This is a genomic window from Agrobacterium sp. H141, assembly GCF_057158725.1.
This window is the reverse complement of sequence record NZ_CM169893.1, coordinates 518,187-727,500: the sequence shown is the minus strand read 5'-3', so window position 1 is coordinate 727,500 and position 209,314 is coordinate 518,187. Positions and strand designations below refer to the sequence as shown.

199 protein-coding genes, 2 tRNA genes and 2 pseudogenes (1 of these 203 running past the window's edge) are annotated in these 209,314 nt (G+C 56.0%); 87 read left to right on the top strand and 116 right to left on the bottom strand.

The window, feature by feature from the left end:
• Positions 1–497: 497 nt before the first annotated feature.
• Positions 498–2,429: a M23 family metallopeptidase gene (locus tag ACWPM9_RS03230; protein ID WP_428188330.1), complete on the top strand. Its 1,932-nt coding sequence runs from the start codon at positions 498–500 to the stop codon at positions 2,427–2,429.
• A gap of 98 nt (positions 2,430–2,527) precedes the next feature.
• Here the strand turns inward: ACWPM9_RS03230 and clpB are convergent, their stop codons facing one another.
• The 7 genes from clpB to ACWPM9_RS03195 all read right to left on the bottom strand — a co-directional run bounded on the left by clpB (position 2,528) and on the right by ACWPM9_RS03195 (position 12,871).
• Positions 2,528–5,155 (bottom strand): ATP-dependent chaperone ClpB, encoded by a 2,628-nt coding sequence (gene clpB / locus ACWPM9_RS03225; RefSeq protein WP_484756729.1) that lies wholly within the window; start codon positions 5,153–5,155, stop codon positions 2,528–2,530.
• 320 nt (positions 5,156–5,475) lie between these two features.
• Positions 5,476–6,114, bottom strand: coding sequence for a DUF4167 domain-containing protein (locus ACWPM9_RS03220; RefSeq protein ID WP_484756728.1), 639 nt, complete (start codon positions 6,112–6,114; stop codon positions 5,476–5,478).
• A gap of 331 nt (positions 6,115–6,445) precedes the next feature.
• Positions 6,446–7,324, bottom strand: coding sequence for a peptide chain release factor N(5)-glutamine methyltransferase (gene prmC / locus ACWPM9_RS03215; protein ID WP_484756727.1), 879 nt, complete (start codon positions 7,322–7,324; stop codon positions 6,446–6,448).
• Entirely contained in the window at positions 7,321–8,400 is a 1,080-nt protein-coding gene (gene prfA, locus ACWPM9_RS03210) for a peptide chain release factor 1 (RefSeq protein WP_484756726.1), read from the bottom strand. Before prfA ends, prmC begins: the two co-directional genes overlap by 4 nt.
• Positions 8,401–8,425: 25 nt before the next feature.
• Complete coding sequence (gene ptsP / locus ACWPM9_RS03205) at positions 8,426–10,693, bottom strand: phosphoenolpyruvate--protein phosphotransferase (RefSeq protein ID WP_484756725.1); 2,268 nt, start codon at positions 10,691–10,693, stop codon at positions 8,426–8,428.
• Positions 10,694–10,779: 86 nt separating this feature from the next.
• Positions 10,780–12,054: an aspartate kinase gene (locus tag ACWPM9_RS03200; protein WP_428188295.1), complete on the bottom strand. Its 1,275-nt coding sequence runs from the start codon at positions 12,052–12,054 to the stop codon at positions 10,780–10,782.
• 208 nt (positions 12,055–12,262) lie between these two features.
• The gene (locus ACWPM9_RS03195) at positions 12,263–12,871 is read right to left on the bottom strand and encodes an SH3 domain-containing protein (protein WP_484756724.1); all 609 of its coding nucleotides are present in this window, start codon (positions 12,869–12,871) and stop codon (positions 12,263–12,265) included.
• A gap of 268 nt (positions 12,872–13,139) precedes the next feature.
• On the opposite strand from ACWPM9_RS03195, the gene ubiG reads away from it, so the two are divergent.
• A complete protein-coding gene (ubiG, locus tag ACWPM9_RS03190; protein WP_428188293.1) occupies positions 13,140–13,886 on the top strand; it encodes a bifunctional 2-polyprenyl-6-hydroxyphenol methylase/3-demethylubiquinol 3-O-methyltransferase UbiG in 747 nt (248 codons plus the stop codon).
• A gap of 30 nt (positions 13,887–13,916) precedes the next feature.
• Positions 13,917–14,468 (top strand): DUF924 family protein, encoded by a 552-nt coding sequence (locus ACWPM9_RS03185; protein ID WP_484756723.1) that lies wholly within the window; start codon positions 13,917–13,919, stop codon positions 14,466–14,468.
• Between the two features lie 7 nt (positions 14,469–14,475).
• Here ACWPM9_RS03185 and ACWPM9_RS03180 read toward each other — a convergent pair whose 3' ends face one another.
• From ACWPM9_RS03180 to ACWPM9_RS03160, 5 genes are read right to left on the bottom strand one after another with little or no spacing between them, the layout of a single operon-like run.
• Complete coding sequence (locus tag ACWPM9_RS03180; RefSeq protein ID WP_484756722.1) at positions 14,476–15,057, bottom strand: DUF3291 domain-containing protein; 582 nt, start codon at positions 15,055–15,057, stop codon at positions 14,476–14,478.
• Positions 15,057–15,485 (bottom strand): DUF1178 family protein, encoded by a 429-nt coding sequence (locus tag ACWPM9_RS03175; protein WP_484756721.1) that lies wholly within the window; start codon positions 15,483–15,485, stop codon positions 15,057–15,059. Before ACWPM9_RS03175 ends, ACWPM9_RS03180 begins: the two co-directional genes overlap by 1 nt.
• The gene (locus tag ACWPM9_RS03170) at positions 15,482–16,339 is read right to left on the bottom strand and encodes a carbon-nitrogen hydrolase family protein (protein ID WP_484756720.1); all 858 of its coding nucleotides are present in this window, start codon (positions 16,337–16,339) and stop codon (positions 15,482–15,484) included. Before ACWPM9_RS03170 ends, ACWPM9_RS03175 begins: the two co-directional genes overlap by 4 nt.
• 9 nt (positions 16,340–16,348) lie before the next feature.
• Positions 16,349–16,606, bottom strand: a complete 258-nt coding sequence (gene grxC / locus ACWPM9_RS03165; protein ID WP_428188288.1) for a glutaredoxin 3 — start codon at positions 16,604–16,606, stop codon at positions 16,349–16,351.
• Positions 16,607–16,655: 49 nt separating this feature from the next.
• Positions 16,656–17,408: a ComF family protein gene (locus ACWPM9_RS03160; protein WP_484757581.1), complete on the bottom strand. Its 753-nt coding sequence runs from the start codon at positions 17,406–17,408 to the stop codon at positions 16,656–16,658.
• Positions 17,409–17,491: 83 nt separating this feature from the next.
• Here ACWPM9_RS03160 and ACWPM9_RS03155 point away from each other — a divergent pair, with 83 nt between their 5' ends.
• Positions 17,492–18,373, top strand: a complete 882-nt coding sequence (locus tag ACWPM9_RS03155) for a methyltransferase domain-containing protein (protein ID WP_484756719.1) — start codon at positions 17,492–17,494, stop codon at positions 18,371–18,373.
• Positions 18,374–18,400: 27 nt separating this feature from the next.
• On the opposite strand, the gene ACWPM9_RS03150 is transcribed toward ACWPM9_RS03155, so the two are convergent.
• From ACWPM9_RS03150 to ACWPM9_RS03125, 6 genes are all read right to left on the bottom strand, one after another.
• On the bottom strand, positions 18,401–18,577 hold the full coding sequence (locus ACWPM9_RS03150) for a Flp family type IVb pilin (RefSeq protein WP_484756718.1): 177 nt from the start codon (positions 18,575–18,577) through the stop codon (positions 18,401–18,403).
• A gap of 46 nt (positions 18,578–18,623) precedes the next feature.
• A complete protein-coding gene (locus tag ACWPM9_RS03145) occupies positions 18,624–18,944 on the bottom strand; it encodes a hypothetical protein (RefSeq protein ID WP_428188285.1) in 321 nt (106 codons plus the stop codon).
• A 94-nt stretch (positions 18,945–19,038) separates the two neighbouring features.
• Positions 19,039–19,452, bottom strand: a complete 414-nt coding sequence (gene mutT / locus ACWPM9_RS03140; RefSeq protein ID WP_428188284.1) for an 8-oxo-dGTP diphosphatase MutT — start codon at positions 19,450–19,452, stop codon at positions 19,039–19,041.
• A complete protein-coding gene (locus tag ACWPM9_RS03135) occupies positions 19,449–20,231 on the bottom strand; it encodes a GNAT family N-acetyltransferase (RefSeq protein WP_484757580.1) in 783 nt (260 codons plus the stop codon). The genes mutT and ACWPM9_RS03135 overlap by 4 nt, the downstream gene beginning before the upstream one ends.
• A 5-nt stretch (positions 20,232–20,236) precedes the next feature.
• The gene (gene argJ, locus ACWPM9_RS03130; protein ID WP_484756717.1) at positions 20,237–21,478 is read right to left on the bottom strand and encodes a bifunctional glutamate N-acetyltransferase/amino-acid acetyltransferase ArgJ; all 1,242 of its coding nucleotides are present in this window, start codon (positions 21,476–21,478) and stop codon (positions 20,237–20,239) included.
• Positions 21,479–21,535: 57 nt separating this feature from the next.
• Positions 21,536–22,378 carry a peptidylprolyl isomerase gene (locus ACWPM9_RS03125; RefSeq protein ID WP_484756716.1) on the bottom strand — a complete coding sequence of 281 codons (843 nt, stop codon included), beginning with the start codon at positions 22,376–22,378 and terminating at the stop codon, positions 21,536–21,538.
• A gap of 243 nt (positions 22,379–22,621) precedes the next feature.
• On the opposite strand from ACWPM9_RS03125, the gene secA reads away from it, so the two are divergent.
• The 4 genes from secA to ACWPM9_RS03105 all read left to right on the top strand — a co-directional run bounded on the left by secA (position 22,622) and on the right by ACWPM9_RS03105 (position 28,996).
• A complete protein-coding gene (gene secA / locus ACWPM9_RS03120) occupies positions 22,622–25,333 on the top strand; it encodes a preprotein translocase subunit SecA (RefSeq protein WP_428188280.1) in 2,712 nt (903 codons plus the stop codon).
• A 96-nt stretch (positions 25,334–25,429) separates the two neighbouring features.
• A complete protein-coding gene (locus tag ACWPM9_RS03115; RefSeq protein ID WP_484756715.1) occupies positions 25,430–26,200 on the top strand; it encodes an NAD(P)-binding domain-containing protein in 771 nt (256 codons plus the stop codon).
• Between the two features lie 94 nt (positions 26,201–26,294).
• The gene (locus tag ACWPM9_RS03110; protein ID WP_484756714.1) at positions 26,295–27,713 is read left to right on the top strand and encodes a lipopolysaccharide biosynthesis protein; all 1,419 of its coding nucleotides are present in this window, start codon (positions 26,295–26,297) and stop codon (positions 27,711–27,713) included.
• Between the two features lie 2 nt (positions 27,714–27,715).
• Complete coding sequence (locus tag ACWPM9_RS03105; protein WP_484756713.1) at positions 27,716–28,996, top strand: GNAT family N-acetyltransferase; 1,281 nt, start codon at positions 27,716–27,718, stop codon at positions 28,994–28,996.
• A gap of 12 nt (positions 28,997–29,008) precedes the next feature.
• On the opposite strand, the gene ACWPM9_RS03100 is transcribed toward ACWPM9_RS03105, so the two are convergent.
• Entirely contained in the window at positions 29,009–30,649 is a 1,641-nt protein-coding gene (locus tag ACWPM9_RS03100; RefSeq protein WP_484756712.1) for an AMP-binding protein, read from the bottom strand.
• Positions 30,650–30,873: 224 nt separating this feature from the next.
• On the opposite strand from ACWPM9_RS03100, the gene ACWPM9_RS03095 reads away from it, so the two are divergent.
• Positions 30,874–31,332: a hypothetical protein gene (locus ACWPM9_RS03095; RefSeq protein WP_484756711.1), complete on the top strand. Its 459-nt coding sequence runs from the start codon at positions 30,874–30,876 to the stop codon at positions 31,330–31,332.
• A gap of 227 nt (positions 31,333–31,559) precedes the next feature.
• On the opposite strand, the gene ACWPM9_RS03090 is transcribed toward ACWPM9_RS03095, so the two are convergent.
• The 5 genes from ACWPM9_RS03090 to ACWPM9_RS03070 form a co-directional block, all read right to left on the bottom strand.
• A complete protein-coding gene (locus ACWPM9_RS03090) occupies positions 31,560–33,371 on the bottom strand; it encodes a TniQ family protein (protein WP_484756710.1) in 1,812 nt (603 codons plus the stop codon).
• A gap of 19 nt (positions 33,372–33,390) precedes the next feature.
• Positions 33,391–34,344, bottom strand: a complete 954-nt coding sequence (locus tag ACWPM9_RS03085) for an ATP-binding protein (protein ID WP_484756709.1) — start codon at positions 34,342–34,344, stop codon at positions 33,391–33,393.
• The gene (locus ACWPM9_RS03080; protein ID WP_484756708.1) at positions 34,344–36,656 is read right to left on the bottom strand and encodes a Mu transposase C-terminal domain-containing protein; all 2,313 of its coding nucleotides are present in this window, start codon (positions 36,654–36,656) and stop codon (positions 34,344–34,346) included. The genes ACWPM9_RS03085 and ACWPM9_RS03080 overlap by 1 nt, the downstream gene beginning before the upstream one ends.
• 85 nt (positions 36,657–36,741) lie before the next feature.
• On the bottom strand, positions 36,742–37,425 hold the full coding sequence (locus ACWPM9_RS03075) for a PDDEXK family nuclease (protein ID WP_484756707.1): 684 nt from the start codon (positions 37,423–37,425) through the stop codon (positions 36,742–36,744).
• Positions 37,419–37,589, bottom strand: coding sequence for a hypothetical protein (locus ACWPM9_RS03070; RefSeq protein ID WP_484756706.1), 171 nt, complete (start codon positions 37,587–37,589; stop codon positions 37,419–37,421). The genes ACWPM9_RS03075 and ACWPM9_RS03070 overlap by 7 nt, the downstream gene beginning before the upstream one ends.
• 377 nt (positions 37,590–37,966) lie before the next feature.
• On the opposite strand from ACWPM9_RS03070, the gene ACWPM9_RS03065 reads away from it, so the two are divergent.
• Positions 37,967–38,308 carry a hypothetical protein gene (locus ACWPM9_RS03065; protein WP_484756705.1) on the top strand — a complete coding sequence of 114 codons (342 nt, stop codon included), beginning with the start codon at positions 37,967–37,969 and terminating at the stop codon, positions 38,306–38,308.
• An 18-nt stretch (positions 38,309–38,326) separates the two neighbouring features.
• Entirely contained in the window at positions 38,327–38,818 is a 492-nt protein-coding gene (locus ACWPM9_RS03060; protein WP_484756704.1) for a hypothetical protein, read from the top strand.
• Positions 38,819–39,150: 332 nt separating this feature from the next.
• Here the strand turns inward: ACWPM9_RS03060 and ACWPM9_RS03055 are convergent.
• Together ACWPM9_RS03055 and ACWPM9_RS03050 are read right to left on the bottom strand one after the other, a co-directional pair.
• Positions 39,151–40,128 (bottom strand): annotated as a pseudogene (locus ACWPM9_RS03055) (IS1595 family transposase); the annotation flags it as partial.
• A 272-nt stretch (positions 40,129–40,400) separates the two neighbouring features.
• Positions 40,401–40,793, bottom strand: coding sequence for a hypothetical protein (locus ACWPM9_RS03050; RefSeq protein WP_484756703.1), 393 nt, complete (start codon positions 40,791–40,793; stop codon positions 40,401–40,403).
• Between the two features lie 143 nt (positions 40,794–40,936).
• Between ACWPM9_RS03050 and ACWPM9_RS03045 the strand changes: the two genes are divergently transcribed.
• Together ACWPM9_RS03045 and ACWPM9_RS03040 are read left to right on the top strand one after the other, a co-directional pair.
• Positions 40,937–42,175: a DUF4297 family anti-phage-associated protein gene (locus ACWPM9_RS03045; protein WP_484756702.1), complete on the top strand. Its 1,239-nt coding sequence runs from the start codon at positions 40,937–40,939 to the stop codon at positions 42,173–42,175.
• A gap of 9 nt (positions 42,176–42,184) precedes the next feature.
• Positions 42,185–43,924: an ATP-binding protein gene (locus ACWPM9_RS03040; RefSeq protein WP_484756701.1), complete on the top strand. Its 1,740-nt coding sequence runs from the start codon at positions 42,185–42,187 to the stop codon at positions 43,922–43,924.
• A 10-nt stretch (positions 43,925–43,934) separates the two neighbouring features.
• On the opposite strand, the gene ACWPM9_RS03035 is transcribed toward ACWPM9_RS03040, so the two are convergent.
• The 3 genes from ACWPM9_RS03035 to ACWPM9_RS03025 are packed head-to-tail and all read right to left on the bottom strand — an operon-like array spanning position 43,935 to position 46,231.
• Entirely contained in the window at positions 43,935–45,041 is a 1,107-nt protein-coding gene (locus ACWPM9_RS03035) for a hypothetical protein (protein WP_484756700.1), read from the bottom strand.
• 51 nt (positions 45,042–45,092) lie between these two features.
• Positions 45,093–45,755 (bottom strand): hypothetical protein, encoded by a 663-nt coding sequence (locus ACWPM9_RS03030; RefSeq protein ID WP_484756699.1) that lies wholly within the window; start codon positions 45,753–45,755, stop codon positions 45,093–45,095.
• Positions 45,756–45,772: 17 nt separating this feature from the next.
• Entirely contained in the window at positions 45,773–46,231 is a 459-nt protein-coding gene (locus tag ACWPM9_RS03025) for a hypothetical protein (protein WP_484756698.1), read from the bottom strand.
• 384 nt (positions 46,232–46,615) lie between these two features.
• Here ACWPM9_RS03025 and ACWPM9_RS03020 point away from each other — a divergent pair, with 384 nt between their 5' ends.
• From ACWPM9_RS03020 to ACWPM9_RS03010, 3 genes are read left to right on the top strand one after another with little or no spacing between them, the layout of a single operon-like run.
• Positions 46,616–47,293 carry a vWA domain-containing protein gene (locus tag ACWPM9_RS03020; RefSeq protein WP_484756697.1) on the top strand — a complete coding sequence of 226 codons (678 nt, stop codon included), beginning with the start codon at positions 46,616–46,618 and terminating at the stop codon, positions 47,291–47,293.
• A complete protein-coding gene (locus tag ACWPM9_RS03015) occupies positions 47,275–48,060 on the top strand; it encodes a PP2C family serine/threonine-protein phosphatase (RefSeq protein ID WP_484756696.1) in 786 nt (261 codons plus the stop codon). The genes ACWPM9_RS03020 and ACWPM9_RS03015 overlap by 19 nt, the downstream gene beginning before the upstream one ends.
• Positions 48,057–50,279: a protein kinase domain-containing protein gene (locus ACWPM9_RS03010; protein ID WP_484756695.1), complete on the top strand. Its 2,223-nt coding sequence runs from the start codon at positions 48,057–48,059 to the stop codon at positions 50,277–50,279. Before ACWPM9_RS03015 ends, ACWPM9_RS03010 begins: the two co-directional genes overlap by 4 nt.
• A gap of 36 nt (positions 50,280–50,315) precedes the next feature.
• Here ACWPM9_RS03010 and ACWPM9_RS03005 read toward each other — a convergent pair whose 3' ends face one another.
• From ACWPM9_RS03005 to ACWPM9_RS02990, 4 genes are all read right to left on the bottom strand, one after another.
• On the bottom strand, positions 50,316–50,978 hold the full coding sequence (locus ACWPM9_RS03005) for a hypothetical protein (protein WP_484756694.1): 663 nt from the start codon (positions 50,976–50,978) through the stop codon (positions 50,316–50,318).
• On the bottom strand, positions 50,975–51,817 hold the full coding sequence (locus ACWPM9_RS03000; protein WP_484756693.1) for an MvdC/MvdD family ATP grasp protein: 843 nt from the start codon (positions 51,815–51,817) through the stop codon (positions 50,975–50,977). The genes ACWPM9_RS03005 and ACWPM9_RS03000 overlap by 4 nt, the downstream gene beginning before the upstream one ends.
• Positions 51,818–51,943: 126 nt before the next feature.
• The gene (locus tag ACWPM9_RS02995) at positions 51,944–52,312 is read right to left on the bottom strand and encodes a hypothetical protein (protein WP_484756692.1); all 369 of its coding nucleotides are present in this window, start codon (positions 52,310–52,312) and stop codon (positions 51,944–51,946) included.
• 352 nt (positions 52,313–52,664) lie between these two features.
• On the bottom strand, positions 52,665–52,898 hold the full coding sequence (locus ACWPM9_RS02990) for a DUF3892 domain-containing protein (RefSeq protein WP_105374333.1): 234 nt from the start codon (positions 52,896–52,898) through the stop codon (positions 52,665–52,667).
• Positions 52,899–53,163: 265 nt separating this feature from the next.
• On the opposite strand from ACWPM9_RS02990, the gene ACWPM9_RS02985 reads away from it, so the two are divergent.
• A complete protein-coding gene (locus ACWPM9_RS02985; protein WP_484756691.1) occupies positions 53,164–53,763 on the top strand; it encodes an SH3 domain-containing protein in 600 nt (199 codons plus the stop codon).
• A gap of 90 nt (positions 53,764–53,853) precedes the next feature.
• On the opposite strand, the gene ACWPM9_RS02980 is transcribed toward ACWPM9_RS02985, so the two are convergent.
• From ACWPM9_RS02980 to ACWPM9_RS02960, 5 genes are all read right to left on the bottom strand, one after another.
• Complete coding sequence (locus tag ACWPM9_RS02980; RefSeq protein ID WP_484756690.1) at positions 53,854–54,486, bottom strand: hypothetical protein; 633 nt, start codon at positions 54,484–54,486, stop codon at positions 53,854–53,856.
• A gap of 12 nt (positions 54,487–54,498) precedes the next feature.
• Positions 54,499–54,720 carry a hypothetical protein gene (locus ACWPM9_RS02975; RefSeq protein ID WP_484756689.1) on the bottom strand — a complete coding sequence of 74 codons (222 nt, stop codon included), beginning with the start codon at positions 54,718–54,720 and terminating at the stop codon, positions 54,499–54,501.
• A gap of 399 nt (positions 54,721–55,119) precedes the next feature.
• Entirely contained in the window at positions 55,120–55,854 is a 735-nt protein-coding gene (locus tag ACWPM9_RS02970) for a hypothetical protein (protein WP_484756688.1), read from the bottom strand.
• Between the two features lie 105 nt (positions 55,855–55,959).
• A complete protein-coding gene (locus ACWPM9_RS02965; RefSeq protein WP_484757579.1) occupies positions 55,960–56,883 on the bottom strand; it encodes a competence protein CoiA in 924 nt (307 codons plus the stop codon).
• A 126-nt stretch (positions 56,884–57,009) separates the two neighbouring features.
• Positions 57,010–57,837: a hypothetical protein gene (locus ACWPM9_RS02960; protein WP_484756687.1), complete on the bottom strand. Its 828-nt coding sequence runs from the start codon at positions 57,835–57,837 to the stop codon at positions 57,010–57,012.
• 91 nt (positions 57,838–57,928) lie between these two features.
• On the opposite strand from ACWPM9_RS02960, the gene ACWPM9_RS02955 reads away from it, so the two are divergent.
• Together ACWPM9_RS02955 and ACWPM9_RS02950 are read left to right on the top strand one after the other, a co-directional pair.
• The gene (locus ACWPM9_RS02955) at positions 57,929–58,990 is read left to right on the top strand and encodes an endonuclease/exonuclease/phosphatase family protein (protein ID WP_484756686.1); all 1,062 of its coding nucleotides are present in this window, start codon (positions 57,929–57,931) and stop codon (positions 58,988–58,990) included.
• 136 nt (positions 58,991–59,126) lie between these two features.
• On the top strand, positions 59,127–59,549 hold the full coding sequence (locus ACWPM9_RS02950; RefSeq protein ID WP_484756685.1) for a hypothetical protein: 423 nt from the start codon (positions 59,127–59,129) through the stop codon (positions 59,547–59,549).
• 61 nt (positions 59,550–59,610) lie between these two features.
• Here ACWPM9_RS02950 and ACWPM9_RS02945 read toward each other — a convergent pair.
• Positions 59,611–59,754: pseudogene (locus tag ACWPM9_RS02945) on the bottom strand (transposase domain-containing protein); the annotation flags it as partial.
• Positions 59,755–59,947: 193 nt separating this feature from the next.
• On the opposite strand from ACWPM9_RS02945, the gene ACWPM9_RS02940 reads away from it, so the two are divergent.
• The 3 genes from ACWPM9_RS02940 to ACWPM9_RS02930 all read left to right on the top strand — a co-directional run bounded on the left by ACWPM9_RS02940 (position 59,948) and on the right by ACWPM9_RS02930 (position 64,177).
• Positions 59,948–60,817, top strand: a complete 870-nt coding sequence (locus tag ACWPM9_RS02940; protein ID WP_484756684.1) for a hypothetical protein — start codon at positions 59,948–59,950, stop codon at positions 60,815–60,817.
• Between the two features lie 13 nt (positions 60,818–60,830).
• Positions 60,831–62,660, top strand: a complete 1,830-nt coding sequence (locus ACWPM9_RS02935; RefSeq protein WP_484756683.1) for a hypothetical protein — start codon at positions 60,831–60,833, stop codon at positions 62,658–62,660.
• A 626-nt stretch (positions 62,661–63,286) separates the two neighbouring features.
• Positions 63,287–64,177: a hypothetical protein gene (locus ACWPM9_RS02930; RefSeq protein ID WP_484756682.1), complete on the top strand. Its 891-nt coding sequence runs from the start codon at positions 63,287–63,289 to the stop codon at positions 64,175–64,177.
• Between the two features lie 1,130 nt (positions 64,178–65,307).
• Here ACWPM9_RS02930 and tnpC read toward each other — a convergent pair.
• The 3 genes from tnpC to tnpA all read right to left on the bottom strand — a co-directional run bounded on the left by tnpC (position 65,308) and on the right by tnpA (position 67,693).
• A complete protein-coding gene (gene tnpC, locus ACWPM9_RS02925; protein ID WP_484756681.1) occupies positions 65,308–66,885 on the bottom strand; it encodes an IS66 family transposase in 1,578 nt (525 codons plus the stop codon).
• Between the two features lie 68 nt (positions 66,886–66,953).
• Entirely contained in the window at positions 66,954–67,307 is a 354-nt protein-coding gene (gene tnpB / locus ACWPM9_RS02920) for an IS66 family insertion sequence element accessory protein TnpB (protein WP_484756680.1), read from the bottom strand.
• Entirely contained in the window at positions 67,304–67,693 is a 390-nt protein-coding gene (gene tnpA, locus ACWPM9_RS02915) for an IS66-like element accessory protein TnpA (protein WP_484756679.1), read from the bottom strand. Before tnpA ends, tnpB begins: the two co-directional genes overlap by 4 nt.
• A gap of 23 nt (positions 67,694–67,716) precedes the next feature.
• Between tnpA and ACWPM9_RS02910 the strand changes: the two genes are divergently transcribed.
• The 5 genes from ACWPM9_RS02910 (at position 67,717) to ACWPM9_RS02890 (ending at position 72,594) form a co-directional block, all read left to right on the top strand.
• Positions 67,717–68,010: a hypothetical protein gene (locus tag ACWPM9_RS02910; protein ID WP_484756678.1), complete on the top strand. Its 294-nt coding sequence runs from the start codon at positions 67,717–67,719 to the stop codon at positions 68,008–68,010.
• A gap of 309 nt (positions 68,011–68,319) precedes the next feature.
• Entirely contained in the window at positions 68,320–68,916 is a 597-nt protein-coding gene (locus tag ACWPM9_RS02905; protein ID WP_484756677.1) for a hypothetical protein, read from the top strand.
• A gap of 20 nt (positions 68,917–68,936) precedes the next feature.
• Positions 68,937–70,880 (top strand): AAA family ATPase, encoded by a 1,944-nt coding sequence (locus tag ACWPM9_RS02900; RefSeq protein ID WP_484756676.1) that lies wholly within the window; start codon positions 68,937–68,939, stop codon positions 70,878–70,880.
• Positions 70,881–70,955: 75 nt separating this feature from the next.
• A complete protein-coding gene (locus tag ACWPM9_RS02895; RefSeq protein ID WP_484756675.1) occupies positions 70,956–71,762 on the top strand; it encodes a metallophosphoesterase in 807 nt (268 codons plus the stop codon).
• A 40-nt stretch (positions 71,763–71,802) separates the two neighbouring features.
• Positions 71,803–72,594 (top strand): hypothetical protein, encoded by a 792-nt coding sequence (locus ACWPM9_RS02890; protein WP_484756674.1) that lies wholly within the window; start codon positions 71,803–71,805, stop codon positions 72,592–72,594.
• Positions 72,595–72,674: 80 nt separating this feature from the next.
• On the opposite strand, the gene ACWPM9_RS02885 is transcribed toward ACWPM9_RS02890, so the two are convergent.
• Positions 72,675–73,166: a PIN domain-containing protein gene (locus tag ACWPM9_RS02885; RefSeq protein ID WP_484756673.1), complete on the bottom strand. Its 492-nt coding sequence runs from the start codon at positions 73,164–73,166 to the stop codon at positions 72,675–72,677.
• 145 nt (positions 73,167–73,311) lie between these two features.
• On the opposite strand from ACWPM9_RS02885, the gene ACWPM9_RS02880 reads away from it, so the two are divergent.
• Entirely contained in the window at positions 73,312–73,536 is a 225-nt protein-coding gene (locus ACWPM9_RS02880; protein WP_484756672.1) for a hypothetical protein, read from the top strand.
• Positions 73,537–73,756: 220 nt separating this feature from the next.
• On the opposite strand, the gene ACWPM9_RS02875 is transcribed toward ACWPM9_RS02880, so the two are convergent.
• Entirely contained in the window at positions 73,757–74,821 is a 1,065-nt protein-coding gene (locus ACWPM9_RS02875; RefSeq protein WP_484756671.1) for a DUF4238 domain-containing protein, read from the bottom strand.
• Between ACWPM9_RS02875 and ACWPM9_RS02870 the strand changes: the two genes are divergently transcribed.
• The 4 genes from ACWPM9_RS02870 (at position 74,820) to ACWPM9_RS02855 (ending at position 79,866) form a co-directional block, all read left to right on the top strand.
• The gene (locus tag ACWPM9_RS02870; protein WP_484756670.1) at positions 74,820–76,565 is read left to right on the top strand and encodes an ATP-dependent nuclease; all 1,746 of its coding nucleotides are present in this window, start codon (positions 74,820–74,822) and stop codon (positions 76,563–76,565) included. The two genes, ACWPM9_RS02875 and ACWPM9_RS02870, sit on opposite strands and share 2 nt — an antisense overlap.
• A gap of 197 nt (positions 76,566–76,762) precedes the next feature.
• Complete coding sequence (locus tag ACWPM9_RS02865; RefSeq protein ID WP_484756669.1) at positions 76,763–77,611, top strand: hypothetical protein; 849 nt, start codon at positions 76,763–76,765, stop codon at positions 77,609–77,611.
• A 320-nt stretch (positions 77,612–77,931) separates the two neighbouring features.
• The gene (locus ACWPM9_RS02860) at positions 77,932–78,429 is read left to right on the top strand and encodes a hypothetical protein (RefSeq protein WP_484756668.1); all 498 of its coding nucleotides are present in this window, start codon (positions 77,932–77,934) and stop codon (positions 78,427–78,429) included.
• A 507-nt stretch (positions 78,430–78,936) separates the two neighbouring features.
• A complete protein-coding gene (locus ACWPM9_RS02855; RefSeq protein WP_484756667.1) occupies positions 78,937–79,866 on the top strand; it encodes a hypothetical protein in 930 nt (309 codons plus the stop codon).
• 138 nt (positions 79,867–80,004) lie between these two features.
• Here ACWPM9_RS02855 and ACWPM9_RS02850 read toward each other — a convergent pair.
• A tRNA-Leu gene (locus tag ACWPM9_RS02850) sits at positions 80,005–80,089 on the bottom strand.
• Positions 80,090–80,282: 193 nt separating this feature from the next.
• Between ACWPM9_RS02850 and ACWPM9_RS02845 the strand changes: the two genes are divergently transcribed.
• The gene (locus ACWPM9_RS02845; protein ID WP_428188275.1) at positions 80,283–80,864 is read left to right on the top strand and encodes a YqaA family protein; all 582 of its coding nucleotides are present in this window, start codon (positions 80,283–80,285) and stop codon (positions 80,862–80,864) included.
• An 8-nt stretch (positions 80,865–80,872) separates the two neighbouring features.
• On the top strand, positions 80,873–81,388 hold the full coding sequence (locus ACWPM9_RS02840) for a disulfide bond formation protein B (RefSeq protein ID WP_484756666.1): 516 nt from the start codon (positions 80,873–80,875) through the stop codon (positions 81,386–81,388).
• A 30-nt stretch (positions 81,389–81,418) separates the two neighbouring features.
• On the opposite strand, the gene ACWPM9_RS02835 is transcribed toward ACWPM9_RS02840, so the two are convergent.
• Together ACWPM9_RS02835 and ACWPM9_RS02830 are read right to left on the bottom strand one after the other, a co-directional pair.
• Entirely contained in the window at positions 81,419–81,976 is a 558-nt protein-coding gene (locus tag ACWPM9_RS02835; protein WP_428188273.1) for an HNH endonuclease, read from the bottom strand.
• Positions 81,977–82,080: 104 nt separating this feature from the next.
• Positions 82,081–82,737, bottom strand: a complete 657-nt coding sequence (locus tag ACWPM9_RS02830; RefSeq protein ID WP_484756665.1) for a DNA-3-methyladenine glycosylase family protein — start codon at positions 82,735–82,737, stop codon at positions 82,081–82,083.
• Between the two features lie 47 nt (positions 82,738–82,784).
• On the opposite strand from ACWPM9_RS02830, the gene gluQRS reads away from it, so the two are divergent.
• Positions 82,785–83,666, top strand: coding sequence for a tRNA glutamyl-Q(34) synthetase GluQRS (gene gluQRS, locus ACWPM9_RS02825; RefSeq protein WP_484756664.1), 882 nt, complete (start codon positions 82,785–82,787; stop codon positions 83,664–83,666).
• On the opposite strand, the gene ACWPM9_RS02820 is transcribed toward gluQRS, so the two are convergent.
• Positions 83,631–84,533, bottom strand: a complete 903-nt coding sequence (locus ACWPM9_RS02820) for a YihY/virulence factor BrkB family protein (RefSeq protein WP_428188270.1) — start codon at positions 84,531–84,533, stop codon at positions 83,631–83,633. The genes gluQRS and ACWPM9_RS02820 overlap by 36 nt on opposite strands.
• An 85-nt stretch (positions 84,534–84,618) precedes the next feature.
• Between ACWPM9_RS02820 and ACWPM9_RS02815 the strand changes: the two genes are divergently transcribed.
• The 7 genes from ACWPM9_RS02815 (at position 84,619) to ACWPM9_RS02785 (ending at position 89,959) form a co-directional block, all read left to right on the top strand.
• Positions 84,619–85,452 (top strand): SDR family oxidoreductase, encoded by an 834-nt coding sequence (locus tag ACWPM9_RS02815; protein WP_484756663.1) that lies wholly within the window; start codon positions 84,619–84,621, stop codon positions 85,450–85,452.
• Positions 85,453–85,478: 26 nt separating this feature from the next.
• Positions 85,479–85,676 (top strand): twin transmembrane helix small protein, encoded by a 198-nt coding sequence (locus ACWPM9_RS02810; RefSeq protein WP_484756662.1) that lies wholly within the window; start codon positions 85,479–85,481, stop codon positions 85,674–85,676.
• A 9-nt stretch (positions 85,677–85,685) separates the two neighbouring features.
• On the top strand, positions 85,686–86,264 hold the full coding sequence (locus ACWPM9_RS02805) for a cob(I)yrinic acid a,c-diamide adenosyltransferase (RefSeq protein ID WP_484756661.1): 579 nt from the start codon (positions 85,686–85,688) through the stop codon (positions 86,262–86,264).
• Positions 86,265–86,285: 21 nt separating this feature from the next.
• Entirely contained in the window at positions 86,286–87,068 is a 783-nt protein-coding gene (locus tag ACWPM9_RS02800) for a rhomboid family intramembrane serine protease (protein WP_484756660.1), read from the top strand.
• Between the two features lie 174 nt (positions 87,069–87,242).
• Positions 87,243–87,992, top strand: a complete 750-nt coding sequence (locus ACWPM9_RS02795) for an electron transfer flavoprotein subunit beta/FixA family protein (RefSeq protein ID WP_428188265.1) — start codon at positions 87,243–87,245, stop codon at positions 87,990–87,992.
• 27 nt (positions 87,993–88,019) lie between these two features.
• Positions 88,020–88,949 carry an electron transfer flavoprotein subunit alpha/FixB family protein gene (locus ACWPM9_RS02790; RefSeq protein ID WP_484756659.1) on the top strand — a complete coding sequence of 310 codons (930 nt, stop codon included), beginning with the start codon at positions 88,020–88,022 and terminating at the stop codon, positions 88,947–88,949.
• A 128-nt stretch (positions 88,950–89,077) separates the two neighbouring features.
• Positions 89,078–89,959: a 3-hydroxybutyryl-CoA dehydrogenase gene (locus ACWPM9_RS02785; RefSeq protein ID WP_428188263.1), complete on the top strand. Its 882-nt coding sequence runs from the start codon at positions 89,078–89,080 to the stop codon at positions 89,957–89,959.
• Positions 89,960–90,264: 305 nt separating this feature from the next.
• Here the strand turns inward: ACWPM9_RS02785 and tlpA are convergent, their stop codons facing one another.
• Positions 90,265–90,936, bottom strand: coding sequence for a thiol:disulfide interchange protein TlpA (tlpA, locus tag ACWPM9_RS02780; protein WP_428188262.1), 672 nt, complete (start codon positions 90,934–90,936; stop codon positions 90,265–90,267).
• Positions 90,937–90,960: 24 nt separating this feature from the next.
• On the opposite strand from tlpA, the gene argH reads away from it, so the two are divergent.
• The 4 genes from argH (at position 90,961) to ACWPM9_RS02760 (ending at position 96,666) form a co-directional block, all read left to right on the top strand.
• Positions 90,961–92,364: an argininosuccinate lyase gene (gene argH, locus ACWPM9_RS02775; RefSeq protein ID WP_428188261.1), complete on the top strand. Its 1,404-nt coding sequence runs from the start codon at positions 90,961–90,963 to the stop codon at positions 92,362–92,364.
• 101 nt (positions 92,365–92,465) lie between these two features.
• Positions 92,466–92,678 (top strand): LPS translocon maturation chaperone LptM, encoded by a 213-nt coding sequence (gene lptM / locus ACWPM9_RS02770; protein ID WP_484756658.1) that lies wholly within the window; start codon positions 92,466–92,468, stop codon positions 92,676–92,678.
• Between the two features lie 12 nt (positions 92,679–92,690).
• Positions 92,691–93,959: a diaminopimelate decarboxylase gene (gene lysA, locus ACWPM9_RS02765; RefSeq protein WP_484756657.1), complete on the top strand. Its 1,269-nt coding sequence runs from the start codon at positions 92,691–92,693 to the stop codon at positions 93,957–93,959.
• Between the two features lie 130 nt (positions 93,960–94,089).
• On the top strand, positions 94,090–96,666 hold the full coding sequence (locus ACWPM9_RS02760; RefSeq protein ID WP_484756656.1) for a TIGR02302 family protein: 2,577 nt from the start codon (positions 94,090–94,092) through the stop codon (positions 96,664–96,666).
• A 13-nt stretch (positions 96,667–96,679) separates the two neighbouring features.
• On the opposite strand, the gene ACWPM9_RS02755 is transcribed toward ACWPM9_RS02760, so the two are convergent.
• From ACWPM9_RS02755 to ACWPM9_RS02745, 3 genes are all read right to left on the bottom strand, one after another.
• Positions 96,680–97,039, bottom strand: coding sequence for a response regulator (locus ACWPM9_RS02755; RefSeq protein ID WP_428188257.1), 360 nt, complete (start codon positions 97,037–97,039; stop codon positions 96,680–96,682).
• Positions 97,040–97,186: 147 nt separating this feature from the next.
• The gene (gene hpt / locus ACWPM9_RS02750; RefSeq protein WP_428188256.1) at positions 97,187–97,738 is read right to left on the bottom strand and encodes a hypoxanthine phosphoribosyltransferase; all 552 of its coding nucleotides are present in this window, start codon (positions 97,736–97,738) and stop codon (positions 97,187–97,189) included.
• A gap of 63 nt (positions 97,739–97,801) precedes the next feature.
• Complete coding sequence (locus ACWPM9_RS02745; protein WP_484756655.1) at positions 97,802–98,485, bottom strand: hypothetical protein; 684 nt, start codon at positions 98,483–98,485, stop codon at positions 97,802–97,804.
• Between the two features lie 198 nt (positions 98,486–98,683).
• On the opposite strand from ACWPM9_RS02745, the gene ftsE reads away from it, so the two are divergent.
• The 4 genes from ftsE to ACWPM9_RS02725 all read left to right on the top strand — a co-directional run bounded on the left by ftsE (position 98,684) and on the right by ACWPM9_RS02725 (position 102,013).
• The gene (gene ftsE, locus ACWPM9_RS02740; RefSeq protein WP_428188254.1) at positions 98,684–99,343 is read left to right on the top strand and encodes a cell division ATP-binding protein FtsE; all 660 of its coding nucleotides are present in this window, start codon (positions 98,684–98,686) and stop codon (positions 99,341–99,343) included.
• Complete coding sequence (locus tag ACWPM9_RS02735) at positions 99,336–100,349, top strand: cell division protein FtsX (RefSeq protein WP_428188253.1); 1,014 nt, start codon at positions 99,336–99,338, stop codon at positions 100,347–100,349. The genes ftsE and ACWPM9_RS02735 overlap by 8 nt, the downstream gene beginning before the upstream one ends.
• Positions 100,350–100,416: 67 nt before the next feature.
• On the top strand, positions 100,417–101,145 hold the full coding sequence (locus ACWPM9_RS02730; RefSeq protein WP_484756654.1) for a YdcF family protein: 729 nt from the start codon (positions 100,417–100,419) through the stop codon (positions 101,143–101,145).
• A gap of 67 nt (positions 101,146–101,212) precedes the next feature.
• A complete protein-coding gene (locus tag ACWPM9_RS02725; protein ID WP_484756653.1) occupies positions 101,213–102,013 on the top strand; it encodes a lysophospholipid acyltransferase family protein in 801 nt (266 codons plus the stop codon).
• Here ACWPM9_RS02725 and ACWPM9_RS02720 read toward each other — a convergent pair.
• A complete protein-coding gene (locus ACWPM9_RS02720; protein WP_428188250.1) occupies positions 102,004–102,549 on the bottom strand; it encodes a gamma-glutamylcyclotransferase in 546 nt (181 codons plus the stop codon). The genes ACWPM9_RS02725 and ACWPM9_RS02720 overlap by 10 nt on opposite strands.
• Before the next feature lie 37 nt (positions 102,550–102,586).
• On the opposite strand from ACWPM9_RS02720, the gene ACWPM9_RS02715 reads away from it, so the two are divergent.
• Positions 102,587–103,597: a DUF2125 domain-containing protein gene (locus ACWPM9_RS02715; protein WP_484756652.1), complete on the top strand. Its 1,011-nt coding sequence runs from the start codon at positions 102,587–102,589 to the stop codon at positions 103,595–103,597.
• A gap of 59 nt (positions 103,598–103,656) precedes the next feature.
• Here the strand turns inward: ACWPM9_RS02715 and ACWPM9_RS02710 are convergent, their stop codons facing one another.
• From ACWPM9_RS02710 to ACWPM9_RS02700, 3 genes are all read right to left on the bottom strand, one after another.
• The gene (locus tag ACWPM9_RS02710; protein WP_484756651.1) at positions 103,657–104,583 is read right to left on the bottom strand and encodes a prephenate/arogenate dehydrogenase family protein; all 927 of its coding nucleotides are present in this window, start codon (positions 104,581–104,583) and stop codon (positions 103,657–103,659) included.
• Positions 104,583–105,689 (bottom strand): pyridoxal phosphate-dependent aminotransferase, encoded by a 1,107-nt coding sequence (locus ACWPM9_RS02705; RefSeq protein ID WP_484756650.1) that lies wholly within the window; start codon positions 105,687–105,689, stop codon positions 104,583–104,585. The genes ACWPM9_RS02710 and ACWPM9_RS02705 overlap by 1 nt, the downstream gene beginning before the upstream one ends.
• A gap of 100 nt (positions 105,690–105,789) precedes the next feature.
• Complete coding sequence (locus ACWPM9_RS02700; protein WP_484757578.1) at positions 105,790–106,545, bottom strand: class I SAM-dependent methyltransferase; 756 nt, start codon at positions 106,543–106,545, stop codon at positions 105,790–105,792.
• Positions 106,546–106,629: 84 nt separating this feature from the next.
• Here ACWPM9_RS02700 and gloB point away from each other — a divergent pair, with 84 nt between their 5' ends.
• Together gloB and ACWPM9_RS02690 are read left to right on the top strand one after the other, a co-directional pair.
• Positions 106,630–107,400 carry a hydroxyacylglutathione hydrolase gene (gene gloB / locus ACWPM9_RS02695; RefSeq protein ID WP_484756649.1) on the top strand — a complete coding sequence of 257 codons (771 nt, stop codon included), beginning with the start codon at positions 106,630–106,632 and terminating at the stop codon, positions 107,398–107,400.
• Between the two features lie 5 nt (positions 107,401–107,405).
• Entirely contained in the window at positions 107,406–107,837 is a 432-nt protein-coding gene (locus tag ACWPM9_RS02690; RefSeq protein ID WP_428188325.1) for a cupin domain-containing protein, read from the top strand.
• A gap of 7 nt (positions 107,838–107,844) precedes the next feature.
• Here ACWPM9_RS02690 and yddG read toward each other — a convergent pair whose 3' ends face one another.
• Both yddG and ACWPM9_RS02680 read right to left on the bottom strand, forming a co-directional pair.
• Positions 107,845–108,732, bottom strand: coding sequence for an aromatic amino acid exporter YddG (gene yddG / locus ACWPM9_RS02685; RefSeq protein ID WP_484756648.1), 888 nt, complete (start codon positions 108,730–108,732; stop codon positions 107,845–107,847).
• A 35-nt stretch (positions 108,733–108,767) separates the two neighbouring features.
• Complete coding sequence (locus tag ACWPM9_RS02680) at positions 108,768–109,541, bottom strand: DUF3108 domain-containing protein (protein WP_484756647.1); 774 nt, start codon at positions 109,539–109,541, stop codon at positions 108,768–108,770.
• Between the two features lie 246 nt (positions 109,542–109,787).
• Between ACWPM9_RS02680 and rpmB the strand changes: the two genes are divergently transcribed.
• A complete protein-coding gene (rpmB, locus tag ACWPM9_RS02675; RefSeq protein ID WP_428188243.1) occupies positions 109,788–110,078 on the top strand; it encodes a 50S ribosomal protein L28 in 291 nt (96 codons plus the stop codon).
• 113 nt (positions 110,079–110,191) lie between these two features.
• Positions 110,192–110,830 (top strand): VUT family protein, encoded by a 639-nt coding sequence (locus ACWPM9_RS02670; RefSeq protein ID WP_428188242.1) that lies wholly within the window; start codon positions 110,192–110,194, stop codon positions 110,828–110,830.
• Positions 110,831–110,871: 41 nt separating this feature from the next.
• Here ACWPM9_RS02670 and ACWPM9_RS02665 read toward each other — a convergent pair whose 3' ends face one another.
• A complete protein-coding gene (locus ACWPM9_RS02665) occupies positions 110,872–111,864 on the bottom strand; it encodes an esterase-like activity of phytase family protein (protein WP_428188324.1) in 993 nt (330 codons plus the stop codon).
• 165 nt (positions 111,865–112,029) lie between these two features.
• Between ACWPM9_RS02665 and ACWPM9_RS02660 the strand changes: the two genes are divergently transcribed.
• On the top strand, positions 112,030–112,485 hold the full coding sequence (locus ACWPM9_RS02660) for a hypothetical protein (RefSeq protein ID WP_484756646.1): 456 nt from the start codon (positions 112,030–112,032) through the stop codon (positions 112,483–112,485).
• 53 nt (positions 112,486–112,538) lie between these two features.
• Here ACWPM9_RS02660 and cobT read toward each other — a convergent pair whose 3' ends face one another.
• The 3 genes from cobT to ACWPM9_RS02645 form a co-directional block, all read right to left on the bottom strand.
• On the bottom strand, positions 112,539–114,437 hold the full coding sequence (cobT, locus tag ACWPM9_RS02655; protein ID WP_428188240.1) for a cobaltochelatase subunit CobT: 1,899 nt from the start codon (positions 114,435–114,437) through the stop codon (positions 112,539–112,541).
• A 10-nt stretch (positions 114,438–114,447) separates the two neighbouring features.
• The gene (cobS, locus tag ACWPM9_RS02650) at positions 114,448–115,440 is read right to left on the bottom strand and encodes a cobaltochelatase subunit CobS (protein ID WP_484756645.1); all 993 of its coding nucleotides are present in this window, start codon (positions 115,438–115,440) and stop codon (positions 114,448–114,450) included.
• A 66-nt stretch (positions 115,441–115,506) separates the two neighbouring features.
• Positions 115,507–116,136 carry a J domain-containing protein gene (locus ACWPM9_RS02645; protein ID WP_428188238.1) on the bottom strand — a complete coding sequence of 210 codons (630 nt, stop codon included), beginning with the start codon at positions 116,134–116,136 and terminating at the stop codon, positions 115,507–115,509.
• Positions 116,137–116,229: 93 nt separating this feature from the next.
• Here ACWPM9_RS02645 and ACWPM9_RS02640 point away from each other — a divergent pair, with 93 nt between their 5' ends.
• Positions 116,230–116,511, top strand: coding sequence for a BolA family protein (locus tag ACWPM9_RS02640; RefSeq protein ID WP_484756644.1), 282 nt, complete (start codon positions 116,230–116,232; stop codon positions 116,509–116,511).
• Positions 116,512–116,534: 23 nt separating this feature from the next.
• Here the strand turns inward: ACWPM9_RS02640 and ACWPM9_RS02635 are convergent, their stop codons facing one another.
• Genes ACWPM9_RS02635 through ACWPM9_RS02625 form a run of 3 tightly spaced genes read right to left on the bottom strand, consistent with a single transcriptional unit; the run spans position 116,535 to position 119,567 of the window.
• The gene (locus ACWPM9_RS02635; RefSeq protein WP_428188323.1) at positions 116,535–117,827 is read right to left on the bottom strand and encodes an HlyC/CorC family transporter; all 1,293 of its coding nucleotides are present in this window, start codon (positions 117,825–117,827) and stop codon (positions 116,535–116,537) included.
• Positions 117,828–117,838: 11 nt separating this feature from the next.
• Complete coding sequence (gene aroB / locus ACWPM9_RS02630; RefSeq protein ID WP_428188322.1) at positions 117,839–118,966, bottom strand: 3-dehydroquinate synthase; 1,128 nt, start codon at positions 118,964–118,966, stop codon at positions 117,839–117,841.
• Entirely contained in the window at positions 118,959–119,567 is a 609-nt protein-coding gene (locus tag ACWPM9_RS02625; RefSeq protein WP_428188236.1) for a shikimate kinase, read from the bottom strand. Before ACWPM9_RS02625 ends, aroB begins: the two co-directional genes overlap by 8 nt.
• A 153-nt stretch (positions 119,568–119,720) precedes the next feature.
• Between ACWPM9_RS02625 and ACWPM9_RS02620 the strand changes: the two genes are divergently transcribed.
• From ACWPM9_RS02620 to ACWPM9_RS02600, 5 genes are all read left to right on the top strand, one after another.
• Positions 119,721–119,873 (top strand): hypothetical protein, encoded by a 153-nt coding sequence (locus ACWPM9_RS02620; protein ID WP_428188235.1) that lies wholly within the window; start codon positions 119,721–119,723, stop codon positions 119,871–119,873.
• A gap of 9 nt (positions 119,874–119,882) precedes the next feature.
• Complete coding sequence (gene xerD / locus ACWPM9_RS02615) at positions 119,883–120,830, top strand: site-specific tyrosine recombinase XerD (RefSeq protein WP_484756643.1); 948 nt, start codon at positions 119,883–119,885, stop codon at positions 120,828–120,830.
• Between the two features lie 62 nt (positions 120,831–120,892).
• Positions 120,893–121,846 carry an acetyl-CoA carboxylase carboxyltransferase subunit alpha gene (locus ACWPM9_RS02610; protein ID WP_428188233.1) on the top strand — a complete coding sequence of 318 codons (954 nt, stop codon included), beginning with the start codon at positions 120,893–120,895 and terminating at the stop codon, positions 121,844–121,846.
• Positions 121,847–122,017: 171 nt separating this feature from the next.
• Positions 122,018–123,220, top strand: a complete 1,203-nt coding sequence (locus ACWPM9_RS02605; protein WP_484756642.1) for a L,D-transpeptidase family protein — start codon at positions 122,018–122,020, stop codon at positions 123,218–123,220.
• Positions 123,221–123,276: 56 nt separating this feature from the next.
• Positions 123,277–123,450, top strand: coding sequence for a sulfurtransferase TusA family protein (locus ACWPM9_RS02600; protein ID WP_484756641.1), 174 nt, complete (start codon positions 123,277–123,279; stop codon positions 123,448–123,450).
• A 20-nt stretch (positions 123,451–123,470) separates the two neighbouring features.
• Here the strand turns inward: ACWPM9_RS02600 and ACWPM9_RS02595 are convergent, their stop codons facing one another.
• Entirely contained in the window at positions 123,471–124,604 is a 1,134-nt protein-coding gene (locus ACWPM9_RS02595; RefSeq protein ID WP_484756640.1) for a CobW family GTP-binding protein, read from the bottom strand.
• A 34-nt stretch (positions 124,605–124,638) separates the two neighbouring features.
• On the bottom strand, positions 124,639–125,727 hold the full coding sequence (locus ACWPM9_RS02590; protein ID WP_428188230.1) for a D-alanyl-D-alanine carboxypeptidase family protein: 1,089 nt from the start codon (positions 125,725–125,727) through the stop codon (positions 124,639–124,641).
• 176 nt (positions 125,728–125,903) lie between these two features.
• Here ACWPM9_RS02590 and ACWPM9_RS02585 point away from each other — a divergent pair, with 176 nt between their 5' ends.
• Positions 125,904–127,067 (top strand): M20 aminoacylase family protein, encoded by a 1,164-nt coding sequence (locus ACWPM9_RS02585; RefSeq protein WP_484756639.1) that lies wholly within the window; start codon positions 125,904–125,906, stop codon positions 127,065–127,067.
• A gap of 85 nt (positions 127,068–127,152) precedes the next feature.
• Positions 127,153–127,229 (top strand) — tRNA-Arg (locus ACWPM9_RS02580).
• 32 nt (positions 127,230–127,261) lie between these two features.
• Here ACWPM9_RS02580 and ACWPM9_RS02575 read toward each other — a convergent pair.
• Positions 127,262–129,112 carry a heavy metal translocating P-type ATPase gene (locus ACWPM9_RS02575; protein ID WP_484756638.1) on the bottom strand — a complete coding sequence of 617 codons (1,851 nt, stop codon included), beginning with the start codon at positions 129,110–129,112 and terminating at the stop codon, positions 127,262–127,264.
• A 184-nt stretch (positions 129,113–129,296) separates the two neighbouring features.
• On the opposite strand from ACWPM9_RS02575, the gene dxr reads away from it, so the two are divergent.
• Positions 129,297–130,481, top strand: a complete 1,185-nt coding sequence (dxr, locus tag ACWPM9_RS02570) for a 1-deoxy-D-xylulose-5-phosphate reductoisomerase (protein WP_484756637.1) — start codon at positions 129,297–129,299, stop codon at positions 130,479–130,481.
• A 54-nt stretch (positions 130,482–130,535) separates the two neighbouring features.
• On the opposite strand, the gene hemA is transcribed toward dxr, so the two are convergent.
• The 4 genes from hemA to ACWPM9_RS02550 all read right to left on the bottom strand — a co-directional run bounded on the left by hemA (position 130,536) and on the right by ACWPM9_RS02550 (position 135,728).
• A complete protein-coding gene (gene hemA, locus ACWPM9_RS02565; protein WP_428188226.1) occupies positions 130,536–131,750 on the bottom strand; it encodes a 5-aminolevulinate synthase in 1,215 nt (404 codons plus the stop codon).
• A 222-nt stretch (positions 131,751–131,972) separates the two neighbouring features.
• Complete coding sequence (locus ACWPM9_RS02560) at positions 131,973–132,767, bottom strand: FAD binding domain-containing protein (protein ID WP_484756636.1); 795 nt, start codon at positions 132,765–132,767, stop codon at positions 131,973–131,975.
• A gap of 15 nt (positions 132,768–132,782) precedes the next feature.
• Positions 132,783–135,131 (bottom strand): xanthine dehydrogenase family protein molybdopterin-binding subunit, encoded by a 2,349-nt coding sequence (locus ACWPM9_RS02555; RefSeq protein ID WP_484756635.1) that lies wholly within the window; start codon positions 135,129–135,131, stop codon positions 132,783–132,785.
• Positions 135,132–135,239: 108 nt separating this feature from the next.
• Complete coding sequence (locus ACWPM9_RS02550) at positions 135,240–135,728, bottom strand: (2Fe-2S)-binding protein (protein ID WP_428188223.1); 489 nt, start codon at positions 135,726–135,728, stop codon at positions 135,240–135,242.
• Positions 135,729–136,025: 297 nt separating this feature from the next.
• On the opposite strand from ACWPM9_RS02550, the gene ACWPM9_RS02545 reads away from it, so the two are divergent.
• From ACWPM9_RS02545 to ACWPM9_RS02535, 3 genes are all read left to right on the top strand, one after another.
• Positions 136,026–136,289 carry a YMGG-like glycine zipper-containing protein gene (locus tag ACWPM9_RS02545; RefSeq protein ID WP_428188222.1) on the top strand — a complete coding sequence of 88 codons (264 nt, stop codon included), beginning with the start codon at positions 136,026–136,028 and terminating at the stop codon, positions 136,287–136,289.
• Positions 136,290–136,454: 165 nt separating this feature from the next.
• Positions 136,455–138,380, top strand: coding sequence for an autotransporter assembly complex protein TamA (locus ACWPM9_RS02540; RefSeq protein WP_484756634.1), 1,926 nt, complete (start codon positions 136,455–136,457; stop codon positions 138,378–138,380).
• A gap of 38 nt (positions 138,381–138,418) precedes the next feature.
• Positions 138,419–142,582: a translocation/assembly module TamB domain-containing protein gene (locus ACWPM9_RS02535; RefSeq protein ID WP_484756633.1), complete on the top strand. Its 4,164-nt coding sequence runs from the start codon at positions 138,419–138,421 to the stop codon at positions 142,580–142,582.
• Positions 142,583–142,607: 25 nt separating this feature from the next.
• On the opposite strand, the gene ACWPM9_RS02530 is transcribed toward ACWPM9_RS02535, so the two are convergent.
• Positions 142,608–143,045 (bottom strand): Lrp/AsnC family transcriptional regulator, encoded by a 438-nt coding sequence (locus ACWPM9_RS02530; RefSeq protein WP_428188219.1) that lies wholly within the window; start codon positions 143,043–143,045, stop codon positions 142,608–142,610.
• Positions 143,046–143,156: 111 nt separating this feature from the next.
• On the opposite strand from ACWPM9_RS02530, the gene rocF reads away from it, so the two are divergent.
• From rocF to ACWPM9_RS02510, 4 genes are all read left to right on the top strand, one after another.
• Entirely contained in the window at positions 143,157–144,092 is a 936-nt protein-coding gene (gene rocF / locus ACWPM9_RS02525; RefSeq protein ID WP_484756632.1) for an arginase, read from the top strand.
• 17 nt (positions 144,093–144,109) lie between these two features.
• Positions 144,110–145,321 carry an ornithine--oxo-acid transaminase gene (gene rocD / locus ACWPM9_RS02520; protein ID WP_484756631.1) on the top strand — a complete coding sequence of 404 codons (1,212 nt, stop codon included), beginning with the start codon at positions 144,110–144,112 and terminating at the stop codon, positions 145,319–145,321.
• Positions 145,322–145,574: 253 nt separating this feature from the next.
• Entirely contained in the window at positions 145,575–146,054 is a 480-nt protein-coding gene (locus tag ACWPM9_RS02515; protein WP_428188216.1) for a chemotaxis protein CheW, read from the top strand.
• Between the two features lie 168 nt (positions 146,055–146,222).
• Positions 146,223–147,992, top strand: a complete 1,770-nt coding sequence (locus ACWPM9_RS02510; protein WP_484756630.1) for a methyl-accepting chemotaxis protein — start codon at positions 146,223–146,225, stop codon at positions 147,990–147,992.
• A 69-nt stretch (positions 147,993–148,061) separates the two neighbouring features.
• On the opposite strand, the gene ACWPM9_RS02505 is transcribed toward ACWPM9_RS02510, so the two are convergent.
• The 7 genes from ACWPM9_RS02505 to ACWPM9_RS02475 form a co-directional block, all read right to left on the bottom strand.
• Positions 148,062–149,813, bottom strand: coding sequence for an OFA family MFS transporter (locus ACWPM9_RS02505; RefSeq protein WP_428188214.1), 1,752 nt, complete (start codon positions 149,811–149,813; stop codon positions 148,062–148,064).
• Positions 149,814–149,956: 143 nt separating this feature from the next.
• Entirely contained in the window at positions 149,957–150,286 is a 330-nt protein-coding gene (locus tag ACWPM9_RS02500; RefSeq protein ID WP_484756629.1) for a formate dehydrogenase subunit delta, read from the bottom strand.
• Positions 150,276–151,046: a formate dehydrogenase accessory sulfurtransferase FdhD gene (gene fdhD / locus ACWPM9_RS02495; protein WP_484757577.1), complete on the bottom strand. Its 771-nt coding sequence runs from the start codon at positions 151,044–151,046 to the stop codon at positions 150,276–150,278. Before fdhD ends, ACWPM9_RS02500 begins: the two co-directional genes overlap by 11 nt.
• A gap of 56 nt (positions 151,047–151,102) precedes the next feature.
• Positions 151,103–153,982 (bottom strand): formate dehydrogenase subunit alpha, encoded by a 2,880-nt coding sequence (fdhF, locus tag ACWPM9_RS02490; RefSeq protein WP_428188212.1) that lies wholly within the window; start codon positions 153,980–153,982, stop codon positions 151,103–151,105.
• A gap of 4 nt (positions 153,983–153,986) precedes the next feature.
• Positions 153,987–155,543 (bottom strand): formate dehydrogenase beta subunit, encoded by a 1,557-nt coding sequence (locus ACWPM9_RS02485; RefSeq protein WP_484756628.1) that lies wholly within the window; start codon positions 155,541–155,543, stop codon positions 153,987–153,989.
• Positions 155,540–156,019, bottom strand: coding sequence for a formate dehydrogenase subunit gamma (locus tag ACWPM9_RS02480; RefSeq protein ID WP_428188210.1), 480 nt, complete (start codon positions 156,017–156,019; stop codon positions 155,540–155,542). Before ACWPM9_RS02480 ends, ACWPM9_RS02485 begins: the two co-directional genes overlap by 4 nt.
• Before the next feature lie 173 nt (positions 156,020–156,192).
• Positions 156,193–157,086, bottom strand: coding sequence for a LysR family transcriptional regulator (locus ACWPM9_RS02475; protein WP_428188209.1), 894 nt, complete (start codon positions 157,084–157,086; stop codon positions 156,193–156,195).
• A gap of 170 nt (positions 157,087–157,256) precedes the next feature.
• On the opposite strand from ACWPM9_RS02475, the gene ACWPM9_RS02470 reads away from it, so the two are divergent.
• A complete protein-coding gene (locus ACWPM9_RS02470) occupies positions 157,257–158,258 on the top strand; it encodes an MDR family oxidoreductase (RefSeq protein WP_484757576.1) in 1,002 nt (333 codons plus the stop codon).
• Between the two features lie 19 nt (positions 158,259–158,277).
• Here ACWPM9_RS02470 and ACWPM9_RS02465 read toward each other — a convergent pair whose 3' ends face one another.
• Together ACWPM9_RS02465 and ACWPM9_RS02460 are read right to left on the bottom strand one after the other, a co-directional pair.
• Positions 158,278–158,604, bottom strand: coding sequence for an ArsR/SmtB family transcription factor (locus ACWPM9_RS02465; RefSeq protein ID WP_428188318.1), 327 nt, complete (start codon positions 158,602–158,604; stop codon positions 158,278–158,280).
• A gap of 170 nt (positions 158,605–158,774) precedes the next feature.
• Positions 158,775–159,707, bottom strand: coding sequence for an L-lactate dehydrogenase (locus tag ACWPM9_RS02460; protein ID WP_484756627.1), 933 nt, complete (start codon positions 159,705–159,707; stop codon positions 158,775–158,777).
• Positions 159,708–159,862: 155 nt separating this feature from the next.
• Between ACWPM9_RS02460 and ACWPM9_RS02455 the strand changes: the two genes are divergently transcribed.
• From ACWPM9_RS02455 to ACWPM9_RS02445, 3 genes are all read left to right on the top strand, one after another.
• Entirely contained in the window at positions 159,863–160,765 is a 903-nt protein-coding gene (locus ACWPM9_RS02455) for a LysR substrate-binding domain-containing protein (RefSeq protein ID WP_484756626.1), read from the top strand.
• A gap of 179 nt (positions 160,766–160,944) precedes the next feature.
• Positions 160,945–162,162, top strand: a complete 1,218-nt coding sequence (locus ACWPM9_RS02450; protein ID WP_484756625.1) for a mandelate racemase/muconate lactonizing enzyme family protein — start codon at positions 160,945–160,947, stop codon at positions 162,160–162,162.
• Between the two features lie 6 nt (positions 162,163–162,168).
• A complete protein-coding gene (locus tag ACWPM9_RS02445; RefSeq protein ID WP_484756624.1) occupies positions 162,169–163,785 on the top strand; it encodes a GMC family oxidoreductase in 1,617 nt (538 codons plus the stop codon).
• An 88-nt stretch (positions 163,786–163,873) separates the two neighbouring features.
• On the opposite strand, the gene ACWPM9_RS02440 is transcribed toward ACWPM9_RS02445, so the two are convergent.
• From ACWPM9_RS02440 to ACWPM9_RS02405, 8 genes are all read right to left on the bottom strand, one after another.
• On the bottom strand, positions 163,874–164,281 hold the full coding sequence (locus ACWPM9_RS02440) for a F0F1 ATP synthase subunit epsilon (protein ID WP_428188204.1): 408 nt from the start codon (positions 164,279–164,281) through the stop codon (positions 163,874–163,876).
• Between the two features lie 62 nt (positions 164,282–164,343).
• Complete coding sequence (gene atpD, locus ACWPM9_RS02435; RefSeq protein WP_428188203.1) at positions 164,344–165,822, bottom strand: F0F1 ATP synthase subunit beta; 1,479 nt, start codon at positions 165,820–165,822, stop codon at positions 164,344–164,346.
• 24 nt (positions 165,823–165,846) lie between these two features.
• Positions 165,847–166,725, bottom strand: coding sequence for a F0F1 ATP synthase subunit gamma (locus ACWPM9_RS02430; RefSeq protein WP_428188202.1), 879 nt, complete (start codon positions 166,723–166,725; stop codon positions 165,847–165,849).
• 30 nt (positions 166,726–166,755) lie between these two features.
• A complete protein-coding gene (atpA, locus tag ACWPM9_RS02425) occupies positions 166,756–168,285 on the bottom strand; it encodes a F0F1 ATP synthase subunit alpha (RefSeq protein WP_428188201.1) in 1,530 nt (509 codons plus the stop codon).
• Positions 168,285–168,845 carry a F0F1 ATP synthase subunit delta gene (locus ACWPM9_RS02420; protein ID WP_484756623.1) on the bottom strand — a complete coding sequence of 187 codons (561 nt, stop codon included), beginning with the start codon at positions 168,843–168,845 and terminating at the stop codon, positions 168,285–168,287. Before ACWPM9_RS02420 ends, atpA begins: the two co-directional genes overlap by 1 nt.
• Positions 168,846–169,104: 259 nt before the next feature.
• A complete protein-coding gene (locus ACWPM9_RS02415) occupies positions 169,105–169,488 on the bottom strand; it encodes an AGROH133_08824 family phage infection protein (protein ID WP_428188199.1) in 384 nt (127 codons plus the stop codon).
• An 83-nt stretch (positions 169,489–169,571) separates the two neighbouring features.
• The gene (locus tag ACWPM9_RS02410) at positions 169,572–171,779 is read right to left on the bottom strand and encodes a primosomal protein N' (protein WP_484756622.1); all 2,208 of its coding nucleotides are present in this window, start codon (positions 171,777–171,779) and stop codon (positions 169,572–169,574) included.
• A gap of 89 nt (positions 171,780–171,868) precedes the next feature.
• Positions 171,869–172,807: a GNAT family N-acetyltransferase gene (locus tag ACWPM9_RS02405; RefSeq protein WP_484756621.1), complete on the bottom strand. Its 939-nt coding sequence runs from the start codon at positions 172,805–172,807 to the stop codon at positions 171,869–171,871.
• A 142-nt stretch (positions 172,808–172,949) separates the two neighbouring features.
• Between ACWPM9_RS02405 and ACWPM9_RS02400 the strand changes: the two genes are divergently transcribed.
• Both ACWPM9_RS02400 and ACWPM9_RS02395 read left to right on the top strand, forming a co-directional pair.
• A complete protein-coding gene (locus ACWPM9_RS02400; protein WP_484756620.1) occupies positions 172,950–173,885 on the top strand; it encodes a tyrosine recombinase XerC in 936 nt (311 codons plus the stop codon).
• A gap of 92 nt (positions 173,886–173,977) precedes the next feature.
• Positions 173,978–175,060, top strand: coding sequence for a TraB/GumN family protein (locus tag ACWPM9_RS02395; protein ID WP_484757575.1), 1,083 nt, complete (start codon positions 173,978–173,980; stop codon positions 175,058–175,060).
• 21 nt (positions 175,061–175,081) lie between these two features.
• On the opposite strand, the gene ACWPM9_RS02390 is transcribed toward ACWPM9_RS02395, so the two are convergent.
• The 16 genes from ACWPM9_RS02390 to sdhC form a co-directional block, all read right to left on the bottom strand.
• Positions 175,082–175,576 carry a cytochrome b gene (locus ACWPM9_RS02390; protein ID WP_428188195.1) on the bottom strand — a complete coding sequence of 165 codons (495 nt, stop codon included), beginning with the start codon at positions 175,574–175,576 and terminating at the stop codon, positions 175,082–175,084.
• 116 nt (positions 175,577–175,692) lie between these two features.
• Complete coding sequence (gene lpdA / locus ACWPM9_RS02385; RefSeq protein ID WP_484756619.1) at positions 175,693–177,099, bottom strand: dihydrolipoyl dehydrogenase; 1,407 nt, start codon at positions 177,097–177,099, stop codon at positions 175,693–175,695.
• Between the two features lie 24 nt (positions 177,100–177,123).
• Complete coding sequence (locus tag ACWPM9_RS02380) at positions 177,124–177,876, bottom strand: SDR family oxidoreductase (protein ID WP_428188193.1); 753 nt, start codon at positions 177,874–177,876, stop codon at positions 177,124–177,126.
• Between the two features lie 14 nt (positions 177,877–177,890).
• Complete coding sequence (locus ACWPM9_RS02375; RefSeq protein WP_428188192.1) at positions 177,891–178,535, bottom strand: LysE family transporter; 645 nt, start codon at positions 178,533–178,535, stop codon at positions 177,891–177,893.
• Entirely contained in the window at positions 178,532–178,945 is a 414-nt protein-coding gene (locus ACWPM9_RS02370; protein ID WP_484756618.1) for an MAPEG family protein, read from the bottom strand. Before ACWPM9_RS02370 ends, ACWPM9_RS02375 begins: the two co-directional genes overlap by 4 nt.
• Before the next feature lie 11 nt (positions 178,946–178,956).
• Entirely contained in the window at positions 178,957–180,186 is a 1,230-nt protein-coding gene (odhB, locus tag ACWPM9_RS02365) for a 2-oxoglutarate dehydrogenase complex dihydrolipoyllysine-residue succinyltransferase (protein ID WP_428188190.1), read from the bottom strand.
• A gap of 58 nt (positions 180,187–180,244) precedes the next feature.
• A complete protein-coding gene (locus ACWPM9_RS02360; protein WP_484756617.1) occupies positions 180,245–183,229 on the bottom strand; it encodes a 2-oxoglutarate dehydrogenase E1 component in 2,985 nt (994 codons plus the stop codon).
• 168 nt (positions 183,230–183,397) lie between these two features.
• Complete coding sequence (gene sucD / locus ACWPM9_RS02355) at positions 183,398–184,300, bottom strand: succinate--CoA ligase subunit alpha (RefSeq protein ID WP_484756616.1); 903 nt, start codon at positions 184,298–184,300, stop codon at positions 183,398–183,400.
• Positions 184,301–184,318: 18 nt separating this feature from the next.
• The gene (sucC, locus tag ACWPM9_RS02350) at positions 184,319–185,512 is read right to left on the bottom strand and encodes an ADP-forming succinate--CoA ligase subunit beta (protein ID WP_484756615.1); all 1,194 of its coding nucleotides are present in this window, start codon (positions 185,510–185,512) and stop codon (positions 184,319–184,321) included.
• A gap of 31 nt (positions 185,513–185,543) precedes the next feature.
• Positions 185,544–186,506: a malate dehydrogenase gene (mdh, locus tag ACWPM9_RS02345; RefSeq protein WP_428188186.1), complete on the bottom strand. Its 963-nt coding sequence runs from the start codon at positions 186,504–186,506 to the stop codon at positions 185,544–185,546.
• A gap of 181 nt (positions 186,507–186,687) precedes the next feature.
• Entirely contained in the window at positions 186,688–187,851 is a 1,164-nt protein-coding gene (gene zapE / locus ACWPM9_RS02340; protein WP_484756614.1) for a cell division protein ZapE, read from the bottom strand.
• 44 nt (positions 187,852–187,895) lie between these two features.
• Complete coding sequence (locus ACWPM9_RS02335) at positions 187,896–188,405, bottom strand: protease inhibitor Inh/omp19 family protein (RefSeq protein WP_428188184.1); 510 nt, start codon at positions 188,403–188,405, stop codon at positions 187,896–187,898.
• Positions 188,406–188,610: 205 nt separating this feature from the next.
• Entirely contained in the window at positions 188,611–189,390 is a 780-nt protein-coding gene (locus ACWPM9_RS02330; RefSeq protein ID WP_428188183.1) for a succinate dehydrogenase iron-sulfur subunit, read from the bottom strand.
• A gap of 18 nt (positions 189,391–189,408) precedes the next feature.
• On the bottom strand, positions 189,409–191,250 hold the full coding sequence (gene sdhA, locus ACWPM9_RS02325) for a succinate dehydrogenase flavoprotein subunit (protein ID WP_428188182.1): 1,842 nt from the start codon (positions 191,248–191,250) through the stop codon (positions 189,409–189,411).
• A 6-nt stretch (positions 191,251–191,256) separates the two neighbouring features.
• Complete coding sequence (gene sdhD / locus ACWPM9_RS02320) at positions 191,257–191,637, bottom strand: succinate dehydrogenase, hydrophobic membrane anchor protein (RefSeq protein ID WP_428188181.1); 381 nt, start codon at positions 191,635–191,637, stop codon at positions 191,257–191,259.
• 13 nt (positions 191,638–191,650) lie between these two features.
• Positions 191,651–192,046, bottom strand: a complete 396-nt coding sequence (gene sdhC, locus ACWPM9_RS02315) for a succinate dehydrogenase, cytochrome b556 subunit (RefSeq protein WP_428188180.1) — start codon at positions 192,044–192,046, stop codon at positions 191,651–191,653.
• A gap of 305 nt (positions 192,047–192,351) precedes the next feature.
• Between sdhC and ACWPM9_RS02310 the strand changes: the two genes are divergently transcribed.
• Positions 192,352–192,771 (top strand): hypothetical protein, encoded by a 420-nt coding sequence (locus ACWPM9_RS02310; RefSeq protein ID WP_484756613.1) that lies wholly within the window; start codon positions 192,352–192,354, stop codon positions 192,769–192,771.
• 14 nt (positions 192,772–192,785) lie between these two features.
• Here ACWPM9_RS02310 and ACWPM9_RS02305 read toward each other — a convergent pair whose 3' ends face one another.
• From ACWPM9_RS02305 to tsaD, 5 genes are read right to left on the bottom strand one after another with little or no spacing between them, the layout of a single operon-like run.
• Complete coding sequence (locus tag ACWPM9_RS02305; RefSeq protein ID WP_484756612.1) at positions 192,786–193,430, bottom strand: class I SAM-dependent methyltransferase; 645 nt, start codon at positions 193,428–193,430, stop codon at positions 192,786–192,788.
• A gap of 7 nt (positions 193,431–193,437) precedes the next feature.
• Entirely contained in the window at positions 193,438–193,866 is a 429-nt protein-coding gene (locus ACWPM9_RS02300) for an EVE domain-containing protein (protein ID WP_428188177.1), read from the bottom strand.
• 6 nt (positions 193,867–193,872) lie between these two features.
• Positions 193,873–194,166: a YciI-like protein gene (locus ACWPM9_RS02295; protein ID WP_484756611.1), complete on the bottom strand. Its 294-nt coding sequence runs from the start codon at positions 194,164–194,166 to the stop codon at positions 193,873–193,875.
• A 27-nt stretch (positions 194,167–194,193) separates the two neighbouring features.
• A complete protein-coding gene (locus ACWPM9_RS02290) occupies positions 194,194–195,183 on the bottom strand; it encodes an NAD(P)H-dependent glycerol-3-phosphate dehydrogenase (RefSeq protein ID WP_428188175.1) in 990 nt (329 codons plus the stop codon).
• Positions 195,180–196,277, bottom strand: a complete 1,098-nt coding sequence (tsaD, locus tag ACWPM9_RS02285; RefSeq protein ID WP_484756610.1) for a tRNA (adenosine(37)-N6)-threonylcarbamoyltransferase complex transferase subunit TsaD — start codon at positions 196,275–196,277, stop codon at positions 195,180–195,182. Before tsaD ends, ACWPM9_RS02290 begins: the two co-directional genes overlap by 4 nt.
• Before the next feature lie 73 nt (positions 196,278–196,350).
• Here tsaD and hemC point away from each other — a divergent pair, with 73 nt between their 5' ends.
• From hemC to ACWPM9_RS02260, 5 genes are all read left to right on the top strand, one after another.
• Complete coding sequence (gene hemC, locus ACWPM9_RS02280) at positions 196,351–197,280, top strand: hydroxymethylbilane synthase (RefSeq protein WP_484756609.1); 930 nt, start codon at positions 196,351–196,353, stop codon at positions 197,278–197,280.
• A gap of 5 nt (positions 197,281–197,285) precedes the next feature.
• Positions 197,286–198,002 (top strand): uroporphyrinogen-III synthase, encoded by a 717-nt coding sequence (locus tag ACWPM9_RS02275; protein WP_484756608.1) that lies wholly within the window; start codon positions 197,286–197,288, stop codon positions 198,000–198,002.
• A gap of 135 nt (positions 198,003–198,137) precedes the next feature.
• The gene (locus ACWPM9_RS02270) at positions 198,138–199,343 is read left to right on the top strand and encodes a COG4223 family protein (protein ID WP_484756607.1); all 1,206 of its coding nucleotides are present in this window, start codon (positions 198,138–198,140) and stop codon (positions 199,341–199,343) included.
• Positions 199,344–199,353: 10 nt separating this feature from the next.
• Positions 199,354–200,988, top strand: coding sequence for a heme biosynthesis HemY N-terminal domain-containing protein (locus ACWPM9_RS02265; RefSeq protein WP_484757574.1), 1,635 nt, complete (start codon positions 199,354–199,356; stop codon positions 200,986–200,988).
• Positions 200,989–201,006: 18 nt separating this feature from the next.
• A complete protein-coding gene (locus tag ACWPM9_RS02260; RefSeq protein WP_484756606.1) occupies positions 201,007–201,480 on the top strand; it encodes a tellurite resistance TerB family protein in 474 nt (157 codons plus the stop codon).
• A gap of 16 nt (positions 201,481–201,496) precedes the next feature.
• On the opposite strand, the gene ACWPM9_RS02255 is transcribed toward ACWPM9_RS02260, so the two are convergent.
• Positions 201,497–202,744 carry an MFS transporter gene (locus ACWPM9_RS02255; protein ID WP_484756605.1) on the bottom strand — a complete coding sequence of 416 codons (1,248 nt, stop codon included), beginning with the start codon at positions 202,742–202,744 and terminating at the stop codon, positions 201,497–201,499.
• Positions 202,745–202,885: 141 nt separating this feature from the next.
• Between ACWPM9_RS02255 and ACWPM9_RS02250 the strand changes: the two genes are divergently transcribed.
• On the top strand, positions 202,886–203,176 hold the full coding sequence (locus ACWPM9_RS02250) for a YggT family protein (RefSeq protein ID WP_428188168.1): 291 nt from the start codon (positions 202,886–202,888) through the stop codon (positions 203,174–203,176).
• Positions 203,173–203,487: a DUF167 domain-containing protein gene (locus tag ACWPM9_RS02245; protein WP_484756604.1), complete on the top strand. Its 315-nt coding sequence runs from the start codon at positions 203,173–203,175 to the stop codon at positions 203,485–203,487. The genes ACWPM9_RS02250 and ACWPM9_RS02245 overlap by 4 nt, the downstream gene beginning before the upstream one ends.
• Here ACWPM9_RS02245 and ppa read toward each other — a convergent pair.
• The 4 genes from ppa to ACWPM9_RS02225 form a co-directional block, all read right to left on the bottom strand.
• Entirely contained in the window at positions 203,484–204,017 is a 534-nt protein-coding gene (gene ppa / locus ACWPM9_RS02240; RefSeq protein WP_484756603.1) for an inorganic diphosphatase, read from the bottom strand. The two genes, ACWPM9_RS02245 and ppa, sit on opposite strands and share 4 nt — an antisense overlap.
• Positions 204,018–204,236: 219 nt before the next feature.
• Positions 204,237–204,743, bottom strand: a complete 507-nt coding sequence (locus ACWPM9_RS02235) for a GNAT family N-acetyltransferase (protein WP_428188165.1) — start codon at positions 204,741–204,743, stop codon at positions 204,237–204,239.
• A 179-nt stretch (positions 204,744–204,922) separates the two neighbouring features.
• Positions 204,923–206,758 carry a translational GTPase TypA gene (gene typA / locus ACWPM9_RS02230; RefSeq protein WP_428188164.1) on the bottom strand — a complete coding sequence of 612 codons (1,836 nt, stop codon included), beginning with the start codon at positions 206,756–206,758 and terminating at the stop codon, positions 204,923–204,925.
• A gap of 265 nt (positions 206,759–207,023) precedes the next feature.
• Positions 207,024–209,087: a M3 family metallopeptidase gene (locus ACWPM9_RS02225; RefSeq protein ID WP_484756602.1), complete on the bottom strand. Its 2,064-nt coding sequence runs from the start codon at positions 209,085–209,087 to the stop codon at positions 207,024–207,026.
• Positions 209,088–209,288: 201 nt separating this feature from the next.
• Between ACWPM9_RS02225 and ACWPM9_RS02220 the strand changes: the two genes are divergently transcribed.
• A protein-coding gene (locus ACWPM9_RS02220) for a hypothetical protein (RefSeq protein ID WP_428188162.1) crosses the window boundary here: on the top strand, positions 209,289–209,314 show its 5' end (the start). Its footprint extends 397 nt past the window's final position; 26 of the gene's 423 nt are visible here — the first part of the coding sequence; the start codon lies at positions 209,289–209,291; the stop codon falls past the right edge of the window.

Sequence of the window (209,314 nt, the reverse complement as noted above, 5' to 3'; positions counted from 1 at the left end):
GCATCGCAGCCAATCTCGAATGAAGTTAACCGAAACAAAGCAGTCCGTCGCCAGAAGCGCCGCCCCCTCTCGTTCGGTGAGGCGGGTTCTAGTCCCACTCTAAACTCAAGTCAACACTGCTTTGGGAAAAACGGCAAAGAAACTTCTAAGTCCATGAATAATATCCTATATTGCGCCCTCTGCGATTCGGCTGGAAACCATCGATCCCCCGTCGCGGGAACAGCTGTGAAGATGTCGTTAACGCCGGGGCATCTGCCCTCAGAAATTCACATTGTTCTGACCATAAGCGGACGTGGGTATAGGTAGCCGAGCAGTCAAATTGACTCTCTTGCCTTGCTCATGCAGTAAGACAGGGGCGCGCGCGGGCAAAGCGATATGCAGTCGAATGCAATGCCAGCCATTATACAGGCGCGCAAATGGCTTCGATTATGCCGAAGCGATTTGCGCATAGCGATCCCCGGCTGGAACCGGTTTACGAGGCGGAGTCTAAAGAACAGGTGACAACAGACCGCACGATATTGGGGACACTCGGCAATGATATGCCGATCCTGGCGGATGGCCACCGCGCGCCGGACCGCCGGGAAATTTCCCTTCGTTGGCTGTCGGGCACGTTTCTCACCGGTATAACCTCCTGCGTCTTGATGGGCGTGGCTTTGTTTGCCGCTCTTGATGGGCGCCAGCAACTGGCCATCCCAGCGGAAGCCTTTGCCATAACCCGCGATGACACGGCCACGGAAGCGGACGTGACGCGCGGAGCACGCTTGCTTTCTCCTGCAATTGCGGCACGCCCGACCGACAAAGCCATCCTGGAAGTGCCAACCATCATTAAGGATGGCGAGCGCGAAGTGGTGCGCCGCCAGCCATTTTCCCATGTGACTATGGCCCTGGCTGCGGCATATAATGCGCCCGAAGATTATCCGCCCTTCGATCCGCTGTCGATTTTTGCCGCCAATGAAAGCAGTGCCGTGGCCTCCCGCACGGGCACTCTTTATGACTCCGATGTGGAGTCAGAAGTTGCTCTAAAGACAATCCCCTTCCCCGTTCGAGACAATAAATTCCCCTTTGCCGGCAGCATGAGCCTTGATGAAGTCGAGGAGAACGTGCGCTCCAACGGCTCGGTTCTCACCGATGGAAACACCCAGGTTGCAGCACTCTATTATATAGACCCGCGCCGTTTTGACGGCAGCGACAACGCGCTGGATATCTCGGTCGGTCCCAGTGCCCGCATCGTCGAAGAAAATCTGACAGTCTCCATGCCGGAGGCAGAGGATGCCAGTAAACCGGAATATGCTGACGACCTGATACCGATCCGCCGCCCTCAGACGATCTCGGCGGCGCTAAAGAATGCGGGCTATCCCGATACGCAGGCTCAAGAGGCGGAAAAGCTGCTGTCAGAGCAGCTTGCCTCTGCCGATCTCGAGGAGGGCGACCTTCTGCGGATGGGACTGATGCAGACGAAGGATATGGCGCGCATCGTCCGCATGAGCATTTATCGTGGTGGCAAGCATATTTTGACCATGGCAACGAATGATCGTGGCCGCATGGTGCAAGGTGAGGAGCCCCAGCGCATAGATGCGGTCGACAGCGCCTTCGACGATACGAAGGCGCCAATAGTATCCAATCGCGAGCTTCCGCGCATCTATGACGGCATCTACCGTGCGGCGCTCTCTTATGGTATGACAACGGATATGACGGCGCTTGTTATCAAGCTGCTCGCAGCCAATGTCGATTTTCAGGCGCAGCTCAAGCCGACAGATTCGCTGGAAGCCTTCTTCTCGGTCGCCGACGAGAGTGGCAAGGCGACTGAGAACTCAGAATTGCTTTATGTTCGCGCCCGCTTCGGCGATACGATCACCACATTCTATCGCTTCCAGAATCCGGACGATGGCAGCGTTGATTACTATGACGAGAACGGCAAAAGCATCCGCCAGTTTCTGCTGCGCAATCCGGTTCCGAACGGTCGCCTGAGCTCCGGCTTTGGCATGCGCCGCCATCCGATCCTGGGATATTCGCGCATGCATAGCGGCACCGATTGGGCAGCCCCAGTCGGCACGCCGATCATCGCCACCGGTAACGGCGTTGTCGAGAAAGCAGGATGGTCATCCGGCTATGGAAACCAGACCATCATTCGTCACGCCAACGGATATGAAACCTCCTATAACCATCAGAGCGGTCGCGCCAAAGGCATTGTTCCCGGCGCGAAGATCACTCAGGGTCAGGTCATCGGCTATGTGGGGTCGACGGGTTCATCTACCGGTGCACATCTGCATTACGAACTCATCGTCAACGGCACCAAGGTGAATGCGATGAAGGTGCGACTGCCCGGCGGAAAATCACTGAATGGTGACGCGTTGGCACAGTTCGAAATCGAGCGCAGCCGCATCGACACCCTGCTTGGGAAGTCGACAGACGTTGCAAGCGCCAAATAGCTGGCTTCTCCGCCGGACGCGGTTGCAGCAATGTACATCTGTCATACAAAAAACGGCGGCCCTGGAGCCGCCGTTTTGTTGATCAGTTGGAACATGCCTCAAGCGGCCTTGTCTTCGCTCGGCTCCGCTGCATTTTCGACATTCCGTTTGACTGAGAATAGCAAACGGTCCGAGCCGGCCGTGACGGTCACTGTCGAACCGTCGGCAATCGTTCCGCCAAGAATTTGCTCAGCCAAAGGATCCTGCAGGTATTTCTGGATCACCCGCTTCAGCGGGCGCGCTCCGTAGACAGGATCATATCCCTTGTCGCCAAGCCATTCCCGGGCATCGTCGCCCAGCGCAATGACGATCTTGCGCTCAGCCAGCAGAGAAAGCAGCCGCTTCATCTGGATATCGACAATCGCACCCATTTCCGTCCGTTGCAGACGATGGAACAGAATGATCTCGTCCACGCGGTTGAGGAACTCGGGACGGAACGAGGCTTTCACCACATCCATCACCTGTTCTCGCACGTTGTCGGTATCCTGACCCTCAGGCAGATTGGTCAGATATTCTGCCCCAAGATTGGAGGTCATGATGATCATCGTATTCTTGAAATCCACGGTGCGCCCCTGACCATCGGTCAGATGCCCGTCATCAAGAACCTGAAGCAAAACGTTGAACACATCCGGATGTGCCTTTTCGATCTCATCGAACAGGATCACCTGGTAGGGTTTACGCCGCACAGCTTCTGTCAGCGCCCCGCCTTCCTCATATCCGACATAGCCGGGAGGTGCGCCGATCAGCCGGGCAACGGAGTGTTTTTCCATATATTCCGACATATCGATGCGAACCATGGCCGTATCGTCATCGAACAGGAAACGCGCCAAGGACTTGGTGAGCTCGGTTTTACCGACACCGGTTGGGCCGAGGAAGATGAACGAGCCGATTGGCCTGTTGGGATCTTGCAGGCCAGCACGCGAACGACGGACCGCACGCGAAACGGCCTGGACCGCATCGCCTTGCCCAACAACGGATTTTGCCAATTCGTCTTCCATCCGCAAAAGCTTGTCGCGCTCGCCTTCCAGCATCTTGTCGACAGGTATGCCCGTCCAGCGTGACACGATATGTGCAATGCCATCGGGCGTAACGACTTCCTGGACCATATTGTCATCGGCCGAACTATCGTTTGCTTCCGCGGCAGCCAGTTCCTTTTCAAGATCCGGGATCACGCCATAGGTAAGCTCACCCGCCCTCTGGAAAAGACCATGACGCTGGGCTGTCGCCAACTCGTTGCGAGCCTCGTCCAGCTTCTTCTTGAGGTCGGCCGCCAGACCGAGTTTCTGCTTTTCGGCCTGCCAGCGCGCAGTCAGAGCATCGGCTTCCTCTTCAAGCGAGGTCAATTCGGTTTCCAGCTTCAACAGCCGGTCTGCCGATGCGGCATCCGTTTCTTTCTTCAGCGCCTCGCGCTCGATTTTAAGCTGGATGATGCGTCGATCCAGTTCGTCCAGCTCTTCAGGCTTGGAATCGACCTGCATGCGCAAGCGAGATGCCGCCTCGTCCATGAGGTCGATAGCCTTGTCCGGCAAAAATCGGTCCGTGATATAGCGGTTGGAAAGCGTCGCAGCCGCAACAAGCGCACTATCGGAAATCCGTACCTTGTGGTGCTGCTCGTATTTTTCCTTCAAGCCGCGCAGGATAGAGATCGTATCTTCAACCGTCGGCTCATTGACCATCACGGGCTGGAAACGACGCGCCAAAGCCGGATCTTTCTCGACATGCTTGCGGTATTCGTCAAGCGTGGTTGCACCAACGCAATGCAATTCGCCGCGCGCCAAAGCAGGCTTCAACAGGTTGGACGCATCCATGGCACCGTCTGCCTTGCCCGCGCCGACAAGCGTATGCATCTCGTCGATAAACAGGATGACATTACCATTTTCGGACTGAATTTCGTTCAGCACTGCCTTCAGACGCTCTTCGAATTCGCCGCGATATTTGGCGCCGGCAATCAGCGAGCCCATATCGAGCGCCATAAGCTGCTTGTCTTTCAGACTTTCCGGCACATCGCCATCGACAATCCGAAGCGCAAGACCTTCCGCAATCGCGGTTTTGCCGACGCCTGGCTCTCCAATCAGGACCGGATTGTTCTTCGTGCGACGTGACAGAACCTGGATCGTGCGGCGGATTTCATCATCGCGACCAATCACAGGGTCGAGCCTTCCGTCGCGGGCTTCTTCCGTCAAATCACGCGCATATTTCTTCAGAGCGTCAAAACCCTCTTCGGCACTTGCGGAATCGGCAGTGCGCCCCTTGCGAACATCATTGATGACCTGGTTCAGAGCCTGCGCTGTGACGCCTGCCTTTTTCAAAGAAGCGGACGTCGATGCCGAGGTTTCGATCGCCAGCGCAACAAGCAAACGCTCGACAGTCACGAAGCTGTCGCCGGCCTTCTTGGCAGACTCTTCAGCGGTCGAAAAAACCTTGGCGAGAGGCTGTGCCAGATACACCTGTCCATTGCCGCCGGATACCTTCGGCAGTTTGGCGAGCGCGGCGTCATTGGCGATACGCGCTTCCTTTGCATCACCGCCGGCCCGCGCGATCAGCGAGGCAGCCATGCCCTGTTCGTCGTCAAGCAAGACCTTCAGCACATGTTCGGGCGTGAACTGCTGGTGCCCTTCGGAAAGGGCATTCGTCTGGGCCGACTGCAGAAAGCCACGAACCCGTTCGGAATATTTTTCGATATTCATATTCATGTCTCCAATATCCGCACTGCCCGTATCGGCACAGAACGGAAGTTAAGGATTGGCCCCCTTTGCTAGGCAGGCCCTTGGTCGGAAGCGTCGATTTCTGAGAACGGCACCCCGCCTTGTGACCAGGATATGGGGTGTGATTTTTGTCCTTTAAAGAGCAAATCAGCCGAAAAACGACAATCGTATCGCTTCGTCTGAGCCCCCCAATATGCCGCACTCCAAACTTGGCAAAGGCCAATGCTCTAACCGCCGATCCAAACGCAAAAAGGCTCCTGCGAAACCGCAGAAGCCCTTTATCGTCGACCTGTTTGAATAGGCTATTCCGAATCCGCGAGAACGGGTTGCTCAGAGCCACCTTCCGATTTCGCACCGGTCTCATCGGCTGCGCCACTGGTGCGGCGCGGCTGACGACGAGGTCGCGATGCACTGCGACGACGCGGCTTTTCTGGAACGTCTGCACCATCAGCCTGCGCTGGTTGCTGCTCTTCAGCAGGTTGCTCCGAACGTTTGGGCTCGATAACCGGCTGCGGACCGCTGCCAGCGATCTCGGGTTGCGGTGCTGCACGGACCGGCGTTGGCTGATCGTCTGAACTATCGTTATCGTCGCTATCGGACATGTCGCGTTCAGAGTTATCGTTGCGATCATCGCGCTGGGCACGTTCCTGCAACTGCGCCTGCGCGGCCGCAATGATGCGATTGTAATGCTCCGCATGCTGAAGGTAATTTTCAGCAATCACGCGGTCACCCGAACTCTGAGCATCGCGCGCCAGGTTCGAGTATTTTTCGGCGATATGCTGAGCGGTACCGCGAATTTTAACGTCAGGACCCGAGCTGTCATAGGTCCGTGTCAACGGGTTGGCGCCCTTGCGGTTGAAGTTACCACCGCCGCCACCGCCGCCGCCGTTATTGTTGCTACCACGTCCCCGACCACGCTTGTTTTGCTGTCCTGGCCTCATCGAATGCTCACCTGAATTCTCTTGATTGATGATATAAGGGCTACGCTTTTGGACCGGCCATACCGGACCAAGTTTTTCGCGTGCCACGGGCAAAGTGCGCCACTGCTTCATTCTGCCGCTGGTAAAAGCCGAATTAACTGATCACGCAACAGGAGCTGTTCGCTTCACAGTCGCTTCATTAATGAAGACCAAGATAGAAGCCGAGCCAGACCCGAACGAATCTATTGTTCATCCCCGCTGCCCGATGCGTGCCCGCAAGCTATTACGCTTCTACCTGAAATCCAAGCCTTTTCTTCAAATTCGGCTACATTCTTGTGCAAGCGCAGCAATTTTATACCGCAGCATCGCGTGCAAAGACAAGCACGCGATCATTCCCACCATAGTCTCGCGCAGCTTCGTGCAGCACATACCCGCAAGACGTAAAGATGAGACAAACACTCTCCCTTTGGTCGTAACCGATCTCAACAGCCACCATACCGCCTTCCAGCAAATACGACGCAGCGCCAGCCGCGATTGTCCTGTAGGCATCAAGACCGTCCACCCCACCATCCAATGCCAAAATAGGATCAAAACCAATAACTTCCGGGGCAAGGGAGCTGATAACATTGCGGACTATATAAGGCGGGTTTGACACTATGATGTCGAATTGCCCAGAGACCTGCTGATACCAGTCACTCTTGACAGTGTGAACACGTGCGGCCACCTCGTTGCGCTCCGCATTGCGTTGCGCAACGATCAACGCGTCCGAGGAAATATCGCACAACACAGCTTCCGCTTGAGGGCATTCATGCAGCAGCGACAGACCAATGGCGCCGGTGCCTGTTCCCAGATCCAGAATTCTTGCTGAACCCTTTTTCGCGACAATCTGACGCAGGTGAGGCAATACGCGGTCGACCAAGATCTCCGTATCGGGACGGGGTTCAAGCGTCGCTGGCGATAGCTCAAGGTCTATCCCGAAGAATTCGCGGCGACCAAGGATGCGATGGACAGGCTCACGTTGCAGGCGGCGTTGAATGGCTGCCTCGACAAGCATTATTTCACCGTCTTCCAACACCCTGTCAGACCGGGTCAGGAGTTCAGTCGTTGACAGGTTCAGCAAGCCGCCAATCAGTATTCGCGCATCTGCCGCCGCATCAGCAATATCGCCCTGCTCGAAAGCCAGACGCGCTATAGCCATCATCTGCGAAACGGAAACAGTGCCGCTGGTCAATATTGTTCGCCTAGTTGAGCCAACTGGCCCGCCTGATAGTCCGAGATCAGAGCATCGACCAATTCGTCGATTTCCCCTTCCATGACTTTATCCAGCTTGTATAGCGTGAGATTGATCCGGTGATCGGTCACGCGTCCCTGCGGAAAATTATAGGTGCGGATACGCTCGGAACGGTCGCCGGAACCAACTTGGCTTTTACGATCTGCAGACCTCTCACTATCCGCCTTCTGACGCTGGATATCCAGTAGTCGCGAGCGCAGCACCTGCATCGCCTTTGCGCGGTTTTGGTGCTGTGACTTTTCCGAGCTTGTTACGATGAGGCCTGTCGGTAGATGGGTAATACGCACCGCAGAGTCCGTCGTATTGACGTGCTGCCCGCCCGCGCCTGATGCACGCATCGTATCAATGCGAATATCATCGGGCTTGATTTCAATGTCGATATCCTCGGCTTCAGGCAGCACGGCCACTGTCGCAGCGGATGTGTGGATACGCCCACTCGCCTCGGTTTCCGGAACCCGTTGCACCCGGTGAACCCCGGACTCGAATTTCATCTTCGAAAAAACGCCTCGGCCTGAAACCGTGGCGATGATTTCCTTGAAGCCACCTGCCTCGCCTTCGCTCGCCGAAAGCGTTTCAACCTTCCAGCCATGCGTAGACGCAAAGCGCTCGTACATTCTATAGAGATCGCCAGCAAAAAGGGCTGCCTCCGAGCCGCCGGTACCAGCACGAATTTCCAGGATTGCGCTCTTTTCATCGGCGGCATCCTTCGGCAGCAGCAAGATCTGCAGCTCGTGCTCCAGCGCCTCTATGCGCGCCTCCACTTCAGGCAGCTCGAGTTCTGCCAGATCCCGCATCTCGCGGTCCGTCGCCTTGTCGGCCATCAACGCCTCGAGATCGGCAAGTTCCGCAGTGGCCTTTTCAAACTCGCGAATGGATTTCACCACCGGCTGCAGCTCGGAATATTCAGATGCCAGCTTCACATAGACATCAGCCGCAGGACCGGCAGACATGCGCGCTTCTATCTCTGCGAAACGGCGCTCAAGTTCGCGCATTTTTTCAACGGGAAGCGTTGCCAAGCTCGATCTCCGGATAAGTCTGCGATCAGACGGAAATATTATGTGTTGCAGCGAAATTCTTCAGCGTTTCGCGCATCGACGTCGGTGCTTTCGGATCGTCCAGCGTTGCATCCATCAGCGCTCGTAATTTACCAGCGTCAAGACCGAGAAGCATGGCCTTGATCGGCCCGATAGCCGTCGGTGACATGGAGACAGAGCGGTAGCCGAGACCGATCAATGCCATGGCACCGAGTGGCTTGCCCGCCATCTCCCCGCACAGGGTGACTGGCGTATTGTTCCGCTGTCCTGCCCTCGCAATATCACGCAGTATTTTCAGAAAGGGTCGACTCAAGACATCGAACCGGTCGGCAACGCGTGCATTTCCACGATCAACCGCCATGGTGAACTGGAACAGATCATTCGATCCCACCGACACAAAATCCACTTCCTGCATCAACTCGTCGAGTTGCCACAGCAAGGCCGGCACTTCGAGCATGGCACCAAACTGCAATTTCTTCGGCAGTTGGTGACCAAATTTGGAGATGTGCTGCACTTCTTTTTGCATGAGTTCCCGAGCAGCCCGGATCTCGTCAACCTGCGTCACCATGGGCAGCATCATCCGAAGCTCACCACCTGAAGCAGCCTTCAGCAACGCTCTCAACTGGATGCGCAAAAGGCCGGGACGATCGAGCGACAGGCGGATAGCCCGCCAGCCAAGAGCCGGGTTTTCCTCATCGTGCCCACGGAAATAGGAAAGAACCTTGTCCCCACCAATATCAAGTGTGCGGAACGTAACGGGGCGCCCACCCGACTGCCTGAGAACATTGCGATAAAACGCCTCTTGCTCCTCCCCCTTCGGCATAGTCGAGGCAATCATGAACTGCAACTCGGTACGGAAAAGCCCAATGCCTTCAGCGCCGGATTCCTCTAGCTGAGGAAGATCGACCATCAGGCCGGCGTTCATGTGCAGATGGATCGCCTCGCCATCCAGCGTTACAGGCTCGACATCGCGCAATGCGCGGAACTGTTCCTGCCGCCGGGCACGCAATTTGACCTTTTCTTCATAGGCTTTCTGAAGATCCGGCACCGGACGGATATGCACCGCGGCATCGTCACCATCGATGATGACGGCATCGCCATTCTCAGCGAGCGCAACCGCACCCGTTGCTTGGCCGACGACAGCGATACCCATGGCCCGGGCGACAATCACGACATGGCTGGTAACGGCTCCGTCTTCCAGCACAAGGCCGCGAATATTCTCGCGCGGATAATCCAGCAACTCTGCCGCACCCATGGCCCGCGCAAAAATAATCGCATCCGTTGGAAAGCCGTGCTCTGCGCTATGCGGCGAAAATCCGGTCAACTGGCGCAGAAGTCGGTTTGCCAGATCGTCAAAATCATGCATGCGCTCGCGCAGATAAGGGTCCGTCAGCCGGATCATCCGCGCCTTGGTGTCGCTCTGAACCTTTTCAACCGCGGCTTCCGCAGTCAGACCGTTGCGGATAGCCTCTTCCATGCGCCGCACCCAGCCCTGATCATGGGCAAACATACGGTAGGTTTCGAGAACTTCACGATGCTCGCCCTCCATCGACACCTCTCGCCTCGAGAGCATGTCGTCGATGGACAAGCGCAGGGAGCCGATCGCTTCAGCGAGGCGCCGAAGTTCGGTGTCGGTATCTTCGTTGAGAAGATTGGTCACCACGATCCGCGGCTCGTGGAGAACCACATATCCAAGACCGATCCCTTCAGAATAGCTGTCGCCTTCGATCGTGACGGGGCGCGTCAGATCGAGCTCCAGGCCCGGTCGGGTGATCTTCTTCAGTTCGCCCGTCGCGATCATCTCGGCCATGACCATGGCTGTCGTTTCCAGAGCTTCAAGCTCGTCTTCCCGGTAATTGCGCTGCGCTTTGTTCTGGACGACGAGAACGCCCAAACTGCGACCTGCGCGCAAAATAGGAACGCCGAGGAAGGAATGGTAGATCTCTTCACCCGTCTCCGGCAGATAGCGGAAAGCAGGATGGGCCTGAGCATCGGAAAGGCTTAAAGGCTGCGCGGAGGCGGCAATCGTACCAACAAGCCCCTGCCCCATTTTCAGTTGGGCAAGGTGGACCGAGTCCTTGTTGAGACCTTCTGTCGCATAAAGCTCGAGAACACCGTCGGACCGCAATACGTAAACGGAACACACTTCCGCCACCATATTGCTCGCGATCTGGCTCACAATGCGGTCCAACCGCTCCTGAGGCTCCAGCGGCTCCGCCATAAGTTCGCGCAGCCGCTTGAGCAGTACGCGTGGACCCGCAGACAGGTCTCTCATCTCGCCCGCTCCCCGAATATCAGAAGCGGGGCGGTTGGGATGGCCACCCCGGCTTCAATCAGTTGGGTGAATAGTCACCCCTCGCCTCAACTCTTATCGAGACCGTAGCAGGAATGCAAAGTCCGGACAGCTAGTTCTGCGTATGGACCGTCGATGAGAATGGAAATCTTGATTTCCGACGTTGTAATCGCCTTGATGTTGATCGCCTTTTCGGCAAGCGCCTTGAAGGCCGAGGCCGCAACGCCGGCATGACTGCGCATGCCGATGCCGATGACCGACACTTTGGCAAGGCCCGATTCGGTCTGAGCGACATCGTAACCGATCGTATCCTTGTTCTCACCGAGAACCTGCATCGCCTTGTCGACATCGCCCGAAGGCACGGTAAAGGTCATATCGGTCTTGGAACCGTCTTCGGAGATGTTCTGGACAATCATATCCACATTGATATGCGCTTCTGCCAATGGTCCGAAGATCGCAGCAGAGACGCCGGGACGGTCGGAAAGACGACGTAGCGAGATCTGCGCTTCATCCTTGGCATAGGCGATACCGGTAACTACTTCCTGTTCCACGATTTCTTCCTCATCGCAAATCAATGTTCCGGGCGGGTTTACAAGGTCTCCCATGCCCGGCGCATCGGGATCTTCAAAACTGGAGCGCACAAAGGTGCGAACTTTGTGGACCATGGCAAGCTCGACCGAGCGCACCTGCAGCACCTTGGCGCCGAGCGATGCCATTTCCAGCATCTCCTCAAAGGCAACCTTCTTCAGGCGCCGCGCCTTTGGCACAATACGCGGGTCGGTGGTGTAGACACCATCCACGTCGGTATAGATGTCGCAGCGGTCAGCCTTGACGGCAGCAGCAATTGCCACGGCAGAAGTATCCGATCCGCCGCGACCGAGTGTCGCGATCCGGTTGTCAGGTCCGATGCCCTGGAACCCTGCGACGACAGCCACCTGTCCCTCACCCATCCGGCGAATGATATCCGCACCATCGATTTCTTGAATACGCGCAGCGCCGTGGGCGTTGTCGGTCTTCACCGCGATCTGCCAGCCCTGCCACGACCGCGCATTCACGCCCATGGACTGAAGCGCGATGGATAGAAGACCGGCAGTCACCTGTTCACCAGAAGCAACAACGGCATCATATTCGCGCGCATCGTAAAAGGGTGACGCTGCACCTGCCACCTTTGGCATGGTCTGCACCCACTCCACGAGCTCATTCGTCTTGCCAGACATGGCGGACACGACAACAGCGACCTCGTGGCCGGCGTCAACTTCGCGCTTAACGTGGCGCGCGACATTGTGGATGCGTTCAAGAGTGGCGACGGAAGTTCCGCCGAATTTCATGACGATGCGAGCCATGGGCCTTACCGATACAGATATTCGGCGCCGAATGGCGCCGCAAGACAACAATCATCCGGCAGGACCGGACCAAGAGGTTGCGGTCTCATAGCCAAATACCGGCACAAGTTCAATGGCCGCGTGATTGCCTGTGCAGAGTTCCTTGATCTGCAACTCGCCGACTGTCTCGAATAAAAAAGGGGACGCCCAAAAAGCGTCCCCCGAAGCATTACCGCTGAGGCGGTGTGCAGTCGTCCATACCCGGAGGGCATATAAAGCGCTCACCCCTTCTCTCACCATCTCTCTTCCAGTTTCTGTGATCATCGCGCCGCACTTCTTTGCGGTCGTCACGTGACGGCTCTCTGCGAACGTCGCGCGGATCGGGGCGCGCATCATCGCGACGTTCCGGACGGGCGTCTCGGCGGTGATGGCGATTGCCGTTATTATCCCAGTCATTGCGTTCGCGATAAAAGTCGCGACCACGATAGTTTCGATCCCAGTAAGAGCCCACCGAGAAGGTCACATTGGGGATACCGAGCGGCGAATAATATTGGGGACCGACATGAACACGATGCTGGCGATAGGAAGCCTGCAGATAGCTTGCCGAAACCCAGCCGCGAATACCGCGATAGTTGACATCGCACCAGTTGGCACTGCGCATGCAGCCACCGATATCGAGACGGGCACCCTCAGGAATTACGGTGACGGCCGGATATTGAGTGCTCGGTCCAGCACGCAGATTAACGTTTGCGGTCGCAAAGCCTTGCGCGGCCTGAGCGATAGCCGGCGCCAGCGCGCTCATCGCAAATGTTGCGGCTATGATGGTCAGCTTATTCATATATGGGACTCCTTGAGCATGTTCCTCGTGAGAACGTCTTATGCGTCCTTTCGTGAACCCCACCTGAACGCGCCTGGATCGCCGCTTGTTCCCATGGCTGTGTCGTTTGCCTTTACGAGAGCAGGGAAGAGGCAATTGACCCGAAGTCCTTCCCGATCACCCGTGCGACATGGAGGTTCATTGTCATTGTGCAGATGACGTCCTAGTTCCTTGACTTTGGCATCATTCCATCCGACTTGGTGGAGACACGAATTTAGGGAGACGCCCAATGACCGAGCAGGCGCGCACCACGATAGACCAGAGCGAAGTCGACCGTTTTTCCGCAATGTCTGCGGAGTGGTGGGATCCGACTGGCAAGTTCAAACCGCTGCATAAGATCAATCCGGTCCGGCTGGAATATATTCGCAACAAAGCGTCGGAGCATTTCACCCGTGATCCTCTCGCACATCAGCCTCTGTCGGGACTGCGCGTATTGGATATTGGCTGCGGTGGAGGCTTGCTATCCGAGCCCGTCGCACGAATGGGCGCTGATGTGCTGGGCGCCGACGCGTCTGAAAAGAATATCGGCATTGCCAAGACGCACTCGACACAGTCCGGCGTTGAAGTGGATTATCGCGCAGTGACAGCCGAGAGCCTAGCCGAAGCGGGCGAAACCTTCGACATCGTACTCAATATGGAAGTCGTCGAGCACGTCTCCGATGTTCCGTTTTTCATTTCGACCTGTGCCTCCATGGTCCGCCCGGGCGGCCTGATGCTGATCTCCACCATCAATCGCACCTTCAAGGCCGCAGCCCTTGCTATCGTCGGCGCGGAATATGTGTTGCGCTGGCTGCCCCGCGGAACACATCAATACGAGAAGCTCGTGCGCCCCGACGAATTGGAAGCCCCATTGCGAGAAAGCGGCATGGAAGTGTCCGAAAAAATCGGCGTATTTTTCAATCCACTGGCCAACCAATGGAATTTGTCGCCTGACACGGATGTGAACTACATGATGTTGACCCATCGTCCGGCCTGAGCGGCAACAAGAGACCAGGGAGACGCAGACGTGACCACTCCAAAAGACATTATTGATTTCTGGCTTCGGCACGGACCAGAAGCGTGGTTTTCGGGCAGTGAAGCGCTGGATCGTGAAATTGCAGACAACTACGCCGGCCTGCACATCAAGGCCTCCAAGCGAGAGCTAGCCGATTGGGAGACATCACCCGAAGGTGCCCTGGCACTTCTCCTGCTGGTCGACCAGTTCCCCCGCAATCTCTATCGCGGTAGCGCCCATTCCTACGCCGTTGATGGTCTGGCCCGGGCCATTGCCCGACGCGCGCTGGCTAACGCTTTTGACAGGAAAGTGGAGCCAGAGCTCCGCCCATTTTTTTACCTGCCCTTTGAACATTCCGAAGATATGGCTGACCAGGAATATTCGCTTCGCCTGTTCGTTGCTCATCGCGAAAAGACGGGCGATGAAGAAGCGCTCAAATGGGCGGTGACCCATTATGATATCATCAAGAAATTCGGTCGTTTTCCGCATCGCAACGCCGCACTCGGGCGCGACACAACGGCCGAAGAACAGGCCTATCTCGACGACGATGGTTTCAGAGGTTAGCGCTCCGCTAGGCAGGCAATCTGCGAACCGCCTCCAGCAGCTCCAGCTGCCCTTCGACATTTGCAGCAGCAAGTATCTTCACCCGTTCTCTGTCAACTTCGTAGGGCCTGCCTTCAGGGTCATAAGCCTGTTTGAAGGTGAAAGCGGATGGCGAAGCGCCGTAATCGGCAAGTTGTTCGAACCGCCTGACCGCGTCACTCCATTCTAGCTTCTCACCAGCGACAATCCAGAACAGCACGAGTGACGGCCATTTCTGTTTCACATTCCAGTTGCGGGCATTTTTCAACGCTTCCGAATGCACACCGGAATAGGAAAACGCCATCAAGCACTCGATATCCTGCCAAAGGGACAGCGACGAAGGGCCTGCTTCGTAACCGCTACCGTTGAGAAAGCGCGGAAAAACCTGTTCGCCCCAACTCTCCGGGCCGGGCTCGCCGTCATAGCCAGAGCGCCCGACATAACCCGCGGCACGGCGGGCCGCTTCAAAATTGAAAGGCTCCCGCTTTACAAACCCCTCAACAGCCGGGTCACCATAAGGCGCAACGTGTATGCCAAAATTATAGATTGCCAGATGAAAGGCGCCCGACATCAGTTTGCATCGTCGGGCAAAGCTGGCAGAGGCGAGATCGCAATCCCTTCATCCAGAAGCGACTTGACCTCGTTGACCGACGCCTGGCCGATAATGCCGCGTGCATCGGCCTCGCCGTAGTGAATTTTGCGAGCCTCTTCAGGAAAGCGCGTTCCGACATCCTCGCTATTGGCCTTGATTGTCGCCACAGCCTCTTTCAGCTGTTGCATGGCCTGCTGCTGCGCCTGATTGACCGCAAGCGCGTGGCTGGCGTCCTTCTTGCGACCCGTCGCAACAGATGGTGCCATCAGTTCCTTTGTAATGTCAGGGGAGCCGCACACGGGACAGGTGAGATAACCCGTCTCGCACTGCTGGTCGAAATCAGCGCTGGATGAGAACCAGCCTTCAAACCCGTGCGCCTGCTCGCAAACGAGCGAATAGCGGATCAAACTGTAATGCCTCCCTTGGCAAGTTCCGGAAGGATGTCGATCGAAAACTCGCGACCATTCTTGAGGTTGGGTATCTTGGCGCGCGCCGCACTCACTTCAGCGAGATCGATTTTGGCCAGAACGACAGATTCGCCTACGCCGCCGGCATGCGCCAGAACCTTGCCCCAGGGATCGATCACCATCGAATGGCCGAAGGTCTCGCGTCCGTCCTCATGCAGACCCGCCTGGGCTGCAGCAATCAAAAAGGTGCCGTTCTCGATAGCGCGTGCCCTCAGCAGAACCTCCCAATGGGCCTCACCCGTCTGCTTGGTAAAGGCAGCGGGAACAGTGAGGATTTGCGCACCGGCCATAGCCTGCGCACGAAACAGGTGCGGAAAGCGCACATCGTAACAAATAGCGAATCCCAGACGCGCAAATGGTAAATCGAGCAATTTGGCCGACGTGCCCGGTCTGTAAACAGAGCTTTCCCGCCAGCTTTCACCATTATCTAGATCGACGTCGAACATGTGAATCTTGTCATAGGTCGCAAGCTTGCGCCCGTCAGGGCCAAACAGAAAAGCCCGGTTCGCAATTTTTCCGTCCGCAAGCGCGATTGCCGTGGAACCAATATGCAAATGAACGGACAGTTCCTTTGCAAGCGCTGCCGCCTTTTGGACGATGAGATCGCTTTCCTCGTCCCGCAGGATCTCCATCAAGCCTGCGCGGTTCTTTTGCACTGCACCGGTCATCTCAGGTGTCTGGATATAGCGGGCGCCATGATCCGCCGCTTCGCGCACCAGACGCTCCATGTCATGCGCGTTCTTTTCCGGATCTGTTCCGGAGCACATCTGGATCGCAGCAACTTTCAGTGACATGGGAATACCTCAGTTGGAGAGCATGGGATCGAGCTTTCCAGCCCGCTCAAGCGCAAAGAGATCATCGCAACCGCCGACATGGCTGTCGCCGATGAAGATCTGCGGAAAAGTGGACCGACCATTCGCCTTCTGGATCATCTCCTGGCGCAATTCGGCATTACCCGTGGCGTCATGCTCGTCATAGGCAACGCCCTTCTCCTCCAGAAGAGATTTGGCGCGTGCGCAAAAACCGCAAGCTTGACGCGTGTAGATAGTGACCTGTGCCATATGTGTCTCCGTGAAGCAGCGCTGTGCTGTAAACGTTTAACTTAACCGGTCATATAGGCGTGGCAAGGGCCATTGCAAAGGCCAAAACGGTGATGTCGCCGGCGCCTGCCCGCTTCAAAGCCCGTGTTGCCGCGGTCGCCGTCGCACCCGTCGTGTAGACATCGTCTACCAGGATCAGGCGCCGACCGAAGACCTGATCTTCATGGCCCTTTGCAATCGCGAATGCCCCGCGAACATTGGTCTTGCGTGCCGTCGCGGTCAGCCCGACCTGTCGGTTTGTCCGTTTGGTCCGCACCAGAGCGTGAGCAAGAAATGGTTTCCCGGACAACTGCGCGAGATGTCGCGCAAGTTCAGCTGACTGGTTGAACCGTCGGCGAACCAGCCGACTGCGATGCAAAGGAACAGCGACAATTGCATCGCATACTTCAATCTCGGTCGATGCGGCACGCAGCATCCACCTTGCCATGATCGGTGCAAGATCGGTGCGGTCCTGGTACTTCAACTGATGGACAAGATCACGGGCAATGCCATCATGGAGTGCAACGCAGCGTAGCCGGTCGAAGACCGGTGGATTGGCAATTGCCTCGGCCGACAAGATGCCGGCACCCGGATCATGGGAAAATGGCGAGCCAAGAACGTCGCAAAAGGGTTTCTCGATAAAGGGGATCGACGACCAGCAATTGGCACAAAGTCCGCCGTGCAACGCTATGCTGCGACGACATCCTGCACATGTCGGTGGATAGACAAGATCACGCAGGATTTTTGCCACACGAACCATGTTCGTGCCAAAAATCGGCCCTATCGATCTCGTTGGCGGTGTCTGCATGGATTTGACTTTAGGCCGCATCCGGCTCATTGGCCATCTAGGTTTAGTGGAAAGTCATTATGGAAAAACTCTTCGATCTCGATCTTGTCGCCACAAATCGCCTGAATGCGATCCAGGCAAAGGACGCAAGCGCAGGTTTCCTCCTCGAAATCGCAGCCCAGGAACTGGCCGAGCGCCTGCAATTGGTCGAGCGCCATTTCGAAGTCGCAGCTGAACTTCATGGCGGCAACGGCATTACTGCCCGCGAATGCATGGCGACCGGCAAGATCGGCACGATGATCCGCGTGGAAACCGATACCGCCTTTGCATCCCCGGGCGAAAAGGTGACGGAAGCTTCGTTCGAAACAGTGCCGCTGGAGCCGCAGTATGTCAATTTGATCCTGTCGCCGCTGATCCTGCATCTGATGAACGATATTCCAGGCGTTCTCTTCCAGATGCGATTGGCGCTCAAGCCCGATGGCCTTTTATTGGCGGCAATTCCAGGCGCTGGCACACTATCCGAACTTCGCGATGTCATGCTGGCTGCTGAGGTCGAACTCTCCGGCGGTGCCAGTCCGCGCGTCATTCCCTTCGCTGACATTCGCGACATGGGAGCGCTGTTGCAGCGCGCGGGCTTTTCTCTCCCCGTCGTCGATGCTCAGACCTACACCGTTCGCTATGATTCGATATTACCGCTGATGCGCGATCTGAAGGCCATGGGCATGGCCAATCCGTTGCTCGGCCGATCGCGAAGACCCGTTGGGAAACGGTTCATGCAGCGCGTGGCGGAACTGTATGCCGAGCGCCATTCTGATCCGGATGGACGCATTCGCGCGACGTTTTCGTTCGTCTATGTATCGGGATGGGCGCCGCATGAGAGCCAGCAAAAGCCTCTAAAGCCTGGCTCGGCAAAGATGCGCTTGGCGGACGCTCTGTCTGTGGATAAGCAAACGACCGGGTGAGGATCGACCGATCCGGTGAAACTGATATCAGTTTCCGCTGTTCTCCACGACGGTGTCACTGACTTTCGTGAATGTGTTGTTCACACTTCCAGCAAGCGCAGTAACGCCAGAGATAATCGCCACGGCAATGAGCGAGGCAATTATGGCATATTCAATCGATGTTGCTCCAGAACAAGCCTGCGCAAAATTCTTCAACATACGCATCCAAATCCTTTCGCCGGCAGCGCCGGTTAAACCTGCCCAAAGACGCTCAGCAACGACCGCCGCTGTCGTCGCCCGAGATAATGCATACAGAACCGGGCATTTCCTGAAGGATGCTGCGACGGATCGTATAGCGCCTGCCCTGGCCCGATTGATCAATCGATCCAGTGGTGATGTTGTCAAAATCGTCAGGCGTAAATGCCAGCTGCCGCTTGTCTGAATTGCCTGACAGCATAGGCGTCACGATCAGCGAAAGCGCGATCACAACCATCCCGAAAAGAAGGGCAATATTCAAAACACCAGTCTTGTGGGATTTTGCCGTGCGCCGTTCGCGTGTCCGAACAGCATCCCAGAAATCCTCATCCACCATACAAGCCTCACAGGCACAAACGCATTAATCAGGCTAAACCCTGCCTGATTCTGGTAAACGGCTTGTTAAGAAATGGGCAGAAAATCCGTAAGCGCTACAAAAGGTCCTGTAGGAAGGGGATCAGGGGCTCATCAGCAGGAGGCATTGGATAATCGCGCAACGCCTGAGACCGCACCCACTTCAATGCCTGTCCTTCCCGTCCCTGAGGAATGCCCTCATAGCGGCGGCAGATATAAAGCGGCATCAGCAAGTGAAAGGTCTCGTAGGTATGACTGGCAAACGTCAGTGGGGCCAGACACGGAATTTTTGTGATGATCCCGAGTTCTTCCTCAAGCTCTCGTATAAGGGTCTCCTCTGGCGATTCGCCCGGCTCAACCTTACCGCCTGGAAACTCCCAAAGCCCCGCGAGCGATTTGCCCTCGGGACGCTGGGCCAGAAGTATACGCCCATCCGCATCGATCAAGGCGCAGGCCGCCACGAGTAAAATCTTCTTGTCCGCTCCGCTCATGCGACACTCGCATCACGCCAGTAATGATAGCGATAGGCTTCAACAAAACGCAGTTTCTTGTAGAGAGCCTCGGCTGCGGTGTTATTTTCCTCAACTTGAAGCCAGGCCATGCGCGCGCCACGCACTCTCGCCCAACGCAAGGCCGCGGATAGAATTTCGGTACCGATCCCCTCGCCACGGCGAGCCGCAGAAACCATGAGAGCCATGATGCCTGCAAGGTCATTGTCTTGAACACAAAGTGCTGCAGCAAGAGGACCCTCTTGCGGACGTTCGATCGTGAACAGACCGAGCGGCGGCTTGATGGCACTCAACACTTCGGCCAATCCCGGCTTGAACGACGAGCCTTCACCCGAAAGGGTAAGGCTCGCATCGACAAAACGGCCAATATCGTGGTTTGGCAGGTGATCCATGGTCTCGGGAAGGTCAAGTGCCGCAAGATCGCAGGTCTTGACGATCACCGTTTCGAACCGCTCCCATCCGCTCGACCGCATTTCAGCGATCATAGCTGGCGGCGTGAGTGGCGTCTCGCGAACAACCAATGGCCTGCCATAGGACACGAACTTTCGCGACGCCTTTTCGAGACGGATCGCGATATCCCGGCCATCGGACGGATCAAGAGCAACAATGCAATTCAGACGTTTTGACGAATGCCCCCCCGTCAGCCGTACCTGCCAACTTCCGTCATATTGCACGGATGCCGCCGGCCACGCCCGAAAGCCGACCGCCTCAAGCCGTCGTACCAAAGGCAGGCTCACATTATTCCCATTGCTTTCATTCATGATCATCAGCTTCGATAGTCACCATTGATGGCGACATATTCCTTGGTCAAGTCGCAGGTCCAGACAATGGCCCGACCGTCACCAAGGCCGAGATCGACCTTGAGCGGAATGTCTTCCTGTTTCATCACAGCCGAAGCTGCAGCTTCCGAATAATCCGGATCGCGTTCTCCATCGACGGCTACACGAACATCTCCAAACCAGATTGCCAGCTTGTCGCGATCAGCCAATTCGCCGGCCTTGCCGACTGCCATCACCACACGGCCCCAATTAGCATCTTCACCAGCGACAGCTGTCTTCACCAGAGGTGAATTTGCAATCGAAAGCGCGATCGTCTTGGCAGCGAGATCGCTCTCAGCACCGGTGACGGTGATTTCCAGCATCTTTCGTGCACCTTCACCATCTCTGACCACCTGAAGGGCCAGATCCTTGAGCAGGAGACCAAGAGCCGTCTTGAAGGATGAAAGCGCCGGATCGTCGGCCGTCTCGACAAGCGCTTGGCCATCGTCGGAGGCAGCCCCGGTCGCAAACAGCATCAACGTGTCGGAGGTCGACGTATCGCTATCAACCGTAATCGCATTGAAGGTCGAACCAACTGCTTCCGACAGTAGCACCTGCAGCGCCTCTGCCGCGATATTGGCATCCGTCACAACGAAGGAAAGCATGGTTGCCATATCGGGCGCGATCATTCCGGCGCCCTTGGCAATACCGTTGATGGTGACCGGAACTCCACCGATGGAGGCACTCTGCGTCGACACTTTCGGGTATGTATCCGTTGTCATGATCGCCTTGGCAGCTTCGAGCCAGACGTCGCCCTTTGCACCACTGGCCATGTCGCCCAGAACACCTGCAAATTTTGTGGCATCGAGCGGTTCGCCAATCACACCGGTAGAAGCGAGGAATATCTCGCTCTCCGCACATTGGAGCGCTTGCGCTGCAGACTTCGCGGTAAGCTCGGTCGATTGCTTGCCTTTTTTGCCGGTAAAGGCATTGGCATTGCCCGAATTGACCACAAGCCCACGGGCAACGCCCCCGTCGAGATTGGCGCGACAAAAATCAACCGGTGCGGAAGGGCATTTGGATTTTGTAAAAACACCGGCAACCGCGGCTGGGCGATCAAATGCCATCAGCAACACGTCTGTGCGGTTCTTGTATTTGATCCCGGCCGCGGCGGTCGACATGGCAACGCCACGGATCGCAGGCATATCGGGATAGGTTTTAGGAGCGAGTGGGGAAATGGATTCGGACATTTATTTTGCCTGATTTGAAAGGACCCGCAAAAGCGGGTCCGGTAATCATAGAGTCTGTTAAGGCTGCTTGCTGACGTCTTCATAGCCCTTGCGAAGATCGTCATCCATGATTTCAACCTTGGCATCGGCCTTGGACTTGGCGATCACTTCGAGATACTTGTCACGCATGACCAGCTGACGAATCTGCTGCTCGACATCCTTGTAGGCTGGCGGGGCCGCGACGCGTTTGTCTTCGACCTTGATGATGTGAAAACCAAACTGCGTTTTTACAGGCAGTTTGGAATAGGTGCCAGGCTCCATGGCAAAGGCAGCTTCCTCAAATTCCGGAACCATACGGCCCTTGCCGAAATAGCCGAGATCGCCACCTTCCGACTTGTTCGGATCGGTAGAATGCTCCTTGGCGAGTTCAACGAAGTCCTTGCCCTCGTCGAGTTCCTTGATGATTGCCTTGGCTTCATCCTCGGTCTTTACCAAAATGTGGCGCGCATGAACCTCCTCCTGCTGTGGCAGGGCCGCGACTTCCTTGTCGTAGCGCGCTTTAACTTCGTCATCGGTCACGGCATCAACGACATGCTTTTTGAAGTAGGCGTTATGCAACTCGCGATCGGCGATGTACTGCATGCGCTTCTTGAATGCCTCATCTTGATCAAGGCCTTCGGCGGTCGCATTGCCGGCAAGCAGCTTCACATCAATGACGCCGGACAGAGCCGCGACCTTTTTCTGCTCCTCTGGAAGCTGCTGAAGTTGCGGATCCAGATTGGCGATGGCGAGATCGAGTTCCGACTGGTGGATATCGAGGTCACCGACCTTCGCCACCACGGCATCCTCGGCAAGCGCTGCGAACGGCGCTGCAGTAAGGCCGAGGCAAAGGACCAGGGCGAGTTTAGAATTGCGCAACATGAAAAGACCTTTCGGATGGAAGCTGATTTCCGAACCGCTCATTCGGACTGAAAATTGTCAAAACCACGACAAAGGCGCGTCAGCGCAGCCACCTGTCCCGTTGACATCATTCGACCCCCCTCTTATCTGTCACGCAACCTCGCGTCCAGAGAAGTTTCAGGACGCGCAAGCCCTAAAAGGCAGGCGCCAACAGCCGTTGACGTTGTCTGGATGCACAACTTGATGTGAGAAAGGACCATTCTAATGGTCAGCCTTGGTGGAATTGCCCGCAAACTTTTCGGGTCGTCGAATGATCGCCGCATTCGCTCTTATCAACCCCGCGTCGATGAAATCAATGCGATGGAAGACGAGCTGAAAGTGCTCGATGATGCAGCACTCGCTGCCAAGACAATCGAGTTCAGGCAAAAACTGGCAGACGGCGCAAAGCTCGACGACCTGCTGGTTCCAGCATTTGCCGTTGCGCGGGAGGCCTCGCGCCGCACATTGGGAATGCGCCCCTTCGACGTCCAGCTAATAGGCGCGATGATCCTGCACGAGAATTCCATTGCCGAAATGAAGACCGGTGAAGGTAAGACGCTGGTGGCGACACTTGCGGTCTACTTGAATGCATTGGCCGGCAAGGGCGTCCACGTCGTGACCGTCAATGATTATCTGGCATCGCGCGATGCGGCAACGATGAGCAAGCTCTACAGCTTCCTTGGCATGACGACCGGTGTCATCGGTCACGGCTTGTCCGACGATGAGCGCCGCGCTGCCTATGGCTGCGACATCACCTATGCGACCAACAATGAACTCGGCTTCGACTATCTGCGCGACAATATGAAATATGAGCGCGGCCAGATGGTTCAGCGCGATCACAATTATGCCATCGTCGACGAAGTGGACTCCATTCTGGTCGACGAAGCGCGCACGCCGCTGATCATTTCAGGTCCGCTGGACGACCGCTCCGAACTCTACAACACGATCGACGCCTTCATTCCGCTGCTTTCTGAAGACGATTACGAGATCGATGAAAAGCAACGCTCGGCCAACTTCTCAGAGGCCGGTACGGAAAAACTTGAGAACCTTTTGAAGGATGCAGACCTCCTGAAGGGTGCCTCGCTCTACGACGTGGAAAACGTTGCAATCGTCCACCACATCAACAATGCGCTCAAGGCCCACAAGCTCTTCACCCGCGACAAGGACTATATTGTCCGTAACGACGAGATCGTCATCATCGACGAGTTTACCGGACGCATGATGCCGGGCCGTCGCTACTCCGAAGGACAGCATCAGGCTCTTGAAGCCAAGGAAAAGGTGCAGATCCAGCCGGAAAACCAGACACTGGCTTCGATCACCTTCCAGAATTATTTCCGCATGTACGACAAGCTTGCTGGCATGACCGGTACAGCCTCCACCGAAGCCGAGGAATTCGGCAATATCTACGGCCTGGACGTTGTCGAAGTGCCGACCAATCTTCCCATCGCCCGTATCGATGAGGACGACGAGGTCTACCGTTCGGCGGAGGAAAAATACAAGGCCATCATCGAAGAGATCAAGGAATGCCACGGTCGTGGACAGCCCGTCCTGGTGGGCACAACCTCGATCGAGAAGTCCGAACTGCTGGCGACCCTGCTGAAGCAGTCAGGCTTTGAAAACTTTGCTGTTCTAAACGCCCGCTATCATGAGCAGGAAGCGTATATCGTATCCCAGGCCGGCGTTCCGGGTGCGGTTACAATTGCCACCAACATGGCTGGTCGTGGTACCGACATTCAGCTCGGCGGTAATCTTGAGATGCGGCTTGAACGCGAGCTTGAGGGTGTTGAAGACCCGGCAGAACGCAGCGCCAAGGAAGCATCTGTCCGCGAAGAAGTGAAGAAGCTCAAGGACCAGGCGCTTGCCGCCGGTGGCCTTTATATCATCGCGACGGAACGGCATGAAAGCCGCCGTATCGACAACCAGTTGCGCGGTCGTGCCGGCCGTCAGGGCGACCCTGGTCGTTCCAAATTCTACCTGTCCCTTCAGGACGACCTGATGCGCATCTTCGGCTCCGACCGAATGGATTCAATGCTGCAGAAGCTCGGCCTCAAGGAAGGCGAAGCAATTGTCCATCCCTGGATCAACAAAGCCCTGGAACGCGCGCAGAAAAAGGTCGAAGCCAGAAACTTCGACATCCGCAAGAACCTCCTAAAATATGATGACGTGCTGAACGATCAGCGCAAGGTCATCTTCGAGCAGCGGCTCGAACTGATGGATATGGAAGATGTCAGCGCGACTGTCGCCGACATGCGTGAAGAAGTCGTCGAAAATGTCGTGCGCCTGCATATCCCTGAGCGTGCCTACGCCGAGCAGTGGGATACGGACGGCCTGCACGAAGCGATCCAGCGCAACCTGAACCTCGACCTGCCTATCAAGGCCTGGGCAGAAGAAGAAGGCATTGCAGAAGACGATATCGTTCAGCGCGTGACCGAAGCCGTCAACAAGGCAGCGACTGACAAGGCCGAGCGTTTTGGCCCCGAAGTGATGACCTATGTCGAGCGCTCGGTCATTCTGCAGACCATCGACAACCTCTGGCGCGAACACATCGTCAACCTCGATCACCTCCGCTCGGTCGTCGGTTTTCGTGGTTACGCGCAGCGCGATCCGTTGCAGGAATACAAGTCAGAAGCCTTTGAACTTTTCCAGGCCCTGCTTGCCAATCTGCGCGAAGCAGTAACCGCTCAGCTGATGCGCGTCGAAATCGTCCGTGAAGAGCAACCCGCTCCAACGCTCCCGGCCATGGAAGGTCACCATGTGGACGCCACCACAGGTGAGGACGACTTCAACGAAAGCGTACAAGACGCAAGCTACGTCGCGCCGGAAAATCGCAACGCGCAGGATCCCGAAACGTGGGGCCGTGTCGGTCGTAACGAACCGTGCCCTTGCGGCTCCGGCAAAAAATACAAGCATTGCCACGGCGCCTACGAACAGGCGTAAGCCTCAAACGCATGACCAAATAAACGCTAGCGCGGCTGCAAAGCTTCGCTAGCGTTTTTAGTTTCAGCCAGCTTCAATGGTTGTTTGGGAGAAAACATGAAAAAACTTGGCTTCATCGGCACCGGCACGATTTCGGCAGCCTTCATCGAGGGTCTGGTTGCGAGTGGAAAGAACAATCCGATCCTCGTCTCGCCACGATCCCGTGAAATCTCGTCGGAGCTTTCAGAGAAATTTGCCCAAGTCCGCCGTGCCGGCTCAAACACAGAAGTCGCGGAAGCAAGCGACATTATCTTCCTCGGCATGCGCCCGCCGCAGGTGGAAGAAGCGCTGGACGGCATCGCGTTCCGGAAGGAGCAGATTGTCTGCAGTTTCGTTGCCGGACTGACCACAGACGAGCTCCGCAAAATCGTACCGAATGCCCAGATCTGCCGGGTCCTTCCATTACCTGCAATCGCGTCCGGCAAAGGCCCCGTTGCCCACTTCCCTACCGTTCCGGAAATCCTGGAGCTTCTCGCAGGCATGGGTGAAGTCGTGCTGCCGAGAGCCGAGACTGAGCTTACGGCGATGGGCGCGATCAGCGGCGTCATGTCCACTTTCATGCAATTGGGCGACACGCTCAAAAGCTGGTTGGTCGACAGCAACGTGGAAACAGCCACAGCCGACATTTACGTGCGCGCACTCTTTGTCGGCCTCGCCGATACGGCTCTTCACTCGCCTCTGTCCCTCCTGGAACTGGCAGACGACCACCAGACCAAGGGTGGCCTCAACGAGCGCACACGCCAACATCTTGTGGAATCCGGCTGGTTTTCAGAAGTGACGAACGCAATCGAAGGCGTTCAGAAAGTAAGGCGAGAAGACCTCGACTGAAGACTTGCGGCGACTTGCGGAACCCTTTCTTAACCCTGAACTGACATGGTTGAGAGTAAGTAAATCATTCCCAGGCGAGTATTGCGTGTCGATCATGGCGGTTGTCCAAACAGCGGAGAAAATGCTGCCGGCCAGCTTGCGGAGCCTTGTGTCCCCGTTGCTTCACCGCATTGCGGACGCGCTTGAGGGCGATGACGAGACGACCCGCGCGCAACGCATGGCCATGATTGCGTTCGCCATAAGAGTGTTGAGCGCTGCCATTGCGTTTGCATCGCAGATCGTCCAGGCCCGCATAATGGGTGAGTTCGAATACGGAATATTCGTCTTCGTTTGGGTTCTGGTCGTCCTGTTCGGAAACCTCTCCTGTCTCGGCTTCCATACAACCGTGATCCGTTTCCTGCCCCAATATCACGCACGAAATGAACAGGAATCGATTCGTGGACTGACCATCACGGCCCGTATTTTTGCGATGGTCTCGGCGAGCCTGCTGGCCAGCATCGGATTGCTGGCTCTCCATTTCTTCGGCGACACGATCGAGGCCTATTACATAATACCGCTCTTCCTTGGCCTTATTGCACTCCCCATGATTGCACTTGGCGATGTTCTGGACGGAACAGCGCGTGCGAACAGTTGGCCGGTCGCAGCGCTCAGTCCGACATTCATTATCCGCCCATTGCTGATCCTGTGCTTCATGCTCGCGGCAATCGGTCTGGGTGCCGAACATACAGCCACCACAGCCATGCAAGCGGCCCTTGCGGCGACCTATGTCACGACAGTCAGCCAGTTCATTGCCATCAACTTGCGTCTGCGCCGTCGCTTCGACCATGGGCCGCGAAAGATCGACTTCGGCGCATGGTTCCGGGTTGCCTTGCCGATCTTCTTCATTGAGGGCTTCAGCTTTCTGCTAACCAACTCGGATGTGGTCGTCGTCGGCCTTTATCTTGAACCGGATCAGGTCGCGATATACTTCGCCGCAGCCAAAACCATGGCCCTCGTTCAATTCGTATTCTTTGCGGTCAAGGCCGGCACCGGTCCGCGCTTTTCCGCGATGATGGCCGACAACGACAGACAAGCGCTCGCTGCCTTTGCCGGAACTGCCGCACGATGGAGCTTCTGGCCCTCGCTGGCCGTTGGACTGTTTGTGCTGGCCATCGGCAAGGTACTGCTTGGTCTTTTTGGCCCAGCCTTCGGCGTCGGCTACGCACTGATGGCAATTCTGTTCCTGGGCAGCCTCTCGAAGGCACTGGTTGGACCGGGAGAAGTGCTTTTGACCATGGCTGGAAAACAGAAACTTTGCGTTGCGCTCTATGCAGGGGCACTCGGCGCCAACATCGCCCTTAGCGTCACACTGATACCACTTTACGGGATTACCGGTGCCGCCATCGCGACCGCATTTGCAACATTAATCGAGGCTATTCTTCTTCACGTTGCGATACGCCGATCGCTGGGCATCGTGCTATTCGCCTTCGCCGACCCGCAATCCCTATTGAATAAAAAGACAAGGGCGATCTGACGATGGCCAATCCTCCATTTTATGACGAGAGCATGAACAGCAACGCCAACCGCATGGTTGGCGCGCTGGCGACATCGGCAACGCATGACCGCCCTGCTGCAGATATCGAAATTCCTGTCGGCAAGCCCGGCCGGGCGATGTATCTCTATCCGAGCCGAATGGGCTATGACCTTCAGGACGAACTGGAGTTCCTGTCTCACCGCGCGGTAGAGCCGAACATATTCTTTGCTGGCGGCTTTCTGGCTCCGGCCATGCCGCGTCTTGATGACCGCCATATCCGTTTAGCCCTGATCCGAGATGACGACCAGTCGCGAAGCCGCATGCGTTTTCTGATGCCATTCTCCGTGGAAAAACCTGGATTTTCCATCGGACCATCTATCATCCGCGCTTGGTCCAATCCTTTCGGGCCGCTTGGAACGCCCCTTGTCGACGTGGAAGGTGCCGCAGAAACCATCGAAAATGCGCTGATGGCCTTCGGCAACCCTGCAGCAAGTCTGCCGGGCGTCCTCGTTCTGCCCGATATCAGGGTTAAAGGCACATTCTCCCAGCTCATCAAGACGCTGGCAATCAGCCGCGATCTGCCAGTGACGGTCACAAACGAGCTCGAACGTCCGATGCTGGAAAGTTTCGAGGAGGGTGAAACCTATCTCAGAAGTGCAGTGTCCAAATCCCATTGGCGCGAGATGCGGCGGCAGCATAATCTGCTGTCGAGGGAAGGTGAGCTTACCTATTCCGTCGCGCGTCAACCGGAAGAGGTGCGCTTAGGTATGGAAGCATTTCTCGCGCTGGAAGTGAGCGGCTGGAAAGGCCGCAAACGCAGCGCTCTGGTATCAGACCGCTACCGCTCTGCTTTTGCGCGCGAGGCCATCACCAATCTCGCGCAGATGGACTCCGTGCGTATCCACACACTGGCGCTGGACGGACGCCCCATCGCCTCCATGGTGGTCTTCATCATGTCCGGTGAAGCCTATACCTGGAAAACCGCCTATGACGAGCGCTATGCCCGGTTCTCCCCCGGCAAGCTGTTGATGGTGGAATTGACGAAGTGGCACCTTGATGACGCCAATATTGAGCGCACGGATTCCTGCGCGGTTCCCGACCATCCGATCATGAGCCGCATGTGGAAGGAACGTGAGGAGATGGCGACAATTGTCATTGGCCTCACCCGCAATGCCGACCGCGACGTACGACAGGTCGCAGCACAACTTCACATGTATCGAAACACGCGCAATATCGCCCGTATTCTCCGTGACAAGATCCTGTCACGCAGCCATCACGACTGACGGGCTTGCCCCCTATTCGGCAGCTGTTGCCTCTTTGGACTGTTCTCGTAATTCACGGCGGATGACCTTGCCGCTGGTGGTCATCGGCAAGGCATCGATAAAGGCCACCTCTCGTGGGTATTCATGCATCGACAGCCGATGCTTGACCCAGTCGCTAATCTCGCGCGCCAGCATATCGCTTGCCTGATAACCACCGGACAAGACGACAAAGGCCTTCACGATCTCCGTGCGCAACGCATCCGGCTTGCCCACGACGGCTGCCAGCCGCACCGCCGGATGTCCAAGCAGGCAATCCTCGATCTCCGCTGGACCGATGCGATAGCCAGCCGACGTGATGACATCGTCGTCGCGCCCGAAAAACTCGATATAGCCATCACGGTCCTGCCGCCCAAGATCTCCGGTTTTCAACCAGTCTCCCGCGAATTTTTCACGCGTTGCCGCCTCATTTTCCCAATAGCCCAAAAACATGACGGGATCCGGTCGCTCCATGGCAACCTGACCGATTGAACCGACAGGCAGGATATTGCCTTCACCATCGACAATCTCCACCCGGTGGCCGGGAACCGCACGACCGATCTTGCCGGCCTTGGTGATTCCGAGACATGCCGCCGATGAGAGAACAAAATTGCATTCCGTCTGGCCGTAAAATTCGTTGGGGATGATCCCGAGAGCAGACGTCACCCACTCATAGGTCTCGCGCCCCAGCGCTTCACCGGCGCAACCGATACTGCGCAAGACGAGATCGTATTGTTCCCGCGGTCGCTCTACCGCCTTCATCAATCGTAGTGCGGTTGGAGGAATGAAGGCATTGCGAACCTTCATCTCGGCCATGATCCTGAACGCCATGTGCGGATCGAATTTTTGCGCCGGAGAAGAGACGACGGGAACCCCAAGCATCAGGGCTGGCAAAAGCGCGTTAAGCAACCCTCCAGCCCACGCCCAGTCGGATGGGGTCCACATCTTGTCACCGGGTTGCGGCAGGAACTCATGGGCGAACTGGAAGCCCGGAATATGCCCGGCAAGTACGCGATGACCATGAAGCGCACCCTTGGGCGAGCCCGTGGTTCCGGATGTGAAAATCATCAAGGCCGGATCGTCGGGTGCCGTTTCCGCAACCGCGAAATCTGCCGATTGATTATCCGTAAGTTCGTGGAACGCCCGGACACCGGCGCGAGGCCCATCAATGCTGATGATATCCTTGAGCGATGAAACAGGCTTTCTGATCTCACTCATGCGTGTGAGACCGAATGCATTGGTCACCAGCACCGTGGCACCCGATGCGCTCAGACGGTATTCGAGTGCCTCCGCACCGAAGAGGAGCGCCAGCGGAACGGCGATTGCTCCCATCTTGTAAATCGCCACGTGAGCAATCACGGTCTCGAAACACTGCGGCAGGAGCAAAGCCACTCGATCGCCGGCAACAACACCCAGAGCGGTAAGCGCATTGGCAAAAGCATTCGAGCGCGCAGTCAACTGACCATAGGTCAAAGTCTGATGATTACCGTCCGGACTGAAATGCTCAAGACAAATGCTGTTTGGTGAATGGGCAGACCAGTCGTCACTGACCGCGCGACCGATATTGAAGCGTTCAGGGACATTCCAGGAAAAGTCGCGGCAAAGCGTCTCGTAAGAGTCGCGGTTTGGTAGGAACATGCGGTGTTTTCCGAAAAAAGTGACATCCGTTAGCTACCATTCCTTTCGCACCTGCACAATGAAAAGTGAATTTTCGAGCTGGCTGCCTGTCTGCTGGACAGGTTTCGACACGCCATGATAGCGTCGATTTTAGAAGGACATTATGATAGCCGCCGACGCCGTGCCTCTCTGAAATAGAGACCCCGGACCGCGCTGCGGCGATCACAAACGCAGGACCACCAGCAATGACTGACAACAGCAATACGGGCGCCAACAAGAGCGGACGCAAGCCCGCCCGCATCGGACAACGCGTCGCCAACGTGACAGTGGACGCCGATCTGTTGCCAAAGACGGGCGGTCGCAAATCTGTTGCGGCAGCGGATGCAATTAACGGGCAGAAAGCCAGTATTCGTGTCTATGCACCGGTTTCGCCCGCAGCGGCAGCGCTTCAGCGTAAGGTCCAGCATCGGAATATATCGTCAACTGCCAAGCGGATCGACGCGGCCATAGAAGCCGGAAATGTGCCACCGGCCGACGCAAAAAAGATCGTGCTCAACCAGTTTATACACCGCAGTGGAAACCGCGAGACAGCTGAGAAATGGTATAGAAGCGAACACATTGCCACACTTGGCAACAAGACGCCGGCGCAGCTTGTACGCGCTGGCGAGTTGAAGGCGCTGCTGACATTCATCAACGGCAAATAAGCTGCAAGCAGATTATCCGTGTAAGGCTCGCATCTGAGCCTCACTGGTGCGGCCCCTAACGATTTTCCCTAGCGGAACCGATTTACGGAAATCATTGAATAATTTCCAAATCGTGTACTCTAAGCGGCTCGGAATCACGCCCCTTAACAACTTTCCCTGCAAGCGTCACAGCGCAAAAAAGCCCGCTAAGAAGCGGGCTTTCACGGGGTAGGTAAGAACGCGGGAGTTTAAAAGCCTACGCTCTCGATTTCACTTCGACGGTAGATTTTCGTCGCCTTAGGGCTTGCCTCGTACACCGGACGAATCCCCAACTCGGTGAGCCGATTGCGCACCGCAAGTGCGGCTTCACCCCGTTCTTTTGACAGGACATCAAGCAAAACATGTTCTCGCGCAAACGTTTCCAGATCGTCTAATCGTACCACAAGAATATGGCTCCTGATCTTTTGGTGCGGAACCTTCGTTGTGGGGACAATCCCCAGGTCGAAAAGATCATTGATGGTCTCCCGGCGAGTACCCAACGCGGCGGCAGCACTAGCGCGATCAAGGAATTCTCCTCCGAACCCCGATCCAGAAAGCTCGTCAATCTCAGTCGGGTTGACCATAATTTTATCGAGCCGAAATTCCGGTCCCGACATTTGGACGTGGGCCAGCTGGCCATTCAGAATGAGTGCGATGATTGCAACGAACGTCCGATGGCAGATTTTGGTAGCGTCCAGAACCGGTACGAGATCGTGTTCTGTCGGAGTAGGCGAAAGACGAGCCTCAACGCGATCCTGAAACCGCTGTACCTCATCAGCCGACACCCATCGGTACACTCGGCCCATGGCCTCGCCATTTGTTGAGAATGGCAGATATCCCTCGTTCAACAGCGCTTCCATTTGCGTCATTGCACATCCCATACGTTCGGCGGCTTGGGTCGTTGTCAACTGCGATGCGGCATCAATCAGTAACGCGTGGGCCTCGTCTTTACGAAAAACGACACTGCGGCTCCCAAAGACCGCGATGACGGCCTTCCCACCTGTCTGATTAATGACAACATCTCGAACGCGAGCCTCCGGTAATCCATATTCCTTTGCTGCAGAATATACGGTGTGAACCCGCCTGCGGCTGACGACAGTCAGGAATGTTTCGCCTTGTTCAAGTGGAAGATGTTTCTCCGCGTGATCCTGAAATAGTTCCCTGATCGAGCCGTATTCACCATCCGGGGCCTCGTCTCGCAGCCATCGCAACGGAAGCGAATAGACCATCGGGTACTTAGAAGCTTTGCCAACCATCTTCACGATGTACGACGTCAGGAAATCCCAGACGGCCTCTCGCCCCTCAGCAGCGATTGCATATCCTGACGCGAGACACTCGGGGTTCGTCATGCCTCCCGGCACGCGATCAGAAATCTTTCCTTCAGCCGCGAAGTGATGAAGCCCTCCGAGAACCGCGCAAAGTTCAGCGGCAACGTAGAGTGGCAGCGTATCGAGATAAGAAGTGGCAGGTGGTTCTAACAGTCGGTCTGAAAAGTACAGATCATGCGGTAATACGCCAGATGCCACTGCATCCTTCACGTTGATATCTGTAAGGGCTTTCAGATCAAGAGTGTCAAAATCTTCGGGAAGATCGACAAGCGGAACTCCGTGTCGCGAGCACCTAGAGATCACGCTTAAACGCCAAGTTGCCCGCATGTAAATGCGGGTTCTAGGATGACCTGTCCCGTTTCGAACGTCGTCCGAAAAGCAGTGCGGACAGTACCTGCGGTGAGTTGCCCTCAACTGTGTACGCTTCACTTGCGCAGCACCAAAAGCAACGATGCCATCTCGCCTGATGGCGAACGCCTGCAGGCGTGCTTCCGACACGCCGCTCCACCGAGCTACCGCATCGAGTTCGTCGCGATCCATTGCAATGATTCCGCCCTGGCGGGTACCGGTAAAGTCGCAAAACTCAGCCAGAGAATGAAAGCCATTCGCCAACACCAACCGCGCTACAAAACTCTCCGCCGTCTCGTCGTCAAAGGGCAACACGACATGTGGAAGTCGACCAAAATTGCTCATTTAGTAGTCTCCTTTCCACCTAATCCATGTCAGACAGGGAGTGCGAAGGGTTGATGCTCCTCCAATCGGTAGTCGTGAATGGGTTGTCAGCTGCGAGGTTCCCGCGCCGGGATTTGTACGCTGCGGCAAAGTCCCCAATGGTCACGTTTGTCCCGGCGCTATCCAGGACGCGAAAACACGCTTTCTGGGTAATCTTGATCATGGTCCCAAATGCACCCTTAGACGCCACGATCAGCCGGGCAATCAGCTCGTCTTCCTCAGTCCACCCAATCTGGAGCCCCGCGTCGTCTTCCACGATTTGGCGCACGACCTTGCCGATAGCTTCCGCGTTTTTCTTGTTGGACCTTACGAGATTGAAGCGTTGGACCTTGGCTCGATTAGCAACCTCATCACTCTCCATAAAGCGTTTCATCTTGGGCGTGCCGGAAAGGATCAAGTGAAGCGGCCAATCGTCGATCTCCGTTAAGCCCTTCACAAAATCTTGCACCTGCAGTATCGCGCCTTCAGTCCCACCCGTATTCACGTGTTGCATTTCATCGAAGTGCAAATACCTGATCCCTCTAAACTGCAGTTGCCGGGCAACCATAGCCCACCGCGAAACCGCATTCTGGTTGGCTTTGGCGTACAGATTCCATTTGTTCAAAACGGTGTCGGCTAAGCTTTTGGGTGAGCAGTCGGGCGGACACCTTATGCTCAGCAACGGAACCACGCGCTTTCCAAACTCATCCTCGTATGGCTGGAACGCTTCCATTCGTTTGAACAGGCGTGCGAGGGCGGTACTTTTGCCAGTGTCAGAGTGCCCAATTACGAAGAGAATACGATCTTTCGATCCGCCTCCCCTCTCGCAGCGCTTCGCGTTATTGACGAGATCGGTTACCATGTCCTCCAGCTCCCTGTCTTTGAGCTGAAGGTAGTATTTCAGCTCCATATGGAGCTTGCGGTCCTCAATGGACATGTCGCTGAAATCGCTCATTACTTGTAATCTCCGAGCTGGGAATCTTCGTCGTCCTCATCAATGTCGGCAATAGCCTCATCTACCTCAGGGATGATGGGGACCTCGGGCTCGACAGCCTTCTTTTTCGGGGCCTTCGCTGCCAGGACTTCAGCAGGAAGCTTTTCAACACGCCCCTGAAGCAAAGGAGTTGCTTGAGGGGCAGGCGTTGCCAGAAGTGCCAACTCACCAGCTTCTGCCTTCGTGATGGCGCGGCCTTCGAAAAGTCTCGCAGTGGCGCGAGACATGTCTTCTGCACTGCGCATATGTGGGGAGATACCGCTACGCAGAGCAGCAGCATCTACGACGCCGTGTACCCAGTTGATGCCGTCATACATGGTGGGCGCGGAGCGCGCTGATCGCTCTTTGTTTAGCCGCTCAAGTTCCTTTTTGGCCAAGTGCCATTCTTCAAGGCAAATATACGGAGGTACTCCAATGCGATTTCCAACCGTCAACCATCCGTCCTCAGTGTGGACGGAAATCGATTCCAGGTCGCGAGGGTGGAAACGGACGGGGAAGAGCTTCTTCGAACCGTGCTTGCGGCGGTACGATTGGAGTTCGTCGGAGTTGTATGGAATGCCGTGAAGAACGATGCCTTCGCTGCGGATGATCTTTTCCTTCTTCACTCCGAAGATGTGACGTTTTTCGTGTCGACCAGGAACTGGGCGCATCGGATAGGTACGCTTCTTCAATTCCCACGCCTCGTAGGGCGTCAATCCATTCAGGCGGGCACTAGGAGTGTTCATGAACACATCACAAAGCCAGCGATAAACGATCACCATGAATTCGTCGACGATGAGGGTTGCATTCGCGACGGAATCGTAGTCGCGTCGTTCGACGACGTTGGAAAACGTGCGACCATCGAAATACGACATCAAGTCTTTCGCAAATGTCTTGAACAGCGATTCGATGAATGGTCGTTTCCAAGCTTGCCCCGCTGGTGGTCGGGTCAGAGATGCGCTGCTCATGAGGAAAGCATCGCGTGTGATGTCAGCGATGTAAGGCGTCCCGTTGTCGGTGAATACGTTCTCCGGTCGCACTTTTGCGGCCCAAGGCGTCTTTGCACCCACCAGGTTCGAAATGTGCGTCTTGTCCGACATCACCATTTCGAGGGCCTCAACTACGGCGGAAGCACAAGGCTTTCGAGTTGCCTTCAGCGCCAAAGGCATCCCGGTCGCGGCGTCAATTGCGCCCACGAACCAAATGCGCTGGGGTTTATCTGCTGCGGCTTTTTCCAGGGCGGTCTGAAATTTGGCAGGAAGACGCAACCAGACGCCGGTCTCTTTCATCAGGGTAATGCAATCGACATTCCAGTCGTCGAATTCGACACGCTCACCGGGGCGAACTACGTCGTAAGAATCCATTTTCGGCTTGTAGACTGCATGAGCGTAAGGCTCGCCTTCATGAGCAGCGAGAACGTCGAAGGCCCTCAGCTGTTTAATCATATTCTCAAAGCGCTTACGCTCGACAAAGATCAGTTTGGATTGGTCTTCAGTTCGCGCCTTGTTGGCTTCGTGGATGCGGGCGTTCGCGATTTTCCGTGCCTTCGACATCGGCACTTTGCGTTTCGAAGCATATTCGGCAGCAGCCTGCCGCCAGATCGCATAGCTTTCGGCGCATTCGACCTGCAGGTGACGGCGTTTCGGCCCCTTCTGCTGGGGAATGAGTGCACGCACATCGTCTCCACAGCTTTCATATTTGCTAACGTAAGAGTTGAAGCTGCGAACTGTTGGCACCTCAAAGCCGTTGGTCTTCTTACCGGCACGTTTCTTTCGCACTTTCCCGGTCTCTTCATTTTCTTCCTTCTGAAGCAGCTGGTACTCGACGGTCCAATTCAGCAACAACTCTTCCATGGAACGCCCGCCGGGCATTTCCGCTGCTGGTTTCAGACTGCGGGGCACATACTGTCCGACCTCGATACACCAGGCACGGTGTTTCAAGACGAGGAATTCGTGGTAGCGAGCAATGGCAACGCCGTCGGGCTTAAACTCGTCGACAGTTTTGTTGCCGAACCGCTCATAAGCCTTCAAACCGGCCTCAGTATAAAAACCAGCGTAAAACTGCGCGCGACCCTCATCGATTGCGAGTTCGATTTCAGTATGTTTGATGCGCTTGTGCGTCATCGGATCGTTCTCGTGAAAGAACAATGTATCCGTCGCGCGGTACGAGATCGCGATGAGGGGGGTGCCCTCATAAACGAAACGGTCGCTCGACGTCATGAGGGGGATCGAAGGTGTGCTTTCCGGAGCGGGACGCAGTTCAAGCTTGCCGTTGGCGTCAGGATTATCAGTCATGGTGTCCTCCTTGGACATAGCTTCGCCGTGCTCCGAATGGGTTTCGAAGTGGCTGGGATGGAATGGGTTGTGGGCTAAGGGGCGATTAGATTTCGACCGTGAACCAGGTCAACTCGTTGATGAGACCCGGCTCGGGCTTTAGGTACCCGAGATCGATGAGCCGCCATATGGCGGCGGTACGGGACGGCCGGTCGATGCCGAGCGTGTACATCTGGTAGAAGCACACCTTAGCCTTGGCCCGCTGCTGAAGCTCATCCAGCAGAGTGTGAACCTGATGGTCGTCGTGCAATTCTCGATAAAACAGGATGCTATCGGCGTTGCGCACGCCCCACCAAGGAACATCCTGCTCGGTCAAGATCGTCAATTTATGAAAACGATCACGATACTCGGGCAGCATACCCTTAAAGACGGCCTCGACTTCTGCCTTCTTCTTCTCCTGTTTGACGGCAACGGCCTCCCAACGGCCGCGTTTATCGCGGACGCAATAGTCGATGGTGTGTTTGTGAAGCACGCCTTCCTCGTCATGATACTCAACTGTCATGAACTGCGAGCGCACCTCGACAACGCCTGGCTGGGCTTTCAGGAACGAGGCAACCTTTTTCTCAGTGCCGCTTTCGTGCTGCACCTCGCGATTGTTGAACACGGACGAACCGTTCGTGTTCAACAGATGCTTAGGAGTAACGTTACGCACACCCTCGTGGCGCAACGGCTCTACCCACAGCATCGGTTCGCCGTCAATCAGAGTGGGGGAATGGGGATTGCTTACCATCGCGTCGTACGCATCCCGACGATTGCATTCTTGTCCGCGTCCGATCCGGTGTCCTGGAACACCTCAAATCGAGAGCGAATGTCGGCTCCAGCACCGGAGCGCAATTCGGTCAGAATGGCACGACGCACCAACACGTGGTGCAGCACATTTTTTGATGGGCGCATAGATACCTCCTGGGCGCACATGGGTGGCAGCCCATCCGGAGGTAGAGGACACGATGTCCTTACTTCAGATGGAGCTGAGGAAGGTCTTTCCTAGATTGACGATGCGTATCATCGTGGGGCTCCGTGTTTGAAACTGGCGCAGAAGATAGTCAGCGGCGGTACCGAAAGTCCAGCGGGAAAAATTTACCTGTTCGGAATATGGTTAAGGAAATCGATACGGGCAGTTCGAGCCAACGGCTCATGACAGGTTGAGCGTCTGCTTGTGTATAGTCTGGTCGCGGTTACGATTGCTATTCGCCACATACATTTGAACTTTCGCCACGAAAACTGAGCAAAACGACTCGTTCTCTCGCTCTGGTTGTCAAAACTGACCGTTCTTGGACCCGTCAAAGCTCAATCCTGCTTCCACTGCTTCACGATTCCTCAACATCGGCTTGTTACCGAAAGGAAAATCATTTCTGGAGCACGCAGTGACCTCGCTTATTATCGACAAAGGCCCCGTGAAACTGACGGTGGCGGACATTTCTTTTTTTGAAGAAGGCTTATCCCTTTCGCACAGGGACACCCTATTAGGAGCATTGCGGATGGGAGCTATTTTGCGGCTTCGGCATTCCCAATTCAACTATAGGCTACAATTGCAATCGAATGAGTACATCAGTCATGTCGATCTGATTCCCTGGATGTTGACAACCACGTCAGCAGAGGGTTGTTTCGCGTGACGATTGTTGGAGGGGTAGATGCAGGTGAACCTTAAAAGGGCGATTGGTCTTTTGGCTTTGCTACTATCGACAGCTCACTGGTCTGCCGCCGGTGCAGGCCCTTTGGACGAAAGCACTTTCAATAAAATCAGCGTCGGAAAGCCCACCAGGTTTCACGACATATCTACTTTCGACGCAAAGGCGGTTTGCTTACTCCAGCCGTACCAAGATCGATTGCCGTCAAGAGATGTGTTAGCGGCAAGGGTGAACAAATATCTCGCCGCGAACAACTACTCAGCGGACGAAGGACATTTTGCATTTGTGGTGATTGGGAACGATGCAATTGAATTGACATCTTTCAAACGTTCTCAGAGCCTCGATGTCTTGGCAAAACACGAAGTTCCCTCGAAAGCCCTTGAAATGTTCCCGATAGGGTTTGTTCCCCAGGACTGTGCAGACGGCCAGCTCGCAGCTTTCATGAAGATTAGCTTCCGATCAAAACCCTACATAGTGCTCGGCGAGCTGCGCTAGGCCATCAATATCTGGCGCGATCCGGTGATCTTCGATCCGATGGGGATATGCCGCAGATAACCTATGGCCGTCTCCGTTGGAGCCAAACTTGGCGGATGGACGTATCGTCGGGTATTTCTCTCCTCGCCGTGCCGTCTCGGCGGTAGCGCAGGACGTTCTGGCTGACGGCGATGATATTTATGCCGTCTTTCCTCGCGCCTGACGTCGTCCAGCGCGTCGAAGATATCCATGCCGTTCTCGAACGCATACTCCTCGGCACGTTTCAATCGCTCCGGATCGACCATCGCCAGCACCTGATCTTGGTGGTCATGCTTCCATTTCCACGTATCCCCGACGACTCCGCGCCAAGTCACACGTCCGATCCGCTGACCGAGACCGAGCATCGTATCGATGTTGGTCTGGAAGTGTCGCCGTCGGTTCCATCTGAAGACGAACTCGTTGGCGTAGATGTCGATGTGCTTGTCCCGCAACCCGTGGAACGTGCCGTAGCTCCATCGCTTGAAGTTCGAGAAGACCCGATGAACCCACGGCAAAACGACGTGGGCAGGTGGCGCATCGACGGCGCTAAGATTGATGGCGTTGTGGCCACGATCCGGCATTCGCCTGTAGGCGGTGTTGCCGTCAGTGTGCAGCACGCATCCAATTGCCGTGTTGTCCTGGATGAAGGCGTGCAAGCTTTCGCGGTCGATGTTGACGATCCGTTGCAGACGGCATCGTCCGGGATATTTCCCCTCGCTGACCTCGATGGCCCCGACCATGAAAATCTTGCCGATTGGACTGCGGCCCTGACCGCCGCCCTCCGGTTCATCCTTCGTCCGGAACGGGACATTGGTCTCATCGATCTCGATGTCGCCTCTAAGAGGTTTACGATCCGGATCGACCATCGCCCGCCGGAGCTTGTGGAGGAGCAACCAGGCGGTCTTGTATCCGACGCCGAGCTTCGGCTGGAGCTGGAGAGCTGAAATCCCGTTCGAATGCGTTGCAACGAGATAAGCGGCCAGGAACCATTTCCTCAACGGGAGGTGCGTGCCATGCATCACGGTGCCAGCGATCAGCGAGGTTTGGTGATGGCACCGCGTGACCGACCGCTCGCCATTCTTGGCTACGAATGCTCCTTGGCATTCCCAGACCCAAGGCCGAGCTTCAAGCCGCCACGCTCGGTTGCCGCCGCACTTCGGGCATTTGAAGCCATGCTCCCAACGCTTCTTCGCAAGGTATTCCGCGCAAGCGTAGTCGTCGGCGAAGTCCAAAGTGAACTTCTCCAGCGATGGAGGACGGTCATTTGCCCAGCGTGTCGGAAACAGGCCCATCTCGCCGATATAAACGAGGAGGGGGCGCACGTCTCGCGCGAACACTAACTGTGGTTAACACCTGTGCAAACGGGATAAGCCGTTTTTGAAGTTCGCACTTACCTCGGCGTATTCGTCGGGGCATTCAGTGACGAGAATGCAGCATGGGGCGTCGAGCGACAGGCAAATATCACACTACAAATAGAAAAAATGTTGGACACCCAGCGGGATGCCGACAAAGAAGAATGGTATCAAGCAAAGTTAACGTTGGCAGACGGAACTGTCATATCGCGCTATGCTGCCCGGGTATCAGGGTCATGGTCTAGGGCTTTTGACTCGCCCGATAAGCTTTCTAAGGCGCTCGCCGATGAATTTCCCGATGAAGTGATGCCATTGCCAGGCATGTGATGCTGCTGGCCGTATGCTCTGACTGATTTGATGTGCGGGTGTTCAGGGTTGAAGAAGCTACCTTCGCCATGGATTTGCTCATATTGAATGGCCTTTGTCACCCAATCCTTGGCTTCTTGAAATGTATGAGTCCACCTTTCCATGTTTGCTTTCTCTACGAAGGAGTTCCATTCTTCCAGAATGAAGCGAACGCGCCGTACGCTTCCCACCTCCATCGCGATTTTTACGCCTGAAATATAAATGGCCTCAAAAGCATCGATGTTCTTCTGACTGAGCATTATTATTCTCCACAAGTCGATCCGAGCGCTATCGAACAATAGTCAATAGTCGCCTGAAATTTTGATCGGCGCAAATTACACCACTCGCGTCACGAGCGGCCTCTGCCATATTATTCCAATCAGGGATTGATTCGGGGGTTAGGATGCTGGAGGTCGATAAAAAACGTGAAGCAACGGCTTCGATCCGTGGATACTTCTATCAGCTCGACGCTGCGCTGCTGGATATCTTGGCCGCAGGCTTGGATGACCAGGTGGTAATTGAGGGCATCGAGGATTTCGACCGATACGCCCCAGACGGGATAACATACAATCAAGTAAAGTATTACGAGGCGCAGAGCCTCACCGATGCCATCCTACGTGATCCTCTCCACAAACTTTTCCAACATTTCTACGGCCTAAAGGAAGCCGATAGGGTCGGTCGGAAGTACGTCCTTTACGGCCATTATAAGGAAATAAAGATCGCGGTTGGCCCTTTAACCGTGGATCGGTTCAAAGAGGTGATGACCTATTTCAAGGTCGAGGAAGATAAGTCTCGCACGAAGAAGTCTCACCTCGACGGGCTGGAGATTGCTGACGATCTTATTGAGGCTTTCTGTAGCGTTTTCGAAGTGCGGCCCGCGAAAGAATTCGCGGCACAGCGCGCCGAGGTCGTTGCTCAGCTTCGGTCCAACCAGAAGGTGACGGAGATCGAAGCTTGCGGTTTCCATTATCCTAGAGCTTTCGATTTTGTCGCCAGCCTTGCGACAAGGAAAGATCATGTAGACCGCTCTACTAGCCTTCGGAAGTTGCAGGATCATCTCAAGGGCACCCAAGCCGTCCATCATAGTTGGTTGCTCCGCGAAAAGGAGGCGGCGGCGTATGGTCGGTTTATGCGTAATCTTTACTTCTCTCAGCAGAACACGGCTGGCGTAATTCGGGTATTCATTATCGAAGTTGATAAAAACGCTGGCAGTCAAGTGGTCGCTGATCAAGTGCTTGAGATCGCGAAGAAGTGGAGTTCCGCCAATAGTCCGAGGACCCCGGATAATGAGCGCCATGCGCCGTTTATAATGTTGCGCAATGCTGGGGAGGATTTGACCCAAGAAGTGAAAAACTCGATTTACGAGCAGGGCTTAGAATTCGTCGATGGTCACCCTTACCGTGGTTCGCCATTCCGCGCAGAGCACGTCCGAACGCCCCAGACCAAGGAACGAACAGTAGCGGTGAGATTCGTCGATAATCTCGATCAGTTAACCGCCTCGCTAGAGGGTATGGGTCGAAAACCGCGTCGCATCTACGATTTCTTCATGAACACACCTACGCCGTTGAACCTGGCTGGTGGTAACATCCAAAGTTACTCGATCCCCGTGGACGAATTGTCTCTAATCACGAAAATTATCTGAGGACATATAATGACTGAGCAAATCGCCAATGCCGAGGTTGTCGCCGTTTACCCCAACAAAGTCCGAGTGGCCGTCGATGATCTCTTGAACTTCCAGGCGGCGGGGGAGTCTCTTCGCGTTGGGTCCTTTCTCAAGGTCTCGGACAATGACAACGTTTCTCTCATCTGCATCATCGAAAGCTTTTCAATTGAGATGAAAGAGGTGAAAGGCGACGGCAGCAGTGACTACAAGCGCGTCTATATGATTGATGCGTACCCTCTCGGGACCCTTAAAGACGGAAAGTTCAATCGTGGCGGCGACGAATTGGCCATTCCACCCAAGAAGGTCGTCCCGGCGACGAAAGCGGAAATCGCAGCCATCTATGCAGACTGCTATGCGGCAGAAGACCGCTTTTGCTTTTCTTCACTGACCAGGCAACGTGATATCGTCGTACCCGTTCACGGCGACCGGTTCTTCAACAAACATATTGCCGTTGTCGGTGCTTCGGGATCGGGCAAATCATCGAGTGTGTCGTCAGTTCTGCAAAAGGCGATATCTGCCAGAACCGGCGAATACCAGGGGCTCAACAACTCCCATATCCTGATATTCGATCTTCATTCCGAATATGCCACGGCGTTTCCGAAGGCGAATGTCATCACCGTCGATGGCCTAGTCCTGCCATATTGGCTTCTCAACGAAGACGAGATGGAGGACATGTTCCTGGAGTCGGGGGACAACAACAACTACAACCAGGAGTCGCTGCTCCGTTCCGTAGTGACCATCGCCAAGAAGATCAGCAATCCTACCGTCGAAAAGGTCAATTTCGACAGTCCGCTTCGATATGACATTCAGCACGTAGCGAACGCTTTCCGCAACCTGACGCGGGAAACAAAAGATGCTGAGAACTCGCTGCACATCAAGTTTAAGGACGGTACGACCGAAACGTTCGATGATGTCGAGGGTCAGCTTGAGCATTATTGCAAGGCGTTGCGGGATTTCGCGGCCCCGGAACGCAGCAAAATCAACAAAGGTCCCTATGCCGACGGTAGCATCGACAAATTCGAGCGTCGGATTAGATCAAAGATATCCAACTCTCGGCTTGATTTCATATTCGGTGCGAAGGCCAAAGCTGCGACATTGGAGCAGGTACTTGAACAGTTTACCGGCTACAAGGCGGGAGGCGAGTCGAATGTCACCATCATCGACCTCAGCGGCATTCCCTTTGAGCTGCTCAGCATTACCGTCTCGCTGATCTCCCGTCTAATGTTCGATTTTTGCTACTATGCCCGGCGCGTCGAAAGCAAATCAGAGCAACCGTTCCTCATGGTGTATGAGGAAGCACACAAATACGCACCAAAGAGCGGTCTTGCCCGCTACAAGGCTTCCCTGGCTGCAATCGAGCGCATTGCCAAAGAAGGCCGAAAGTACGGCATCAGCCTTCTGATTTCGAGCCAGCGCCCGTCTGAAATTTCAGAGACTATCTTTTCGCAATGCTCCAATTTCCTGGCGATGCGTCTCACCAACCCCGATGACCAAAGTTATGTCCGCCGACTATTGCCGGATACGCTGGGCAATCTCACCGAGGGCATGCCTGCCCTTGAGCAAGGGGAAGCACTTCTCATCGGGGACGCCGTCATCATGCCTTGCGTCGTGTATGTGGAGAAATGCAATCCCGAACCCTCATCGAGTGACGTGAAATATCTGACGCTCTGGAAAGAGGAATGGAAGAAGATCGATTTCAAACAGCGTGCCGACAACTGGCGAGGGTAAAGGGTGCTGATCATGGTGCACCGGTCCAGGTTGTCGATATGGGGAAATGATCCGATCCGAAGGAATCCGGGCTGACCCGGGGCTCCGTGAACTCAGCCGCTTTCGCATCAGCGACGGCAATGTGATCGATTGCCTTGTCCGCGAATTTCGTGTCCGTATACGTCCTACCAAGTTGCTCCGTCACAATTTTCCATTTCTGACTGCCTGAGAGTGGCACGGTCATGATAGCGAACGTGTCGTCGTAACCATCCCCATTACACTTCTCGGCAGGAAACGGTGCCTTTTCGCAAGAGAAGGCAGCCAACTGACAATCATCAAATGACTGACCGACCTTCCCAGGTTCAAAGGAGGTGTTCCAGTCGCCAGCGATCAGGACCGTGCGTCCTTCATTGGCGGCTATATCGGCAACTACCTTGGTTGCTGCGATCACGCGCTCCCTTTTGAAGGCGTTGTCCTTGTCGGCTTTCGCTTTCACCTCAGAGCCTTTGTCCAAAATCTCTTGCAGCGCCGGTAGAGCAGGTAGTTCTAGTTTCTTCAGGTTGGCGACTGTGTCACCTGCTGCGAAACACGCATCGTTCGAATTGGATTTGAGATGGACGGGAAATATGGTCAGACCATTCGAAAAATCGACCCGCAGCGTGCCACGGTCAGTTGCTGCCACCCCCATCATGTCGATGCCTTTCAACTGTACTTCCTTGACCGGAATAGAGGCATCGCCATCCGGCTTCATGCTGGTGAACACCGGATGGGTGCGTCCCTCGGGCTTTGCGTCCAGTTCGACGACTGAGGTTATTGGTATCTTCGACAGAATGCCGACTTCCAAACTGAAATGAATCTCGCTTCCCTGAACTTGGCCGTCGGACACTGCCGCATAATAAGTTGGCCATCCAACCGCTTTTGCGATTGCCTTCAGGTCGTCGACCCCGGTGAGTTCGATCAGCACAAGCACATCCGGAGCCAAAGCGTTGGACATTGCCTTGTAATCAGATGCGCGAGCAAGAACCCTTTCCATCGGTTGCGCCGCAACATTCCAGGAAACGATCTTGACCTCTGACGCCCAAGCCTGACTCGCAAGCGTGGAGGTGGCAGCGATTATGAAAGCAGGAAGGAAACGCATATCTCACCTCATAGTTATCCAGGCGGATTTGATCCGCAGTTAGACTGACAATCAGTTCGCATTCGTTTCCGGCAGCTCCGCTGGCGTCACTTCTTCTGCCGCCGGTCGCGCGCCTGCGCGGCGCATTTCGAGCAGGAGCCGTATAGACATGTAAACGGACAAGCTGGTCAGCACGAGAGCGACGGTCGGCTCTATCAGAGGGTCATAGGTCGGCCCCCAGTTTGCCACCCGATACGTATCGTCCCAAAGTCCAGCGTTGATCGGCCGAGACCAGATGCCGGTACAATTGACAAGTGCGTTCGACGCATGTTGGCAAACCTGCGTCTGCCCCACGATTTTCCACAAATGGACTGCGGTCAGTAGAGGAAGACCGATTAAAATGAAGAGGGCGATGCCCTGTATCCAGCGGCCAGGAGGAGTTTGCGGATCGACGTCAAGCAGCCGAAATGGGAAGGCACCGGCTGCAGAGCCGCTCGATTTTTTGGCGTGATATGCCGCCAGAAAAGGGATCACCCAGAAAAAGAGGGCGAAAAAGCGCAGTCCATGAACGGCGTAGGCTTCACGCGACAAGTCGCCGTCAAATTTAAGTTCTATCGGAAGCTTAAATATCAGCGCGAAGTCGGATTTTTGAGTTGATCCGTGAATATTGACCATCACGACGAAGGTAAGGATCGCCAGCGTGATCCATATTTTCCGGAGGGTCTCCTGTGTCATCTTAATTCTCCGGCCTGTTAGGATTTGCCGCAGAGACGGTTCAACTGCCCTTGCGCCCAACCGAGAAGCACGGGCTGCAACAGCCCAAGATTTGTCAGGTATTTGCCGACGTCACCGGATATATCGACGTCAAACGATGTTATGCGACACGCTCCAACATCTACGGTCACGTCTGGAGAAATAGTGCCGGAGACAGAAAACCTGATGAGAGCTGCGTCACTCGTAGCGCAGGTGGTCTCCATCCGTGATTTCACACGAAACCCTTGCGGCGCAGAGCAGATATCGATTTGCGTTGCTTCAGATCGGCGCGTGCGGTTCGGTCCACCAGGCAACACTTCGCAGATTTTAATCTGCTCGATGGCTGTACGAATGTTCTGCCAGTCAGGGGTATTCAGGAGAGACCAGCATTCTTCGGCGTGACCGTTTGACGCCCCCGTCACCAGCATGAATATTCCGAATAGGGTATGCTTCACCATTGCTACGATCCCCCTGGCCGCAAACAGAAGCTCTCGGACAGAAGCATAGCGTGGAGGAAATTTCAACTATCTGATGTATTCAAGCAGTTGACTTCGCCGAATTGCGTCTATGGTTGCGCCGAGTTGGTGGGGCCTCGCGAGCGCCGCTCACGGCGAAAATGTCATCGATAAAACAGCCTGAAGAGCCTTCTTTTCGGCAACAGAGGCTCCGCCACTGACACATGCAAGGGTCGGGCGGCTCTCTGATCCCAAGTGCATCCCCATCCAGCGCGCTCAAATCTCGAAAAGCAAAAACTCTCACTGCGGGCCTGTTGTCTGTTTGTGCAATTGATCGGCAATTCATTTTGAGGTTGTATGGCGGCAATTGTGGATGGGGAGCCTTGTATGTCCGAGTTCGATCAACAACCTTTTGCCGACGCCGATCTGAAATCCAACCCTCAACCGCGCTGTCCATGCGTCCTGATCCTGGATGTTTCAGGTTCGATGGGCGGCAGACCAATTGACGAACTGAATGAGGGTCTACGGGCGCTGCAGGAGGAAATTCAGAGCGATAGTCTCGCGGCAAAACGGGTCGAATTCGCAATGGTGACTTTCGGGCCGGTGAACGTGGAAATGGGCTTCATCGGTGCAGAAAACTTTTATCCGCAGACGCTGACCTCTCAAGGCAATACTCCCATGGGAGAGGCCATCGAAACAGGCCTCGCCATGCTCCGTGAACGTAAGGACCGTTATCGGGAGAATGGGATCAATTTTTATCGGCCCTGGGTTTTTCTGATTACCGATGGTGCGCCTACTGACAGCTGGCATCGCGCTGCTGAAGAGGTCAGGAAGGGCGAAGACAGCAAAGCCTTCATGTTCTACGCCATCGGCGTAGAAAGTGCGAACATGGAGACGTTGGCGAAAATTTCAGTCCGCCAGCCCCTTAAGCTGAAGGGTCTCCAGTTCAAAGAGTTCTTCCAGTGGCTCTCGAACTCCCTTGGATCGGTTTCCCGGTCGAATCCGGGTGAGCAGGTGCCCCTTACCAATCCCACGGCTCCGGATGGATGGGCCTTTGCCGGATGACAAGATGGACATTCGGAGCCGCATCCGTTCGGGGCATTTCCCATGTCAAAAACGGGACACGTCTCCAGGATGCGAAGCGCTGCTTTGAGGTTCTCGACGACAACGGAGCGTCCATCTTCTGTGCCGTAGTTTCCGATGGTGCAGGGTCTGCGTCCCATGGTGGAGAAGGTGCTTCGGTTGTCTGTCGCACGATGGCGGAAGCTCTCCGTTCCCATTTCGCTGACGGCTCAACGGACATGCCATCCGAGGATCGCGTTTGGGATTGGGTAGACCAGGTTCGCGACCGGATCATTCATGCCGCGTCCTTGCGATCTCTCACTCCTCGTGATTTCGCCGCAACGATGGTTCTTGGCATCACGGACGGCACCCGGACAGTGACTGCTCACGTCGGTGATGGTGCTATTGTTGCTCGAAGCGCTGTTGACCAAGGCTGGCTGCTTCTGAGCGAATCCGAAAATGGCGAGTACGCATCAACTACGTATTTCGTGACCGATTCCGGCACTCCGAGACTCAGGTTCGCAGAGCATGATGTTCCGATAGAAGCCATATTCCTGTTCTCTGACGGGATCGAGAACCAGGTCTTGGACAGCGTAACGAACGAGCCCTACGAAAACTTTTTCGACCCTATGGTACGACCATTCCTATCAAGCACATCTCTCGGCCGCGACCATTTCCTGTCTGGCCGACTTTCGGCTTATCTCGATAGCGAGAAGTTTGCCGAGCACACCGATGACGACAAAACGTTGGTGATAGCGGTCAGAAGATGAGCCTCGACAAACTCTTTGCTGGAACTGACGAACTGCATGTCGGGAAGCGCATTGGCAAAGGCGGCGAAGGCGAGGTCTATGCGCTGACCAACCTGCCGGGCTATGCGGTAAAGGCCTATTTGCCCACGGTCGTTGTATCGCGGGAGGCGAAAATCAGGGCCATGGTGGATGCTAACCTGCATTCATCCATCAACACGGTTGCATTCCCCACTAAGGTCGTGGCTGACCGGAAGGGGAGCTTTGTCGGCTTCCTGATGCGGCTCGTTGCAGAGCACAAAGAAATCCACGAACTGCAGACGCCTTCCTCACGTTTGAGGCATTTTCCAACTGCGGACTACAGGTTTCTGGTGCGGACTGCCATCAACGTGGCGCGTGTCTTTGGGCAGGTTCATGCTGCGGGTTGCGTCATTGGCGATATCAATCAACGTAGTATCCTGGTTTCGCAACAAGCTACCGTCGCGCTCATCGATACCGACTCATTCCAGGTTATTCAGAAAGGCAAGAAGTACCTTTGCGTCGTTGGCGTTCCAGAATACACGCCGCCGGAGCTGCAAGGCCAATCTTTGAAGAACGTGGTCCGTACACCCGATCACGATGCCTTCGGCTTAGCGGTCGCCATCTTTCAAATTCTCTGCATGGATCGACATCCATTCTCGGGCCGCTTCAAGGGAGCCGGAGATATGGGGATCGAACAGGCCATCAAGGAATTTCGCTTCGCATACTCGGTGCGGGACACGAAGATGCAACCGCCTCCATCGACCGTTCAGATGGCGGACCTTTCCCCAAAGGTCAGACAGAACTTCGAGTTGGCGTTCTCACCTCAAGGCGTCGGGTCCAGGCCAACTCCCAGCCAATGGATTTCCGCACTCGAAGAGCTGGAGCAATCCCTACGGCCTTGTCCGAACAACAAGGCTCACCACTATTCAAGGGTTGCCCCTGAATGTCCTTGGTGCCGAATGGAGCAGGCATTCGGCGTGCCGATGTTCATCAGCCACGACGCCAACGCTCACCACGTAAAAGGCTCTATCAGTGAAGGCGTTGGTTTTAGCTTTAACATCGTAGCCATCGAGGCCATCCTAAACTCGCTGACAATTCCACCCCAGATCAAAGTTGCGATCCCTGCGCCGAAAATAATGTACAAGGCGTCTGTGGCCGCAGTAGACGCTGCATCGAAAAAATCTTCAGATGCAATGCTGAGGAAACTCGGTGCAGCCGGTATGGGGGTGCTCGCGGTCGTTCTGTTCGCTAGCGGCACCCCACCAATCGTACCTCTTATTGCAGGAGGTATCGGTCTTTACCTGGCTCTTCGATCCGACAGCACAGAAAGCCTCAACCTCCAGAAATACAAGGCGACTGCGGAAAAAGTACGTGCTCGTGTTCAGCATCTGCAGTCGAATTCGCCTGCTGAAACTGTCCAGGCAACCCGCGCGGCCATTCTTGAGAAGATTGATGAATACAAGGCGCTCGTATCCGACTTCAAAAATATCGAGACCGACTACAATGCCTCCAGGCGACAACAGCAGCTAGATGCCCACCTAAGTGCACACGGCATCCGAGGTGCAAGGATACCAAAATTGACGTCCGGTGACGTCGCGTCCTTGGCTTCCTACGGATTTACGACCGCATACGACGCATCAAGACGTGACGTTCAGGATGCTCATGGCATCGGCCCGGTTAAGTCCGCCAACATCATGGCTTGGGTCAACCAGGTCGAACGAAAGTTCCTGTTCCGGACCGACTACACGGCTGCCGATAGAGCCGCGTTGCAAACCAAACGGGACAATATCATCTCCCGGCAACAAGGATGTGCTGACAAGCTTTCGAAGCTTGTCGATCAATTGAAGCAGCAACACAAGCAGCTCAATGATTGGATCGCTGGCAATGATGCCCAGCTTCAGCAGTTTGTCGAGGAACTGGCCCAAGCCGAAGCTGATCTACGTCATTTCAAAATCGCGGTTCCAGCTTTGCAGCCGGTATCTCCGTATCAACCTACCCAGCCGTCGGCACGGCGACCGACCTCCTATTCATCGAATGCCAGTACCACGCGAACAAGCTTCGGAGGCAGCTACAATTCACGCCGCACAGGCTCAAGCGTACCTAGCTGCCCTGTATGTGGCTCTGGCATGCGTTTGCGAACAGCAAGGCGGGGAAAGCGGGCAGGACGCCAGTTTTGGGGATGCAGTCGATATCCGACCTGCCAGGGCACGAGGAACATTTGAAGTCAGAATCAACAGTCAATTTGTGACAGCGTACGGCTATGAGCCGCACACAGCGGAACGCACCACCGGCACAGCTACGTCGACGAGGTTTGCTATAGGCTGCCTTAGCACTGCGACCAGGAGAAGGATGGCGAATGCGATGAATGTCCTCAGCAAGAAAGCATGGGCCATTTTGATAAATGCCACTTTTGCATTCACTCCGTCGCGGTTCATTCGCGTCGTTACCAGCAAATCGCGTATCAGAGCGCTATTGGCGTCTGGCTCCCCCCAGAGGTGAACAATGTCCGTCGCATCAATACGATTGTGGGTCGAGACCGCCAAGGTGCGGAATGCCCATATTCCGCTTCTTACGAGGTATACAACGCCCAAAATAAAGAGCCCTAAAAGCACAGTCTGCCAACCAGCGCTCATGTCGGGAAGTTCGTCTCCGTAGAGGTCCTTTGGCAAGGAAACCAGGACGGGGAAGATTGCTGCAATCACCGCCAGGTAAATGGACGCCTTGCTTTCAGATGACCTCTTCCGTTCGGTTTCTTGTTCGTGTAGCGCCCGGGCGCATTCAAGCGCTATCTCGGTGTGCGTATCCCACTTCGCGTCTTTGATAAGTTGCAGGTCATGCGTCTGCTTGCTGGCTTGGTCTTCAAGCTGCAAGGTTGTTGGCCTCGAAAGCCTTGGCCAAAAGAACTCGAAGACACCGATCATACCGCTGCAATCCTCTCCAGCTCGTCTACGATTGCTGCCGCAATAGGGAGCCCAGTACGATTTTCAATCCAGGCCCACTGTCCATTCGGATTGCATTCGAGAAACCAAAACTGACCATCCTCGCCAAGCACGAGGTCTATGGCACCGAAACGCAGCTTCTGCTGCCGGACAACTTCTGTGCAGGCCAACTGGATGTCGCCGGGAAGGGTTATTACCTCGTGCCTGATTTTCGGATTTGAGCCGCGTCGCCAATCCAAAGACGCCTCGTCATATTCCTGCGAATGGATTGCCACGGAGAATACTTGTTCGCCGACGACGGTTACCCTGATGTCGAATTTTTTGGGTATGAGTCTCTGGAAAATCACTGGGGCATACTGAAGAGCTTCACGATCCTCCTCTGCAATTGCATCGATCCGACTCGTGAACATTACATGCTCGGACCCTTCGATCTCGACGACTGCTTGCCGATGAGGTTTTCCGACAATCGGTCCTTGGGCCAACAATGCGCGAGCGGTATCCAGGTCGTTCGTAATGACCGTATCCGGTACATTAAACCCGAGCCTTTTTGCCAGATATATTTGCGACGGCTTATCTTCGGCGATGAGGATGTCGCGGGGATGACTGAGCCATCTGCTTCCGACCAACAAATAGAGCGACTTCAGCAGAGCTGACCATTCTGTCGACGCATACGCTCTCTGCCCCATGTCATGGTCTAGTTTATTCAAATCTGGGAGTTCAGGCCTGCGAAAGTAAGCGGCCCTTACCTGATCAATCTGGACTCTTCTCTCTCGCGAGGACACTACCAGCGACATGGTGATTGGGTCGAGCGCAAATGACATGTCGGCGATTGCGTTCGTATTAAGCCGGAAATGATCCCGGCCTCGTCGCTTCAGCTCCCTAATAACGAAGTCAGTTGTTAGGTCCCTTTCATTGGTGAGGATCAATATCATTGACAGACAGGGCCGTCATAGAAAGCCATGAACGCGCGGTGACGTATCATCACTTTCCATCTGCGCATCAGTCTTTGTCGTGATTTCGAGGAGGTGAGTTGCATTATGCTGAACCTGATCGTCTCCTTCAACGTGGGTTTCAGTCTTCGTCTGTATTTCAAGGAACGGCGCAGGAGTGTCGTCGCTCTCCTGCTCAACCTTGGTCTTCGTCGTGATTTCGATCAAATCAGACTTGGTATCGATGAGCGGGACATTTCCGTCGGGGCTTGTAACCACCCACATTCCAAAGTCATGAGAGTATTGCCCAGGGATGGGTTCGCCTGCAGTTCTCGGGAAAGCGTACCGCGTTAGAAACGCACGGCGACCGAAGGTCTCATTATGCACGATGGAACTCCAGGAAGATTTCGTTAGTCGCCATTCAACTGAAATGGCATTGAAACTCAACGGAAAGCGTTTCTAACTAGGTGCTCGTCAACAGGCGAATGCGACAGACTCCCGAGAAAGAAATGCCATGGCATCTCCGTATTGGATATCTGATGGATATCGATCACGGCCAATTGAGATACGCTAGGCCAACTATGGCAACAAAGGCGGAAAGGAAGAAGACCACCCATTTAGTAGTTGTCCAGGGCTTTGGCGCGTAGTCATTGTCTGGGCCTGGATGTTTATCCCATCCGCCAACCATGAAAACCGCCCCCCATCCCGACAAATCAGACGCGCAGGTTGAATCTCAACGTTAATCGTCACCGGCCATGTCGTCCAAGTTATTGGTCTTCTTTCCGTCCGGGTTAGTTCGCAAATGCGGCTTCGCATTGCTGCGGCGAACGGAATGCGCATTGGAAATTTCGCCGCGATCCGCCAATTCCATTGCCTTCTTCAGCGGTGTGAAATTCTTGTTTCCATCCAGCTTCACGTGCGTGATGTCGCCTTCACGATCCGCACGGGCATCGACTACCTTTCTTGGTGCCATCTCGTATCTCCGGCCGCTTGATTGACCCCCAGCAATCCGAAGTTCTCGGATTGCTGGCGTAGCCACTTCTTCCGCTACGTTATGTGCTTCTGCATTAACGAGAAATGTCCCGCCGCTACACCTTAAGCTTGTCGGAAATTGTCTTCTACGTCAAAGTCTTTTCGAGGGCTGAGACATGCGGAAACGGTATTTGATCATAGGAGCGTTTGTTTTATATGCCTTGGGCCGAATGCTGGGTAACGACCCGGGCGGGAGCGAAGACCGCGTGGCAAATGTATCGCCCAGCTCTGAGCAGCGAAAACAGCCCGAGACGGTCAGCACCGAAACTTCAAAATTGGCTCCTACGACGGCAGCGTCAGAAGCCAACCCTGCAGATGGACAAAAAATCGAGAAACGGGAGCCAGTTCAAAACTATCCGGTGCGATTTCTTGCGGGGAACCGTGTCGCGTTTCGGTCGGGCCCTTCCACCCGTGACACAATCATTGATCGCTTCGACAATGGACGACAGGTTCTACTGATGGAAGAGTCCGGCGAATGGTCCCACATCAAAGACCAACTCACCCAACGGGACGGTTGGATAGCCTCTCGATTTCTCGCTGGGAGACCAAAGCCGCGTGACAAGGGAACAAAGAACACTGCGCGGGAGGAGCCAGTGTCCTCAGTTCCTGATTCGACGATCATCCAGCGCATCATCGCTGAATCTCTTGCTAGTTATCCCGGCTCGTGCGCGTGCCCGTATAATACAGACCGTGGCGGTCGACGGTGTGGAAAAAGAAGCGCCTATTCCAAACCGGGTGGATATGCACCAATCTGCTACCCGCAGGACGTGACCAAGGCGATGATCGATGCGTTTCGCCGACAATAATATCTGCCGCACTCGCATCACCATACGTTGCTGGATAACGGCTAGAAATAGCATGTCACGTTGATATTTCTTAGGACACGTGAGGTCCACTTAGCGTAAAATCCAATCGACTATGAGGCCAGCATATGGGCGGACAATGATGCCAAAAGCGGTCCCTCCGAGCGTAAACAGACCGTAGGCGACTATCTTTGAATGCCGCTTAAAGAAGTTAGAGAGGGCGCTCGCCTTCACCGTTTTCTCTGCATGAGAATCTTTAAAGTCGTCGACCAAAGCAAGCGTAACCCTCAGTATTTCTTCAAGTTGTTTCACTACCGAGACATCACCGCGTGTCTCGGCGAGGTAAGCCTCTTTTCTCATACTCTTCAACTGCTTGTAGGTGGATTCTTGCACGGGTGATAGAACGCCATGGCGCAGCAATATGTTAGCTCGGATGCCTTCCAGTTCCTCACGTGCAAGAATAATCGCGGTCTTTAAGCAGTCGCGATTCGCGCGTTCGATGTGACCTTTCGCCTTCACAACTTCAGATATGGTATCGTGAATTGAGGTGGCGAAATGGGCTCGCGAGAGGTGGGTAAACGCGTCTCTTATTTGATTGTCGATCTCAATCGGAAGCTTCTCGGAGAAAGAAATCGCCGCAGCTAAATATTGTGTGAAATCCTGATGGTAAAACTCCAAAGCCGAACCAATCTGGTAGGCTTTCGTTCCGGCAAGGTCATGATCCATCGATGCACAAGATCAAAAATCTTTAGTAGAAATCAAGCGCCCAAGCGCCACGTGCATGCTGCCGCTTGCTACTACTCGACCGTTTGAAATCTTCTCGGCCGGTAAATCCTTTGATTTTTGGTCAATATAGCTCTGATAATCGTTATACTTCGTGTCTGCTTTAATACCACGCCGCTCCAAAAGCGCCTTGAGCGAGGGAAGCTCTTTCCCTACTTTCAATGCTTCTGCCATCATTCAATCCTATCAAATCAAGCGATGCGCCCCCTGTGCATCGAACTGAATCATAGTTAAACGTCGCGTGAGCTTGATACAACGTTAAATTTGCGGAGGTTAGTGCGATTTCGCGCGCGTTCTACCACATAATCCACGTGCGTCAACACCACTTGGCGGATTCCGCAGTGCCACTCATGCGACAATCTCGGCAACAGATGGTCTTTGTGTCATCGGTTTCTCCGCTTAGATACCTAGGAGATGGGCCCAAGCAGCCAAAAAACAATGCCGCGACCGGGCTGCTTCGTCGTTCGCAACGGATAATGTGCGACGCGCCACTTTGTTCAATTTTCGAGCAGATGCATGTGCTTTCAAGCAACAGCTGCATGACACACGGGGGCGAGGCCTGCTAAGCACGCAAACTTAATGTAGGTGTTGTCCTCCAACGACCGTGGGCACGATCAACCGGACGAACCGGTCGAACAGAGGCGTTTTCCGGATCAAGCGCTCTTCGAGCCGGATGTGGGGCTTTTGCTTGAGGTGCCCATCATCTACGAGCCCAAGCCAATTCATCGGTCGCACAATCTCGTGCGCCGCGAAAAGGCAGGCTTCGAAGCGACCGCTGATGCTTCCGCGTGAAGGAAACAGGTCTACTGGAACGATCAGTTCCGAAAAGTCCGCGACGGTGGTCCAGTCGCTGAGCTGATCACCAATGACGCGCATGAAATGTTCGAGGTTCCAAAACAGCGCGTCCGCCTGAGGATCGTCGCCTATTGGAGAACGCAGCATATATTCTGTCAGGATCACCTGAAGATCGCCATAGCGCCCGATCATAGCGGTTCCCGCCTTGGTCAGCTTTGCTTTCCCCTTGTAATGTCGGATCAGCCTAGTGTTCAGCAGAATTTCGTGGATCAGAAAGAGGGGTGGAAAATCCGGCTCGTTCAGAACTTTGTTTACAGCATAAAGCTCTTTCGGTTCATACCCGGGCCACTGAAACGCTTCAGCAGCCCACTCCACACACTTCCGGTAAAAGTTGCCGAGTTTGGTGATTTGAATGCCTTCATGCTGCTCCGAATACCGCAAGACCTTCATGGCGTTGATGCACATCGCGGATGCTTGCAGTTCCTCCTCGGTCAGCGAATCTTCGAAAAACAACATCGCAGAATTCGATGAAGCCTTCAGCAAAGCGGTCTCCAATAAGGTTGGCTGGTGGGGTGTGCAAAGATGAGAGGAATCGCGTCGAGGCGAGACCCGGCATTTCGCTCATTCCGAAATCTCGCTGGCAGCGTAAACGGCCCAGTCGGGCTCGTACTGTTGTTCGATCATCTTCTTCCAATCTCCGCCAATGATGACTGGGAAGGAACTCACAACTTCGTCGCTGTACCAAACCCCGAATTCAAAGTGCTGCCCGATCAGGCTGTCGCAGCGATAGCAGCCATTGCTCAAATATTCCTGCTGGAGTGTTTTGCTGTACCGCTTCTTTAACTTCCCAAGTCGCGGGTCTGCGGGCAAGTGTTCGATTATAGAGCTAAGTATGTCCGATGCGTCGTCAAGATCGCTCACTCTCCATGAATACGTCTGCGAACCGAACACGACGTCGATGCCAGTTACGATTTTGGTCGTCGCCCCACACTCACGCCTCCAGCAGTCGATCTCACCTGCTCGTATCCGGACAACCGCTCTGCCATTGGTAGGCAGGCCAAACCGGAACCGGCCATCAAAAGCCGCATCGAGAAAGACATGCAACGGCATTTGGTTTTCAGAGAGACTCGTGGAGTAACCATCAGCCTGGGCAGTCACTTGGATAGCGGGAAGCGCTTCAGCGACCGGAAAGCCTTTGTGCCGGAATAACCAAAGACAACGCACTCCCGACTGTCTATAGCGCTCTTGTCTTCGCGAGGTTTCTTCGGGCGTTTGCGGTGACCATTGGATTTCGATTGCGACCGCTGCATTGTTTTTTCGCGCCAGCACATCGGCAATCCATTCCTCTCCATCGGGAGTGCGTCCCCTAACTTCTGTTCCAACTGTCCACCCGTGCCGCCGCGCCACCTCGACAGCAATTTGCTTCATGCGAAGATGGTTCTCTGTCTCGGGTGCAGACGTGCAACTCCCTATGACCTTGTGCACAAAGTGTTGGGTGCCTCGCCGTGACCTTCGAAGGGTCACGCCAGCCTCGCAGCACGGCATTTTCAGAAGATGGCCGCCCGTGTTTCGGGACATAAGTGTTTTCCATTCATCCGGGCTGAGATCGAAGGCAAATATGTCCGCTCCGTTTTCGTCGATACAGCGTAGTGGCATCCAATCTCTCGCGACTTATTTCCATTTTGCCGCCCACTCCCGTAGCGCAGCCTTCGCCCTGTTAGGCCACTGCTTTACGGGCGGGCGGACCACAATCTTTTCACCCAATGGCTTCCAGGCCAAGAACACCTGCTTGTCCTGGATCGAGGCGACCAGCAGTGCCTCCTCTTCATGACACAGATGACGGGTACAAGCTGAGCCGACGAAGTAGTCGCCATCAAATGAACCAGACCCGACACCCAGGATGATATCGGAATAGTCGTCTTTCTCTGCGCCCAGGAGGTCGTTGATCTGTGCTGCGACCTCACCGAATGACAAAAGCTCGCCAGGATGAGAAACGGTCTTCTCCCGAAGCTCGGGCCAACCTTTTGATGTGTCGGCAACGAAATCCTGGTCTCCCGATTTCGTTAAACCTCTTGCAGGCTTCCATGTCCATGTTTCACCCGGCGAGTTCGGCAGTGCTGTCGTCGAGAAGGTAAGCTGATCGGCCAGAACATCCATTTTTACCGGGCGGCAACTCTCAATCGGGCCATCGACCCTAGGGTTTGCATCCCGTGGGAACGACACGACAAAGGGGGCGGCGTCACAGGCATTTCCACCTGCCGAAGATGATCCGACAATCGCGGGCGTTCCCGAAATAAGGTGGATATCCTCAATGTGGAGTATCGCATTCTTCAGCACTTCACGGCCGTCGATTGATAGGACTTGTTCAAAATCTCGTTGCAGAACGACGACATGATGCCCGAACATCTGCATTTCGAAGACCGAAGCATTGGCGATGCCGATCTGGCTCATCACCATAGCGACCACAGTGACGACAACGAGATGAACGAAGCTTTTCAAGCGCGCCTCCGGCAATTGAATAATTGCTACTTTATGTAATCATTGCATCCAGAATGCAATCAATCTAGGCCGTCACTCAGAGGGGACAATTATGAAGAACCTGGCCGCCGCTGTCGCTATCGCATTGCTTCACATCATGCCCGCATCAGCTGAGAACCTACGGGTCGCCTCCTGGAATATCGCGAACTTGGCGTCGCAACCAGAACAGGCCCTGCGAGGCCATGCAAGAAGCGCGGAGGTCTACGCACACATCAATTCGGTAATCAGTTCGTTGGATGCTGACATCATCGCCTTGCAAGAGATCGGCAGTATTCCCGGTGCCGAACGAGCGGTTGGCCCGGACTACGATGTCTATTTCGAGACACGGTGTATGGAGAATGACCAGCGATGCCGGTTTGACAATGACGACATCTACACGGCCATCGCTGTGCGGAAGTCGATCAAGGACAAAGTGACAATCCAACAATTGGATAAGCTTTCGATACTCCACGATGACGAGTGCTGCACGCCGCCACGTCACGTTCGCGGGAGCCCTGTCGCTGTTGTCGAATTCGGTGATCAGAAAATTTGGATACCATCGATCCACCTCAAATCGGCCTGCAAAGAGGGGACGACGAACAATGACGATTTGAAGGATGATTGCGCGGTGAATGCGACCCAGTTCAACATTCTCGAACACTGGATCGCCGACAGGCCAAAAGGTGACGCGGTTATTTTGGCCGGGGACTTCAATCGCCTTCTGTTTAAAGCCCCCAACCTCGTGGCTCGGCTCGGCGCGAAAGCTCAGTTGTTGCCAGAAATGCATAAGCGTGCATGCTGGGAAGGTTATTTGTTCGATTTCGCTGCTTTGAAACAGCAAGCGCTGATCAACAATCCAAACGCCTATCAAGGTGGGCTGCAGCCCCGAATTTACACTCCGACTGAATTTGGAGCCATAGACTTCTTCGTTGTCTCTGGACTTCGCGATAGTGTGGCAGCTGACGCCGACCAAATCGAGATGGATGCCTTCTATTCGTTCGGCGATCCTGGGAGCGTGCTCACGAAATGCGATGGCTCGTCGAATCCATTCGGAACGCAGCTACTGACATTCGGAAGAGCCGACCCGAGTGATCATTGCCCAATTGTGATGTCCATTAAAGAGAGCCTACAATAGGAGGTCTACCGTAAGCGGCGTTTCACTCCCACGTGGACAGCAAATGCTTGATCGGTGTTGAGCATCTACAGCCAACATAGCAAAGCAGTTACGTGCCGATTGCGGTCATTTGCAGCGGCGGGAGAGGAGCATCAAATTGCAGGATGACGACACCAACCCTAGCCTAGCTCGTGGTCTTTTCAGACTCGGCGTCCTCTTTGGATGTGTCGCTCTCATCCTGTTCTTCTTTTGGGAAACCTACAGTTCAAGCGCCGCTCTCGGCCGACTATCAGCGGCGGCAAGCAACTTCTCCTATACAGAAAAGTGTGATGCCAATGGAAACCTGACGACTACGGGCGAACCAAATTGCATCGACCTTGGTCGCTACCAGTTTATCTATGGCCCTGTGATGAAGGCCTTTCGAAGAGCGTGCTCAGGGAGTGACGATGGCGCTGGCGTCGTAATCCTGGAGAAAGACAAAGCGCCAAGGATTGAAATCCACCGGGTTGAAAAAGCCTTCAGGTTTCGATCTCGCAATGGCGCAAATGTCCCTTGCCTGCCACCTAATCCGACGCCGTAAGATTGAAAATTCGTCTTTCGTCTTAGTGGGAGGTTGGTCCAAGCGCATTGTTGCGGCCGGGCTATCTCACTTGAAGCCGAAAATTCCACGGCAAAAGCTCATCGATCCGGCTCTGCTTGTGGCCGTTGATGATGGCGGTTGGCGTGGCGGTGAGATAGGCTAGTGGATCGACGGCATTGAGTTTGCAGGTCACAATCAACGAGGCTGATGGTCGCCCAGCCCCTCATGAGTCAACGGAGTCGAAACATGTTAACGCCTTGGCAAATTGCGGGCGCAGCGGCAGACGCTTGTTTGTCGGGGTATGGGGGTAAAAATTATCCTGTACGACTGCTCAAAACACCTATAACGTGCAACACGCGAAAGTTGAGGGGCTTTATAACGGGTGTGGGGGTAGGCCGGTGTATTCATCGCGATATTTATTATCGTTCTCCAAAACCGTCCTGATTTCCGGCTTATTGAATTCCTGCACCGCAGCAGGATTTCAGGAGTTTCAGCAATATAGCCAAGCTTATGACGCTCAATACGTACAGGCCGACACGGTCTTGCAGGCACTAGGCGGCGCTGAACGTGCGATTTGGACAGAGCGTCAACCTCGTGTGAATAAGTTTGGCTATTTCGAGCCCAAAGACGCGGCTTATTACATCGACACTGTTGAACCACCGAAAACGGCAGCCATTCGCGCTAGCCTGATAGTAATCAAGACCTATAACGCAGCGATGATAGCTCTTGCGAATGGTGAAAATGCCAGAGCGCTATCGAGTAGAATTTCAACCCTCACGGTAAACGTGGCGTCGGCGCTGCTGGCCCTTCGCGCTCTGGCCGGTCCATCGGCAACAGTGGCAAAACTTCCGACAACGAATACCGCCAAGTTCGCGGGCACGATGACGGGGTATTTGGATTACTTGCCGTTCGTGACCGAGGTTGCGACAATTGCCAGCCGCGAGGCCTTCCGAAAGCAACTCATTGAATCGCAACCCACGATCAGCAATATGCTGGTGACGCTCAGAGATGACGGGACGCGTGTCATGTACGAGGTCCTGCGCACACCAGGTGATAATGGGGTCGATACCCCTGTCCCAAAAACAGATATCGGGGCCCAGAAAATGTTGGCTGGTTGGGTTTTGCTGCTCGACAAGACCAACCTCGCACTCGAAGCAGCCGCAGACGCTGCTCGGACCGGCTCCCAAATAAATCTTGACACGCTCTCGCAAGTCTCAATCGAACTCACCGTCTTGGCGGAGCAGGTAAGAGCCGCGAAAATGAAATAAAAGGGGAGCGCAAATGACGGCTGGTGTATTGGACCCAATCAAACAGCTAGATCAGTTGAGAGAGGATACCTGGTATGCCAGGGAGGATGCCAAGGCCAAGAACGATCATGCCGCCGTTGGGAAACTGACGCAGCTGCTTGTCGAGATACATAATACCCGACTTGACGTTGTGGATGAAGTTTTCCAAGGCCTTGCAACCAAAATGGCTGACCTTGCTCGTCGGCTGGAAGAAATCGTTCAAAATGTGAAAAATTGGCCATTCGGTGGCTTTGAACCTCACGAGAAGCAGTTCCGCGACAAAAACCTACCGGACAACGACTTTGATGATGTCGGTCCGGACGCCCCGGCAGTTGAACCAAGTCCAGTTCCGGTTGACAAAATTCCCGTGGTCTCGGTCGCTTGGGCCGAGAACTACCAGTCCCTTTGGGAAAGCATGCAAATCCGTGATGATTGGAAATCAATAGCCAAGAACGTTGCGAAAAAGATCGTTAACGGTCAGGCAAGATACGCCGCAGCGGTAGCTGGCACGACGGTACCTTGGTGGTTTGTCGGCGTCGTTCATATGATGGAAGGTGGGCTTGATTTCGGAACTCACCTTCATAACGGCGACTCCCTCACCGGAAGAACTGTAAACCACCCCGCCGGTCGCCCAGCGGTTATTCAGGGGCTGCCTATCGATTGGGTCTACAGTGCCAAAGATTCTGTTATCTACGAGAAGCTCGACAAGGTAACTGATTGGTCACTGACAAGCGTCCTTTACCATTGGCACCGGTACAACGGGATCAGCAACGAGTATAAAATGCGGCTCATTCCCACGCCGTATCTGTGGAGCGGTACGCAACACTACATCAAGGGCCTATACACGTCAGATCACCATTTTGAAGCCGATAGGGTCTCGAAACAGATCGGTGCAGCAGTTCTTCTTCGAGCCTTGATCGACATCAAGGCGGTTTCTCTTGTCACAAATCAGGGGACGACTGCGAAGAACAAGGTGGCTGTCACGCGAAACCTGGTCTCCAATCCGGCTGCAGCAGTACAGCATGTTGCTTCGTTGAAGCTGGATTTGTCGGGTGAACCATTCCAACACCTCACGGAAGAACTTAGATATCCGGGGCCTGTCAAGGTTGGCTCGAAAAAGAAGATGGCTGTTAAACGCATCCAGGAATGGCTGTACCTCCAAGGCTTCGTCACTTCCATTGACAGCGACTTCGGAGCCTCGACTGCAAAGCAACTTGGTAGGTTCGCCAACGCCCACGGCCGTGAAGCCGTCGATGCCCTTGATGAGGAACTTTGGGCTCTGCTGACGGCACCTCTGCGCAAGGCACTCGCACCGATTCCGGCGATACCGTCCCTTGAGGCTGCTATCGTGATTGTTGCCGGTCAGCACATCGCACAGAAACCAACGGAAGTCGGTGGGAATAACTGCGGCCCATGGGTCCGAGCCTACATGCGCGGCAAGGAAGGCACGGCCCAGAAATGGTGCGCAGGCTTCATCAGCTTCATAATCGAACAAGCAACTCGCGATCTGAAGGTCACCATTCCGTTTGAACGACAGGTGGGAGTAGATGCTCTGGTGGCAGACGCGAAGAAAGCCAAGCGGTTCATCAGTGAGGATGAGGTCTCCACACCATTGTTGCGCCAATCAAAATTGAACCCTGGTCATCTTTTCGTTGTGCGGGCATCGAAGACCGACTGGACCCATGTTGGGATCGTATCTTCAGTCATGTCCGGAACATTCGACACGCTCGAAGGAAACACAGGAGGAGACGGCGGTAGCGACGGAAGTAACGCACGCGAAGGCAATCGAAGCTTTCCCAGCAAAGATTTCATCCGGATTTTGTGAGGTATTTACCCGGAGAACTACCAAATGTTAGTTGGCGGAGTGTTAGGGGCTGCGGAGACAGGCTTTGGCGAGTGTCCTCGGTGCAGTTGGACTATCTCATTAAAGCACTAGCAACGACTAAAAGCGCCGCTGCAAGAGTAGATCACGCCATGTTTGGCGGTCGGGATGTCTGATGGTGTGAAAGCGACGTTGCCCCCTTAACAAGCCTTGAAATCTATGCAATTCTGACGAGCATGAACGAAGGGGGCTTATCTTGTCGCGAGAAATTAATAGTACCGATTCCTATTCGGAACGCCTGTTAAAGTATATTCCAGCTGAAGTTTCAGCGGCCTATCTTGCAATCAATTCGCTAGTACCGACGCCCAATGGGATGTCGTCGACGATGTGGATTTCCGTCGTCGTTCTCGCCGCATTGTGCGCTTTGTACCTTTGGCGGCTCCAAGGCGTCACCAGCATAGTGCAGATATTGATAACGGTTTCTTTATTTTTCCTTTGGGCCGCAAATATATCCTCAATAAGAATTGAGAATCTGGTGAATTCAAACAATCTTGGCGTCGCACTAATACTTGCTACGGCCGCTATACCCGTACTGCCCGTGAAAGTTCAATCAGACGAGGTAGGCTAGAGTGACCTATAAAGCACCCAAAATGCTCGCCACGGCTATCGCTTACATGTTGCTTTGTACGTCCAGTTTTTCTGCTGAGCATGTGAACGATTTAGAAGCGGAGAAGCGGGATGGCTTCTTCGCATCGGCCCCAGGTGCAATCGGCATAGCAACTAAAACAGCCTGCAACAGAAATGAAGGGTTTCAACCCGGTACATACGTCCGCATGGTTGGATCGAATAAAATACTTTGGGGGATTTCTCCGAAAACAGATTGCCTGCGGTTTATCGTCAACCACAAAGCCGAATCATCAGTCAGCCCCCCACTGGCTACATACTTAGCGATAAAGATCGTGGGCCTGTATGAAGACGATGACAAGGATAAGATCGTCGCTCGTCGGCAAGGCTCTTTTTCGCGAGACGATGGGCAGTTACCTAGATTTCGGGATTACGTGGACGATGACAGCGCTTCCGCGCGAGAGGCCCAAGAACAGTTCGAGACCCATCACAAAAAGGGGGACCTTGCCGCAGTCGACAAACTCATTGGTAAGTGGCACGGTGTGCCTGCTGGCGCGGGCGAGAATACTTGGGCTGAACGCAAAAGACTGACCACTTCGCTTCCTCGCTTGGCCCGTCAGAATACTTGGAAAAGTCGGCTTATTGACTACAGGCTATACCGATTTATTCCTTATGACGGCAATAGTAGCCCAAGTGGTAGGAATCCTCTGGACATTATCGTCCATCCCCATGGTGCTTCGGCTCTCGTCTTAAAGTTCTATTCACCTGAAGGGGCGGAGTATGGTGGAGAGTTTGTGGTCCTCCTAACAGAAGATAAGGAAGAGGCGGATCGTATGGCTGGCGAGATTAAAGTTGCTGGGCGCAAAAATCTACTGCAGTGGTTTTTCCAGCAATAGCCAAAAAATCCGACCGGAAAGGCGTCTCGCTAGCCAGATACAACTAGTCTTTCGCGACGAAAACCAGCACCCTTTTCGCCGAAAGGCCCTTTGTGAAGGGGCAGGTAAGCGCGCCAAGTGGAAGCAATTGAGCCCGTTAAACTTAACCACTTTGACTGCGCTGGAAAATCGGGATCGTCGTTCTGTCTCAGACAGTATAGCGGGAGTGCGGCCGGTCTAAATGGATTAACCGGATGTAGCGCTACTCCGCACTTCTGCTGGAAATGCTCTAATCTTGCAGGACTATGCCTTCCTTGAAGAACCTCTCGACCATCAAGAACGCCCTCGCTTCTGGCCGGAGGCTGACCTCAAATTTGTGGATTTCATACTCGCCAGCCACATCCTCCATTTGATTCATGTCGGGGTATTCGAGCCAAGGGTGGTAGCGCGCCATCGCAAGATAAGAGTCAACCTGATTCTCAGGGCACACTGGTGCTAAAGCACCCTGATGGTCGATGGGTTAGAGTTTCCATTCGACAGTCGGTCGACGAGATCGTGGCAACAGTTGAGGATATGACCGCAGAACGCGAACTCGAAAACGCCCTTCGGAGCCGTATTAACCAGCTCAGCAGCGAAAACAGCATACTGAACGTAACCGGTGTTTCCAGCACACCACCCAATCCGCTGGTCCGTTGCAGAGATTGCGCGATCCCTTCATAGTTGCAGGCAGTGAGGGTGGATAGCGATGCTTAGAAGGAAATACGATGCGAAGGTGACACGAGAACTCGCGGTGATGAGGATCGTGTTCCCATTGATCGGGTTAGCGGCCTGCTCGGCCATCGTTGGGTTTTATTTGTGGCGGCTCCAGCATTTTGAGCGTTCCGTCGCGACTGTGGAAGCCGTTTGGGACCAAGAAGTGAATCGCCGTGGGACGACAGTCGTGACGATGGCGGAGCTATCTTTCTCAAGGACTACTCCGACTGGGGCGGCTATTGCTTGTAAGTACCAGTTTGAGATCGGTACGCCTCGGGATGGTTTTAAAGTCGGAGATAAGCTCGACATCATACCAGCGACTGGAACTTGCCAGCGCGCTGACATTGTTGGCCGACGCGCTGTGAACCCTTAGGCTATCGTGACAAGTCTTCTATGCGTCAGCGTCCTGGCGCGTTCCACGGCAAGAGTTCCTCGATCCGGCCTTGCTTGTGCCCGTTGACAATGGAGGTGAGCGTGGCGGTCAGATACGCCAACGGGTCGACGGCATTGAGTTTACAGGTCTCGATCAGCGAGGCGATGGTTGCCCAGTTCTCTGCTCCGGCATCATGGCCTGCAAAGAGCGCGTTCTTCCGATTGAGGGCAATCGGTCGGATCGCCCGCTCGACACTGTTGTTGTCGATCTCGATACGACCGTCGGTCAGGAAGAGCTTCAGACCATCCCAGTATTTGGTAATGTAGGCCAATGCCTCGCCGAGCGGCGACTTCGTTGCGACGCGGGCCCGGTGATGGAGAATCCAGGCATCCAAGTCGGCGAGGAGCGTTGCTGACCGCTCTAACCGACCTGCAAGGCGAGCCTCTGGATCAAGGCCCCGAAGTTCGGCTTCGATGCGGTAAAGTTCGCCGATCCGCTTGACGCCATCCTCGGCAATCGGTGCTGCGCCGTTGCGGGTGATCTCCACCAGCTTGCGACGGGCGTGTGCCCAGCAATAGGCAAGCCGAATGTCCGGGCCGATGCGGTCTGGTCCGATCAGCCTGTTGTATCCGGCATAGCCATCGACTTGCAGGATGCCGGAGAAGCCCTGCAGTATCCGCTCGGCATGAATGCCTCCGCGACCGGGCGCGTAGGTGAAGGCGACACCTGGCGGAGCACCGCCGCTCCACGGTCGATCATCCCGCGCTAGTGCCCAGAAGTATCCGGTCTTGGTTTTGCGCGAGCCGGGATCGAGAACCGGTGCACGGGTCTCGTCCATGAAGAGCTTGGACGAGCGCTTGAGGTCGGCAATCAGTGCATCGAAGACGGGGCGCAGTTCATAGGCTGCCCGACCGACCCAGTCGGCCAGCGTGGATCGGTCGAGGTCAATGCCCTGGCGGCTCATGATCTGGGCCTGCCGGTAAAGCGGCAGATGATCGGCATATTTGGAAACCAGCACATGGGCGACGGTCGCTTCCGTCGGCAGCCCTGCTTGGATCAGGCGTGCCGGAGCCGGGGCCTGAACGACACCGTCGGTGCAGGCACGGCACGCATATTTGGGGCGGCGGGTGGCAATGACGCGGAACTGCGCCGGGACGACATCCAGCCGTTCAGAGACATCCTCGCCAATGCAATGCAGGCATCCACCGCAGGCGCATATCAGGCTTTCCGGCTCGATCACCTCTTCGACACGCGGAAGATGCGTTGGAAGGGAGCCGCGATTGATAGCGCGTGCCTTGGCAATCCTGTGTCCAGCAGGAAGGTTCGCCTCATCCTCAGCATGGATCACGGCCATAGCCGTCTCCAGGTCTTCCAGCGCCAGGTCGAATTGGTCAGGATCGGTCTTCTCGGACTTGCGCCCGAAGGCTGCCTGCTTGAATGCGGCAACCAGCTTCTCAAGCCGCTCTATCCGCTCATCCTTGCGGGCGATATGCTCGTCCTTGCTCGCTATCGCGACGTCCTTGGCCGCCTCGCGTGCCTGCGCTGCGATCAGCATCGCCTTCAGAGCAGCAACATCATTGGGAAGATCGGCGGCGTCCAGCATGGCCAGAAGCTACCAAATCGTGAGCCGATTTGCCCTCATATTTGTCGTGCTGAGTCATCGTGCCGCAGCTATTCGATGACCTGCGGTGTTCTCGTCTGGACGCTATGAACCCGCCGCCAATCGAGGCCCGCGAACAGGGCTTCGAACTGGGCGTGGGTCAATGTCATCAAGCCATCCTTGATGCCCGGCCAGGTGAAGCTGTGCTCTTCCAGCCTCTTGTAGGCCATGACGATCCCAGAGCCATCCCAGTAGATCAGCTTCAACCGATCCGCCTTGCGTGACCGAAACACGAAGACGGTTCCGGTGAACGGGTCCTTGTGCAGTTCGCTCTTCACCAGCGCCGCCAATCCGTCATGCCCCTTGCGGAAGTCTACGGGTTTCGTCGCCACCATTATCCTGACGCGGTTCGACGGAAAGATCATGTCGCTGCCGCCAGGGCGCGAGCGATGGCAGCGATCCTGGCAGCAGACGCACCTTCCTCAAGACGGATCGTCACCGGACCGACGATAATCTCGGCGCGCGTGGCGGCCTTGACCGTCAGCGGCTCAGGCGACGGCGGCTCGACAACCATGGCCGCGAACTCTACCGCATCCTCCGGTGCTGGCAGGATCAGTTTGCCCTGCCGCGCCATCGTCCGCCAGGTGGAAAGGCTGTTGGCTCGCAATCCATAGCGCTGCGCAACTTCGTTGACAGTCGTGCCAGGCCTCAAGCTTTCCGAAACGATCTTTGCCTTGATCTCGTCCGGCCAATGTCGGTGAGCCTCACGTCCCGGCTTGCTGGTTGTGAGAAACTCCAATGAGGTCTCCATGGAGAAACTCCCGTTCTTCATCCATGGAAACCTCGATCACAGATCAGGCGGCAGCGAGCAATGTGGGAGTGAAACAGCGGTTACTACTGAACCAAAAAGACGAGAAGTATTCGAACGCTGTTCGGGATTTCCGTGATCGGTTACTGAAATTCACGGGTGGTGTCGGCACCCATCTTCGCGCGGCTATGCAAATGGTGGAACATGCAGACAAGCCTAAGTCGATGTCCGAAAAACCGGCAGCAGGCCAACATGATGGACGCCGCCCGCGTTGTATGAGCCGATACCGTAAAATGTCACCTCAAACCTCCTCACAATAACCTGACGCCATTGCACGATAAATAGTTAACGCGTTGTCTCATGTTCGGAGGTATGCCATCTAACGGGAGACTTGGTTGAGGAAACCCTAGCCCTTCTCCGAAACGCCAACAGATATGAACGACGCTGGAGCTTCACCGTCGTCAGGTCCTTTATGCTCGTCAAAGCAAATAGACCGTTGACAAGCTCGATATTGTTCCCTATTCGTTCTCGCCATGAAGAACGCGACCCTACACATCATACGAATATCCTGCTGACCCACCGCCTCGCGAGAGGCTGTCGTCAATTGCGTGTATATTCGAGTTGTGTAGATGAGTATTCAGTCGTTGCCGTCTGGCAAGACGTTCCGTACGTCGCAAACCATTCTCTCTCAGCCCAAATTCAACCGTTGCGTAGGCCGTTTCATCGCCAGGGACCAACTGGCGCGTGATGTGGCGTGCTTATTGGAATTCGAAGACGAGATTTCGAGCTGGAACTGCCGATCTCTACAGCTGCGCCAGGGGTTTGATACCTATTCTCCCGATTTCGTCGTCGAACGTCAGTCTGATGTCCTGTTGATCGATGCCGTTGGGCAGCGTCGCCCGCCCCAGTGGGTTGCCGAGGCAATCATCCGCGAAGGGTTCACATACCGGACCATGTCGCGTGGAGACATCGATCCGATCCGTCTCAAGAATTGCAAAGACCTGCTTCAATGCTCGGGCGGTGAAGTCAGCTTGGGGGATAGGGTAAGATTGCTGTCCGTCCTGGATGAGCAATTTTCCCTGACCCTGGCTGAAAGCCTCACCGTATTCCAGGAAACCAAGCCGATACGTGGCCTGGCAAATATGGTCGTCGCGCGTTTGGTCGAGATCGATCTCGACACCGCGCTGATCGGGCCAGAGACCGTTGTCCGCCGCTATCGCGGCTAGACCCATCACCACAACATTTCATGTTCGAAGTCGTGGCTCAGGCCGCGAGGAGGGTAACTGTGCCTAAAACAAAGTATTCACTGAAAACGCCACAAGACGCAGCGTTGTACTGTACGCTTAAACGGGCACTCAGGAAGGCTCCTGATTTCATCAGAGGCGCTGACTGCGTGGTCCTGCTGAATGTTCCGTCAGACCGATCTGGCGAGGACTACGACGTATGTGCCGAAAATCTCTTGCTTCGATTTTCTTCGGATCGAGATGACATGGCCTACATGATGGTCGCCGCTGCCGATAAGCCACGGACCATCCTCAAGAGGATGGACGGGGACTTCAGCCGAAAGCGCCGCCTACTCATTTTCAGGGAACAGGGTGCCGAACTTCCTGTTCAAGTCTCCTTGAAAGTTGACGTCGAAGTCGACATCCCACCGATCTCGACAATGGACTTTCGGATCGGATGCCGGATTGCCTATCAGATCGACGTCAGTCCCACTGAAGCGGAAGCGGCGATGTCTTATCCGCTACTGCATGTTTGGGCGGCATTGCGGCGAGGTCGTCCAATCGGGAACGCGTTGGCGCGTCTGGCCGAGGCATCTGTCCTCGATGCCAAAGCGTCGAGTGCCAAGAGCGAAAGCTTGCCGCCGTTGCAGGACATGTTCGGCTATAGCCAAGCCAAGGTTTGGGGAATGGAGCTTGCCCAGGACTTGATCGACTGGCAGCGAGGCAAGATCGATTGGTCGGAAGTCGATACCGGAATCGTTCTGTCGGGACCGCCAGGGGTTGGGAAGACGCAGTTTGCCGCCGCCTTGGCCCGGCAGTGCAATGTGCCCATCATTGCGACCTCCTTGGCGAGGTGGCAGTCAAGAGGTCACCTTGGCGACCTGCTGAAGGCTATGAGAGCTGACTTCGAGAAAGCGAAGGAAAGTGCGCCTTGCATTCTATTCTGTGACGAGATGGACAGCTTCGGCGACCGCAATTCCTTCTCGGCCGATAACAAAGACTACAGCACTCAGGTGGTGAATGGCTTTTTGGAGCTGTTGGACGGGCTCGACGGGCGTGAAGGCGTGGTCGTGATCGGCGCAACCAACGCTCTCGGTCGTGTCGATCCTGCCATTTTGCGGCCCGGGCGATTGAACAGACATGTTGCTATTCCCCTCCCGACTGCGTCAGACAGGATCGCCATCCTTCAGCAACAACTCGGACAGCCTCTGCCGAGAAAGCATCATCCAAAGTTGATGGCAGCCACCAACGGGTTTTCCGGAGCTGATCTCGCCAAGGTGGCCCGAGATGCAAAGCGTATTGCCCGACGGGCCAAACGGGATGTCACCATGGCTGACATTTCGAGATCATTGCCAGAAATGGTGGCGATCACAGGCGAGTTGCGGCGAGCGCTCGCGGTTCATGAGGCGGGCCACACCGTTGCAGTCGTCACGCTCGATCATGGCAAGTTCTACGGTGCCATGATTATCGATCATACACGCAACGACAGTGAGACGGTGCCGGGTGGTGGGGCATACTTCGAGGTACCCAACGTCGCATACCGCACCGTGCGAACCTACAGGGATCGAATTGTGGTGCTGCTCGCGGGGGTTGCTGCCGAGGAGGTGCTCCTTGGGGCTGTAAGTGACGGGGCTGGCGCAGGCCCAAACTCTGATCTCGCCCAAGCCACCCGTATCGCCACGATGCTACAGAGTGGCATGGGCATGGGTAATCGCCTTCGTCATAGCCTGGCGAAAAGCGACCGCGACCTTGAAACACTTCGACTTTACGACCCTGGTGTCGCCGTCTGGGTGGACGATGTACTCCGGACCGAATTCGAGCGGGCGAAGCAGATTGTCCGCAGTCACCTGAAACTCGTGGAGGCTATTGCCGACGAGCTGGAGGTGAAGGGAAAAGTCTCTGCTGATCAGGTCGCAAAGATGGCGGCTAAGCTCGACGGACTGCCACGCATAGCGACCTCGGTCTGAAGCTTCGCACTCTTGTACGGCCAATGATGCGCCGCATCCTGCGCCTCTTACCCCACATCCTTGAAGGTTACAGCCATGAAAGCATGGATCATCAGTGACATGCACGTCACGCTCGCCGATATGACTGCCGAAATTGACATCCCTCAAGCCGATATCTGCGTCTGCGCAGGTGACCTATCTGGTTTCCTCGCGTTCGGCCTCGAATTCCTAAAACGGCGGATCGCCCCAACGATTCCGGTCGTCGTGGTCCTGGGGAACCACGACTATTACGGTAACACCATCGACGGTGCTCTGTCGGAAGCGCGGAAGGTCACCGGTGAATGCAACATCCATCTTCTGGCAAACGAAACGCTCGAAATCGGTCATGTCAGGATCATCGGCGCGACGCTCTGGACTGATTACCAGGTCCCGTGGGGCATCGACGATGAGTTGCCGCTTCCTGATCGTGCTGAAGCCGCCGTGTACTTCTGCCGAAGAAGCATGCTCGATTTCCGCGAAATCTACGGCTCGCCTCCGTTTCGTGAGGGAATTCCCAGGCTCATCACGAGCCGCGAGATCATCTACAGGCATATGGAGAGCAGGGCATTTATCTCAGGTGAAATGGCAAAATCTTGGACTGGTAAGACCGTGGTCCTAACGCATCATGCGCCGTCTCCACGATCATTGCTGAAACAGTACCAGGGTGATGCCACCAACGCTGCTTTCGCCAGCGATCTCACTGAAGTCATCCAGAACGGGCGACCTGATATCTGGATTCACGGCCACATCCATCAGTTCCAAGACTACGTCGAGGGGCACACTCGGGTGATCTGCAACCCACTCGGCTATCGGCATGAACGTGGCAAAAACGGGTATCGCCATGGCTTCGTGATCGAGCTTTGAACCCGAACGGATGTGTCTGTACACAAAGGAGTAAATCGAAATGTCCAGCAAGCTGGTTCTAAAGCCACTTTGGAGCAACGGCTCCTGCACCTACGCGATCACTTTCAAGAAGATGTCGGCGGAAGACAGGCGAGAGGTCGAGCAACTCGCCGACGAGGCGGGCTACATTCGCAATGACGACATTTGGGCCCCACCCAGAGTGGCAGGCAAGATGTCGGACTTTTTCCGCGCAATGGCCAACGCTGGTTTCGGCCTGGAGTTTGACGATCCCGAAGACGCTCCTTTCGACCTTCAACGGTTGAATCTCTCAGCGGATACCCGAGCGAAGCTGGAATGGCTCAGGGATTTTGAACTATACGACCTGGCGGGGTGGACGCCGGTGCAGGCGGAGGGGAGGTTAGACGGACATCATTTCTATTTTCGTGCGCGTGGGAGTTACTGGCGGTTCGAATTGGGTGGCAACGAACGACACACACGGTCACCCAGGTGGTGGCACGAGGAATCTTGGCCCTCGATGACAGGTTTCGAAGCCGGTTACATGTCCGACGAAGAAGCCGTTAGTTGCATTCTGAAGGCCATCGATCTTTTCCGAAACGGAGACAACAGTCTCTTCAACCCGGAACATCCGGAATACGAGCGGACGATCCTAGAAGGATGGTCGGCTGGAGCCCTTAGCCTGCGGATCGTTACGATCAGGCTCGGCATTTCTGCGAAAGAAGCCGTCACACGAATGCGGGCGCGGGGGATCGAACTGCCATACACCGCCGACCGGGAAATTCAATATGTGGAGTCGCTACCCGTGCGAAAGCTTAAGTCGCGTGTTGGCCACTAAGCAGGAGAAACAAGAGCCCTCGCGAGGATGCTGGTGACGCAACTAACGCACATGTGGAGAAAGTTCTAAGGTGAGCTATCTTATTGAGAAGCGCTAGCTCGCTCTGCTAGAGGATGAGACATGACTGGCCGAGCATGCCACGTGTCGTCTTGGGGATTGTAAATGCCTGGAAGGGGGTAGCAGCTATTGATCAGCAGGAAGTCTTTGACATTAAAGGTTGCAATCGGCATTTGACTCACCAGCGCCGCTGCCGCGATATGGAGGTCCTGTCCGAAGCGAATTCTTTTGGCTCCAGGATGAGATACCATGAGATTGCGGAGCCTGGGATCGGCAGCCAAATTCCCCCACACCTCGGCAACATCCTTTCCTGTCTCCAAGATGGGCATGCCAGTGGCGATAAGGCCTTGGTACCAGGTGGTCAGTCTAACTGCTTTGACGGGGTCGCGAGAACAAAGTTGCATTATCCCTTGTTGAAACTCGACGATAGCAGCCGCTGGAATGACGAGGTTTGGCGCACTTTTTATGAACCGCACGACCTGCGGATGGGGCTTAACCCTGCTGGTTTCGCTCAAGACGCATGTATCGAGTAGGTATCCGGTCGTCATGGAAAGGGCGCTCATCTGAAATGCGAGCAAAGTCTACAATAGTGGTTAACACACGATTAACGCGCATTTTCCCTTTGGGTGCGTTGCGCCCTACCTCTTATGGGAGAGAGTTATGAGTGAAGAAGATAGAAGTCCCAGGGAGCAAGAGGAGATGTCTGCCATTATCGTCACCATTCCGAAAGACGGAGAGCTAAGACGGTTCTTTGAACGGCTGCGCGCCGCTGGAACGCTCACGGTAAACGACGGCGGCCACGAGTTCTTGGTCAAAATCTCCCAATCACAAATTTCAAGTGAAGCACGGGACTTTCTGGCCGGTGGAGGGCCTATATCTGAATAGCGTCCCTAAAAGCACCTGATCGGTGAATGCTTGTATGTCTTTAAATTTCGTGATCTTCTCCACTTTGAAGAAGCGGGCTCACCCCGGTCTATTCCTGGGCCGTCAGATCGAGCCGCTACTGCCTTTCCCGAGCCGGACCTTGTTTCGCACTTGGAACGCGACCGGTCTAAGGTTGGATGCGGAATATGAGGAGTACCAGGCTTCAGCGCCTGGAATATGATCACGCGGTTTTCGGCCTTGCACCCGTGCCGCGTATAAAATCAAAAAATCCCGGCTGGGCTTCCTTAGCAAGATTTTTTGTGACCCAATCGCGATCACGGGTGTCGATGGCAAAAGCAAATTGCCTTGCTTGGCGCACAACATGCCGATTGTTCCGACGTACGAACTCCGTCTCGCCTTCGCGAAACGCCTTTTCAATCACCTGTCGGGAATGGGCGGCCAAGAATACGGCTTTCGGTCCAATCGGGATCGTAACTAACGTACTTCTGGATTTGAACGGGTAGTCCCGCCTGACAGGACGGTCGGATGTCAAAAAAGAGTCGCTGCCGGAAATCTCTCGAACCTCCCAGTGCATCTTGGCAATAGTAGTGGAGATTTCCTTATGCTCTGTCATATGAGCCATTATTTTAACCCCTAGGCGTTTTCCGTAATCCTGGCCCATCGATGCGATGTATTCCTTCAACGTCGGATGCGCGCTGTCTCGCATCGTAGGAAATTCGGTAAAAAGTTTCTGGTACCGAGCCTCCATGCGCTGATTTGGATTCGCCCACTCTACGCTGATGTTCCGCTTCGCTGACTGGACATCCTCAGGTCCCCGAACGAGAAGCGATACAATGAACCATGTCCAGTCATTACGGTCATTGTCGCTCCAATTGCCTCCTGCTCCCTCTTTTTCCAGCCTAGACAGTATTCTGCTTGCCTTGTTATCTTTCGGCTTCATCAGGTCAGTTTCGACTGCCTCTGCCTCGTCCCCCGAAAAGCCGTCGAACGAATATCCATTGCGCTCCCATCCTACCCCCTTGGGAGCTTTCCGGTCGACCGCAACAATCCCCGGCCGCCAGAGAGCGTAGCGAGTCAACATTGCTGGATTGCCCGACGCCCACCTCTTTGAGTAGAAAATCGGAATGAAATGATGGACAGCAGGTGGCAGGTGGTTCTTTTCGGACGTCAAATCAAAACCGACAATTGAGTTCTGGAAACCAGTGGACAGATTGTATTTCTTCTCTTCACGCACCGTAAAGTAGATACGATGGGACGAGGAATCATTAGCATCCGGGGGGACCATGGCCGAGGCACAAATCGATCTTGAACGAGGAAAACTTCGTTCTCTGTCCGTGCGCAACTTCCGATGCATTGGGAATAACCCGGTTAAGGTCGATCTGGATGATATCGTCGTTCTTGTCGGCCCGAACAATTCGGGCAAAAGCTCAATTTTGCGTGCCTATGAGATCGCCATGAGCGAGGGATCGAACGCTGGTAAGCTCAAGATCGAGGATTTTCCTAATGGCGAGATCAACCCGGACGAGCCGGTTGAGATTGAACTTGTAACCGAAGTCATCGTCGGTGACCCAGGCAAGCAGTGGCTTGGTGATCTCGAAGGTAAACCGGCGGGTGCGGATGGGCGAAAATACGTCAAAGAAAAATGGGTTTGGACCGCCATAGGCAAAGGCACCCGCTACGGCTGGAACGTTGACGCTCAAGACTGGGATGGGAAGAAACCGTGGGGCTGGGCTAACGTTGCGAACGCCCGTCGCCCAGCAGTCCACCCAGTTCGCGCGTTTGATCCGCCTGAAGCACAGGCCAAGCAAATCCACGACTTGATGAGCAAAGCGATTCTGGATTCAGCTAAACTGCTCGAAAAGGACGGGGTCAAATTATACGATAAAATCCTTGGCGAAATTGATGATTTCCAGAAGCTCGCGCTCGCCCATAACAAAGGAAAAATCGAAGAGGCGGAGAAGACCCTCAACGATATCGTATCTACAATTTTTCTGGATCACGTCGTCCAATACATCCAGTCGGCAGATGCATCCGACTCGGCACTGAAGCTTTTCCCGGATGGCGGTAGGCTCACCATGGGTCACAAGAACGGTCACATGTCCGACCTGGAATCGCAAGGAAGTGGGGCGCGGCGAACGATGCTCTGGGCAACGCTCAAGCTTCTAAAGGACAGCGCCAGCGATCAGAAAAAAGCGAATGTGCTTCTGATCGATGAGCCCGAGCTTTGTCTTCACCCGAATGCCATCCGGGACGCATGCAAGGTACTCTACGATTTGGCATCGAAAGAAGGATGGCAGGTAATGGTGACCACCCACTCCCCTGTCTTCATCGATCTTTCTCGTGACAACACGTCCGTCGTCCGCGTTGAACGGAGGGACAAGGGCGAGATTGTGGGGACTACCCTTTACCGGCCGGAAGCAGCACAGCTCAGTGCCGACGACAAGGCCAATTTGAAGCTCCTGAATCTTTACGACCCATACGTTGGCGAATTTTTCTTCGGCGGTCGCGTGATCCTGGTGGAAGGCGATACCGAATATTCCGCCTTCCGTCTGATCATGAATGAGGACAAATCATTGTCGAACATTCACGTTATCCGTGCGCGAGGTAAAGCAACCATCGCGTCGCTAGCAAAGATTCTCAACCAGTTCGGGGCGACCTACTCAATTCTTCACGACACCGACACGCCGAAAACCATGAGTAAAAACAAAAAAGGCGAGGTCAAGGAAATCGTCAACCCCGCTTGGACGACGAACGGGAACATTCTGGCGGCAGTCGAGAAACAGCTCGAAGCCAAAACGGTCCGGCTTGTCGCATCGAAGGTCCACTTCGAGGCTGCTTTTTTCGATACCGCTCTAACCGGTGAAAAGCCGTATTCAGCAGTGCGAACGCTACTGAGCGATCCGGACCGTAAAAAGGTCGTGGCGGACTTGTTCAAGGCTTTGATAGAGCACGATATAAAGTTGCCAGACGGCTGCGTGGAATGGTCGAAAATAACCGAATTAGAGGCGCTGTTTCCTTCCGCCCCCTAGATCGTGGCCTGGGACGGGAAAATTGTACATCCCAGAAATTCGCAACAGCGCCGTTGTACTCAAGCAGTTTCATCCATCCTTCCAATGTGGAATTGGGGGCAGTCTATACCATCCATCGCTGTTGATTATGGATGCCTGTAATCTACGGCCCTCTAAAAATCCGGCGATTAAATCTGCTACGGGAGAGACCAAGCGGCATGCCCATCCAGCTTCAAGAGCGCCTTTCCGAATTTTCATATGGATATGGTGTGACCAGAGAATTTGAGCGATCACTGGTCGCTCAGGGCCTGAGAGCCGTACCATTTCTACCCAGTTTGCTGCACGAAGCGAAACTGGGCTTCGATGTAGGTTTCGACAGAGTTGGCACGCCCTTGCTTCTACAGTTTAAACTCGGCCATGCCATGAGGCGCTTCTCTCCAGGGCCAAGACCTACGCTCAATCAGCCATTTTGGCGGTTCAAGATCGATACAGCCGAACCTGATGGTCAGTTTGAATTACTGCTTAAAGCGGAGCGAGATGGGGCCGATGTCTTTTACGTCGCGCCAAAATTTCATGACTGGGAAATCTACTTACAGGCCTTTGAAAATGGCCGGATTACCCGGCAATCGGTTATCGTAAAGCCATCTTCGATTAGACATGTCTTAGACAACAACGTCGTTCCGGACGGCCACCACAAAATCGTCTACGACCATTCTCGAACATACCTCTGCTCTGACCCAATACCGCTAGAGCATGTGAATCCGTTTAATGTTGCACAAACAGTTAGAAACGATATTTCCCATCGGAAGGAAACACTAGGCCAAAGCTTGGAGAAAATATATGGGGGGTTCGACAGTCGGTTTGAAGTAAGGACTGCTGCGTTTAAGTTAAGTGACCGCACAGGTTTCGATATTCCGTCGGATGCGAATGAGCAGCCTAAATTGCGTGCAGCGCGAGTAGAACGGCTGTTGAATCGAGGTAGAACCCGTGAGGAGGCTATTGCGTTGGCAGTTGCAGCCGAGGCTTGGTCGGTTGGTGCTCAAACGATTTTTGTTACCGAAAAATGAGTCGCACCTACTAATAGCCCACTCTTCATCCTCGTAAATATCGGGACCGTCGTCATTCGCGACCTCAATCGCTTCAGGTCTACGACCAAATCTGCGATCAAAAGCTTCGGCCATACGGGCTCGTACGGGCCTGATGTCGACGTCCCTGCGGTAGCGACTAAAGCTGTTAATCTTCTGTTCCAGCGCGGCACGATCCGGCCTCTCATAGGGAGCGGAATCGACTTCGAATCGCCCGTAAGGATAAAATGAGAGTGGAGGCAACGCGAGCACGACTCGAATATCGTGCGCTCAATGTATTCTCTCGGTTAAACGGTATCTCAATGAAAATCGACAAATTCATCACTTCAAAGCTTCTCGGCAAAATCTGGCATGTAACCAGCCACGAGCGATACCAGCTCATCATGTCGGATGGCTTTATTCGGTCTGAACCAGCCATAGGCAACGACCAGCGCTGGAGCACTAGACAGGGGCCACGCTGGTATCCGTTCGTCCGTCACATAGGAGGTTTTTCGCTCTTCGACTTTCCGGTGGGTTTCGATCTTGATCGATACCGCCAGAGGTGTCCTTCCTCGTCGCTCGAAGCCCTAATCCCCTATCGTCCTGAGTGGGGTCACTCCGTTTGGCTCGAAATCGACCAAGTGGCTCAAGCAACCTCCCTGTTGCGTGGAGATGTTGTTTGGGAGCGGTGCGAGCAGGAAGGGCGAGGAAGGCGTTGCATGCCCCACATCGAAGCGGCCCATATCGGTGATATGCCGATTAGCTCAATAGCTGCGGCCAATCTGTTCGCGAAGGGCGACACTGATTGGCGAGCCGTGTAATCCTGCGCGGATAAGGTTGCCCAAACATAACGCGGTGGTTGCTTGGTACAAAAGTACCGGAGCGAATGGCCCACACAACTGCTCACAGGGACGAACCTAGAGAGCGCAGTCAGTAGGCGTAGCCCAAATCAGTGGGGACATTTTTAAAGGCGCTTTCTGCTGTACCGAGGTGTCGTAGGGACAAACCTTACGGACCACACCAAAAGATGACCGATCAAGCTACTGAAGCATCATTTGTCGATGCTACGGGCGGGAATTGAATCCACGACCGCGCCCAGACCAAGGTGACCACGACCACAGGTTTGTTGGGCTCGATATGGTCCAGTTTCGCAGCAACGCAAGTCTAATTGAGAAGCAGCAGTAATCACTCATGCCCGTTGCAGCGTCGACGCGAACTTTCCCGTCACTCACTGCTTGTCTACGTCGAGCACCTTACTCGCACGATGTTAAGCGAGTTTGTCGCTTGCAGTAGTCGGCGAAACCTTTGGAAAAACCAGAGGACATCCAATGGACTACCTACCACACCCAGTACGCACCATTTTCATCTCAGCAGCGGGATACGAACGCGCCGCTCAAACAAAAGCTACCATTGAGAGAAACATCCAACTGTCCGGTCCGAAGCGGGCCCGTCATTGCAACACTATGGCTCGCTGGGTGCAGAACGCTGAGATGTCGGGCGCAACCGATGAACAAATCGCGGACATGCGAGGGCGGATCAGAGCCTTGAAAATGATAGCAGTGCCCGTCCTGTACAGCGACGAGTGCTCAATCTTCGACGTATCGGCTTTGCTCCCAAAGCTGCCCAAGAACGACATCTCCGACTTCAGCCTGCGCGATCTGGTGCTTCCTGGCGATGAAACCATTTACATTCATTTTGGTCGCGAAGAAGCGCTCATCGTCGACCAGGGCCACGATCTCTATTTTGAAGGGGCCTACGTTACGCGCGTTGACAATGAGGTTGGTGAAGATGAAGTCAGCGCATTCCGAATCGCGCTCGTATTCAGCGATCCAGAATTCGGAACGCTCGCCTTCGACCGGCCAATCGGCCACACGCTTAAGCGAAACTCGGACTTCGTTCGGTTCGAGATCAAGCACACCAAGAGCGTGCGACTGGGCTTTGCCAGCCTGGCACAAAACGGTTTGGCGGAAGAAAGTCAGGTTCTGACTGCACCATTGAAGGTTTATTGCGCCGCCTATGATCTCCTCATCAGATCGATGATTTACCTAGGCCAAGACGGACGCGACGTGGAGTCTGGTTACTTCGACGGGGCTCCGGAAAGGCAGTTACGGAAGGCGTTGAACGGCGACGAAAACGCCGAACACTATCTATTGGAAAGCGGCTTTCCTACCGTGCAGTTTGTCGGCCGTAACATCGGGCCGGTTCCAGACCTTTGTGAGCCACATTGGGGTGCTGAACCTGTTGGCTTTCAGATTTAAAGAGTTTTGCAGTTTCAAGCCAAAGAATCCGGCCGGGGAAAGCTGTTACGGGGCATCCGCCCCCTAAGAACGGCTCCAGGGAAATTCGTTAGGGGCCGCACCACTCACGGAGTATCATTTTTCAATGCATGTGAAATTTGGTGCCCCTTGCCGGAATCGAACCAGCACTCCTCTCGGAACCTGATTTTGAGTCAGGCGCGTCTACCAATTCCGCCAAAGGGGCAACACAAGCGTCTAAACGCGGTAGAATAGCGCCGAAATATACGAATGCCCCCGCTTCGGTCAACCTCTATTCGCAAGGTCATGCACAATCACGAAGAGTTTTAAACCAGAAGTGTTTTGCCAGGCGTCGCGCCATTTACAGCCTTATTTCCCTTCACTAAAACCCCAGCCAGATTGACTGACAGGAAAAACGAATGCTGCGCCGTCTTTATGATTGGACCATGTCGCTGGCGGGAACCCGTCATGCCGAAAAGGCACTGTTCGGCATTTCGTTTGCAGAGAGCTCGTTTTTTCCGCTTCCACCGGATGTCTTGCTGATTCCCATGGTGATCGCCAAGCCGCTGAGATGGATCAGGCTTGCGCTCATCTGCACCATCTCCTCCTTGCTTGGCGCGTTTCTGGGCTACGCAATCGGCATGTTTCTCTATGAGACGATCGGCCAACCGATCCTGGCTTTCTACGGCAAGGAAAACTCCTTCGAACAAATTGCCGCCTGGTACAACACCTGGGGTGGGTGGGGTGTCTTATTCGCCGCGGTAACGCCGTTTCCCTACAAGGTTCTGACCATTTTTTCGGGCGCTACAGGACTCAATTTCCTGGTGTTCACCATCGTCAGTATCATTGGCCGCGCTGCCCGATTTTTCCTCGTGGCGGCACTGCTTCGACTTTACGGTGAACCTATCCGGATCTTCATCGAGAAATATCTCGGACTGCTTTTTGCACTCTTTCTCATTCTTCTGCTTGGCGGCTTCTATCTCGTCAAGTTCGTGTTCTAAAGGGAACAATGACCATGCTGAACCTACGCACCGCCGCCCCCCTTCTGCCAACGATAGTCGTGACCCTCGGCATGGCAGTCGTGGTTGGCACAGCACTTGGTTTTGAACATATCGGCGGCTACATTCCGTGTGCCTTGTGCCTGCTGCAACGCAATCCCTATTACATCGGCATTCCGCTTGGAATTCTTGCCATTCTGTCCGTCGTCTTGAAATGGCCGGCATGGATCAGCCGGGCGCTGCTTGCCCTGATTGGCGTACTGATGCTGATCGGTGCAGGCATGGGCATCTATCATGCGGGCGTGGAATGGCAGTTCTGGGAAGGCCCGGCAAGCTGCAGCCTAAGTTCGGCGGGCGTCAGTGCAGGCGGTGGCGATATCCTCAGCCAGCTGAATGCGGTCCACGGCCCATCCTGCTCGGAAGCGACGCTTCGCGTGCTTGGATTGTCGTTTGCCGGTTGGAACGTCATGACCAGCATCGCACTTGCCGCAATCGGGTTCTACGGCGCAACAAAAAAGGCCCTCTAAGGGGCCTCTCTACGATCGATATCGCCAACATCAGGGCTGCAGTTCGGTATCCCAGTAGAGATAGTCCATCCAGCTTTCATGCAGATAGTTCGGCGGGAAAAGCCTGCCATTATTGTGAAGATCCTGCACCGTCGGACGATAGGCTTTCTGTGCTGGGAACATTTGCGCTTGGCGGGGAAGCTTGCTGCCCTTGCGCAAATTGCACGGTGAACAGGCCGCTACAACATTCTCCCACGTCGTCTGTCCGCCATGAGCTCTGGGAATCACATGATCGAAGGTCAAATCGTCCATGGAGCCGCAATACTGGCACTCGAATCTGTCGCGCAGAAACACATTGAAGCGCGTAAACGCGGGATTACGCGTGGGCTTGATATAGGTCTTGAGACTGACAACACTCGGAACCCGCATCGAAAAGGTGGGAGAGCAGACCGAGTGATCGTATTCCGCGATGATGTTCACGCGGTCCAGAAAAACCGCCTTGATCGCATCCTGCCAGGACCACAGCGAAAGCGGATAATAACTCAGTGGCCTGTAGTCGGCATTCAAGACGAGTGCCGGCAGGGAATTAGGCGAAACTGCAATCGTCAAGGGCGTCTCCTGATCGATTCGTAATCTGCTATTTCTATATTAGGTCTGTTGTTACAGGATTGTGAAGCCAAATAAATTGGCCGGCCGCGGTTGATGCATCGTTTTCAAAGGGGCGTTGCATCCCGGCCCATGGACCTCGCGTAATAGGCCCAGAAAAGACGGGCCGCAACCGACCGCCAAGGCCTCCAGACACGCGCCAGCTCCTGCACCACGGCGACGTCAGGGCGGACCTCATATCCGAACGCCGATCCGACAGCGGCCCGGAGCGCCACATCGCCTGCGGGAAAAATATCGGCATGACCACCGCAGAACATCAGATAGACTTCCGCGGTCCATGGTCCGATACCGCGCAACCGCGTCAGCGCCGAAAGCGCGTCTTGAGATGGAAGGCGCGGTATCGCCTCAAGATCGATTTCTCCTTGAGCCACGTTCTGAGCGATCAACCGCAAGGTGGCAGCCTTGGCCCTTGAAAGACCGAAGGAAGCAACGGTCTCATCATCCAGCATCAGGTAACCTTCGGCAGACAGCGGCCGTATCGCAACCGTGATGCGTCGCCATAACGCCTCAGCGCTGGCCCGGGAAACCATCTGCGAGACGACGATATGGGCAAGTCCTTCAAAGCCCGGCTCTGCAAGCCGCAACGGGAGCGGGCCAGCGGCACTCGCGATAGGCTCGAGCCTTGGATCAAGGCACAAAAGCTCACCAAGGCCCCGCTCCACATCGGCAAGATCACGAATGACCGCGAGCGTGGAACTGGTCATCGATCTATCCTCTTGGAGCCGGCGTTAATTTCGTGGCAGAAGAAAGCATGATCCCCGCACACAGTCAAAAGCCGGCTTTCCGTTTTGCACCGAGCCCCAACGGTCTCCTGCATCTCGGGCACGCCTATTCGGCAATCCTGAACTACGACCTGGCCAAAGAGGCTGATGGCCGCTTCCTCTTGCGCATGGAAGATATCGACATTGCGCGCTGTACCCCGGAATTTGAAGCCGCTATATTCGGCGACATGACCTGGCTTGGATTGACGTGGGAAAAGCCTGTCCGCCGCCAATCAGAACATCTGGACACCTACAAAAAATCACTGGAGCGCCTCATTGGGCGCGGTCTTGCCTATCCGGCGTTCATGACACGGGGCGAGGTGAAGGCCTGTGTGGCAGAGGCGCAAGATCGCGGAATGGCATGGCCACGAGATCCGGATGGCGCACCGCACTACCCTCTCCGAGACCGGAACATGAGCGCGGATGAACGGAATATCCGCATCGCGAATGGCGCCCGCCATGCCTGGCGGCTTGATATGCGACAAGCCATCGCCGAGCTGAGCGGCGAACTCACCTGGCAGGAAAGCGGTGATGGCGAGGTTGGCACGATTTCAGCAGATCCTGCGGCATGGGGCGATGTCGTTCTATGGCGCTCGGATGCGCCAGCCAGCTACCACCTGTCTGTCGTGCTGGACGATGCCGACCAGGAAATCACCCACGTCGTCAGAGGCCTCGATCTGTTCCATGCGACCAGCGTCCACCGTTTGCTGCAGGAATTGATGGGCTTGCCGCAACCCACTTATCATCATCACAGACTGATCCTGGCGGAAGACGGTCGCAAGCTTTCCAAGAGCGAAAAATCGACTGGGCTGTCGCAACTAAGAACAGCCGGCCTCTCACCTGCGGCTGTTCGCCGGCTCCTTGATATGTGATGGACCAGGCGGGCCAGGGGATTGGCGCGGTGCCATGCCGGCAAATTTCAACAAGGCGGCATTGAATTCCGCACCGATCAGGAAAATCACCCCGACCATGTAAAGGAAGATCAGGACCACCATGATTGAGGCCAGACCGGCATAGGTGGCGGAATAATTCGCAAAGGTCGCGAGGTAAGACGCAAACCCGATCCCGCCAAGCATCCAGAGCAGCAGTGTCAGCGCCACACCCGGCAACACATCGATCAGCCGACGCTTGCCGGCTGGAAGACCGAGATGCGATAGCAAAAGACCGACAACGAGCACAGCAACTGTGCCCAGAAGCCGCCAGCTTGAAATGGTGGCAAGCAGGTCTTCCATCCAGGGAAACCACTTCTCCGCAAAGGACAGGGCAATCGGCACCGCCACCAGCAGGAGACTAAGCGCAGCCAGTGCGACAACGGCAGCCAGTACGAATCCAAGACTGAAAAGCCGCGTCACATACCAGGGCCTGCTTTCGCTCACCCGGTAGGCGCGGTTTAGAGAAACGCGTAGCGCCTCCACACCATTGGAAGCGAAATAGGCAGCAGCCAGAACCGAGATGGTCAGCAGCCCGCCGCGCTGGATCGTCAACACTTCCACGACCTGGTCCGAAAGCGGTGTTGCTATTGCTTCCGGCCATGTGTCGAAGATCAGATGGATCGCCGTTTCGGCAAACTGGTCCGCTCCGAGGAAAGACGCAAGCGCCGTCCCGAAGATCAGAAAAGGGAACACTGCGAGCAGAATAGACAGTGCGACATGGCTCGCCATTGCCCAACCGTCGTCTTCGCTGAAATGCATCAAAGCATCATAGGTCACCTTGTAGAACATTCGAAGGAAAGGCCGCATTCGATCTCCCTGATTGGTCGACGCCAATTGTATCGCCCTTGCGAATATGGGAAACCGGGCACGGTTTGTACAGGAAACAATAAAAATGACGGAACGCCGCACCATCATCGTCACTGGTTGCTCCACCGGCATCGGGGCATATTGCGCGCGAGCGCTCAAGAGCGATGGATGGCGCGTTTTTGCGACTGTCAGACGGGATGAAGACCAAATTTCGCTCGAAGCAGATGGCATCGAAACCTTCCTCATGGACTATACCGATCACGACAGCATTGGTGCATTCGTGACGGCGGTGCATGAGCGGTCGAATGGCCGCATCGATGCGTTGTTCAACAACGGCGCCTACGGCCAGCCAGGCGCAGTCGAAGATCTCTCGACCGATGTGTTGCGCCAGCAATTCGAGACGAATGTCTTCGGTTGGCACGAACTGACACGCCGCGTTATCCCGATGATGCGGGCTCGCGGAACCGGTCGGATCATTCAGTGCTCCTCAATCCTTGGACTCATTCCCTACCGTTTTCGCGGTGCCTATACGGCGTCGAAATTTGCGCTTGAGGGCCTGAGCATTACCATGCGCATGGAACTGCAAGGCAGCGGCATACATGTGAGCTTGATTGAACCCGGCCCCATCGAAAGCCGCTTCACCGCAACGGCGTTGAAGCACATCGAAAACAATATCGACCTTCTGAACTCGCCCCATGCGCGCGAATACGAACGTCAGCTTGCACGCCTCAATGGCACGGGACCAATCAACAAGCACAAGCTTGGACCCGACGCTGTCTATCGCGTTTTAAGGCATGCCTTGACCGCCGACGATCCGCGCCCACATTATCTCGTAACCACACCAGCCAAGCAGGGCGCATTTTTGAAAAGGCTGATGCCTTCCGGTTTGTTCTACAAGCTGATGCGCAAGCTGGATTAATGCCAATAGGAAGGCACACAATTTAGATGTCCGGTTTCACCACAGTTCTGGCCCTGATCGTCATGGGCCTCGTCGTCCTTGTTCTTATCCGCGGGCTCTTCAACATGATGAAGGGCGGCGACAGCAACCTTTCCAACAAGCTTATGCGAATGCGCATCGTGCTGCAGGCGGTTGCCATCGCCCTTATCATGCTGACGCTGTGGCTGACCGGTGGCGGTCGATAGGGATAGGACATGGTCAAGCTCAACAAGATCTACACACGCACCGGCGATGACGGAACAACGGCACTTGTTACCGGCCCACGCCGCCTGAAACACGACCTGCGTGTCGACGCCTATGGAACAGTCGACGAAACGAATAGCTGCATTGGTATTGCCCGTCTCTACACGGCGGATATGGCAATCCTTGATGGGATGCTCATGCGCATTCAAAACGACCTCTTTGACCTTGGAGCCGATCTGGCGACGCCAGATACCGGAAAGCCACCGGAATATGAGCCGCTAAGAATTGTTCAAAGCCAGGTCGACCGCATTGAAGCAGACATCGACGCGCTCAACGCGGAGCTCGAACCGCTGACATCCTTCGTTTTGCCAGGCGGCTCACCGGCCGCGGCCAATCTGCACCTTGCCCGTACCATCTCGCGCAGGGCCGAGCGGTTGATGGTTGCGCTAATGACCGCCGATGGGGAAATCGTCGACGCGCCCGCGCTCAGATATATCAATCGCCTGTCCGATTTTCTGTTCGTTGCCGCCCGCCATGCCAATGATCAAGGCAAAAGTGATATTCTCTGGGTACCGGGCGCGAACAGATAATATAGCCGATGAGGGCGGACCATGTTCATACCACTGCATGACAGAAACGCCCTCAAACATATCAGGCGGCAATATGTCACATTCGGCCTGATTCTGACCAATGTCGCAATCTGGGCCTTCACCGCACTCTTGCCGGAAAATGTGACCGATGCTGCCGTCGTCGGCCTCGGATTCATCCCGGCCGTCTCCCTGGACTACGCCGTTCTTCCGGCAGACCTTGAACTGGTCCCGTCAGAAGCAACCGCGCTTACCTATGCCTTTCTGCATCGTGACCTCCTGCATCTGGGCTCGAACATGCTGTTTCTTTGGGTGTTCGGAGACAATGTCGAAGACGCCCTGGGCCACTTTCGCTTTCTGGTCTTCTATCTGCTTTGTGCAGTCGCTGGCGCCATCGTCCATGCTCTTGTGGTGCCTGCGTCTCCCGCTCCGCTAATCGGTGCGTCAGGAGCGATTTCAGGTGTAGTGGCAGCTTACGTCCTTCTTCATCCCAAAGTGCGGATATGGGTGCTGGTTTTGTTTCGCTTCCCACTACCGCTTCCCGCCTTCATTCCACTCGTCTTCTGGATCGGTCAGCAATTTTTTCTGCTGGCGACGGATCACGACAGCAATGTCTCATGGGGTGCCCATGTCGGCGGTATATGCGCAGGCGCAATACTCGTCATTTTCATGCGGCGACGGGGGGTGCCATTGTTCGACCGGACGATCGTCACACCCAAGGCTGTGCAGCATGAGGTGACCACGCCACCGGTCGCAATGCCTCGCTCTTTCGCCGAACAACGCAAACCCGTTCACTGGGGGCGATAAGATGAAATCCACAGAATTGACCTTCACGTAAACGGAAGTTAATCGGTTTAAGCTGATTACGCATGTGCGCGGCGTTGTAATTGGAGAAAAAATGCGTATCCATGTCGCCGACTGACTATCGAACGCTTGTTTGAAGATGCATTTTCAAGCGGACGGCACGGAAGGAAAAAGCCCATGAAAGTACTTGTAACGGTCAAGCGCGTTGTCGACTACAACGTGAAGATCCGCGTGAAGCCGGACGCCTCCGGTGTCGAGCTCGCAAACGTGAAAATGTCGATGAACCCGTTCGATGAGATTGCGGTTGAAGAGGCACTTCGCCTGAAGGAAGCTGGCAAGGCAGAGGAAGTCGTCGTCGTATCGATTGGCCCGGCCAAAGCCGAAGAAACGCTTCGCACCGGCCTTGCCATGGGTGCCGACCGTGCCATTCTGGTTGAGACGGACGACATCGTCGAGCCTCTCGCCGTCGCAAAGCTGCTCAAGGGTGTCATCGAAGCCGAACAGCCCGGCCTCGTCATCACCGGAAAGCAGGCGATCGACGATGACAGCAACCAGACAGGCCAGATGCTCTCTGCACTTCTCGGATGGCCGCAGGCAACCTTTGCCTCCAAACTCGACATCAAGGACGGCTCCGCAGACGTGACGCGCGAAGTGGACGGTGGTCTGCAGACGATCAACGTCAAGCTTCCAGCCGTCGTGACCACCGATCTGCGCCTGAACGAGCCGCGCTACGCCTCTCTGCCAAACATCATGAAGGCAAAAAAGAAGCCGCTCGACAAGAAGACACCGGCGGATCTCGGCGTCGACACCACAGCACGCCTGAAGGTTTTGAAGACCGAAGAACCAGGTGGCCGCAAGGCTGGTGTCAAGGTTGGTTCGGTTGCCGAACTGGTCGAAAAACTCAAGACCGAAGCCGGCGTGCTTTGAAGTCGGAACGGATAGGAGAACACTAGAATGGCCATTCTTCTTCTGGCAGAACATGACAACCAGACCGTCTCGGATCAGACAGCCAAGGCTTTGACCGCTGCCGCAAAGATCGGCGGAGACGTTCATGTGCTCGTCGCAGGCGCCGGAGCCAAGGCGGCGGCTGATCATGCTGCAAAGCTCTCAGGCGTCTCCAAGGTTATGCTTGCAGATGACGCGTCGCTCGGCAACAACCTTGCCGAACCTCTGGCGGCACTGATCGTGTCACTGGCGGCATCCTACGATGTTATCATGGCGGCAGCCACGAGCGTCGGCAAGAACGTGCTGCCGCGTGTTGCAGCTCTGCTGGACGTGATGCAGATCTCGGAAATCATCGAAGTCGTCTCTGCGGACACCTTCAAGCGTCCGATCTATGCCGGCAATGCCATCCAGACGGTTCAGTCCACCGATGCCAAGAAAGTCATCACGGTGCGTACGGCATCCTTCGCAGCGGTTGGAGAAGATGGATCCGCTTCCGTCGAAACGGTATCGGCTGCTGAAAACCCCGGCATATCGAGCCATGTCTCTGATGCGCTTTCCTCCTCTGACCGCCCGGAACTGACCTCGGCCAAGATCATCATCTCTGGTGGCCGCGCGCTTGGCTCGTCCGAGAAGTTCAAGGAAGTGATCCTTCCGGTCGCCGACAAGCTCGGCGCTGCCGTTGGCGCCTCACGTGCAGCCGTCGATGCGGGTTACGCACCCAACGACTGGCAGGTCGGCCAGACGGGCAAGGTGGTCGCTCCGGAACTCTACATCGCCTGCGGTATTTCGGGCGCGATCCAGCACCTGGCCGGCATGAAGGATTCCAAAGTCATCGTTGCCATCAACAAGGACGAGGAAGCGCCGATCTTCCAGGTCGCAGACTACGGTCTCGTGGCAGACCTGTTCGAGGCACTGCCCGAGCTTGAAAAGGCCCTCTGAGGCACTGGCCTTTCGCATCTGCGAAAAGACTGGAAAAAGCCATTCGGCGGGTCTATCAATTTGCCAGGCTGCAACAGCGGCCCGGCATATTTGTCTGCACGGACGATAAACTGGGCGAGGAGATTTTCATGGTTTCGGTCATCAGCAATGTCGGAGTTATCGGAGCCGGCCAGATGGGTTGCGGCATTGCTCATGTTGCGGCGATGTCAGGCTACAAAGTGAAGATCTACGACCTCTCCCAGGAGCGTATCGAAACAGGCCTCGCCACCATCAACGGCAACCTCGCCCGCCAGGTCGGTGCCGGCAAGCTGAGCGAAGAAGATCGTAAGGCGGCCATCGACCGCATTTCCGGCAGCTCGGACGTCCAGGATCTCGCTCCCATGGATCTGGTCATTGAAGCCGCGACCGAAGACGAAACGATCAAACGCAAGATCTTTGCTCAGGTCTGTCCAATCCTGAAGCCCGAGGCTTTGCTCGCGACCAATACGTCATCTCTCTCCATCACCCGCCTCGCAGCAGCGACGGATCGTCCTGAGCGTTTCATGGGCATACATTTCATGAACCCGGTGCCGGTGATGAAGCTCGTCGAACTCGTGCGTGGCATTGCCACCGAGGAAGTGACCTTCAACACCGCCAAGGACTTCGTCCGCTCGCTCGACAAGACGATTACTGTCGCAGAAGATTTTCCAGCCTTCATCGTCAATCGCATATTGCTCCCGATGATCAACGAAGCAATCTACACGCTTTATGAAGGCGTCGGCTCCGTCGAGGCGATAGATACCGCCATGAAGCTAGGTGCCAATCATCCGATGGGACCTCTCCAGCTTGCAGACTTCATAGGATTGGATACCTGCCTGTCGATCATGCAGGTTCTGCATGACGGCTTGGCTGATTCAAAATACCGCCCCTGCCCGCTGCTGGTAAAATATGTCGAAGCCGGCTGGCTTGGCCGCAAATCCGGTCGCGGGTTTTACGACTATCGGGGCGAGATACCGCTTCCGACCCGATAAGTCGCATCATGGAGAAATCGCCGCTGGAAGGCTTCGCTTCAGTTGGATGCTTGAAGAGTGTCTGGAGAAGGCATGGCGATTGTCAAAGGCTGCGGAGCACGTGGAAAATACCACAAAGCGCATCCAATCACAGTCAGAACGGTCACCGCCACAGCGTAGATTTTCATCACTTGCCCCTCTTTCGCAATGTATCCTGCGATTGAGTCAGACTAACATTCACATCTATACGCACATAAAAGCATTTCAGTATAAGTTTAAAGACCTATCGTAATTTAATTTCCTATGGCGGCACCAAATGGGTGCAATCAACTGTTGGGTGGCGATTTCGCACCTTCAATCAACGCTTTTGCATCATCGCTGTCCCACTCTGCAGGACCGTTCATGGAACCCAGAAGACATCCCTTCTCGTTGACAAGCAAGGTTACGGGAAGACCGAAGGCCAGCCCCTCTTTCTTCAGATCGTTGAAAACGCCCATGCTGCTGTCCCGGTAGAGACCGAGGCTGTCGACACCCGTCTCAGTCATAAAGGCCTTGGGCTTGTCGGCGCCACCCGTATCGATGTTGACGGCAACGACCTGGAAATGATCGTCTCCCATCTCTTTTTCCAGAGCGTTGAGCGCCGGCATCTCCTCCCGGCACGGCACGCACCAGGTCGCCCACAGATTGAGAAGCACGGTTTTGCCTGCAAAGTCTTTCAGCGACGTGTCAGCGTCTCTCGCATCCTTGAAGATGATATTTGTCAGTTTGCGCGGCTCTGTAACGGCCGTCATCGCGGCCACCTCGCCCTTGGTGAGTGTCTTCAAGGACTGCGCCTGCTCGACACTTGGCGCACATTCAGAGGCATCAGCTGAAACCGTGGCATTGCCATATCCCGTCTCCTTCACGTATACCGCTGCCGCGCCGGCGATAATGCCGGCAATCGCCGCTATCGCAATAAGTTTGGCCGAAGGAAGTCCGAGAGTTCTTTTTTCCGTCATTACATTCTCCAGGATGGGCACTTCATGGCTGAATCAGACAAGGACGCAAAATCCTCCAACCAGATGTGGGGTGGACGCTTCGCTTCCGGCCCCGCCGCTATCATGGAGGAGATAAATGCCTCAATCGGTTTCGACAAGAAGCTCTATGCCCAGGACATCCGCGGCTCAATAGCGCATGCAACGATGCTTGCCCATCAAGGCATCATTTCGGCAGAAGACAAAGACAAGATCCTTCACGGCCTGCACACGATCCTGTCAGAGATCGAAAGCGGAAAATTTGTCTTCTCGCGCAAGCTCGAAGACATCCATATGAACATCGAGGCGCGCCTGTCTGACCTGATCGGCCCCGCAGCCGGCCGTTTGCACACAGCACGCTCGCGCAACGATCAGGTGGCGCTCGATTTTCGTCTGTGGGTCAAGGACGAGTTGCAAAAGCTGGAAGCTGCCCTGACATCGTTGATCAAGGCTTTTCTGGATCGTGCTGAAGAGCATGCTGAAACGGTGATGCCAGGCTTCACCCATCTCCAGACGGCACAGCCGGTGACCTTCGGCCACCACTGCATGGCCTATGTCGAGATGTTCGGTCGTGATCGCCAGCGCGTGCGCCACGCCATCGAACATATGGACGAAAGTCCGATCGGTGCCGCGGCCCTCGCCGGCACCGGGTTTCCCATCGATCGGCAGATGACGGCCAAGGCCCTCGGCTTCCGCGAACCGACCCGCAACTCCATCGACACGGTGTCGGACCGCGACTTTGCGCTCGAATTCCTGGCAATCGCCTCGATCTGCGCGACCCACCTGTCACGGCTTGCCGAAGAAATCGTCATCTGGTCGACACCGCAATTCGGCTTTGTTCGCCTGTCCGATGCCTTCTCCACCGGCTCGTCAATCATGCCGCAGAAGAAGAACCCGGATGCAGCCGAACTCGTTCGCGCCAAGACCGGACGCATCAACGGTTCGCTGGTGGCACTGCTGACCGTCATGAAGGGACTGCCACTCGCCTATTCCAAGGACATGCAGGAAGACAAGGAACAGGTCTTCGATTCAGCCGAAAGCCTCGAGCTGGCGATTGCGGCCATGACCGGAATGGTTGGTGACATGACGGTGCGTGCCGACAAGATGAAGGCGGCTGCCGGTTCAGGGTATTCGACTGCAACCGATCTCGCCGACTGGCTGGTGCGGGAAGCGGGCCTGCCCTTCCGCGACGCCCACCATGTGACCGGACGCGCCGTGGCGCTCGCTGAACAAAAAGAATGTGAATTGGCAGAACTTTCGCTGGAGGATCTCCAGTCCATTCATGCATCCATCACGGCCAATATCTTCGATGTCCTGACGGTGGAAGCCTCGGTTGCAAGCCGCAAGAGTTTCGGCGGCACAGCACCTTCGGAAGTCAAAAAGCAGATCGCCTGGTGGCGCGCGCGCAACTGATAAGACCAACTGATCAAAGTCGGGGCCTTTGGCATCACAAGAATTGGGGTGCACAAGGCCCCGGTTTTTCGCTACGCATTTGGAAACTTAACGCTGAACCAATGGACGATGCTGGACGAAACATGGTGAAATCGCTGAAACAGACGCTGCTTATGACCGGTTTGATGGTCGCGACGCTCGCCGTCCTGTCGGGCTGCGGCCGCAAGACAGACCTCGACCCGCCGAATATGCCGGTTGAACAGCAGAACAAGCAGTCGACGCCGGACCAGACGTCCGCGCCGGACCGACCTTTCGTTCTCGACCCCCTACTCTGACAGGCTTGACCCGTGAACCATTTCGAATATCGCGACGGCGTTCTTCATGCGGAAGGCGTTCCTGTCACCGACATTGCCGAGGCAGTCGGCACCCCGTTCTACTGCTACTCGACCGCCACGCTTGAGCGCCATTACAAGGTTTTTGCCAAGGCATTCGAAGGTGTTGACTCCATGGTTTGCTATGCCATGAAGGCGAACTCCAACCAGGCAGTGTTGAAAACACTGGGCCAGCTGGGCGCGGGCATCGACGTGGTTTCCGAAGGCGAACTGCGGCGCGCACTGGCAGCTGGCATACCGGCAAGCCGCATCATGTTCTCAGGCGTAGGTAAGACCGTCCGGGAAATGGACTTTGCCATCGGGGCCGGCATCTATTGCTTCAATGTCGAATCAGAGCCTGAACTCGAGGTCTTGAACGCACGCGCGGTGAAGGCTGGCAAGCAGGTTCACGTATCCTTCCGCATAAACCCCGATGTCGATGCCAAGACCCACGCAAAAATTTCGACGGGCAAGAAAGAAAACAAATTCGGCATTTCCTTTGAGCGCGCCAGGGCAGTATACGCCCGTGCCGCAGCGCTTCCCGGCATCAAGGTTACCGGCATTGATATGCATATCGGCAGCCAGATCACCGATTTGCAACCCTTCGAAGACGCCTTTCGCCTGCTGAAGGAAATGGTCGGCGCGTTGCGGGCAGATGGGCATGTCATCGAACATGTCGATGTCGGCGGCGGCCTTGGTATCCCCTACAAGGACGACAACAATCCTCCGCCTGAGCCAGAGGCCTATGCACGCATCGTCAAGGACCAGCTCGCGGAACTGGACTGCCGCATCGTGATGGAACCCGGTCGACTGATCGTCGGCAATGCCGGTATTCTGGTGACCGAGGTCATCTACGTGAAGGATGGCGGAGACAAGACTTTCGTCATCGTTGATGCGGCCATGAACGACCTGATCCGCCCGACACTTTACGAAGCGCATCATGAGACGAGAGCAGTCATCCTTTCTGCGGCCAATGCTCCGCGTATCCGCGCAGATATAGTTGGGCCGGTCTGCGAAACAGGCGACTATCTGGCCCTTGATCGCGAAATGGTCATGCCGCGTCCGGGAGATCTGATTGCCGTTGGATCTGCCGGCGCCTATGGAGCTGTCCAGGCAGGCACTTATAATAGCCGTCTGCTGGTGCCGGAGGTGCTCGTGAACGGCAATGATTTCCACGTCATCCGCCCGCGAACAAGTTATGAGGACCTGATCGGGCTCGATTCCATGCCGGACTGGCTCGCCTGATCGGCGATCACATTTAAGCGACATTGCGTAAAAACTGGTGGTGAGGGCGGCACGCCCCTCGCCTTCGCCACAAAGCTTGCTATCCTTTGGGCGACGCATGGACCCTATCCACGCAGCCGGAGACCCGATCATGAGCCAACCGGACAAGCACAAGAGCCGAGCGACAAGTGCATTCAGCGCTTATCCCCGCCTTGCGCGTCTTGTTGCGGTCAAGCGGTTTCTGGCGCGCCTCGTGCTTTTTGCCGAGCGTGCCATTCCACTCTTCCTACCTTCCGTGGGCATTGCTGCTATTTTTCTGTCGCTCGCCTGGCTCGGCGTTTTCCGCATCATACCCGACATCCCGCGCTTCGGCCTCGTATTTGTCCTGATCTTCGCTTTTCTGGCCGCCCTCATTCCCTTTTCCCGATTGCGGTGGCCCAAAGCTCAGGAAGCGGACAGACTGTTGGAAGAGCGCAACAACCTGCCCCACCAGCCGGTGGCTGTTCAGGAAGACGTGCCCGCATTCGAAAGTCCATTTGCAAGGGCCTTGTGGCAAGAGCACCAGCGGCGCATGGCACGCAAGATTGCAGCGCTTGACGCGGGTCTTCCCAGACCGGATATTTCAAAGTTCGATCAATATGCCTTGCGCACGATACCGGCACTATTGCTGGTGACCGCCTATGCTTTTTCAGGCTCAAACAATGCCGGCCGAGTGGCCGATGCATTTCGCTGGAACGCGCCAGAAGCCACGGTACCGGACATGCGCATCGACGCGTGGATAACGCCGCCGTCTTACACTGGCCGGGCTCCTGTTTTTCTAACCGGTCGCGAAAATGCAATGACAGCCGCGCCCAGCGTGCCGCAATTTTCTGTCGCAACCGTCAGGCTTTCTGGCGGTGACGGCAACGATCCTGTGCATTTCATCGACGATAGCGGCAAGACAATCGATCTGGATCGGCAAGGGGCCAAGGAGCCGGATACCAATTCGACGCAAGCGGATGCGAAAACCGCGCGAACCTTCACAATGAAGATCTCAGACAACGGCACGCTCGAAGCAGCAGGCCACAGTTGGCCTATTCAGGTGGTTCTGGACAAGCCGCCGGAAATCGCCTTCGACGGCATGCCCAAGGTGGCCGTCAACGGAGCATTGGAAATTCCATTCAAGGCGACTGATGATTACGGCCTCCAGGAAGCCCATGCTGAAATAGTGCCGGTTGATGAGAAGGACGGCGCGACACCGCTTTATCCGCTACCGGAATACAAGCTTGACCTTCCGCGCTACAATGCAAGGGAAGCCAAGGGGCTCGCCAGCAGAAACATCACCGAACACCCATTGTCGGGCAAGCGCGTTAAAATCACACTGGTCAGCACGGATGGAGCCGGTCAGACGGGGCGCAGCCCGCCCCATGAAATGATCTTGCCACCCCATCGTTTTACCAATCCGCTTGCAGCTGCGGTCTCGGAACAACGGCAAGTGTTCGCGCTGGACACAAGGCAGATGCCGCAGGCAATTGCACTCAACGAGGCGCTGACAGTCCGGGCCGACGAGACTATTCCCAATTCCACCCATTTTCTGCTGATCGAATCGGCACGCGCCAGGATGAAGCTTGCCCATAACGAAGTGCAGTTGAAGGACACCGCAGACTATCTGTGGGAGATCGCCCTTGGAATTGAAGACGGCGACCTCTCCCTTGCCGAGCAAAGATTGCGTGACGCCCAAAAAGCGCTGTCCGAGGCTCTGAAAAACAACGCTTCCGACGAGGAAATTGCGGCCTTGATGGACGAGCTTCGCTCTGCAATGCAGGATTTTTTGAAGGAACTTGCCCAGCGTCAGCAGGACGGTCAGCCTATGGACCAGCAGCAGGCCATGCAGATGATGACCGATCGCGATCTCAACAACATGATGGATCAGATCGAGAATCTCGCACGCTCCGGCAATCGCGACGCCGCGCAACAGATGCTGAATGAACTTCAGCGCATGATGAACAATATGCAGGCAGGCAGACCGCAACAGGGTGGCCAGCAGCAGCAGAGCAACAACCAGATGCGCGAGCAGATCGACAAGCTCGGCGAACTCATGCAGCAGCAACAAAAGCTGATGGATGAAACATTCAAACTGGATCAGGCTCTCAGAGACAGAATGCAGCGTGGCGATCCGGACCAAGGCGAACAGCAGCAGGGTCAACAGGACGGACAGCAATCACCCAGCGATCAGATGACCGCCGAGCAGCTGCGCGACGCATTGAAGAAACTGCGCGAGCAACAGGATGGCCTGGGTCAGCAACTCCAGGAATTGCAGCAAGCGCTTGAAGGTATGGGGGTCAAGCCCGGCGAAGGCTTTGGCCAGGCCCAGCGCGAGATGAAGGGTGCGGGAGAGGCACTCGGTCAAGGCAAGGGTAATCGCGCCGTGGAAGGGCAAGGGCGTGCGCTGGAAGCATTGCGTGAGGGTGCGCGCGATATGATGGGCCAGATCATGCAGGCCATGCGTGGGCAAGGTCAGAACCCTGGTCAAGGCATGGCCGGCCAAGGCCAGCAGAACGGTCGCGACCCGCTTGGCCGACCGCGCGCAACATCGGGACCCGATTTCGGAGAGAACGTTCGTGTGCCAGACGAGATCGATGTCCAGCGCGCGCGTGAAATTCTGGAATCCATACGTCGCAAGCTTGAGGAAAACACAAGCCCCGAGACCGAGAAGCGCTATCTAGAGCGTCTTCTCGACATTCAGTGAAACCGGCCGGCTCTTAACCAACCAGCGCGCGGCTTACGGCTTTGCGGATGTCTGGAAGTGCGAAAGGTTTATCGACAACATCGATAACCTTGGTCATCAGATCGTCGGCACGCTCACGCTGTTCCGCATACCCCGTCATCAAGAGGATCTTAAGATCCGGGTACTCGGCAGATGCGCGATGCGCGAGCTCGATACCGTCCATTACCGGCATACGAATATCGGACAACAGAAGATCAAATTGACCTTCGGCGAGCTTTTCCAACCCGTCAGCGCCATCGGCAGCTTCAAAGGTCTCATGCCCGTCCATTCGAAGCGCGCGTGCAACGAAAGTGCGCAATGCGTCTTCGTCTTCGGTAATGAGAATCTTGGCCATGGATGGCTCTCCCGTCAAAAAATTTCCTGGGGCCAAATCACCAGAGTTTCCTTGTCGAGAGGTAAACACGCCCCGCCTGCCATCCGAAATGGTTAACAGCTTCTCTAGAATTTTATGGAAGCCGATGGCCGATCGAGGCGCTGAAGATCACGCTTCCGGCGCATCTCCAGTCACAACGCCGACAAAGGGCAGTTCACGGAAAGCATAAGCGACATCCATGCCGTAACCGACCACGAAATAGTCAGGGCATTCGAAGCCGACATAATTGGCTTCGAGCTTCTCACTGCGCTTCACACGCTTGTCCAGAAGGACGGCAATATCGACATTGGCCGCACCGCGCGCATACATCAACTCCTTGGCAAAACGTAAGGTGCGCCCGGATTCGAGTATGTCATCGATCAAAAGCACGTTGCGGTCTTTGACCTCGCTATCGATGTCCTTGATGATCCGCACGCCCTGCGAGACAGTGCCGGTGCCATAGCTCGACAGCGTAATGAACTCAACCTCGGGCGCCAAACCAACGTCGTGCAGAGCACGGATCAGATCGGCGGCAAAAATAAACGAGCCCTTGAGGACCGAGATAACCAGAAGATTATCGCAGGCGCCCTTGGCGATCTCGCTGGCGAGCACGAGATTGCGCTCTGCAATCTGCTCGGCAGAATAAAGGGGATCAATGACTTTACCGCGCACGATTGGCAAGGTTTCGCTCCTTGGAATTAGCGACCGCCTCGCCGGCAGCCTTCTCATCGCGCATTAGCACGTTCAGGGATGCTGAACATCCCGAGGCGCGAAAGAAAGCTTCAGTTCCGGGATTTTTCCACCGGCATACTGTATTTTGGCCGCAAAGCCGCGGCTCTGCCCAGGCTGCACAATTCGAACCGGCAAGTGGATCAACGTGCTTGCGACAAGCTGACCGCCTGAAATCAGATCGGCGCGCACCGGCGACGGCGCCATCTCAAGGTTGGAATGGTTCTCGATAATCGCATTGATCAGAAGAACCCGCATACCGTTCGCATCCTGTGGCGTGACGGACACATGGGTAATGTCGAGAGCGCGCGCGGTCGGCCTGTTCACGCCGGAATAGGCAGAAGCAGACAGCCCGCCCACGAGCATGAAGACGGCGAAGAATGCGCAGGCAACAAGCATTGCAAATGTGTTGTTGGACAGCCGCCCCAGCACATCCTCCAAGGCTTCAACGACATGACGTGCAAGACTGGCCTTCGAAATTTGCGCATCGCCGACAGAAGACGTCTCCTGGCGCCTGTTGTCATTGAAGCGGCGCGCGTCGAACGAACGACGGGGAGCCTCCACGATCGTAATGAATTCCGCATCGACCACTTCAGCCGCATGTTGAGGTTCTAGCCGGGATTTCGCGCGCGCCTTCCTTTCGGGCGGAATGACATCCACGTCCCAAAGGTGCTGCTGATTGAAGCGGGAAGCGCCCATCCTGTCTCCGGCTCGGGCACCCTGAGAGGACACCCAAATCTTGGCATTGAAACGAAACCCTCTGAGTTCTAAATTCTATTGGTTAATGCTTCGCAAAAAAGCCGGCAAAGAGGCTGGTTTGCGCGTATGATTTACCGGCTGTTAACCAAAAAGGTTAACAAGTGGCCTGACTCCAAATCTGCCAGACTGGGCATTTCATTGATCCATTTCGAAAATGTCGGCCTGCGATACGGAATGGGACCGGAGATTCTCCGGGACCTGACTTTCGACATCCCGAAACGGTCGTTTCAGTTCCTGACCGGCCCTTCGGGTGCAGGCAAGACCACGCTTTTGAGACTGCTCTTCATGTCGCTGCACCCGACGCGCGGCCTCATACGCAGTTTTGGGCGCGACACGGCAAAGATCCCCCGCAACGATCTTCCGATGCTGCGTAGGCGCATCGGCATCGTCTTCCAGGATTTCCAGCTCCTCGATCATCTGACGACCTATGAAAATGTCGCGCTGCCGCTGCGGGTTCGCGGCAAGGACGAGATGAGCTACAAGAAGGACGTTCTGGAACTACTCCATTGGGTGGGCCTCGGTGAACGCATCAATGTTTTGCCACCGGTCCTGTCGGGCGGAGAGAAACAGCGCGTGGCCATTGCCCGTGCCCTGATCGACAGACCGGAAGTTCTGCTGGCCGACGAACCGACAGGCAATGTCGACCCGCCCATGGCCCGGCGACTGTTGACGCTTTTCATGGAACTCAACCGCCTCGGCACGGCTGTGGTGATCGCGACCCATGACCTCGCCCTCATGGATCAGGTGGATGCCCGCCGCATGATCCTCACTGATGGACGGCTGGACATCTATGAATAAGGCAGCATCGAAATTGGCGAAAGCATTGCCGAAGCGGGCGCCGCGCCGCGCGGAAATGCAGGTGCGCCCAACTGGTCCAATCCTGCCGCCTTCGAATATCCAGGGCAACGCGCTGATGGTGGTGATTTCGATTATGGCTTTTCTCGCCTGCCTGACGCTTGGCGCCGTATCCATGGTGCAGGCAACAGCGGCCGGCTGGCAGAGCCAGATTTCCCGCGAGATCACGATACAGATCAAGCCCGACGACAATCTGGACATGAATGCGGCACTGGTAAAAGCACGCGATCTGGCTCTGGGTTTTGTCGGCACCAAAGACGGGCGGATCATGGACGATGACGCGACTGCCCGCCTGCTCGAACCCTGGCTCGGCACCGGCCTGGATCTGTCCGATCTTCCAGTGCCCCGCCTTGTCATCATTACGATTGACGAGAGCAATCCGCCGGATTTCGACTCCATGCGCGCTCTCTTGAAGAAAGAAATCCCGCAAGCCTATTTGGATGATCACCGAACCTGGGTAAACCGCTTGGTATCGATGGCGCGCACGACCGTTGTCATCGGATTTGGCGTTCTCATTCTGGTATTCTCGGCCATGGTGCTCACGGTTGTCTTTGCCACGCGCGGCGTCTTGTCCGGAAACCGGCATATCGTCGAAGTACTTCATTTCGTCGGTGCAGAAACCTCCTTCGTCGCCCAAGAATTCCAGCGCCATTTTTTGAAAATAAGCCTGAAGGGAGCGGCCACCGGAGGCATACTGGCTGCGCTCTGTTTTGCCCTTGCAAGTTTCTGGCAGAGCCGGTCGCTGGCAACGCCGGAAAGCGATCAGGCGACAGCCCTTTTCGGAACATTCAGCATCGGCTTTGCAGGATATCTCGGGATTTTCGCCACCATGATCGTGATCTCTGCACTGACAACACTGACGGCGCGCCTGACGGTCATGCGCACAATCTATGAAATCGACCTCATACGTTCAGATCCGGCATTGACGGATGGACTTCAGGGAGATTGATAAAGTCATGAAGGTTTGCCACAAAGCCGCCAGCTACGCGCCATAAGACAGCGCTAATCACCGTGACATGACGATAGGCCCAATGAAACCAAAGCCTGCCTCAAACAAGGCGCAGCGCCAACAGTCAGCCCCTCCACTCTTCAGAAGAAGCGGGCCGATTCGCCGTGCGCTGCGCTATGGTGGAATACTGGTCCTGTTGGCGGCTGCAATCTTCGTTGGAGGCTTTTTGCGCTTTGTCGATTCGGTCACGACGCTCGGACCACCCGACACGGCCAAGGCAGACGGCATCGTGGTTCTGACCGGCGGTTACCAGCGTATCGATCAGGCTGTGGATCTTCTCAGCCGCGGCTACGGCAAAAGACTGTTGATCTCGGGTGTGCACCCATCGACCACCAGCGCCCAGATCCGCAAGATGACCAAGAGCTCCACCGACCTCTTCGACTGTTGCGTGGACATTGGTTACGACGCCATCGACACGATCGGAAATGCGACCGAGACCGCAAAGTGGATCCATGAAAAGGGCTACCGCACGATCTTGGTGGTCACGAGCAACTACCACATGCCGCGCAGTCTGTTCGAGCTCAGACGTGTCGACGGTCAAACGGATTTCATCGGCTATCCGGTGGTGAATACGGATCTCAAAAAAGCCGAATGGTATGCCGATCCCGATGCTGTGCGTACGCTTCTATCGGAATATGGAAAGACGATTGTCGCCTATGTCCGCGGCGTATCTGGGCTCGACACCAGCGACGGGCTGAGAAGGCACACGGCTTCCACAACCGGGCACAAATCCTGACGTCACGCTTTCTCTCAAGTGCGTTATCGTGTAGTCACTGCTTCCGTCCGGTCCGGGAATCCACTTAATGCTCAAATTGCGTTCCATACTTTTCAATACAGTCTTCTATGCAAATCTGATCATATGGATGATCGTGATGGCGCCGTTTTACTTTCTGTCGCCGCGCAAGAAAGCCTATTCCGTTCCAAAGAACTGGGCCCTCTCCTGCCATTGGCTGATGGAAAAGATTGTCGGCACGACCTTCGAGATCGAGGGATTGGAGAACATTCCTCCGGGCGGCTATATTCTGGCACCAAAGCACCAGTCCTTCTGGGACACCTATGCGTTGCTACCCTGGCTGGATGATCCTGTCTTCATATTGAAGCGCGAACTGACCTGGATCCCTCTGTTTGGCTGGTATGCGGGCAAACAGGAAATGATCCCTGTCAATCGCAGCGCCAAGGGCAAGGCAATGGTCGGTGTCATGCAGCGCGCCAAAGAGGCCATGAGCAAAGGGCGACAGCTTATTATCTATCCTGAAGGCACCCGACGCCCGCCGGGAGCAGAGCCCGCCTACAAATATGGAATTGCCCGCCTCTACAGAGACATTGATGTGCCGGTCGTCCCCGTGGCCATGCATCCGGGTCTCTTTTGGCCGCGCCACAGCACCATGCGCTATCCCGGTCATTTCAAGGTGCGGATCCTGCCGCCAATCCAGCAGGGCCTGGAACCCGACGTCTTTTTTTCGACTTTGGTTGACACACTGGAAAAGGCGAGCGACGAACTGCTGGTGGAGGCCATTGAGCAAAACCCCGGTCTTCACGTGCCGCCAACGGCGCAAAAGCGGTATGACGAACTGAAGACCGTCGCCCAGTCGTCTCAGTCCTGAAGCTCGGATCGCTCGACGGCTTTGAATACGTCTTCAAGCCAGTGATCGCGAATACCGATTTCCTTGAGATGAGAAATCGTATTGGCCACGTAATCACGGTTACGGCCTGAGCGACCAACGGCTTCACTGACCGTTTTGGCCGCTTCAGCGACGGTAACGCCACTTGCATACTGCTGATGTGAACGGTCGATCACATAGGTAAGTGCCTTGACCACCCTGCCATCTTCCAGCCGTACCGGCACGCTGCGTTCCTTGTAGACATGTGTCACCAGTTCCCGTTCCCGCAGATACTCGACAGTGGCCGACCAATGCTGAGCATCCACACGAAAGGCAACGCCGCGACAGGAGCCGCCGCGATCAAGGCCAAGCACCAATCCCGGGCGCTCCTGCGTTCCGCGGTGCACCCAGGAGCGCACGCAAAGCGACCGGCGGAAACCGAAGGTTAGTCCCAGGACGCGCTGCTCATAGGGAAAACCGGGGTTCCACATTAGCGAGCCATAGCCAAAGACCCAAAATTCGTCCATATCGCACTTCATATCAAACTGCCGCGACACTCGAGAATCGGAGCGCTTCATGGCAATGCCAGACCGGTCAAAAAAGACAACAGCCAGCCGGAAGGTATTTCGACTGTCACTTGCCGTCCTGGTAGCATTGCTCCTCTATAGCGGAGGCTGGTATTGGGCGGCAACCGCCCTTGATGGCAGGCTGGCAAAGATATTCGGCACCAAAGATACCGACAGAGCCAACGTCGAATGCGCCGATCGGCAGCTACGCGGCTTCCCGTTCCGCATCGGTCTCTTTTGCACAAGCATAGCAATCGATGATCACAGGAACGGCATCTCCGCGTCCTTTGGAAACTTCCGATCGGCAGCACAGGTCTACAATCCGGGCAAGATTGTCTGGGAGCTCGATGGACCGGGACAGGTGCGTTCAACTGCCGGATATGGCCTTTCACTGCAATGGGAAAAGCTGCGCTCCAGCGTTGTCTCCGCGATCGCGGGCATAGACCGCTCCTCTCTCGAAGTGGAAAATCTGAGCGCAGCACTGACAACGACCCAGAGCGCGCCCACCTTGGACATGACTGTTTCGCATCTGGAGAGTCATATCCGCCAGGACGACGGCAACCTCGATTATGCAGCGACGGCTCGTGACGTCCAGCTATCTTCCCGCGAGAGCAAGATCGAACTACCAAAGTTCTCGGCGACCCTGGAGGCCACGCTGGATGGTCAGGCAAGCCTGCTGAACTTCGGCGGCGCGAACCTATCTAATCTCTATGGGTTGCAGGGCAACCTGACGCGCCTTGTTGCCGATCTGGGAGACGGACGAATGGTGACGCTCAGCGGCCCCATCAGCATCGGCGATACCGGTCTGCTGTCCGGAAAGATCCATGTCGAAGTCGAAAACATTACCGGCTGGGCCTCTGAGACAAAACTGGTCTGGCCGGATGCGGCGAACGATATCGATAACGCAATGCGGATGCTGTCTGCTCTGATTGGAGGCAACAAGGGAAATGTGGATCTGCGCATCGATAATGGCGCAATCTTCCTGGGCCTGTTCCCAATCGGCAAGATCCCGCCAATTTGACATCCGGATTATTCTAAATCAAAGCGGGCTATGCACATGGATAGCCCGCGAAAGAGTAACTATGATTTGTTGTCTAGCGTATGCCGGCCGAAGTCCGGCGCGTCGACATCCTGGCCCGCTTCGATGATCGAGCGGCGCACAGCGCGCGTACGGGTAAAGAGTTCGAACAACTTGTCACCCTCGCCCCAGCGGATCGCGCGCTGAAGATAGGCGAGATCCTCAGAGAAACGCGCCAGCATCTCCAGAATGGCATCCTTGTTATGCAGGCAGACGTCACGCCACATGGTCGGGTCCGATGCTGCAAGGCGCGTGAAATCGCGAAAGCCCGAAGCTGAATATTTGATGACTTCGGATTCGGTCACGTTTTCCAGATCATCCGCAGTCCCGACAATATTGTAGGCAATGATATGCGGAAGATGCGACACGATGGCCAGCACCTTGTCATGATGCTCCGGATCCATTTCGTCGACACGTGACCCGAGCGCCTGCCAAAACTCCTGAAGCTGCGCAAGCGCGCCAGGATCTGTACCTTCCACCGGTGTGAGGATGCACCAGCGACCCTTGAACAGGCCTGTAAAGCCGGCATCCGGGCCGGATTTCTCGGTACCAGCCAATGGATGGCCTGCTATGAAATGCACTCCTTCGGGTATATGCGGCAGCATCTGCGCAATTACCGATGCTTTCGTCGAACCGACATCGGTCACGATCGCACCGGCTTTCAGATGCGGTGCGATCTCTTGCGCCACCGCGCCCGATGCCCCGACCGGAACAGACACGACCACCAGGTCGGCCCCCTCGACCGCGTCTGCAGCGGACGAAACATACTGGCTTCCGAGCTCAAGCTCTTCCGCACGCTTCAATGTCTCGCCAGTACGGCTCGATATCGTGACATGCCGCGCCAAACCGAGCGCTTTCAGATCGCGTGCAATCGAAGAACCGATAAGACCGATACCGATCAATGCTATTTTATCGAACAGGATCGCCATCAGGCCTTCCCCATAAATTCCTCGAGTGCGCCGATCACGCCGAGATTGGCCTCTTCCGAGCCAATCGTCATGCGCAGTGCACCCGGCAACCCGTATCCACGCACACTGCGCAAGATGAAACCCCGGCTTGTCAGGAAAGCATCCGCATCATCGGCACGCTTTCCGTCAATATCCGGAAAGTGGATCAGCACGAAATTGGTAACCGATGGCGTGATCGTCAGACCAAGCGCCGCAAAGGCCTCGGTCAACCTGGCACGCCAGACTTCATTGTGGTCGGAGGCCACCTTGATGAAATCCTGGTCCCGCATACCAGCAGCACCAGCAGTAATGGCCGGCGCGTTGAGATTGAACGGTCCGCGAATACGGTTGACGGCATCGATCACATCAGCTGGCGCATACATCCAGCCAATACGCAGCGCTGCGAGCCCGAAAATCTTTGAGAAAGTGCGCGTCATGACGACATTGCGACTGCCTGACACGAGTTCGATCCCGGCTTCGTAATCGCTCGCTCTTACATATTCAGCGTAGGCTGCATCCAGCACCAGAAGGACATGCTTCGGCAAGCCTGCATGGAGGCGCCTGATCTCGCCGACGGGCACATATGTGCCTGTCGGATTACCGGGATTGGCAATGAACACGATCTTCGTCTTTTCCGTCACGGCGGCCAAGATCGCATCCACATCGACCGTGAGGTTCTTTTCCTTCACGACGACGGGTTTTGCGCCCGCGCCCAGGATCTGGATCTTGTAGACGAGAAATCCATGTTCGGTGATGATACCTTCGTCCCCATCACCCAGATAGACTTGGCACAGCAAGCCGAGCAACTCATCCGAGCCGTTTCCGCACATGATGTTCGCGCTGTTCAGCCCATGGACTTCACTGATTGCATCACGCAATGCATGGGCCTGGCCGTCCGGATAAAGCTCCAGATGACCGGCGCTTTGGCGAAATGCATCGATTGCTTTTGGGCTGGCGCCAAGTGGCGTTTCATTCGATGACAGCTTGAAGACACGGGCAACGCCCGGAGCGGTTTCCTTGCCGGGCACATAAGCAGCAATATCGAGAATTCCTGGACGCGGGACCGGCTTGCTCATGTCGCTGCTCATGGTGATCTTTTCCTCAACGCTAACGGCGCCGGCAATTCCCGGCGGCAACGGTCCAGTGGATTAGAACGGAACCGTCCGATTGTCGAGGGTAACGGGGCGATCAGCTTTTGCTTTCCGTGCGGCTTCTGGTCGTCGGTACACCTTGCGGCGCAAGGACTGGCACGAACACCCGCCTGGACTGCCGAGCTGCGACTGGCAGACCCTGATAGAGACGCTTTTGTGCCTCAACGATGATCACCCCGGAAAAGGCGGGCCACAGCAATCGGCCAAGGCGCTCGAAAGAGGAGCGCATTCCCAGAACCAGACGCAGTTTGGAGGGCGGGAAGAACAGCGCCTCAGCTGCTGCACCGGGGGTAAAATTGGCCTCCCGCAACAGGTTGGTCAACTGGCCACGCGAATAAGGCCGGCCAGAACCGAAAGGTGTGTGCTCCAGCCGCGCCCAGACACCGCGGCGATTTGGCACGACAATCACAAGACGTCCCCCCGGCGCCAGAATACGCCAGACTTCCTTCAGCGTTTCGCGTGGGTTTTCGGCAAACTCCAGCGAATGCACCATCAACACGCGATCAATTGAAGAGTCGGGAAGCGGCAATTCCTCGTCGAAGACGAGCGCGGTATCGGACACGGCTCCGGCGGGCCAGTTTACAGCGCCCTGCCCCGCCGGCATGAAGGCGAAGGTCCGCTCGGTATCGGCCCGGAACCGCTCGAGATAGGGAACGGCAAAGCCAAGCCCAACCAGCCGCTCTTGCGGCAGCCGTGCCCAAAGCGATGACAAGGCCATCGCGATGGAATGCTCCGCCATGCGCCCGAGAAGCGAGTGATAAAATTGCCGGAGATCGACGATATCCACATACATGGCGCAATTGATAAACATCGGCGCATGGACTTCAAGGGCAAAGCACTTACATTTGACCCTGATAAACAGAGGGAGACCCCAAAGATGAAATCACTTGAACTCGAAGTCTTCCCCTGCCGCAGCGATAATTTCGGCGTTCTCCTGCATTGCCCGGAGGCAAACCTGACCGCAGCCATCGACGCGCCGGAACTGGTGCCGATCATCGAGGCGGCTGAGCGACGCGGTTGGACGATCACCCATATCTTCACAACGCACCATCACGGCGATCATGTGGAAGCGAACCTGGAACTGAAGGATCGCTTCAACTGCCAGATCATCGGCCCCCGCGCCGAAGCGGTGGCCATTCCCGGCCTCGACGAGGCGGTCAATGATGGCGACAGCTTTGAGTTTGGACCCCATACCGTCAATGTGATTGAAACGCCTGGCCATACCGCAGGCCATGTCTGCTATCACCTGCCGGAGAGCAAGTTGCTGTTTGCAGCCGATACACTGTTTGCGCTCGGCTGCGGTCGACTGTTCGAACGTCCCGCTGCAGATATGTGGGCATCACTGCAAAAGCTTGCAGCCCTGCCCGACGACACGACTGTCTATTTTGGCCATGAATATACGCTGGCAAACGCCCGCTTTGCCGTGACGATCGATCCCGACAACGAAAAGTTGAAAGCACGGGCAGCAGAGATCGAAGCGCTCCGCGCAGAGGGAAAGTTCACCATTCCCACCACCATCGGCATAGAGAAGGAAACCAATCCCTTTCTGCGTGCCAGCGATCCGGCTATCCGCAAAAATCTTGGCATGGACGCCAATAGCGACGCGGAGGTCTTTGCCGAGATCCGCACACGCAAGGATAATTTCTGATGCCCATGACGGCGGACGAGATCATTGCGGAGCTTTCCCTGCAGGCACATCCGGAAGGGGGCTGGTATGCGGAGACCTTCCGCGACAAGCATGGCGGTCGCCGCGGTCATTCCACGGCGATCTACTACCTTCTGAAGCACGGAGAGCGCTCGCATTGGCACAAGGTGCGTGATGCCGCAGAGATCTGGCACTATTACGCTGGCGCATCGCTGGCGCTCTACAGCTCCAACGATGGAAAGACTGTAGAAACCACCATCCTGGGCGCGGCTGTGACGCGAGGAGAGCGTCCACAATCGGTTATACCGGCCAACTGCTGGCAAGCGGCAGAAACACTGGGCGATTTCACCCTGGTGGGCTGCACCGTATCCCCCGGCTTCGATTTCTCCGCCTTCGAGATGGCGCCACCCGGTTGGTCTCCAGGAGAGCCGATGAGCTAGATCTTCGCTACACGGCTGGCTGTAGTTTGGAGCGAGACTTGAACATATCGCGTGCTGCGAGCACAGCACCGCCCGTTATCAAAAGGCAGGCTATGCCAACCCGACCGGAGGGCTCGGCATAACCGAACAGCATCAGGATCAGGGTCGATAGCAGCGGGGCCGCATAACTGGCCGCTCCGAGTATCTGAATATCGCCACCCTTCACGCCAAAGTCCCAGGCGTAGAAGGCAGCACCGACCGGGAACAGACCGAGACCCAGCACGGCGATCCACTCAAAAACGCCGTCAGGCCAAACAGTCGTTTCAAGGCCCATATGGCAGACCAGCGAAAGCAACGAGGTTGCCAGGCAAAATCCGGTGACGACATCGGTTGGCGTTGAGCCATGTCTGCGCGTCAAAAGAGAATAGCTTGACCACGCGAAAGCACCGAGAAGGGCAGCACCATAACCAAGCGCATAGACCGGATCGAAATCTAGACCGTTCTTGCCGATGATAATGATGACAGTGCCGGCCAGCCCGGCGAGCGCACCGGCGATATGAAACCAGCGCAGCCGCTCCCCCGGCAACAGCGCTGAGCCGACCACGATGAACAGCGGCCACAAATACGCAATCAATCCTGCTTCAGCCGCAGGCGCATTCCTAAGCGCGGTGAAATATAAAAAATGGTACCCGAACAGTCCTGCAACGCCGAGCAGCCAGACGCCGGCCGGCTGACGCAAGAGCTTCAACCGCTGCGGCTTGATGGCAAACAACACCATCCCTGGCAGACTACCGATGGCAAAACAGATTGCGGAAAGCTGAAACGGCGGCATCTTTCCGGAGGCTGCAGTAAAGAGCGCCAGAAAAGACCACATCAGAATGGCCGAAAATCCAATGATCGTTGCCTTGGTGCGCATCGCCCTCTCCGCCGGGCGGGATCCGCGGCTGAAACCTACCCGCTGAATTTCACCGCCGTAATATAGACTGGCCCGTAACGCGTGGGGATACGGGCATAGACCGGAGCATATAACGGGAGGTCATTTGTCTTGGCAAACCAGATTTCCATTCCCGAGACATTGGACAGATACTCCACATCGTCTCTGCCTTTACGGAAACCTGACTTCGGCACATAACGCACCGAACAGACGGTTGCCTTTGAGGTTTTGCCCCCCGAAGAAAACTCTTTCGTACCCCGGTGGCTGAGCACCAGATCCATGCGGCTTTCGCCGTCAAATATCGGCAAGGTGCGCTGACAGATCTTTTCGCCATCAGGAATGATAAGACTCGATAAGGGATCCAGCACGGCCTTCAAATCACTGGCGGTAACAGGTATCCAGTTCTTCGGTCGTTTCTTCGGCGGAGGCTTGATCTCGGACTGGGTGACATTGCCACCATCAAGGCGAACATCGTAGGTGCGCACTTTCTTTCCGTTGCGATAGACCAGCGAGTAATGCGTGGCCTCCATCTGATTGTTACGCAATCGCCCAGATACATTGGTCTCGGCGGAAATATCAGTGATGAGATCCGCGACCCCTGCCGATACAAAGGTGCCTCGGATTTTGTACCTACTGCTGGCCAGTTGGGTAACAAAGGTGGCACTTGCGATGGGAATACCCGAAAGCGTGATGCGGTAATCCGTTCGGTAGCTATCCTCACCAGCATTCGACACGACCGAAGACGCGCAAAAACCGGTCAGCAATGCAATTGCAATTTTAAGCCTGGACATGCATGACCTCGGTTCAGAGTCTGCGCTTTGCCAGCAACAGCTCCCACTTCCTGAAGTGCATTGTTAAATGAGACTATGGCAATAAAACAGCTAGTTTTCCCCGTTGCGGCGGTAAAACCCACGCACAGGCTTGACGGCGCAAGCCAGTCTGACTATAGAACCGCAACTTTCCGATAACGAACGATTGGAATGCGGCGCCGGTTATGGCCGGAGCGCAAATCCATACACAGAAAAAATAGGTGCATCATGTCCCGCAGTTGCGAATTGACCGGCAAGGCAGTCCAGACGGGCAATAACGTAAGCCACGCCAATAACAGAACCCGCCGCAGGTTTCTGCCGAACCTTTGCGACGTAACGCTTATCTCCGATATTCTCGGTCAGCGTTTCCGTCTGCGCATTTCGGCTGCAGCCCTTCGCTCGGTTGAGCATCGTGGCGGCCTTGACGCCTTTCTCTTGAAGGCCAAGGAAACCGAACTGAGCATGCGCGCTCGTCTGCTGCGTCGCCAGATCGCCAAGAAGACCGCTGAAGCCGCTTAAGCTTCAACGCCCTAGACGATAAAGCATCAAGGCTTGCACGGAGATGATCCGGACAAGCCTTTTGCTTTGTCGTAATTTCACTCTAACTGGTGGCATCACCCAGGATAAAAAAAATGCCCAGCAAACGGCACATTCTGATCTACAGCCTTATAATGACGGCGGTTGTCGTCGCATCAAACGTCCTCGTCCAATATCCCCTTTCGGGAGAACTGGCAGGCATTCAGCTCGGCGACTTGCTGACCTATGGTGCCTTTACCTACCCGGTAGCATTTCTGGTGACAGACCTCACCAATCGCCAGTTCGGCACATCAATGGCCCGTCGTGTGGTCCTGATTGGTTTCGTCATCGGTGTAGCCCTGTCTTTCGTGACATCCATACCGCGCATTGCAGTCGCCTCAGGCACGGCCTATCTCGCCGGACAGTTTCTTGACATCACCGTCTTTAATCGGCTCCGCCAGCTTGCTTGGTGGAAGGCTCCGCTTGTGAGCTCCTTCATCGGCTCCTCGCTCGATACGGTGATATTCTTCTCGCTCGCCTTTGCTCCAGCCTTCGTCATGCTGGGTGCCAATGATGACTTCGCCATTGAATGGGCGCCGGTCCTTGGCATCTTCTCGGCAGATGCACCGCGCTGGATCTCGTGGGCACTCGGCGATTTCAGCGTAAAGATGCTGGTAGGCCTTGTGATGCTCCTGCCCTATGGCGCATTGATGAACAGGCTGAAACCGCTGCCATCCGCGCAGCCGGCAAACTGAGATGAAAGAAGCCGCGGCACTGTCCGCGGCTTTTTCTTATCCTATCTCTCATCGTTCAACCTGAATTCCAGCATCAGATTACGCTGCAGGATAGAGTGATTGTCGTCCGAAACGACAATGATATGCGTGGTACCATCGGCGGCCTTGATCACATCAAGCCCTTCCATGTTGTCGATCTGATAGCCGAAATCGGCATCCAGCAAAACCTCCCCATCGATAATCGCGCCAGGTTTGATGGTGTCACCGGCAACAAGCCGTATGCGCATGCCTATACCGGTCGCCAGCGAGAACCGACGCTCCAGAAGCATAAGATCCCCATTGGGCAGGAAAGCGCCGTCAGTGACGTCGTAGCTGTCGTGACGAGCAACGCGGAACGCGCCTTGGAGCGATCCATCGACAATGCCAGCGAAGAGATTTCCGTCGCCGTCGACACTGCGCTCTGCAATCGTGATGGTCGCACCGGCAAGCGGGGTGTCCAGAGGCGAAACCACCACAGTCTCCAAACCGCCATTTCGCCGAAGCTCGGTCGTTGGAAACGGTAAGGGCAATGATGAGGTCGGGCGCGCAGTAGTAAAGCCCTCTCTAGGATAGACATCAATCCGATGACGCTGCTCGAAACCGACAAGGATGCCATCATCGCGCAGCGCTAGGCTTTCAGCATCCATCAGATACTTGCCCTGCATGAAACGTCCTTGTCGGTCTGCCATCGGCGACAGGGACACCTCCGAAAGCCCAGAAAGCCGGCCGTCTGATCCGCGATCGATCCTGCCTTCCAGCCAATGGCCAGTATCCAGAACGCCGATAAAATGACTTTGGTCATCGAGAAAACGAATGGACGACCAAGCACCGAACAGCGGCTCGGTAGAGCTCAGCTCCAATCCTCCCAAAAACTCAAGACGACCGAAGCGCTGGTTGTCCAGTCCTGGCTTGAACGTGTCTATCCGCCTCGCGTCCACCGAAATAGGCTCTGCTGACACAGGCACAGACAGGCAAAGGGCGGCAAGGGCAAGAAGAATGGCAGGCGCACGGCGCATTTGATGAGGCAAGGAGTTGTCCCGGAAATTACATCTACCCGACGTCATATGCGATGAGGGAAAGACCGGTCAATGCAAGCCTTGGTTTGCCGTCCGGCAAGCACACAGCCACAGGCAAGCATCATCCGATAAGATTGGGCGAACTTGAACGATGGAGGCTCCACAATGACAAGCGTATCCGGGCCATTGTACGGCGCAACACCCAGCTCCAATCAGAACTCAGCTCAATCCCCTCAGACGAACTTCGATAGCTGGTTCGACGACGTGCTGGAGGGTTATTCCCGCCAGAAAGCACAACAGAAAGCCGACACCTATTTCGCTTCAGAGCCCCCCCAGGACCCGAATGCAAGCGACCTTCAGATAGACGATACAGAGTCAACCGGAAGTGCCGAGGATGACCTTTTGAAATGGCTGACGATGTCGCTGGCAGAGCGCCTGAGAGCGCAGTATCTGGCCGACCATGATGTGACGGAAGAAGAGCTTGAAGCCATGCCAACCGACGAGCGTGCCAAGATGGAAGACGCCATCGCTGAGTATATCAAGGAAAACATGGCACAGATAACAGGCGCTCAATCACAAGATGTCGCCGGTCAGGTTCGCGCCGAGCCGGCGATGCTCTAGGGAGCAGATGCTCAACGGTATCGGCTTTCAAACCGATACCGGCTGATGTCAGTTCATCCAGCGCGACGCATGGAAGAGCCACCCTTCTTTTCGGGCTTGTCTTCAAACAACGCCGCGAGCTGTTCGGTCATGGCACCGGCCAACTCATCGGCATCGACGATCGTCACCGCCTTGCGGTAATAACGGGTCACGTCGTGGCCGATGCCGATCGCAAGCAGCTCCACCGGCGACTTTGTCTCGATCTGCTCGATAGCGGCCCGAAGATGCCGCTCCAGATAATTACCCGGATTGACCGAGAGTGTGGAATCATCCACCGGCGCGCCGTCCGAAATCATCATCAGGATCTTGCGCTGTTCACGCCGAGCGATCAGTCGGCCATGGGCCCACATCAGCGCTTCTCCATCGATATTTTCCTTCAGCAGACCTTCGCGCATCATCAGCCCGAGATTGCGACGCGAACGGCGCCACGGCGCGTCAGCCGACTTGTAGATGATGTGGCGCAGATCGTTCAGGCGACCGGGCGTCTGCGGCTTGCCATTGGCAAGCCATTGCTCGCGTGACGAGCCGCCTTTCCATGCTTTGGTGGTAAAGCCGAGGATTTCGACTTTGACGCCGCATCGCTCAAGTGTGCGCGCCAGAATATCGGCACAGGTCGCCGCAACCGTGATCGGGCGCCCCCGCATGGAACCTGAATTGTCGATCACGAGTGAAACGACAGTATCTCTGAATTGCGTATCCCGCTCCATTTTGAACGAGAGCGGCTGCATCGGATCGATCACCATGCGCGTCAGGCGTGCCGTGTCGAGATAGCCTTCTTCAAGATCGAAATCCCAGGACCGGTTCTGCTGCGCCATAAGGCGGCGCTGAAGACGGTTGGCCAGACGACCGACGGCACCCTGAAGATGGGCAAGCTGCTTGTCGAGAAAGGCTCTCAGACGTTCAAGCTCAGCCTCGTCGCAAAGCTCTTCAGCCTCGATAATTTCATCAAATTCCTTGGTGAAGATCTTGTAGTCGACCTTCTCGTTGAAATCATCGAATGGGCTTGCGGGACGGCGCATCTCGCCCGGCGTTTCAGACTCGTCGTCGCCCTCTTCGACCATATCGTCGTCAGAGATCTCGGCCCCGTCCATTTCGCCGTCATCCATCTGCTCCTGAGCAGACTCGCTGTCTTCGGCCGGAACCTGTTCATCGCCGGCTTCTTCCTCGGAGGAATTTTCCTGCTCCTCCTGCGAGCGCGGCTGATCTTCTTCGCTCAGATCGTCTTCGTCGGCATCTTCGGCGTCGTCGCCGAAATCCTCGGCCATTTCCATGGCGCTCAGCATATGGCGAACGACCTTGGCAAAGGCCTGCTGGTCTTCCATGGAATTGCGAAGATTGGCGAAATCCGCCGAGGCCTTTTCTTCGATGAAGGGACGCCAAAGGTCCAGCACTTGCCCCGCGCTGGCAGGCGCCTTTTCGCCCGTCAACTTTTCGCGCACGAGCATGGCCATGGCCTCGGCCAATGGCGCATCCTCCTGACGGCTGATGCCGGCGAAATTCGCCTTGGCGTATTTTTCCGAGTTCATCGCGGTCATGTTCGTGGCCATGCCGCTCATGCGGCTTGCACCGAGAGACTCGACGCGGGCCTGCTCAACGGCATCGAATACCGCACGTGCATCAGTCCCCATCGGCGCCATGGTAGCGTGAACCGACTGATCATGACAGGCAAGTCGCAGTGCCATGGAATCGCCAATACCACGCGTGACGGCCACTTCCTGTGCTGTCGGACGCTTGGAAAGCTCAGGCAACCGCACCCGGTCGCCAGCCAGACCCGGCCGTTCATTGGCGAAGGAGACCTCCACCTCGCCACTTCCGGCAACCGAGCGCACGCAGCCCGTAACCGCACGGCGAAACGGTTCGGAATCTATGATCGCGCCCGGTCTGGCGTTTGAATTGTCTCCACGGCCTGCCATAAGAGATACCTCAGGCGCCAAGCACGATGTTCGCGGCGCTTTCCTTGAGTTCGGTTCCAAAGACCCGCTGATACTGTTCAGCCACAAGCGTGCGCTCCAACTCGTCGCACTTGTTGAGGAAGGTCACGCGGAAGGCGAAGGACACATCGCCGAAGATCTCGGCATTCTCCGCCCAGGTAATGACGGTTCGCGGGCTCATCACGGTGGACAGATCGCCGTTCATGAAGGCGGCACGTGTCAGATCGGCAAGCCGAACCATCTTGCTGATGGTGTCACGGCCGGCATCGCTCTGGTTAAAGCTCTTCACCTTGGCAAGAACGATATCGACTTCATTTTGATGCGGCAGATAGTTCAGCGTCGTCACGATCGACCAGCGGTCCATCTGTGCCTGGTTAATCTGCTGGGTGCCATGATAGAGGCCCGTTGTATCGCCCAGACCGACAGTGTTTGCAGTCGAGAAAATACGGAAGGCTGGATGCGGACGAATGACGCGGCTCTGGTCAAGCAGCGTCAGACGACCGGAGGATTCCAGAACGCGCTGGATAACGAACATCACGTCAGGACGACCCGCATCGTATTCGTCGAAGACGAGAGCAACATTGTGCTGATAGGCCCAGGGCAGAATGCCGTCCTTGAATTCGGTAATCTGCTTGCCGTCCTTCAGAACAATGGCGTCCTTGCCGACAAGATCGATACGGCTGACATGGCTATCGAGGTTGACGCGAACGCATGGCCAGTTGAGGCGTGCAGCCACCTGCTCGATATGTGTCGACTTGCCTGTTCCGTGGAATCCCGAAACCATCACCCGGCGGTTATGGGCAAATCCGGCCAGAATGGCGAGCGTTGTCTCGCGGTCAAACAGGTAATCCGGATCAAGATCTGGAACATAGGCGTCGCCTTGGGAATAGGCGGGAACGCGAATGTCGGAATCGATGCCGAATACCTCCCTGACAGATACTGTGGTGTCGGGGAGGTTGGAAATTTCTAGTTCAATTTTGCTCATCGTAACTCCATGCCGAACGCGCGCCGTCCAGCCGCCTGTGCAATCGTAATTCCGTTGCGTTTTCGATTAACAGAAACCAGCCTGCTTTAACAATTGGTAGGCTTGAATAACAGCGCGAAAACGCTCTTCAGAGCCACGATCTCCGCCATTCGCATCCGGATGGTGTTTTTTTACAAGTTCCTTGTAGCGGCTCTTGATCTCCGTCGATGACGAACTTGCGCCAAGCCCCAGCGTATCAAAGGCCTTTGCTTCCAGGGTTTTCAGCTTGCGCGCGCGCGGCTGTCGCGACTTGGGAGTACCGTTCTGCGCCACGAAGCCGAACGGATCCTTCATGCGCGTATGGGCCGCAGAGGAGGCGAAGCGCGCATCCGCCTTTGAATGCAGCGGACTATCGCGCGATTCCTTGTTCACACCAACGGTCCAGGTGGGGCGATGGCCTGTAATCGCTTCTTTTTGATACCGAGCGATCTCACCATCGGAAAGGCCGGAAAAGTAGTTGTAGCCCTTGTTGTATTCTTTCACGTGCTGGAAGCAGAAGAGAAAGAATTGTCCTTCAGCGTTGCGCCCGACAGGAGCGCGGTGAGCGCCCGGCCGTTCGCAACCGTCCCATTGGCAGGTCGGAGCGGCCGTTGCGGCTTCGGGCTTCGCCTTACGTTTTGTGCGAATGCCGTCGAAATATTTCGAGTCTAGTTTCATTGTGCAATTATGGTGCTTTGCTCATGTGTCTACAAGAATTGACAAATCAGTTTTCTAGCGGCTTTGTGAACCGTTTTAGCCGGAGGCAAATCAATGACCGTTAAAACGCGTATCGAAGACAAGCTGAATGCGGCCTTCGAGCCAGAACGTCTGATCGTCCTCAATGAGAGTTCTCATCATGCCGGACATCAGCCAGACATGACCGGTGAAGGTGAAACGCATATGCGTGTCCGTATTGTGTCACCGGCCTTCACCAAATTGACGCGTGTGGCGCGACACCGCGCCATTACCGATCTGCTGAAGCCAGAATTCGACGCCGGGCTCCATGCACTGGCCATTGAAGCTGCAGCCCCCGGAGAGCCTACGCGCTGGTAAAAGCGTATCGTCCCCGCCACCGGTTATGCGGTCTTCGTCACTTCATCGATCGGACGGATCCTCAATTTGGTGATCCGGTTCTTTTCGCGCTTCATAACGATGAAGCGCTTTCCATAAAAAGTGAAGGCCTGGCGTTCTTCGGGTATGGATTTTGATTCGTGAATGACGAGGCCAGCGATCGTGGTTGCCTCCTCGTCCGGCAGATTCCAGTCGAGCGCTCGGTTGATATCTCGGATCGGAACAGTCCCGTCGACTACGATCGAACCGTCGGCTTCCTGTCGAACGCCTTGAATATCGATGTCGTGCTCATCGGCGATATCCCCGACGATTTCCTCAAGGATATCCTCAAGCGTTACAATGCCCTGCACTTCTCCATATTCATCCACGACGATGGCAAAGTGAACCTTGCGGCGCAGGAAGGCGTTCAACTGATCCTTCAGATTGGTCGTGTCTGGGACGAACCAGGGCTTTTGGGCAATCTTGGCGATGTCAATTGTCGAGGGATCCAGATCCGGTTCTGCAAGCACCCTCAGCAGATCCTTTGCATGGATCACGCCAATGATGTTTTCCATCGAACCACGCCAGAGTGGCATGCGTGTGTAAGGACTTTCAAGAACCGCGCGTACCGCCGTCTCTGGGGGATCGTCCGCACTGATGCCCCGCATCGAGGTACGGTGGATCATCACATCGGACACTTCGAGCTCACCAAGATCGAGAACGCCGCCCAGACGATCGCGGTCGGCCTTAATCACCGATCCTTCACGATGGAGCAGATCCACCGCCCCGCGCAACTCTTCCTGCGCCGACAGCATGGATGTCTCTTTCGAGAGATTGAGACCGAACATCCCGAGCAATAGGCGCACGACCAGATTGACCCCTGAGGAAAGTGGCCCCACAACAAGAACAAAAATTCGAACAAACGGCGAGACGAAAAGAGCGAAACGCTCTGGCGAGGAGATCGCCCAGCTCTTTGGCAACACTTCAGCAAACACGACCAGAAGGGCTGTCATAACCAGCGTCGCGATAGCAACGCCTGAATCCCCAAACAGCGCAAGGAAAAGGCTCGTGGTCAGTGATGATGCCAGAATGTTGACGAGATTGTTGCCAATCAGCAGTGCACCAATCAAACGGTCCTGCCTGCCGATAAGTTTGTTCACCACGCCGGCGCGCAAGTCACCGTTGTTTTCCATCGAATACATGCGGGCGCGCGAGACGGCCGTCAGCGCTGTTTCGGAACCCGAGAAAAAAGCAGAAGCACCTATAAGGCCCAAAATCGCCAGGATCAGCAGCCAGTTCTCAGACAGGATCGTGGTCATGGCATCTATGTTCATTTCGGGTGTTTTTCCTCCAGGAAACTCAAGACTTCTGACGCGGGAACATCGTCAGCCACAAATGACTGCCCGATCCCATGGGTCAGGATAAATGTCAGCTTGCCGCCCTTGACCTTCTTGTCTTGGGCAATTGCCTCCATCAACATATCGGGTGGCGGTAGCTCGCCTTCAATATCATTCATTCGTGTTGGCAGTCCAACAGCCTTCAGATGGGCTTCCACGCGCGCCGCATCATCCGGGCTCGCCAAATTGAGGCGTGAGGAAAACTGGTGCGCCAGCACCATTCCAATCGAAACCCCTTCGCCATGCACCAGTCGCCGGCTGTCATAGCCGGTTGCAGCCTCGAGAGCATGGCCGAACGTGTGGCCGAGATTGAGAAGCGCGCGCCGTCCGTTTTCCCGCTCGTCCGCTGCAACGACATTGGCCTTGGCCTGACAGCTTGTGGCAATTGCTTCGACCCGGGCAGCACCGCCGGCAAAAACGTCACGCCAATTGGTCTCGAGCCAGGAAAAGAATTCCGGATTGTCGATCAAACCATATTTGGCAACTTCCGCATATCCGGCCCGCAATTCCCGTTGGCTCAGCGTCTCAAGGACATCGGTATCGACAAGCACCAGATCAGGTTGATTGAAAACCCCGATCAGATTTTTGCCCTGACGGGCATTAATGCCTGTCTTGCCGCCGACGGACGAATCGACCTGGGATAAAAGCGATGTCGGGATCTGCACGAATCTGACACCACGCCGAACGATACCGGCGGCAAATCCCGTGAGGTCACCGATCACGCCACCGCCAAGCGCAATCACCGTGTCATTGCGCTCAATCCGTGCCTCCAGTAGCACGTCGCAAACGCGGGTCAGGTTGTCAAAGCTCTTGGTTTTCTCGCCAGGCGGCAATATCAGTGAGGTCGCATCGATACCGTCTGCTTCCAGACTGTCCATGAGACCCTCAAGATAGATCGCTCCGACATTTTCGTCGGTAACAATCGCCGCCTTACGGCCCTTGATCCGGGTGGAAATTTCCCCGCCGGCACGCTTGATAACCCCAGAACCGATCAAAATATCATAGGAACGCTCGCCAAGCGGTACATGCACGACACGTTCGGCAGTATCAATATCAGTCATCATTCACACTTTCGGAGGACACAGCCAGTCCTTGATAGGCAGCAAGAAGATCGATTACCTCCCGCACAATCAGCTCTTTTCGAACATCACGCGAATGAACGGTGATATCGGCAAGGGCGTAGACGGGGTATCTCTGGTCCATCAAATTGGCGAGCGTCTGCTTTGGGTTTTCGGTTTTAAGCAGCGGCCTGTGGTCGCGCTTGTTAACGCGCTCCCACAATACATCGAGGTCCGCCTTCAGCCACAACGAAATTCCGCCGCGCTCTATCTGCCTGCGCGTCCTGTCGTTGATGAAGGCGCCACCGCCCGTCGAGATAACACGCGGACCCGATTTGAGAAGACGTTTGATAACGCGGGTCTCAAGCGCTCGAAACTCATGCTCACCATAAGCGGCAAACAACTCGCTGATGGTCATGCGCGAGACCCGCTCGATTTCCGCATCGGTATCGACAAAGGGTAATCCAAGCTGTTGCGCCACCATTCGGCCAATAGCCGATTTGCCCGCCCCCATAAGCCCCACGAACACAATGTCGCGCCGGCCCAGGGCAGTTCGCACCTTGGCGGCAATAGTGGGTGCGGCAGTGATAGTTGGATCGGTCATCGGTCCCGTTCGCAATTCTTTTACAACGGTATTGATATTTAAGATCGCGACGTCAAGCCAACCGGCCAAAAACCGGGCAAAGCACACCCAACTTGTCGTTTCCCATGTGGATCACGATATGAGGTGACAAACTGAGACCCGAAAGATGGATCGATGCCAACACTGCTCCGCTTCCTGTTTTTTTGCGCAACGGTCGCTGCAATCATCTATGGTGCCATGCTGGCGCTGGTCGTTTTCGTTGAACCACACGAGCGCGACATCGTTGTTCGTGTGCCGGCTGAACGCATGAACCCGCCAGAACAATGAGAGATACCGTTGCCCGATCTCAGCCAAGCCCGTATTGAAGCCTTCCTGGAGATGATGAGCGCTGAACGCGGCGCGGCAGGCAACACGCTCACCTCCTATGAGAGAGACCTCGCCGATCTCCACGATTTCCTGACTTCTCGAAAAGTGCTGCTTGTGCAGGCAGCATCAGGCGATCTGTCCGCCTATCTGGCAGATCTCTCCAGACGCGGCTTTCAGGCATCGTCTCAAGCACGCCGCCTGTCGGCCATGCGTCAGTTTTACAAGTTTCTCTATGCCGAAGGGCTGCGCACAGACGACCCGACCGGAATCTTGGATGCGCCAAAGAAGGGGCGCCCTCTTCCAAAGACCATGAGCATTGAGGATGTAGACCGGCTCCTCAACCTTGCGGCAGAAGAGGCAAAGCAGAATGAAGGCGGCAATTTGGGCAGGCTGCGGCTTCATGCGCTCCTGGAATTGCTCTATGCCACGGGAATGCGAGTCAGCGAACTTGTGTCGCTGCCAGCCAAGGTTCTGGACATCAAGGAGCAATTTCTTGTGGTCAAAGGCAAGGGCAACAAGGAACGGCTGGTTCCGCTTTCAGGCGCGGCCACCCGTGCGCTTGCTGCATACGGCCACGTGTTGAAAGCCACAGCGCCCGACACATCTTTGGAAAACCGTTGGCTATTCCCATCCGCGAGCAAGGAAGGCTATTTGCCCCGCCAGGTCTTTGCCCGCGAACTGAAGGCACTTGCCGCACGCGCCGGTTTACGGGTTTCTGCCATCTCCCCTCATGTTTTGCGCCATGCCTTTGCAAGTCATCTTCTGGAAAACGGCGCGGACCTGCGTGTCGTTCAGGAATTGCTGGGTCACAGCGACATTTCGACCACGCAAATCTACACTCACGTGCTGGAAGAGCGGTTGCGTCAGCTGGTCGAAACACATCACCCTCTTGCAAAACAGGTCAAAAGAGGGGATTAGGACCGGAAAACCCGGTACTCGGGCCCTCGATAACGGGGGCGAAACGATCGGAAACGGAATTTATGCAAAATTATCTCGACTTCGAAAAACCAATCTCTGATCTCGAAGGCAAGATCCGCGAGCTGAAGAAAATCGCAAGCGAAGACGAAAGCATCGATACCTCCGAGGAAATCGAGCGCTTGGAAGGTCGCGTCCGCGAAGCTATGGAAGATATCTATTCCAAGCTGAATGCCTGGCAGAAAACCCAGGTCGCGCGCCATCCTCAGCGTCCGCATTTTGTCGACTTTTCAAAGCAACTCTTTACTGAGTTCACACCGCTTGCCGGCGATAGGAAGTTCTCCGAGGACGCCGCGATCCAGGCAGGTCTTGCACGTTTTCGCGGACAGCCCGTCGCCGTGATCGGCCAGGAGAAGGGCAACGACACCAAGTCGCGCCTGAAGCACAATTTCGGCAGCCCTCGCCCTGAAGGCTATCGCAAAGCCGTTCGCGTGATGGAAATGGCCGACCGCTTCGGTCTTCCCGTGGTCACCCTCGTTGATACGGCAGGCGCTTATCCGGGCGTCGGTGCTGAAGAACGTGGCCAGGCAGAAGCAATCGCGCGCTCCACGGAAATGTGTCTTTCGCTCAAGGTTCCGATGATCTCCGTCGTCATCGGCGAAGGGGGATCTGGGGGCGCTATCGCCATTGCCACCGGCAACCGGGTCTATATGCTGGAACATGCAATCTACTCGGTGATCTCGCCGGAAGGTGCAGCCTCCATTCTCTGGCGCGACTCCACCCGTGCCAAGGAAGCGGCGACCAACATGAAGATCACGGCAGAAGATCTAAAGTCTTTGGGCGTGATTGACGGCATCATCCCAGAGCCACTCGGCGGCGCCCATCGCGATCCGGACAGTGTGATCGGCCGCACCGGAGAGGTGATTGCCAATGCGCTCAAGGATCTCGGACAGTTGTCCGGCGATGCCGTGAGAGCAGACCGCAGGAAGAAATTCCTCGAGATTGGTCGCAACCTCTAGGGTCACACCGGCTGCGGTCACAATCTTGCTACTATTTTCTGCCGAAAAGTGTCGGCAGAAGGCTGTTTTATCAGCGATAGTTAACATGTTGTGAAGATGATGGGTTTACCATCGACTCAAACCGGCTATGCATGAATCTTCCGATAGCCTTTTCGACAAGAGTTCAGCGGAATGCATGTGAAATCGACAGCAATCGTCCTGTTCCTTGCCGTTGCCACCCTGGCCGGGTGCAACGACACGCTGGATAGTTTCGATCCATCGAAGATCAGCAACAAGGTCGAACAGCCGCTTCCATCTAAAATTCTGGCCGCCATGAAGGCCAAGGGCATGGAACGCAATTCGCCGATCATGATCCGTGTCTTCAAGGAAGAAGGCGTTCTGGAAATCTGGAAGGCCAAGACCAACAACCGGTTCGACAAGATTGCCGAATATGAAATCTGTGCATGGTCGGGCAAGCTTGGACCCAAGGTGAAAGAAGGCGATCGTCAGGCTCCGGAGGGCTACTATCCGCTCACGCCCTATCACCTCAACCCAAATTCAAAGTATTTTCTGGCAATCAATACCGGCTATCCCAACCGTTTCGATCAGGCCAATGGCCGCACAGGAAGCAACCTGATGATCCACGGCGCCTGCTCGTCGTCTGGCTGCTATTCGATGACTGACGCCCAGATCATGGAAATCTACGCGTTCGCGCGCGACGCTTTCAAGGGTGGCCAGCAGACGGTACAGCTCCAGGCTTTCCCGTTCAGGATGACTGCCGAAAACATGGCCCGCCATCGGCTGAGTCCCCATTACGACTTCTGGAAAATGCTGAAAGTCGGCTACGATAATTTCGAAGTGACCAAACGTCCGCCGGAAGTAGCAGTGTGTGGCCGGCAATATGTCTTCAACCAGCAAGTCGAAGGCAATGCTACTGTGAATGCAGCCGCTGCTTGTCCCCCCATGTTCACCCCACCGGCACTGGCATCTGCGCTTGCATCCTATAACGTCTCCTATGAACGCGATTACGCAAAGGCGCTGAACAAATACAAGGGTAAGGCATGGGTCGATCCAAGCGAAGCCGAGCGCAAGGCACTGGTCGCCGCAAAGCGCAAGGCAAAAGCCAGCGACCTCGCCTATGCACCCACAGGCTCAGCGCTGAAAGCTGGCCGTCTGGTCAGCATCGACGAGTTTGAGGCAATGAGCAGCGACCAACCTGCGGCAACGCAGACGCCACCTGTTCCAGCAGCAACCGCACAATCAGCGCCAGCCAGTCCTGCGGTGGCCCCGACCACAACGGCAACCGTGCCAGTGCCAGTTCCCAATCCTCAGACTGAAACTGCAGAGCAACCGGCAGCCAGGAAACCTTTCTGGAAGCTGTGGTCCAGTCAGTGACCTCTGAGGAGTTGATCGTCGTCGACCTTAAGGGGCTGAAATGTCCCCTCCCGGTCATGAAGACACGCAAGCGGCTGGAGAAGCTGCCGCGCGGCACGACAATTGCTGTCGAAACGACCGATCCTCTGGCAGGTATCGATATTCCCCATTTCTGCCGCGAAGACGGCCATGGCCTCCTCGAGAGCGTAAAGACCGTCGATGGCCACCGCTTCATCATCCGCAAGGCGTGACAGGAGCCGGATAGACGCAGCTACATCTTCATGCCCGGGATCGCCAACGGATTATCCTCCAGCGCTGCCCGGTCAGGCCTGTCAATCGATGGCTTGCCGGCGAACGTGTCGAACAGTTCCCGCACATAATCCTCGGGCAGATTCTGGGTAATTAGTACCAGCCGCGTCCGCTTGTCCTTCGGGTCAGGCCATTCAGGCAGACGTTCGGGGCGGTGAAAGATCGACTGAACTCCATGCAGTACCAGCGGCCGTTCGGGATTGTCAGTCAGACCGACAATGGCCTTCATGCGCAATAACTTCTCGCCATGCGCAGAGCGTAGCAGATCCATGAACATCTCAAGTGCCGCCTGATCGATGGGCTGTTCGTGAATGATCGAAAAGGATCGGATATTTTCACCGTGGCGATTGATGTCATGATGGTGGTGCCCATGGTCGTGGTGGTGGTGACCCTCATGATGATGGTGGCTATGCGCGTCACCGGTTTCTGCCCGCAGCCAGCGCGCAACATCAGCCGTCTTCGTCTGCGGATCGTAAAGCCCGTTGTCGAAAATCGAAGCGAGCCCGGCTTCCTCGCTATCGCCGTCAACAATCGGCGCATGCGGGTTAAGTTCGCGCAGGCGTTCACGAAGTGTAGCGACGGTTGCCGCGTCGCTCATACTGTTTTTGGACAGGATTAGCCGGTCCGCCACGGCCACCTGTTTGACGGCTTCGGAAAACCGCTCGAGATTGGAAACCCCGTTAACGGCATCCACCAAAGTGACCACGCCTTCCAGTTCGAAAGTCTCGCCAATCACGGGATGCCCCATGACCGACTGCATGACCGGTGCAGGATCGGCAAGCCCTGTGGTCTCGATGACGACACGAGTCAGCTTCTTCAAGCCAGCGGTCTGCATCGCATCGGCAAGCATGGCCAGCGTATCGACAAGCGCGCCGCGCACGGTGCAACAAAGGCAACCGTCCGAGAGCTCGATAATGGCTTCATCCGACGCCGTGACCAGCAAATGATCGATGCCGACCTCACCAAATTCATTGATGATGATCGCCGCATCCCGCATCGCAGGATCTTTGAGAATACGGTTCAGCAGCGTTGATTTTCCAGCGCCGAGAAAGCCGGTAATGATGGAAACAGGCACGCGGTCACGCCGTGCAGCCATGGGAGTTCTCCCTTATGGTTATGGATAACGACTTTTAGAATGTTGGTCGCGGAATGGGGATCGGAACATTGGCGATCTCAGGCTTGCCCGCGGATGCAGCAGCGCCGCTCCCGGCAAGGAGACCGGCAAAGACGGTCCGTGGCGGATGGTTCATTTCCTGAATATAGGGAGAATGCACCACCATGCGGCCTTCCTCGTCGCGCCCTTCGCTGCGTTCGGCGCGGGCCTTCGGATTACAGATCTGCGCACTGATATCGGCGACAGCATCGCGGCCGGCCCCATAAGGTGCCAGCGACTGCAGCGGCACGCCGCCGGCAGAGGTCGTCAGGCCCTTTTGCAGCAGTTCGGCAGAAAGGTCCGCGCGTTCGCCAAGACTATCTGCTCCGAGCACAACGGAGATCACAGTGCGTCCGCGCCGCGTCGCCGATGACACCTGATTGAAGCCGGAGGCGCAGATGTAACCGGTTTTCATGCCATCCGCGCCGTCGAAACGCCCGATCAGCAGATTGTAGTTGGGATAACTGCGCTTGCCAGTGTTGATACCCTCCAGCGAAAAATAGCCGGCATATTGCGGAAATTCGCGACGAATGGCCATTGCCAGCACGGCAAGGTCCCGCGCTGTCGTATACTGGCCACTGCCCGGCAATCCGTTGGGATTGACGAAGCGAGACGAACGCATGCCGAGCCTTGCGGCCTCACCGTTCATACGCCCGACGAAATTATCGAGAGATCCGCCAACTGTCTCGGCAATGGCCACCGCCACGTCGTTGGCAGATTTCACCAGCATGATCTTCAGAGCACTGTCGAGCGTCATCTGCGAGCCGGGCTTGAAATACATCTTGCTCGCCGGTTGCGCGGACGCTTTCTGGCTCATAGTCACAATCGTATCCAGCCCCACCTGGCGCTGCTTGATGGCGCGGAACACCGTATAGGCCGTCATGAGCTTGGTGAGCGATGCAGGATACCATTTGCGAAAGGCATCCTCATGCTCGATCACCCGTCCGCTGTTGACATCGATCACCATCTTCGGATTGGCATAAGCGGCAAGGGGTGCGCCGGTGGCGATCAGAACCGCAATTGTGCCGCTGATCAACAGACGGCCGATGGACGGTAAAGATCTCATCTTATTGCCTTGCACGAATGGTCCTCCCGCTTCAGGATATGGAAATTGCAAACCGCTCTTAGCATGTCCAACGCGGATGGAATGGCAAAGACGGTGAATTAGGTCAATTATGGAGCGGACAATCTGTCATTCAACCGCTAAATTACACATCTCTGTCATCTACAGGACTTTCATTCATGCCCATACTGAATCGCGCCGCTGAATTGCAGGCCGAACTGACCCAATGGCGTCACCATCTCCACCAAAATCCGGAAATTCTCTACGAGGTGCATAACACCGCAGCCTTTGTCGAGGAAAAGCTCAAGGAATTCGGTGTTGATGAGGTTGTCACTGGTCTCGGGCGGACGGGCGTCGTCGGTGTCATTCACGGTCGGGCACCGGGAAATCGCGCAATCGGTCTGCGCGCGGACATGGATGCTCTGCCCCTTGAGGAAATGACCGGCAAGCCCTGGGCATCCAAGACTGCGGGCCGAATGCACGCCTGCGGACATGACGGCCACACATCCATGCTGCTTGGTGCCGCAAAATATCTGGCCGAGACTCGCAATTTCAACGGCAAGGTCATCGTCATCTTCCAGCCTGCAGAAGAAGGCGGACGTGGCGCGCTTGCCATGGTCGAAGATGGTTTGATGGAGCAGTTCGGCATCGAGGAAGTCTACGGCATGCACAATATGCCGGGCATGCCGGTGGGTACCTTTGCCATCAGGAAGGGCGGCATCATGGCGGCACCCGACAAGTTCAACATCCTGGTAAAGGGCAGAGGCGGCCACGGGGCAGAACCGCACAACACGGTCGACCCTATTGTCATCGGATCGCAGATCGTCGGCGCGCTGCAGGTCATTGCCGCGCGCAATGCCAATCCGCTGCGTTCTGTCGTTGTTTCGGTCACCACCTTCCATGCCGGCACCGCGCACAACATCATTCCCGAAGATGCTCACCTCGGAGGCACCGTCCGTTCGCTGGATGAAAAAGTGCGCAGCCTGGCCGAGAAGCGTATTGGCGAGATCGCCCATGGGATTGCAGCCGCCAACGGCGCAGAGATCGTATTCGAATATGAACGCGCATGCCCGGTAACGGTGAACCATCCGGACGAGACAGATCACGCGGCAAAGGCGGCAATCAACGTCGTCGGCCCATCAAACGTCAATACCGAAGTGGATGCCTCCATGGCCGGTGAAGACTTCGCCTTCATGCTCCAGGCGCGACCGGGCGCCTATATCATGATCGGCAACGGCGACACTGCAGGCCTGCACAATCAGGCCTATGACTTCAACGACGAAGCAATTGCCTATGGCGTCTCCTATTGGGTGAAGCTTGCCGAGCAACGACTGACGGATTGAGCAGCAGGCGCAGTGGGTGCCGAATTGTTTTTTCACCCATGAGGCTTGGCTTGCCGCTTCTGCTTTTGTAAGGATGTCGCCAAGTGGTCCCGTAGCTCAGCAGGATAGAGCACCAGATTCCTAATCTGGGGGTCACGCGTTCGAATCGCGTCGGGATCACCATTTCTCACTAGGCTTGAAATTGAGGCGACACTTCAGTCGGCAGGCACCTGTAGCGCACGCAAGGCATTGAAGATGACCGCTACATCGATCAACTCCTGGAGCAACGCACCCTGCACGGGCGGCAGATAGCCGAGCGCTGCAAAGATCATGGCCACCAGTGAAAGACCGATCCCTGCGACAACACTCTGCCGGGCGATCATCTTCGTGCGCGATGCGACCCGCAATCCGGCGGCAAGACGACCGAGATCGTCTACAAGCAGGACGGCATCGGCTGCTTCCGACGATGCCGCTGAACCATGTGCCCCCATCGCAATGCCGACATCCGCAGCAGCGAGCGCCGGAGCATCATTGACACCGTCTCCGACCATCATCACCGGTCCCTCGCGTCGGGCGTCCAGAACGATCTCGACCTTGCGAGCCGGAGTCAGATCTCCGTGAATGCTGGTGATGCCAAGCACCTCGCCCACCGACCGCGTCACATCCTCCCGGTCGCCCGACGCCAATATGATGCGCTCGATCCCTGCCTTGTGAAGCGCCGCAATCACCGACTTTGCTTCCGGCCTCGGCATGTCGGACAAAAGCAGGACACCTGCGGGCTTGCCGTCAAGTGCGACGGCAACCACGGCCGTTCCCAAAGGTCTGTTCGCGGCCAAAGCCCGGAAATTACTACCCTCGCAATTGATTTCAACGAAATCGCTTCCGCCAACGACAAGCTGATGACCGTCAACGGATCCGGCAATGCCATTTCCCGGCGTCTCCGTTGCCAAAGCTGGCGAATCAAGCACGAGGCCCAGACGGCTGGCGGCCCGCACGAGCATGACAGCGCTTGGATGATTGGATGCCTGGTCAAGCGATGCGGCAAGGCGCGTCATCTCTTGCGGGTCTATGCCCGGCATCACCCGGGTCTCCACAATGCCTGCCTCACCGCTGGTCAACGTGCCAGTCTTGTCCATGACCGCAATACGGACACTGGCCAGCGTTTCCAGCGCGCCGCCTGTCTTGACCAGCAGACCAAGCGAGGCGAGCCGGGACATTCCCGATATGACAGCAACCGGCACGGCAAGGATCAAAGGGCAAGGTGTGGCAACGACCAGCACAGAGAGGGCCCTCAGTTCGTCGCCGGACCAGTACCAGGCAACGGAAGCAACCAGTAATGTTGCGACCAGAAACCAGATTGCATAGCGGTCTGCCAGCCTCATGATCGGAGCGCGGCTCGCCTGGGCACCCTCCACCAGTCGCACGATATTGGCATAGGTACTGGCTGCAGCAGGCCTCGTGACAACGAGATCGAAGGCCGCACCCACGGACACACCACCGCTGGCAATGTCGTCACGCGCATTGAAGCGAACAGGCAGAGGTTCACCTGTGAGGGCTGACATATCGATATCGGCACGATCACCGGAAAGCGTTCCATCGACGGGGATCACCTCACCCTGGCGAACCAGAACCTTGTCGCCGGGCACGAGGCTGTCGATTGAAACTTCAACAAGCCGATCATCGTCATAACGCATGGCCACATGTGGAACGCGACCGAGAAGACCAGTCATTTCCCGGCGCGCCCTGCCCTCGGCAAAACTCTCCAGCTGCTGTCCACCGGCATACATCAGTGCAACGATGATCGCTGCAAGCGGCTCGCCAAACACCAAGGCTGCAGAGATGGACAGCCCTGCGATGATATCAACGCCAAACCGGCCCTGAACCAGCGAGCGAACCACTTCAAATGTGAGGGCTGCAAGGACGATTGCAGCACCGCCAAACCAGAGCCTCTCGGCAAAAACCGCACGATCAGCCAGGTAGAAGGCAATGCCAGCGCCCAGCGCAAGAAATGTCAGGCCGGCGAGTGCCAGCCACAGGTGACGTAAGAAAACGTCGCTTACAGACATCGGCCATCTTCCAAAGCCGTGGAACCGTGCCCAAGCCTGAGACGACATTACGTGCTCAACGTGGAGGGCACGACTTGCGACATGGCTATCAACGTTCCACTCTCGTGCCTGTCATGAACCAAGGGTTGCTGACCGGCTATTTCCCTTGTAGACGCATCTACAACTTAAGCAATTGCCGGATCTCATGAAGTTGACCGCCAACAATCCACCGCGCCGTCTCAGCGTTTTCGGCTCGACCGGCTCGATCGGTGTGAACACGCTCGATGTGATCGATCACCTGGGCGGCCGCGATCAGTTCGAGGTCATGGCCGTCACCGGTCATGCCAATATCGAGCTTCTGGCAGAGCAGGCAAGAGCGACAGGCGCGAGACTCGCGGTGACTGCAGACGAGAGCCAGTATATGGCGCTGAAGGATGCGTTGTCGGGAACGAAAACCGATGTCGCAGCGGGAAAAAGCGGTCTGAAGGAAGCAGCCGAACTCGACGCAGAATGGGTCATGGCAGCAATCGTTGGAACCGCCGGTCTTGCGCCGACCCTTGCGGCCGCTGCCCGTGGTGCCACCATCGCGCTTGCCAACAAGGAATGCCTTGTCTCCGGTGGAGATCTGTTTGTCGACGCCGTGAAAGCTGGCGGTGGCAAACTCATCCCCGTAGACAGCGAACATAGCGCAATCTTTCAGTGCCTTGACAATAATCAGCGCCACGCACTGGAACGAATTATCCTGACAGCGTCCGGCGGCCCATTTCGCGCCTACACCCGCGAACAGATGCGGGATGTGACCGTTCAGTCGGCACGCACGCACCCCAACTGGTCCATGGGGCTCAAAATATCTGTCGGCAGCGCCTCCATGTTCAACAAGGCGTTGGAGATGATCGAAGCCAAACATCTCTTCGGGGTGACGTCCGATCAGATCGAGGTGGTCGTTCATCCGCAATCGATCATTCACTCCATGGTGGGCTATGCAGATGGCTCAGTTCTCGCCCAACTTGGCGCCCCGGACATGCGCACCGCCATCGGTTATGCGCTAACCTATCCAAGCCGCCCCGGCCTTCCGGTGGAGCGATTGGACTTTACAAAACTTTCCCGCCTGGATTTCGAAGCGCCGGACGAGGATCGCTTCCCGGCACTGCGCCTCGCACGCGTCGCCATGGAGCGGGGCGGCTTGCAAGGGGCAATCATGAATGCGGCAGAGGAAACCGCCTTTGATGCCTTCGTCACTGGCGATATCGGTTTTCTCGACATGGCCGGCATCGCCGAGAAGGTCATGGAAGCGATGGTGGACCATCCACCGGCATCATCGATCGATGATGTCTACAAAACGGACGAAGAAGCCCGTCGCCGGGCAAGCGGTTTCATCAAGCATACATGAAAAAACCGCCTGACAAGCAGGCGGTTTTCGAAAACGTCGATGATTGGCGATGCCTCAGGCAACTGCGCGCGCAAGCGCACATTGCGACCACAGCGAATGAAGAGCGCTGACGAGCTGATCCATATCCGCATCGCTATGCAACGGCGTCGGCGTAATGCGCAAACGCTCGGTCTTGCGCGGCACAGTCGGATAATTGATCGGCTGCACATAGACATTGAAATTGTCGAGCAGGATGTCCGAGATCCATTTGCACTTGGCCGCATCTCCAACCATCACCGGAACGATGTGGCTTGGATTGTCCATATGCGGGATGCCGCGTGAATCCAACAGCGAACGCAGCCGACGGACCCGTTCCTGATGGGCGAAACGCTCGATCTGGCTTGTCTTCAGGTGCTGAATCGAGGCCACCGCGCCCGCAGCCAGTGCCGGCGGCAATGCGGTGGTGAAGATGAAGCCGGATGCAAAGGAACGGACAAAGTCGCAAAGCGCGGTTGAGGCAGTGATATAACCGCCCATGACACCGAACGCCTTGCCGAGCGTTCCCTCGATAACAGTGACACGGTCCATCAATCCTTCGCGCTCAGCAATACCGCCGCCGCGCGGACCATACATGCCAACAGCATGCACTTCGTCCAGATAGGTCATGGCGCCATATTTGTCAGCGAGATCGCAGATCTCCTTGATAGGCGCAATGTCGCCATCCATCGAATAGACGGATTCAAACGCGATCATCTTCGGCGCCTTGGGATCAGCGGCAGCAAGCTTTGCTTCCAGATCTTTCAGGTCATTATGCTTCCAGATGACGCGATCGCATTTTGCATAGCGAATGCCCTCGATCATCGAAGCGTGGTTCAAAGCATCGGAAAATATGATGAGGCCCGGGATCTTCTGGCCGAGCGTACCGAGCGCTGCCCAGTTGGAGACATAACCGGACGTGAAGATCAGTGCCGATTCCTTACCATGCAGATCGGCCAATTCGCGCTCGAGAAGAACGTGATGGTGGTTGGTACCAGAAATATTCCGGGTGCCTCCCGCACCCGCGCCACAGTGATCAATCGTTGCTTTCATCGCCTCGATCACTTGCGGGTTCTGCCCCATGCCGAGATAGTCGTTGGAACACCAAACGGTCACATCGTGCGAACCATCTTCAGTATAACGCGTCGCGCGGGGAAAATTCCCCTTCTGGCGCTCAAGTTCAGCGAACACCCGGTAGCGGCCTTCGTCGTGAAGACCATCCAGTTCGCTCTTGAAAAACGCTTCGAAATCCATTGCCAAACTCCAGCTAAGGCGTTCCTTTTGAGATCACCCGCGCGCGCGGTCAACCCCTTCCAGATGGAATCGCTCTAAAGTGCGACAAATGGTACAAATTTTCGCGACTTCCATTTTGACTACTAGCTTATGCGAATCACCTTAAATTTGACTTGCATCAAGCGGAAGTGAAAAAGGGCAGCCCCGCCGCCCTTTTTCCGCCAGTTTGCTCAGACAACAGCCCTAGGCCGCCATTACAGCGCGTCTTGCCATAACTTTGATTAGGTTTGCGCGATATTCGGCGCTGGCATGCATGTCAGCCATAAGGTTTGATGGATCGACGGAAATCGATGAAAGCACATCCGCCGACCATTGCGAGGAAAGCGCTGCTTCCATTTCTGAAACACGAAACACTCCTTCCGATCCGGCCCCGGTGACAGCAACCCTGACGTTCCCGCCAGACTTGGCCACGAACACACCGGTCATCGCGAATCGGGAAGCGGGATTGGCAAATTTCGCATAACCCGCCTTATCCGGTGCCTCGAAGGTGATCGCCGTGATGATTTCACCCTCTTCCAGGGCCGTATCGAACAGTCCTTCGAAGAAGTCATCAGCGGCGATCTGCCGCTGATTGGTGACCAACGTAGCACCAAGGCCCAGAACCGCAGCTGGATAGTCCGCGGCGGGGTCATTGTTGGCAAGAGAGCCGCCAATGGTTCCCATATGCCGTACATGCGGATCACCGATCAGGCTTGCGAGATCGCAGATCGCTGGACAGACGGCACGAAGTTCTGCCGATGCCGCGACCTCCGCATGGGTGGTGGCAGCGCCGATAGTCAAACGGCGCCCTTCGACCTTGATACCCTTCATCGAATCGACATGTCGCAGATCGACGAGGTCACTAGGCTCCGCCAAACGTTGCTTCATTGTGGCGATCAAGGTCTGACCGCCGGCGAGATATTTCGCATCTTCGGAGCCCGATAGCAGCCTGGCTGCATCTTCAACCGATGATGGACGGTGATAGCTAGTTGCATACATTGTCCCGTCCTCCCCTCAATTTCTTGCCTGGATTGCGTTCCACACCGCAAGCGGCGTGGCTGGCATGTTGAGCGCGTTGGTGCCGATCGCGTCTGTGATGGCATTGATCAGCGCCGGCGGTGAGCCGATGGCACCCGCCTCCCCGCACCCCTTGATGCCGAGCGGATTGCCGGGACAAGGCGTGCATTGATGGGAAACCTCGAAGGACGGCAGATCATCCGCTCTCGGCATGGCGTAGTCCATGAAACTGGCCGTCAATAGCTGGCCGGTCTGCGGATCGTAGCGAACCCCTTCCAGCATGGCCTGGCCAATCCCTTGAGCGATCCCGCCATGAACCTGCCCTTCGACGATCATGGGGTTGATGATGTTGCCGAAATCATCTGCCGCAACAAACTGGACGATCTCTGTCTTGCCTGTCTCCGGATCAACTTCGACCTCGCAGATGTAGCACCCGGCAGGGAAAGTGAAGTTGGTCGGATCGTAGAACGCCCCTTCCTTCAAACCTGGCTCCATGCCGGCCGGGAGATTGTGGGCGGTATAGGCAGCCAGTGCCACCTGGAACCACGGGAGAGACTTGTCGGTGCCGGCGACCTTCAACTCGCCATTTTCGATGACGATATCGCTTTCGTCGGCTTCCATAAGATGCGCCGCAATCTTCTTGGCTTTCGCCTCGACCTTGTCCAGCGCCTTGACGATGGCGGACATTCCGACAGCACCTGAGCGCGAGCCATAGGTCCCCATCCCCATCTGTACTTTGTCGGTATCCCCATGAACGATGGAAATACTGTCCAGAGGCACACCAATCCGTTCGGCCACCAACTGGGCAAATGTGGTTTCATGCCCCTGTCCATGGCTATGCGAACCTGTCAGCACTTCGACTGTACCAACCGCGTTGACACGGACCTCCGCTGATTCCCACAGCCCCACACCGGCACCGAGCGAACCAACCGCCTGTGACGGCGCAATACCGCAGGCTTCGATGTAGCAGCTCATGCCGATGCCGCGCTTTTTGCCGCGCTTTCCAGCCTCTTCCCGCCGGCTGGCAAACCCGTTCCAGTCGGCGGCAGACATCGCAGCATTGAGAGAGGCTTCGTAATCACCCGCGTCATAATTCATGATCACAGGCGTTTGGTAGGGGAAGCTGCGGATGAAGTTTTGCCGTCTGAGTTCCGCCGGTGACACGCCCAGTTCACGCGCAGCCGTTTCGACCGTTCGCTCAAGGAGATATGTCGCCTCCGGACGGCCCGCGCCGCGATAGGCATCCACCGGAACCGTATTGGTGTAGACTGTGCGCACATTGCAATGAATGGCCGGAATTTCATACTGCCCTGAAAGTAGCGTGGCATAGAGATATGTCGGCACCGACGAGGAAAACAGCGACATATAGGCGCCCAGATTGGCGACAGTATCGACCTTCAAGGCGATCATGCGGTTGTCTTTATCAAAACCCATCTTCACCTTGGAAACGTGATCGCGACCATGGGCATCGGTAAGAAAGGCCTCCGTGCGATCAGATGTCCATTTGACCGGCACGCCGGTTTTCATCGATGCCCAGAGACAGACGATTTCTTCCGGATAGATGTAGATCTTCGATCCGAAACCGCCGCCGACATCCGGCGCAATGACGCGCAGCTTGTTTTCCGGCGCGACATTGTAGAAGGCACTCATTACCAACCGTGCCACATGCGGGTTCTGGCTGGTGGTATAGCAGGTGTAGTGGTCTTCCGCGGAATCATAGATGCCAAGCGTCGCACGGGGCTCCATGGGGTTCGGGGACAGACGGTTATTGTGGATCTCGATCTCGGTGATGTGCGCGGCTTCCGAAAGAGCCTTGTCGGTTGCGCTACCGTCCCCGATCTCCCAGTCATAGATCAGATTGTTTGGTGCTTCCGGATGGATCTGCGGCGCGCCGCTTTCCATGGCCGAAATAGCGTCGGTCACCACCGGCAACTCTTCATAGTCAATGGAGACAACTTCACCGGCGTCGCGCGCTTGGCCAACGCTGTCGGCAATGACGATGGCAACCGCATCGCCGACATAGCGAACAGTGTCATGCGCGAGCGGCCGCCATGCACCCATATTCATCGGCGAGCCATCTTTGGAGTGGATCATCCATCCACAGATGAGATTGCCGATGCCATCCGCCAGAAGCTGCTTGCCTTCCAGAACGTCGATGACGCCGGGCATGGCCTTGGCAGCCGAAAGATCGATGCTCTTGATCTTGGCATGCGCATAGGGAGACCGCACGAAATAGGCATATTTCATGCCCGCAACACTCATATCGTCGGTATAACGGCCCTTGCCGGTTAGAAAACGCTTATCTTCCTTGCGCGCCACACGCGCGCCGATTCCTTCAACACCCATTGTCTTCTCCTCCAGAGAAACAGGATTTAGGCTTGTGACAGTGGGCAGCGTGAGGCGGGATGGCTGCGCAGATGCGACGACGCCAACCGCGTTCAACTGCCGGCTGGCTTATTCGGCAGCCTGACGGCTATTGGACATCTCGGCATTGGCGGCAAGAATGGCCTTAACGATATTGTGATAACCGGTGCATCGACAGATATTGCCTTCGAGCTCTCGGCGCACGGTCGCTTCATCGAGGTTGCCACCGTGGCGATCGATCATATCGACTGCTGCCATAACCATGCCGGGTGTGCAGAAACCGCATTGTAAGCCGTGATGCTCCTTGAAGGCGGCCTGGACCGGATGCAGCTCACCGGAACCGGCTAAGCCTTCGATCGTCGTGATCGTGGAACCGGAAGCCTGAACCGCCAGAATGGAACAGCTCTTCACGGACTTTCCATCCATATGAACAACACAGGCGCCGCATTGTGTGGTATCGCAACCCACATGCGTGCCGGTCAGAGCTAGATTTTCCCTGATGAACTGAACAAGCAGCGTGCGGTCCTCGCAGTCGCCACTCACTGTCCGGCCATTCACCGTCAGCGTTACTTTCGTCATTATGTTCCTCCTCGTGTCTCTCCCTGACACAGAGGCATCATTTGACTATTTGATCCCGGGATCAACATGAAGTTTTAGGCATTGTCGCTAATTAGTTCCCGCACCGCAGCAAATTGCGGGGCAACACGCATCACATCGAGACAAAAAAAACGGACAATTCGACCACGCTCAAATGTGTGCGTGGACTTTCACGTTTTCGACGATATGCTTAAATATACAGGAGGAGCCTTGCTGGAAAAGCAGGCAAGCACTGAATGATAAAACCTCTCAATGGTTTCGCTTAACAGGAGAAGAGTTATGAAGATAGTTCTGGCGCTCGTCTTGACGGGCTTGCTTGCGGCAAGCTGCACGCAGACGGAAAAGGGCGCATCCATTGGCGCCGCATCTGGCGCCGTCATCGGCGGCCTTGCGACGGGCAATGTCCGTGGTGCCGCAGTTGGCGCAGCGATCGGCGGCGTTGCCGGTGCTGTACTCGGTCGCGTTTCCGAGCAGCCGGGTCAATGCTACTACCGCGACCGCTACGGTCGTCGCTACATCGACTCTTGCCCACGCGGCTACTGATCGAACGACTCAGGAGCACTGGTGCGCAACCCAGTGCTCCTGAGCATCGCCACAATATGTTAGCGAAAGTCGGGATATCCTGCCGGTGCGGTTTCGTATAAGATAAAATCTTAGCTAACCCGGTTGCCGGACCGACGACTGTTGCGACGGAAGAAACTACTGCGCATGCCGATTTTATCGACACAGCCGAATATCAGTACAGCGTTTCGGAAAGCAGGCACCGTCTTGACGGTCGCAGCAATTGCTGCAGCTTTTCCCGCCCACACGCCGAATGCATACGCGTTCGAGCTTTTCGGCATCCATATTTTCGGTGACGACAAGAAGGAAGAGCAGGTCATCAATCCTGTTTCATTCACCCTGACCTTCGAAACGGGAACAACCGACAGCAAGCTGCAGGAAGCGCTGGAGAACACATCGCTCCTGTACCAGAACTCTGACGAACCCGTCTCAGGAGACCTTGGTCTTGTTATCCGCGCGCGCGACGACCGTGATCGCTTGATTGCAGCGCTCTACGAAAACGCGCGCTATGGCGGTGTGGTCAATGTCGCCGTCAACGGCATACCGGTCGACCAGCTGCCGCCCAATCCAGACTTCTCCGGCAACAGGCCTGTTCCCGTTACGGTCAAGATTGAACCTGGCCCGACCTTCACATTGGGCAAGATCAGCCTGGTGGATGATGCCGCTTCCCTTGACCCGGAAAACTATGACCTCGTCTCGGGCGGGGCCGCCGGATCGCTCGTCATCCTGAAAGCTGCCGAACAGATCGTCACCGATCTGAAGCAACAGGGCCGACCTCTGGCGCAAATAACAAGCCGCGATGTCATTGCAAATCACGACACACAAACGGTCGATGTCATGATTGCTGCAGACAGCGGCCCACAGGCACCACTTGGCGTCATCACTGTGTCCGGCAGCAAGGCTGTCAATGCCGCGTTCATCGAGCGTTACTCTCGCTTGAGGCAAGGCCAGACCTATTCTCCGCAGAAGCTCAACAAGGCATCAGAGCGGCTGCGCAAGCTCGGCGTCTTTTCGAGCGTCAACCTGAAGCAGGCTGACCGACTGTCACCTGAGGGTGAATTGCCGATCGAGATTGCTGTTTCAGAAGGCAAGCAACGCTATTTCGGCGTCGGCGCCACGGTTTCCAGCATCGACGGCTTCGGTATCCAGGGCTATTGGGGCCACAGGAATCTCTTCGGTCAGGCCGAAGCACTCCGCATCGAAGGCTCCGTGGACAGGCTCGGCAATACCACGGAACTTGGTGATCTCGACTATTCGGCCGGCATCACGTTCACAAAGCCCGGGGCCTTCTTTCCGGCTGCAACGTTGAGCGCCAGCGTCAAGGCTTCGACAGCCAACACAACTTCTTACGATCTGACAGCGGTCACAGCACAGACATCGCTCGCCTATGAACTTACCGATGTCGATACGGTGTCAGGTGGCGTCTCTCTACGCTGGTCAGACATTGATGACGCATTCGGCTCGAATGATTATCTAACCTTTTCAACCCCTTTCGAGTATGTGCGCGACACCCGAGACAGCACACTTGATCCGACAGAAGGCTACCGCGCCTCGATATCGGCGACTCCAAGCTACGAGATCAATGGCGGCGCTTTCTTCTCGTCCTTCGAGGGGTCTATCGCCGGCTATCAATCGCTGGGTGCAGAAGATCGACTTGTTCTCGCGGGCAAGCTGGATGCGGGGACCCTGATAGGCGGCGATACCCTCGCAGCCATTCCCGCAGATCGCCGTTTCTTTGCCGGTGGGGGCGGATCGGTTCGCGGATATGCGTTTGAGGAAATCTCCCCTTACAATGGGGCCGGCGACGCAACCGGCGGGCGATCTTATGCTTTGGCGTCGTTTGAAGCCCGCATCAAGGTGACAGATTCGATTGGTATCGTCCCTTTTGTTGACGCCGGCAGCGTGACTGCCTCAAATATCCCTGATTTCTCAGATATTCGCCTCGGTGCGGGCATAGGCTTGCGCTATGCTACACCCTTCGGACCGATCCGGCTCGACGTTGCAATGCCTCTCAATCCTTATGACGGCGGCAGCAAATACGGGATCTATGCCGGCATAGGCCAGAGCTTTTAGGCCAATCAGCAGCGAACGAGCGAAGAGACTCAGGCAGAATGGCCTTCATAAAGCTTATAATCATTACCCTCCTCAGAGCCGCCAAATATGCGATAGGCCTTGGGCTGGCCGTGCTGATCGCAATCATCGCGCTTGCAGGCTTTACTTCATTTGGCGCCGGCATTCTTGCACCCTGGATTGCATCAGCAGTTTCCCAGCCGGGGCGGGAGATCACCATTTCTGGCCCTGGGCCGCTGCTGACGGGCGAATTGCGAGTACAATCCGTTTCAGTCGCAGATGAAAAAGGAACCTATGCCACGATTGATGGCATCGCTCTGGACTGGTCGCCGCTCTCTCTTCTCGAATTCACGTTTGACGCAGACCGGCTCGAAATTGACTCCGTGTCGGTTACCAGGAAACCGGATGCACCCCAAACAACCACCCAGGCCAGTGACGGTGGTTTTTCGCTGCCAGTCAATTTGGATATAGATAGCCTGCTGTTTCCCCATATAGCACTCAATCAAAACGTGCTCGGCCGCACGTTCGATCTAAGTATCAGTGGAAATCTGGCCGCCGACTCCAATGCCATTAGTTCGAAAATTGCGGCCAAGCGTAACGATGGCGCCGGCGGCACGCTCGATGCAGATATCATGTTCTCGCCCGACGATGATCGGCTGAAGCTGGATGCGCGTTTTTCAGAGCCTGAGGGTGGTGTGCTTGCGGGGTTGCTACGCCTCCCGTCCAACCCTTCGGTTGACGTCGCCGTTGTCGGAGAAGGTCCTCTCTCCGAATGGACTGGCGACATTTCAGGCACCGTTGACGGACAACAGACTGTCGACATCAAGGCGACGCATCGGCAATCCAAGGGTGGCCCGCATCAATTGACAGTCACGGGGGGCGGTCAATTGGCGACCCTCTTGCCGCCAGCGCTTCGTCCGGCATTTGCCGGAACGACATCCATCGATCTCGCCGTCGATTACGCAGAAGATGGCGGTCTCGATCTACAGAAGGCCGACATTGCCAGCGGCAGCCTGACGCTGACCGGCTCAGGCACTCTTGATCCATCGGGCGACAACGATCTGACAGCAAGCCTGAAGGGTGTTAACGGCCCAATCGACTTCCGTTGGCCAATGGTTGAACACGAGCTTGCGACTGCCATTGAAAGTGTCGATTTGACCGCACGCGGTCCCGCCAGTGCAGTCAAACTCGACCTCAGTGCCTCGCTCAACCGCCTGACTGTGCCGCAAGCGGATCTGCGCGGTGTTTCGCTATCCGCAAGGAGTGCCACATTCGATCTGGGAAACAGAACGGGTGCTCTGGACGTGGTGCTCAGCGTCAACGCAAGCGCATTCACCAATCCATCATTGGAACGAGCCCTGAAGGCGCCCGTAACAGTGAAGGCACCTGTAATCCTCTCCGCGGACAAAGTGGCTGTCGAAGCCGCGACCATCGAAAGTGCAACAGTTGGCGGCACCGCCACCGGACAATACGCTCTCGACACGCAGGAACTGGATGCGCAGATCAAGTTGTTTGCCCTGCCATCCGTGCTGCCAGAAGATTTGGCCGGAAAGTTGACCGGAACAATCGAGATCGCCGGTAATGTGAACTACCAGCAGCCAACGACCGTGACGGTTGATGGCCTGACCGTCAAGTCCAACCTGGGTTCGATCACCGGCAATGCCTCCTATGAAGACGACGCACTGACCGCCAACCTCACAGGTGAGCTTTCAAACCTGTCCACATTTATGGACAAGGCAGAAGGCAAAGCCGACTTTTCGCTGGACGCCAGCGGGCCTTTGGATGCGCTGGATGCCAAAGCAGAGATATCCATCGATCAGGCCAAATTTGCCGGATACGAGCTTAAGGGATTTGAGCTTCAAGCAAGCGGCAAAGCAGATCCTGACGCCCCGACGGGAACCGCCACAGCATCAGGATCCATTGATAGTCAGAGCATAGACCTGTCGGCCGAACTCAAAAGCGAGAACGGACGCGCGGTCCTTCCGCAATTCGAAGCAAATGTCGGTGAAAACAGGATTACCGGCAACCTGTCCTTTTCGCCTGACTTCCAACCGGAAGGCGCGTTTCAATTCGACTTCCCAAAGATTGCCCTTCTGGCTGCCTTGGCCGGCCAGAATGTAGAGGGTGACCTCAAGGGCAAGGTTGAATTGGGCTCAACGAATGGATCGATCCGCGCAAAAGTAGAGGCTAGCGGTTCGCGCATCGAACGCGACGGCACACTGCTGAGTGGGCCAAGTATTTCGCTCGACATTCCCGACGCCAAAGCGCTCGCTCTCAATGGAACCTTGAAAGCATCAAGTCTTGCTCTCGGGACAAACAAGGTCAGCGATATTGCTCTCGCCTTCGAACGCCAGTCATCTGCTACCGAGTTTGACCTTGAAGCCCAATATGACAAGGCGCCGGTCACGGTGAAGGGTAGCATCGAACAAGACGAGCAATTGTCGATCGCCTTGCAAGAAGCCTCCGCTACACCGCAAGGGATCAAGGTTACGCTCGCTGATCCGGTCACCTTGAAGATCGCTGATGGCGGAGTTGCATTCCAGGATCTGAAGATAAAGGCAGGCGATGGCACGATCAGTGCGAGCGGCAATGCTGGCTCTGAGCTGGATGTCAACGGCCGCCTGGATGCCTTGCCGGCATCGCTGGTCAATCGCTTTGTTCCTTCTCTATCCGCCGCTGGCACGATCTCCGGAACAGTTACAGCAAATGGCACCGCTTCCAGCCCGTCGATCGGATACGACCTGAAATGGTCCGATGCCGCAATCGCCCAGACCCGCAGTGCGAACCTGCCTGCACTGACGATCAACGCCAAAGGGCAGTTTGCCAACAGTAAGGTAACAGTCCAAACCGAACTGTCAGGCGTCTCCGGCCTGACACTGTCAGGCGGCGGGTCGGTTGGGATTACTGGAAACAAGCCACTGGATATGCGCTTTTCCGGAGACCTGCCCTTCGGCGTTCTGGCCGGGCAACTGGCTGGACAAGGGCTTGTGCTGGAGGGTGCTGCGGCTGTGAATGTCAACCTCGCGGGCAGCGCTCAGGCACCGCAAATTTCCGGTTCGATCAACACCAACGGCGCACGTCTCATAGACACTCGGCGAAATCTCGCTGTTGAAAACCTGTCAGCCAGCATAGCGATGAACGGGAACACGGCACGCATCGAAAACCTGACAGGCCAACTGACTGGTGGAGGCAAGGTCACTGCCAGCGGCACCATCGACATACTGAGCCCGAATTTGCCTGCGGACCTCACGGTAAAAATGGATCAGGCGGCCTATGCCGACGGCACCATCTTCTCGACAACGGCCAGTGGCGACATGACGGTGAAAGGTCCGCTTCTGGCCTCGCCAACATTGTCTGGCGCTGTCAATCTTGGCGAGACGGCGATCACGATTCCCGAACGCCTTCCGCCGACATTGCGCCAGCTTGACATCGAACACCGCAATGCGCCTGCAGATGTGCGCAAGCAAATGGCGGAGGTCAACAAAACAGAAAGCCACGGCAGCAGCTCCGATCTGGCGCTCGATCTGAAAATCTCGGCCCCTGCCCGGATTTTCGTACGAGGGCGCGGCATTGATGCGGAGCTCGGCGGATCGCTCACCATTCGCGGGACGGCCAGTAATCCGATCGTCTCTGGCGGTTTCACGCTCACCCGTGGGCGATTGATGATCCTGACGCGCCGACTCGACTTCACCAGCGGCAAGATCACCTTCGGCGGCAATCTTATTCCGCGACTGGATATGACAGCGACCACCACCAGTGGCAGCACCACGATCACAACATCGATCGAGGGCTTGGCTGATGACCCGCAGATTACCTTCTCGTCGTCACCCGCCCTTCCCCAGGATGAAATTCTGGCGCAGTTGATCTTCGGACAGTCCATCGCCAAGCTATCGCCGCTGCAGATCGCACAGCTTGCCGATGCAGCAAGCCAGTTGGCGGGGGGCAATTCCACATCGCTTCTCAACAGTCTGCGCTCCGGCCTCGGTGTCGACAATCTCGACATCACCACCGACAGTCAGGGCAATGCCAGCGTAAGTGCCGGCAAGTATCTGAACGACCGCACCTATCTGGAACTTCAGCAATCGGGTGAAGGCACAGGCAAGGCGGTCATTAATCTGGATATAGGGCGCGGGGTAAAGTTGCGCGGCGAAGCCGGCGGTGACGGCAGTGGTGCAGCCGGGATCTTCTACGAAAAAGAGTACTGATCGGACGCCTGCAATATAACGTGCGTCAAAAGCCGGCCTTGGTAGTCTTCAACAGTATGTTGGATTCTGTGTTGTTGATACCTTCAATCAGCCGGATCAGTCTCAATGTTTCGTCAAAACCTGCAAGGTCGCGGGTCTCAAGCTCGGCAATCAAATCCCATCTTCCATTGGTGCTGTGCAGTGCCCTGACCTCCGGAATGCCACGTAACTGGCGCATCACTTGATCGGCAAGCTTGCCGAGCACTTCGATCAAGACAACGGCGCGGACACCGATTTGACGTAGCTCGTCACCGGTCCTCACCGTAAACCCCGTGATCGTTCCTCCGGACACCATGCGAGTGATGCGCGCCGTCACGGTCGCCCTGGAAGCCCCGGTCTCAGCGGCAAGCGAAGCGACTGGAATGCGCGCATTCTGCCTGAGGGTCGCAAGAATAGTTCGGTCAAGGTCGTCAAGTTCCTGCATTGTGCGCACCGCTATTTATCAAAGTGTCAAATTGGTGTTCAAAATCGACACTATTCCTTCTTTCTGTCAACAGACGAATGCAAGATGATGGTGACAACATCAGGAGAGAGCATGGATAAGAACGGAAAATCAGTCGCTTTGATCGGCGTACCGCTGGAGGAAGGTTCAGGCCGTGGCGGATGCGCCATGGGACCGGCAGCGCTGCGGATAGCCGGAATTTCTGACGCCCTTTCCGATCTCGGTTACCAGGTCTCCGATTGCGGCGATCTGCGGCCTGATGCTGCAATGGATCTCACACCGAACGAAAACGCAAAACACATCCAACGCGTCGGTGCGATGACACGCGCGCTGGAGAATGCGATATATGTTGCGGCAGAAGGCGGCAGCATTCCGGTGACGCTGGGCGGCGATCACAGCCTGGCCATGGGCAGCGTTTCCGGTATGGCACGGCATGCACATACACAAGGCCGACCGCTCTTCGTATTGTGGCTGGACGCCCATGCCGATTTCAACACGCCGGAAAGCTCGCCATCTGGAAACATGCATGGAATGCCGGTTGCCTATTTCTGCGGTGCTGCCGATCTCGGCAATATCCTGCCGGAAGATCGTCCCCTAGTTGATCCCAAGCGCGTCTATCAGGTCGGCATTCGTTCGGTTGATGCCCAAGAGCGCAAGCGCATCGGAGAGCACGGCGTGCGTGTTTACGATATGCGCGCCATCGACGAGTTGGGCATGGCATCGATCATGCAGAGCATATTGCAGGAAGTTGCCGCCCAAAACGGTCTGCTCCATGTCAGCCTGGATGTCGACTTTCTCGATCCGGCGATTGCGCCAGGCGTCGGCACAACGGTTCCAGGAGGCGCTACGTTTCGCGAGGCTCATCTCATCATGGAGATGCTGCATGATAGCGGTCTTGTCGCTTCCCTGGACCTGGTTGAGCTCAACCCGTTTCTCGATGATCGAGGCACCAGCGCCCGCGTTCTCGTCGAACTGTCGGCAAGCCTCTTCGGTCGCAGAATTCTCGATCGTCCCACCCGCTCCGCGTGATCAATAGAGGTCTTGAGATGACATTATCAGCAGAACTGATCGCCACAGAACAGCGTCTCGGCGCACACAACTACAAGCCGCTCGACGTCGTGTTGACCCGTGGTGAAGGCGTTCACGTCTGGGACAGCGAAGGCAAACAATACCTCGATTGCCTCTCTGCCTATTCCGCCGTGAACCAGGGACATTGCCATCCGCGCATTCTGGCCGCTCTGACGGAACAGGCCTCCAAACTGACTTTGACATCCCGCGCATTCCGCAACGACCAACTCGCCCCGTTCTATGAGGAGATAGCCGCGCTGACCGGCTCGCATAAGGTGCTGCCAATGAACTCCGGTGCCGAGGCTGTGGAAACCGCCATCAAGGCGGTCCGCAAATGGGGCTACGAGACCCGCGGAATTCCGGAGGACAAGGCCGAGATCATCGTCTGCGCGAATAATTTTCACGGGCGCACGCTGAGCATTGTTTCGTTTTCCACCGACCCGGATGCGCGCCGAAACTTCGGACCCTTCACCTCCGGATTCAGCATCGTGCCCTTTGGTGACGAAAAGTCGTTCGAAGCGGCAATCAATCCCAACACGGTCGCGGCACTAATCGAACCCATTCAGGGCGAGGCAGGCGTTATCATTCCGCCCCCTGGGTATTTCCGCCGCGTGCGCGAGCTTTGCACGCAACACGATATCACGCTGATACTCGACGAAATTCAGACGGGCCTTGGTCGCACCGGAAAACTGTTGGCCGAAGAACATGAAAACATCGAGGCGGATGTAACGCTTGTCGGCAAGGCTCTGTCCGGCGGCTTTTACCCCGTATCGGCTGTCCTTTCGAATTCCGAGGTTCTGGGTGTGTTGAAACCGGGACAGCACGGTTCGACATTTGGCGGTAATCCTTTGGCCTGCGCAGTCGCGCGCGCGGCCTTGAAGGTCCTCGTCGAGGAAGACATGATCGGCAACGCGGAGCGCATGGGGGCCCGCTTCCTCAACGGTCTTGGATCAATTCGCTCGAATATGATCAAGGAAGTCCGCGGCAGAGGATTGATGCTTGCCGTCGAACTCGACCCGGACGTCGGCGGTGCTCGTCCCTATTGCTACGCCCTGAAAGACAAGGGCCTCCTGGCAAAGGACACCCATGAGAATACCATCCGCTTTGCCCCACCTCTGATCATCGATGAAAAACAGGTAGACTGGGCACTGGAACAGATAGAAGCAGTCCTGACCGGCCCCATTTCTTGAAACGCCACCAGCACTTTATCACGACCTGTCCGGCAACCGGAAAGCAGTCAACGTCTTTGGCGCTTGAAGAGCTGTGGGCGGAATTTAGAATTAAGAAACATTCTTCCGTTAGGCTTGCCGTAGTGAGCCCCGAATCAGTCCTGCCAGACACGGCAATTGTATAAAGGCACGCATTTTCGGCAGCAAAGGTTGCAAATGCCGTACTTGGCACAGCGACGATTGCTCAGGCACAGGAAAGTTGGGAAGAATTTTGATGTCAACGGCGATCAACTCTACGAATTTTGGCGATGAAACTCTCGAAATCATCGCGTTCCGCCTGCATGATCAGGAATTCTGCGTGCGGACAACGACGATCCGGGAAATTCGCGGCTGGGCACCATCCACGCCGATTCCCCACGCTCCTGCCGACGTAATCGGCGTGATGAACCTCCGTGGCTCAGTCATCCCGATCATCGACCTCGCGCAAAAGCTTGGCATGAAGAGCACCGTTGCAAACGAACGCTCGGCGATTGTTGTCACCGAGGTGCACAACATGGTCATTGGCATGCTGGTGGATCGCGTCTCCGACATCCTGACCATTCCTGCCACGCAGGTACAGCCGGTGCCGGAAGTGTCGGCCTCCTTCGACAAGTCCTTCTCTGAAGGTATCATCGCGACTGAACATGGTATGATCTGCTTCCTCAATCTGTCGAAAATGTTCAAGGGCAGTGAGATGGAGGACATGGCAGCCTGACGGTGCCTGTAAAGCTGAATTTGGCAAGCCGCCCTGGGTCACCTCGGCGGCTTTTTCTTTGCCAAATTTCGAAAAAAGCAATCTTAGGTTTATTTAATTACAACTTAAACATTGAGCACTTATAGATAAAGAATTGTTGATTCCGAAATCAAAGGGGGAGCGGATAACATGTTTGGCAAACCGTCATCGCGGAAGCTCAATTCGTTTTTCGAAGCGCTTTCACGCTCTCACGCAATTATTGAATTTAATATCGATGGCACGATCGAGCGTGCCAACGAGAATTTCTGCAAGGCACTCGGCTACACGCCAGCTGAAATCGTCGGTAAACACCACAGCATGTTCTGTCCCACAGACTATGCCGCGTCGGAGGAATACAGAGCTTTCTGGAAAGCTCTCGCCAGCGGCAAATATCAGTCCAGTTCATTTAAACGCATCGCCAAAGGCGGCCAGGAAATCTGGATCCAGGCATCCTATGATCCGGTCATTGTCGGCGGCAAAGCCGTCAAAGTCGTGAAAGTTGCAACGGACATAACGGAAGCCAAGCAAAAGGCCATCGAGGATGACAGCAAGCTGGCCGCCATCAGCCGGTCTCAGGCCGTCATCGAGTTCGAGCCCACGGGCAAAATCATCACCGCCAATGAAAATTTCTGTGCAGCGACTGGATATGGTCTCTTGGAAATCCGGGGCAAGCATCACAGCATGTTCTGCGATGCTGATTACATCGCCTCGCAGGCGTATAAGGATTTCTGGCCGAAACTCGCTCGTGGCGAGTTCCTGTCCAATGAGTTCCTGCGCTATGGCAAGGGCGGCAAACCGCTCTGGATCCAGGCGGCCTATAATCCTATCCTGGACGACAAGGGCGCAGTGGTGAAGGTCGTGAAATTCGCCACCGACGTCACCGCGCGCATGAATGATATTGCCCGCTTGAGCGATGGTCTGAACACGGTCGCTCACGGCGACCTCACGGTGCATTTTGCCACGCCCTTTGTGCCGACAATGGAAAAGACCCGTAGCGACTTCAACGAAGCCGTCGCGAAATTGCGCGAGACATTACAGACGGTTGGCAAGGCGGCGGGCGAGATAGCCGCGGGATCGCGTGAAATCGGCGCCAATGCCGGCGATCTTGCCAAGCGCACAGAACATCAGGCGGCATCGCTCGAGGAGACCGCGGCAGCGCTGGCCGAAATAACAACGGCCTCCTCAGAATCTAGCCAGAGTGCAGACCTTGCCGGCAAGGTGGTCGCTCAAACCAAGCTCCATGCTGAGCAATCCAGCAAGATCGTGGACGGAGCCGTCGACGCCATGGCGGAAATCGAGACCTCCGCCAAAGAGATAAACAATATCATCGCTGTCATCGACAGCATCGCGTTTCAGACCAACCTTCTGGCGTTGAACGCCGGCGTCGAAGCTGCCCGTGCCGGCGATGCCGGAAAGGGCTTCGCCGTGGTGGCGCAGGAAGTGCGCGAACTTGCCCAGCGTTCGGCAGCGGCTGCCAAGGAAATCAAGGGACTGATCACGGCATCCGGCACGCACGTGGAAAAAGGTGTCGGGCTCGTGCGCCAGACAGGCGATGCATTGAGGGAAATTCTGGAGGCCATCCGTCAGATCGATGGCAATGTGACTGACATCGTCTCCAGCACCCGCGAACAGGGTACAAGTCTGACTGAGGTCAATACGGCGGTCAATCAGATCGACCAGGCAACACAACAGAATGCGGCTATGTCAGAAGAATCGACTGCGGCCAGCCACCGCTTGTCGGAAGAGGCCGACATTCTGTTCGAACTTCTGAGCGCCTTCAAGCTTGGAACGGACGCCTCTACGCCGGCAATGTCCTCTCCCATACGCGCATCGCCTCGCGCCGCAACTGCTTCCGTAAAGCGGCCAGTACCGGCGGTAAACGGAAACCTCGCGCTGAAGGAAAACTGGGAAGAGTTCTGATCGGTCTGGCGCTAATGGAAAAGGGCGGTCAGTGACCGCCCTTTTCTATTTCATTTTATCGAAGTCCGCTCAGGTCCGCGCCTCCTTGGGAGCAGCACCGGCCATGCCCATGGGAAGAGCGTCTTCGCCTTCCTTGGCATCCATATAGTGCTTTTCAGCCACCGGCCGCACCAATGCGTTGGCGATGAGCCCGATAACCAGCAATGCCGCCATCGCGTACATCGTCGTGTTGTAGAGGCTGGATGTCGGATCGACAGTGCCGGCCGGTGCGATTTCCATCAGGCGAGCAATTGTCACCGTCTTGGCAGCAATCAGCTGATCGAGCTGATCCATACCGGCACCGAACTTCTGCTGGAATGCTGCCGGATCGATCTTCTCCGCAAGAGCGCGAACAGAGGTTCCAATCGACATGTCACGCAACTGCGTGATAGCGAGCGGACCGAGAACGCCGGCCGTGCTCCATGCCGTGAGCAGGCGACCATGGATACCACCAACATATTTCGTACCGAAGATATCGGCGAGATAGGCCGGAATGGTAGCAAAGCCGCCGCCATACATCGTGAAGATGATCATGGTTGCCGCATAGAACATGACCAGCCACATGACTGCAGGATTGACGCTGACCTGCGCTGCTGCATATGGGATCGACAGATAAAGGAGAATGCCGAGGATGAAGAACACATAATATGTGTTTTTCCGCCCGATATAATCCGATGTGGACGCCCAGAAGAAGCGACCGACCATGTTGAACACAGAGATCATGAAGACGTAGGTCGCCGCGAAGGTTGAGTTGACCACGAGCGGCAACGTCGTCCCGAAGATTTCCGTCATCATCGTCTTAGCAACCCCGATCACACCGATACCGGCAGTCACGTTGAAGCACAAAACAATCCACAGCAGATAGAACTGCGGCGTCTTGAGCGCCTGGTTGATGTCGACGTGACGCTGGGTGATCATCCGCTTGGCAGCATCATTGGCCGTTGGCGGTGTCCAGCCTGCAGGCTTCCAGCCTTCGCGCGGAACGCGATAGGAAAATGCCGCGATGATCATGACGATGAAGTAAGCGATACCGAGGGTAAAGAATGTCATCGCAGCACCGGTATTACCCGTGCCAACGACATAGACGCCTTCCTGCAATGGCACTGGCGTAGACGCCAGCTGCTTGGCGGTCGCGGTGACCACTTCCACCATCTGTCCATTGACCTCGGCCAGACGACGACCGCCTTCGGTGACCATGGTCACTGCACCTTCAGCACCAAGATACTGTGGTGCCTGATAGTAAAGAGACAGCAGGGTTTCCTTGATTGGCGTGGCGATCATCGCACCACCACCAAAACCCATGATGGCAAGGCCCGTTGCCATTCCGCGACGGTCCGGGAACCAGCGGATCAGGGTCGATACAGGCGAAACATAGCCCAGACCGAGGCCGCATCCGCCCAGCACGCCATAGCCGAAATAGAGAAGCCAAAGCTGATGGGTGAGGATGCCGATACCACCGATGATGAAGCCACCACCCCACAGGAATGCAGCAGTCACACCGACCATACGGGGGCCGACTTCTTCAAGCCACTTGCCGGCAAACGCCGCTGCAAGGCCGAGAAAAACAATAGCGACCGAGAAAATCCAGACGACAGACTGCAGCGCCCAGTCGGATGACGAGGCAGCGACGACGCCGAATTCCTTGGTCAGCGGTGGGTTGAAAATACTCCAAGCATAAACTGAGCCAATACAAAGATGGATCGCGATCGATGCCGGCGGTACTTTCCACCGGTTGAACCCCTCTTCAGCGATAATATGCTCTTTTTTGAGTTTATTGAACATAATAGGTCAGCCCTCCTAGCTGATAACCATCTTAAACGCGTATTGCCGCCAACACCGGCAACAACCCGACTGGCATCAGATTTTACAATCTGTGCCGTATCCCCTTCTCCCTGGGTGTCCCCCAATGCGAAGGCGGAATTTACTCATTCCGGAAGCGTGGCTTCCGACAATGCTTCTCCAGCAATGGATCCCTTGCCCTTGCTGGAATTTGCAGCAGCACCAGATCCAACACCTGGGCCACTTTCCTCATTCGGTCTTTTGACCAGAACCGCCGCGTCAAGAACGAGACGATCAAAACCCTCGCCACCATGATCGACCAGTTCGAAGAACCGGCGCCGCATGCGGGGCTCCCAGAACTTGTTGATATGGGTCGCAATACCTTCCAATCGGGTATCCGCCGGCTGCGATTTGAAGAAGGTCGCAATCTGGTTCGCCATGCGAATAAGCTTCTGGGTGACATTGTCATGCGACATCGGAAATAGCCTCCAGTCTGATCCGCTGGGGATGGGTAAAAATCTCAAAATCATTGCCACGCACGACGGCGGCAAGCGTGATGCCCGCGGCCTGCGCAGTGCGGATGGCAAGAGCGGTTGGTGCCGAGACAGCAGCAAGCACTGGGCTGCCCAGAAGAGCCGCCTTCTGAACCATTTCAACCGATACCCGGCTGGTGACCGCGACGATGCCTTCGGCACCGGCCCGGCCGCCCCGAAGCACGGCACCTACCAGTTTATCCAGAGCGTTATGCCGCCCCACATCTTCGCGGGCAGCAATCAGTCCTTCACCGGGGATATAGAAACCTGCACCATGGACGGCATGCGTCTGGCGATTAAGCGCCTGCGCGCTTGAAAGGCCCGCAACCGAGTTGACGATGTCGTCAGCACAGACCGCAAGCTGAATCTGTTCGACCGATTTCACCGTCCGCAGCGCCTGTTCGATGGATTCGATACCGCACAAACCACAGCCAACCGGTCCCGCCATATGCCGTCTGCGGAGACGCAATGCATCGGAGGCATCGTCCACCAGCTGGATCTGGACATCCAGCCCCTCCCCATGCACCTCAATCTGAATGTCCTTGATCTCTGTGGCGGTAGAGATGATCTCTTCCGTCAAGCTGAAGCCAACGGCAAAATCCTCAAGATCTGCTGGTGTCGCCATCATGACTGCATGGGTGGAGCCACCGTAGGAAAATGCCACCGGGATTTCTTCCGGCACAATGCGCTCACCGTCCCGCATAACGCCGGAATGTTGTGCCAAACGCCGCACAGAAATTCCCGTGGCAGGAAGGCCGATCACTCAGCCGCCTCCATCTTCCCGGAAATCCTACGTGATTGACGGCTAAGTTCCTCATAATCCTCCTGCCATTCGGTCGGACCGTTTGACGGCGAGATCTGCACGGCAGTTACCTTGTATTCAGGGCAATTGGTCGCCCAGTCGGAAAAGTCCGTGGTGATCACATTCGCCTGCGTGCCCGGATGGTGGAAGGTGGTGTAGACCACGCCCGGTGCCACGCGATCCGTGATCAAGGCGCGCAAGGTCGTGTCTCCGGAGCGGCTGGCAAGCTTCACCCAGTCGCCATCCTTCACGCCGCGCTGTTCGGCATCGTGCGGATGCATTTCCAGCAGGTCTTCGGCGTGCCAGGCCACGTTCTCTGTCCGTCGTGTCTGCGCACCCACATTGTATTGCGACAGGATACGACCAGTCGTCAAAAGCAACGGGAAGCGAGGGCCGGTACGTTCATCGGTTGCGACGTATTCCGTGCGGATGAACTTGCCCTTGCCACGCACAAAGCCATCGACATGCATGACCGGCGACCCCTCGGGGAACTTCTCGTTACAAGGCCACTGAACCGAACCCATCTTTTCGAGATAGTCGTAAGACACGCCGGCAAAGCTCGGGGTCGTCGCCGCGATTTCGTCCATGATCTGCGAAGGATGCGTATAGTTCCAGCCAAGCCCCATGGCTTGAGCGAGATGCTGCGTGACTTCCCAGTCGGCATACCCGTTCTTCGGTGTCATCACCTTGCGCACGCGATTAATGCGGCGTTCGGCGTTGGTGAAGGTGCCGTCCTTTTCAAGGAAGGTGGAGCCTGGCAGGAAAACATGAGCATAATTGGCCGTCTCGTTGAGGAAAAGGTCGTGCACCACGACACATTCCATGGCCGCGAGACCGGCTGAGACGTGTTTAGTATCCGGATCGGACTGCAGGATATCTTCACCCTGTATATAGATGCCCTTGAAGGTGCCCTCGACAGCAGCATCCAGCATATTAGGAATACGAAGGCCCGGTTCGTTGTTGAGCTTCACGCCCCACAATTTCTCGAAAATATCGCGCGTCGCATCGTCGGAGATATGGCGATAGCCGGGCAATTCATGCGGGAACGAGCCCATATCGCAAGAGCCCTGCACATTGTTCTGGCCACGCAGGGGATTCACCCCAACGCCTTCGCGACCAATATTGCCCGTGGCCATCGCAAGATTGGCAATGGCCATGACGGTGGTCGAACCCTGGCTATGTTCGGTTACACCGAGACCGTAATAGATCGCACCATTGCCACCGCGGGCATAAAGGCGGGCAGCACCACGAAGTGTTTCTGCGGGAACGCCGGTGAACTTTTCCGTCTCTTCCGGGCTATGCTCAGACGAGCCGACAAAAGAGGCCCAGTCTTCAAATTCCGACCAGTCACAACGTTCACGGATAAAGGTTTCGTCGTAAAGGCCTTCCGTGACGATGACATGGGCGAGTGCCGTCAGCACGGCAACATTGGTGCCGGGCTTCAATGGCAAATGAAAGGCGGCTTCGACATGCGGTGTACGCACGAGATCGATGCGGCGCGGGTCGATGACGATCAGCTTGGCACCCTGCCGAAGACGCTTCTTCAAGCGCGAGCCGAAGACCGGATGACCGTCGGTCGGGTTCGCACCGATCACGACCACCACATCGGTCTGTTCGACGGAATCGAAATCCTGCGTCCCGGCGGATGTGCCAAAGGCCTGACCAAGACCGTAACCCGTCGGCGAATGGCACACGCGCGCGCATGTATCGACATTGTTGTTGCCAAAGCCCGCACGGATTAGTTTCTGCACCAGGAAGGTTTCCTCATTGGTGCAACGCGATGACGTGATGCCGCCGATCGACTCGCGACCGTACTGATACTGGATCCGGCGGAACTCCGAAGCCACATGGGCATAGGCCTCTTCCCACGTCACTTCACGCCAGGGATCGGTGATCTTTTCCCTGACCATCGGATTGAGAATGCGATCCTTGTGGGTGGCATAGCCATAGGCAAAGCGACCCTTGACGCAGGAATGGCCACGATTGGCCTTGCCGTCCTTGTAAGGCACCATGCGCACGAGTTCCTCGCCCCGCATTTCCGCCTTGAACGAACAACCAACGCCGCAATAGGCACAGGTGGTTACGGCAGAGTGCTCTGGCTGGCCGATCTCGATGACGGATTTTTCCGTGAGCGTTGCTGTCGGGCATGCCTGCACGCAGGCCCCGCAGGACACACACTCAGAGTCCATGAAAAGTTCGTGAGCACCGGGAGAGACACGGCTGTCAAAGCCACGACCTTCGATGGTCAAGGCGAATGTACCCTGCACTTCTTCACAGGCCCGAACGCAACGGGAGCAGACGATGCATTTGGAAGGATCATAGGTGAAGTAAGGGTTTGACTCGTCCTTCGGCATCCAGCGCGCGTTCGCATCGCCACCGTCTCGCGCCTTGACGTGGTTCTCACCCTCATAGCCGTAACGCACATCGCGCAGGCCAACAGCGCCAGCCATATCTTGCAGTTCGCAATCGCCATTGGCAGCGCAGGTCAGACAATCGAGCGGATGGTCGGAAATATAGAGTTCCATCACACCCTTGCGGATCTGCTTCAGGCGATCCGTCTGTGTGTGAACGACCAGGCCTTCGACGGCGGGCGTGGTGCAGGAGGCTGGGGTCCCATTGCGTCCCTCAACCTCCACCAGACAGAGTCGGCATGACCCGAAAGCATCCACCATGTCGGTCGCACAAAGCTTCGGCACCTGTATACCAGCATCCCTCGACGCGCGCATGATCGACGTCCCTTCGGGCACGGTCACCTTCTTGCCGTCAATCGTGAGTGTAACTGTCTTTTCCGATTTCGAGGCCGGCGTTCCGTAGTCGATTTCGTGAATAAGGGACATTGTCTTACTCCGCTGCTTCAAGGGCCGGCTGAGGGCCGAAGTCTTCGGGGAAATGGGTCATGGCGCTCATCACCGGATAGGGCGTAAAACCGCCGAGCGCACAGAGCGAGCCGAACTTCATTGTATTACAGAGATCGGCCAGCAGAGCCCGGTTCTTCTCCGGTTCGACACCCTTGGCGATCATGTCGACGGTTTCTACGCCGCGGGTGGAACCGATACGGCATGGCGTGCACTTGCCGCAGCTTTCGACAGCGCAGAATTCCATGGCAAATCGGGCTTGCTTCAGCATGTCCGCGGTCTCGTCGAACACGACAATACCGGCATGGCCAATCAAGCCATCTTTCGCAGCGAAAGCCTCATAGTCGAATGGCGTATCAAACAGTTCGCGCGGGAAATAAGCCCCAAGAGGGCCGCCAACCTGCACTGCTTTCACAGGGCGCCCGCTGAGCGTGCCGCCGCCGATATGATCGACAATCTCGCCCAGTGACAGACCAAAGGCCGTCTCATAAAGACCGCCATATTTAACATTTCCGGCAATCTGGATCGGGATGGTGCCACGCGAACGCCCCATACCGAAGTCACGGTAGAATTCAGCGCCCCGGTCCATGATGATCGGGACAGACGCAAGCGACAACACATTGTTGACGACAGTCGGCTTGCCCATAAAGCCTTCCAGCGCGGGCAAAGGAGGTTTGGCACGCACGACGCCGCGCTTTCCTTCCAGACTGTTGAGAAGGGACGTCTCCTCGCCGCAGACATAGGCACCGGCACCGGCACGAACCTCCATATCGAAGGCATAGGAAGAACCCAGCACCGATGATCCCAGAATTCCGGCATCACGGGCAATACGGATGGCTCTGCTCATCGTTTCGATGGCATGCGGATATTCCGAACGGGTGTAGATATACCCCTTGGTCGCGCCGGTCGCGATGCCCGCAATGGCCATGCCTTCGATCAGAACGAAGGGGTCGCCTTCCATGATCATCCGGTCGGCGAACGTGCCGCTATCACCTTCGTCGGCATTGCAGACGATGTATTTTTGATCCGCAGAGGCGCCGGCAACTGTCTTCCACTTGATACCCGTTGGAAAGCCAGCCCCGCCGCGCCCCCGAAGTCCGCTCTCTGTGACTTGTGTGACGATATCCACGGGTGCCATGGCAACCGCATTCTCCAGCCCTTTCAGGCCCTGATAATGGCGGTAATCGTCAAGCGACAACGGGTCGGTTACGCCGCAACGGGCGAAGGTAAGCCGGGTTTGCTGACGAAGAAATGGAATTTCCTTCGTCAGCCCCCGACAGAGTTCATGTTTTCCGCCATTGAGGAAGTCGGCATCGAAAAGGCCCGGTACATCCGATGCGTTCACCGGACCATAGGCAACGCGGCCATGATCGGTGCGAACTTCAACCAGTGTTTCCAGCCACAGCATTCCGCGCGAACCGTTGCGCACGATCTTTGCATCGATGCCGCGTGACGAAACTTCTCTTTCGATGGCCGCAGCCACCTTGTCTGCACCAACGGCAAGTGCAGCAGCATCGCAAGGAACGAAAATCACAGTTGTCATCGTGCGGCCTCCGCAATCAGCGACCTAACATCATCTGCCGTGAGACGACCGTGGACCTCACCATCCAGCATTGCGGCAGGCGCACAGGCACAAAGCCCAAGACAGAAAACAGGCTCAAGAGTAACTGAGCCGTCTGCCGTAGTCTCATGCCAGTCGATGCCAAGGCTCTTCTTCACGGAGGATGCAAGAGCGTCAGCCCCCATGGACTGGCAGGCTTCCGCGCGACAGAGTTTTAGGACATGCCGACCGGCGGGATGGCTGCGGTAATCGTGATAAAAACTGACGACACCATGCACTTCGGCACGAGACAGATTAAGCGCATTCGCGATCACCGGCTTTGCCTCTTCAGGCACAAATCCAAAAGCATCCTGAATAGCATGCAGGATCGGCAACAATGGACCTTCCAGGCCACGCAGATCTTCTATGATCGAGATAGTACGCGCCGACACATCGTCAGCGGACAAACGAACATTCATTCGCTATGCCTCCCACCGGCTGACAGCATAAGCTCTAAGCAGTCGCGCCAGCACCTGTTATGAATTGCTTACAAAGACCGCCATCCCACGGTCTTCTTATCCTGCCGGGGAGAGTGTGCGACAGCAAACCAAGGGTCAATATCGCTGTTTCGTTACGCGATAGAAAAAAACTATCAAAATTTCTCGTCTTCCGCGAGCCGACGTGCCTCATGCAACAGAGCGGAAACCAGTGGCGTATGGGGTTCGCGATGCGGCGCGACCAAACCGACGAGATGCTCGACATCGGGTTCAATTATCGGAATCATGCGTATTTCAGCTGGAAATCCAAAAGCCTGGGCGACATTTTTAGGCATTATGGACGCCCATTGCCCCGTTCTGACGTGAGAGAACAACACGATCATCGAATTTGATTCGAGCGTTGGCTTGATGATAGCGCCCGCTTCCTGCATGTGCTGATTGATTATTCGGCGGTTTTGCATGTCCGGAGTTAATAGGCAAAGCCGAAGATCAGCAACGTCGTGCCAGGTCACCGCGTCCCGGTCCGCCATAGGCGTGCCAGCAGCCGTGATGAGATGATAACGCTCGGCATATAGCGAAACGCTGGTGACCCGGCCAAGCGGCTCATTGTCGAGATAGGTTATACCCGCATCGACTTCGAGATTCTCCAACAGGCTGAGCACCTGAAGTGAATTCCGGGAGCTGACCGAGAAGGTCACATCTGGGTGCTTTTTCTGAAAAGGCTCGGTTATGCGCGGCACCATGGCCAATGCAGTCGGGATCACCGCAAGGCGGATATGGCCAGAGAGACCACGCCGCACCGTTCGCATCTCCTCGCGCATGGTGCGGGCATCTCCAACAATGCGGCGCGCCCATTCAAGCACGCGCTGACCCTCGGGCGTAAGCCCCTGGTAACGCGAGCCACGCTGCACCAGCATAACACCCAACTGATCTTCAAGCTGCCGAATGGCCGCAGACAGTGAGGGCTGCGAAATCCCGCATTCCTGCGCCGCCCGACCAAAATGCCGTTCGCGCGCCAGTGCTATGAAAAATTCGAGTTTGTCGATCATCCGCCTCTTCCTGATCGAAAGGCTTATCACGCCAATGATCTGACGCAAGGCGGTGTGGCCAGATGGCTTGCCCGTCGCGTTTGCCGTGTTGCGGAACATTGGCAATCGTCTGGGGATTTGCAACAGTATCGCAAGCCGAAGGGCCAAGGCAACGAATGGGAGGAACCGAGATCATGACCTTTAAAGCGCTTCTCGTCAGCAAAGGCGAAGATGGAACGATCAGCCAGGCGGTGGAAACGCTGGAAGACGACCGCCTGCCTGAAGGCGACGTGACCGTTTCAGTCGAATACTCCACGCTGAATTATAAGGACGGCCTTTGCATTACGGGCAAGGGTGGACTGGTCCGCAACTTCCCTCATATCCCAGGGATCGATTTTGCTGGCGTGGTGGAAAGCTCGAGTGATGATCGTTACAAGGCCGGAGACCGGGTTATTCTGACAGGCTGGCGAGTCGGCGAGGTTCGCTGGGGTGGCTATGCGACCAAGGCCCGCGTAAAGGCCGATTGGCTGGTTCATGCGCCAGATGGCCTTTCCGCACGGCATGCGATGGCAATTGGCACAGCTGGCCTAACGTCCATGCTGGCGGTAACGGCCTTGGAAAATCACGGGCTGACACCGGAAAAGGGCGAGGTTCTCGTCACAGGGGCGGCTGGAGGCGTCGGATCGACAGCAGTCGCGATCCTTGCAAACCGTGGCTACTCCGTTGCGGCCGTCACGGGACGGCCGGAGGCCGGCGAATATCTGAAATCGCTGGGTGCAACAACAATCATCGACAGATCAGAACTGACGGAGACCTCGCCAAAACCGCTTGAGAAAGAGCGCTGGGCCGGGGTGGTTGATGCTGTTGCCGGCGATATGCTCGGACAGGTTCTCAAGCAGGTTCAATATGGAGGCGCAGTAGCAGCCATCGGCTTGGCCGGCGGCGCTCCGGTTGCAGGTTTTACCATCACGCCATTTCTTCTGCGCGGTATCAACCTTCTTGGTATCGACTCGGTGATGAAGCCCTATGCAGACCGGGTCACCGCATGGTCGCGGCTCGTACAAGATCTGCCTTTAGACAAACTTGACGACATGACTGTCGAATACGGGCTTTCGGACCTGCCTAAACTTGGATCGGACATTCTGAAGGGTCACGTAAAAGGCCGTGCGGTAATCAATGTCCAGAATACGTGATCGGAAACTGGATTGTCGGTTAAGCGTGATCGGCAATTTCGTCCGGTTTGCAATACATTTGATAGAGCAGTGACACGATATCATTCACGTTGGGATTTGCGATGCTGTAAAAAATCTGGCGTCCGTCCCGACGTGTTTTTACGAGATCTTCCATACGGAGCCTGGCAAGCTGCTGCGAAACAATTGCCTGCTGCATATTCAGGATCTTTTCGATTTCACCGACCGTTCTCTCTCCGCGACTGAGGATACACAAAATCAATAACCTGGATTCGTGTGAAAGGGCTTTCAGCAACTCGCTTGCCTCTCGTGCCCTCCCCATGAATTCTTCAAGCTGTTCGTGTGTCATCTCTGCAGTTAGTTCTGGCAAAGTTACGTTTGCACTCGCCGACAATGAATTTCTCCCAAACGTGATCGCGGCGCAGTCTGTTCCGGCACGGAAACAGAATCGACCCCGACAAAAGGTGTATTTTGGCTGGAAATTCTACCGGGAATGGTACTTGACGCAATCACCCGGAGTCAGATCGGCACAGAATCTGCACGCTCTTTCAATATTGAGGCGCTGCGATGCAGCGCCTCCCGCTCGTCGTAGTCAAGATCCGGCAACAGATCCGACAGGACCCCATCACTCCCGACAATGCGTGGAAGTGAAAGCGCGACGTCCTGCACACCAGCGACCTCTGCGGTGACAATGGAAACAGACAGGACATCCCGCTGGTCGTTGAGGATTGCGCGAACGATACGCGCCAATCCGGCACCGATGCCGTAATAGGTCGAGCCTTTTCCGTTGAGAATCTTGTAGGCCGCGTTGCGTACCCCATCATCGATATCCTTGCGGATATCATCCGTGATCGGCCTGCCCAATTGTTCGGCTAACGGCAGAAGCGACACAGATCCGGCCCGCGCATTGGACCAGCCGAGCACTTCGCTATCGCCATGCTCTCCCAGCACATAGGCATGCACCGACTGAGGGGACATCCCAAGATGGCGGCCAAGCAGGCTTCGGAAACGAGCGCTATCCAGAATAGTGCCAGACCCAATCACCCGCTCAGGCGCAAGGCCAGACAGCCGTGTCGCGATCTGCGTCATGACGTCGACCGGATTGGTGGCGATCAAAAGGATGGCGTTGGGCGCGGCTTTCAGGACTTCGGCGATGACGCTGCGGAAAACAGCGGCATTGCGTCCCAGAAGCTCCAGCCGCGTTTCACCCGGCTTTTGACCGACGCCAGCGGCAATGATGACGACCCGCGCCTCCGCCAGATCGACATAATGACCGGCCCGCGCCACTGTGGGCGAAAAGAAGGGAACGGCATGCGAAATATCCTCTGCCTGCGCCACGGCCAGGGCTTCATTCATGTCGACGAGAACGATCTCGCTGGTGATCCCCATCAGCGCCATCGCATAAGCTGCGGCGCTGCCAACCATTCCGGCACCAACAATTCCGACCTTCATGAAATCTGTCCCCTGAATATGAGTTTGGAGAATGTCCGGTGAAGTGTGACATTCTCCTGTTTCAATTGCCAACGGCTATCTTCAAACTGTGGATCGCGACTGAACTGTAATTGGGTGATCGACGAACGATGCGGAAGCTTCCGGCCCTGTCTGCAATGAAGATATTCGAAGTGGTCGGTCAGACCCGCAGCTTTACGCGCGCTGCCGAGCGACTGAACCTCACCCAAAGTGCGGTCAGCCGTCAGGTGAGAAACCTTGAGGACCAGCTCGGCGAGACCCTTGTCTTGCGCAAGCATCATCATCTGGAGCTCACGGCGTCCGGCGCAGAACTGCTGGAAGCGCTCCAACAGGCTTTCCACGGCGTCGAACTTGCCGTCAGAAACATTGCGGAAAAGAACAACAAGAACCGCTTGCGCATCAATGCGCCACCCACATTCGCCAGGCGCTGGCTGATACCTCGCATTGCACACTTAAGGGAATCCTTGCCGGACATCGATATCAGCATCACTACCGACCTTCATGATAGTCTGGCGGAAAGCGGCATGCTGGATTGCGCAATCCGCTTCGGCGATGGCGAGTGGCCGTTGCTGCGCTCTCAACTGCTGATGACGGAAAAGCATATCGCCGTCTGCGCGCCCTCACTTCTGGCCGACCTAACTTTGAATGAACGCCCCAACCTGTCCAAGCTCCCCTTCCTGCATGTCCTCGCATCCACCGATCAGCGTTATCTGACCTGGCAGCGATGGCTGGATGCTGCCGGCCTGAGCGAGACTGAGACGAAACGGGGTCTGGAGTTCGATCTTCTCGACATGGCGATTGAGGCCGCATGCAATGGACTTGGCGTAACCGTGGCTGATCGCTTCATGGTCGATCCCCTCATTGAAAGCAATGTCCTGACACAGGTACTGGATGTCGAAGTTGAGGGCCACGAATCCTACTGGCTTGCGACACGTGAAGGGCAAATGGAGAGCGCATTGGTCAAATCCTTCAGGACATGGCTTGTAGACCAAATTGGCATGGTCAGCCCCTCCTTTAATGGTGGCATTGCCCGCGCCTGAAACATTCGTTTTTCGAACTATTGACCTGAAAATTAGTCGCTTGCATGCGACCCACAATCCCTTCCAAACTGCACCTCGATGCGGCTGCTTCAGCTGATCCAGATGCGCTTTATGCCAATGTAAGACATGTCTGATGGTCGCTACACTGAACGGCTGCATACCATTTTCGAGGAGACACCATGAAGATCGCTTCGCTTCAGACCCACGTCGTTGCCACCCCACCCCCACATATTGGCGGCATGTACTGGATATTCGTGGAGCTCGAAACGGCCTGCGGGATCAAGGGAGTCGGGGAGCTCTATGACAGCGCCTTTCATCCGTCTGGTCTGGTGCCCCTGATTGAAGACGTATTCCAGCGCTACCTGCAGGACCACGATCCGCATCAGATTGAGCGTTTCTGGAGAGCGGCCTATTCCAGCGGTTTCACCCAGCGTCCCGACCCGACAATGATGGGCATTGTCTCTGGCCTCGAAATTGCCTGTTGGGATATTATCGGCAAGGCTGCCGACCGCCCTGTCGCTGACCTTCTCGGTGGCCCGGTCCGTGACAGACTGCGCGCCTACACTTACCTCTATCCGAAGAACGCGGCCGGCGAATACGATTACAACGATCCCGATCTGGCGGCTGAAGAAGCCATCCGTATGGTCAATATGGGCTTTACGGCGGTCAAGTTCGACCCGGCGGGGCCCTATACCAACTATTCAGGCCATCATCTCTCGCTTCCCGTGATGGACAGGTGCGAGGAGTTCTGCCGAAAGATCCGCGATGCCATTGGCAATCGTGCCGACATCCTGTTCGGCACCCATGGCCAGATGGTCCCTTCTTCCGCCATCCGGCTGGCCAGGCGGCTGGAAAAATATGACCCCTTGTGGTTCGAGGAGCCGGTGCCTCCCGGTCAAGAGGCGGCAATGGCCGAGGTTGCGCGTGCGACATCAATCCCTGTGTCGACCGGCGAACGTCTGACGACAAAATATGAGTTCCAGCGCATTCTCCAGAATGGCTCCGCTGCAATCTTGCAGATGAATGTCGCGCGAGTAGGCGGCCTGCTGGAGGCCAAGAAAATCGCAGGCATGGCAGAGGCGTTCTACGCCGAGGTCGCACCACATCTCTACAATGGACCCGTCGGTGCGGCTGCAAGTATCCAGCTGGCATCCACGCTGCCCAACTTCCTGATCCATGAAGCCATCCGCGACTTCGGTGATTTTCATGCCGAGATCCTGAAGAGAAAACTGACCGTCGAGGATGGCTACATCATTCCCTCGCGTGAGCCCGGCATTGGCGTCGAGCTAAATCTTGATGTGGTGTGCATGCATTCCCCTTATACGGGCCAGCGGCTGCATCTACAGATGGATGCCGAGCACGCCGATGTGAAGGCTTTCAATCCGGCCAAAGGCTGAAGCGCCATGTCGACATTCGACTTCATCGTCGTTGGCGCGGGCTCTGCCGGCTGTATTCTGGCAAATCGCTTGAGCGCGGATGGTCGCCATACCGTTCTACTGGTGGAGGCAGGTGGAAGCGACAATTCCTTCTGGTTCAAGATACCCGTGGGTTATGCCCGGAGCTACCACAATCCAGCAGTCAACTGGATGTACTCGACTGAGCCCGAGCCAGAACTTGGCAATCGCCGAATTTACGTGCCGCGCGGCAAGGTTCAGGGCGGGTCAGGCTCAATCAACGCCATGGTTTTCGTGCGTGGAGCCGCGTCAGATTTTGACGATTGGGCGGCCGCCGGAAATGCCGGCTGGTCGGCCAGTGACGTTCTGCCGTATTTCCGCAAGCTGGAAACCCATGCTGAAGGGCCATCAGAATGGCATGGCGGCAATGGTCCGATCCACGTCACCTCCATGCGAACCGGCGCTCACGCCATCAGCCAATCATTCATCGAAGCCTGCGAACAGTTGGGCTATCCCCAGAATCAGGATTTCAATGGTTCCGAAATCGAGGGCGCAGGCATCTACGATATCAACGTTCGACGGGGGCAACGTTCTCATTCGAGTGCCGAATATCTGAAGCCGGCTCTAACGCGACCTAATCTGAAACTCGAGTTGAACACACTGGTCGACGGGCTCCGGTTTGAAGCCGACGGTCGCGTTGGTGGAGTGGTGTTGCTGAAGAACGGCGAGAGACGTATCGCCAACGCGCGTCGGGAGGTCATTCTCGCAGCCGGCGCCATCAATACGCCGAAACTGTTGCAGCTGAGTGGGATTGGTGACGGCCCAGCCTTGCAGTCCCATGGCATCGAAACGAGACTCAACCTCCCGGCCGTCGGTAAAAATCTGCAGGATCACCTCTGTGCCAGCTTCTACTATCGGGCCAATCGTCCGACGCTGAATGGCAGTTTTGGAAGCTTGTTCGGACAGGCCGTTCTTGGCCTGCAATATCTGCTGACCCGCAAAGGCCCCTTCGCCATGAGCGTCAACCAGGCGGGGGCATTCCTGCGTGGTCATCCCAACGACACACGGCCCAACATCCAGCTTTACTTCAACCCCCTCTCCTACCGCATTCCCGCCTCACCGCGAGCGAAGATGATGCCCGAGCCTTATCCCGGTTTTTTAATCGCCTTCAACTCGTGCCGTCCGACCAGCCGTGGCGAAGTCACCATTGCATCGGCCGATGCGGCCGTTGCACCCAGCATCAAACCCAACTACCTGTCGACAGATCGGGATATTGAGGAGGTGATCCAGGGAAGCAATCTGGTGAGGAAGATTGCCGGCGCGCCAGCGCTTAGTGCGATAACCGAAGAGGAAGTATCGCCGTCACCAGCCGCTCAAACGAGGGAAGAACTGTTGCAATACTTCCGTGACAACAGTGGCTCGATCTACCATCTTTGCGGAAGCTGCGCGATGGGTCGTGACGAGACGAGCTCGGTCGTCGATGCGCGCTTGCGGGTGCATGGTATTCCAGGTCTTCGGATCATCGATGCCTCCATCTTTCCCAACATTACGGCGGGAAACATCAATGCACCAACGATGATGGTGGCCGAAAAAGGCGCAGATCTCATTCTCGAAGATACGCGGTGAGTAACCCGTGCCTTAACGAAAAAAGCCGAGCTATAAAGCCCGGCCTTTGACAACTTCAAGCGCGGCTTGCCGCTATCACAAAACCTGATCAGGCTGGCATGACAACACCGTTGAGGTGTGTCAGTTCCATCAGATACTGCTCGATGCGGGACTTGTGTTCATGCGATTCAGCATTCTCAAGCTCGGCGCGAGCTTCTTCGATGCGCTTCAGCAGCGTATCGCGGTTGAGATCGCTCATTGCAACTGCCGATTCCGCAAGCAGCGTACAGCCACTTGGAACGACATCCGCAAAACCACCGAACACAACGTATTTCGTCGATTGTCCGGATGCAGCCTTAACGGTCACGACGCCAGGCTTGATCGTCGTCATCGTTGGGGCATGATTGGCCATCACGGTCATCTCGCCTTCAGTTGCCGGAATGACGACCTCGGTCACCTTTTCCGACACCAACAGGCGTTCGGGCGATACGAGCTCAAAATCAAAACTATCGGCCATGACGGATCACTTCTTCAAATGAGGTTTGGGAAGGGGCGCGGAAAAGCGCCCCCGTTCCATTATCAAGCGGCTTCGGCAGCCAGCTTCTTGGCCTTCTCGACCGCTTCTTCCATGGTGCCGACCATATAGAAGGCAGCTTCGGGAAGATGGTCGTATTCGCCATCTGCAAGGCCTTTGAAACCCTTGATGGTATCTTCGAGAGAAACCAGCTTGCCAGGCGAACCTGTGAAGATTTCAGCAACGTGGAACGGCTGCGACAGGAAGCGCTCGATCTTACGGGCGCGCGCAACAGTAAGCTTGTCGTCTTCAGACAGTTCGTCCATGCCGAGGATGGCGATGATGTCCTGAAGTGACTTGTAGCGCTGCAGGGTCGACTGAACCTTACGGGCAACTTCGTAGTGTTCTTCACCAACGATCATCGGGTCGAGCATACGCGACGTGGAGTCCAGTGGGTCCACTGCCGGGTAAATACCCTTTTCAGCAATCGAACGGTTCAGCGTTGTGGTCGCATCCAGGTGGGCGAACGAGGTCGCTGGTGCCGGGTCGGTCAAGTCATCGGCGGGAACGTAAATCGCCTGAACCGAGGTAATCGAACCCTTGGTCGTCGAAGTAATGCGCTCCTGCATCTGGCCCATGTCGGTCGCCAGTGTCGGCTGATAGCCCACAGCCGAAGGAATACGGCCAAGCAGAGCCGAAACTTCCGAACCAGCCTGCGTAAAGCGGAAGATGTTGTCCACGAAGAACAGCACGTCCTGACCTTCATCACGGAAGGATTCAGCGATCGTCAGACCCGTCAGCGCCACGCGAGCACGAGCACCCGGAGGTTCGTTCATCTGACCGTAAACGAGAGCAGCCTTGGAACCTTCGGTCGAACCGTTGTTTTCGGTCGGGTCGAGGTTCACCTTCGATTCGATCATTTCGTGGTAAAGGTCGTTACCTTCACGAGTACGCTCACCAACGCCGGCAAACACCGAGTAACCGCCATGCGCCTTGGCCACGTTGTTGATCAGTTCCATGATCAGAACCGTCTTACCAACGCCGGCGCCGCCGAACAGACCGATCTTGCCGCCCTTGGCATAAGGAGCAAGAAGATCAACGACCTTGATGCCCGTTACGAGGATTTCAGACTCTGTCGACTGCTCGATATAAGCAGGAGCGTCCTGGTGAATGGAGCGCGTGCCAGAAGTCTTGATCGGACCAGCTTCATCAACGGGCTCCCCGATGACGTTCATGATACGACCGAGTGTTTCCTTACCAACCGGAACCGAGATCGGTGCTCCAGTGTCGGCAACTTCCTGACCGCGAACAAGACCTTCGGTCGAGTCCATGGCAATCGTGCGAACCTGGTTCTCACCGAGGTGCTGGGCCACTTCCAGAACAAGGCGGTTGCCCTGGTTCTGGGTTTCCAGCGCGTTCAGGATCGCCGGCAGTTCGCCATCGAAAGCCACGTCAACAACAGCGCCGATGACCTGGATCACCTTGCCGACAGAACCGGTAGCGGCCTTCGCTGCCTTAGTTTTAGGGGTAGCTGCCTTAGCCATTTGTCTTACCCTCTTTCCTTAACCTCAGAGCGCTTCCGCGCCCGAAATGATTTCAATGAGTTCCTTGGTGATCTGCGCCTGACGCTGACGGTTGTAGGAAAGCGTCAGCTTGTTGATCATTTCACCAGCATTGCGCGTCGCATTGTCCATGGCGCTCATCTTGGCACCCATTTCACCAGCAACGTTTTCGAGAAGCGCCCGGAAAACCTGCACCGAGATATTTCGCGGAATGAGATCCGCGAGGATCGATGCTGCATCCGGCTCATATTCGTAGACGGCAGATGCGCCGCTTTCCTCAGGTGCCTCAGGGGCAGACGCTGGGATCAGCTGCTGTGCAGTCGGAATCTGGCTGATCACGGACTTGAATTCCGAGTAAAACAGCGTGCAGACGTCGAACTCGCCTTTGTTGAACATGTCGATCACCTTCTTGGCGATCACATCGGCGTTCTCGAAGGCGATTCTCTTGACTTCACGAAGATCAGCGCGCTCGACGATCATCGGCCCGAATTCACGGCGAAGTGCATCGAAGCCCTTCTTGCCAACGCAGAAGAACTTGACCGTTTTGCCCTGTGCAATCAGCTTGCGAGCATGTTCGCGGGCGGCCTTTGCGATTTGGGCATTGAAGCCACCGCACAGACCACGTTCGGCTGTGCAGACCACGAGCAGATGCACGTCGTCCTTGCCGGTGCCTGTCATCAGCGCCGGAACCGAATCATCGGCTCCGACTGCCTGAGCGATATTCGCAAGGACAGCACCCATCCGCTGCGAATAGGGCCGTGCGGCCTCCGCAGCTTCCTGGGCACGACGCAGCTTCGCCGCAGCGACCATCTGCATCGCCTTGGTGATCTTCTGCGTAGCCTTGACGGAGGCGATCCGGTTTTTCAGATCCTTAAGTGAAGGCATCCGTTTATTCCGTCCCTTCTAGACTAAACCTCAAGCGAACGACTTGGCGAAAGTGTCCAGCGCCGCCTTGAGCTTGGTCTTAACATCGTCAGAGAGCGCCTTCTCGGTACGAATAGCGTCAAGGACTTCCTTGCCGTCCGCACGCAGGTAGGAAAGAAGACCCTGCTCAAACTTGCTCACCTGGTTGACAGCAACCTTGTCGAGGTAACCGTTCACACCTGCGAAGATAACAGCGACCTGCTCTTCCGTCTTGAGCGGCGAGAACTGCGGCTGCTTCAAGAGTTCAGTCAGGCGCGCACCGCGGTTAAGCAGACGCTGCGTGGACGCATCGAGGTCGGAACCGAACTGAGCGAACGCAGCCATTTCACGATACTGGGCAAGCTCACCCTTGATCGAGCCGGCAACCTGCTTCATCGCCTTGATCTGAGCGGCAGAACCCACGCGGGAAACCGACAGACCGACGTTAACAGCCGGACGAATACCCTGATAGAACAGATCCGTCTCAAGGAAGATCTGACCGTCGGTGATTGAGATCACGTTGGTCGGAATAAACGCCGAAACGTCGTTACCCTGAGTTTCGATCACCGGCAGAGCCGTCAGCGAACCGGCGCCACGCTCGTCAGACAGCTTTGCAGCGCGCTCGAGGAGACGCGAATGGAGATAGAAAACGTCGCCAGGATAAGCTTCGCGGCCCGGAGGACGACGCAGAAGAAGCGACATCTGACGGTAAGCAACAGCCTGCTTGGACAAATCGTCGTAACCGATCAGCGCATGCTGGCCCTTGTCACGGAAATATTCGCCCATCGTGCAACCGGCAAATGGCGCCAGATACTGCATTGGAGCCGGATCCGAAGCCGTAGCAGCAACGATGATCGAGTATTTGAGAGCGCCACGCTCTTCAAGAACCTTCACGAACTGCGCAACGGTCGAACGCTTCTGGCCGATAGCAACATAAACGCAGAACAGCTTCTCGCTGTCCGGTCCATTGTCGTGAATGGCCTTCTGGTTCAGGATCGTGTCGAGAATGATCGCGGTCTTGCCGGTCTGACGGTCACCGATAACCAACTCGCGCTGGCCGCGGCCAACCGGGATCAGAGCATCGATAGCCTTAAGGCCGGTCGACATCGGCTCATGAACCGACTTGCGCGGAATGATGCCAGGAGCCTTCACGTCAACGCGCGAGCGCTGTTTCGTGTTGATTGGGCCCTTGCCGTCGATTGGGTTGCCAAGGGCGTCAACGACGCGACCCAGCAATTCCGGACCGACCGGCACGTCCACAATGGCGCCAGTCCGCTTGACGGTGTCGCCTTCTTTGATGTCACGGTCGGAACCGAAGATAACCACACCGACATTGTCGGATTCAAGGTTGAGTGCCATGCCGCGAATGCCGCCTGGGAACTCGACCATTTCACCGGCCTGCACGTTGTCGAGGCCGTAAACGCGGGCAATACCGTCACCAACGGAAAGCACCTGGCCGACTTCGGAAACTTCAGCTTCCTTGCCAAAGTCTTTGATTTGATCTTTTAGAATTGCGGAAATTTCCGCGGCGCGGATATCCATCAGCCAACCTCTTTCAGTGCAAGCTTAAGGGTGGAAAGTTTGGTGCGAAGGGAAGAATCGATCTGACGGGACCCGACCTTGACGATCAGACCACCGAGGATCGACGGATCGACCGTGACATTGATCGTCACGTCCTTGCCGGTAATGTCCTTCAGCGCCGCTTTCAGTTGATTAGTCTGTTCTTCATCGAGTTCGTGCGCAGACGTAACGTCCGCTGTCAGTTCACCGCGATGACGGGCAGCGATATCACGGTAGCCCGCAATCATGCCCGATACGGCGAACAGACGGCGATTGCCTGCAACGACCTTGAGGAAATTGGTTGTCAGCTCGCCAAGGCCAGCCTTGGCGGCCAGCGCGGATACGGCATTGCGCTGATCCGCAGCCGAGAAGACCGGGCTGGTCACCAGACGCTTCATGTCGTCGCTACCGTCGATCATCGCCTGGAACTGATCCAGATCGCTTCCAACGGATTCGACCGCCGAGGCCTCAAGCGCAAGCTCGAAAAGCGACGACGCATAGCGCTCTGCCACGCCGGAAATGTGCTGGGATGTGTCTGCCACGGGCAAAAGTTTCCCTGATTATGACCCAAGCCTTGGACATCCGTGGAACGGATATCCTATCAACTTGATATCGTTTATTTTTCCCCCAGAAACGCAAGTATCCTTCACTCGCATTTTCCGAATTTCGCGGTCCGTCTAGCATAGGAAGTCAGGACTCGCAACACGCGTATGGCCGGAATAATCCTTAAGAACAATACCGCTGGGGCAAAATAACGGCGAATTGTACGGGAAGTCGGCATTTCATGTGCTTTTCCCCATATCAGATCAGTTGGAAGACGTAGACCAGTGGAAATGCGGCGAGAATGACCTGCGCAATCAGGAGTAGCAGATTGCGCCAGCTATTGGCGGAGTCCGACATGATCGACAGTATCCGTGCGAAAGCCGCCATCGCAAAGGCGGCACCGATTGTCAGATAAATCAGGTCCTGGGCCAACAGCACGGCAGCAAGTCCGCTGCCGGCATAAAATCCACCAATGGAGCGCGCTTCCGAAAGTCCTTCATTGCGATTGCCACGCCTTTGAAGGCCGAAAAATGCCAGGCAAAGCCCCGGCGCGAACATGAGAATGAGCCCGAAGAGGATGGTGAAGGCCGCGCTGCAGAATGCTAGCTGCTCGCCAGTTTCGGTCGGGAAGTAGAATTCCATGGATATCCCCTGCGTGGTACGAATGTTTCGGTGCTAGTAGCATGGAATGCACGCGATCCGTAAGCGGCGGAGCTGCAACAACTCTACAGAAAACTCTGAGGATCGATGTCGACCTGAACATTGATCGATCGCCGCTCCTTGGGTCCGTTTGCGAGCATGACCTTGAGGAACGACTGCATATCGCTGTTGCGGCGTCCGTGGATGAGCAGGCGGAACCGGTGTCGTCCACGGATCAGGGCCAGCGGAGCTTCTGCCGGCCCCAGAATTGCAATGCCGGACACCACCGGCGCTGACTGCCGCAACTGGCGCGCATGTGTTTCTGCATCGGCACGATTGTCTGCTGAAACGATGATTGAAGCCAGTCGCCCATAGGGCGGCAGATTGGCCTTTTCCCGCTCATGGATCTCCCGGTCGTAGAAAGCCTCTCCGTCTCCAAGCACGAGTGCCTGCATGACGGGGTGCTGCGGCTGGAATGTCTGCAGAAGACCGTGGCTCTTGCGCCCGGTACGTCCCGCACGTCCCGTAACCTGCGACAGCAATTGATAGGTTCGCTCAGCGGCTCTCGGATCGCCATTGGCAAGGCCGATATCGGCGTCAACGATGCCGACCAGTGTCATCAGGGGGAAGTTGTGACCCTTGGCGACAAGCTGTGTTCCAATGACGATATCCGCCTGTCCCTTGGTGATGGCCTCGAATTCAAGCCGCAAACGCTTCACGCCGCCAAGATCCGAGGAAAGGACGATAGTCCGCGCATCCGGGAAATGCTTCTCCACCTCTTCAGCGATCCGCTCGACACCCGGCCCACAGGCCACCAGATGGTCCAAGGTTCCGCATTCCGGGCAGGAATCTGGTGTGGGTTCTGCATAGCCGCACTGATGACATTGTATCTGCGTGCGAAACCGATGCTCGACGAGCCAGCTTGAACATTGTGGGCACTGGAAGCGATGACCGCAGACGCGGCATAGAGTAAGCGGAGCGTAGCCGCGCCGATTGAGAAACAGCAGCGCCTGCTCGCCACGCTCGACAGCTTTGCCCACTGCCTTCACCAGGATCGGCGAGAGAAACCCGCCGCGTTCAGGCGGATGACGTCGCATATCGACGAGATGAAGATCGGGCAACGCGGCATCGGCAAAGCGCGTTGGAAGATGGACGCGGCGATAGCGACCATTCAGGCAATTGACCTGCGTCTCAACAGATGGCGTCGCCGAGACCAGAATGACAGGAAAGCCGGCGATCCGCGCTCTGACAACAGCCATGTCACGAGCGTTGTAAAACACCCGGTCTTCCTGCTTGTAGGCCGGGTCGTGTTCTTCGTCGACAATGATGAGACCAAGATCCTCAAAGGGTAGAAAGAGGGCAGATCGGGCACCGGCCACAACCCTTATCTCTCCTGTGGAGACCTGACGCCAGACCTTCTCGCGTGTGCGGGTTGCAAGATCCGAATGCCACTCACCAGGCTTAGCACCGAAACGATCCTGAAACCGCTCGAGAAAGTCTGCCGTCAACGCAATTTCAGGGAGAAGGATTAAAACCTGCTTTCCCCGCCGCAGCGTTTCGGCAATCGCCTCGAAATAGACTTCCGTCTTGCCGGAGCCGGTGACGCCATCGATTACCGTCACGGAAAACGTGTCGGCAATCGATTCTTCGCAGATTTCCTTGGCGGCATCCAGCTGCGGTCCTTGCAGCCGCGCCGGAGCAAAATCCGGGTCAGGCTTTGCCACCAGCGGCGGCGGCGGCAGGAAAACAGTTTCGAAAACCCCATGCTTGGTCAGTCCGTCAACGACACTGAGCGACACCCCGGCCGCATTGGCAAGGCCGCCACGGGTCCAGGACAGGCCGTCTCCAGCAAGCTCCAGCACCTTGCGGCGCGCCGGCGTCAATTTCTCCGGCTCCACACCTGCAAACCTCAAACCTTCAATCATCGGTTCGGGATCAAAAGCAGCGGGGGCGCGCAGCGACATGCGTGTCACCAGTCCAGGCGGTGACAAAGTGTAGGCAGAGACCCAGTCCAGAAAAGAACGCATGTCCTTATCCAGTGGAGGGCAATCAAAGACTTTGGTGATCGAGCGCAGTTTCTTAGGATCGACCGCTGGCCCGTCCGCTTCGTCCCACACAACGCCAACGACCTGACGCGGCCCGAGGGGCACCTGCACGATCGAACCCGGCGCTATCGACGTCATGCCATCGGGAATACGATAGCTGTACGCCGTCGGCGCGGGCAACGGCACGAGCACCGGCACGGCAGGCGGATAGCTTTCCGCTCCAAACAGATCAGAAGAATCGTCATTCATGGGCGAGCAACTTGCATTGCACGGGCATTAAAGGAAACAGAAAACGCGATCAACGCTTGGTCGAAGCACAAGTCGCCTGTGCAAGGAAGTCAGCGTTGCGTCACCGAAGTTGGAGGTGCAGTTTTGATGCCCCGCGAAAAGACCGCATCACCGTCGTGAGCCAGAGCGTGCACCGTATGCCGTTCGAGTGCCGAAGTGACGTCAGTCAGGTCGCCTTCCAGCGCGTCGGGCTGAATGAGATTCCCGATAGTGAAGTCGAAGCAATCACCCTTCTTGTTCAGAAGTTCATAGAAAACGGTCATATCGCGTAACTCGGTCGACCATTTGGCGAACCAATAAAACAGTCCGGAATTGCGCGCAGTCATGTGGACAGGCAAGATCGGAAGGCCATATTTGCGCGCAAGGCCCACAGCCGAGCTTTTCCACGGTCGCTCGTTCAGTCGTCCGTTGGCCCAGTAAGCGATGCGACCTGAAGGAAACAGGATCGCAGCCTTCTGCTCCTCGATGGTGCGATTGGTGATCTGTAACGTCTCGCGTGCCTTGAGCTTGCTCTTGTGCTCATCCCGCCACTCTACCGGGATGATGATCTCCACCAATCGGGGATTGACGCGAATAGCGTCACGATTGGCAAAGAACATCATGTCCGGCCGGCGATCCTTCAGCAGATCGAATACCGCGACACCGTCAGCAATCCCCGTCGGATGATTACTGACCATCATAAAGCCACCCGACTTGGGGATACGCTCGGCATTTTTGACGCGGATGTCGAGTTGAAGGATGCGGCTGAGATATTCGAACGCCTGGAAGCCCGGCATATTGGCGACATCATCGGCGAACTCGATCGCCTTCCCATAGCGAAGCAATGTGTACAGAAACGGCCGCATCGCGGGCCAAAGTGGATGCTTGACGAGCTTTTCGCCACGCTCTGCAATCAATGTATCTACAATATGTCCTGGTTGCCCTTGGGAAACCAAAGCCACTGCTTCGGCAAATTGCCCGAACACAGTCATCGAATCTCGGCGCGCCATTCAAAACCCCGACGTCTGCAGATGAATTTCTATCGCAATGTAATGTGATCGAAGGATGACAGTTCCCTGCTGATGTTAGCCTTTTTATAACCGCTCAAGCGCAATGTGGAACACCTGCACACGAATATCAAAGAGTTTGCCTTTGTCCGAATTACTGACGATCGCTGCACCCGACCTCGTCAGCGAGCGCGCCGACTGGCTCGATGGGCTATCCAATGAGCGCCGCCTGGCGCGGCTGACCGTCGACGCCTACGAGCGGGACACCCGCCAGTTCCTGACATTTCTGACCGCCCATCTGGGCGGACCGCCAAGCGTCAAGGATGTCTCCGAGTTGCGTCCTGCGGACCTGCGCGCCTTTCTGGCCATGCGCAGAAAGACCGGCGCCGGCGCCCGTTCGCTGGCACGTCATCTGGCTGGCCTCCGATCTTTTCTGCGCCACCTTGAGCGCAAAGGCCTGGTAAACGCGGCAGGGGCAAGCGCCATCCGCTCGCCGCGCCAGCCAAAATCCCTGCCGAAACCACTGACAGACGTCCAGGCGCTCAAGCTGATGGAAACAGAGACGCAGATGAGCGACGAACCCTGGATTGCAGCTCGTGATGCGGCGGTGCTCGCTTTGCTCTATGGCTGCGGGTTGCGCATATCCGAGGCACTCGGGCTGCGCCCCATGGATATCCCGGCCAATGCCGCAAGTCTGCGGATCGAGGGCAAGGGCGGCAAGACGCGAGTGGTCCCGCTGCTTCCAGTCGTCCACGAAGCCGTGATCCAGTATGTGAAACTCTGCCCATACCACCTTGATGACCACATGCCGATTTTCCGTGGCGCCAAGGGTGGCAAGCTTCAGCCGGCGATCATCCAGCGCGGCATGCAAAAGCTGCGCGCGGCCTTTGGTCTTCCGGATACGGCAACGCCCCACGCATTGCGGCATTCTTTCGCAACGCATCTCTTGGCCGGTGGTGGCGACCTGCGAACCATACAGGAACTTCTGGGCCACGCCTCGCTATCGACGACGCAGGTCTACACCGGCATCGATTCGGTACGTCTGATGGAGGTCTATCAGCGAGCCCATCCTCGCGCCTGAGGCCAGCGTTAACCACGTCCATTAAAGGAACATGAGGGCATCGGGCTTATTTTGCCCGCAATACCCAGAGGAATTGAGCGACCATGACGGTAATGCGCACCGATGCCTTCACGGCATCCCACATTGTTCAAAAGGTTACAGATGCCCTGCTGTTGCTGGCAATTCTGTTGCCCCTGGCGCTGCTCCTCACGTTATTTTTGACATTTTCCACACTGTCGTCGGCGCGTGCTGACGACGGCGCGTCATGCCGCGGCACCGATCTGCTTCAGGAATTGAAGCAGAATGATCCGCCAGCTTATCAGGCAATCGTGGACAAAGGCGACGCCGTGCCAAACGGCAAGGGCCTGCTCTGGAAGATCGAGAAGCCAGGGCTTGAGCCCTCGTGGTTGCTTGGCACAATGCATGTGACCGACCCGCGTGTGCTGGTTATGCCAGCCGGCGCCAAGTCGGCTTTCGACAAATCGGCGACAGTCGTGATCGAGTCTGACGAGATACTGGACGAGAAGAAGGCCGCCGCTTCGATTCTCATGAAGCCTGAGCTCTCCATGTTTACCAATGGAAAGACGATCAGCGATTTCCTCGACAATAACGAGACTGCCGAATTAAAAGCCGGCTTGGCAGAACGTGGCATACCACTTGAGGCCGTGTCGCGCATGCAGCCATGGATGATCGCAAGTTTCGTCGCAATGCCGGCCTGTGAACTCGCCCGCAAAGCCCAAGGCGCATCGTTCCTGGACAAAAAAATCGCCGAGGATGCCATCGCGGATGGCAAGCAGGTCAAGGGTCTGGAAACCCTGGTCGAACAGCTGACGGCCATGAGTGAATTGCCAACATCATTCCACCTTCAGGCACTGATCGAAACATTAGTGCTCGGGGATAAGATGCAGGATGTCATGTACACCATGACGGAGCTCTATCTGTCCGGTGACATCGGCATGACCATGCCCATGCTGGAGGCAACCGCTCCGACGGGCGAAAAAGACGATAGCGCCTACGCAGACTTCGAAAAGCGGATCATCACAGACCGAAACCATGTGATGGCAGATCGCAGCACGCCTATCCTGGAAGAAGGCAACGTGTTCATTGCCGTTGGCGCTCTGCATTTGCCGGGCGACGAAGGTCTGGTGGAGCTATTGCGAGACAAGGGCTTCAAGGTCACCGCGGTGACGCAGTGACCTCCATAAGCAGATAATATCTCAGCCCTTCGTCATCCGCGTCGCCACATCGGTTTTCCAGATGAAGTGATGAACGAGGACAGCGAGGATGTGCAGAACAATCAGCGCCCACAAGACCAGCTTCAACGGTCCGCCATGCAGTTCGCCCGCTGTCTCGTTACCAAAATAGTAGCGCCCAATGCCGGTCAGAGGCAAAAGGAAGAACAGCAGATAAAACGTCACATGCGTGACCTTGGCAGCAATCTTGGCAAGCGGCGGCTCATTAGCCGGCACCGATGGGCCGCCCTGAAAGAGGCGCAATAAAAGACGCAGGATCGCAAGACAGAGAACGGCGATGCCCACATAGGCATGAATATTGGCAGACGAAATCTGGTCCACTGTCGGCGTTTCCCCACGGGAAACTGTTCTGTTCCAGATTTCCATCCCATCCGAGAGGATAAGGTTGAAGAAGATCAGCGCGGCCATGGTCCAGTGCAGCGCTTTCTGAGGGATGCTGTAGGAGTTAGAACTCGGCATTTTATTGACCTTTGTCAAATACTTCGCTTGAAACGCCCTCATCAACGACAAGAGCCGCGTCTTGGCTTGCAAGGCGCGGCTCTTATATAAATACAGTTAAATTCGAAAATACAGAATTACATATGGATTGGCTTGAAGAATGTCGCCATGGCCGCTTCCTTCACGGCCTCCGACATTGTTGGATGCGCGTGGCAGGTGCGTCCCAGATCTTCAGAGGATCCGCCGAACTCCATGAGCACAGCCGCTTCATGGATCATTTCGCCGGCGCCCAGGCCAACGATGTGAACACCAAGCACGCGATCTGTTTCCTTGTCGGCCAGAACCTTCACGAAGCCGTCAGTTGCCAGCATGGCACGCGCACGGCCATTCGCCATGAAGGGGAATTTGCCAACCTTGTAGGAAACGCCTGCCGCCTTCAGCTCTTCCTCGGTCTTGCCGACGGAGGCAACTTCCGGCTGGGTGTAGACGACGCCCGGAATGATGTCGTAATTCACATGCCCGTGCTGACCGACCAGGATTTCAGCGAGCGCCACGCCCTCGTCTTCAGCCTTGTGCGCCAGCATAGGTCCCTTGACCACATCACCGATGGCATAGATGCCGTCGACATTGGTCTTGAAATGCGCATCGATTTCTACACGCCCACGATTGTCGAGCACAACACCGGCTTCTTCGAGGCCGAGACCAGCCGTGTAAGGCTTGCGGCCCGTTGCAATGAGAACGACATCCGCGTCGATCGTCGTGGCATCGCCGCCCTTGACTGGCTCGAAGGTAACCTTTGCGCCCGACTCCGCCTTTTCAACACCGGTTACCTTGGCACCGAGATTGAATTCCATGCCCTGCTTGGCCAGCATGCGCTGGAACTGCTTGGATACTTCCCCATCCATGCCACCGAGAATATTGTCGAGATATTCGACAACCGTCACCTTGGATCCGAGGCGCATCCATACCGACCCAAGTTCAAGCCCGATCACGCCACCGCCGACGACAACCATCTTCTCCGGCACCTTTGACAGCGAGATACCGCCGGTAGAGGAAACGATCACCTGCTCGTCGATGTCGACAGAAACACCGGGAATGCCCGCAACATCTGACCCCGTCGCGATGACGATGTTCTTGGTTTCAAGCTCTTCGACCTTGCCATCGTCGGCTGTGACCGACACCTTGCCGGCGGCAACGATCTTGCCCGTTCCGATAAAGCCGTCAATCTTGTTCTTCTTGAACAGGAAGGCCACGCCATCGACGTTGGATTTTATGGTGGCTTCTTTGTGCTCCATCATCTTTCCAAGATTGAGCTTTGGCGCGGCAACCTCAACGCCCAGAGCTTCCATCCCATGACCGGCATGATGGAACATTTCGGATGCGTGCAGCAGCGCCTTTGATGGAATGCAGCCGATATTCAGGCATGTGCCGCCATAGGTAGCGCGCTTCTCGATCACCGCGACCTTCAGACCAAGCTGAGCAGCCTTGACTGCGCAGACATAGCCGCCGGGGCCGCTTCCGATTACAACAAGATCATAAGCCATGGATGACGTCCTTCGATTTCGGCGCTATCTGCCGCCGCTCACATTCAAGATTGCACCGGTCACGTAGGAGGCACGGGACGAGATGAGGTAAACAACCGCATCCGCCACTTCCTCCGCCGTTCCGGTGCGTTGCATGGGCACCGTTGGTGCCAGGTCCCGCGCACGCTCCGGCAGACCGCCGGAGGCGTGAATATCAGTATTGATGATACCGGGTCGGATTCCATTGACGCGAATACCTTCCGCCGCGACCTCGCGGGACAGCCCGATGGTAAAGGTATCGACGGCACCCTTGGCCGCCGCATAGTCCACATATTGTCCGGCGCTCCCGAGGACGGCGGCCATGGAGGAGATATTGACGATGACGCCGCCCTTGCCACCATGGCGGGTGGACATGCGTTTGACGGCTTCGGTAGCACAGCGGATCTTGCCTATCACATTGATTGCGAACATGCGCTCCAGCCGTTCCCGGGACATCTCGTCTACACGAGCCGTCTGGTCGACTACACCAGCATTGTTGACGAGCCCATCGATACGTCCGAACTCACGGTCCACGGCGGCGAAGATGGCGGCAATTCCCTCTTCCGTGCCGGTATCACCCTGAACGATACGGGAGCTGCCGCCGTTTGCGGTGATTTGGTCAGCGACAGACCTGGCCGCACTTTCGTTCTGCACATAATTGACAAGTACAGTCCACCCCTGTTCGGCGGCCTTCGATGCAACGGCGGCGCCAATGCCACGGCTTGCACCAGTGACGAGGAGAACAGGATTTTGATCCATCAGCAATTCCTCCCTCACGACGCCTTCTGCGCCGCAAGTTTCAATCCGAACGCGATGAAGACCATTCCGCTTGCGCGATTGATCCATTTTGAGGACCGCTGAAAGATCGCCCGCATACGCGGTATCGTCAGCACGAAGGACATGGCGACGAACCAGGCGATCAGGCAGCCTGCCATAACCAGGCCGTAGGCGAATTTCACCGAGGCCGGCGTATCGTGCGAAACGACCGTGGAGAAGATCGACAGAAAAAAGAAGACCGGCTTCGGATTGAGGGCATTGGCCATGAAACCGAGCACGAATCCCTTGACTGTGGATTGCCGCGATAATTCCTGCTTATCTCCAAGGGCGGAAACATCCAGAGATGTGGAGCCAGCGCGAAGCGCCTGAATGCCGATATAGATCAGATAGGCAACGCCCGCCCACTTGATCAGGTTGAACAGCATGATCGACTGGGAAATCACGAGACCGAGGCCCAAAATCGTGTAAGCGACATGAAACATGAGCGAGGTGCCGATGCCAAAGCTCGTGAGAATGGCGGCCCGTCTGCCATGAACGACGGCTTGGCGCATCACCATCGCAGTATCCGCGCCCGGCGCGACGATACCGAAACTGAAGATCGCCATCAGGGAAGCCAGCTCAAGAAGATACTGATGTGTCATAAGAATACTCCGATGATCATCAGGAGCAGGCCGAGAAGGGAAGCCAGCCAGACTAGCGACCGGATATAGGCGATACCGGCGAGATAGAGAGGGATATAGACGAGCCGGCAGAGGAACCAGATCCATGCCCCCACGATGCCCAAACCGGATACATCACCCGTGAAGAAAAGTGCTGCCGCAAGAGAAATGAAAGCCGGATAAGTTTCACGATAGTTTTCCGAAGCGCGCGCAGCGCGCCCCGGAAGTTTGCCCTTGGGCTGCTGGTTCCCGTCTCTCGGCCCAGCATTCCAATCGACGCCGAGCTCACGCGTTGCGAGCCCCCCTTGTAGCAGGACATGGAACACCAGAAGAATGGCGCTGCCTGCCAGCACGATCAGAAGTTGCGCAGCATCCGCCGAAGAGGGATCCATCAAAGCACTCCTTAAAGATCGAGAACCAGACGTTCCGGATCTTCCAGGCTTTCCTTGACGCGCACCAGGAAGGTAACCGCTTCCTTGCCGTCGACGATACGGTGATCGTAGGACAGTGCCAGATACATCATCGGACGGATCACCACCTGGCCACCGATGGCAACAGGACGTTCCTGGATCTTGTGCATGCCGAGGATACCCGACTGCGGTGCATTCAGGATCGGCGAAGACATCAGCGAACCATAGACGCCACCATTGGTGATGGTGAATGTGCCACCCTGCATGTCGGCCATGCTGAGAGCGCCATCGCGAGCAGCCTTGGCAAGACGGCCAAGTTCCTTCTCGACGCCAGCGATCGAAAGCTGGTCGGCATCCCGGATCACAGGAACAACGAGGCCCTTGTCGGTACCGACGGCCATGCCGATGTGGCAGAAGTTCTTGTAGACGATGTCGGTGCCATCGATCTCAGCATTGACGGAAGGAATTTCCTTCAGCGCATGCGTGACTGCCTTGGTGAAGAAGCCCATGAAGCCCATCTTCACGCCGTGCTTCTTCTCGAAAATGTCCTTGTACTTCTTGCGAAGATCCATGACCGCGGTCATGTCCACCTCGTTATAGGTGGTCAACATGGCGGCCGTGTTCTGCGCATCCTTGAGGCGCTTGGCGATGGTCTGGCGCAGGCGGGTCATCTTGACGCGCTCTTCGCGGCTCGCATCATCGGCTGAAGACGGTGCACGCTGCGCGGCGGACGGGGCCGGAGCAGAAGCTGTCGACCCTTTGGCCATGGCTGCAATCACGTCGCCCTTGAGCACCTGACCGCGCTTGCCGGAACCATCGACCTGGTCGGCGCTGATGTTGTTTTCAGCCATCATCTTGGAAGCCGCAGGCGCAGCGGGCATCGAAGAGCCGGAAGCAGCGGCCGCAGGAGCAGCAGCTTCAGCCGGTGCGGCGGCAGCAGGCTTTTCGGCTGGCTTTTCAGCAGCCGGAGCAGCGGCGGAACCGTCGCCCTCACCGATCTGGCCGAGCAGAGCATCGAGACCGACCGTCTCGCCTTCAGCAGCAACGATTTCGGTCAACACGCCGGACGCTGGTGCCGGAACTTCAACGGTCACCTTGTCGGTTTCAAGCTCAACAAGCGGCTCATCGGCCTTGACCGTGTCGCCAACCTTCTTGAACCAGGTGCCGATTGTGGCTTCGCTAACGGACTCACCCAGAGTGGGGACGCGGATTTCAGTAGCCATGATATCAATTCCGTTGATCAGGTTCTGTTTCTGTCGAATGGTCGGCGAAGGGAAGCAATCAGCCCCCCAGCGCATCCTCGAGGAAGGCCTCAAGCTGAGCCAGATGTTTGGACATCAGGCCTGTTGCCGGCGATGCGGCTGCAGGACGACCGGTGTAACGTACGCGCTGGTACTTGGCATCGATATGGGCAAGAACCCATTCCAGATATGGATCGATGAACGACCAGGCACCCATATTCTTGGGCTCTTCCTGGCACCAGACCATCTCCGCATTACGGAAGCGACTGAGTTCGTTGATCAGCGCCTTGGCCGGGAAAGGATAGAGCTGTTCGATACGCAGCAAATAGATATCGTCGATGCCGCGCTTCTCACGTTCTTCCAGAAGATCATAATAGACCTTGCCCGAGCACATGACGACGCGACGGATCTTGTTGTCCTTCTGCAGCTTGATCGGACCATCCTTGATGACCTCGGCATCATCCCACAAAAGACGGTGGAACGACGACTCGCCGCCAAGCTCGGAGAGGCTCGACTGGGCACGCTTGTGGCGCAGCAGGGACTTAGGAGTCATCAGAATCAGCGGCTTGCGGAAGTCACGCTTCATCTGGCGACGCAGGATGTGGTAATAGTTGGCAGGCGTGGTGCAGTAGGCAACCTGCATATTGTCTTCCGCACACATCTGCAGCCAGCGTTCAAGGCGCGCAGACGAATGTTCCGGACCCTGACCTTCATAGCCATGCGGCAGGAGGCAGACGAGGCCAGACATGCGAAGCCATTTACGTTCACCCGAAGAGATGAACTGGTCGAACACCACCTGGGCACCGTTGGCGAAGTCGCCGAATTGGGCTTCCCAGAGTGTCAACGCGCTCGGACGGGCCAACGAGTAACCGTATTCGAAACCGAGAACTGCCTCTTCCGACAGCATCGAATTGATGACCTCATATCGTCCCTGATTGGGAGCCAGATTGGACAGCGGGATAAAGCGCTCTTCTGTCTCCTGATCGTACAGGACCGAATGCCGCTGCGAGAAGGTGCCGCGTTCACAGTCCTGACCGGACAGACGAACCTTGGTGCCTTCATAGCAAAGTGTGCCGAATGCAAGGGCTTCCGCCATTGCCCAATCGAGACCTTCACCCGTTTCGATCATCTGGGCGCGGTTATCCATGAAGCGCTTGATTGTACGGTGGGCCTGGAAGCCTTCTGGAATGGTCGATAGCTTGCGACCGATTTCCTTCAATGTCTTCATTGGCACGGCCGTCTTGCCACGACGCTGCTCATCGGCATTGTCGGCAGTGCGAAGACCGGACCACACGCCATCCAGCCAGTCAGCCTTGTTGGGCTTGTAGGACTGGCCTGCCTCGAACTCCTGCTCGAGATGAGCGCGCCAGTCGGCTTTCATCTTTTCGAATTCGCCTTCACTGATCAGGCCTTCGGCAATCAGACGCGCAGCATAGACTTCGGTCACTGTCTTGTGCTGACGGATCGCCTTGTACATCTTGGGCTGCGTGAACGCAGGCTCATCGCCCTCGTTATGGCCATAGCGGCGATAGCAGAACATGTCGACGACGACAGGCTTGTGAAACTTCATCCGGTATTCGGTTGCGATCTTCGCGGCATAAGTGACCGCTTCCGGATCATCGCCGTTAACATGGAAGATCGGCGCTTCGATCATCTTTGCCACATCCGACGGATAGGGCGACGAACGCGAAAACGCCGGATTGGTCGTGAAACCGATCTGGTTGTTGATGATGAAATGCATGGTACCGGCAACACGGTGACCGCGCAGACCCGACAGGCCGAGGACTTCCGCAACGACGCCTTGGCCTGCGAAGGCTGCATCACCGTGGAGCAGCAGCGGTAGCACCTTGGCGCGTTCTTTAAGCGGTACGATGTCGCCGTCCATCACCTTGGCAAGCTGGTCCTGCTTGGCACGGGCTTTGCCCATAACGACAGGATTGACGATCTCAAGATGCGACGGGTTGGCCGTCAAAGACAGGTGGACTGTGTTGCCGTCAAATTCGCGGTCCGAGGAAGCACCGAGGTGATACTTGACGTCGCCAGAACCCTCGACTTCGTCAGGCTTGAACGAGCCGCCTTTGAACTCATGGAAGATCGCGCGATGGGGCTTGCCCATCACCTGCGAGAGAACATTGAGACGGCCACGGTGGGCCATGCCGAGTACGACCTGCTCAAGGCCTTCGGAACCACCGCGCTTGATGATCTGCTCAAGGGCAGGGATCAGCGACTCACTACCGTCGAGACCGAAGCGCTTGGTGCCTTTGTACTTGACGTCAATGAACTGCTCGAAGCCTTCAGCCTCGACCAGTTTTGCGAGAATCGCTTTCTTGCCGTTCGGCGTAAATTCAACGCCCTTGCCGGGGCCTTCGATGCGCTCCTGAACCCAGGACTTTTCTTCCGGGTTTGAGATATGCATGAACTCGACACCGAGCGTGGAACAATAGGTCCGCTTCAGAATATCGAGCATTTCGGGAATGGTCGCGTATTCGAGACCAAGAACATTGTCGATGAAAATCCGGCGACTGTAATCGGCTTCGGTAAAGCCATAAGCAGCAGGCGACAGTTCATTGTAGTCGTCGACCGGAGCAGCAAGACCCAGCGGATCGAGATTGGCATGAAGGTGTCCGCGCATACGATAAGCACGGATCATCATGATGGCGCGCACCGAATCGCGGGTCGCCTGAAGGACTTCTGTTTCAGAAACGGGCTTACCGGAGGTTTCGGCCTTGGCCTTCACCTTCTTTTCGACAGCCTTCTCGACTTCAGCCCAGTCACCGTCCAGCGCCGACACAAGATCGCCACCTTCCGCGACTGGCCAGTTATCTCGCTTCCATGACGCACCGGCTGCGGCTTTCTTCACATCGTCCGGATTATCGGCCAATGCCTTGAAAAATGCGCGCCACTCGTCGGACACTGATGCAGGATCTTCTTCATATCGCGCATAAAGCTGCTCGATATAGGCTGCATTGGCACCGTCGAGAAAGGACGTGATCTGAAACTGCTCGTTGGCTTCTTGCCTACCCATGATGATACGCGAACGTCCTGCGTCCGCCTCCTGCCTGAGAAATGGCCGGATGCCCGACCTGCCGCACTGTTCCGTCAAGCGAAAAGCTTTTAGGAGTGGCTAAAGTGCCGGATCCGGGCAAAGGGTTGGTTAACGCTCCCTGCCCGGCTCCTGTTTACATATATAGGGTCAGCCCTTGAGGACTTCGACCAGTGTGGTGCCAAGACGTGCCGGCGAAGGCGAAACCTTGATACCGGCTGCTTCCATGGCAGCGATCTTCGATTCCGCGTCACCCTTGCCGCCAGAAACAACGGCGCCAGCGTGCCCCATGGTCCGGCCCTTAGGCGCGGTACGACCAGCGATAAAGCCGGCCATTGGCTTCTTGCGGCCCTTCTTGGCTTCGTCGATCAGGAACTGTGCTGCTTCCTCTTCGGCTGCACCACCGATTTCGCCGATCATGATGATCGACTGGGTCGCATCGTCTGCCAGGAACATTTCCAGGACGTCGATGAATTCCGTGCCCTTGACCGGGTCGCCGCCGATACCGACAGCAGTCGTCTGGCCAAGACCTTCATTGGTGGTCTGGAAGACGGCCTCGTAAGTCAGCGTACCCGAGCGGGAAACGATACCAACCGAACCCTTGCGGAAGATCGAGCCCGGCATGATGCCGATCTTGCACTCTTCCGGCGTCAGGATACCCGGGCAGTTCGGACCCAAAAGGCGCGACTTCGACTTGTCGAGCTTGGCCTTGACCCGCACCATGTCCATGACCGGAATACCTTCGGTGATGCAGGTGATGAACGGGATCTCAGCGTCGATCGCTTCGATGATGGCGTCTGCGGCACCTGCCGGCGGAACGTAGATCACGGATGCGTCCGCACCGGTCTTTTCCTTGGCTTCAGCAACCGAGGCGAAGATCGGCAGGCTTTCGCCCTTCGAACCGGTCCAGGTTTCGCCACCCTTCTTCGGATGGATACCGCCAACCATCTGCGTGCCGTAATAGGCAAGCGCCTGCTCGGTGTGGAATGTACCGGTCTTGCCGGTCAGGCCCTGAACCAGGACCTTGGTGTCTTTATTTACAAGAATGGACATAATTTCCGGTCCTTCAAATTAGGCGTTGATCGCAGCGACGATCTTCTTGGCCGCGTCGTCCAAGTCGTCTGCTGCAGTGATCGCCAGACCCGATTCGTTCAGGATCTTCTTACCAAGTTCGACATTCGTACCTTCAAGGCGAACGACCAGCGGAACCTTCAGGCCAACTTCCTGTACGGCAGCCACAACCCCTTCAGCGATAACGTCGCACTTCATGATGCCGCCGAAGATATTGACGAGGATGCCTTCAACCTTCGGGTCAGCCGTGATGATCTTAAATGCAGCTGCAACCTTTTCCTTGCCGGCACCACCGCCGACGTCGCAGAAGTTTGCAGGTTCTTTGCCGTAAAGCTTGATGATGTCCATCGTCGCCATGGCGAGACCGGCACCATTGACCATGCAGCCAATATTGCCATCAAGAGCCACGTAAGCGAGATCCCACTTGGAGGCCTCGATTTCCTTGGCGTCTTCTTCGGTCTCGTCGCGCAATTCCTTGACGTCATCGTGACGGAAAATCGCGTTGCCATCGAAAGAGACCTTGGCATCGAGAACACGCAGATGGCCATTTTCCATAACGATCAGCGGGTTGATCTCGAGAAGAGCCATATCCTTCTCGCTGAACGCCTTGTAGAGGATTGGGAAGAGCGACTTTGCGTCCTCGGCAGCGGCGCCGTCGAGTTCGAGAGCCTTCGAGATCGCAGCAACATCGTCAGCCGTCACACCCGTTTCCGGATCGATGGCAATCGTGTGGATCTTCTCAGGCGTATCGTGGGCAACAGCCTCAATGTCCATGCCACCTTCCGTCGATACGACGAAAGCAACGCGACCAACAGAACGATCAACCAGCAGCGAGCAGTAAAGTTCGCGCGAAATGTCTGCACCGTCTTCAATGTAGAGACGGTTGACCTGCTTGCCGGCATCGCCGGTCTGCGCAGTTACAAGCGTATTGCCGAGCATGTCCTTGGCGTGAGAAACAACTTCCTCGATCGACTTCGCCAGACGAACGCCACCTTTGGCATCGGGACCAAGTTCCTTGAACTTGCCCTTGCCGCGGCCACCAGCGTGGATCTGGCTCTTGACCACATAGAGCGGGCCCGGAAGCTTTTTCGCGGCAGCTTCGGCCTCTTCGACCTTGTGGATCGCGACACCTTCCGCGACCGGTGCACCAAAGCTCTTCAGCAGAGCCTTGGCCTGATATTCATGAATATTCATCGTCTTGTCCCTGTCTTGGGCCGTAAGGCGTTTACTTCAATGCCGGAGCAATGTTGATGCAGGCCTCGCAAAGGCCGGCAACAGCGCCAACGGACTTCTGGAAGGCTTCTTCTTCAGCCTTGTTGAATTCGACTTCGATGATCCGCTCGACGCCACCGGCACCCAGCACGACCGGAACGCCGACATACATGTCCTTAACGCCGTACTGACCGGAGAGGTAAGCTGCGCAAGGCAGAACACGCTTCTTGTCCTTGAGGTAGGCATCCGCCATCTCGATGGCAGAGGCAGCAGGCGCGTAATAGGCAGAACCTGTCTTCAGCAGACCGACAATTTCAGCGCCGCCGTCGCGGGTACGCTGAATGATCTCTTCAAGCCGCTCCTTGGTGACCCAGCCCATCTTGACAAGGTCTGTGAGCGGAATGCCGCCAACGGTCGAATAGCGAGCGAGAGGCACCATGGTGTCACCGTGGCCGCCAAGCACAAAGGCCGTGACGTCCTGTACGGAAACGTTGAATTCCTGGGAAAGAAACAGGCGGAAACGCGAAGAATCCAGAACGCCGGCCATGCCGACAACCTTGTTCTTAGGCAAGCCCGAAAACTTCTGCAGAGCCCAGACCATTGCATCAAGCGGATTGGTGATGCAGATCACGAATGCGTTTGGTGCGTATTTCTTGATGCCGGCGCCAACCTGCTCCATGACCTTGAGGTTGATGCCGAGCAGATCGTCACGGCTCATGCCGGGCTTGCGGGCCACACCGGCAGTGACGATGCAAACATCCGCGCCTTCGATGGCTGCGTAATCGCTTGCTCCGGTAAGATTGGCGTTAAAACCTTCAACGGGAGAGGACTGGGCAATATCGAGGCCCTTACCCTGTGGAATGCCGTCAGCGATGTCGAAGAGAACGATATCGCCAAGTTCCTTGAGGCCAGCCAGATGGGCCAGCGTACCACCGATCATTCCAGAGCCGATAAGTGCGATCTTATTGCGCGCCATTGAAGTGCTTCCTTTTAGATCCAAAACCAAGGCGGCCCTCCCAACACAGAGGTCCTCCATTGGGTTAGATCGCATAGACCTGATAGCAAAAAATGGCAACCGATAATTTTCGGATGAGCAATTTCAATCGGTTAAGTCGATAAATTCTTACGTAAACGTAATATTTTCATTCACAGAATTTTCACATTTCTGACTGCGTCGCCGTGTGTTTGGACAAATATTCTTTACTACGCATCTCAAACAGCCGCGAAACTGTGCGGTCGAACTCAAATCCTTCGACGCCCTTCTTCTCTGTCAACAGAGCCTCAGGTGCACTGACGGCAGAAGCATAGAGACGCACGCCTTTGTCGTAAAACGTATCGATCAAAGTGATAAACCGTTTGGTCTCGTTCCGTCGTTCCGGGCCGAGATGGGGGATGTTATCGACGAAAACGGTATCATATCGCTCTGCGACTGCCAGGAAATCACTGGCACCCAGCGGCTTTTCGCAGAGATCGGAGAAGTTGAACCGGGCAACATCGCCAGCCGCACGCGGAACATGGACGGTGCGTCCTTTCATCTGGATCTCGTCAGAAGATACGTGCTTGCCACCGGAAAGCTCAGCCCAGGCATCATCCATGCCCCGCTCGGTCTCTTCGCTGAGCGGCGCCATATAGACGGGCAGACGGCTGATTTTTTCCATCCGGTAGTCGGTGGGTGAGTCGAGCGTGACCACATCCACGTACTTTTCCAGGATGTCGATGAAAGGCAGGAAAAGACTGCGATTCAATCCGTCGCGATAAAGATTGCGGGGCTCGACATTCGACGTCGCAACAAGAATGCATCCACGGTCGAAAAGCTCGGCAAAAAGGCGCGACAGGATCATCGCATCGGTGATGTCCGTGACCGAAAATTCATCGAAACATAAGAGACGGGCCTCGGCCATCAGCGCTTCTGCGACTGGCGGCACAGGGTCCGACTGCTTCGTCTCACCGTTCTTCAGCTTCTGTCGATGAGCATGAACCCGCGCATGCACATCCGCCATGAATTCGTGAAAATGCGCCCGCCTCTTTTTCTCGATCGGAGCGAGCTTGAAGAAAAGGTCCATCAGCATGGTCTTGCCGCGACCGACGCTCCCGTGGACATATAGTCCACGTATGGATGCCTGTTTCGGTCGCCGCTTGGCAAACATCCAGCCGAGCGCACTCGCCTTCGTGGCAGGTCGCTCCTCTTTGAGCTCCGCCAGAATACGGTCGAGCTGTTTCGCGACGCTCATTTGCTCCGGGTCAGCGCGCAGATTGCCGACGCTGGTCTGCGAGGTAAGCTGCTCGCTGACGCTTAGCGCGTAATCAGGCATTGGCTGCATGCAATAGCTCCCCGGCGCGGTCACCTAGGCTGCTTGGAGGGTGATTACCGGCTCAGGCTGATCGGCTGACCGGTGTTGGTGGTACCGTCAAAGCGTGCATCCGCGGTCTTGTAGACGCGTCCGATGACATTGCCGTTGCGATCCTTGAGCACGACTTGCTTGCCGGCAACTTCCCATGAGCCCATGGTCGTGAGCGGCCCAACGCAGCCACGGGTTCCGCCGCGCGAGCCAGATCCGAGATTTGTAAGCGTCAGGAACATGTCACAATTGGCAGCACCATTCGCCACGCGCCAGTTGCCAACCATCTGTTCCTTGGTCACATCCTGGGCAGTCGCCGGAATGGCGCCCGCTGCGTCAGCCGGAGCCTGAGGGAATTGCGTCGGGTTAGCCATAGTCGGATCCGGCAATTGCCCGGATTCAACTGTTGGAACAGGCTGGGCCTGCAGTGGAGGCAAAGCCTGCTCGGAATTGTTGTAGCCGCTGTAAGATGTACGCTGACACCCGGCCAACGACAGTCCGATCATAAGGCCTGCCGCTGCGTATTTCATTTCCATCGTCACACTCCCGGGTTACCGCTTCTAGCCGGACTGTTTCGAACAAACACGGCGAAATTATCGTCAATTAACGATGCAAAACAACAAAGAATGTGGATTACACCCCTTACTAATTTTACAACTCGAAACTGGCAGAGAAGTTCCAAAACTTGTATCAACCCTGCCAGTTCCTCCTATTTTCTCGATTAAGCCTTACCGCGGGCGACTAAACCCGCCGCTCGACCATCATCTTTTTGATTTCGGCAATCGCCTTGGCCGGGTTCAAACCCTTGGGGCAAGCCTGCGTACAGTTCATGATTGTGTGGCAGCGATAGAGCCTGAATGGATCTTCCAGATTATCCAGACGCTCACCGGTCGATTCGTCGCGACTGTCGATCAGCCAACGATAGGCCTGCAACAGAACAGCTGGCCCCAGATAGCGGTCACCATTCCACCAATAGCTCGGACAGGACGTCGAGCAGCACGCGCAAAGAATGCACTCATAAAGACCGTCGAGCTTCTGACGATCGTCATGGCTCTGCTTCCATTCCTTTGCAGGAGGTGGAGAAACCGTCTTCAGCCAAGGCTCGATCGAGCGATGCTGGGCGTAAAATTGGCTGAGATCCGGAACCAGATCCTTGACCACGGGCATATGTGGCAGCGGATAGACCTTAACGGTTCCGCCAATCTCTTCCATACCCTTGGTGCAGGCCAGCGTGTTGGTGCCGTCGATATTCATGGCGCAAGAGCCGCAGATGCCTTCACGGCAGGAGCGGCGCAGCGTCAGCGTCGGATCGATATTGTTCTTGATGTAAAGCAGGCCATCCAGAACCATCGGGCCACAATCGTCGATATCGATGTAGTAGGTATCGATACGTGGATTTTCGCCATCATCAGGGCTCCACCGATAGACGCGGTATTCCCGAACGTTCTTGGCACTGTCTGGTTTTGGCCAGACCTTGCCTTCGCTGACCTGAGAATTCTTTGGGAGAGTGAGTTCAACCATGGTTTATTCCTCTCAAGATCAGTAGACGCGAGCTTTTGGCTCGATCTTTTTGGGATCGATGCCATCAGCGAGGAGTTCGGTATGAACAGGGCGGTAGTCGAGCTTGACGTCACCGGCTTCGTTCAGCCATGCGAGTGTATGCTTGCGCCAATTCACGTCATCGCGCCCGCCAAACGGACCATCTGTATAGTCTTCACGCGCATGCGATCCACGGCTTTCCTTGCGCGCTTCGGCGCCGTAAACCGTTGTGATTGCATTGGCCATCAGATTGTAAAGCTCAAGCGTTTCCACGAGATCGGAGTTCCAGATCATCGAACGGTCGGTGACCTTGATGTCTGGCAATTCCTTCCAGATCGCGGAAATACGGCGGCAACCTGATTCCAGCGCTTCCTGTGTGCGGAACACAGCTGCGTCCTCCTGCATGGCGCGCTGCATCTTGTCGCGCAGCACCGCAGTGGGGGTCGACCCGCTGGCATTGCGGATTGTGTCGAAGCGTTCCATGATCTTGTCACAGGCTGCGATATTGAGCGCAGGCACCGGCTCAGACTTGTCGATGATCTGGCCGGCACGGATTGCAGCGGCACGGCCAAAGACCACAAGGTCGATCAGTGAGTTTGAACCCAGACGATTGGCCCCGTGTACGGAGGCGCAACCGGCTTCGCCAACAGCCATCAGACCAGGCGCAATGCGCTCCGGATTATCGGCATCGGCATTCAACACTTCGCCCCAGTAATTGGTCGGAATACCGCCCATATTATAGTGAACAGTCGGAAGAACCGGGATCGGCTCGCGCGTCACGTCGACACCGGCAAAAATCTTGGCGCTCTCGGAAATACCGGGAAGACGCTCGTGCAAAACAGCCGGATCAAGGTGATCGAGATGCAGGAAGATGTGGTCCTTGTTCTTGCCAACGCCACGACCTTCACGGATTTCCATGGTCATGCAACGCGAAACAACGTCGCGAGACGCCAGGTCCTTGGCCGACGGGGCGTAACGCTCCATGAAACGCTCGCCTTCGGAGTTAACGAGATAACCGCCTTCGCCGCGCGCGCCTTCCGTGATCAAACAACCAGCGCCGTAAATGCCGGTGGGATGAAACTGAACGAATTCCATGTCCTGCAGAGGAAGACCGGCACGCGCAATCATACCGCCGCCGTCACCGGTGCAGGTATGGGCAGACGTTGCCGAAAAATAGGCACGGCCATAGCCGCCCGTCGCCAGAACGACCATCTTGGCAGAAAAGCGATGGATTGTGCCATCATCGAGGTTCCAGGCCACGACACCGGTGCAACGACCATCGTCCGACATGATCAGGTCGAGCGCGAAATATTCAATGAAGAATTCCGCATTGTGCTTCAGCGACTGGCCATAAAGCGTGTGCAGGATCGCGTGTCCGGTACGGTCGGCAGCTGCACACGTGCGTTGAACCGGCGGGCCTTCACCATAGTTCTGCATGTGACCGCCGAACGGACGCTGATAGATTTTGCCTTCCTCGTTTCGCGAGAAGGGCACACCGTAATGCTCGAGCTCATAGACGGCCTTAGGCGCCTCCATGGCGAGATACTGCATGGCGTCGACATCGCCCAGCCAGTCAGAACCCTTGACCGTGTCATAGAGATGCCACTGCCAGCTGTCCGGCGTCATGTTTTGCAGCGAAGCAGCAATGCCGCCCTGCGCTGCGACGGTGTGAGAACGGGTTGGGAAGACCTTGGTAATACAGGCTGTCTTGAAGCCTTGCTCGGCCATTCCAAGCGTCGCGCGCAAACCGGCGCCGCCAGCACCGACGACGACCACATCATAAGAATGGTCGACATAGGTATAGGGCTTGCCGTTCGGTGCGGTGGAGGATGTCGCTGCCATATTGAATTATCCTACGAATGCGATTTTCAAGATGGCGAAAAGACAGAGCCCGCCAACGAGAATCACGAAGAACGTGTTGAACATGAGGAGAACGATCTTCAGGCCCTCTGCATGCACATAATCTTCGATGATGACCTGCATGCCCAGCTTCATATGGATCAGGCCCGATACGATGACCAGTGCCATGACCACGGCAACAAAGGGGTTTGCCAGCGCCGTCACGACTTCGCCATACGGGGCGCCTGCGTAACAGATCAGGAAAATCACGAAGAAAATCAGAAGCGGCACATTGGCAACGGCCGTCAAACGCTGACGCCAGAAGTGATCCGTGCCTTCCTTGGCCGAACCGAGACCGCGAACTCTACCCAGAGGGGTGCGCATATCCATGATCTTAACCCCCTCAGTACCGAACCAGATATGCGATCACCCAGATAACAAGGGTGAGTGCAATCGAGGCGACGGGCATCGCCTTGGCGAGCTTGGTGGAAAATCCCTTGTCGAAGCCATAACCCAGATCCCACATGAAGTGGCGAAGACCGCCAATCATGTGATGGACCAACGCCCAGGTGTAGCCGAACAGGATCAAACGACCGATGATCGTGCCCATGAACCAGCTCACCCAATCGAAATAGGTTGCACCGGTTGATGCGGCAATCAGCCACCAAGCCACGAGAATTGTGCCGAAATACAATGCGCCGCCGGTAATGCGGTGCATGATGGACATCACCATCGTTGGTATCGGCTTGTATATTTGAAGATGCGGCGACAAAGGCCGTTTGTTCGTCACGTTCGCCATCGCTACCTCACGGCGTTCAAGTGCATTCCGAGAAAGGAATCCCAGACAATGCAACGCTTATAGATAGGATGCATTGCATCATAGGGCATGCTTTAATAGTCGAATTACCGAACCACAAGCACTATTGCACCCCATTTTTCAATTTAATCGATTCGGATGAATGCCGTTGCCGGCCAGGACTGGATTGTAAGTCACAAGCTCCAGCGCCGCAAAGATTGCATCTGGCGAAAATGACCGACAGTGGAAACTAGAGCAGTTTTGCGTTAAGAATTCGCTAACCAAGAATTTAACGCAAGGATGAGGTCATGGTATCGCGTATCACCACATCGCTCACGGCAATATTGGCAGGTCTGCTGATGGCTTCGGCTGCAAGCACTGCATATGCGGGCAATAGCTATCGTTTTGAACGCAGTCATAGCGATCACAATGGCGGCAATCAGCGGCACGGACATCACGACCGTGGTGGCTGGCATTCCGGACCGCGCCCGAATCCCGGTATCATTGTCGGCGGTGGATCGATTACCGTTCTGCCCGGGATCGGAACCTATTCCGGATCGATCTCAGCCTACCGGGTGCCGGGCAATGGAACCTATTTTGGTGTGGATCGCGGCGAGCCCAGGATCGTTAAATCGACGATAGCACCGAAAGCCCGCATTATTGTGGTCTCGGAGCAGGGAAATGAGGCCTGCACCTACGAAGCGGGCGTCTGTGTGATTCGTCCCTAACCCAAAGGGTACTCTCAAGCGAAGCGCCACACCGTCGTCTTCTTGATCTCGCTATCTTCGAGCACACGGGTGACAGGCACTTCATAAGCCGCGACGAATTCAAGACGGTCCTTAGGGCAGTAAGCCCGACCGGGGTCTCCCACAAGAATCGTGATGCCGGCAGCCGCAGCTGCTTCGAACCATGGAACGATCAGATCCGCAAAGGCACGATCATAGAAAACGTCGCCTGCGAGAATCACGTCCGCATCCGGTATCGTCCCGATAATGTCCCCCTGCATGCATTCCAGAGCGACTTTGTTCTGTGCTGCGTTTAACGTAATCGCAACGGCTGCCCACGGATCGATGTCGACTGCTGCCACATGCACGGCACCCGCCATTGCCGCTGCAATGGCAACCAGACCAGAACCACTGGCAAAATCGAGCACACGCTTTCCTCTAACAATGTCGTGATGATCCAGAACATAGCGCGCAAGTCCCTGCCCGCCGGCCCAGGCAAACGCCCAGAACGGCGGCGGCAAACCCAGTGCCTCAAGCTCGCCTTCGGTTTTAAGCCACAGGTCATGGACTTCGCTCGCAAGCCAAAGACGAATTTCTGGCACATGCGGTGGCGCCATCAGCGACGTATTCTCAAGAATGAAACGCTCTGGATCCGTTTTCACGGGTCACTCATCGCGGAGGATTGTCGAGCCCACCCATACGGCAGACTTCGAGATACTCCTCTTCCGTCACCGGCTGAACGGACAAGCGCATGGAGGTGACCAGAGACATTTCCGACAGAGCAGGATTTGCCTTCACATCCTTCAGCGTCACAGGTTTTGGCATTTCCGTCACGGCGCGAATATCCACGCATTCCCATCGTGGATCGTCGGTGGTCGTATCATGATGCGCGAGCGCGCAGACCTCGCAGATACCGACAACCTCCAGCCCTTCATTTGAATGATAAAAGAAACCCTTGTCGCCGATCTTCATGGCCCGCATGTTGTTGCGCGCTTGATAGTTACGCACGCCATCCCACTGCTCGCCGCTATCTTTCGTGGCCTTCAGCATCTCCCATGAGAATTTGAAAGGCTCGGACTTGAACAACCAATATGCCATTGCCGTTCAAGCCTCCGGATTGTTGAAGACCCAGTTATAGGGCTTGATCTCGACGCTCGCGAACAATCCTGCCTTGGCATAGGGGTCCTCAGCGGCGATTGCTGCCGCATCCTCGGTATTGTCGGCCTTGAGGATCAGGAGGCTGCCGTTCGGCTTGCCGTCGGTGTCCAGAAATGGACCGGCAATCTTGAGCGTACCTTCGGAGTTCAGCCCGTTCAACCACTCCAAATGCGGCGGTCGTGTCTCCATGCGCAGGTCTAAATGGCCCGGTTTATCGGCGCAAATCACAGCGAAAAGCATTGGCACTATCTCCTATCAGAATTCAGATCATTCGGTGGTAATGGGTCGCGTCATCAGCTGTTCGATTGCAGCGCCTATCTCCAGACGCCCATCGATGATGGCTGCCACAGCGGCAGTAATCGGCATATCAACGCCATTTCCATCGGCAAGACGAGCAGCAACGGATGCCGTAAAGGCACCCTCCACCAGCGCCCCGGTCGAAAAATCCATCGGCTCACCCCGCCCAATGGCAATGCCGAAGCGGAGGTTGCGCGATTGGTGGCTGGTTGCCGTCAAAACAAGGTCACCCAGCCCGGACAAGCCGCGAACCGTGTCCGCCTTGCCACCCATGGACGTAACCAGTCGGGACATCTCTGCCAGGCCGCGTGAAATCAGGGCGGCTCTGGCCGAATCGCCAAGAGCCATGCCTTCAACAATGCCGCAAGCAATCGCCAGAACATTCTTCAAGGCACCACCCAGCTGAACGCCGGTTCGATCATCGGAAGCGTAGAGACGAAAGGTGCGCCCGGAAATGATGTGTGCAAGCCGCTCGGCGACCGAGATATCGGCAGCTGCCACGGCCATGGCCGTCGGCAATCCCCGCGCAATATCATTGGCAAACCCCGGACCGGACAACACGGCGATCGAATGTTGCGGCAAGGCATCTTCCAGCACATCGGTCAGCAGTCGCGAAGTGGCCCGGTCGATACCCTTGGCGCAGGTTACCACGCTCGCCTCTTCGGCGAGATAGGGCCCAAAGCTCTGCGCTGCATCGAACTGTGCTTGCGACGGCATGGCAAAGAGCACGATACCGGCATCGCGCAAGACGTCCGGCTCAAACGCATACTTCAAGCCGTCGGGAAGGCGAATTCCAGGCAAGGCCGCATCGTGCAGTCCATCGTTGCGAAGGTCATTCATCAAGGCAGGATCACGACCGAGCAGGGTAATGTCTGCCTTGCCCTCCAGCGCCATGACCGCGGCAAGTGCCGTTCCGAAGGCACCGGCTCCAACAACAACAACCCGTTCGCGCGCACTCATGCCTTAGCTCCACGCCTGCCAAAGCCGATCAAGGCCTTGGCTTGATTATCAAGCGGCCATCGCGAACGCGGCGATACATCAAGATCGTCGACCGGGAGGTCGAGCGCCATGCGCTCCAGCCCTGCCCAGGCGATCATGACAGCATTATCGGTGCATAGCCGGTGGGGCGGCGCCACAAAGCGAAAGCCGTTTTTTTCACACAAGGCTGTAAGCACAGCGCGAATATGTTGGTTGGCTGCGACACCTCCGGCAACCACCAGTGCCGGAAGATCCTCCGTCTCTGGAAACTCCTGTTTGAACCTTTGCAGCCCGCGACCGATCCGGTCTTCCAGCGTCCGACCGATTGCCCGCTGGAAAGAGGCGCAAATATCGAAGATATCTTGACTGGAAACGGGAGCCAGTCCCTCCGCTGCTTGCCGAACGGCTGTCTTCAAGCCAGAGAACGAAAAATCCAGCCGCGCCTCGCCGACGAGCGGTCGCGGAAAGTTGAAGCGCTTGGGGTCGCCACCTGCGGCCGCGCTCTCCACCTCGGGTCCACCCGGATACGGCAGCCCAAGAAGTTTCGCTGTCTTGTCGAATGCCTCGCCCAGCGCGTCATCGATGGTCGTGCCCCAGCGCTCGTAGTCGCCCACTCCGCGCACAAGCACCAGCTGCGTATGCCCACCCGATACCAAGAGCATCAGATACGGAAAGGTCAGCTTATCAGTGAGACGCGCGGTCAGAGCGTGGCCTTCAAGATGGTTGATGGCATAGAGCGGTTTACCGGTTGCGCGCGCAATCGCCTTACCGGTCATCAGCCCCACCAGCAGGCCGCCGATCAAACCTGGCCCGGCGGTCGCAGCGATTGCGTCAATATCACGCAAGGTTACATTCGAGCGCAAAAGCGCTTCTTCGACGAGCGTATCCAGCGCTTCCACATGGGCCCGAGCAGCGATTTCCGGAACCACGCCGCCATAGGCGGAATGCTCGTCAAGCTGGCTCAAAACAACATCCGACAGGATCTCGCCACGTCCATCGTCATGACGCAGCACGACGGACGCAGCTGTCTCGTCACAGCTTGTTTCGATGCCAAGGATGCAGGAAAAGGCGGTCATGTTGTGTGCTGGCCGATTGCGATGAAAATCAAAGATGGTTACGACGACTGTCGGTAACAACGGATACAAGCGGATGCAAACAAAACCTTTTCGGATCGGAACGCGCGCAAGCCCGCTGGCACTGGCGCAGGCCCACGAAGCCCGTGACCGGCTGATGGCGGCAAATGGCCTGCCGGCAGAGATGTTCGAAATTGTTGTCCTGTCGACGAAGGGAGACCGCATCACCGACCGCTCCCTGTCCGAGATAGGCGGCAAAGGCTTGTTCACCGAGGAACTGGAGGAACAACTGGTCTCTGGTGACCTGGATTTCGCCGTGCATTCCTCGAAAGACATGCCAACCATTCTGCCGGAGGGACTTTATCTATCGGCATTCCTTCCGCGGGAAGATCCGCGCGACGCGTTCATTGGCGGCAGCGCGCCAAAGCTGATGGACCTTCCCCATGGCGCAACCGTCGGCTCGTCTTCGCTGCGCCGCCAGGCGCTGATCAGGCGACTGCGCCCCGACATCAATGTCATCACATTTCGCGGTCTGGTCGATACCAGGCTCCGCAAACTGCGAGAAGGCCAGGTCGACGCGACATTGCTCGCCTTTGCCGGCCTGAAGCGTCTCGGCAAGGAGAGCGTCGTCACCGAATTGCTGGAAACAGCCGATTTCCTCCCCGCCCCGGCCCAAGGCGCCATCGCCATTGAAAGTCGTATCGGCGATGACCGGGTGAATTCGCTGCTGGAGACAGTCAACGACAAGGAGACCTATGACGCAGTCACCTGCGAGAGAGGTTTTCTGGGCGTTCTAGACGGTTCCTGCCGCACACCGATTGCAGGCTATGCATCGCGTGATGGCGACAATATTCACTTCCGCGGAATGGTTCTTACCCCCGACGGTAGCCAATCGCACGCTATTGAAATGGATGGAAAATGCGTCGACGCAAAGACAATCGGTGAAGAAGCCGGTCGCCAAGTGAGGGAAAAGGCAGGAAGCGGTTTCTTCGCTTCCTGGGGCTGACGCATATGCGGGTGCTGGTGACCCGCGCCGAACCGGCTGCGTCGAAAACAGCAGCGCGCTTGCGCGATATGGGCCATTCCCCCCTGGTCATGCCGCTCGCACAAGCCGTGCGCGATGCGGAGGCTGCGCAGTATGCACTATCCGCAACTCCATCAGCGATTGCGGCCACCAGCGCCGAAGCCATGCGCACCGTTGCGGATATCCGCAGCCCAGAGACATCATGGAGACAGACCACCGTCTTTGCCGTTGGAGAGGCGACAGCTGAAGCGGCCAGAAATGCCGGTTTCCAGACCGTGCTGATGTCGGGCGGAAATGGACGGGCGCTTGCAGACTTCATACATGCCCGACGCGCAAATTCCGGCGCTCCAGTCCTCTATCTGGCAGGAGAGCCACGCTCTGAGGGATTTGAGGCGCGAATGACCGAGTTGCACGCACCGGTCGAAACCTGCATTTGCTACAGGATGATCCCCGTTGAACCTTCTCAAGACATTCAAAGAAAGTTCCTGTCCGATACCCCACCAGATGTCATTCTTTTGTATTCGATCGAAAGTGTCAGGCGGCTTCTCGCTCTGCCCTTGTTGAAAGACAATTTAGGACTGCTGAAGACCACCCGTTTTCACTGTTTGAGCCAGAAAGTTGCAGACGCTTTGCCGGAACAATATGCTGCAAATACCGTTATTTGCGACGTGCAGGATGAGTCCAGTCTGCTCGGCACATTATAGTCCGCTGGACTCAAAATTGATCCAGGCCCTTTCCTTCGCCACGATCACTGTCTAACTTCATTGCACTGCAAGGAATGAGAGGTTGCCATGGCTCCGGGAAAACCGCCCCGTCGCACCAAATCGACAAACGAACCAGTGACCATTGATCTGGAAGCTGAACGTAGCGAAAAGGTCACCCATGACGAGGGCACGAAGCCTGAAGACATGACCGCTGACGAACCCGAGATGGCGTCGCCACAGGGGGACCCTGTTCAACCGGCTCCCGAACCAGACGCTGCGGAAGCGGAGACATCGGTAGAAGAGGCACCTCCCAAAGAGGACGAGTCACCGGCAACCTCGGATAATGAGGCACCGCGCGCTACACCAGCACACAAGGCACCTTCCACTTCTGGAATGGTGGCAGCAGGGATTATTGGTGGCCTGATTGCGCTCGCAGGCGCAGGCGCACTGCAATATGGGGGCGTACTGCCAGCCCTTGGCCCTGACAGGAGCACGCCTGCCGTAGACAGCGCACTGGCCAGTCAGCTCTCGTCGCTGGAGAAAAAGGTTGCCGATATTTCAAGTGCGCCAGCACAGGCAGCCGATACTAGCGCCCTCGATGCGCGGATCGCGGCACTGGAAACCGAGCTTCAGTCTGTAAAGCAAAATAGCGCGACGGGTGTCGACAATGACCGTGTCGCATCGCTTGAGCAGCAAGTCAGCCAGACCAGCGAAACGATTGCTGCGCTCAAATCGGAACTGTCGAAGACAACCACGTCCCTGAACAGTGCAGAGACCCGTTTGGACGAACGCCTGACGGAAGCTGAACAAAAGATCGACAAGCCCCGGACCGACGTCGAGATGGCACGGGCCATCTCGGTTACAGCGCTCAAGTCAGCCATCGAGCGCGGAGGTCCATTCCTTGCCGAGCTCGACACTCTGGCAGGCATCGCACCGGATGATCCGTCTATCGAACAACTGAAACCTTATGCGGCGACAGGCATCGAATCGCGAGCGGAGCTCGTTCGAAAGTTCCCCGCCACCGCAGATGCGATTTTATCTGCCATTCATCAGCCGGATACATCGGGCGGACTGGGCGAGCGGTTGATGGCAAGCGCTCTCTCCGTCATCAAGGTGCGCCCTGTTGGCAATATCGAAGGCGAATCGCCAGAAGCCATTGTCGCTCGCATGGAAGACAAATTGCGCAATGGTGACCTCAAGGGCGCCGAGCTTGAATGGCAAAACCTGCCAGAAGCCGGAAAAACAGCATCGGCCGATTTTGCCTATGCATTGCAGGCGCGCGTGAAGGTAGAGGCAATCGTAAGCGAAGCCCTTTCGACGGCTATGCGCGGAAACGGTTGAGGGAACGAATATCATGATCAGACTTCTTGTCTTCGTTCTCATTATCCTTGGCCTCGCTGCAGGCTTCGCCTGGCTTGCAGATCGTCCGGGCGAACTGTCTATTTTGTGGGAAGGCCAGCTGATTGAGATGAGCCTGACCGCGGCCGTCACCCTGATCGTGGCAATCGTCGTCTCCGTCATGATCGTCTGGTGGCTGCTACGCTCCATCTGGAATTCCCCGCATTCCGTGCGTCGCTATTTCCGCGCCCGCACCCGCGATCGCGGCTATCAGTCGCTTTCGACCGGCTTGATTGCGGCGGGCGCAGGCAACGCAGCTCTGGCACACAAGATGAGTTCTCGCGCCCGTGGCCTTCTGCGCGCCGATCAGGAGCCGTTGATCCTTGTCCTGGAGGCGCAGACGGCCTTGATCGAAGGCCGTCAGGATGATGCCCGGCGCATGTTCCAGCAGATGGCTGACGATCCCGAGACCAGGGAACTGGGACTTCGTGGGCTTTATCTCGAGGCAACCCGACTTGGGGCCCATGAGGCGGCACGGCAATATGCCGAGACCGCAGCCGAGAACGCGCCCTATCTTCCCTGGGCCGCGAAAGCGACGCTTGAATATCGAAGCCAGTGCGGTCGTTGGGACGATGCCATTCGCCTTCTGGAACAACAGAAGGTCGCGAATGTCATGAAGAAGTCGGAAGCGGAGCGCCTGAAGGCTGTCTTGCTGACCGCAAAGGCAGAAGAGCAACTCGAGGGCGACCCGATCGCTGCGCGCGACAACGCTGTGCGCGCACTCAAACATGCCAAGGATCTCGTTCCCGCCGCCCTCGTTGCCGCCAAGGCCTATATGCGTGAAGACAATTTGCGCAAGGCAAGCAGCGTTCTCGAGCAAGTTTGGAAACTCTCTCCCCATCCAGACGTGGCTAAAGCCTATGTCCGTCTTCGCAGTGGCGACAGCGCAGCAGATCGCTTGAAGCGTGCTGAAAAATTGCAGGGCTATAAGCCCAACAATCCGGAATCGCTGATGATCGTCGCGGAAGCGGCTTTGGATACCACCGACTTTACCAAAGCCCGTGAAAAGGCCGAAGCCGTTGCGCGGATGGAGCCGAGCGAGCGGGTGTTCCTGTTGCTTGCCGACATTGAAGAGGCGGAAACCGGCGATCAGGGCCGCGTTCGCCACTGGATGGCCAATGCCCTTCGAGCTCCGCGGGATGCGACATGGGTTGCTGACGGCTATGTTTCCGACAAATGGCTACCACTTTCACCGGTCAACGGTCGACTTGATGCGTTCGAGTGGAAAGTACCATTCGGCCAGTTGGCTGGACCACTGGAAGAAGGTGCTGCATCGCACGGCGAGAAAGCATTGCAGTCGCTACCGCCGGTTTTGAAAGATCAGCCAGCTGAGGAAACAAAAGCCGAGACTTTTGCGGATCAGGTGCCGATGCCCGGTCCGGCACCGACAGAGAAAGCCGAGATCGTTACGAACGAGGCTAGTTCACCTCCCCCTGTCGAGGCCAAGGTTTCCGCAGACGCTGCGGACGGCGCAACCGAAGAAAAGGCAGTGCCAGAACCGTTCTTCGGTCGTCCACCTGATGATCCTGGGGTACGCGATCCGAACCGCAAACATGAAGACAACAAGACACGCCTGGGCTTGTTCTAGCATTGGAGTAAAAGGCGCATGTTTGATCGTCTTCAAGCCTTTTTCCAGACTCTAACCTCGGAAAAAGACGAACAGCCATTCGGCCACGGAGATCCTCGTGTGGCCGTAACCGCACTCTGCTTGCAAGTCATAGAAGCCGATGGCGTGGTGAGGGACTCTGAGAAAGCGAAGCTCAGACAGTTGCTGACGGAAAACTACACGCTAAGCAATCAGGAACTCAACGCGCTTTTGGACGCCGGACAGCGCGCCGAGAATGAGGCGATCGACTATTTCCGCTTCACATCTGATCTCAACAGGAAACTCGACGAAGAGCAGAAAAAGCACCTCATCGGCATTCTGTGGGACATCGTTTATGCCGACGGAGATCGCAGCGAGTTGGAGGATCACGTCGTCTGGCGGATCTCGGAGCTTCTGGGTGTTTCCAACCGCGAACATGTGATGGAGCGTCTGGACGCAGCATCACGGGCCGAACCTCCTGAAAAAGCGGGCTGAGGCCAAGCATCGCGACTCAGCGATCCTGTTCGATGACGGGGGCCTCCAGACTGTCGATTTGCCGCAGCTTGGGAAAGTTCCATGCCCATAGCGCACTGACGGCAATGGCACCCACCCCGCCGATCACAACGGCAGGCACAGCACCAATCATGGCGGCCATTGTCCCCGCACGAAACTCACCCAGCTCGTTCGATGCGCCGAGAAACACCATATTGACGGCATTCACGCGTCCACGCACCTCATCCGGCGTCCACAACATGATCAACGTCTCGCGCACATAGACTGACAACATATCGGCACCGCCCACCAGCAGCAGCGCCAGCACCGATAACCAGGGGCTCTCAGACAGTCCGAACAGGACGGTTCCCACGCCGAAGAGTGCCACGCCGACAAAGAGGATGATGCCGGCATGATGTCGGATCGGGTAGGTCGCCAGCACGATGGCCACCAGAATAGCCCCGACGCCCGGCGCTGCGCGCAATAATCCAAGTCCCCATGGACCAAGTGCGAGAATGTCGCGCGCATAGACAGGCATCAGCGCAACCGCACCACCCAAGAGCACTGCGAACAAATCCAGCGAGATCGCACCCAGCACAATCTTCTCGCCCTTGATGAAATGAAAACCGGCAAGCACCGTGGCCCAGGAGGTTGCCTTGGCAGCAGATCGCTGATGCGGTTTGTCGATCAACATGACCAGAAGCCCGGCGCCGCAAAACAATGCCAGCGCAATACCATAGGCCAGGCCTGCCCCGCCACCATAAAGGAGACCACCCGCGACTGGACCAACGATTGCTGCGGTTTGCCAGGACGAGGAATTCCAGGCGACGGCATTGGCAAGATCCGTCTGAGGGACGAGATTTGGTGCGAGCGACTGGCTTGCCGGACCGAAAAAGGCACGGGCAACGCCGAACGCCAGAAGCAACAGGAAGATCGGGAGCGGTGAGAACAGACCCAACAGTGTGATGGCGAGAATCAATCCCGCGCAAATGGCTTCCAGCACCAGGCAGACAGCCATGATCATCCGACGATTATAGCGGTCGGCAACTGACCCGGTGACCAGCATCAGAAGCAGCAAGGGGAGAAACTGAACAAGCCCGATCAGGCCCAGAAAGAGAGCGCTGCCCGTCTCGTCATACATTTGCCAGCCAACCGAGACGCTGACGATCTGGGTGGCGAAGGCCGCGAGGAAACGGGAGATGAAGAAATAGAGATAGGATTTATGGCGGAATGCAGCAAATCGATCTGTCGAATCTAAAGCAGTCATTGGGCGACTTTCTATCGGGCGCTGAGCCGCAGTATCTTTGGTCCACTGCGTTAAACATGATTTGTGTTCGTCATGCGCCCGCCACTTGCTCGTTTAGGTCCCAATGTCTACATGTCTGTCAACTGAGAAATGGAGATCTATATGCTAGCGCTGTTTCAGACGATTGACCTCGCTTTGAACCTTTACACATGGCTGCTGATCGCCAGCGCCATCTTTTCATGGCTCTATGCGTTCAACGTCATCAATTCCAGCAACCGTTTCGTCAGCTCGATCGGAAGCTTTCTTTACAACGTGACCGAACCGGCACTTCGCCCGATCCGCCGCATTCTTCCGGATCTGGGGGGCATCGACATCTCGCCCATCATCCTGCTTCTGATCATCTTCTTCCTGCGCTCCTTCATGTGGAACACGCTGTTTCCCATGGTAGCGTGAGCACCCCCTTCCAGGTATTTGACGATCATCTTCGTCTGGCTGTGCGGCTCACTCCGAATGGAAGCCGCGACAGTCTGGAAAATATAGAAGTGAATGCGGCAGGCGAAGCCTATCTCAAGGCACGAGTAACAGCCGTGCCGGAGAAGGGTAAGGCCAACAAGGCACTGATTGTGCTTCTGGCCAAACGTCTTGCCGTCCCCAAATCCAGCATTGCGGTAATTTCTGGCGAGACCGCCAGACAAAAAATCCTCCGGATCGATGGCGACCCGGAGGATTTGCTTGAGAAGCTAACGGCTCTTACAGCCAGTTAGCCTTCATTCTTGTAACGCTCAATGGCTTCGACAATCAGCTTCTTGGCCACATTGACGTCCTGCCAGCCGGAAATCTTCACCCATTTTCCGGGCTCCAGATCCTTGTAGTGCTCGAAAAAGTGCTCGATCTGCTTGAGCGTGATCTCGGGCAGGTCCGTATAGTTTTCGACCTTGTCATAGCGGCGAGTCAGCTTTGGAACGGGAACCGCGAGGATCTTCTCGTCCTTGCCGCCATCGTCTTCCATGATCATGACACCGATCGGACGAACCTTGATCACACAGCCGGGAATCAATGGACGGGTGTTGCAAATCAGGACGTCAGTCGGGTCACCATCTTCCGACAATGTATGCGGAATGAAGCCGTAATTGCCCGGATAGGTCATCGGCGTATAGAGGAAACGGTCAACGACAAGCGCGCCGGCTTCCTTGTCCATTTCATACTTGATCGGGTGACCACCGACCGGGACCTCGACGATGACGTTCACGTCTTCCGGCGGATTGTCGCCGATCGATATAGCATCAATGCGCATGTTACTCCCCATGGCTGGCTGAAAGTGTCGGGTTTCGATACTGAGTTTCCTTTTGCAATGCAACAGAGCATTGCGCATAGGCATCAAGCGCCGACACTTGTGGTTACCAGATCAGCCCGGAAAACAACGAGCCCGTCAGACGCACAATGTCATAAAATGAGAATATCCGGAGATTTGAAAAGGCGCCAAACCAGCCGCCGGTTTGACCGACACACGCACTCACTTCCAGATGAAGCCGAGCTTCTTAAGCCGAACATCATCGAAATCCTCGACGCCTTCAACCGCATCAACTCCGCCATTGGAGCGGAAAAAACCTGCGGAATTATCACAGTCGTCCAGACACCAGACAACCAGGCCTGAGCAGCGCAACGAGTGCAGGAGCTTCCGCGCCTCACCGAACAACTGGTATCCAAGGCCGATACCCTGGTATTCAGGCCGCATATAAATCTCGTAGATTTCGCCTTCCTGAGGCAGCGCCCTGGCGCGGTTAAGCCCGAGAGTTGCATAACCTGCGACTGTTCCTGCGACATCCGCCACAAGAACGGTTGAGGGGCCACGAATGGCTTTGTTCCACCAGACTTCCCCACGCCGTTCGATCATCTTCCTCAAGGGGCTATGAGGAATGATACCCGCATAAGTGTGCTGCCAGGAAGCCCGGTGGGCTTCGGATATCGAACGAGCATCACTAGGCTCGGCCGGTCGCACATCGATCGACAACGTCTTCATAACGCCACTCTTGTCCCCCCGGCACAAAGGCGCGCTTTGCTCGGGAATAATTGCATCGGACTTCGAGGCAAACTTAACGCTTTTTTAATGATGGCTGCAAGCCCGTGACAGGCCCGTCCACACGCAAAAGCCCCGACGGTTAGGTCGGGGCTCGGATTTTCATTCAGCAGACGAAAAGATCAGGCCTGTGCGGCGGCCTTGGACTTGCCGAAACGCTTGCGATCATTTGCGTCGAGATAGAACTTGCGCAGACGGATCGACTTTGGCGTCACTTCCATCAACTCGTCATCCTGAATCCAGGACAGCGCACGGTCTAGCGTCATGCGGATCGGCGGGGTCAGCTTGACTGCTTCGTCCTTACCGGCAGAGCGGATGTTGGTCAGCTGCTTGCCCTTGAGAAGGTTCACTTCCAGATCGTTATCACGCGAGTGGATGCCCACGATCATACCCATGTAAACCTTGTCGCCTGGCTCGATGATCATCGGGCCGCGATCTTCTAGGTTGAACATGGCGTATGCCACGGCTTCACCCGCCTGGTTGGACAGAAGCACGCCGTTGCTACGACCGCCGATCTCGCCCTTGAACGGCTGGTAGCTGTGGAACAGACGGTTCATGATGGCGGTACCGCGGGTATCCGTCAGCAGTTCCGACTGGTAACCGATCAGACCACGTGTCGGAGCATGGAACACCAGACGCACGCGATTGCCGCCGGACGGACGAAGTTCGGTCATTTCCGCCTTGCGCTCAGACATCTTCTGAACGACCACGCCGGAATGCTCTTCATCGACGTCGATCACCACTTCTTCGATCGGCTCCATCAGCTGACCAGTGGTCTCGTCATTGTGCATCACAACGCGAGGACGCGAAACGGCAAGCTCGAAGCCTTCGCGACGCATGGTCTCGATGAGAACGGCCAGCTGCAATTCGCCGCGGCCGGATACGTAGAAGGAATCCTTGCCCTCGGATTCTTCGATCTTGAGCGCAACATTGCCCTCAGCTTCCTTCAACAGGCGATCGCGGATAACGCGGCTTGTGACCTTGTCGCCTTCGGTGCCGGCAAGCGGCGAATCGTTGACGAGGAAGGACATGGTCACAGTCGGCGGATCGATTGGCTGAGCGGTCAGCGCCTGCGTCACAGATGGGTCGCAGAACGTATCGGCAACCGTACCCTTGGACAGGCCCGCGATAGCAACGATGTCGCCCGCATGAGCCACGTCGATCGCCGTACGCTCGATACCACGGAAAGCGAGGATCTTGGAAATACGGCCCTGCTCGACAACCTTGCCGTCCTGACCCAGGACCTTTACGGCCTGGTTCGACTTGATTGATCCGGAGTGAATGCGACCCGTGATGATACGGCCGAGGAACGGATCGGCTTCGAGCAACGTACCGATCATGCGGAACGCGCCATCTTCGTCGCCGACGCTTGGCTCAGGAACATGCTTGAGAACGAGATCAAGCAAAGGACCAAGACCGTCTTCCTTCGGGCCTTCCGGATTGACGTTCATCCAACCATCGCGACCGGAACCGTACAGGATCGGAAAGTCGAGCTGTTCATCAGTCGCGTCAAGATTCGCGAAAAGGTCGAAGACTTCGTTGATAACTTCTTCGTGGCGGCCATCCGGGCGGTCGATCTTGTTGATCGCAACGATCGGGCGAAGACCGACCTTCAGGGCCTTGCCGACCACGAACTTGGTCTGCGGCATTGGGCCTTCCGAGGAATCGACCAGAACGATGGCGCCATCCACCATCGACAGAATGCGCTCAACCTCGCCGCCGAAGTCGGCGTGACCGGGGGTGTCAACGATGTTGACGCGAACACCCTTCCACTCAACCGAAGTCGCCTTGGCGAGAATGGTGATGCCACGTTCTTTTTCGAGATCGTTCGAATCCATGACGCGTGTGTCGACGCGCTGGTTTTCGCGGAAAGAGCCGGACTGTTTCAGTAGCTCGTCGACGAGTGTGGTCTTGCCATGGTCGACGTGTGCAATAATCGCGATATTGCGTAAGGACATGATCAATTTCTCTGATGCTGTAGCGCCGGGTGCGGGACACCCTGGAATATGGCGCCAAGTTACGTTGGCGCGCTCTTACAGGTTTTTTTGCGTTTGCGAAAGGGGCAAACAGCCGGAAGCGTCGAAGCTTCCGGCCTTAGGGTAAACAAGGCTAGCCTGAAAGACGGCAATCTTCCGTCTTGGAAAAGGGTCAGGCGCGACCTCGTGGGGATAGACATGATGCGAACCATGACCGTGGTTTCGATTTATCGGTCACAGCAAGCGGTCAGGCAGCCAGTCCCTTCTTGACCAGCATGGCATCGGGCGTCGGCAGCCGGCCACGGAAGTTCTTGTAAGCCTCTTCCGGATCAATCGAGCCGCCAACCGAATAGATATTATCTTTCAGTCTCTGCGCCATGGCCGGATCAAACGCATTGCCAGTTTCCTCGAATGCCGCAAAGGCGTCGGCATCCAGGACTTCAGACCACATGTAGGAATAATACCCCGCAGAATAGCCGTCTCCGGCAAAAACGTGCTGGAAGTGTGGCGTCGCATGGCGCATCACCAAGGACTTGGGCAACCCGATCTTCTCGAGGACCTGCCCCTGGAAAGCCAGAGGATCATCGACAGCACCTTGCGTGTGGAAGGCCATGTCGACCAGTGCCGAAGAGGTAAATTCGACCGTTGCAAAACCGGCATTGAATGTGCGCGACGCCAGAACTTTGTTGAGCAGCGCTTCAGGCATGACCTCGCCAGTCTTATAATGCACGGCATACTTTTTGAGAATTTCCGGCACCGTCAGCCAATGCTCGTAAAGCTGCGATGGCAATTCGACGAAGTCGCGGGAAACCCCGGTTCCGGAAACAGACGGATAAGTGACATCCGAAAGCATGCCATGAAGCGCATGACCGAATTCGTGGAATAGCGTACGCGCATCGTCAAGCGACAGCAATGCAGGTTTGCCGCTTTCAGGCTTGGCGAAATTGCAGACGTTGTAGATGATGGGAATTTCACCGACTGTCCCGTTTTTCAGCGTCAGACGATGTTGCGACTGGAATGAACTCATCCAGGCACCGGACCGCTTCGAGGAGCGGGCGAAATAGTCTCCCATGAACAAGGCAATCACCTTGTCATCATCATCCCTGATTTCGAAAACCCGCACATCGGGGTGATAGGCAGGCGCGTCCTCGAGAGGAACAGCCTTGATGCCAAACAGTCGACCGGCGACGTCAAAACATGCATCGATGATCTTCTCGAGCTGAAAATAGGGCTTCAACTCGGCTTCGGAGAAGTCAAATTTCTGCGTCCGAAGCTTTTCCGCGTAATGACGCCAATCCCAGGGCATGACATCATGGTTCTTACCCTCGGCCGCGATGAGTTCGGCAAGTTGTGCTTCTTCCGATCGCGCCTGCACAACAGCCTTTTCCCAGACGGTCATCAGAAGATCATTCACCGCATCTGGCGTTTTCGCCATGGTGTTGTCGAGTTTGAGAGCGGCAAAGTTCTCGTAGCCGAGCAAGCCTGCCTTCTCCGCACGCAGCGCCAGCGTGTCCTTGACGATTTCGCGGTTATCCGTATTCCCGCCATTGATTCCACGGGCAATCCAGGCCTTGAAGGCCTGCTCACGCAGATCCCTTCTTTCGGAAAAAGTAAGGAACGGCTCAATCACGGACCGCGACAGGGTAACGGCATAGCCGCAAGCGAGACCCCGTTCCCGAGCCGCAGATGCCATTGCGCCACGAACAAAATCAGGCAGGCCCGCAAGCTCGCTCTCGTCATTCAGAGGCAATGCCCAGGTCTTTTCATCGGTGAGCACATTCTGTCCAAACTGCGCCCCAAGACCGGCAAGTTTCTCATTGATGCCGGCAAGGCGTTCCTGCTGCTCGCGCGGCAATTTGGCACCGGCCTTCACAAAACCCTTCCAATGTCGCTCGAGCACTCGCATCTGCTCACTCGTCAAACCAAGACTGTCGCGCCCCTCCCAAAGGGCATCGATGCGCCCAAACAGCGCGGCATTCATGCCAATCTTGGAGTAATGCCGTGAAAGCTTTGGCGCGATGTCGCGCTCCAGCGCTTGGATCGCCTCATTCGTATGTGCACCGGCACGATTGAAAAACACCGCACACACTCTGGAAAGGCCATCGCCCGCCATTTCCAGCGCCTCAATGGTATTGGAAAAACTGGCAGGCTCGGCATTATCGGCAATAGCGTCGATCTCTTCGGCGTGTTCAGCCAGCATGGCGTCGAAAGCAGGCGCGAAATCCTCATCTCCGACAGCATCGAAACGCGGCAGTCCGCCCGTTCCATTCCAGTCGATCAGTGCAGTGTTAATCGAAGACCTCGCAGACATGCTCTTTCCTTATTCTTTGGCTTTCGCCTGATATGTTCGCAGCATCAAGGTAGTGTCGCCGCTGGCGCACCGCAATCATCGATACCCACGAAAGTACGGGGATAACAGGCCACAAGAAGAAAATGGCCATTCTTTGGAATTGACGCCCTTCGGGGACGAGTATTAGCTAATTTTGAATTAATGATATCTCAGGTGAGTTCCATGGAAATCAACTCCATTCGCTTTGC

Coding starts and splice junctions, on each gene's coding strand:
- clpB (WP_484756729.1), bottom strand. CDS start 5,155: ATGAATATCGAAAAATATTCCGAACGGGTTCGTGGCTTTCTGCAGTCG.
- ACWPM9_RS03220 (WP_484756728.1), bottom strand. CDS start 6,114: ATGAGGCCAGGACAGCAAAACAAGCGTGGTCGGGGACGTGGTAGCAAC.
- ptsP (WP_484756725.1), bottom strand. CDS start 10,693: ATGAGAGACCTGTCTGCGGGTCCACGCGTACTGCTCAAGCGGCTGCGC.
- ACWPM9_RS03200 (WP_428188295.1), bottom strand. CDS start 12,054: ATGGCTCGCATCGTCATGAAATTCGGCGGAACTTCCGTCGCCACTCTT.
- ACWPM9_RS03195 (WP_484756724.1), bottom strand. CDS start 12,871: ATGAATAAGCTGACCATCATAGCCGCAACATTTGCGATGAGCGCGCTG.
- ubiG (WP_428188293.1), top strand. CDS start 13,140: ATGACCGAGCAGGCGCGCACCACGATAGACCAGAGCGAAGTCGACCGT.
- ACWPM9_RS03180 (WP_484756722.1), bottom strand. CDS start 15,057: ATGTCGGGCGCCTTTCATCTGGCAATCTATAATTTTGGCATACACGTT.
- ACWPM9_RS03170 (WP_484756720.1), bottom strand. CDS start 16,339: ATGTCACTGAAAGTTGCTGCGATCCAGATGTGCTCCGGAACAGATCCG.
- grxC (WP_428188288.1), bottom strand. CDS start 16,606: ATGGCACAGGTCACTATCTACACGCGTCAAGCTTGCGGTTTTTGCGCA.
- ACWPM9_RS03155 (WP_484756719.1), top strand. CDS start 17,492: ATGGAAAAACTCTTCGATCTCGATCTTGTCGCCACAAATCGCCTGAAT.
- ACWPM9_RS03150 (WP_484756718.1), bottom strand. CDS start 18,577: ATGCGTATGTTGAAGAATTTTGCGCAGGCTTGTTCTGGAGCAACATCG.
- ACWPM9_RS03145 (WP_428188285.1), bottom strand. CDS start 18,944: ATGGTGGATGAGGATTTCTGGGATGCTGTTCGGACACGCGAACGGCGC.
- mutT (WP_428188284.1), bottom strand. CDS start 19,452: ATGAGCGGAGCGGACAAGAAGATTTTACTCGTGGCGGCCTGCGCCTTG.
- ACWPM9_RS03135 (WP_484757580.1), bottom strand. CDS start 20,231: ATGAATGAAAGCAATGGGAATAATGTGAGCCTGCCTTTGGTACGACGG.
- argJ (WP_484756717.1), bottom strand. CDS start 21,478: ATGTCCGAATCCATTTCCCCACTCGCTCCTAAAACCTATCCCGATATG.
- ACWPM9_RS03125 (WP_484756716.1), bottom strand. CDS start 22,378: ATGTTGCGCAATTCTAAACTCGCCCTGGTCCTTTGCCTCGGCCTTACT.
- secA (WP_428188280.1), top strand. CDS start 22,622: ATGGTCAGCCTTGGTGGAATTGCCCGCAAACTTTTCGGGTCGTCGAAT.
- ACWPM9_RS03115 (WP_484756715.1), top strand. CDS start 25,430: ATGAAAAAACTTGGCTTCATCGGCACCGGCACGATTTCGGCAGCCTTC.
- ACWPM9_RS03110 (WP_484756714.1), top strand. CDS start 26,295: ATGGCGGTTGTCCAAACAGCGGAGAAAATGCTGCCGGCCAGCTTGCGG.
- ACWPM9_RS03105 (WP_484756713.1), top strand. CDS start 27,716: ATGGCCAATCCTCCATTTTATGACGAGAGCATGAACAGCAACGCCAAC.
- ACWPM9_RS03100 (WP_484756712.1), bottom strand. CDS start 30,649: ATGTTCCTACCAAACCGCGACTCTTACGAGACGCTTTGCCGCGACTTT.
- ACWPM9_RS03095 (WP_484756711.1), top strand. CDS start 30,874: ATGACTGACAACAGCAATACGGGCGCCAACAAGAGCGGACGCAAGCCC.
- ACWPM9_RS03090 (WP_484756710.1), bottom strand. CDS start 33,371: ATGAGCAATTTTGGTCGACTTCCACATGTCGTGTTGCCCTTTGACGAC.
- ACWPM9_RS03085 (WP_484756709.1), bottom strand. CDS start 34,344: ATGAGCGATTTCAGCGACATGTCCATTGAGGACCGCAAGCTCCATATG.
- ACWPM9_RS03080 (WP_484756708.1), bottom strand. CDS start 36,656: ATGACTGATAATCCTGACGCCAACGGCAAGCTTGAACTGCGTCCCGCT.
- ACWPM9_RS03075 (WP_484756707.1), bottom strand. CDS start 37,425: ATGGTAAGCAATCCCCATTCCCCCACTCTGATTGACGGCGAACCGATG.
- ACWPM9_RS03070 (WP_484756706.1), bottom strand. CDS start 37,589: ATGCGCCCATCAAAAAATGTGCTGCACCACGTGTTGGTGCGTCGTGCC.
- ACWPM9_RS03060 (WP_484756704.1), top strand. CDS start 38,327: ATGCAGGTGAACCTTAAAAGGGCGATTGGTCTTTTGGCTTTGCTACTA.
- ACWPM9_RS03050 (WP_484756703.1), bottom strand. CDS start 40,793: ATGCTCAGTCAGAAGAACATCGATGCTTTTGAGGCCATTTATATTTCA.
- ACWPM9_RS03045 (WP_484756702.1), top strand. CDS start 40,937: ATGCTGGAGGTCGATAAAAAACGTGAAGCAACGGCTTCGATCCGTGGA.
- ACWPM9_RS03040 (WP_484756701.1), top strand. CDS start 42,185: ATGACTGAGCAAATCGCCAATGCCGAGGTTGTCGCCGTTTACCCCAAC.
- ACWPM9_RS03035 (WP_484756700.1), bottom strand. CDS start 45,041: ATGCGTTTCCTTCCTGCTTTCATAATCGCTGCCACCTCCACGCTTGCG.
- ACWPM9_RS03030 (WP_484756699.1), bottom strand. CDS start 45,755: ATGACACAGGAGACCCTCCGGAAAATATGGATCACGCTGGCGATCCTT.
- ACWPM9_RS03025 (WP_484756698.1), bottom strand. CDS start 46,231: ATGGTGAAGCATACCCTATTCGGAATATTCATGCTGGTGACGGGGGCG.
- ACWPM9_RS03020 (WP_484756697.1), top strand. CDS start 46,616: ATGTCCGAGTTCGATCAACAACCTTTTGCCGACGCCGATCTGAAATCC.
- ACWPM9_RS03015 (WP_484756696.1), top strand. CDS start 47,275: ATGGGCCTTTGCCGGATGACAAGATGGACATTCGGAGCCGCATCCGTT.
- ACWPM9_RS03010 (WP_484756695.1), top strand. CDS start 48,057: ATGAGCCTCGACAAACTCTTTGCTGGAACTGACGAACTGCATGTCGGG.
- ACWPM9_RS03005 (WP_484756694.1), bottom strand. CDS start 50,978: ATGATCGGTGTCTTCGAGTTCTTTTGGCCAAGGCTTTCGAGGCCAACA.
- ACWPM9_RS03000 (WP_484756693.1), bottom strand. CDS start 51,817: ATGTCATTTGCGCTCGACCCAATCACCATGTCGCTGGTAGTGTCCTCG.
- ACWPM9_RS02990 (WP_105374333.1), bottom strand. CDS start 52,898: ATGGCACCAAGAAAGGTAGTCGATGCCCGTGCGGATCGTGAAGGCGAC.
- ACWPM9_RS02980 (WP_484756690.1), bottom strand. CDS start 54,486: ATGGATCATGACCTTGCCGGAACGAAAGCCTACCAGATTGGTTCGGCT.
- ACWPM9_RS02975 (WP_484756689.1), bottom strand. CDS start 54,720: ATGATGGCAGAAGCATTGAAAGTAGGGAAAGAGCTTCCCTCGCTCAAG.
- ACWPM9_RS02970 (WP_484756688.1), bottom strand. CDS start 55,854: ATGTTGTTTTTCGAAGATTCGCTGACCGAGGAGGAACTGCAAGCATCC.
- ACWPM9_RS02965 (WP_484757579.1), bottom strand. CDS start 56,883: ATGCCGTGCTGCGAGGCTGGCGTGACCCTTCGAAGGTCACGGCGAGGC.
- ACWPM9_RS02955 (WP_484756686.1), top strand. CDS start 57,929: ATGAAGAACCTGGCCGCCGCTGTCGCTATCGCATTGCTTCACATCATG.
- ACWPM9_RS02935 (WP_484756683.1), top strand. CDS start 60,831: ATGACGGCTGGTGTATTGGACCCAATCAAACAGCTAGATCAGTTGAGA.
- tnpC (WP_484756681.1), bottom strand. CDS start 66,885: ATGCTGGACGCCGCCGATCTTCCCAATGATGTTGCTGCTCTGAAGGCG.
- tnpB (WP_484756680.1), bottom strand. CDS start 67,307: ATGATCTTTCCGTCGAACCGCGTCAGGATAATGGTGGCGACGAAACCC.
- tnpA (WP_484756679.1), bottom strand. CDS start 67,693: ATGGAGACCTCATTGGAGTTTCTCACAACCAGCAAGCCGGGACGTGAG.
- ACWPM9_RS02910 (WP_484756678.1), top strand. CDS start 67,717: ATGGAAACCTCGATCACAGATCAGGCGGCAGCGAGCAATGTGGGAGTG.
- ACWPM9_RS02905 (WP_484756677.1), top strand. CDS start 68,320: ATGAGTATTCAGTCGTTGCCGTCTGGCAAGACGTTCCGTACGTCGCAA.
- ACWPM9_RS02900 (WP_484756676.1), top strand. CDS start 68,937: ATGTTCGAAGTCGTGGCTCAGGCCGCGAGGAGGGTAACTGTGCCTAAA.
- ACWPM9_RS02895 (WP_484756675.1), top strand. CDS start 70,956: ATGAAAGCATGGATCATCAGTGACATGCACGTCACGCTCGCCGATATG.
- ACWPM9_RS02890 (WP_484756674.1), top strand. CDS start 71,803: ATGTCCAGCAAGCTGGTTCTAAAGCCACTTTGGAGCAACGGCTCCTGC.
- ACWPM9_RS02880 (WP_484756672.1), top strand. CDS start 73,312: ATGAGTGAAGAAGATAGAAGTCCCAGGGAGCAAGAGGAGATGTCTGCC.
- ACWPM9_RS02870 (WP_484756670.1), top strand. CDS start 74,820: ATGGCCGAGGCACAAATCGATCTTGAACGAGGAAAACTTCGTTCTCTG.
- ACWPM9_RS02875 (WP_484756671.1), bottom strand. CDS start 74,821: ATGGTCCCCCCGGATGCTAATGATTCCTCGTCCCATCGTATCTACTTT.
- ACWPM9_RS02865 (WP_484756669.1), top strand. CDS start 76,763: ATGCCCATCCAGCTTCAAGAGCGCCTTTCCGAATTTTCATATGGATAT.
- ACWPM9_RS02860 (WP_484756668.1), top strand. CDS start 77,932: ATGAAAATCGACAAATTCATCACTTCAAAGCTTCTCGGCAAAATCTGG.
- ACWPM9_RS02855 (WP_484756667.1), top strand. CDS start 78,937: ATGGACTACCTACCACACCCAGTACGCACCATTTTCATCTCAGCAGCG.
- ACWPM9_RS02845 (WP_428188275.1), top strand. CDS start 80,283: ATGCTGCGCCGTCTTTATGATTGGACCATGTCGCTGGCGGGAACCCGT.
- ACWPM9_RS02840 (WP_484756666.1), top strand. CDS start 80,873: ATGACCATGCTGAACCTACGCACCGCCGCCCCCCTTCTGCCAACGATA.
- ACWPM9_RS02830 (WP_484756665.1), bottom strand. CDS start 82,737: ATGACCAGTTCCACGCTCGCGGTCATTCGTGATCTTGCCGATGTGGAG.
- gluQRS (WP_484756664.1), top strand. CDS start 82,785: ATGATCCCCGCACACAGTCAAAAGCCGGCTTTCCGTTTTGCACCGAGC.
- ACWPM9_RS02820 (WP_428188270.1), bottom strand. CDS start 84,533: ATGCGGCCTTTCCTTCGAATGTTCTACAAGGTGACCTATGATGCTTTG.
- ACWPM9_RS02815 (WP_484756663.1), top strand. CDS start 84,619: ATGACGGAACGCCGCACCATCATCGTCACTGGTTGCTCCACCGGCATC.
- ACWPM9_RS02810 (WP_484756662.1), top strand. CDS start 85,479: ATGTCCGGTTTCACCACAGTTCTGGCCCTGATCGTCATGGGCCTCGTC.
- ACWPM9_RS02805 (WP_484756661.1), top strand. CDS start 85,686: ATGGTCAAGCTCAACAAGATCTACACACGCACCGGCGATGACGGAACA.
- ACWPM9_RS02800 (WP_484756660.1), top strand. CDS start 86,286: ATGTTCATACCACTGCATGACAGAAACGCCCTCAAACATATCAGGCGG.
- ACWPM9_RS02795 (WP_428188265.1), top strand. CDS start 87,243: ATGAAAGTACTTGTAACGGTCAAGCGCGTTGTCGACTACAACGTGAAG.
- ACWPM9_RS02790 (WP_484756659.1), top strand. CDS start 88,020: ATGGCCATTCTTCTTCTGGCAGAACATGACAACCAGACCGTCTCGGAT.
- ACWPM9_RS02785 (WP_428188263.1), top strand. CDS start 89,078: ATGGTTTCGGTCATCAGCAATGTCGGAGTTATCGGAGCCGGCCAGATG.
- tlpA (WP_428188262.1), bottom strand. CDS start 90,936: ATGACGGAAAAAAGAACTCTCGGACTTCCTTCGGCCAAACTTATTGCG.
- argH (WP_428188261.1), top strand. CDS start 90,961: ATGGCTGAATCAGACAAGGACGCAAAATCCTCCAACCAGATGTGGGGT.
- lptM (WP_484756658.1), top strand. CDS start 92,466: ATGGACGATGCTGGACGAAACATGGTGAAATCGCTGAAACAGACGCTG.
- ACWPM9_RS02760 (WP_484756656.1), top strand. CDS start 94,090: ATGAGCCAACCGGACAAGCACAAGAGCCGAGCGACAAGTGCATTCAGC.
- ACWPM9_RS02755 (WP_428188257.1), bottom strand. CDS start 97,039: ATGGCCAAGATTCTCATTACCGAAGACGAAGACGCATTGCGCACTTTC.
- ACWPM9_RS02745 (WP_484756655.1), bottom strand. CDS start 98,485: ATGGGCGCTTCCCGCTTCAATCAGCAGCACCTTTGGGACGTGGATGTC.
- ACWPM9_RS02735 (WP_428188253.1), top strand. CDS start 99,336: ATGAATAAGGCAGCATCGAAATTGGCGAAAGCATTGCCGAAGCGGGCG.
- ACWPM9_RS02730 (WP_484756654.1), top strand. CDS start 100,417: ATGACGATAGGCCCAATGAAACCAAAGCCTGCCTCAAACAAGGCGCAG.
- ACWPM9_RS02725 (WP_484756653.1), top strand. CDS start 101,213: ATGCTCAAATTGCGTTCCATACTTTTCAATACAGTCTTCTATGCAAAT.
- ACWPM9_RS02720 (WP_428188250.1), bottom strand. CDS start 102,549: ATGAAGTGCGATATGGACGAATTTTGGGTCTTTGGCTATGGCTCGCTA.
- ACWPM9_RS02715 (WP_484756652.1), top strand. CDS start 102,587: ATGGCAATGCCAGACCGGTCAAAAAAGACAACAGCCAGCCGGAAGGTA.
- ACWPM9_RS02710 (WP_484756651.1), bottom strand. CDS start 104,583: ATGGCGATCCTGTTCGATAAAATAGCATTGATCGGTATCGGTCTTATC.
- ACWPM9_RS02705 (WP_484756650.1), bottom strand. CDS start 105,689: ATGAGCAGCGACATGAGCAAGCCGGTCCCGCGTCCAGGAATTCTCGAT.
- ACWPM9_RS02700 (WP_484757578.1), bottom strand. CDS start 106,545: ATGTATGTGGATATCGTCGATCTCCGGCAATTTTATCACTCGCTTCTC.
- gloB (WP_484756649.1), top strand. CDS start 106,630: ATGAAATCACTTGAACTCGAAGTCTTCCCCTGCCGCAGCGATAATTTC.
- ACWPM9_RS02690 (WP_428188325.1), top strand. CDS start 107,406: ATGACGGCGGACGAGATCATTGCGGAGCTTTCCCTGCAGGCACATCCG.
- yddG (WP_484756648.1), bottom strand. CDS start 108,732: ATGCGCACCAAGGCAACGATCATTGGATTTTCGGCCATTCTGATGTGG.
- ACWPM9_RS02680 (WP_484756647.1), bottom strand. CDS start 109,541: ATGTCCAGGCTTAAAATTGCAATTGCATTGCTGACCGGTTTTTGCGCG.
- rpmB (WP_428188243.1), top strand. CDS start 109,788: ATGTCCCGCAGTTGCGAATTGACCGGCAAGGCAGTCCAGACGGGCAAT.
- ACWPM9_RS02670 (WP_428188242.1), top strand. CDS start 110,192: ATGCCCAGCAAACGGCACATTCTGATCTACAGCCTTATAATGACGGCG.
- ACWPM9_RS02665 (WP_428188324.1), bottom strand. CDS start 111,864: ATGCGCCGTGCGCCTGCCATTCTTCTTGCCCTTGCCGCCCTTTGCCTG.
- ACWPM9_RS02660 (WP_484756646.1), top strand. CDS start 112,030: ATGACAAGCGTATCCGGGCCATTGTACGGCGCAACACCCAGCTCCAAT.
- cobT (WP_428188240.1), bottom strand. CDS start 114,437: ATGGCAGGCCGTGGAGACAATTCAAACGCCAGACCGGGCGCGATCATA.
- cobS (WP_484756645.1), bottom strand. CDS start 115,440: ATGAGCAAAATTGAACTAGAAATTTCCAACCTCCCCGACACCACAGTA.
- ACWPM9_RS02645 (WP_428188238.1), bottom strand. CDS start 116,136: ATGAAACTAGACTCGAAATATTTCGACGGCATTCGCACAAAACGTAAG.
- ACWPM9_RS02640 (WP_484756644.1), top strand. CDS start 116,230: ATGACCGTTAAAACGCGTATCGAAGACAAGCTGAATGCGGCCTTCGAG.
- ACWPM9_RS02635 (WP_428188323.1), bottom strand. CDS start 117,827: ATGACCACGATCCTGTCTGAGAACTGGCTGCTGATCCTGGCGATTTTG.
- aroB (WP_428188322.1), bottom strand. CDS start 118,966: ATGACTGATATTGATACTGCCGAACGTGTCGTGCATGTACCGCTTGGC.
- ACWPM9_RS02625 (WP_428188236.1), bottom strand. CDS start 119,567: ATGACCGATCCAACTATCACTGCCGCACCCACTATTGCCGCCAAGGTG.
- ACWPM9_RS02620 (WP_428188235.1), top strand. CDS start 119,721: ATGCCAACACTGCTCCGCTTCCTGTTTTTTTGCGCAACGGTCGCTGCA.
- ACWPM9_RS02610 (WP_428188233.1), top strand. CDS start 120,893: ATGCAAAATTATCTCGACTTCGAAAAACCAATCTCTGATCTCGAAGGC.
- ACWPM9_RS02605 (WP_484756642.1), top strand. CDS start 122,018: ATGCATGTGAAATCGACAGCAATCGTCCTGTTCCTTGCCGTTGCCACC.
- ACWPM9_RS02600 (WP_484756641.1), top strand. CDS start 123,277: ATGAAGACACGCAAGCGGCTGGAGAAGCTGCCGCGCGGCACGACAATT.
- ACWPM9_RS02595 (WP_484756640.1), bottom strand. CDS start 124,604: ATGGCTGCACGGCGTGACCGCGTGCCTGTTTCCATCATTACCGGCTTT.
- ACWPM9_RS02590 (WP_428188230.1), bottom strand. CDS start 125,727: ATGAGATCTTTACCGTCCATCGGCCGTCTGTTGATCAGCGGCACAATT.
- ACWPM9_RS02585 (WP_484756639.1), top strand. CDS start 125,904: ATGCCCATACTGAATCGCGCCGCTGAATTGCAGGCCGAACTGACCCAA.
- ACWPM9_RS02575 (WP_484756638.1), bottom strand. CDS start 129,112: ATGTCTGTAAGCGACGTTTTCTTACGTCACCTGTGGCTGGCACTCGCC.
- dxr (WP_484756637.1), top strand. CDS start 129,297: ATGAAGTTGACCGCCAACAATCCACCGCGCCGTCTCAGCGTTTTCGGC.
- hemA (WP_428188226.1), bottom strand. CDS start 131,750: ATGGATTTCGAAGCGTTTTTCAAGAGCGAACTGGATGGTCTTCACGAC.
- ACWPM9_RS02560 (WP_484756636.1), bottom strand. CDS start 132,767: ATGTATGCAACTAGCTATCACCGTCCATCATCGGTTGAAGATGCAGCC.
- ACWPM9_RS02555 (WP_484756635.1), bottom strand. CDS start 135,131: ATGGGTGTTGAAGGAATCGGCGCGCGTGTGGCGCGCAAGGAAGATAAG.
- ACWPM9_RS02550 (WP_428188223.1), bottom strand. CDS start 135,728: ATGACGAAAGTAACGCTGACGGTGAATGGCCGGACAGTGAGTGGCGAC.
- ACWPM9_RS02545 (WP_428188222.1), top strand. CDS start 136,026: ATGAAGATAGTTCTGGCGCTCGTCTTGACGGGCTTGCTTGCGGCAAGC.
- ACWPM9_RS02540 (WP_484756634.1), top strand. CDS start 136,455: ATGCCGATTTTATCGACACAGCCGAATATCAGTACAGCGTTTCGGAAA.
- ACWPM9_RS02535 (WP_484756633.1), top strand. CDS start 138,419: ATGGCCTTCATAAAGCTTATAATCATTACCCTCCTCAGAGCCGCCAAA.
- ACWPM9_RS02530 (WP_428188219.1), bottom strand. CDS start 143,045: ATGCAGGAACTTGACGACCTTGACCGAACTATTCTTGCGACCCTCAGG.
- rocF (WP_484756632.1), top strand. CDS start 143,157: ATGGATAAGAACGGAAAATCAGTCGCTTTGATCGGCGTACCGCTGGAG.
- rocD (WP_484756631.1), top strand. CDS start 144,110: ATGACATTATCAGCAGAACTGATCGCCACAGAACAGCGTCTCGGCGCA.
- ACWPM9_RS02515 (WP_428188216.1), top strand. CDS start 145,575: ATGTCAACGGCGATCAACTCTACGAATTTTGGCGATGAAACTCTCGAA.
- ACWPM9_RS02510 (WP_484756630.1), top strand. CDS start 146,223: ATGTTTGGCAAACCGTCATCGCGGAAGCTCAATTCGTTTTTCGAAGCG.
- ACWPM9_RS02505 (WP_428188214.1), bottom strand. CDS start 149,813: ATGTTCAATAAACTCAAAAAAGAGCATATTATCGCTGAAGAGGGGTTC.
- ACWPM9_RS02500 (WP_484756629.1), bottom strand. CDS start 150,286: ATGTCGCATGACAATGTCACCCAGAAGCTTATTCGCATGGCGAACCAG.
- fdhD (WP_484757577.1), bottom strand. CDS start 151,046: ATGCGGGACGGTGAGCGCATTGTGCCGGAAGAAATCCCGGTGGCATTT.
- fdhF (WP_428188212.1), bottom strand. CDS start 153,982: ATGTCCCTTATTCACGAAATCGACTACGGAACGCCGGCCTCGAAATCG.
- ACWPM9_RS02485 (WP_484756628.1), bottom strand. CDS start 155,543: ATGACAACTGTGATTTTCGTTCCTTGCGATGCTGCTGCACTTGCCGTT.
- ACWPM9_RS02480 (WP_428188210.1), bottom strand. CDS start 156,019: ATGAATGTTCGTTTGTCCGCTGACGATGTGTCGGCGCGTACTATCTCG.
- ACWPM9_RS02475 (WP_428188209.1), bottom strand. CDS start 157,086: ATGATCGACAAACTCGAATTTTTCATAGCACTGGCGCGCGAACGGCAT.
- ACWPM9_RS02465 (WP_428188318.1), bottom strand. CDS start 158,604: ATGACACACGAACAGCTTGAAGAATTCATGGGGAGGGCACGAGAGGCA.
- ACWPM9_RS02460 (WP_484756627.1), bottom strand. CDS start 159,707: ATGAAGGTCGGAATTGTTGGTGCCGGAATGGTTGGCAGCGCCGCAGCT.
- ACWPM9_RS02455 (WP_484756626.1), top strand. CDS start 159,863: ATGAAGATATTCGAAGTGGTCGGTCAGACCCGCAGCTTTACGCGCGCT.
- ACWPM9_RS02450 (WP_484756625.1), top strand. CDS start 160,945: ATGAAGATCGCTTCGCTTCAGACCCACGTCGTTGCCACCCCACCCCCA.
- ACWPM9_RS02445 (WP_484756624.1), top strand. CDS start 162,169: ATGTCGACATTCGACTTCATCGTCGTTGGCGCGGGCTCTGCCGGCTGT.
- ACWPM9_RS02440 (WP_428188204.1), bottom strand. CDS start 164,281: ATGGCCGATAGTTTTGATTTTGAGCTCGTATCGCCCGAACGCCTGTTG.
- atpD (WP_428188203.1), bottom strand. CDS start 165,822: ATGGCTAAGGCAGCTACCCCTAAAACTAAGGCAGCGAAGGCCGCTACC.
- ACWPM9_RS02430 (WP_428188202.1), bottom strand. CDS start 166,725: ATGCCTTCACTTAAGGATCTGAAAAACCGGATCGCCTCCGTCAAGGCT.
- atpA (WP_428188201.1), bottom strand. CDS start 168,285: ATGGATATCCGCGCCGCGGAAATTTCCGCAATTCTAAAAGATCAAATC.
- ACWPM9_RS02415 (WP_428188199.1), bottom strand. CDS start 169,488: ATGGAATTCTACTTCCCGACCGAAACTGGCGAGCAGCTAGCATTCTGC.
- ACWPM9_RS02410 (WP_484756622.1), bottom strand. CDS start 171,779: ATGAATGACGATTCTTCTGATCTGTTTGGAGCGGAAAGCTATCCGCCT.
- ACWPM9_RS02405 (WP_484756621.1), bottom strand. CDS start 172,807: ATGGCGCGCCGAGATTCGATGACTGTGTTCGGGCAATTTGCCGAAGCA.
- ACWPM9_RS02395 (WP_484757575.1), top strand. CDS start 173,978: ATGCGCACCGATGCCTTCACGGCATCCCACATTGTTCAAAAGGTTACA.
- ACWPM9_RS02390 (WP_428188195.1), bottom strand. CDS start 175,576: ATGCCGAGTTCTAACTCCTACAGCATCCCTCAGAAAGCGCTGCACTGG.
- lpdA (WP_484756619.1), bottom strand. CDS start 177,099: ATGGCTTATGATCTTGTTGTAATCGGAAGCGGCCCCGGCGGCTATGTC.
- ACWPM9_RS02380 (WP_428188193.1), bottom strand. CDS start 177,876: ATGGATCAAAATCCTGTTCTCCTCGTCACTGGTGCAAGCCGTGGCATT.
- ACWPM9_RS02375 (WP_428188192.1), bottom strand. CDS start 178,535: ATGACACATCAGTATCTTCTTGAGCTGGCTTCCCTGATGGCGATCTTC.
- ACWPM9_RS02370 (WP_484756618.1), bottom strand. CDS start 178,945: ATGGATCCCTCTTCGGCGGATGCTGCGCAACTTCTGATCGTGCTGGCA.
- odhB (WP_428188190.1), bottom strand. CDS start 180,186: ATGGCTACTGAAATCCGCGTCCCCACTCTGGGTGAGTCCGTTAGCGAA.
- ACWPM9_RS02360 (WP_484756617.1), bottom strand. CDS start 183,229: ATGGGTAGGCAAGAAGCCAACGAGCAGTTTCAGATCACGTCCTTTCTC.
- sucD (WP_484756616.1), bottom strand. CDS start 184,300: ATGTCCATTCTTGTAAATAAAGACACCAAGGTCCTGGTTCAGGGCCTG.
- sucC (WP_484756615.1), bottom strand. CDS start 185,512: ATGAATATTCATGAATATCAGGCCAAGGCTCTGCTGAAGAGCTTTGGT.
- mdh (WP_428188186.1), bottom strand. CDS start 186,506: ATGGCGCGCAATAAGATCGCACTTATCGGCTCTGGAATGATCGGTGGT.
- zapE (WP_484756614.1), bottom strand. CDS start 187,851: ATGCAGCCAATGCCTGATTACGCGCTAAGCGTCAGCGAGCAGCTTACC.
- ACWPM9_RS02335 (WP_428188184.1), bottom strand. CDS start 188,405: ATGGAAATGAAATACGCAGCGGCAGGCCTTATGATCGGACTGTCGTTG.
- ACWPM9_RS02330 (WP_428188183.1), bottom strand. CDS start 189,390: ATGGTTGAACTCACTCTCCCAAAGAATTCTCAGGTCAGCGAAGGCAAG.
- sdhA (WP_428188182.1), bottom strand. CDS start 191,250: ATGGCAGCGACATCCTCCACCGCACCGAACGGCAAGCCCTATACCTAT.
- sdhD (WP_428188181.1), bottom strand. CDS start 191,637: ATGGATATGCGCACCCCTCTGGGTAGAGTTCGCGGTCTCGGTTCGGCC.
- sdhC (WP_428188180.1), bottom strand. CDS start 192,046: ATGGCGAACGTGACGAACAAACGGCCTTTGTCGCCGCATCTTCAAATA.
- ACWPM9_RS02310 (WP_484756613.1), top strand. CDS start 192,352: ATGGTATCGCGTATCACCACATCGCTCACGGCAATATTGGCAGGTCTG.
- ACWPM9_RS02300 (WP_428188177.1), bottom strand. CDS start 193,866: ATGGCATATTGGTTGTTCAAGTCCGAGCCTTTCAAATTCTCATGGGAG.
- ACWPM9_RS02295 (WP_484756611.1), bottom strand. CDS start 194,166: ATGCTTTTCGCTGTGATTTGCGCCGATAAACCGGGCCATTTAGACCTG.
- ACWPM9_RS02290 (WP_428188175.1), bottom strand. CDS start 195,183: ATGAGTGCGCGCGAACGGGTTGTTGTTGTTGGAGCCGGTGCCTTCGGA.
- tsaD (WP_484756610.1), bottom strand. CDS start 196,277: ATGACCGCCTTTTCCTGCATCCTTGGCATCGAAACAAGCTGTGACGAG.
- hemC (WP_484756609.1), top strand. CDS start 196,351: ATGCAAACAAAACCTTTTCGGATCGGAACGCGCGCAAGCCCGCTGGCA.
- ACWPM9_RS02275 (WP_484756608.1), top strand. CDS start 197,286: ATGCGGGTGCTGGTGACCCGCGCCGAACCGGCTGCGTCGAAAACAGCA.
- ACWPM9_RS02260 (WP_484756606.1), top strand. CDS start 201,007: ATGTTTGATCGTCTTCAAGCCTTTTTCCAGACTCTAACCTCGGAAAAA.
- ACWPM9_RS02255 (WP_484756605.1), bottom strand. CDS start 202,744: ATGACTGCTTTAGATTCGACAGATCGATTTGCTGCATTCCGCCATAAA.
- ACWPM9_RS02250 (WP_428188168.1), top strand. CDS start 202,886: ATGCTAGCGCTGTTTCAGACGATTGACCTCGCTTTGAACCTTTACACA.
- ppa (WP_484756603.1), bottom strand. CDS start 204,017: ATGCGCATTGATGCTATATCGATCGGCGACAATCCGCCGGAAGACGTG.
- ACWPM9_RS02235 (WP_428188165.1), bottom strand. CDS start 204,743: ATGAAGACGTTGTCGATCGATGTGCGACCGGCCGAGCCTAGTGATGCT.
- typA (WP_428188164.1), bottom strand. CDS start 206,758: ATGTCCTTACGCAATATCGCGATTATTGCACACGTCGACCATGGCAAG.
- ACWPM9_RS02225 (WP_484756602.1), bottom strand. CDS start 209,087: ATGTCTGCGAGGTCTTCGATTAACACTGCACTGATCGACTGGAATGGA.